Origin of the sequence: Microbacterium luticellae (assembly GCF_050408645.1) — a bacterium.
In the GTDB taxonomy this organism is placed as follows: Bacteria; Actinomycetota; Actinomycetes; order Actinomycetales; family Microbacteriaceae; genus Microbacterium.
Window position 1 is genome coordinate 171143 of the sequence record NZ_JBNTKE010000003.1, and the last position, 229488, is coordinate 400630.

The 229488-nt window shown below is 60.6% G+C and carries 208 protein-coding genes, 5 tRNA genes, 3 pseudogenes and 1 riboswitch (2 of these 217 only partly in view); of the genes and pseudogenes, 92 read left to right on the forward strand and 124 right to left on the reverse strand.

Annotated elements, in window-relative coordinates; translation table 11 throughout:
* The 3 genes in view from ACQUSW_RS09445 to ACQUSW_RS09455 are tightly spaced (at most 1 nt apart) and all read left to right on the forward strand, a layout consistent with a single transcriptional unit that may run on beyond the window.
* Positions 1 to 609: the 3' portion of an NYN domain-containing protein gene (locus ACQUSW_RS09445; RefSeq protein WP_428932044.1), read on the forward strand. It extends 315 nt beyond the left edge of the window; the window shows 609 of its 924 coding nt (coding positions 316–924); its start codon lies beyond the left edge, outside the window; its stop codon occupies positions 607 to 609.
* A 1-nt stretch (position 610) separates the two neighbouring features.
* A complete protein-coding gene (locus ACQUSW_RS09450) occupies positions 611 to 1234 on the forward strand; it encodes a DUF4166 domain-containing protein (protein WP_428932045.1) in 624 nt (207 codons plus the stop codon).
* Positions 1227 to 2195, forward strand: a complete 969-nt coding sequence (locus tag ACQUSW_RS09455) for an epimerase (RefSeq protein ID WP_428932046.1) — start codon at positions 1227 to 1229, stop codon at positions 2193 to 2195. The genes ACQUSW_RS09450 and ACQUSW_RS09455 overlap by 8 nt, the downstream gene beginning before the upstream one ends.
* Position 2196: 1 nt before the next feature.
* Here ACQUSW_RS09455 and ACQUSW_RS09460 read toward each other — a convergent pair whose 3' ends face one another.
* Positions 2197 to 2604 (reverse strand): PLD nuclease N-terminal domain-containing protein, encoded by a 408-nt coding sequence (locus ACQUSW_RS09460; protein ID WP_428932047.1) that lies wholly within the window; start codon positions 2602 to 2604, stop codon positions 2197 to 2199.
* Between the two features lie 127 nt (positions 2605 to 2731).
* On the opposite strand from ACQUSW_RS09460, the gene pgi reads away from it, so the two are divergent.
* Together pgi and ACQUSW_RS09470 are read left to right on the forward strand one after the other, a co-directional pair.
* Positions 2732 to 4411 (forward strand): glucose-6-phosphate isomerase, encoded by a 1680-nt coding sequence (pgi, locus tag ACQUSW_RS09465; RefSeq protein ID WP_428932048.1) that lies wholly within the window; start codon positions 2732 to 2734, stop codon positions 4409 to 4411.
* Between the two features lie 121 nt (positions 4412 to 4532).
* Positions 4533 to 4745: a putative acetyltransferase gene (locus ACQUSW_RS09470; protein WP_428932049.1), complete on the forward strand. Its 213-nt coding sequence runs from the start codon at positions 4533 to 4535 to the stop codon at positions 4743 to 4745.
* On the opposite strand, the gene ACQUSW_RS09475 is transcribed toward ACQUSW_RS09470, so the two are convergent.
* The 4 genes from ACQUSW_RS09475 to ACQUSW_RS09490 form a co-directional block, all read right to left on the reverse strand.
* A complete protein-coding gene (locus ACQUSW_RS09475; protein ID WP_428932050.1) occupies positions 4746 to 5213 on the reverse strand; it encodes a hypothetical protein in 468 nt (155 codons plus the stop codon).
* Between the two features lie 69 nt (positions 5214 to 5282).
* Positions 5283 to 5693 carry a DUF3224 domain-containing protein gene (locus tag ACQUSW_RS09480; RefSeq protein WP_428932051.1) on the reverse strand — a complete coding sequence of 137 codons (411 nt, stop codon included), beginning with the start codon at positions 5691 to 5693 and terminating at the stop codon, positions 5283 to 5285.
* Positions 5694 to 5774: 81 nt separating this feature from the next.
* Positions 5775 to 7214: a sulfatase family protein gene (locus tag ACQUSW_RS09485; protein ID WP_428932052.1), complete on the reverse strand. Its 1440-nt coding sequence runs from the start codon at positions 7212 to 7214 to the stop codon at positions 5775 to 5777.
* A 51-nt stretch (positions 7215 to 7265) separates the two neighbouring features.
* Entirely contained in the window at positions 7266 to 8813 is a 1548-nt protein-coding gene (locus ACQUSW_RS09490; protein ID WP_428932053.1) for a DUF3604 domain-containing protein, read from the reverse strand.
* A gap of 149 nt (positions 8814 to 8962) precedes the next feature.
* On the opposite strand from ACQUSW_RS09490, the gene ACQUSW_RS09495 reads away from it, so the two are divergent.
* The 6 genes from ACQUSW_RS09495 to ACQUSW_RS09520 are packed head-to-tail and all read left to right on the forward strand — an operon-like array spanning position 8963 to position 15383.
* The gene (locus ACQUSW_RS09495; RefSeq protein ID WP_428932054.1) at positions 8963 to 10249 is read left to right on the forward strand and encodes an ABC transporter substrate-binding protein; all 1287 of its coding nucleotides are present in this window, start codon (positions 8963 to 8965) and stop codon (positions 10247 to 10249) included.
* Positions 10246 to 11208 carry a carbohydrate ABC transporter permease gene (locus ACQUSW_RS09500; protein ID WP_428932055.1) on the forward strand — a complete coding sequence of 321 codons (963 nt, stop codon included), beginning with the start codon at positions 10246 to 10248 and terminating at the stop codon, positions 11206 to 11208. Before ACQUSW_RS09495 ends, ACQUSW_RS09500 begins: the two co-directional genes overlap by 4 nt.
* Positions 11201 to 12046, forward strand: coding sequence for a carbohydrate ABC transporter permease (locus ACQUSW_RS09505; protein WP_428932056.1), 846 nt, complete (start codon positions 11201 to 11203; stop codon positions 12044 to 12046). The genes ACQUSW_RS09500 and ACQUSW_RS09505 overlap by 8 nt, the downstream gene beginning before the upstream one ends.
* Entirely contained in the window at positions 12043 to 13383 is a 1341-nt protein-coding gene (locus tag ACQUSW_RS09510; protein ID WP_428932057.1) for a sulfatase family protein, read from the forward strand. Before ACQUSW_RS09505 ends, ACQUSW_RS09510 begins: the two co-directional genes overlap by 4 nt.
* Positions 13384 to 14463, forward strand: a complete 1080-nt coding sequence (locus ACQUSW_RS09515; RefSeq protein ID WP_428932058.1) for a LacI family DNA-binding transcriptional regulator — start codon at positions 13384 to 13386, stop codon at positions 14461 to 14463.
* Positions 14460 to 15383, forward strand: coding sequence for an N-acetylglucosamine kinase (locus ACQUSW_RS09520; RefSeq protein WP_428932059.1), 924 nt, complete (start codon positions 14460 to 14462; stop codon positions 15381 to 15383). Before ACQUSW_RS09515 ends, ACQUSW_RS09520 begins: the two co-directional genes overlap by 4 nt.
* Here the strand turns inward: ACQUSW_RS09520 and ACQUSW_RS09525 are convergent.
* From ACQUSW_RS09525 to ACQUSW_RS09585, 13 genes are all read right to left on the reverse strand, one after another.
* A complete protein-coding gene (locus tag ACQUSW_RS09525; RefSeq protein ID WP_428932060.1) occupies positions 15376 to 15726 on the reverse strand; it encodes a DUF4190 domain-containing protein in 351 nt (116 codons plus the stop codon). The two genes, ACQUSW_RS09520 and ACQUSW_RS09525, sit on opposite strands and share 8 nt — an antisense overlap.
* Positions 15727 to 15830: 104 nt before the next feature.
* Complete coding sequence (locus tag ACQUSW_RS09530) at positions 15831 to 16823, reverse strand: carbohydrate kinase family protein (protein ID WP_428932061.1); 993 nt, start codon at positions 16821 to 16823, stop codon at positions 15831 to 15833.
* Between the two features lie 177 nt (positions 16824 to 17000).
* Positions 17001 to 18095 carry a glycoside hydrolase family 172 protein gene (locus ACQUSW_RS09535; RefSeq protein ID WP_428932062.1) on the reverse strand — a complete coding sequence of 365 codons (1095 nt, stop codon included), beginning with the start codon at positions 18093 to 18095 and terminating at the stop codon, positions 17001 to 17003.
* Between the two features lie 30 nt (positions 18096 to 18125).
* Complete coding sequence (locus ACQUSW_RS09540) at positions 18126 to 19001, reverse strand: carbohydrate ABC transporter permease (RefSeq protein WP_428932063.1); 876 nt, start codon at positions 18999 to 19001, stop codon at positions 18126 to 18128.
* The gene (locus tag ACQUSW_RS09545) at positions 19001 to 19927 is read right to left on the reverse strand and encodes a carbohydrate ABC transporter permease (protein ID WP_428932064.1); all 927 of its coding nucleotides are present in this window, start codon (positions 19925 to 19927) and stop codon (positions 19001 to 19003) included. The genes ACQUSW_RS09540 and ACQUSW_RS09545 overlap by 1 nt, the downstream gene beginning before the upstream one ends.
* Before the next feature lie 60 nt (positions 19928 to 19987).
* Positions 19988 to 21307 (reverse strand): ABC transporter substrate-binding protein, encoded by a 1320-nt coding sequence (locus tag ACQUSW_RS09550; protein ID WP_428932065.1) that lies wholly within the window; start codon positions 21305 to 21307, stop codon positions 19988 to 19990.
* A gap of 91 nt (positions 21308 to 21398) precedes the next feature.
* Complete coding sequence (locus ACQUSW_RS09555) at positions 21399 to 22424, reverse strand: LacI family DNA-binding transcriptional regulator (RefSeq protein WP_428932066.1); 1026 nt, start codon at positions 22422 to 22424, stop codon at positions 21399 to 21401.
* Positions 22425 to 22757: 333 nt separating this feature from the next.
* Positions 22758 to 24188, reverse strand: a complete 1431-nt coding sequence (locus ACQUSW_RS09560) for a DUF1593 domain-containing protein (protein WP_428932067.1) — start codon at positions 24186 to 24188, stop codon at positions 22758 to 22760.
* Positions 24185 to 25318 carry a serine hydrolase domain-containing protein gene (locus ACQUSW_RS09565; RefSeq protein WP_428932068.1) on the reverse strand — a complete coding sequence of 378 codons (1134 nt, stop codon included), beginning with the start codon at positions 25316 to 25318 and terminating at the stop codon, positions 24185 to 24187. The genes ACQUSW_RS09560 and ACQUSW_RS09565 overlap by 4 nt, the downstream gene beginning before the upstream one ends.
* Before the next feature lie 20 nt (positions 25319 to 25338).
* The gene (locus tag ACQUSW_RS09570; protein WP_428932069.1) at positions 25339 to 26160 is read right to left on the reverse strand and encodes an ATP-binding cassette domain-containing protein; all 822 of its coding nucleotides are present in this window, start codon (positions 26158 to 26160) and stop codon (positions 25339 to 25341) included.
* Positions 26157 to 27908 (reverse strand): ATP-binding cassette domain-containing protein, encoded by a 1752-nt coding sequence (locus ACQUSW_RS09575; RefSeq protein ID WP_428932070.1) that lies wholly within the window; start codon positions 27906 to 27908, stop codon positions 26157 to 26159. The genes ACQUSW_RS09570 and ACQUSW_RS09575 overlap by 4 nt, the downstream gene beginning before the upstream one ends.
* A complete protein-coding gene (locus tag ACQUSW_RS09580; protein ID WP_428932071.1) occupies positions 27905 to 28846 on the reverse strand; it encodes an ABC transporter permease in 942 nt (313 codons plus the stop codon). Before ACQUSW_RS09580 ends, ACQUSW_RS09575 begins: the two co-directional genes overlap by 4 nt.
* A gap of 57 nt (positions 28847 to 28903) precedes the next feature.
* Complete coding sequence (locus ACQUSW_RS09585; protein WP_428932072.1) at positions 28904 to 30442, reverse strand: ABC transporter substrate-binding protein; 1539 nt, start codon at positions 30440 to 30442, stop codon at positions 28904 to 28906.
* 134 nt (positions 30443 to 30576) lie between these two features.
* Between ACQUSW_RS09585 and ACQUSW_RS09590 the strand changes: the two genes are divergently transcribed.
* Positions 30577 to 31218 (forward strand): TetR/AcrR family transcriptional regulator, encoded by a 642-nt coding sequence (locus ACQUSW_RS09590; RefSeq protein ID WP_428932073.1) that lies wholly within the window; start codon positions 30577 to 30579, stop codon positions 31216 to 31218.
* A gap of 252 nt (positions 31219 to 31470) precedes the next feature.
* Here ACQUSW_RS09590 and nrdF read toward each other — a convergent pair whose 3' ends face one another.
* From nrdF to nrdH, 4 genes are all read right to left on the reverse strand, one after another.
* Positions 31471 to 32451: a class 1b ribonucleoside-diphosphate reductase subunit beta gene (gene nrdF, locus ACQUSW_RS09595; protein ID WP_428932074.1), complete on the reverse strand. Its 981-nt coding sequence runs from the start codon at positions 32449 to 32451 to the stop codon at positions 31471 to 31473.
* A 44-nt stretch (positions 32452 to 32495) separates the two neighbouring features.
* A complete protein-coding gene (gene nrdE, locus ACQUSW_RS09600; protein WP_428932075.1) occupies positions 32496 to 34655 on the reverse strand; it encodes a class 1b ribonucleoside-diphosphate reductase subunit alpha in 2160 nt (719 codons plus the stop codon).
* Positions 34637 to 35086: a class Ib ribonucleoside-diphosphate reductase assembly flavoprotein NrdI gene (gene nrdI / locus ACQUSW_RS09605; protein WP_428932076.1), complete on the reverse strand. Its 450-nt coding sequence runs from the start codon at positions 35084 to 35086 to the stop codon at positions 34637 to 34639. The genes nrdE and nrdI overlap by 19 nt, the downstream gene beginning before the upstream one ends.
* 98 nt (positions 35087 to 35184) lie before the next feature.
* The gene (gene nrdH, locus ACQUSW_RS09610; protein WP_428932077.1) at positions 35185 to 35418 is read right to left on the reverse strand and encodes a glutaredoxin-like protein NrdH; all 234 of its coding nucleotides are present in this window, start codon (positions 35416 to 35418) and stop codon (positions 35185 to 35187) included.
* A gap of 442 nt (positions 35419 to 35860) precedes the next feature.
* On the opposite strand from nrdH, the gene ACQUSW_RS09615 reads away from it, so the two are divergent.
* Entirely contained in the window at positions 35861 to 36787 is a 927-nt protein-coding gene (locus tag ACQUSW_RS09615) for a sugar kinase (protein WP_428932078.1), read from the forward strand.
* Here ACQUSW_RS09615 and ACQUSW_RS09620 read toward each other — a convergent pair.
* On the reverse strand, positions 36756 to 37484 hold the full coding sequence (locus ACQUSW_RS09620) for a helix-turn-helix transcriptional regulator (RefSeq protein WP_428932079.1): 729 nt from the start codon (positions 37482 to 37484) through the stop codon (positions 36756 to 36758). The two genes, ACQUSW_RS09615 and ACQUSW_RS09620, sit on opposite strands and share 32 nt — an antisense overlap.
* Positions 37485 to 37649: 165 nt before the next feature.
* Here ACQUSW_RS09620 and ACQUSW_RS09625 point away from each other — a divergent pair, with 165 nt between their 5' ends.
* The 5 genes from ACQUSW_RS09625 (at position 37650) to ACQUSW_RS09645 (ending at position 42002) form a co-directional block, all read left to right on the forward strand.
* Entirely contained in the window at positions 37650 to 38906 is a 1257-nt protein-coding gene (locus tag ACQUSW_RS09625) for an NAD(P)/FAD-dependent oxidoreductase (protein ID WP_428932080.1), read from the forward strand.
* Positions 38897 to 39577 carry a GTP cyclohydrolase II gene (gene ribA, locus ACQUSW_RS09630; RefSeq protein WP_428932081.1) on the forward strand — a complete coding sequence of 227 codons (681 nt, stop codon included), beginning with the start codon at positions 38897 to 38899 and terminating at the stop codon, positions 39575 to 39577. The genes ACQUSW_RS09625 and ribA overlap by 10 nt, the downstream gene beginning before the upstream one ends.
* Positions 39578 to 39663: 86 nt before the next feature.
* Positions 39664 to 40548 carry a dihydropteroate synthase gene (gene folP / locus ACQUSW_RS09635; RefSeq protein ID WP_428932082.1) on the forward strand — a complete coding sequence of 295 codons (885 nt, stop codon included), beginning with the start codon at positions 39664 to 39666 and terminating at the stop codon, positions 40546 to 40548.
* A 21-nt stretch (positions 40549 to 40569) separates the two neighbouring features.
* The gene (locus tag ACQUSW_RS09640) at positions 40570 to 41334 is read left to right on the forward strand and encodes a dihydrofolate reductase family protein (protein WP_428932083.1); all 765 of its coding nucleotides are present in this window, start codon (positions 40570 to 40572) and stop codon (positions 41332 to 41334) included.
* Positions 41335 to 41384: 50 nt separating this feature from the next.
* Positions 41385 to 42002: a hemerythrin domain-containing protein gene (locus ACQUSW_RS09645; RefSeq protein ID WP_428932084.1), complete on the forward strand. Its 618-nt coding sequence runs from the start codon at positions 41385 to 41387 to the stop codon at positions 42000 to 42002.
* Between the two features lie 55 nt (positions 42003 to 42057).
* On the opposite strand, the gene ACQUSW_RS09650 is transcribed toward ACQUSW_RS09645, so the two are convergent.
* Positions 42058 to 42330: a metal-sensitive transcriptional regulator gene (locus tag ACQUSW_RS09650; RefSeq protein ID WP_428932085.1), complete on the reverse strand. Its 273-nt coding sequence runs from the start codon at positions 42328 to 42330 to the stop codon at positions 42058 to 42060.
* Positions 42331 to 42426: 96 nt separating this feature from the next.
* Here ACQUSW_RS09650 and ACQUSW_RS09655 point away from each other — a divergent pair, with 96 nt between their 5' ends.
* The 3 genes from ACQUSW_RS09655 to ACQUSW_RS09665 all read left to right on the forward strand — a co-directional run bounded on the left by ACQUSW_RS09655 (position 42427) and on the right by ACQUSW_RS09665 (position 46025).
* Complete coding sequence (locus ACQUSW_RS09655; protein WP_428932086.1) at positions 42427 to 43722, forward strand: DUF445 domain-containing protein; 1296 nt, start codon at positions 42427 to 42429, stop codon at positions 43720 to 43722.
* A gap of 125 nt (positions 43723 to 43847) precedes the next feature.
* Positions 43848 to 44855 carry an arginase family protein gene (locus ACQUSW_RS09660; RefSeq protein WP_428932087.1) on the forward strand — a complete coding sequence of 336 codons (1008 nt, stop codon included), beginning with the start codon at positions 43848 to 43850 and terminating at the stop codon, positions 44853 to 44855.
* 336 nt (positions 44856 to 45191) lie between these two features.
* Entirely contained in the window at positions 45192 to 46025 is an 834-nt protein-coding gene (locus ACQUSW_RS09665) for an endonuclease domain-containing protein (RefSeq protein WP_428932088.1), read from the forward strand.
* Positions 46026 to 46264: 239 nt separating this feature from the next.
* Here the strand turns inward: ACQUSW_RS09665 and ACQUSW_RS09670 are convergent, their stop codons facing one another.
* The 4 genes from ACQUSW_RS09670 to hutH form a co-directional block, all read right to left on the reverse strand.
* Positions 46265 to 47050 carry an SDR family oxidoreductase gene (locus tag ACQUSW_RS09670; protein WP_428932089.1) on the reverse strand — a complete coding sequence of 262 codons (786 nt, stop codon included), beginning with the start codon at positions 47048 to 47050 and terminating at the stop codon, positions 46265 to 46267.
* A gap of 363 nt (positions 47051 to 47413) precedes the next feature.
* Positions 47414 to 48640: an imidazolonepropionase gene (gene hutI, locus ACQUSW_RS09675; protein WP_428932090.1), complete on the reverse strand. Its 1227-nt coding sequence runs from the start codon at positions 48638 to 48640 to the stop codon at positions 47414 to 47416.
* On the reverse strand, positions 48637 to 50367 hold the full coding sequence (gene hutU / locus ACQUSW_RS09680) for a urocanate hydratase (RefSeq protein WP_428932091.1): 1731 nt from the start codon (positions 50365 to 50367) through the stop codon (positions 48637 to 48639). The genes hutI and hutU overlap by 4 nt, the downstream gene beginning before the upstream one ends.
* Positions 50360 to 51904 carry a histidine ammonia-lyase gene (gene hutH, locus ACQUSW_RS09685; RefSeq protein ID WP_428932092.1) on the reverse strand — a complete coding sequence of 515 codons (1545 nt, stop codon included), beginning with the start codon at positions 51902 to 51904 and terminating at the stop codon, positions 50360 to 50362. The genes hutU and hutH overlap by 8 nt, the downstream gene beginning before the upstream one ends.
* Positions 51905 to 52001: 97 nt before the next feature.
* Here hutH and ACQUSW_RS09690 point away from each other — a divergent pair, with 97 nt between their 5' ends.
* The gene (locus ACQUSW_RS09690) at positions 52002 to 52781 is read left to right on the forward strand and encodes an IclR family transcriptional regulator (RefSeq protein WP_428932093.1); all 780 of its coding nucleotides are present in this window, start codon (positions 52002 to 52004) and stop codon (positions 52779 to 52781) included.
* A 77-nt stretch (positions 52782 to 52858) separates the two neighbouring features.
* Here ACQUSW_RS09690 and ACQUSW_RS09695 read toward each other — a convergent pair whose 3' ends face one another.
* Positions 52859 to 55147: a glycoside hydrolase family 3 C-terminal domain-containing protein gene (locus ACQUSW_RS09695; protein ID WP_428932094.1), complete on the reverse strand. Its 2289-nt coding sequence runs from the start codon at positions 55145 to 55147 to the stop codon at positions 52859 to 52861.
* A gap of 116 nt (positions 55148 to 55263) precedes the next feature.
* Here ACQUSW_RS09695 and ACQUSW_RS09700 point away from each other — a divergent pair, with 116 nt between their 5' ends.
* Entirely contained in the window at positions 55264 to 55899 is a 636-nt protein-coding gene (locus ACQUSW_RS09700) for a TetR/AcrR family transcriptional regulator (protein ID WP_428932095.1), read from the forward strand.
* 6 nt (positions 55900 to 55905) lie between these two features.
* Here the strand turns inward: ACQUSW_RS09700 and ACQUSW_RS09705 are convergent, their stop codons facing one another.
* From ACQUSW_RS09705 to galU, 3 genes are all read right to left on the reverse strand, one after another.
* Positions 55906 to 56793, reverse strand: a complete 888-nt coding sequence (locus tag ACQUSW_RS09705; protein ID WP_428932096.1) for a hypothetical protein — start codon at positions 56791 to 56793, stop codon at positions 55906 to 55908.
* Positions 56794 to 56916: 123 nt separating this feature from the next.
* Positions 56917 to 57516, reverse strand: a complete 600-nt coding sequence (locus ACQUSW_RS09710; RefSeq protein WP_428932097.1) for a GNAT family N-acetyltransferase — start codon at positions 57514 to 57516, stop codon at positions 56917 to 56919.
* Positions 57517 to 57535: 19 nt separating this feature from the next.
* The gene (galU, locus tag ACQUSW_RS09715) at positions 57536 to 58435 is read right to left on the reverse strand and encodes a UTP--glucose-1-phosphate uridylyltransferase GalU (RefSeq protein WP_428932098.1); all 900 of its coding nucleotides are present in this window, start codon (positions 58433 to 58435) and stop codon (positions 57536 to 57538) included.
* 30 nt (positions 58436 to 58465) lie between these two features.
* On the opposite strand from galU, the gene ACQUSW_RS09720 reads away from it, so the two are divergent.
* From ACQUSW_RS09720 to mscL, 3 genes are read left to right on the forward strand one after another with little or no spacing between them, the layout of a single operon-like run.
* On the forward strand, positions 58466 to 59059 hold the full coding sequence (locus tag ACQUSW_RS09720) for a 5-formyltetrahydrofolate cyclo-ligase (protein ID WP_428932099.1): 594 nt from the start codon (positions 58466 to 58468) through the stop codon (positions 59057 to 59059).
* Between the two features lie 44 nt (positions 59060 to 59103).
* Positions 59104 to 59364 (forward strand): FmdB family zinc ribbon protein, encoded by a 261-nt coding sequence (locus tag ACQUSW_RS09725; RefSeq protein ID WP_428932100.1) that lies wholly within the window; start codon positions 59104 to 59106, stop codon positions 59362 to 59364.
* Positions 59365 to 59417: 53 nt separating this feature from the next.
* Positions 59418 to 59816 carry a large conductance mechanosensitive channel protein MscL gene (gene mscL, locus ACQUSW_RS09730; RefSeq protein ID WP_428932101.1) on the forward strand — a complete coding sequence of 133 codons (399 nt, stop codon included), beginning with the start codon at positions 59418 to 59420 and terminating at the stop codon, positions 59814 to 59816.
* Positions 59817 to 59848: 32 nt separating this feature from the next.
* Here mscL and ACQUSW_RS09735 read toward each other — a convergent pair whose 3' ends face one another.
* Both ACQUSW_RS09735 and ACQUSW_RS09740 read right to left on the reverse strand, forming a co-directional pair.
* Positions 59849 to 60067 carry a hypothetical protein gene (locus tag ACQUSW_RS09735; RefSeq protein WP_428932102.1) on the reverse strand — a complete coding sequence of 73 codons (219 nt, stop codon included), beginning with the start codon at positions 60065 to 60067 and terminating at the stop codon, positions 59849 to 59851.
* A gap of 3 nt (positions 60068 to 60070) precedes the next feature.
* Positions 60071 to 63793, reverse strand: coding sequence for an AAA family ATPase (locus ACQUSW_RS09740; protein ID WP_428932103.1), 3723 nt, complete (start codon positions 63791 to 63793; stop codon positions 60071 to 60073).
* A gap of 178 nt (positions 63794 to 63971) precedes the next feature.
* Between ACQUSW_RS09740 and ACQUSW_RS09745 the strand changes: the two genes are divergently transcribed.
* Complete coding sequence (locus ACQUSW_RS09745; RefSeq protein ID WP_428932104.1) at positions 63972 to 64505, forward strand: methylated-DNA--[protein]-cysteine S-methyltransferase; 534 nt, start codon at positions 63972 to 63974, stop codon at positions 64503 to 64505.
* A gap of 3 nt (positions 64506 to 64508) precedes the next feature.
* Here the strand turns inward: ACQUSW_RS09745 and ACQUSW_RS09750 are convergent, their stop codons facing one another.
* Together ACQUSW_RS09750 and ACQUSW_RS09755 are read right to left on the reverse strand one after the other, a co-directional pair.
* Positions 64509 to 66122 carry a solute symporter family protein gene (locus ACQUSW_RS09750; RefSeq protein WP_428932105.1) on the reverse strand — a complete coding sequence of 538 codons (1614 nt, stop codon included), beginning with the start codon at positions 66120 to 66122 and terminating at the stop codon, positions 64509 to 64511.
* Positions 66119 to 66466 carry a DUF485 domain-containing protein gene (locus ACQUSW_RS09755; protein ID WP_428932106.1) on the reverse strand — a complete coding sequence of 116 codons (348 nt, stop codon included), beginning with the start codon at positions 66464 to 66466 and terminating at the stop codon, positions 66119 to 66121. Before ACQUSW_RS09755 ends, ACQUSW_RS09750 begins: the two co-directional genes overlap by 4 nt.
* Positions 66467 to 66583: 117 nt before the next feature.
* Here ACQUSW_RS09755 and ACQUSW_RS09760 point away from each other — a divergent pair, with 117 nt between their 5' ends.
* The 3 genes from ACQUSW_RS09760 (at position 66584) to ACQUSW_RS09770 (ending at position 68145) form a co-directional block, all read left to right on the forward strand.
* Entirely contained in the window at positions 66584 to 67447 is an 864-nt protein-coding gene (locus ACQUSW_RS09760) for a LuxR C-terminal-related transcriptional regulator (RefSeq protein ID WP_428932107.1), read from the forward strand.
* An 83-nt stretch (positions 67448 to 67530) separates the two neighbouring features.
* Positions 67531 to 67866 carry a histone-like nucleoid-structuring protein Lsr2 gene (locus ACQUSW_RS09765; RefSeq protein ID WP_428932108.1) on the forward strand — a complete coding sequence of 112 codons (336 nt, stop codon included), beginning with the start codon at positions 67531 to 67533 and terminating at the stop codon, positions 67864 to 67866.
* 205 nt (positions 67867 to 68071) lie between these two features.
* A tRNA-Arg gene (locus ACQUSW_RS09770) sits at positions 68072 to 68145 on the forward strand.
* A gap of 340 nt (positions 68146 to 68485) precedes the next feature.
* On the opposite strand, the gene ACQUSW_RS09775 is transcribed toward ACQUSW_RS09770, so the two are convergent.
* The 5 genes from ACQUSW_RS09775 to ACQUSW_RS09795 all read right to left on the reverse strand — a co-directional run bounded on the left by ACQUSW_RS09775 (position 68486) and on the right by ACQUSW_RS09795 (position 74970).
* Positions 68486 to 69091 carry a DUF2637 domain-containing protein gene (locus ACQUSW_RS09775; RefSeq protein WP_428932109.1) on the reverse strand — a complete coding sequence of 202 codons (606 nt, stop codon included), beginning with the start codon at positions 69089 to 69091 and terminating at the stop codon, positions 68486 to 68488.
* A gap of 27 nt (positions 69092 to 69118) precedes the next feature.
* Positions 69119 to 69397: a hypothetical protein gene (locus ACQUSW_RS09780; protein WP_428932110.1), complete on the reverse strand. Its 279-nt coding sequence runs from the start codon at positions 69395 to 69397 to the stop codon at positions 69119 to 69121.
* Positions 69398 to 69613: 216 nt separating this feature from the next.
* The gene (locus ACQUSW_RS09785; protein WP_428932111.1) at positions 69614 to 71902 is read right to left on the reverse strand and encodes an InlB B-repeat-containing protein; all 2289 of its coding nucleotides are present in this window, start codon (positions 71900 to 71902) and stop codon (positions 69614 to 69616) included.
* A 136-nt stretch (positions 71903 to 72038) separates the two neighbouring features.
* Positions 72039 to 74675 carry an AAA family ATPase gene (locus tag ACQUSW_RS09790; RefSeq protein ID WP_428932112.1) on the reverse strand — a complete coding sequence of 879 codons (2637 nt, stop codon included), beginning with the start codon at positions 74673 to 74675 and terminating at the stop codon, positions 72039 to 72041.
* Positions 74676 to 74844: 169 nt separating this feature from the next.
* Positions 74845 to 74970, reverse strand: a complete 126-nt coding sequence (locus tag ACQUSW_RS09795; RefSeq protein ID WP_428932113.1) for a hypothetical protein — start codon at positions 74968 to 74970, stop codon at positions 74845 to 74847.
* A 120-nt stretch (positions 74971 to 75090) separates the two neighbouring features.
* Here ACQUSW_RS09795 and ACQUSW_RS09800 point away from each other — a divergent pair.
* A pseudogene (locus ACQUSW_RS09800) lies at positions 75091 to 76077 on the forward strand (AAA family ATPase); the annotation flags it as partial.
* 396 nt (positions 76078 to 76473) lie between these two features.
* Here ACQUSW_RS09800 and ACQUSW_RS09805 read toward each other — a convergent pair.
* Positions 76474 to 77103, reverse strand: a complete 630-nt coding sequence (locus ACQUSW_RS09805) for a hypothetical protein (RefSeq protein WP_428932114.1) — start codon at positions 77101 to 77103, stop codon at positions 76474 to 76476.
* A gap of 95 nt (positions 77104 to 77198) precedes the next feature.
* Between ACQUSW_RS09805 and ACQUSW_RS09810 the strand changes: the two genes are divergently transcribed.
* The 3 genes from ACQUSW_RS09810 (at position 77199) to ACQUSW_RS09820 (ending at position 80125) form a co-directional block, all read left to right on the forward strand.
* Positions 77199 to 77978 (forward strand): formylglycine-generating enzyme family protein, encoded by a 780-nt coding sequence (locus ACQUSW_RS09810; RefSeq protein ID WP_428932115.1) that lies wholly within the window; start codon positions 77199 to 77201, stop codon positions 77976 to 77978.
* A gap of 133 nt (positions 77979 to 78111) precedes the next feature.
* The gene (locus tag ACQUSW_RS09815; protein WP_428932116.1) at positions 78112 to 79215 is read left to right on the forward strand and encodes a baeRF3 domain-containing protein; all 1104 of its coding nucleotides are present in this window, start codon (positions 78112 to 78114) and stop codon (positions 79213 to 79215) included.
* 133 nt (positions 79216 to 79348) lie between these two features.
* Positions 79349 to 80125 (forward strand): DsbA family protein, encoded by a 777-nt coding sequence (locus ACQUSW_RS09820; protein WP_428932117.1) that lies wholly within the window; start codon positions 79349 to 79351, stop codon positions 80123 to 80125.
* 15 nt (positions 80126 to 80140) lie between these two features.
* Here the strand turns inward: ACQUSW_RS09820 and ACQUSW_RS09825 are convergent, their stop codons facing one another.
* The 3 genes from ACQUSW_RS09825 to ACQUSW_RS09835 form a co-directional block, all read right to left on the reverse strand.
* Positions 80141 to 80638 carry an HNH endonuclease gene (locus ACQUSW_RS09825; protein WP_428932118.1) on the reverse strand — a complete coding sequence of 166 codons (498 nt, stop codon included), beginning with the start codon at positions 80636 to 80638 and terminating at the stop codon, positions 80141 to 80143.
* Between the two features lie 308 nt (positions 80639 to 80946).
* Positions 80947 to 81771, reverse strand: coding sequence for a M23 family metallopeptidase (locus ACQUSW_RS09830; RefSeq protein ID WP_428932119.1), 825 nt, complete (start codon positions 81769 to 81771; stop codon positions 80947 to 80949).
* Positions 81772 to 82019: 248 nt separating this feature from the next.
* Positions 82020 to 82733 (reverse strand): iron-dependent transcriptional repressor DtxR, encoded by a 714-nt coding sequence (locus ACQUSW_RS09835; RefSeq protein WP_428932120.1) that lies wholly within the window; start codon positions 82731 to 82733, stop codon positions 82020 to 82022.
* Positions 82734 to 82832: 99 nt separating this feature from the next.
* Between ACQUSW_RS09835 and serC the strand changes: the two genes are divergently transcribed.
* Positions 82833 to 83957 (forward strand): phosphoserine transaminase, encoded by a 1125-nt coding sequence (serC, locus tag ACQUSW_RS09840; protein WP_428932121.1) that lies wholly within the window; start codon positions 82833 to 82835, stop codon positions 83955 to 83957.
* Between the two features lie 65 nt (positions 83958 to 84022).
* Here the strand turns inward: serC and ACQUSW_RS09845 are convergent, their stop codons facing one another.
* Both ACQUSW_RS09845 and ACQUSW_RS09850 read right to left on the reverse strand, forming a co-directional pair.
* Complete coding sequence (locus ACQUSW_RS09845; RefSeq protein ID WP_428932122.1) at positions 84023 to 84637, reverse strand: DUF3027 domain-containing protein; 615 nt, start codon at positions 84635 to 84637, stop codon at positions 84023 to 84025.
* Positions 84621 to 85001, reverse strand: coding sequence for a cold-shock protein (locus tag ACQUSW_RS09850; protein WP_428932123.1), 381 nt, complete (start codon positions 84999 to 85001; stop codon positions 84621 to 84623). Before ACQUSW_RS09850 ends, ACQUSW_RS09845 begins: the two co-directional genes overlap by 17 nt.
* Positions 85002 to 85117: 116 nt before the next feature.
* On the opposite strand from ACQUSW_RS09850, the gene ACQUSW_RS09855 reads away from it, so the two are divergent.
* From ACQUSW_RS09855 to ACQUSW_RS09865, 3 genes are read left to right on the forward strand one after another with little or no spacing between them, the layout of a single operon-like run.
* On the forward strand, positions 85118 to 85429 hold the full coding sequence (locus tag ACQUSW_RS09855) for a multidrug ABC transporter ATPase (RefSeq protein WP_428932124.1): 312 nt from the start codon (positions 85118 to 85120) through the stop codon (positions 85427 to 85429).
* Positions 85430 to 85431: 2 nt separating this feature from the next.
* Positions 85432 to 87150 carry a helicase-associated domain-containing protein gene (locus tag ACQUSW_RS09860; protein WP_428932125.1) on the forward strand — a complete coding sequence of 573 codons (1719 nt, stop codon included), beginning with the start codon at positions 85432 to 85434 and terminating at the stop codon, positions 87148 to 87150.
* Positions 87151 to 87190: 40 nt separating this feature from the next.
* Entirely contained in the window at positions 87191 to 88843 is a 1653-nt protein-coding gene (locus ACQUSW_RS09865) for a DNA repair helicase XPB (protein ID WP_428932126.1), read from the forward strand.
* Between the two features lie 24 nt (positions 88844 to 88867).
* On the opposite strand, the gene ACQUSW_RS09870 is transcribed toward ACQUSW_RS09865, so the two are convergent.
* From ACQUSW_RS09870 to ACQUSW_RS09895, 6 genes are all read right to left on the reverse strand, one after another.
* Positions 88868 to 89698, reverse strand: a complete 831-nt coding sequence (locus ACQUSW_RS09870) for a DeoR/GlpR family DNA-binding transcription regulator (protein ID WP_428932127.1) — start codon at positions 89696 to 89698, stop codon at positions 88868 to 88870.
* 174 nt (positions 89699 to 89872) lie between these two features.
* Positions 89873 to 90874: a D-ribose ABC transporter substrate-binding protein gene (locus ACQUSW_RS09875; protein ID WP_428932128.1), complete on the reverse strand. Its 1002-nt coding sequence runs from the start codon at positions 90872 to 90874 to the stop codon at positions 89873 to 89875.
* A gap of 53 nt (positions 90875 to 90927) precedes the next feature.
* Complete coding sequence (locus ACQUSW_RS09880) at positions 90928 to 92016, reverse strand: ABC transporter permease (protein ID WP_428932129.1); 1089 nt, start codon at positions 92014 to 92016, stop codon at positions 90928 to 90930.
* 22 nt (positions 92017 to 92038) lie between these two features.
* Complete coding sequence (locus ACQUSW_RS09885) at positions 92039 to 93559, reverse strand: sugar ABC transporter ATP-binding protein (RefSeq protein ID WP_428932130.1); 1521 nt, start codon at positions 93557 to 93559, stop codon at positions 92039 to 92041.
* The gene (locus ACQUSW_RS09890; protein WP_428932131.1) at positions 93556 to 94215 is read right to left on the reverse strand and encodes a DUF2291 family protein; all 660 of its coding nucleotides are present in this window, start codon (positions 94213 to 94215) and stop codon (positions 93556 to 93558) included. The genes ACQUSW_RS09885 and ACQUSW_RS09890 overlap by 4 nt, the downstream gene beginning before the upstream one ends.
* Positions 94212 to 95246 carry a zinc-dependent alcohol dehydrogenase family protein gene (locus tag ACQUSW_RS09895; protein WP_428932132.1) on the reverse strand — a complete coding sequence of 345 codons (1035 nt, stop codon included), beginning with the start codon at positions 95244 to 95246 and terminating at the stop codon, positions 94212 to 94214. The genes ACQUSW_RS09890 and ACQUSW_RS09895 overlap by 4 nt, the downstream gene beginning before the upstream one ends.
* 196 nt (positions 95247 to 95442) lie before the next feature.
* On the opposite strand from ACQUSW_RS09895, the gene ACQUSW_RS09900 reads away from it, so the two are divergent.
* Positions 95443 to 96477 (forward strand): NAD(P)-dependent alcohol dehydrogenase, encoded by a 1035-nt coding sequence (locus tag ACQUSW_RS09900; RefSeq protein WP_428932133.1) that lies wholly within the window; start codon positions 95443 to 95445, stop codon positions 96475 to 96477.
* Here ACQUSW_RS09900 and ACQUSW_RS09905 read toward each other — a convergent pair.
* The gene (locus ACQUSW_RS09905; protein WP_428932134.1) at positions 96474 to 96635 is read right to left on the reverse strand and encodes a hypothetical protein; all 162 of its coding nucleotides are present in this window, start codon (positions 96633 to 96635) and stop codon (positions 96474 to 96476) included. The two genes, ACQUSW_RS09900 and ACQUSW_RS09905, sit on opposite strands and share 4 nt — an antisense overlap.
* A 131-nt stretch (positions 96636 to 96766) precedes the next feature.
* Between ACQUSW_RS09905 and ACQUSW_RS09910 the strand changes: the two genes are divergently transcribed.
* From ACQUSW_RS09910 to ACQUSW_RS09920, 3 genes are all read left to right on the forward strand, one after another.
* Positions 96767 to 97459: a response regulator transcription factor gene (locus ACQUSW_RS09910; protein WP_428932135.1), complete on the forward strand. Its 693-nt coding sequence runs from the start codon at positions 96767 to 96769 to the stop codon at positions 97457 to 97459.
* Between the two features lie 20 nt (positions 97460 to 97479).
* Positions 97480 to 99192, forward strand: coding sequence for a sensor histidine kinase (locus ACQUSW_RS09915; protein WP_428932136.1), 1713 nt, complete (start codon positions 97480 to 97482; stop codon positions 99190 to 99192).
* Between the two features lie 100 nt (positions 99193 to 99292).
* Positions 99293 to 99583, forward strand: coding sequence for a WXG100 family type VII secretion target (locus ACQUSW_RS09920; protein WP_428932137.1), 291 nt, complete (start codon positions 99293 to 99295; stop codon positions 99581 to 99583).
* Between the two features lie 61 nt (positions 99584 to 99644).
* Here ACQUSW_RS09920 and groL read toward each other — a convergent pair whose 3' ends face one another.
* The 3 genes from groL to ACQUSW_RS09935 all read right to left on the reverse strand — a co-directional run bounded on the left by groL (position 99645) and on the right by ACQUSW_RS09935 (position 102185).
* A complete protein-coding gene (gene groL / locus ACQUSW_RS09925) occupies positions 99645 to 101261 on the reverse strand; it encodes a chaperonin GroEL (protein WP_428932138.1) in 1617 nt (538 codons plus the stop codon).
* A 99-nt stretch (positions 101262 to 101360) separates the two neighbouring features.
* Positions 101361 to 101924 carry a LytR C-terminal domain-containing protein gene (locus tag ACQUSW_RS09930; protein WP_428932139.1) on the reverse strand — a complete coding sequence of 188 codons (564 nt, stop codon included), beginning with the start codon at positions 101922 to 101924 and terminating at the stop codon, positions 101361 to 101363.
* 9 nt (positions 101925 to 101933) lie between these two features.
* Positions 101934 to 102185 (reverse strand): DUF3263 domain-containing protein, encoded by a 252-nt coding sequence (locus tag ACQUSW_RS09935; RefSeq protein WP_428932140.1) that lies wholly within the window; start codon positions 102183 to 102185, stop codon positions 101934 to 101936.
* An 84-nt stretch (positions 102186 to 102269) separates the two neighbouring features.
* Here ACQUSW_RS09935 and msrB point away from each other — a divergent pair, with 84 nt between their 5' ends.
* Together msrB and ACQUSW_RS09945 are read left to right on the forward strand one after the other, a co-directional pair.
* A complete protein-coding gene (gene msrB / locus ACQUSW_RS09940) occupies positions 102270 to 102701 on the forward strand; it encodes a peptide-methionine (R)-S-oxide reductase MsrB (RefSeq protein ID WP_428932141.1) in 432 nt (143 codons plus the stop codon).
* On the forward strand, positions 102698 to 103243 hold the full coding sequence (locus tag ACQUSW_RS09945; protein WP_428932142.1) for a nitroreductase family protein: 546 nt from the start codon (positions 102698 to 102700) through the stop codon (positions 103241 to 103243). Before msrB ends, ACQUSW_RS09945 begins: the two co-directional genes overlap by 4 nt.
* 68 nt (positions 103244 to 103311) lie before the next feature.
* On the opposite strand, the gene ACQUSW_RS09950 is transcribed toward ACQUSW_RS09945, so the two are convergent.
* Positions 103312 to 104316: a DMT family transporter gene (locus ACQUSW_RS09950; protein ID WP_428932143.1), complete on the reverse strand. Its 1005-nt coding sequence runs from the start codon at positions 104314 to 104316 to the stop codon at positions 103312 to 103314.
* A gap of 118 nt (positions 104317 to 104434) precedes the next feature.
* Between ACQUSW_RS09950 and ACQUSW_RS09955 the strand changes: the two genes are divergently transcribed.
* Positions 104435 to 105031, forward strand: coding sequence for an SOS response-associated peptidase family protein (locus ACQUSW_RS09955; protein WP_428932144.1), 597 nt, complete (start codon positions 104435 to 104437; stop codon positions 105029 to 105031).
* Between the two features lie 182 nt (positions 105032 to 105213).
* Here the strand turns inward: ACQUSW_RS09955 and ACQUSW_RS09960 are convergent.
* Together ACQUSW_RS09960 and ACQUSW_RS09965 are read right to left on the reverse strand one after the other, a co-directional pair.
* Positions 105214 to 105289 (reverse strand) — tRNA-Thr (locus ACQUSW_RS09960).
* Positions 105290 to 105336: 47 nt separating this feature from the next.
* On the reverse strand, positions 105337 to 106320 hold the full coding sequence (locus tag ACQUSW_RS09965) for a DsbA family protein (RefSeq protein WP_428932145.1): 984 nt from the start codon (positions 106318 to 106320) through the stop codon (positions 105337 to 105339).
* 310 nt (positions 106321 to 106630) lie between these two features.
* Here ACQUSW_RS09965 and ACQUSW_RS09970 point away from each other — a divergent pair, with 310 nt between their 5' ends.
* Positions 106631 to 107734, forward strand: coding sequence for an ABC transporter ATP-binding protein (locus ACQUSW_RS09970; protein ID WP_428932146.1), 1104 nt, complete (start codon positions 106631 to 106633; stop codon positions 107732 to 107734).
* Between the two features lie 103 nt (positions 107735 to 107837).
* Positions 107838 to 109142, forward strand: coding sequence for a DUF4032 domain-containing protein (locus tag ACQUSW_RS09975; protein ID WP_428932147.1), 1305 nt, complete (start codon positions 107838 to 107840; stop codon positions 109140 to 109142).
* On the opposite strand, the gene rlmB is transcribed toward ACQUSW_RS09975, so the two are convergent.
* The 4 genes from rlmB to ACQUSW_RS09995 all read right to left on the reverse strand — a co-directional run bounded on the left by rlmB (position 109117) and on the right by ACQUSW_RS09995 (position 113357).
* Entirely contained in the window at positions 109117 to 110139 is a 1023-nt protein-coding gene (gene rlmB, locus ACQUSW_RS09980; RefSeq protein ID WP_428932148.1) for a 23S rRNA (guanosine(2251)-2'-O)-methyltransferase RlmB, read from the reverse strand. The genes ACQUSW_RS09975 and rlmB overlap by 26 nt on opposite strands.
* Positions 110132 to 111553, reverse strand: coding sequence for a cysteine--tRNA ligase (gene cysS / locus ACQUSW_RS09985; RefSeq protein ID WP_428932149.1), 1422 nt, complete (start codon positions 111551 to 111553; stop codon positions 110132 to 110134). The genes rlmB and cysS overlap by 8 nt, the downstream gene beginning before the upstream one ends.
* Before the next feature lie 30 nt (positions 111554 to 111583).
* Positions 111584 to 112792, reverse strand: a complete 1209-nt coding sequence (ispD, locus tag ACQUSW_RS09990; RefSeq protein WP_428932150.1) for a 2-C-methyl-D-erythritol 4-phosphate cytidylyltransferase — start codon at positions 112790 to 112792, stop codon at positions 111584 to 111586.
* 79 nt (positions 112793 to 112871) lie between these two features.
* A complete protein-coding gene (locus ACQUSW_RS09995; protein ID WP_428932151.1) occupies positions 112872 to 113357 on the reverse strand; it encodes a CarD family transcriptional regulator in 486 nt (161 codons plus the stop codon).
* A 148-nt stretch (positions 113358 to 113505) separates the two neighbouring features.
* On the opposite strand from ACQUSW_RS09995, the gene ACQUSW_RS10000 reads away from it, so the two are divergent.
* Entirely contained in the window at positions 113506 to 114060 is a 555-nt protein-coding gene (locus tag ACQUSW_RS10000) for a DNA modification methylase (protein WP_428932152.1), read from the forward strand.
* Between the two features lie 90 nt (positions 114061 to 114150).
* On the opposite strand, the gene ACQUSW_RS10005 is transcribed toward ACQUSW_RS10000, so the two are convergent.
* Entirely contained in the window at positions 114151 to 114834 is a 684-nt protein-coding gene (locus tag ACQUSW_RS10005; RefSeq protein ID WP_428932153.1) for a response regulator, read from the reverse strand.
* The gene (locus tag ACQUSW_RS10010; protein ID WP_428932154.1) at positions 114831 to 116036 is read right to left on the reverse strand and encodes a sensor histidine kinase; all 1206 of its coding nucleotides are present in this window, start codon (positions 116034 to 116036) and stop codon (positions 114831 to 114833) included. Before ACQUSW_RS10010 ends, ACQUSW_RS10005 begins: the two co-directional genes overlap by 4 nt.
* A gap of 159 nt (positions 116037 to 116195) precedes the next feature.
* Here ACQUSW_RS10010 and phoU point away from each other — a divergent pair, with 159 nt between their 5' ends.
* A complete protein-coding gene (gene phoU, locus ACQUSW_RS10015) occupies positions 116196 to 116894 on the forward strand; it encodes a phosphate signaling complex protein PhoU (RefSeq protein ID WP_428932155.1) in 699 nt (232 codons plus the stop codon).
* A gap of 112 nt (positions 116895 to 117006) precedes the next feature.
* Here the strand turns inward: phoU and ACQUSW_RS10020 are convergent, their stop codons facing one another.
* The 4 genes from ACQUSW_RS10020 to ACQUSW_RS10035 all read right to left on the reverse strand — a co-directional run bounded on the left by ACQUSW_RS10020 (position 117007) and on the right by ACQUSW_RS10035 (position 119993).
* The gene (locus tag ACQUSW_RS10020) at positions 117007 to 117756 is read right to left on the reverse strand and encodes a phosphoglyceromutase (RefSeq protein ID WP_428932156.1); all 750 of its coding nucleotides are present in this window, start codon (positions 117754 to 117756) and stop codon (positions 117007 to 117009) included.
* Positions 117757 to 117806: 50 nt separating this feature from the next.
* Positions 117807 to 118934, reverse strand: coding sequence for a CAF17-like 4Fe-4S cluster assembly/insertion protein YgfZ (ygfZ, locus tag ACQUSW_RS10025; protein WP_428932157.1), 1128 nt, complete (start codon positions 118932 to 118934; stop codon positions 117807 to 117809).
* Positions 118931 to 119530 (reverse strand): heme-binding beta-barrel domain-containing protein, encoded by a 600-nt coding sequence (locus tag ACQUSW_RS10030; RefSeq protein ID WP_428932158.1) that lies wholly within the window; start codon positions 119528 to 119530, stop codon positions 118931 to 118933. Before ACQUSW_RS10030 ends, ygfZ begins: the two co-directional genes overlap by 4 nt.
* Positions 119531 to 119702: 172 nt before the next feature.
* Positions 119703 to 119993, reverse strand: coding sequence for a hypothetical protein (locus tag ACQUSW_RS10035; RefSeq protein ID WP_428932159.1), 291 nt, complete (start codon positions 119991 to 119993; stop codon positions 119703 to 119705).
* Positions 119994 to 120051: 58 nt separating this feature from the next.
* Between ACQUSW_RS10035 and ACQUSW_RS10040 the strand changes: the two genes are divergently transcribed.
* The 6 genes from ACQUSW_RS10040 (at position 120052) to pstB (ending at position 127374) form a co-directional block, all read left to right on the forward strand.
* A complete protein-coding gene (locus ACQUSW_RS10040) occupies positions 120052 to 122220 on the forward strand; it encodes an RNA degradosome polyphosphate kinase (protein WP_428932160.1) in 2169 nt (722 codons plus the stop codon).
* Complete coding sequence (locus ACQUSW_RS10045) at positions 122217 to 123155, forward strand: NUDIX hydrolase (protein ID WP_428932161.1); 939 nt, start codon at positions 122217 to 122219, stop codon at positions 123153 to 123155. Before ACQUSW_RS10040 ends, ACQUSW_RS10045 begins: the two co-directional genes overlap by 4 nt.
* 122 nt (positions 123156 to 123277) lie before the next feature.
* Positions 123278 to 124384, forward strand: coding sequence for a phosphate ABC transporter substrate-binding protein PstS (locus tag ACQUSW_RS10050; protein WP_428932162.1), 1107 nt, complete (start codon positions 123278 to 123280; stop codon positions 124382 to 124384).
* A gap of 89 nt (positions 124385 to 124473) precedes the next feature.
* Entirely contained in the window at positions 124474 to 125442 is a 969-nt protein-coding gene (gene pstC, locus ACQUSW_RS10055) for a phosphate ABC transporter permease subunit PstC (protein WP_428932163.1), read from the forward strand.
* Between the two features lies 1 nt (position 125443).
* A complete protein-coding gene (gene pstA, locus ACQUSW_RS10060; RefSeq protein ID WP_428932164.1) occupies positions 125444 to 126541 on the forward strand; it encodes a phosphate ABC transporter permease PstA in 1098 nt (365 codons plus the stop codon).
* A gap of 53 nt (positions 126542 to 126594) precedes the next feature.
* On the forward strand, positions 126595 to 127374 hold the full coding sequence (pstB, locus tag ACQUSW_RS10065) for a phosphate ABC transporter ATP-binding protein PstB (RefSeq protein WP_428932165.1): 780 nt from the start codon (positions 126595 to 126597) through the stop codon (positions 127372 to 127374).
* A gap of 93 nt (positions 127375 to 127467) precedes the next feature.
* Here pstB and ACQUSW_RS10070 read toward each other — a convergent pair whose 3' ends face one another.
* The 3 genes from ACQUSW_RS10070 to ACQUSW_RS10080 form a co-directional block, all read right to left on the reverse strand.
* Positions 127468 to 128283, reverse strand: coding sequence for a LolA-like protein (locus tag ACQUSW_RS10070; RefSeq protein WP_428932166.1), 816 nt, complete (start codon positions 128281 to 128283; stop codon positions 127468 to 127470).
* 72 nt (positions 128284 to 128355) lie between these two features.
* Positions 128356 to 129240: an aminodeoxychorismate lyase gene (locus ACQUSW_RS10075; RefSeq protein WP_428932167.1), complete on the reverse strand. Its 885-nt coding sequence runs from the start codon at positions 129238 to 129240 to the stop codon at positions 128356 to 128358.
* Between the two features lie 637 nt (positions 129241 to 129877).
* Complete coding sequence (locus ACQUSW_RS10080; protein WP_428932168.1) at positions 129878 to 130507, reverse strand: DNA-directed RNA polymerase subunit beta; 630 nt, start codon at positions 130505 to 130507, stop codon at positions 129878 to 129880.
* Between the two features lie 65 nt (positions 130508 to 130572).
* Between ACQUSW_RS10080 and ACQUSW_RS10085 the strand changes: the two genes are divergently transcribed.
* Positions 130573 to 130648, forward strand: a tRNA-Lys gene (locus ACQUSW_RS10085).
* Positions 130649 to 130703: 55 nt separating this feature from the next.
* Here the strand turns inward: ACQUSW_RS10085 and ACQUSW_RS10090 are convergent.
* Complete coding sequence (locus ACQUSW_RS10090) at positions 130704 to 132293, reverse strand: recombinase family protein (protein ID WP_428932169.1); 1590 nt, start codon at positions 132291 to 132293, stop codon at positions 130704 to 130706.
* Between the two features lie 333 nt (positions 132294 to 132626).
* Positions 132627 to 132926 (reverse strand): helix-turn-helix domain-containing protein, encoded by a 300-nt coding sequence (locus ACQUSW_RS10095; RefSeq protein WP_428932170.1) that lies wholly within the window; start codon positions 132924 to 132926, stop codon positions 132627 to 132629.
* Between the two features lie 283 nt (positions 132927 to 133209).
* On the opposite strand from ACQUSW_RS10095, the pseudogene ACQUSW_RS10100 reads away from it, so the two are divergent.
* A pseudogene (locus ACQUSW_RS10100) lies at positions 133210 to 133641 on the forward strand (DDE-type integrase/transposase/recombinase); the annotation flags it as partial.
* 412 nt (positions 133642 to 134053) lie between these two features.
* On the opposite strand, the gene ACQUSW_RS10105 reads toward ACQUSW_RS10100, so the two are convergent.
* From ACQUSW_RS10105 to ACQUSW_RS10120, 4 genes are all read right to left on the reverse strand, one after another.
* Positions 134054 to 135166 carry an ABC transporter ATP-binding protein gene (locus tag ACQUSW_RS10105; protein WP_428932171.1) on the reverse strand — a complete coding sequence of 371 codons (1113 nt, stop codon included), beginning with the start codon at positions 135164 to 135166 and terminating at the stop codon, positions 134054 to 134056.
* Complete coding sequence (locus tag ACQUSW_RS10110) at positions 135163 to 136842, reverse strand: ABC transporter permease (protein ID WP_428932172.1); 1680 nt, start codon at positions 136840 to 136842, stop codon at positions 135163 to 135165. The genes ACQUSW_RS10105 and ACQUSW_RS10110 overlap by 4 nt, the downstream gene beginning before the upstream one ends.
* A 115-nt stretch (positions 136843 to 136957) precedes the next feature.
* Positions 136958 to 138037: an ABC transporter substrate-binding protein gene (locus tag ACQUSW_RS10115; RefSeq protein WP_428932173.1), complete on the reverse strand. Its 1080-nt coding sequence runs from the start codon at positions 138035 to 138037 to the stop codon at positions 136958 to 136960.
* A gap of 44 nt (positions 138038 to 138081) precedes the next feature.
* A complete protein-coding gene (locus ACQUSW_RS10120) occupies positions 138082 to 138984 on the reverse strand; it encodes an inositol monophosphatase family protein (protein ID WP_428932174.1) in 903 nt (300 codons plus the stop codon).
* 1379 nt (positions 138985 to 140363) lie between these two features.
* Between ACQUSW_RS10120 and ACQUSW_RS10125 the strand changes: the two genes are divergently transcribed.
* Both ACQUSW_RS10125 and ACQUSW_RS10130 read left to right on the forward strand, forming a co-directional pair.
* Positions 140364 to 140660, forward strand: a complete 297-nt coding sequence (locus ACQUSW_RS10125; protein WP_428932267.1) for an IS3 family transposase — start codon at positions 140364 to 140366, stop codon at positions 140658 to 140660.
* A gap of 194 nt (positions 140661 to 140854) precedes the next feature.
* A pseudogene (locus ACQUSW_RS10130) lies at positions 140855 to 141124 on the forward strand (IS110 family transposase); the annotation flags it as partial.
* 92 nt (positions 141125 to 141216) lie between these two features.
* On the opposite strand, the gene ACQUSW_RS10135 reads toward ACQUSW_RS10130, so the two are convergent.
* Positions 141217 to 141534, reverse strand: coding sequence for a DNA-processing protein DprA (locus ACQUSW_RS10135; protein WP_428932268.1), 318 nt, complete (start codon positions 141532 to 141534; stop codon positions 141217 to 141219).
* 577 nt (positions 141535 to 142111) lie between these two features.
* Here ACQUSW_RS10135 and ACQUSW_RS10140 point away from each other — a divergent pair.
* The 3 genes from ACQUSW_RS10140 (at position 142112) to ACQUSW_RS10150 (ending at position 144448) form a co-directional block, all read left to right on the forward strand.
* Positions 142112 to 143006, forward strand: a protein-coding gene (locus ACQUSW_RS10140; RefSeq protein ID WP_428932175.1) for an IS5 family transposase whose coding sequence is annotated in 2 segments (ribosomal slippage) — positions 142112 to 142497 and positions 142496 to 143006 — 897 coding nt in all. Because the reading frame shifts where the segments join, the coding sequence is not laid out codon by codon here.
* 552 nt (positions 143007 to 143558) lie between these two features.
* The gene (locus tag ACQUSW_RS10145; RefSeq protein ID WP_428932176.1) at positions 143559 to 144032 is read left to right on the forward strand and encodes a helix-turn-helix transcriptional regulator; all 474 of its coding nucleotides are present in this window, start codon (positions 143559 to 143561) and stop codon (positions 144030 to 144032) included.
* Positions 144033 to 144037: 5 nt separating this feature from the next.
* Positions 144038 to 144448, forward strand: a complete 411-nt coding sequence (locus ACQUSW_RS10150; protein ID WP_428932177.1) for a VOC family protein — start codon at positions 144038 to 144040, stop codon at positions 144446 to 144448.
* A gap of 1 nt (position 144449) precedes the next feature.
* On the opposite strand, the gene ACQUSW_RS10155 is transcribed toward ACQUSW_RS10150, so the two are convergent.
* Positions 144450 to 145136: a hypothetical protein gene (locus tag ACQUSW_RS10155; protein ID WP_428932178.1), complete on the reverse strand. Its 687-nt coding sequence runs from the start codon at positions 145134 to 145136 to the stop codon at positions 144450 to 144452.
* 17 nt (positions 145137 to 145153) lie between these two features.
* A complete protein-coding gene (locus tag ACQUSW_RS10160) occupies positions 145154 to 145879 on the reverse strand; it encodes an MgtC/SapB family protein (protein WP_428932269.1) in 726 nt (241 codons plus the stop codon).
* Between the two features lie 192 nt (positions 145880 to 146071).
* On the opposite strand from ACQUSW_RS10160, the gene ACQUSW_RS10165 reads away from it, so the two are divergent.
* Positions 146072 to 147352 carry a CynX/NimT family MFS transporter gene (locus ACQUSW_RS10165; RefSeq protein WP_428932179.1) on the forward strand — a complete coding sequence of 427 codons (1281 nt, stop codon included), beginning with the start codon at positions 146072 to 146074 and terminating at the stop codon, positions 147350 to 147352.
* Positions 147353 to 147377: 25 nt separating this feature from the next.
* Here the strand turns inward: ACQUSW_RS10165 and ACQUSW_RS10170 are convergent, their stop codons facing one another.
* Together ACQUSW_RS10170 and ACQUSW_RS10175 are read right to left on the reverse strand one after the other, a co-directional pair.
* On the reverse strand, positions 147378 to 147962 hold the full coding sequence (locus ACQUSW_RS10170) for an isochorismatase family protein (protein WP_428932180.1): 585 nt from the start codon (positions 147960 to 147962) through the stop codon (positions 147378 to 147380).
* Positions 147963 to 147985: 23 nt separating this feature from the next.
* Entirely contained in the window at positions 147986 to 149017 is a 1032-nt protein-coding gene (locus tag ACQUSW_RS10175; RefSeq protein WP_428932181.1) for an NADPH:quinone reductase, read from the reverse strand.
* Positions 149018 to 149129: 112 nt separating this feature from the next.
* On the opposite strand from ACQUSW_RS10175, the gene ACQUSW_RS10180 reads away from it, so the two are divergent.
* Positions 149130 to 149202 (forward strand) — tRNA-Thr (locus ACQUSW_RS10180).
* 53 nt (positions 149203 to 149255) lie between these two features.
* On the opposite strand, the gene ACQUSW_RS10185 is transcribed toward ACQUSW_RS10180, so the two are convergent.
* The 12 genes from ACQUSW_RS10185 to ACQUSW_RS10240 all read right to left on the reverse strand — a co-directional run bounded on the left by ACQUSW_RS10185 (position 149256) and on the right by ACQUSW_RS10240 (position 161479).
* Positions 149256 to 150791, reverse strand: coding sequence for an alpha/beta hydrolase (locus ACQUSW_RS10185; protein ID WP_428932270.1), 1536 nt, complete (start codon positions 150789 to 150791; stop codon positions 149256 to 149258).
* Positions 150792 to 150802: 11 nt separating this feature from the next.
* On the reverse strand, positions 150803 to 151960 hold the full coding sequence (locus ACQUSW_RS10190; RefSeq protein WP_428932182.1) for a DNA polymerase III subunit delta': 1158 nt from the start codon (positions 151958 to 151960) through the stop codon (positions 150803 to 150805).
* Positions 151961 to 152003: 43 nt separating this feature from the next.
* Complete coding sequence (gene tmk / locus ACQUSW_RS10195; protein WP_428932183.1) at positions 152004 to 152636, reverse strand: dTMP kinase; 633 nt, start codon at positions 152634 to 152636, stop codon at positions 152004 to 152006.
* Entirely contained in the window at positions 152633 to 155434 is a 2802-nt protein-coding gene (gene topA, locus ACQUSW_RS10200) for a type I DNA topoisomerase (RefSeq protein WP_428932184.1), read from the reverse strand. Before topA ends, tmk begins: the two co-directional genes overlap by 4 nt.
* A 397-nt stretch (positions 155435 to 155831) precedes the next feature.
* A complete protein-coding gene (locus tag ACQUSW_RS10205) occupies positions 155832 to 156716 on the reverse strand; it encodes a hypothetical protein (protein WP_428932185.1) in 885 nt (294 codons plus the stop codon).
* Between the two features lies 1 nt (position 156717).
* Positions 156718 to 157620 carry a hypothetical protein gene (locus ACQUSW_RS10210; protein WP_428932186.1) on the reverse strand — a complete coding sequence of 301 codons (903 nt, stop codon included), beginning with the start codon at positions 157618 to 157620 and terminating at the stop codon, positions 156718 to 156720.
* A gap of 85 nt (positions 157621 to 157705) precedes the next feature.
* The gene (locus tag ACQUSW_RS10215) at positions 157706 to 158269 is read right to left on the reverse strand and encodes a transcriptional initiation protein Tat (RefSeq protein ID WP_428932187.1); all 564 of its coding nucleotides are present in this window, start codon (positions 158267 to 158269) and stop codon (positions 157706 to 157708) included.
* A 154-nt stretch (positions 158270 to 158423) separates the two neighbouring features.
* The gene (locus ACQUSW_RS10220; RefSeq protein ID WP_428932188.1) at positions 158424 to 158765 is read right to left on the reverse strand and encodes an Rv3654c family TadE-like protein; all 342 of its coding nucleotides are present in this window, start codon (positions 158763 to 158765) and stop codon (positions 158424 to 158426) included.
* The gene (locus tag ACQUSW_RS10225) at positions 158765 to 159163 is read right to left on the reverse strand and encodes a TadE/TadG family type IV pilus assembly protein (protein ID WP_428932189.1); all 399 of its coding nucleotides are present in this window, start codon (positions 159161 to 159163) and stop codon (positions 158765 to 158767) included. Before ACQUSW_RS10225 ends, ACQUSW_RS10220 begins: the two co-directional genes overlap by 1 nt.
* Positions 159160 to 159354, reverse strand: coding sequence for a DUF4244 domain-containing protein (locus ACQUSW_RS10230; protein ID WP_428932190.1), 195 nt, complete (start codon positions 159352 to 159354; stop codon positions 159160 to 159162). The genes ACQUSW_RS10225 and ACQUSW_RS10230 overlap by 4 nt, the downstream gene beginning before the upstream one ends.
* Before the next feature lie 41 nt (positions 159355 to 159395).
* Positions 159396 to 160229, reverse strand: coding sequence for a type II secretion system F family protein (locus tag ACQUSW_RS10235; RefSeq protein WP_428932191.1), 834 nt, complete (start codon positions 160227 to 160229; stop codon positions 159396 to 159398).
* Between the two features lie 77 nt (positions 160230 to 160306).
* Positions 160307 to 161479: a TadA family conjugal transfer-associated ATPase gene (locus ACQUSW_RS10240; protein ID WP_428932192.1), complete on the reverse strand. Its 1173-nt coding sequence runs from the start codon at positions 161477 to 161479 to the stop codon at positions 160307 to 160309.
* 365 nt (positions 161480 to 161844) lie between these two features.
* Here ACQUSW_RS10240 and acs point away from each other — a divergent pair, with 365 nt between their 5' ends.
* Entirely contained in the window at positions 161845 to 163815 is a 1971-nt protein-coding gene (acs, locus tag ACQUSW_RS10245) for an acetate--CoA ligase (protein WP_428932193.1), read from the forward strand.
* A gap of 121 nt (positions 163816 to 163936) precedes the next feature.
* Here the strand turns inward: acs and ACQUSW_RS10250 are convergent, their stop codons facing one another.
* Both ACQUSW_RS10250 and sp36 read right to left on the reverse strand, forming a co-directional pair.
* A complete protein-coding gene (locus ACQUSW_RS10250) occupies positions 163937 to 164410 on the reverse strand; it encodes a RidA family protein (RefSeq protein WP_428932194.1) in 474 nt (157 codons plus the stop codon).
* Positions 164407 to 164631, reverse strand: coding sequence for a Sp36 family protein (gene sp36, locus ACQUSW_RS10255; RefSeq protein WP_428932195.1), 225 nt, complete (start codon positions 164629 to 164631; stop codon positions 164407 to 164409). The genes ACQUSW_RS10250 and sp36 overlap by 4 nt, the downstream gene beginning before the upstream one ends.
* 99 nt (positions 164632 to 164730) lie before the next feature.
* On the opposite strand from sp36, the gene ACQUSW_RS10260 reads away from it, so the two are divergent.
* The 4 genes from ACQUSW_RS10260 to ACQUSW_RS10275 all read left to right on the forward strand — a co-directional run bounded on the left by ACQUSW_RS10260 (position 164731) and on the right by ACQUSW_RS10275 (position 169375).
* Positions 164731 to 167328, forward strand: a complete 2598-nt coding sequence (locus tag ACQUSW_RS10260) for a transglycosylase domain-containing protein (protein WP_428932196.1) — start codon at positions 164731 to 164733, stop codon at positions 167326 to 167328.
* Entirely contained in the window at positions 167325 to 168386 is a 1062-nt protein-coding gene (locus ACQUSW_RS10265) for a metallophosphoesterase (protein WP_428932197.1), read from the forward strand. The genes ACQUSW_RS10260 and ACQUSW_RS10265 overlap by 4 nt, the downstream gene beginning before the upstream one ends.
* Before the next feature lie 52 nt (positions 168387 to 168438).
* Positions 168439 to 168512 (forward strand) — tRNA-Pro (locus ACQUSW_RS10270).
* Positions 168513 to 168604: 92 nt separating this feature from the next.
* Positions 168605 to 169375: an HAD-IIB family hydrolase gene (locus tag ACQUSW_RS10275; RefSeq protein ID WP_428932198.1), complete on the forward strand. Its 771-nt coding sequence runs from the start codon at positions 168605 to 168607 to the stop codon at positions 169373 to 169375.
* A gap of 1 nt (position 169376) precedes the next feature.
* Here ACQUSW_RS10275 and ACQUSW_RS10280 read toward each other — a convergent pair whose 3' ends face one another.
* On the reverse strand, positions 169377 to 170864 hold the full coding sequence (locus tag ACQUSW_RS10280) for a glyceraldehyde-3-phosphate dehydrogenase (protein ID WP_428932199.1): 1488 nt from the start codon (positions 170862 to 170864) through the stop codon (positions 169377 to 169379).
* Between the two features lie 121 nt (positions 170865 to 170985).
* Here ACQUSW_RS10280 and ACQUSW_RS10285 point away from each other — a divergent pair, with 121 nt between their 5' ends.
* The 4 genes from ACQUSW_RS10285 to ACQUSW_RS10300 are packed head-to-tail and all read left to right on the forward strand — an operon-like array spanning position 170986 to position 175620.
* A complete protein-coding gene (locus ACQUSW_RS10285; protein WP_428932200.1) occupies positions 170986 to 171660 on the forward strand; it encodes an HAD-IA family hydrolase in 675 nt (224 codons plus the stop codon).
* Entirely contained in the window at positions 171651 to 173165 is a 1515-nt protein-coding gene (locus ACQUSW_RS10290; protein WP_428932201.1) for a class I adenylate-forming enzyme family protein, read from the forward strand. Before ACQUSW_RS10285 ends, ACQUSW_RS10290 begins: the two co-directional genes overlap by 10 nt.
* Positions 173162 to 174433 (forward strand): beta-ketoacyl-[acyl-carrier-protein] synthase family protein, encoded by a 1272-nt coding sequence (locus tag ACQUSW_RS10295; RefSeq protein ID WP_428932202.1) that lies wholly within the window; start codon positions 173162 to 173164, stop codon positions 174431 to 174433. The genes ACQUSW_RS10290 and ACQUSW_RS10295 overlap by 4 nt, the downstream gene beginning before the upstream one ends.
* Positions 174430 to 175620 (forward strand): acyl-CoA dehydrogenase family protein, encoded by a 1191-nt coding sequence (locus ACQUSW_RS10300; RefSeq protein WP_428932203.1) that lies wholly within the window; start codon positions 174430 to 174432, stop codon positions 175618 to 175620. The genes ACQUSW_RS10295 and ACQUSW_RS10300 overlap by 4 nt, the downstream gene beginning before the upstream one ends.
* Here the strand turns inward: ACQUSW_RS10300 and ACQUSW_RS10305 are convergent.
* The 7 genes from ACQUSW_RS10305 to ACQUSW_RS10335 form a co-directional block, all read right to left on the reverse strand.
* Positions 175617 to 175982 carry a nucleotidyl transferase AbiEii/AbiGii toxin family protein gene (locus tag ACQUSW_RS10305; RefSeq protein ID WP_428932204.1) on the reverse strand — a complete coding sequence of 122 codons (366 nt, stop codon included), beginning with the start codon at positions 175980 to 175982 and terminating at the stop codon, positions 175617 to 175619. The two genes, ACQUSW_RS10300 and ACQUSW_RS10305, sit on opposite strands and share 4 nt — an antisense overlap.
* A gap of 14 nt (positions 175983 to 175996) precedes the next feature.
* On the reverse strand, positions 175997 to 176578 hold the full coding sequence (locus ACQUSW_RS10310) for a type IV toxin-antitoxin system AbiEi family antitoxin domain-containing protein (RefSeq protein WP_428932205.1): 582 nt from the start codon (positions 176576 to 176578) through the stop codon (positions 175997 to 175999).
* A 68-nt stretch (positions 176579 to 176646) separates the two neighbouring features.
* Positions 176647 to 177150: a phosphoribosyltransferase gene (locus tag ACQUSW_RS10315; RefSeq protein WP_428932206.1), complete on the reverse strand. Its 504-nt coding sequence runs from the start codon at positions 177148 to 177150 to the stop codon at positions 176647 to 176649.
* A gap of 19 nt (positions 177151 to 177169) precedes the next feature.
* Positions 177170 to 177811 carry a response regulator gene (locus ACQUSW_RS10320; RefSeq protein ID WP_428932207.1) on the reverse strand — a complete coding sequence of 214 codons (642 nt, stop codon included), beginning with the start codon at positions 177809 to 177811 and terminating at the stop codon, positions 177170 to 177172.
* Positions 177808 to 178947: a sensor histidine kinase gene (locus ACQUSW_RS10325; RefSeq protein WP_428932208.1), complete on the reverse strand. Its 1140-nt coding sequence runs from the start codon at positions 178945 to 178947 to the stop codon at positions 177808 to 177810. Before ACQUSW_RS10325 ends, ACQUSW_RS10320 begins: the two co-directional genes overlap by 4 nt.
* Before the next feature lie 9 nt (positions 178948 to 178956).
* Positions 178957 to 179724, reverse strand: a complete 768-nt coding sequence (locus ACQUSW_RS10330; RefSeq protein ID WP_428932209.1) for an ABC transporter permease — start codon at positions 179722 to 179724, stop codon at positions 178957 to 178959.
* Positions 179721 to 180701 carry an ABC transporter ATP-binding protein gene (locus ACQUSW_RS10335; RefSeq protein ID WP_428932210.1) on the reverse strand — a complete coding sequence of 327 codons (981 nt, stop codon included), beginning with the start codon at positions 180699 to 180701 and terminating at the stop codon, positions 179721 to 179723. The genes ACQUSW_RS10330 and ACQUSW_RS10335 overlap by 4 nt, the downstream gene beginning before the upstream one ends.
* A gap of 287 nt (positions 180702 to 180988) precedes the next feature.
* Between ACQUSW_RS10335 and ACQUSW_RS10340 the strand changes: the two genes are divergently transcribed.
* Positions 180989 to 182752 (forward strand): thiamine pyrophosphate-binding protein, encoded by a 1764-nt coding sequence (locus tag ACQUSW_RS10340; protein WP_428932211.1) that lies wholly within the window; start codon positions 180989 to 180991, stop codon positions 182750 to 182752.
* Here the strand turns inward: ACQUSW_RS10340 and ACQUSW_RS10345 are convergent.
* The gene (locus tag ACQUSW_RS10345) at positions 182736 to 184613 is read right to left on the reverse strand and encodes an FAD-dependent monooxygenase (protein WP_428932212.1); all 1878 of its coding nucleotides are present in this window, start codon (positions 184611 to 184613) and stop codon (positions 182736 to 182738) included. The genes ACQUSW_RS10340 and ACQUSW_RS10345 overlap by 17 nt on opposite strands.
* Positions 184614 to 184735: 122 nt before the next feature.
* Between ACQUSW_RS10345 and ACQUSW_RS10350 the strand changes: the two genes are divergently transcribed.
* Genes ACQUSW_RS10350 through ACQUSW_RS10375 form a run of 6 tightly spaced genes read left to right on the forward strand, consistent with a single transcriptional unit; the run spans position 184736 to position 191224 of the window.
* Entirely contained in the window at positions 184736 to 186223 is a 1488-nt protein-coding gene (locus ACQUSW_RS10350; protein ID WP_428932213.1) for a fumarylacetoacetate hydrolase family protein, read from the forward strand.
* The gene (locus ACQUSW_RS10355; RefSeq protein ID WP_428932214.1) at positions 186220 to 186903 is read left to right on the forward strand and encodes a GntR family transcriptional regulator; all 684 of its coding nucleotides are present in this window, start codon (positions 186220 to 186222) and stop codon (positions 186901 to 186903) included. Before ACQUSW_RS10350 ends, ACQUSW_RS10355 begins: the two co-directional genes overlap by 4 nt.
* Entirely contained in the window at positions 186900 to 188438 is a 1539-nt protein-coding gene (hpaE, locus tag ACQUSW_RS10360) for a 5-carboxymethyl-2-hydroxymuconate semialdehyde dehydrogenase (RefSeq protein WP_428932215.1), read from the forward strand. The genes ACQUSW_RS10355 and hpaE overlap by 4 nt, the downstream gene beginning before the upstream one ends.
* A gap of 43 nt (positions 188439 to 188481) precedes the next feature.
* On the forward strand, positions 188482 to 189645 hold the full coding sequence (gene hpaD, locus ACQUSW_RS10365; protein WP_428932216.1) for a 3,4-dihydroxyphenylacetate 2,3-dioxygenase: 1164 nt from the start codon (positions 188482 to 188484) through the stop codon (positions 189643 to 189645).
* A 20-nt stretch (positions 189646 to 189665) separates the two neighbouring features.
* Positions 189666 to 190451: a 2-keto-4-pentenoate hydratase gene (locus tag ACQUSW_RS10370; protein WP_428932217.1), complete on the forward strand. Its 786-nt coding sequence runs from the start codon at positions 189666 to 189668 to the stop codon at positions 190449 to 190451.
* On the forward strand, positions 190436 to 191224 hold the full coding sequence (locus ACQUSW_RS10375) for an HpcH/HpaI aldolase family protein (RefSeq protein WP_428932218.1): 789 nt from the start codon (positions 190436 to 190438) through the stop codon (positions 191222 to 191224). The genes ACQUSW_RS10370 and ACQUSW_RS10375 overlap by 16 nt, the downstream gene beginning before the upstream one ends.
* Positions 191225 to 191279: 55 nt before the next feature.
* Here ACQUSW_RS10375 and ACQUSW_RS10380 read toward each other — a convergent pair whose 3' ends face one another.
* Positions 191280 to 192638, reverse strand: a complete 1359-nt coding sequence (locus ACQUSW_RS10380; RefSeq protein ID WP_428932219.1) for a short-chain fatty acid transporter — start codon at positions 192636 to 192638, stop codon at positions 191280 to 191282.
* A 144-nt stretch (positions 192639 to 192782) separates the two neighbouring features.
* Between ACQUSW_RS10380 and ACQUSW_RS10385 the strand changes: the two genes are divergently transcribed.
* Positions 192783 to 193520 carry a DUF6882 domain-containing protein gene (locus ACQUSW_RS10385; protein WP_428932220.1) on the forward strand — a complete coding sequence of 246 codons (738 nt, stop codon included), beginning with the start codon at positions 192783 to 192785 and terminating at the stop codon, positions 193518 to 193520.
* Positions 193521 to 193594: 74 nt separating this feature from the next.
* Here the strand turns inward: ACQUSW_RS10385 and ACQUSW_RS10390 are convergent, their stop codons facing one another.
* Positions 193595 to 194491 carry a bifunctional methylenetetrahydrofolate dehydrogenase/methenyltetrahydrofolate cyclohydrolase gene (locus ACQUSW_RS10390; RefSeq protein ID WP_428932221.1) on the reverse strand — a complete coding sequence of 299 codons (897 nt, stop codon included), beginning with the start codon at positions 194489 to 194491 and terminating at the stop codon, positions 193595 to 193597.
* Positions 194488 to 195762, reverse strand: coding sequence for a serine hydroxymethyltransferase (glyA, locus tag ACQUSW_RS10395; RefSeq protein WP_428932222.1), 1275 nt, complete (start codon positions 195760 to 195762; stop codon positions 194488 to 194490). Before glyA ends, ACQUSW_RS10390 begins: the two co-directional genes overlap by 4 nt.
* Positions 195763 to 195839: 77 nt before the next feature.
* Positions 195840 to 195923, reverse strand: a riboswitch (ZMP/ZTP riboswitch).
* A gap of 111 nt (positions 195924 to 196034) precedes the next feature.
* Here glyA and ACQUSW_RS10400 point away from each other — a divergent pair.
* From ACQUSW_RS10400 to ACQUSW_RS10425, 6 genes are all read left to right on the forward strand, one after another.
* A complete protein-coding gene (locus ACQUSW_RS10400) occupies positions 196035 to 197555 on the forward strand; it encodes a beta-N-acetylhexosaminidase (RefSeq protein WP_428932223.1) in 1521 nt (506 codons plus the stop codon).
* On the forward strand, positions 197552 to 198727 hold the full coding sequence (nagA, locus tag ACQUSW_RS10405; RefSeq protein ID WP_428932224.1) for an N-acetylglucosamine-6-phosphate deacetylase: 1176 nt from the start codon (positions 197552 to 197554) through the stop codon (positions 198725 to 198727). Before ACQUSW_RS10400 ends, nagA begins: the two co-directional genes overlap by 4 nt.
* 383 nt (positions 198728 to 199110) lie before the next feature.
* Positions 199111 to 201234 (forward strand): sigma-70 family RNA polymerase sigma factor, encoded by a 2124-nt coding sequence (locus tag ACQUSW_RS10410; protein WP_428932225.1) that lies wholly within the window; start codon positions 199111 to 199113, stop codon positions 201232 to 201234.
* A 52-nt stretch (positions 201235 to 201286) separates the two neighbouring features.
* Positions 201287 to 201667: a YrdB family protein gene (locus ACQUSW_RS10415; protein WP_428932226.1), complete on the forward strand. Its 381-nt coding sequence runs from the start codon at positions 201287 to 201289 to the stop codon at positions 201665 to 201667.
* Entirely contained in the window at positions 201664 to 203061 is a 1398-nt protein-coding gene (locus ACQUSW_RS10420; RefSeq protein WP_428932227.1) for an FAD-binding oxidoreductase, read from the forward strand. Before ACQUSW_RS10415 ends, ACQUSW_RS10420 begins: the two co-directional genes overlap by 4 nt.
* Positions 203054 to 203512, forward strand: a complete 459-nt coding sequence (locus tag ACQUSW_RS10425) for an NUDIX hydrolase (RefSeq protein ID WP_428932228.1) — start codon at positions 203054 to 203056, stop codon at positions 203510 to 203512. Before ACQUSW_RS10420 ends, ACQUSW_RS10425 begins: the two co-directional genes overlap by 8 nt.
* 64 nt (positions 203513 to 203576) lie before the next feature.
* On the opposite strand, the gene nagB is transcribed toward ACQUSW_RS10425, so the two are convergent.
* From nagB to ACQUSW_RS10450, 5 genes are all read right to left on the reverse strand, one after another.
* Entirely contained in the window at positions 203577 to 204356 is a 780-nt protein-coding gene (gene nagB / locus ACQUSW_RS10430) for a glucosamine-6-phosphate deaminase (RefSeq protein WP_428932229.1), read from the reverse strand.
* Positions 204349 to 205275 carry an ROK family protein gene (locus tag ACQUSW_RS10435; protein WP_428932230.1) on the reverse strand — a complete coding sequence of 309 codons (927 nt, stop codon included), beginning with the start codon at positions 205273 to 205275 and terminating at the stop codon, positions 204349 to 204351. Before ACQUSW_RS10435 ends, nagB begins: the two co-directional genes overlap by 8 nt.
* 111 nt (positions 205276 to 205386) lie before the next feature.
* A complete protein-coding gene (locus ACQUSW_RS10440; RefSeq protein WP_428932231.1) occupies positions 205387 to 206580 on the reverse strand; it encodes an ROK family transcriptional regulator in 1194 nt (397 codons plus the stop codon).
* A 128-nt stretch (positions 206581 to 206708) separates the two neighbouring features.
* Positions 206709 to 210074 carry a family 20 glycosylhydrolase gene (locus ACQUSW_RS10445; RefSeq protein WP_428932232.1) on the reverse strand — a complete coding sequence of 1122 codons (3366 nt, stop codon included), beginning with the start codon at positions 210072 to 210074 and terminating at the stop codon, positions 206709 to 206711.
* Positions 210065 to 211288, reverse strand: coding sequence for a type III PLP-dependent enzyme domain-containing protein (locus ACQUSW_RS10450; RefSeq protein WP_428932233.1), 1224 nt, complete (start codon positions 211286 to 211288; stop codon positions 210065 to 210067). The genes ACQUSW_RS10445 and ACQUSW_RS10450 overlap by 10 nt, the downstream gene beginning before the upstream one ends.
* A 100-nt stretch (positions 211289 to 211388) precedes the next feature.
* Here ACQUSW_RS10450 and ACQUSW_RS10455 point away from each other — a divergent pair, with 100 nt between their 5' ends.
* Together ACQUSW_RS10455 and ACQUSW_RS10460 are read left to right on the forward strand one after the other, a co-directional pair.
* Complete coding sequence (locus ACQUSW_RS10455) at positions 211389 to 211799, forward strand: RidA family protein (protein ID WP_428932234.1); 411 nt, start codon at positions 211389 to 211391, stop codon at positions 211797 to 211799.
* 139 nt (positions 211800 to 211938) lie between these two features.
* The gene (locus tag ACQUSW_RS10460) at positions 211939 to 214170 is read left to right on the forward strand and encodes a L,D-transpeptidase family protein (RefSeq protein ID WP_428932235.1); all 2232 of its coding nucleotides are present in this window, start codon (positions 211939 to 211941) and stop codon (positions 214168 to 214170) included.
* A gap of 89 nt (positions 214171 to 214259) precedes the next feature.
* Here the strand turns inward: ACQUSW_RS10460 and ACQUSW_RS10465 are convergent, their stop codons facing one another.
* Entirely contained in the window at positions 214260 to 216482 is a 2223-nt protein-coding gene (locus tag ACQUSW_RS10465) for an NADP-dependent isocitrate dehydrogenase (protein ID WP_428932236.1), read from the reverse strand.
* Positions 216483 to 216777: 295 nt separating this feature from the next.
* On the opposite strand from ACQUSW_RS10465, the gene ACQUSW_RS10470 reads away from it, so the two are divergent.
* Both ACQUSW_RS10470 and ACQUSW_RS10475 read left to right on the forward strand, forming a co-directional pair.
* Positions 216778 to 217341 carry a dihydrofolate reductase family protein gene (locus ACQUSW_RS10470; RefSeq protein ID WP_428932237.1) on the forward strand — a complete coding sequence of 188 codons (564 nt, stop codon included), beginning with the start codon at positions 216778 to 216780 and terminating at the stop codon, positions 217339 to 217341.
* An 80-nt stretch (positions 217342 to 217421) separates the two neighbouring features.
* Positions 217422 to 217877: a GNAT family N-acetyltransferase gene (locus ACQUSW_RS10475; RefSeq protein WP_428932238.1), complete on the forward strand. Its 456-nt coding sequence runs from the start codon at positions 217422 to 217424 to the stop codon at positions 217875 to 217877.
* A 90-nt stretch (positions 217878 to 217967) separates the two neighbouring features.
* Here ACQUSW_RS10475 and ACQUSW_RS10480 read toward each other — a convergent pair whose 3' ends face one another.
* From ACQUSW_RS10480 to ACQUSW_RS10505, 6 genes are all read right to left on the reverse strand, one after another.
* Positions 217968 to 218774, reverse strand: a complete 807-nt coding sequence (locus ACQUSW_RS10480) for a hypothetical protein (protein WP_428932239.1) — start codon at positions 218772 to 218774, stop codon at positions 217968 to 217970.
* Between the two features lie 29 nt (positions 218775 to 218803).
* Entirely contained in the window at positions 218804 to 220618 is a 1815-nt protein-coding gene (locus ACQUSW_RS10485) for an ABC transporter ATP-binding protein (RefSeq protein ID WP_428932240.1), read from the reverse strand.
* On the reverse strand, positions 220615 to 222501 hold the full coding sequence (locus ACQUSW_RS10490; RefSeq protein WP_428932241.1) for an ABC transporter ATP-binding protein: 1887 nt from the start codon (positions 222499 to 222501) through the stop codon (positions 220615 to 220617). Before ACQUSW_RS10490 ends, ACQUSW_RS10485 begins: the two co-directional genes overlap by 4 nt.
* A 116-nt stretch (positions 222502 to 222617) precedes the next feature.
* Complete coding sequence (purH, locus tag ACQUSW_RS10495; RefSeq protein ID WP_428932242.1) at positions 222618 to 224225, reverse strand: bifunctional phosphoribosylaminoimidazolecarboxamide formyltransferase/IMP cyclohydrolase; 1608 nt, start codon at positions 224223 to 224225, stop codon at positions 222618 to 222620.
* A gap of 59 nt (positions 224226 to 224284) precedes the next feature.
* The gene (gene purN, locus ACQUSW_RS10500) at positions 224285 to 224860 is read right to left on the reverse strand and encodes a phosphoribosylglycinamide formyltransferase (RefSeq protein WP_428932243.1); all 576 of its coding nucleotides are present in this window, start codon (positions 224858 to 224860) and stop codon (positions 224285 to 224287) included.
* A 9-nt stretch (positions 224861 to 224869) separates the two neighbouring features.
* Positions 224870 to 226135 (reverse strand): cell division protein PerM, encoded by a 1266-nt coding sequence (locus ACQUSW_RS10505; protein WP_428932244.1) that lies wholly within the window; start codon positions 226133 to 226135, stop codon positions 224870 to 224872.
* Positions 226136 to 226228: 93 nt separating this feature from the next.
* Between ACQUSW_RS10505 and ACQUSW_RS10510 the strand changes: the two genes are divergently transcribed.
* Positions 226229 to 227695 (forward strand): NCS2 family permease, encoded by a 1467-nt coding sequence (locus tag ACQUSW_RS10510; protein ID WP_428932245.1) that lies wholly within the window; start codon positions 226229 to 226231, stop codon positions 227693 to 227695.
* A 75-nt stretch (positions 227696 to 227770) separates the two neighbouring features.
* Here ACQUSW_RS10510 and sucD read toward each other — a convergent pair whose 3' ends face one another.
* On the reverse strand, positions 227771 to 228673 hold the full coding sequence (gene sucD / locus ACQUSW_RS10515) for a succinate--CoA ligase subunit alpha (protein WP_428932246.1): 903 nt from the start codon (positions 228671 to 228673) through the stop codon (positions 227771 to 227773).
* A 46-nt stretch (positions 228674 to 228719) separates the two neighbouring features.
* Positions 228720 to 229488, reverse strand: partial view of an ADP-forming succinate--CoA ligase subunit beta gene (gene sucC / locus ACQUSW_RS10520; RefSeq protein WP_428932247.1) — the 3' portion only. Its footprint extends 398 nt past the window's final position; only the last 769 of its 1167 coding nucleotides appear in the window; its start codon lies beyond the right edge, outside the window; its stop codon occupies positions 228720 to 228722.

Genomic DNA, 229488 nt, shown 5'->3' on the forward strand with positions numbered 1-229488 from the left:
GCCGCCGCCTACGCCAAAAACGGGGCCGATATTCGGTTGGCCGTCGACACGGTCGAAGACATGTTTCGTCTGCCCGACCTCACCCACGTGGTGATTGTTGCCGGTGACTCCGACTACGTGCCCCTCGCGCAGCGCTGCCGCCGCCTGGGCCGCTATGTGGTGGGCATGGGGGTTGCCGGGTCGACCGCAAAGTCGCTGGCTGCTGCCTGCGACGAGTTTCAGGCCTACGATTCGCTCAGCGGCGTGGCCCCTATTGCTGCAGCACCCGCCAAAAAATCGCGCTCAAAGTCGACGAATAAGTCGGCGCCGCAGGCTGCAACGACCCCGGATGCTGAAGCTGACCGCACCGTCGACGATCCCGCCGCCGACGACCAAGCCGAGGCCACCCGTCTGCTGGCCCGCGCCCTGCGGCTCGGCCACGATAAGTCAGACAGCGATGAGTGGCTGCACAGTTCGGCAGTAAAAACGCAGATGCGTCGCATGGACCCCTCGTTTAGCGAGAAATCGCTCGGCTACCGTTCGTTCTCCGACTTTTTGAAATCGCGCGACGACATCGCCGAGCTCGAAGAAACAGGCCACGAGCGTCTCGTGCGCTTGGTGGAGCAGTAACATGCCTGCCGTACCTCGCTCACCCTATGTTCGTGTGCTGGGTGAACGCATCCACCGGCTGCACCCCGAGCTGCGCGCCTATTTTGGCCCGCTACCGCACGGTGCTGTCGGCCGGGGCGAAGGTGTATTTCATACCGCGGGCACCCGCAAGGTATGGCTGCGGCCACTGCTGAATATTTTTGCTCGCCGCGGTGTGGTGTTCGGTGGCTGGGCTACCGAGATTCCGTTTACGGTAGAAAACCGGTCGATCGCGAGTCGCCGTCTGGCCGAAAGAACCTTTCACCTGCCGCGCGGCGCATGGACAATGCGCGATGCGATCGTCGCTGGAACCGGCGGCACCCTCATCGACGAGCTCGGTGAGCCGGGTCTGGTGCGAGCGTCGTTCTCGCTCGCAGTCGAGCACGGCGACCTCCTGATGACCAGTACCGCTATGGGGCTGCGCTGGGGGCGACTACGCCTGACCATTCCGCGGTGGATAGCGCCCCGCATCCGGATTACGGAAGCCTGGGACGACGCCGTCTCGCAGCAACACATCAGCCTCACGGTTGACATGCCTATCATGGGTCGCATCTACGAATACGACGGACACTTTACCTACCGCGTCGAACAGGAAACCCATGACTAACCCCATTCATCCGGGTCGTGTCGTGCTGGGAGGATCCACGGGATTCATCGGCCAAAGACTCGTCGAACACTACACACTTCTCGGCCGCGAAGTGGTTACCATCTCGCGCCGCAACGCTGACCTCTCGTGGCACGACCAAGAAGGCATCAATCAGGCAGTCGACGGTGCTGCACTCGTCATAGGCCTGGCCGGTAAAAGCGTCAACTGCCGGTACAGCGAGGCGAACAGGGCCGAGATTTTTCGCTCACGCCTCGACACAACAGCGGCACTCAGCACCGCTATTCGCGACGCCAAGAATCCGCCACCGCTATGGATAAACTCGTCGACGGCCACCATCTATCGGCACGCCGAAGACCGTCCCATGACCGAATCAACGGGCGAAATTGGTACGGGCTTTTCGGTCGAGGTGGCCAAAGCATGGGAGCGCGCGCTGTTTGCCGACGACCTGCCCCACACCCGCCGTGTGGCACTGCGCACCGCGATCGTGCTCGGGCACGGTGGGGTGCTGACCCCCCTGTTTCGCCTCGCACGACTGGGCCTAGGCGGGCCACAATACGACGGCTGGTGGCCGGTGAGCCGCAAACGCCGCCAAGCAGGAACAGCTCACGACCCAGGTGCCCGGCGCGGCCGACAGAAGTTCAGCTGGATTCACCTCGACGACGTCGTCGGCATTATCGACTTTCTTGAAAAAGAACCCGCCTGGGAAGGCACCATCAACGCCGTAGCACCCAACCCCTCCGACAACGTCGGGTTTATGGCCGCCGTGCGCCGGGCAGTGGGCATGCCGTGGGGGCTCACCATGCCGCGGTGGATGCTCGAAATCGGCGCGATCGGTATTCGCACCGAGACCGAGCTGATTCTTAAAAGCCGATGGGTGATACCTGAAACCCTCACCGACGCCGGATACGTTTTTCGCCACCCCCACCTCAACGAGGCCGTGCAGCGTTCCCTGCGCGGCTAGGTTATTTGTCGGTGCTGTCGTCGCCGTCGAGACCCAATTCGCGCTTGCGTTTTTCAAGTTCGGCACGCAAACGCCACTCTTCAATCTCGCGGTCAAGGTCAGCAATCTGCTGCTCGGTGCTGCGAGTATCTGCCGGATGCATCGGTGCGGCCGGTGCCTGCGACGGCCGGGGCGTGTGCGGGGCTGCGCCCCGAGTTTGCGGGCGCAGCTGCGGCATCCGAATCCCCTCGCCGTTCCATTCGCGGCCCACAAGAAACCAAATGAGCGAGCCGGCAAACGGCAAGATAATGACCAGCAGAATCCACACAAATTTAGGCAGGTAACGAATCTGGCTGTCGTCGCGAGTGATGACGTCTATCAACGCCACAATCATCAACACGAGAGTGAGCACCGAAATCACCACTGGCATGCCGACAGTTTACGTGCGCCACGTCAATCGGCGAAACAGGGTCGTGACGTGAAACACGATCGTCGCTCGTAAAACACGAGCGGCCAGCACGATGCCGGGCGTGTGCGGCTGCGCTAGCTTTATTGGTATGACCTCTCCGATCGACCCCACCCGTACCGATGCATGGGCCGAACTGACTGCCCTGCACAAAGATTTCACACCCAACCTGCGCGGCTGGTTCGCCGACGACACCGAACGCGCCACAAAACTCACGTTTGACCTGGCCGATTTGCGGGTTGACCTGTCGAAGAACCTCGTCACCGACGACATCGCTGCCGCCCTGGTGCGCCTGGCCGAACAGACCGGTGTCGCCGACCACTATGCAGCCATGCTGGCTGGCGAACACATTAACACCACCGAAGACCGCGCCGTGCTGCACACCGCCCTGCGCCGCCCCGCCGGTGCCGCGCCCGCCCTCACCGTTGACGGGCAAGACATCGACACCGATGTTCACGAGGTTCTCGACGCAATGTCGGCCTTTGCCGACCGCGTACGCTCGGGCGAATGGCAGGGCGTGACCGGCAAAAAGGTGACGCACGTAGTCAACATCGGTATCGGTGGTTCTGACCTCGGGCCTGTCATGGTCTATGAGGCACTCAAGCCCTATGCGGATGCCGGTATCGAGGCCCGTTTTATCTCAAACATCGACCCGACCGACCTGGCCCAAAAAACTGCCGACCTCGACCCCGAGACCACGCTGTTTATTGTGGCGTCGAAGACGTTTACGACCCTCGAAACGTTGACCAATGCACGTCTGGCACGCCAATGGCTGTGGGATGGCCTTGCGGCATCCGGTGTTCTTGACGATAACGACGACAGCCGCACGAATGCTGTTGCGCACCACTTTGTGGCCGTTTCTACCGCACTCGACAAGGTCGCCGAATTTGGTATTGATACCGATAACGCCTTTGGTTTTTGGGACTGGGTGGGTGGCCGCTATTCGGTCGACTCGGCCATTGGTCTGGCGCTGGTAATCACATTTGGCCCGCAGGCGTTTAGCGACTTTTTGTCGGGCTTCCACGCTGTTGACGAACATGTGCGCACCCAGCCACTGGAGTCGAACGTGCCGGTGCTCATGGGTCTGCTCAACATTTGGTACGTGAACTTCTTGGGCGCACAGTCGCACGCGATTCTGCCGTATGCGCAGCAACTGCACCGTTTTGCCGCTTACCTGCAGCAGCTGACCATGGAGTCGAACGGTAAGTCGGTGCGGTGGGATGGCACACCCGTCACCACCGACACGGGCGAAGTGTTTTGGGGCGAACCCGGCACCAACGGTCAGCACGCGTTCTACCAGCTGATTCACCAGGGCACGCGGCTGATCCCGGCCGACTTTATTGCCTTCGTCAACCCCGCCTACCCCCTCGCCGACGATGGCCGCGACGTGCACGGGCTGTTCTTGGCGAACTTCTTGGCGCAAACAAAGGCGCTGGCATTCGGCAAGACGGCCGAAGAAGTAGAGGCCGAGGGCACGACTGGCCCACTGGTGGCTGCCCGCGCCTTCAGTGGCAACCGCCCCACCACGTCGATTTTTGCTCCTGCACTCACCCCGGCCGTGCTGGGTCAGCTTATTGCCCTGTACGAACACATCACCTTCACGCAGGGCGTGGTGTGGGGCATCAACTCGTTTGACCAGTGGGGTGTCGAGCTCGGCAAACAACTCGCACTACAAATCGCCCCCGCTATCGAAGGCGACCAGGCAGCGATCGACGACCAAGACGCCTCTACCCAGGCGCTACTGGCCTACTACCGCGAACACCGCAAGTAGCCGCGTAGCCGGTACACAACATCGAGGGGGTCACGCGTGTGGCCCCCTCCGTGCTGTGCCATACATGCCACTGCACTCCGCAACACAGCACTTGCAGTGCAGAGTCGGTTTATCATCGGGTGTGGTTAATCTTGTGCCGGGTATGCGTGTGGTTGTGCGATACCTGTTGCCCGATGGTCGTGCCACCGATGCTTTAGGCATGCTGCTCGCCGCCGACAAAGAGTCCCTCACTGTCGACGGTAAACGTGGCGTAGTCACTGTTATGCGCTCAACGATCGTTGCCGCAAAAGAGGTGCCACCGCCTCCGCCTCCGCGCCAGCGGCGACGTGACTAGCTAAAAGCCCCGAACGTTGTGCTGTGCCGCTATGACGCGCATCCATTCACGGAGTGACACCGGGGCCGGCCCAAGATGGAACAGTCTGTTTTCGTGCGCCGCTTCAATCACCAGGTGATCCAGGTCGTGCCAGCTCGCGACGTGACGGCAACGAGGGCACTGATTAGCGTTGTACGACGCGCCCCGCGCACGTGCCGGACGATCGACCAGCTGCCGTGCCCGCCCTTTTTGTCCAAGGTTTTCTAATAGCCGCTGGGCCGTGTGCACAGCATCCGGATTCTCCACCACTACCGGCATAGCAAAATGCTGAATCACCCCGTCGTCTTCGTCTATGCTGCCCGGCCAATATTGCATTGCATTATCTGGCTCCGGCGAGATGGCACGCATCCACAGCACCCACCAGAATGGTTCACCGCACTGGAAACAGCGGTTCTTATACAGCGAGATTTGGACTTGTACTTCAGGCATTTCTCTCTTTCAGCCAGGTCGTGACTATACGCATCCGCGGGCAATGAAACCTGCGGGAGCAGAGTAGCGCTAAGCCGAAAATTCGTAGTCAAACCACATGTGATGGGTGCCGTCGGCGTCGATGGTGATTCCACCAGTGCCTTCGATTCCGGCAAGGTCGCCGGTGCCGCTCGCGGGGGCGATAAGAAAGAACTCGTTGGCGCGGTCTTCTCCGGTGGTTGTTGCCGAGTGCATAAAGTTGAAGGTTCCGGCGCGGTCGTGCAGGCTGCCTTCGAATGATTCCATGGCGACATAGGCGCCGGCCCCTGTCTCGGGGTTTCTCGCATAAGTAAATACGGTGGTTGATGTGCCCGACACTTCGCCGTCATAGCGCTTGTTTATCTGCGAGACGCCCACGGGCGTTGCGGTTTCTGGTGCGCCGTCGATCGTGACGTCGAGCGGGGTGAACGCTTCTACCGTAAAGGTTGCTGTTGCACGCACTGTTCTCCCTTGACCCTTGCGTTCGCTCTACTCGCTTTACAACGTAACGCGTTAGCGGTTGCTGGGGAAGCTTTCCGGATGCTACGCAGATTCAGCGATCAACGTGGGCACCGCCTGTGTGTGGTGGGGCTTGTCGCCGAGCTCAGCCTGCAGTCGCCACAGTTGTGCTGTCAGCTCGTCCACTACATCGTTATAGGCCGGGTCGAAGTAGACATTGGTGAGCTCATCAGGGTCGGTCTGCATGTCGTAGAGCTCCCATTCGGGCGCGAATGACCGCCCCGACGTGCCCGGCAGCCCCAAGCCATCGCCATAGAAATAGATGAGCTTATAACGGGTTGTACGCACACCATAGTGGGCGAGCACGCGGTGTTGGCCATCGTCGTTTTCCCAGTAGCGGTAGTACACCGCGTCGCGCGTGGGAGCGTCGGGCTCGTCTGTCAGCTGCGGCCAGAAGCTCACACCCTGCATGCGGGGGCTCGCCTCAATACCCACACACTCAAGAATTGTTTGCGCGAAGTCAACATTGGTGACCATCTGCGTCAACGGTTCGGTGCGCACAGGAATGCGCGCCGGGTAGCTGATGAGCAGTGGCATCCGGATCGATTCGTCGTACATAAACCGTTTATCGAACCAGCCGTGGTCTCCCAAGAAGAACCCCTGGTCAGACGTGTACATGAGCAGTGTGTCGTCGAGGTTGCCGCTGTCGCGTAGCCACTGGGTCACACGGCCGACATTGTCGTCGACCGAGGCGACGCAGGCCAGGTAGTCCTCCATGTAACGCTGGTATTTCCACAGCGCAAGCTCTTCTCCGTGCAGGTGCGCGGGCGGAAGCTGCTTCAGGTCTCGCAGGTTGAGGTCTTCACTCACGCGCATCACCGCACGGCGAGCAGCATTCGAGCGTGTGGCATGGTCGTCGGTGAAGGTGTCGGGCACGGCAATCTGCTGATCAGCGTACATTCCGGCGTGAGCCTCATCGGGCTCCCACGAACGGTGCGGAGCCTTGTGGTGAATGAGCAGGCACCACGGTTGGTCATCGGGCTGCTCGCGAGCCCACGCAAGCGCCAGGTCGGTGATGATGTCGGTGGCATAACCCTCGATAACCTGCTCGCCATCTTCGGTGATAATCAACGGGTTGAAATACTCACCCTGGTCGCGCAGCACGGCCCAATAATCAAAGTTCTGCGGATTATGGTCGGGCCCCTCGCCCAGGTGCCACTTTCCGACAATCGCTGTGCGGTAGCCCTCGGCCCTCAGGTGTGAAACGAATGTTTCTTGCGCGGCATCCATGGGTGTCGCAAGCGTCGTGACGCCGTTGACGTGACCATAGGTTCCCGTCAAAATCGATGCCCGCGAAGGTGTGCACAGTGCGTTAGTGCAGAAACAGTTGTCAATACGCTGGCCGCGCTCGGCAATGGCGTCGATATGCGGAGTTTTATTCACGACCGAACCGTATGCGCTTATGGCATGCGAGGCATGATCGTCGGTGAGAATAAGAACAATATTGGGGCGCCGTTGCGTCATAGTCTGCTCCTCTTTGAAATACCCGTTTAGTTGCTCGATTTCTGTGCGCGATTACTGTGCTCGCTCAACCCAGATGGGCGAGCTCCACGCGTACTGGTCGTTGACCTGGCGCACTCGCACGTAATACCAGTCACGGGTGCTGTCGCTACTGCCCGGGTCGGTAAAGCTCATCTGCACGGACCGCTGCGCGTGGTCCGCGGCACGGTGCAGCAAAATGGCGGGACTCAAGAACCCGCCGGTGTACTCCGAGTGCGAACCAGCACGCAGCTGGCCCACGGTGCGCTCCACACGAGTGCCATTGGCTACGACTTCAAGGACCGTGTCATCGTCGCCAATAACATGCAGTCCCAGCTGCTGCGTCGAGTCGGTCATCACCGTGTGGTTTCCGCTCGTGTGGGTGCGCAGAGTGATGGTGTGGTCGTCGACCAGGCGCCAGTCGCTGAGCGATTCGCCTGTTGATTCACCGGCTTTTCTCGTGGGGTCAACCACGTCGTCTCCGTGCAGCCGCGGGTCGACCGACTCGATGCGGCCGCCCTGCACGGTGATCGTGACATCCCAATCGGCTTCGACGCCGTATTCGCCCCAGCCGACGCTCACGGCAAGCATCCCGTTGAATTCTGTCGTGTGCTTGGCGGTCGGGCGTGCCTGCGCAATAATTTCGTTGTTGCGCAGCACCTCGACGTAGTCGATCTGGTCGCCACCCAATACGTCAACCTCAATGTGGCGTTCGCCCTGCGCACTGATGACCGAACCCATCGGTGCGCCGTTGACCGAGGTTGCCAGCATGATGCGGTCGCCGGTCACAGCATAGGTGCGACGTGCGGCAATGGCATCCCAGATTCCTTCTCGCGTCAGGCTGTCTGCCCACACCATGGCCTTGCCGTATCCGTAGCTGCCCGGGTGTGCACTGTGGTGGTCGGTTGAACCGATAAAACCAAAAGTGTTGCCACGAGCAAGGCCCGACTGCGCGGTGCTTGCGCCATCACGCGGACCCATGGTGTGCAGGTAGGGGCGCGGGCCGGGCTCGTTCTCGCCGCTACCGTGCATCGAAACGATCTCAACGACCGGCGAGAGCTCTTCGGTATAGGTGTCCCAGTTAATCCCTCGCCAGCCGTTCTTGTAACCGATGTGGTGGGGCAAAACGAATGCGGGAATGCCCTGTTTCTGAAACTCCCTCAACTTTTCACGCAGTTCTTCCAGCGACTGCGCCTGCGAAATATCGAGCGGCGCCTGGCCTGCACGAAAGTACACGCAGTGATCACCGTAGGTGAGACTGTGCCACTCAAACGACAAAAAGGTAACAAATTCGCCGTCGACGTGTGCGTTCTCGGTGACCTGTTGCACGTGATCCCACTGCGACGCGAGCCGAGCAAAACCCTCAAGATGGTAGTCGTACACGTGCGCTGGTTCACGCGGAATATCGTGCCACGCGGCATGCCCAGTAACCGTAGCGAAGTCGAGTTGCTGCTTGGCGTTGGCATATGCCTCTTCGATCGACCCGTGCCCGTAACTGATACCGCAGTGGTTGTGCAGATCGCCCGCGTAGGCGGTAAGACCGGCATACGGCTGAAGCGTGGTGGTGGGCCGGGTGAGGGGCATGGGTACTCCTTGCAATGAGTCTGAACGGCTAGCATCCGGGTCGCAAAAAACGAGGATTTTGTGCCCTCACAACGGTTGCAACTTCTCCGGTGCTCGATGCTACGATACGGTTTAGATCGATCTAAAGCAATCGCAGATCAAGGAGGATCATGAAAAACAGCAGATCTCGGAGGCCGTTGATTCGGGCAGCCATTGCCATTACGGCCGGGGCTCTCGTACTGAGCGGCTGCTCGGCCAACAACAGTGGCGGAGGTGCAGAGGGCGAGGTCACTGAACTGATCATCCCCACCAACGTTTCGCCGTGGCTGGACAGTTACAAGAAGATCGCCGCCGAATACGAGCGCGAAACAGGCATCAAAATCACGCTCAAGGAATACCCGTTCGACGGGCTTCGCACGCAGCAGATCAACGATGTTCGCAACCAGTCGCACACTTTCGACCTGTACCAGATCGCCGAGGCTGACACCGGTCGCTTCTATGAAGACGGCTGGGTGCAAAAACTCACCGATGTCGACGAAAACTTCACCTGGCCAGAAAACGTTATTAGCTTTGCCGGTATTGGTGAATGGAACGCCGACAAGCGATTGACCGAAGAGGGCGGCACCCCCTACGCGCTGCCCATCATGGGCATTGTTCAAGAGTTCATGTATCGCACCGACGTGTATGACAAACTCGGCCTCGATGTTCCCACCACGTGGGATGAGGTCATTGCTAACGGCAAGGCCGCAATGGACGCCGGTGAGGTCGATTACGGCTACGTCGTGCGACTGAAGGGTGAAAGTTTCGACTTCACGACCTACCTGCACGCTATGGGCGGTGACTGGTACACCGAAGACTGGGAGCCCGCTCTCGACACCCCCGAAGCCAAGAAAGCGCTTGAGCTTTTCACAGAGCTGACCGAACTGGGCCCGGATGCACCGCAAACCATGGGTCAGGCTGAAGCAACGGCCGTCATGCAGGGTGGTACTGCACTGCAGGGCAACCTGGTTTCTTCGGTGGCAACCGCGCTCGAAGACGAAAACGAGTCGTCTGTCGTGGGCAAGATCGGCTATGCGCTCATGCCCGGCCAGACACCTCACAGTGGCGCGTGGGCGCTGGGTATTCCTGCCGGTTTGCCCGAGGCTCGCACGCAGGCCGCCTACGACTTCCTCACCTGGATTACCGGGAAAGAAGCACAGCAGGCCTGGACCGAATTCGGTGGTGTTCCTGTTCGCACCGACATTGAGTCAGACAACCCCGCGATCGAACAGCTCAAGGAGTCTTCAGAGCACCTTCTGGCTCCGCCCCGATTCCCGTTCGCCACTCAAATGTATGAGACCACCGACCGCGTGATTGCTGAAGCAGTCACCGGCCAGATCTCTCACGACGAAGCGCTCGCGACCATGCAGGAAGAACTGCGGCGGCTCGCGATCGAGGCAGGATATCTTCAAGAATGACCACCGCACGCGCATCGCGCGGCCTTGAAGCGGGGAGCCGGTCAGAGTCAACAGGCTCGGCTCCCCGCCGCAAGCGGCGCCAACCTTTCCCCTGGTTCAAGTACGTCACACTTGCACCACTCGTGGTGTTGACCCTCGCGTTCGTTGCTTACCCGATTTTTGAGCTCATCAAAACGTCGTTCGGCAAGGTGCAGCTTTTTGAAGGCAACCTCACCTGGTCGTTTGTCGGGTTCGACAACTACGCCAAAATGCTCGAAGACCCCATCTTTCCGGTCACGATCGGCAACACCATTGTGTTTATCGTCGCGGCCGTTCTCATTACCGTTTTTCTCGGTGTGATGATGGCGCTCATCACCGACCGTGTTGTTCGCGGTCAAACCTTTTTCCAGAATATTCTTATCTGGCCGGCCGTGATTGCCCCCGTCGTGATCAGTGTGCTGTGGTTGCTCATTCTGAGCCCGCAGTTGGGTCTCATTAACAAGGCGCTGCGGGTGTTCGGTCTCGAGGGCCAGACATGGCTGGGTGACCCGGCGGGTGCGATGGCCAGCATCATTTTTGTTGATGTGTGGCACTGGACTCCGCTGGTGTATCTGCTGGTGTACACGGCGCTGCGCACGATCGATTCATCGATTCTTGAGGCTGCGCAGGTCGACGGAGCCAGCTACCTCAAGATCATTCGTTCGGTGATCTTGCCTATTCTTACGCCCGCCATTGTCGGAGTGGCCGCTGTTCGCCTGATCATGAGCGTCAAGGTCTTCGACGAAATGTATCTATTGACTCATGGTGGCCCGGGCCTTTCGACAACTGTGATCAGCCTGTACATTCGCACCGTCTTTTTTGACCGGCTCGATTTTGGTTATGGCTCTGCCCTGAGCATCGTGGTCATCGTTTCTGTGCTGCTCGCTCTCATTATTGGCGTTGCTGGTCGCTCGCTTTTTACAAGGATTCGTAATGACTAAATCGCACAGCACCAATAGCCGTATGGGTCGGTTTTTTGTCGGCACCGTGCTTGTGGGTGCCACCGCGCTCATTCTGATTCCGTTGGCATGGATGACCTATATTGCGTTTCAAACCCCGCGCACCATTAACGAGCCCGGTTTTGCGCTCAAGTTCTCGCTGTATAACTTCGAGCAGCTTTTCAGCCCTGGTTCGGCGTATGGGCAGCAGGTGGTCAACAGCTTGATCATTGTGACGGGTGCGACGCTGCTCTGTCTGGCGTGTGGCAGCCTTGCGGGCTATTCGCTCAGCCAGCTGAACTGGTCGAACAAGGTTGTGTATTCGGTGTTGGGTGGCGCAGCACTGTTGCAGCTGATTCCGCCGATGACGCTTGTGCCGGGGCTCTATGTCACGCTGCTCAACCTGGGTCTTCTCGACAGCCTGTGGGGCCTGATCGCGCTCAACACGGTGTTTAATCTGCCGTTTGCGACGATTCTTATGAAGTTCTATTTCGACACTTTGCCGATTGAACTGCGTGAGGCTTCGGCTATCGATGGCGCGAGCGAGACCCGCACGTTCCTCACCGTGATGCTTCCGTTGGCGGGCCCCGGCGTGGGTGCTGTTTCGGTGTTTATTGCCATCCAGGTGTGGAACGAGTTTCTGTTCGGTCTGGTGTTCACGTCGGGTGGGGCCCAATCGCCTATCACCGTGGGTATTGCCACCTTTGTTCAACCACAGGCTCTGCAGTTTGGCCCGATGGCGGCGATTGGTGTTATCACGGCGATCCCGATCATTTTGCTTGCGATTCTTGCCAACCGGCAGATTGTGGCTGGCCTCACCCAGGGTGCGGTGAAGGGATGAAACCGGCGCAACCCAATATTGTTCTCATTCATGTGCACGACCTCGGCCGCTGGCTTTCTTGCTACGACAAGCCGTCGGTGCCGAGCCCGAATCTGCAGCAGTTTGCCGATGAAGGCATCGTTTTTGAGAAGGCGTTTTCTACGGCACCGCTGTGTACTCCCGCACGGTCGTCGCTGTTCACGGGGCTTTCACCGCATGCGAACGGCCTGATGGGGCTCGCGCATGCGGGGTGGCGTTACCGCCCCGGTGTGCGCACTCTTCCCGAACTTGTGTCGGGCGCGGGGTACGACACGGCATTGATCGGGTTGCAGCACGAAGACCCCGATCCCCTTGTGCTCGGGTTTGACCACGTGGGTGGTGTGGGCTTTTTGCCCCATGCCGACGCGGTTGTCGACGAATCGGTGCAGTGGCTCGCTGACCGTAACGACTCGGCACCATTCCTACTGGCCGTGGGCTTGTGGGAGGTGCATCGGCCATGGGCTTCGGCCGACTACCCCGCCGTCGATCCGTCGACCGTTGAGGTTCCGGATTATCTACCCGATACTGCAGAAAGCCGCGAAGACATTGCGGCGATGTATGGCTCGATCGCTTTTATGGATCACCATGTGGGGCGCCTGTTGCAGGCCCTTGCGCAGCATCCGGATGCCGAAAATACCCTGGTCATTTTTACGACGGATCATGGTGCGGCATTCCCTGGCGCCAAGGGCACACTGTATGACCCGGGTGTTGAGGTGGCCTTTATTGTGCGGCCCCCTGCTCCGTGGGGTGCATCGCCGAGGCGTGTTTCTGCGCAGGTGAGCCACCTTGATATTGTGCCAACGGTGCTCGAACTAGCCGGCGAAGAACTGCCTGACGAGCTTGAGGGCGAGAGCCTGCTGCCGCACTTGCAGCCCAATAATGTTCCGGATGCCGCCGATGAGCGGGTTGCCGACCGCCTGCTGTTTCTTGAGAAGACCTATCACGACGGGTACGACCCGATTCGGGCGGTGCGCAGCGCGCGGTGGAAGTACATTCGCAACTTTGGCGAGGGTCTGCCCCGACTCAAACTGTCGCTCGACCTCGAGCAGAGTATGACCCGCCGTGGTATGGGTGATGAGCATCTTGCGGCTCGTGCAGAACGTGAGCTTTACGATCTCGCTGCCGACCCCGCCGAGAAAGTGAATGTGGCGGGTGAGAGCGCCGCGCGGTTGGTTATTGATGAGTTGGATGCAGCGCTCATGCAGTGGATGCGGTCGACGGATGATCCACTGCTTCGTGGCCCAATTTCTCCGCCGCCTCGCCCGGTCAGGCATGATGATGGTGGGGAAACACCAGCAAGGCGAGAGACGGCACGATAAATGAGTTCTGAGGCGCAACAGCACGAGGCGCATGATTCTCTTGGTCGGCGTCCCGCCAGACCGGTGAGAATGCTCGATGTTGCTCGTGCCGCCGATGTGTCGCGCGCGACAGTGTCTCTGGTGATGACGAACTCTCCGCTGGTGGCCGACCACACGCGAGAGAAGGTGCTGAAGGCCGCGCAAGAACTCGGGTACGTGTACAACCGGAATGCGGCCAGTTTTCGCACGCAACGGTCGTACATTATCGGACTCGTTGTTTCTGATTTACGTAACCCTTTCTTTGGCGAGATCGCGGCCACTGTACAGCAGTTTCTTTCGGAGCAGGGCTATTTCGTTGTTGTCGTTAATACGCTCGACAATCTTGAACAGCAGGAGCACGCACTGACCCGGCTTTTAGAGTCGCGGGCAGATGGTGTTTTGTTAGTACCGTGCCCGGGCAGTGATGTAGCACGCATACGCGAGGTTAATGAGCTCATGCCGGTTGTGTTGTTGACGCGTGAGCTTGATGCCCCCGAGGTGTCGTATGTGGGCTCTATGGACTACGACGGTGGTGCTGCAGCCGCCCGTCATCTGATTGAGGTGCATGAGTGCCGCCGGTTAGGATTTTTCGGTAACACTGCGCCAGGCAGTGCGGGCGAGAAGCGTTTCAACGGTTTTCGTGACACGGTCGAAGCAGCCGGTGGCACACTCGAACCGATCTGGCAGGGCAACCATATTGAGTTGACTTCGCAGTCGTATCGAGCGTTTCGTACGCTGCTCGAAACGTCGGCACCACCCGAGGGGCTCGTGTGCAACAGTGACAATGTTGCATATGGTGCGCTGCGTGCTCTGCGCGATTCAGGTTTTATGCAGATCTCTGACTGCCGCGTGATTGGTTTCGACGACGTGGAGCAGTCGGCGCTGTGGAGTCCGTCGCTGACGTCGGTGTCGGTGAGCCGCGCCGATTTGGGTGTGAGCGCCGCGCAGACGGTGCTTGCTGCGATTCGCGGAGAGTTGAAACAACCTGTTGTGCTGCGGCATCAGTCACAGTTGCAGGTGCGGGAGTCGTGTGGATGCGCCATGGCAGGAGAAATCGCGTGATTGTTGGCGTTGATATTGGCGGCACAAAAACGCACATTCGCTCACGCGCAGCATCCGGAGCACAACGTGACCTCGTGGTGCCGAGCACTGACTGGCGCAACGGGGGTCTTTTTGATGACCCCGATAATGCTTCTCGGTTAAACAATCTTGTGCATGAGCTTGTGAGCGACGCAGAGGTTTCGGATGCTGCTCGATTAGTGGTCGGTGCGCATGGGTGCGACACTGCCGAAGCGTGTGAAGCGTTTGCCGCTGATCTTGGTTCGCTGCGCGCAGGCCCAGTGACGGTTGTTAACGATGCGGCGCTGCTGGTTGCTGCGACGGGCAATGATGCGGGCCTTGCGGTCATTGCTGGCACGGGTTCGATTGTTGTTGCGGTCTTTGCCGGCCGTCCGCCTTTTGCCATTGGTGGTTTTGGGTGGCTGCTGGGTGATGCGGCGAGCGCGCCCGGTCTTGTGCGGGAATCGGTGAAGCATGTGCTTGCCCGCCGGGACGAGGGTTTGAGCCGCGAGATTTTAGGCGAGCGCCTTATTGCCCATTTTGGGGTGCCCGACGAGACAGAGTTGATTTATCGGCTGGGTGATGCCCCGGTGATCACGGATTGGGCGAGCGCTGCCCCGCTGGTGTTTGGGGCAGCCGATGCTGGTTCTGCACTGGCATCCGGCGTGATCAATGCTGCTGCTGCAGAGCTTGCTACCGATGTTGAGCGGGCGGTCGCGCGCGGTGCGGATGCCAGTGTTGTGGTGTGCGCGGGTGGTGTTATTACTCACCAGCCGCGACTGTTCCGTGCTTTTTGTGACGAGGTGGCGCAGCGCGTGCCCCAGGCGAACGTGCAACTGTTTGACGAGCCGCCCGTCGCTGGGGCCATCGCGCTCGGGCTGCGAGAAGAGGCGTCTGCTCCGCTCGCTACTGACGTCAGTTGAGCGAGGCTGTGCTGGCGGCAATGGCTCCGATCCATAGCACCACGGTGAGAAGGATCACTCCGAGCGTCACATAGCCCAGCACAAGCCCGGTGACTGCCGCGCCTTTGCCTACTCCGCTGGTTTTCGAGTTCTTCACACCGACGTGCCCGAATATTACGGCGAGCACGGCGGGCAGAAAACCGAAAAAAGCTGCGATGAGACCGAGAATCGGAACAAACGACCAAATTCCCACCACAATGGCGACGATTCCGAGCACCAAAGAGGTGACGGCCATTCCGTTACTCGGAGGCTTAATAATCTGGTGCTGATGGAAGGCCTGAGGTGTCTGGGGAGGCTGACTCATACCCGCATAGTACTGAGAAAGCGATGGGCCATGCAGCGCCTCGAACCTTGTTCTGGTTCGCCCTCATAAAAAGTCGTGAATGGACAGGGCGAGGATGCATTTATTTACACACCCGCTCCTCCCCCGCCCTCACTTCCACATGCCGCATCCGGATCATCGGACTGTCCCGAACTGGAGAGCACATTCTGCTCGAGTTCCAGCCGATGGGGCGGGTCTGTACCTGGTCGCGATACGGTCACAGCGGCAGCGGTTGCGGCAACGCGAAGCAATTGAGCAAGTATCTCTGGTTCCACTGCGTGCAAGGCTTCCCGAGAGGCAGCGTCACAAAACCCAGCCTCGAGTAGCCCATGAATTACTGCGCCCATGAAAGTGTCACCAGCGCCCACGGAGTCGACAACAGTCGTAGATACACCAGGCACCGTAACCGTGCCGCCAGAATAGACGGCTGTCGCTCCTGCCGGACCTTGTGTAACAACGACGATTGCTGGTCCGGTGCGCTGCCACGCAGAAGCTGCTGCAACCGGATCAATATCTGGATATAGCCACAGCAAGTCTTCATCGCTTGCTTTCACGACATCAGAGTACGCAACTAGTTCTTCTACCTTCAGTCGCGCAAGCGAGGGGTCGCCGATTAACGATGGGCGAATGTTTGGGTCGTACGTGACAAGCGCCTTGGCTCGCATATTCTGGATGATTTTTCGGACTACGTCAGCGCCGGGCGCACAATAGCTTGCGATAGACCCCGTGTGTACAATCCCGTGCGTGTTTATGGCGAGACCTGTTGGCAACGACCACTCCAGATCAAATTGGTAGCTAGCGGAGCCGTCCACGCCGATATCAGCAACAGAGGTTGCCGTGCGGATTCGAGGTAATCGTTGTACCTCAACTAACGATTCCTCCAGCCATTTTCGAAGGATCTCGCCATGCTTATCGGTACCGAACGCGGTGACGAGAAGCGGTGCGTGGTCCAGTCGGCCGAGAGTCACAGCAACATTTGCGGGGCTCCCTCCCGGAGCTTCTTCCACTGATCCGTCTGCCCGGTGAACAATGTCGATGAGTGCTTCACCAATCACCAGAATCTCGGGGACCGATCGCAATGGAGTTACTATCGTCCTTCGAGCTGTGTTCTTATTCACGTTGAACTCCTGAGTTAATTCATCACGCTTAGCGACATAACGGAGACGGTTCCTGAGTGTCATTTCGCAGTGCGGATCGCAGATGACAGCTGTGCTGCCCTCATCCTTGCGTCGCGAGGGCAGCACAAGTGCATAGTTTTAGCGAGGCCGACGCAGCTGTGCTGCCGGGAGTTCGGGGAACGCTTCACCGATCGTTGTTTGATACCAGTAGGCAGTGGTTGCGATGTCGTCTGATCGTTCGAACAGGCCGTGCTGCCAGGTGCCTATCTGCTGGAGGGTGACGGCAAGTCGTTCTTGGAAGAAGATAGGGTCCGGAAGATGCCAACGGTACACCGCATGCATGGGTAGCATCGGCGTCCAGAAGTCAGAGGCTTTCGTTTCATCCTTGGCACTCGCGTACGGGTATCCAAAGTATGGCGCGCTAAACGTGATCGGTGTTGGTTCCGGATCAGCCCGTAATGCGTCCTGAAAAGCCCATGCCCCTCCCGCATAGTCCTCTAGTCCCGTGCTGCACAAACTGGGAAGTGCGTCATCGTCGTCAATAAAGAACTTGACCTCCCCCTCGCCCCACCAGTAGCGCTGTAGCGATGCCAAGGCGACATAAGTCCCGATGTAAGTACCAGTGCCTTCTACCCCGTCAAGGACCACATGGTCCTCCCCCAGTGCTGTGGTCCCGTTACTTCGGCGCCACTGTGCATGGAAGTATCCAGGCCAATGATCGAAATCATCCCCAGTCGTGTAATCGATCTGGAAAAACACATGGCCGATATCGCCGTCGTGTTCACTGCTGATCTCGAGGCGCGCTCCTGTTCTAAATGGCATGGGGAAGTAGGAGTTCATGCCTCCTGTGGGTGCAACTGTGATCGGTTCAGAAGTCACCAGGGCTCGGGTAGCAAAACCATTGCAGAAGAAGTCCCCCAGTGGCACCTCAACCTGTGGATGATCAGCACCATCCCACCAAGCTCGTAGTACAAGGTCTCGAAGCACGAACGGCCCGGCGTCGGTCTTATCAGCGACTGTGATCCATATGTGGCGGATGACGCCAGGGCCCTCAATATCTGCAAGGATTACTGACCCGCCTGCGGGAAGTTCGTACCAGGCGCTCCCTTTTCGCCCGGCACCGAGGTTCGAACTCGCGGTTCCCGCAGAGCCTGGGGCTCCCGTAGGGTTTTCTGCGTTAATAGCGTGGCTGCGCAGTGATCCGTCGTTGCGCAGACGGTTCCATTCAGTCATCAGGTCTCGTTTCTGTTCGTACCAGTGGGGTTACTTCACCGCGCCCGCGGTCACACCGCGGCTGATCGTGCGCTGGAAGATCAGGAAAAAGATAAGAGTAGGTATCAGGGAAAGCAGCGATCCTGCGTTCACCACGGTGATATCAATCGAGTGTTGCCCCCGTAGAGTGGACAGTGCGATGGGAACGGTCTGTGATGCGGGATCTGCAAGAAGGATCAGTGGGATATAGAACTCATTCCATGACCAGATAAAGATGAACACCACGAGCACCGAGAGCGTTGGCCGCACGATGGGGAAGACAACCGACCAGAGGATCTTCCACCGAGTCGCACCGTCAATCGCTGCGGCTTCGAGAATCTCCTGCGGGAACGTCGACATCACGCTCGACAAGATGTACGTACCGTACGCTGCCCAGAGGATCGTGAAGACGATCACAATAGACCACACTGTGTTCAGTGTTTTCGTTGCTTGCGCACCATAGAAGAGCGGGTAGATCAATGCTTCGTGTGGAATCATCGTCGCCACCAGCAGAATGGCCGTTATTGCAGTGTGCGCACGGATTCGGCCAATCCCGATTGCATACGAGGCCATCAATGCGAGTGCAGTACCTGCAAACGCGATGATCGTCGAGCTGAGGACTGAGTTCCACAACGCTCGCATGAAATTGACCCTCTCTAGATAGCTCGAGAAAGCGTCCAGCGAGAAACTTGTTGGCCATGCCAGTGGCCCGTGTGCGGAGTAGTCCGCCCCGGTCTTAAATGCGTTCAGTACAAGCAGCAGAAACGGCGATGCCATCACTATCGCAATGAGTACGGCAAGAACGAGCATCGCCCAGTTCATCGGTGTGCGACGTGCTGGCCGACGGCGATCAAACTTGGTGGGGTTGAGCAAAGTCGCGGTAGCCATCAGGCGCCTTCCTTCTGGGTATCACGGTGCTGCCAAACGAGCATCAGTATGGCAACGATGAAAATTACGACCGACATCACAGTCGCGATTGCGGAGCCATACCCGACTCGTGATAGTTCGAAGAAGTTGCGGTAGGCGTAATAAGACGGGACCGTGGTAGACATTTCAGGCCCACCACCAGTGAGGATCAGAATCGGGGCAAAGACCTTCAGCGCAGCGATCGTTGCGGTGAGTACGACAACGAAGATTTCGGGACGAATCTGGGGAATCGTAATCGCCTGAAACCGTCTCCACCAACCCGCTCCGTCAAGTTCAGCCGCTTCATAAAGCTCGGGGTCGACCCTCTGAAGAGCAGACATGAAGATCACCACGGGGTAACCGATCTGTAGCCACACCAGCATCAGCATGACCGCATAGATTGCAATGTCCGGGTTACCCAGCCAATCGGGCACCCGTTCAATGCCTAGACTTTTAAGCCCAAGGTTTATTGACCCCTTTTGAGTATCGAGAATCCAAGCCCAGATAAACCCAGCCACCGCGATGGGGAGAATCTGAGGAACATAGTAGGTAGCTCGCAGTACTGCTACTGCGCGATCACCGAAACGACGACCGAGGTAGTCAAATAGCAGAGCTGCTAGCAGGATTCCGATCACAGTTGGGATGACCGTGATCGCGACAATCATCGCGAGACTGTTCTGAAACGAGAGCCAGAACGTGCGGTCGCCAAATAGATTGGTGTAGTTCTCGAACCCTGCCCATCGCATGGGAGCCTGCCCGCCTTTCCAGTGGAACAGGCTGGTGTAGACGTTCATAGCGAACGGTGCGGCTACCACCACAATGAATCCGGCGGTTAGGGGGATCAAGTAAAGCCAGTATGAGGCTCGGGCGCTCAGTGAGCGACGCACCGACGTGGCAGCGGAAGACATGAGACTTCTCCTTTCGATATTCGGGTGGACCGCGCGCAGTCGGCGGCCCACCCGAATGTTTCAGCCAGCTATAGCCGCGTCACGGCCTTCGTCATAGAACTTCTGCAGTTTTGCGGTCCACTCGTCGGCGGTTTCGTTCCGATTAGACATGGCCTGCATGTTCGACTGAATGAAGTCGAGGAAGCCGGGCACAGGATAGTCGGGGTAGAAGGCGAGCGAATCGGCTTCGAGAAGAGCGTTAAATTTCTCCGTGTATTCACGGGTGAGATCATCTTCGATCGTCGATGCGTCGCCAGCCAGAGGCAAGCCACCAAGCTGACCGATCTTGTTCTGGACCTCTTGGCTCAGCGTGATGTCGATCCAGTCGTATGCCAGGTCCTTGTTTTTTGCATTAGCTGGCACGCCCCACAAGTGGCCGCTTGATCCCATCTGCATGTTTGCGCCTGGCAGCGTGAAGTAGCCCCAGTCAAACGTTGCCTGCTCGCGGATCCGCGCGAACTCTCCTTGGTTCCAGATCAGCATGGCTTTATCACCGCTGAGGAAGTTCACAGTGGCCTGCTCAAAGTTGAGGCCACCGAGCTCTTCACCGACATAACCTTTGTCAATCCAAGACTGGAAGCGCTCAGCCCCTGATTTCCACGGCGCAGCGCTGAAATCAACCGGTTCCCGGAGAAACATGAAGTCGTCGATAGTGGTGCGGTCAGCTTCTGCTGCAACAAGCGAGTACCACACCCACATTTGGTTGAACCCTTGGCTGGTCGACGCCGAGGAAGAGATTGGCGTGACACCCGCAGCAATGAGTTTGTCCATTCTTGCTTCAAACTCGGCAAGTGTAGTTGGCTCTTCTACACCGGCTTCTGCGAATAGCTCTTTGTTGTAGTAAAACATCACGTATTCGCCGATGTTCGGCACCCCATACCATTCACCGTCACCGGCGAGTCCCTGCTCGTTGTACTTCGCGAATGCTTGCATACCGCCGGTGATCTTGCTGTCCCAGCCGTACTCTTCGACTTGCTCATCCAGAGGCGTTAGTAGGCCCTGCCCTGCGAGCTGCCCACCATCAGCATTCCCTTTGTTGAACTCGATCACGTCAGGAACTTTGTCGCCCGTGAGTGTGATTTTCGCGTTCTGACGCATAGCGTCGAAACTGGTCGTCTGGTAGTCGACTTTGACGTCAGGATGCTTTTTCTTAAAAATCTCCAACGCTAATTGCCATCCCTGCCCCTGTGCAGATTCTGGGTTCTCATATTGCAAGATGGTGAACGTGTCGCTGCTGCCGGCGCCTTCCGATGCACTGCATGACGTCAATGAGGCTGCAGCGGCAGCAACGGCTGCGATGCCGATTGCTAAGCGTTTTGCACTCCTTTTAATGGTTGCCATTCTCTTCCTCCATATGTGGGGTGGTGTGTGACGCGCGTGCGCGCCGGGTACCGGTAGAGACCCGCTGCTACCGGAAGCTATTGGATGTTGGTCAGTGTGCCGGTGGTGCGACCGACGCTCGTTCTATAAGTGGACAGGAAATCCGCGCGGTTTCAGGCGGCCCGGTACTTGCGCCATGGATTCGATCAAGCGCCCTCTGAGCAGCCCACGCGCCCATCGCGTGATGCGGTAGTTGCACAGTCGTCAAACCCGGGCGTAGGGCATCAGCGATGAATTGCTGATTGTCGAAACCAATGATTGAAAGGTCGTCGGGGACTCTCAAACCGAGGTCTGAACAGACTTGGTAAGCGGCAAAGGCTATTTGGTCGGAGAAGCAGAATAGTGCGGAGGGTCGATTCTTCGACGAGAGCAGCTCTCGTATCGGCGCGACTGCTCGGGAAGTACCGGGATCCGGCAGGTCAACCACAAGCGTTGGGTCGAGAGCGATGCCATGATCGGCGAGGGCATTGCGATATCCGGAAAAGCGAAGCCCGGATGCAATGAAGCGATCACCGCCGACATTGCAATAACCGATTCGACGATGGCCTGCTTCAATCAGGTGTTGCACTGCCGAATAAGCGCCGCCTGCCTCGTCGGGAACGACGTTATCGGCAATCGCTGAGGATGGCGCTACGCCATCCAGCACAACGATAGGGATAGTCGGCGGGATCACCGGAAGCTCAACCGGGCGATGGTAATCCGCGGCAATCACGACAGCCTCGATATCTCGCTGCAACAGAGACTTTGACGACTGTGAAACAAGTTCGGGGCGGCCCGTGGTCTCAACGATCAGTGCAAGGTAGCCCGCCTCCCATGCGACGCTCTGCACCCCTTCGAGCATGCGACCAGCAAATGGGACGCTCGCCACATTATCTGAGAGCAGTCCAATGGTGTGTGTCTTCTTTGTGCGTAATCCACGAGCCAAGACGTTGGGGATATATCCCATATCGGCCGCCGCTGTGCGTATCCGCTCAGCTGTTTTAGCGTTCACACGTCCTTGATGTCGATCATTAAGAACCAGCGACACTGCCGAGGCTGAAACACCCACCTCGGCGGCCAGGTCCTTCAACGTGATCACGCGTAGCTCCTTCGACATCAAACGATTGATGATGGATAGACATTGCAAGTCAATCGATTAATGTGACGATAAAATGGTCAAACGTGTTGACGCAAAGCAACGTTAGCTAGCCGTTATATAACCGCTATCTTCGCAGTTCTACCAAGCTCGAAAGCGATCATCAACAGCTTCAGACTTGTCGCGCATGAGAATAAAATCACGCCGCGTTGGGATCTCAGCGCATTCGTCCGAATATCCCAGGATCCAACGACGCGCTGCCAAGCGCACTGCTGCGCAGACAGCTACCCTCACGATCTCCAGTTTAAAGTCGCCAATTTCTGCCGCGTGTTCGAGTCACCGCACGGTGAGCACGTACCTCGCATACCCCGCCAGGCGAGGTTCGCCGTCATCGAGTGCCTCGACGATCACATGCACCACGTCGTCGGCGCGTGCATCTGGAGACACTCTCACGCTGAGGCCGTCGGGTAACACCCGAACTTCGGCTGTCGCGGTCGATGGCCCAGCATCGACCCATGCCCGTACGTCAATCGCATCACCGTCCGGATCCTCTACCGAGAAATTTAGCCGTACCTCTTCCGCCGGAGAAACGGTGCAGTCAAGGAGCCCTTGTGGAACAACGCGGGGAGCATGGTTTGCACCCTCGTACGAGTCGGTGATGGTCCAGCGAAGGCGTGCTCCAAGGTCGCGTTGGAATGCGCCGAACCACTGCGCTACTTCACCGCGATCCGTGACCGGGCCGTCCTTTTGGCGCCCCCAGTCACCAACACTGCTCCAGCGGTACGGATCCGCAGCGTCGCGAATCTGTCGCCCGCCCCAGCCTCCGAATGACGGATGCTCCCAATTGCGCAGGCCGTTGTCGATATGCATGGCGAATACAGAGCTATCGCCTTCCGAGAGCCACGACCCCGTTGGTTGAACGGGACACCACACCCGATATCCGAGCTGTTCAAGAGACTCTTCAGTTGCATCCGGTACCCCAAAGTAGTCCTCGTCATCGAAGCCCTCAGCCATGTGCTTACCGTCGCCCCACACACGATATTCTGCGCCGATAGGGCCCACACTCGAGACGTTCTTGTTCATCCACTCTGGCGAGAGATACTCGCGGTCTTCCTCCGGCACGACAGCGAACGCAAAATACCCCCACCCCATGGTCGCGACATCACGGAACTCTAATTCCGGCCATCGAGGTCGAATGTATTCCGCAAATGTCGAATCCTGCTCGGCAAACGCGGTAATTACAGTGCGTCGCGTGATGAGCTCGTAAACATCGTCCCACTGATCGGTATCGCGAAACTCATCCTCGACCGACATAAGAGCGCGCGCAATCGTGTTCGTCCCTCCCCAGGCTTGAGCAAATATCTTCCCCGGGGCGTCGCCCAGCAAGACGTCACGTACGAGCTCTGATCCTGGTGTCGGAGAACCTACGTCACCGACGTCAATAACATTGCCTACCCGCACGAGAGAACGTAGTTCGGCAGGATCCGGATATCGCGGGTCGTGCACCACGAGATTCGGATAGGCCTTTTCATATGCATCGACAGCAATATCAATATGCATGCGATCACCCGGAGCCGGCCAACGGTGCGGCACGATCCCATCTTCCGCACTGCCCGCGTGATGAAACTTGCTCGATGAGTACACGAGCGCAGCGATGTCAATCTCGTTGCTGTAAAGCAGCAGCCTCAGCATGGAATTCAGGTCGTCGAGCTCGGGATCAGTCGTCACAATAATCCGCGGCTGCGCTTTCGGATCGTAAGACGTCATAGAGCACACAGGCCAATCTCGCGCGCCGCGCGTACCGCCCGCGGATCAGCCCCACCGGGCCACGGCCCGCGCGCGACTGTATAACCAAATGCCACTCCCGTCACAGGATCGACGCATCCGAGCGCGCCCATTGCACCGTCGTGGCCAAAACTGCGCGGGCCACCAAACGCGAGCTGCTGGCTCGGCTTCTGGAAGATAATGGCGTGCGCACGATCATGCTGCGAGAGCACCTCGTCGTAACCGCGCACCTGCTGCTCCCCAATTATCGCGACCGTGTCAGCGGAGAGAATCGGGGTTGCCCCGGCGATTCCCGTTACCGATCCGGCGAGGATTGTCGCGATGCCTCGCGCCGAGACAGTTGCAGAACCGGCGGGGTGCCCGAACCGATACGACTCTTCTGAGAGTCCCAGGTCAATATCTGGACCGGCTGCTGGTGCGAACACCGCATCCCCGAGCGGATTGTGCCCCGCACGTGCAGGGCGTTCCCCAAGCGGCGGGATCATCGTCAAAAGCGGAACGAGCCGGTCAGCTAGCTCCTGAGGAAGCCCCAGGTAGAAGTCCGCATCAAGTGGTTTGCGGATCTCCTGCTCATAAAACTCATGGATCGTACGCCCATCGAGTCGTTGAATCGCTGCGTCCACGAGATTGCCGATCGTGATCGCGTGGTATCCAAAAGCGGATCCTGGCCGCCAGAATGGCCATGTGTCAGCCAAGCGGTCGGCTGCGCGATGATGATCGAGCAGCTCATCCCAGCGCAAGCTCGGCTCCGCTCCGGGCACACCAGCCTGGTGGGAAAACAGCTGTCGGCCTGTCACATATTCCTTGCCTTTAGTGGCGAACTCTGGCCACCATTCCGCGACAGGGGCATCAAGATCAAGCAAACCACGCTGCACGAGCAGGCCCAGCGAAAGCCCCAAGGAGTTTTTCGATGCCGAATACGGCACCATCAGCGAGTCTGCGGAAAGGTGAGGCCCACCATAAATGTCGAGCGCGAGGCGCCCGCCAATGTACGCCGACATCTGGAAGGAATAGTCCGGGTCAGCGGCAAGATATCCCGCGAAACGTTCGACGATACCGGCGAGTCCCTCTTCGGCGAACCCTCGGACAAGACCTACAGTGATTTCCTGCATGTGAGCTCCTCTGCTCAGAGTTAGACGACTGCTTGGCGTTCGGCTCGACGCTGCGCTTGCGCAGTTGGGTCGGGCACGGGAGATGCCAAGAGCAACCGTTGGGTGTAGGGGTGATCGGGTTCGGTCGTGACCTTGTCAACGTCTCCTTGCTCGACAACCTCGCCGCGATAAATAACCGCGACGCGATGGCTAATGTGACGAATCACGCTCAGGTCGTGAGAAATGAACATGTACGCGACACCAGTGCGTTCCTGAATTTCGATAAATAGGTCAAGTACTCGTTGTTGCGTTGTCAGGTCAAGTGCCGAGACTGGCTCATCGCACACAATGAGCTTCGGTTCGAGCGCGAGCGCACGGGCGATAGCGATGCGTTGACGTTGGCCCCCAGAGAACTCCTTTGGCAGGCGCTGCGCCGAATCTGCGGGCATTCCTACCCGGTCGAGGAGGTTTTGCACCCGTTTTCGAGCCTCAACCCCTCCGATACCCGCCTGTGTAAGCGGCTCGCTGAGCGTGTCACCGATCGTGAGAGAGGGGTTGAGCGAGGTGTACGGGTCTTGGAACACGACCTGAATGTCGCTCCCGAGGTCGCGACGCTGACGCCTACTCAGATTTGAAATATCACGTCCCTCATACGTGACTGTGCCTGACGACACCGAAGCAAGACCCAGAACAGCTCGTCCGAGGGTCGACTTTCCTGATCCCGATTCACCTACGATGCCAAGGGTCTCCCCCGCGCCCACTGCGACTGAGACGCCCTTGAGTGCTCGAAATGGCGGTTTACGCCAGCCGGACTGTGGAAACTCAACGACAAGGTCGTCAACTCTGAGAAGCTCATGGGTCATCGCAGTTGCTCCTTCTCGCGCTGACGGCGAGATGGGCCGCCTTCAAGAGAGGCGCCGAGTAGCGCCTTTGTGTACTCATGGCGCGGCCGCACAAACAGTTCGCCTACCGCCTGATGTTCGAGGATCATTCCCATCTGCATCACATAAACCTCGTCACAGATATCGGCGACAACGCCGAAGTTGTGTGTGACAATGAGCAGCCCCATTCCGTGCTCCTGCTGCAGGTCGCGCAGAAGGTCGAGGATTTCTGCCTGAATTGTCACGTCGAGCGCTGTGGTCGGCTCATCAGCGATCAGCAACCGCGGTTCGCAGGCCACAGCGCCAGCAATCAACACTCGTTGCGCCATACCGCCCGAAATTTGATGCGGATAGGAGCGCATGACGCGTTCCGGCTCGGGAATCCCGACTCGTTCTAGAAGCGCAAGCGCACGAGCTTCCGCTTCATGCCGCCCGGTCTTGAGGTGACGTCGTATCGGTTCGATAAGCTGACTGCCGATAGTGAATGCCGGATCGAGATTACTCATCGGCTCTTGCGGAATGTAACCGATGTCGCTTCCGAGCATCGAAATTCGTTGCGCCAACGTGGTCGACTTACCGTCGATCGAGATCGTTCCGTTCGTGATCCGGCCGCCGTCTGGGAGCAGCCCGAGCAGGGCAAGCGCCGTCTGGGTCTTCCCCGACCCGGATTCTCCGACAAGACCGACAACCTTGCCTCTATCAATATCAAGGTCAATGCCGTGGACAACCTGCGTAGCGTCATCAGCAGATCCGTACGCAATACGTAAGCCACGGATGCTCACCAGATCACCCGTGCTCGTGGGTACGACTGATGGGTCAACACTGCTCGCTGCCGGAGGCGCAGGCGCGGTACGGGGTGCATCCGCCGCATCGAGCGCATCCCTTACCGCGTTGGCGAAGAGCGCGAACGCAGCGATCGTGATGCCCAGCGCAATACCCGGCCACAAAATCAGGTGGTCGGCCCGGTAGATGTTCTGGAACCCCTCATTCAATGTCTGACCCCAGCTGGCTGTGTCACGGTCACCCAAGCCAAGAAACTCAAGGCCCGCCTGGATCATGAGTCCGAGGGCCGCGACCATCGCCGCCTGAATCACGATCGGCGCACGCACGATAGTCAAAACGTGACGTGAAATGATCCGCGCGTCAGAGACCCCGGTTACTCGAGCCGCATCGACGTACAACTCATTTCTCACGGCCCGCACCGCGGCGCGAACAAGCACGAAGAACGAAGGCGCGAGCAGCACACCGAAGACAAGCATTGCAGCCCACATCGATGTGCTCACTGAAGCGCGGAATGCAAGCAGAACGACAATGCCGGGGAGAGCGAGTATCGCGCTCGAAACCCAGGTGCCAACCTGGTCAAACCAGCGTCCATAGAAGCCCGCGATCAGCCCTGTCGGCACGCCAGTCACGATAGAAACACCAACAGCGATTGCCGCACCAATAAGCGAGGAGCGAGCGCCGTAAATCAATAGCGAGAATACATCTCGTCCGGCGCCATCAGTGCCGAGTAGATGCCCGTCACCACCGCGTTCAAACAGGCGCGAGAGATCACTCTCGTGAGCTCCATACGGTGCGATGACATCGGCAAGCAGCGCAGCGAGAAGTACGAGCGCGATGATTATCCCTGCGACAAAACCCGCCGGATTCCGGAGCGCGCGAACGACGACCGAACCGCGCTTTCGGGTTGGTTTTCCTGTAGGAAGAACTGCAGTGAATTCATTGGTCATGACAAACGAGCCTTCGGGTTAAAGAAACCGACTCCCACGTCGATAACAAGGTTGACGATCACAACGATGACCGTCGTGACGAGCACGACTCCCAGGACCAGTGGCAGGTCGCCCTGGGCCGTCGAGGTGACGAGCACCTGCCCCATCCCAGGGATAGCGAACACTCGCTCAACGAAAACAGCGCCCCCTAGGAGCCCGATGAACTGCAAGCCGATCACGGTCAAACCGGCGACGCCCGCACTTCTCAGAACGTGCTTGAAAATGAGGGAGGCTTGAGAAATACCGCGGGCACGAAGCGTGCGTACCCAATCTTGCTGCAAGACGTCGCGCACGGCGCCACGCACCTGCTGAGCTGTCGCGGTGACGGCACCTACGGCGAGCGCCGTGACCGGCAGCACAATGGACCTCGCCCATGCCCCGACTCCGTCGGAAATTGGGGTGTAACCCGTAGCAGGAAAGATGGGATTTTCGATGGCGAACCACACGACCAGCATCAACGCGAGCCAGAAGCCAGGGAGCGCGAAGCCGATGATCGACAGGACTTGGAGCACACTGTCGAGCCATCCCTTGTAGTAGGCGGCAGCTAAGCCGAGCGCGACTGCAATAATCGCCGCGATGACCGTCGTCACCATCACCAGGCTCAGAGTGGCAGGAACACGTGTTGCCATTGCTTGGGCGACGGGTTCATTCGTGAACCACGAGACGCCGAGGTCGCCCTGCAGGGCGCGCCCCGCCCAGTCGGCGTACTGGGAGATAAGCGGCCGGTCAAGTCCGAGTTGTGCGGCACGCGCCGCAACTTGTTCTTCAGATGCCGTTTGCCCCAGAATCTGGCGAGCAACATCCGAGGATCCAGCGCGCATTAGAACGAATGCGACGGATGGGATCAGTACGATCAGCACGATCCCGGAGAGGACCCGTTTTGCAAGAAAAGTCAGCATATGAATTTCCGTGGAGAGTTGACGTGGCCCGGCCGGTATCTGCCGGGCCACGTGAAATCAGTGAGCGGGCGAGTAGTTGTAGATCGACGGCACGTTCTGCTGAAGTTGCAGCTCTACCTGCACGGCGTCTTCGTTGACAGCAAAGTTCTCTTCGGCCCAGAACCACGGCTGGAACCAGTTGTTTTCGATGACAAACTGATTGATCTCCCGGTACGACTTATCGCGTTCTTCTTCGGTCTGGCCAGGAATAGAATCAATCAGCTGTTGCAGCTCACTGTTGGTTGTGCCCAGTGGATTCCACGCCGACGTCGGTGTCAGATAGTTCTGAACGACGGACCAATCGGTGGGCACCGCACCGAGAACCATCACGCTAGCCGCATACTTACCGGCGATCATGTCGCTGACGAATGCTTGCGCAGGGATGTCTTCCCACACCACCTCGACGCCGATCTCAGCGAGGTTATTTTTTACGCCGGTCATCATGCCCTGGGTAAACAAACCGGATGCCGGAAGCGTCATCGTGAATCCGGTGACGTCGGCTTCGGCCATCAATTCCTTCGCTTTGTCGGCGTCATAGTGGTAGGCCTGGGCAAGGTGAGATGACCAAGCAGGAGAGCCTTCGTTAAACATTTGGGTGTCGATCACACCATCTTCAATTCCGAGCGTCACGTTGGCGAGGGTCTCGCGGTCAATTGCCCAAGCAAGCGCCTCCCGCACAAGCGGGTCTGCGAGCTCCGGCACCATCGTGCCATCGCGGTCGAAGAGGATGAGACCAAACCAAGAGATGTGTGCTTCCGGCTTGAGGATCGCGTAGCCAGCAGCTGTCGCGTTCTGCACGCTATCGGGGTTTGTGAGGTTACCGGCGTCGATCTGTCCGGAGCGAAGTGCGTTGAGCAAAGCCGACTCGTCTTCAAACACTCGGAATTCGACTTCGTCGAATTTCTGTAGATCGGGGTTCCAATAGTCTTCACGTGCAGTAAGTGTGTAGAGCGAACCCTGCACGGTGTCGGCCTCGCTCATGACATAGGGGCCCGAACCGACGGGCACTGTTGCCAAGCTGTCACTGCCGAGGCTCGCCGGGCTCGCCATACGACCTGCGGCATCCGAAAGGTTGTACACAAGGTCGGGAATCGGCTCTGTAAATGTCGCCATAACGGTATATTCTTCGGTCGCTACGACTGACTCGAGCCCCGTCAGCTGAGTGTTGAGTGGCCCTGTGCCTGACGAGAAATGTTCGAAGTTCGCCACAACGGCCTCGGCGTTAAACTGCTCCCCGTCAGAGAAGGTGACGTCATCGCGAAGTTCGATCGTGATGGTGCGGTTATCGTCGCTGAAGCTCCACGCCGACGCGAGCATCGGAACGTACTCGCCGTCGGGCTGGCGAAGAATCAGCGTGTCGTATGCTGCCTGCGCGTACGGCTTATAGTTAGCGTCGCCAATGTCAGCTGGATCCCACGATTGCGGGCCAGTAGTCGATCCGATGCTGAGAACCGAATCTGCATCACCGGTAGATCCGGTGGGGCCGCCACCGGCACACCCGGTCGCAGTGAGAGCACCGGCCAACAGCACGATGCCAGCAGTCTTCCAACGGGCCATCTTTGGTCCTTTCGTCGTGAGCGATACGCCGTCGTGCCGCCTCTTGGTGACAAAATTAGCACCAAACCAGAACAGTTGCTAACTTTTCATTTATCACAATGTGGTCACAACCAGGCCCGAGGCATAATCGAGGTATGTCTGCTGCTGACGCCACCCCAACTACCTCTGCTTCTAAAACCACGAGAGGCCCCTACTCGACAGGCATCGCAAGGCGTCGCCAGATCATTGAGACAGCGACAAAGATATTCGGTCAACACGGATATCACGGTGGGTCTCTACGCCAAATCGCCGACGAGATCGGTGTCTCCGCGTCCGCACTAATCCGTCATTTCGGCACCAAAGCAGAGCTCTTCACTGCGGTGCTCGACCACTCCGATTCCGACAAGTCCAAGGTGTCTATCACCGAGAACCGCGGCATGACAGCACTTCGGGGTTTCGCCGCAGTCACCCACATCAACGTGCATAACCGTGGCCTAGTACAGCTACTGCTCAGTACCGCGAGCGAGTCGACAGATCCAGACCACCCCGCGCACAAGTTCATCGCCCTCCGTTACTCGCAGCTGCTCGAAAACCTCAGTAACGCATTCCGGCAGGCCTGCGAAGACGGAGAGATACGGCCTCTCAGCGAGAGCGAAATCGAGCACGAAGCACGCGGCTACATCGCCCTGATGGACGGCCTCGGTCTGCAATGGCTGATAGACCCGACAATGGATCTCGAAGCGACTGCCGAACACGTCTATGAAGGGGTTCTGCGGAGGCTGAGTGCGGACCTCTAACTCTGCTGACCAGCCGGCGACTCTGGTCCAGACCCAACATCCACCCTTGGGGATCCGTCCACCGCGTCGCACCGGCGCAGGCAATCCCGCAGTGGGCGCGTGCCATCCACGTGCCCAATCGGGTGGTTGTTCTTGCTCATCGTTACTCTCCTTCGTCTTTCAAGTTGGAGACACGAAAACGCCCCTGACCCGCGAAAATTCGCTGATCAGGGGCGTAAACAGGTCATATTTAGACCTTCGAAATGAGGACTTCTAGAAGTCCCAGTCCTCATCTTCGGTGGCTTCAGCCTTGCCGATCACGTACGAGGAACCCGACCCCGAGAAGAAGTCGTGGTTTTCGTCACCGTTGGGCGAGAGTGAGGCACGAACGGCGGGGTTGAACTCGCACGAATCAGACGGGAACATCGCCTCGTAGCCGAGGTTCATGAGTGCCTTGTTGGCGTTGTAACGCAAGAAGCCGAGTACGTCTTCAGTGAGACCAACGGGGTCGTACAGGTCTTGCGTGTACTTCACCTCGTTCTCATACAGGTCATACAGCAGCTCAAACGTAAAGTCTTTCAGCTCCTGCTGGCGCTGCTCCGACTCCTTCGCAACACCAATCTGATACTTGTAACCGATGTAATAGCCGTGCACCGCTTCGTCACGAATGATGAGGCGAATAATGTCGGCCGTGTTCGGCAGCTTCGCCTTCGTCGCCCAATACAGCGGCAGATAGAAGCCCGAATAGAACAGGAATGATTCAAGCAGTGTCGACGCAATCTTGCGCTTCAACGGATCATCACCGTCATAACGGCTCAAAATCATGTGCGTCTTCGCCTGCAACTGCGGGTTCTCGGCAGCCCAACGGAACGTGTCGTCAATCTCCTGCGTCGAGCACAGCGTCGAAAAAATCGACGAATAGCTCTTCGCATGCACCGACTCCATAAACGCAATATTTGTCAACACCGCTTCTTCGTGCGGCGTTACGGCATCCGGAATCAAAGACACCGCACCCACCGTGCCCTGAATCGTGTCGAGCAGCGTCAGCCCAGTGAGCACACGCTCAGTCATACGCTTCTCGTAGTCGGTGAGCGTCGCCCACGACTGCAAGTCGTTCGACAGCGGAATCTTCTCGGGCACCCAAAAGTTATTTACCAGACGGTGCCACACCTCAAGATCTTTGTCGTCTTCGATGCGGTTCCAGTTAATAGCCTGAACAACCTGCTGCCCAAGCTCCAAAGTCTTCGCGTTCATTCCTATACTTCTCTCGTCACAAACACCAGCACTGTCACCACTGCCTACAGCATGCAGCTGACGCACTCTTCCATATCGGTGCCGCCCAAAGCCAACTGCCGGATGCGGATGTAATAGATGGTCTTAATGCCCTTGCGCCATGCGTAAATCTGTGCACGGTTGATGTCACGCGTCGTCGCCGTATCTTTAAAGAACAGCGTCAACGACAGACCCTGATCCACGTGCTGCGTGGCAGCAGCATACGTGTCGATGATCTTCTCGTAACCGATCTCATACGCATCCTGGTAGTACTCCAGGTTGTCGTTCGTCATAAACGGCGCCGGGTAGTACGCGCGCCCCAGCTTGCCCTCTTTACGAATCTCAACCTTCGACGCGATCGGGTGAATCGAGCTCGTCGAGTTGTTGATGTACGAAATAGATCCGGTTGGGGGCACGGCCTGCAGGTTCTGGTTATAAATACCGTGCTTCTGAATCGAGTCTTTCAACTCTACCCAGTCGCTCTGCGTCGGAATGTGGTGGCGAGCAAACATCTGCTTCACCTTCTCGGTCGCAGGCACCCACTCCTGATCGATGTACTTGTCAAAGAATTCACCCGAAGCATAGGTCGAGTCTTCAAAGCCATCAAAGGCGCGGCCTCGGTCGATCGCGAGCTTGTTCGACGCACGAAGCGCGTGATACAGCACCGTATAGAAGTAGATGTTCGTAAAGTCGAGACCCTCTTCTGAGCCATAGAACACGTGCTCGCGTGCCAGATAGCCGTGCAGGTTCATCTGCCCCAGGCCAATGGCGTGCGTACGATCGTTGCCTTCTTCAATAGAACGCACAGAACCAATAGCGCTCTGCTCGCTCACGGCAGTCAGAGCCCGGATGGCGGCATCCACCGTCTTACCGAGGTCGTCGGCGTCCATCGCCAGAGCGATGTTCATCGAACCAAGGTTGCACGAAATGTCTTTACCCACCTGGTCGTACGAGAGGTCGTCGTTATAGCTGGTGGGAGTGTTGACCTGCAGAATCTCGCTGCACAGGTTCGACATGTTGATGCGCCCCTTGATGGGGTTGGCACGGTTGACCGTGTCTTCAAACATGATGTACGGGTAGCCCGACTCGAATTGAATCTCGGCGAGAGTCTGGAAGAACTCGCGAGCATTAATCTTCGTCTTCTTAATGCGCGGGTCATCGACCATCTCGTGGTACTTCTCGGTGACCGAGAGGTCGCCAAAAGGCACGCCATACACGCGCTCGACGTCGTACGGCGAGAACAGGTACATGTCTTCGCCCTTGCGTGCCAGGTCGAACGTGATGTCGGGTACGACAACACCCAGCGAGAGTGTCTTAATACGAATCTTCTCGTCGGCGTTCTCACGCTTGGTGTCAAGAAAGCGCAGAATGTCGGGGTGGTGTGCGTTGAGGTACACAGCACCGGCACCCTGGCGGGCACCCAACTGGTTAGCGTACGAGAAGCTGTCTTCGAGAAGCTTCATCACAGGGATGATGCCCGATGACTGGTTCTCAATCTTCTTAATCGGCGCACCCGCCTCACGCAGGTTCGACAGCAGCAGCGCAACCCCGCCGCCCCGCTTCGACAGTTGCAGCGACGAGTTGATGCCGCGAGCAATCGACTCCATGTTGTCTTCGATGCGCAGCAAGAAGCAGCTGACCAGTTCACCACGCTGCGCCTTACCGGCGTTCAAGAATGTGGGGGTCGCCGGCTGGAAACGGCCCGAAATGATCTCGTCGACAAGTTCGAGAGCAAGGGTCTCGTCGCCGTCGGCCAAAGCAAGCGCCGTCATCACCACACGGTCTTCGAAACGCTCAAGGTAACGCTTGCCGTCGAAGGTTTTGAGGGTGTAGCTGGTGTAGTACTTAAAAGCACCGAGGAACGTTGAAAAACGGAACTTCTTCGAATAGGCGAAGTCATTGAGTTTTTGGATGAACTCGAACGAGTACTTCTCGAGCACGGCAGGGTCGTAGTATTCCTTCTCGACCAGGTAGTCGAGCCGCTCTTTCAGAGAGTGAAAGAACACCGTGTTCTGGTTGACGTGCTGCAGGAAAAACTCCCGCGCTGCGCGGCGGTCGGCATCGAACTGAATCTTGCCGTTCTCGTCGTACAGGTTGAGCATGGCGTTGAGCGCGTGGTAATCCATGCCCTCATACTTCGGGTTGACCTTAAAGGCCGCCTCGTCTTTCACTGCTGTTTCCACCATCGTTCCAATCCGTCGCTGACGCGTTCGACGTCGTCTTCAGTGCCAAAAACTTCAAACCGATACAAGTGCGGCACCTGGCACTTGCGGCTGATGATTTCTCCGGCGAGACAGAACGAATCGCCAAAATTTGTGTTGCCCGCAGAGATGACTCCGCGAATCAGACTCCGGTTGTGTTCATCGTTGAGGAATCGGATCACCTGTTTAGGGACCGCCCCCCTCTCAACGTTGCGACCGGCACCGCCACCATATGTTGGTGTCACAAGCACATAGGGCTCGTTGATGGTGAGTTCTTCGTCGGTCCGGTAGAGCGGAATGCGCACTGCCCGCATTCCCAACTTCTCGATGAAGCGGGCTGTGTTGCCCGAGACGCTCGAGAAAAAGACCAGCAGCGGCACTTCAGTGCCGGTTTTTACTGCTGTTGTCGCCGTCATGTCCGCACCTCCCTCCGAGGTCCGTCCGAATGCGGGCCGCGGGGCCCGCGAGTGACGTTGAACGTGTATCGCCGGTGCGCGAGCACCGGCGATCGACATCAGACCAGACGCGAAGCCAGTTCGTTGATCTTGTCGGGGCGAAAGCCCGACCAGTGGTCTTCGTCGGTGATCACAACGGGTGCCTGCATATAGCCAAGAGCTTTCACTTGCTCCAGCGCAGCCGGGTCTTCCGATAGGTCGAGAACCTCGTAATCGATGCCCTTGGCATCGAGTGCACGATACGTTGCGTTGCACTGAACGCATGAAGGCTTGGTGTACACCGTAATGGCCATAATCCCGCGTGACTCCCCTCAAATCTTTCGGTTTCCCGGTGGTTTCCCGCCGGGACTTCAATACTACTCACACAACTACATATTGCGATGCATATCGGCAACAACCACTAGGTCTAGTAGTTACAACACTGTAGTTTCGCGGAGTATTCCACCGGTTCACCACAGGTTTTCCACCGAATCATCCACAGTTTGCCAAGCCGCGCACGAGCCGGTTAACCGCGTGGTTGCGCGGTTCGTACGCGGCCGCGAATTTTTCATCCACAGGTGTGACGCTAATGGGGGCCTCTGACATTCCCCAGGCTGTGGAAAACGCAGCTCGGCGTGTCGTGCGCGTGTCGTCGGCGTGTCGCATCCGGGGTCTGAGATCGATAGTCTTCGTCAGGGCGAACTATCGCATTCCGCTCGCCCACACCCTGCCCCCGAAAGAATTTTTGCGATCACTATGTCTTCTTCTGCCGAGTTGTCGACGTCCTCTGTCACGCCCCCGCAGGTGGTGTGCGTCGGCGAATCCATGCTGCTGGTAACGCCCGTTAATGAACCCCTGAGCACAGCGTTGTCGGCGATGGTGAGCCTGGCGGGGGCCGAATCGAATGTGGCCGCGCAGTTAGCGGCATCCGGACACCACGCCGTGTGGGCCTCACGACTGGGCAATGATCCTTTGGGGCAGCGTATTTGTGGCGAGCTCGAAGCACGCGGCGTGCACCTGTGGGTAGAAACCGATGAGCACGCACCCACGGGAGTGATGTTTAAAGACCCCGCCGCCGAAGGCTCAAGCGTGTACTACTATCGGCGTGATTCTGCCGCCTCGCGCATGGCCCCCGGGTTTTTGCAGCCCGAACAGTTGCAGGGCGTGCGCATTGTGCACGTGACCGGTATTACCGCAGCGCTGTCTGCCTCGTGCGCTGCCATGCTCGACCAGCTGATCGACGACGCCCATGCTGCCGGCGCCCTCGTGTCTTTCGACGTCAACGACCGGCGCTCACTCTGGCCACTGGACGAAGCCGCCACCATGCTCGAAGCACTCGCGCAGCGCGCCGACATCTGCTTTGTGGGGCGCGACGAAGCCGAGAGACTGTGGGGCACGGTGCATCCGGATGCTATTCGCCAGCTTTTGCACAGCTGCCGCACCCTCGTTGTGAAAGACGGCGATGTGGGCGCCACCGAATTTACCGACACCGCAGCAGCCGTGTTCGTTGCTGCACCCCCCGTGGATGTCGTTGAACCGGTGGGAGCGGGCGACGCTTTTGCCGCCGGATACCTCGGCGCGCTCCTCGAGGGCGCCGACGCCACGGCACGCCTTGCTGCCGGACACGAATCGGCCGGGCGCGTGCTGCGCATTAGCGGCGATCTGCCGCCGCTGGGTGAATAACCACGCAGCACCGGCCCGAACACGGCGACAATTCGGCGCGCTCGGGGTCATCACCCGCACCCTGTAAATAGCCCTGCAAAAGATCGTGATTGAGCGTGCACACGAGCTTCGGCTGCTGCTGCGCCACCTGATGAAAAGGGCAGTTGCGCATAATAATTGTGCCGTCGTCGGTGACCGTCGGTTCGTAACCGTGGGCACGCAGCGCCGCCATCGTGCCGGCCTCGGGTACGGAGGCAGTCGCGGGTACGGGTACGGATGCAGGTGTGCGCGCATCTGCTGCCTCTGCTGCCGCGCGCGCTCCCTCGGCTCGCGCCGCCGCTGACAGCGCAGCGCTTACTGCACCGCTGCTGTCGGCAGCGACCGCGTCGGCCAAGATACCTGCGAGCGTGTGATATTTGCGCGGCGGTAGTGAGATAGCAAAGTCGTCGGATGCCCGCGTGTACCGTTTGGCGGGTCGTCCCGCGCCGGGGCCCGACTTGCCTTCGTCGCGGGCATAAGAAAAAGCGAGCAGACCGGCGGCGACAAGGCGGTCGAGATGGTAGGCGGCAAGGCCGCGTTTCATTCCGCTGTGTTGGGCTGCCTGGGCTCGTGTGACGGGCTGGCTCTGCGCAGCAACGTACTCATAGAGAGCGCGGCGGGCAGGGTCGGCGAGCGCATCGAGGCCCTCATGGGGGTCGATAGGTGCTGGCGTTTCCATAGCCCAAGTCTAACACCAGTGAATATTGACAAACTCGGCAAAGCGGGCCACTATCTAAAACAAAGATCTTTTAGCGATAGCCGCCGAGCACACTCGACGACTCCCTTCATTGCGCAGCATCCGGCACTCTCGTGCCACCCGCGCACTCAACGTTTGGAGCACACAATGTCGACCACCACAGACGCAGCCGCCACTGCGCCCACAAATATCGTCGTTATTGGCGGCGGGCTCGCGGGCGCAAAAACAGTCGAAGCACTGCGCGAACGCGGCTACACCGGCACGCTCACACTCGTCGCCGCCGAAAACCGGCTGCCCTATGAGCGCCCTAGCCTGTCGAAAACCTATCTCGCCGGCGAGGGCAGCTTTGACGACGCGGTTGTGCTCCCCCGGCCCTGGTATGCCGAACACAGTGTTGACCTGCGACTCGGCGTGCGCGCCACCGCCGTCGACAGCGCAGCACGCACCGTCACACTCGACGACGACACCACACTCCCCTACGACCGGTTGGTACTCGCCACCGGATCAACACCCCGGATGCTTCCCCTGCGCGGCGTCGACGCTGCCAACGTGTATTCACTGCGAACGGTCGACGACGCCGATGCTATTCGTGCAACGTTCGGCGACGGTCAGCGTCTCGTACTCATTGGCGGCGGGTGGATCGGCCTCGAAGTCGCGGCAGCAGCACGCACCGCAGGCAGCCACGTAACGGTACTCGAGCGCAGCGAACTGCCCCTGGCCACCGTGCTCGGCATCGAGATTGCGCAGGTGTTTGCCGACCTGCACCGCTCGCACGGCGTTGATCTTCGCACGAACGCGCACGTCGACAGCATTGTGACCGACAGCGGCCGCGCCACCGGCGTGCGCTTGGAGGGTGGCGAAGTGATCGATGCCGATGCCGTCATCATCGGCATCGGCGCAATACCCAACCTCGAACTGGCCGAGTCGGCCGGTCTCGCCCTCGACAACGGCGTGCTCGTTGATGCCTCCCTGCGCTCGAGCGACAGCAACATTTATGCCGTCGGAGATATCGCCAACGAGCAGCATCCGGTACTGCACCGCCGGGTGCGAGTAGAACACTGGGCCACCGCACTCAACCAGCCCGCCACCGCCGCCGACGCCATCATGGGCACCGAGGCAGCCTTTAGCGCACTGCCATATTTTTATACCGACCAGTACGACCTGGGCATGGAATACAGTGGCTACGCACCCGCCGGCTCGTACGATCGAGTGGTGGTGCGCGGCGACCTCGCCACCCGCGAATTCATCGCCTTCTGGCTGCACAACAACGCCGTCGTCGCAGGCATGAACGTGAACGTGTGGGACGTCAATGAGACCATTCAGGACATGATCGTGCGCGGCGACGCCGTCGACCCCGAGAAACTTGCCAACCCGGCCGTAGAACTGGAGCAATCATGGGCGTAACAATAACCGCAGAGCCCGAAGCAAGCACTGTGCCTGAAGCAAGCACCGTGCCCCACCCCAACACAGTTCCTGCCGCCACCGCCACGGTCGAACTCGTGGCCGAAACGACTGTTCCCACCACCTTTGGCCCACTCGTGTTCCGCGCGTTTCGCGAAACAGCCAGCGGCACCGAACACCTCGCTATCTCGTCGGGCACCATCACGAGCGAAAGCCTGGTGCGCGTGCACTCCGAATGCATTACGGGCGAAGCCTTTGGGTCGCTCAAATGCGACTGCGGGCCGCAACTCGACGCAGCCCTGGCACTCATCGCTAGCGAGGGCGGCACTGTCATCTATCTGCGCGGACACGAAGGTCGCGGCATCGGCCTGGGCAATAAACTGCGGGCATACCGGATGCAAGAGCACGGCCTTGATACCGTCGACGCCAACCGCAGCCTCGGCCTACCCGACGACGCCCGCGACTATACGGCCGCCGCCGAAATACTCGACCACCTGGGTATTCACGAGGTGCATCTGCTCACCAACAACCCCGACAAAATCGCGCAACTGCGCGCGCACGGCATCACGGTGACAGAGCGAGTGCCCCTCGTTGTGGGTGTGCAACAAGACAACCTGTCGTACCTGCAAACCAAACACACCCGCATGGGCCACCTGCTCGAAAACGTGGGATAGTCGGGGCGCTGCCCCTAGCCTCGCCCGACTGCCTCGCCCACGAGCCCCGCCCGACAGCAACGACGCGACAGAAAGACTCCGCCTTCATGACCATGATTCGCACGATCGGTGCCCGCACCTTCGATTTCGACCGCCAGGTGGCCGTCATGGCCGTGATCAACCGCACTCCCGACTCGTTTTACGACCGCGGCGCCACCTTTGTGCTCGACCGCGCGGTAGAAAGTTCGCTGCAGGCGCTCGACGACGGTGCCGACTGGCTCGACATCGGCGGAGTACCTTTTGGGCGCGGCCCGGCGGTTTCGACCGAAGAAGAAATTGATCGCGTCGCACCCGTGATCAGGGCCATTATGGCCGAGCGGCCCGACGCCGTGATCTCGGTCGACACCAACCGTGCCGCCGTTGCCCGCGCAGCAATCGAGGCGGGGGCGGCCGTGGTGAACGACACGAGCGGGCTCGGAGACGACGACATGGCTGGGGTTATTGCATCCGGCAACGCCCACGTTGTTATTACCCACAGCGTGGGGCCGCCGCGGGTAGAAAAACCCGCCGCCCACTTTGATGACGTGGTGGGCGAAGTGCGCCAATTTTTGGTTGACCGCGTGGAGCGTGCCGAAAACGCCGGGATCAGCCGCGACAAAATCGTGATCGACCCCGGCCACGACCTCGACAAAAACACGCTGCACACCCTCGAAATCACGCGCAGACTCGACGAAATCGCATCCATCGGCCTGCCGCTACTCGCTGCCGTGTCAAACAAAGACTTTATTGGAGAATCACTCAACCGGCCCCAGGGCGAACGTCTGCCCGGGTCGCTCGCCGCCATGACAGCGTGCGTTATGCGCGGGGCACGCATACTCCGGATGCACGACGTCATCGCCGCTGTCGATGCTGCACGCATGTGCGAAGCCATCATGGGTTGGCGCCAACCCGCCTACCTCGAACACAACATGCACCCCACACACAACGTGTAGGCGTTTTTACCAGGAGGCACCATGACCAGCGTTATTGATCGGCTGTGGCCCAACCCACAGGGCGACCTCAGCGATGCCGAACTGCTCGAAACCATGCGTGCCCCCGCCGACGAGTTTCGGTTGAGCATGAACTTTATCTCGAGCGTCGACGGCGCGGTCACACGGGCCGGTAAATCGGGGCCTCTCGGCGACGCCGCCGACAAACGCATATTCGACCTGCTGCGCTACGCCGCTCACGCCGTACTCGTCGGCGCGGGTACCGTGCGCATAGAAGGATACGGAGCCATGCGGCTCGACGAGGCAGCAGTGCAGTGGCGCGAGAAGGCGGGGCTTGCGCAGCATCCGGTATTCGTACTGGTAAGCGCCCGGCTCGATCTTGACCCTTCGTCACCCGTCTTTACCGACGCACCCACGCAGACGCCCGGCGAATCGCGGCCCATTATTTACACGGTTGCTTCGGCCCCTCGCGACCGCTGGGAAGCCCTCGCGCAGGTCGCCAACGTGGTTGCCGTCGGCGACACTGCCGTTGACCCCCAACGTATTCGCGCCGACCTCGCTATCCGCGGACTCACGCACGTGCACGCCGAAGGCGGACCGCACCTGTTCGGGTCATTCCTGGCCGCCGACGCCGTCGACACCCTGTTTCTTACCCTCGCACCCAGCGTCGAAGCAGGCCTTGCCGGACGCATCGCCGTGAGCCCCGCAGCCACACCCCACGCCCTGAGTCTTCGCACCGTACTGCGCGCCGACAGCGAACTACTCCTGCAGTACACGCGCGAACAGTAACCGCATGGCGCTGCGAAGAACCCCGCGAAACATCCAGTAAGGAGACCATCATGGACACAGAAACCACTGACTCCCCCACCGCCGGCGAACTCGGCCCGCTCGCCACCGCCCTGCTGCACGAACACCACGCGATCGACCGCGGCATCGAAGCGTTCACGGCGCACTCTTCGGGGGTCTCGGGAGCTTCGGGAGTTTCGGATGCTGCGGCGAAACTTCAGGCCTGGTTCCAACCACTGCGCGAGGCCATGACCGCGCTGCGCCGCCACATCTACCTCGAAGAAGAAATCGTTTTTCCGAGCCTTCGCACCGGCGGGCTCATGATGGCACTCATGGTAATGGTGCGCGAACATGCCGCCCTCTGGCAGGCGATGGACAACCTCGACGCCCAACTCGACGCCATAGGCGGTGCCGCTGCGCCTGCCAATTCTGCACCCTCCGACGCTGCGCTCTCCGACGCTGCGCCCACGCAAGAAACCATCGACGCGCTCATTGCCGACTGCCGCGCCATGCTGTCGCTACTCGACGACCACAACAGCAAAGAAGAACCCGTCATCTACCCTCACATCGACGCCGATGCCGATCCCGAAACCCTCGCGCGCCTCGCCGAATTCCTTGACTCCGGCCACATGCCCGAAGGCTGGGTGTGCCAGGGATTGGCGAAGCAGTAGCATCCGGATGCCGCAAACCCGCCACCGCGCACAGGGTTAGCGGGCGGGCGCACGGCTAACGGCGGTCGAACTCAAAAGCCTTCAACAACTCGCCCACCGCCTGCTCGCGCTGGTCACCGCCCTCATCAAACATGTGCGTCACGTGCGTGCGCAAATGGTTTTCGAGCAGCAAGCGATTGAGCGACTCCAGCGAGCGCTGAATAGCACGTGACTGCGTAATGATGTCCATGCAGTAGTCCTCGCTCTCAATCATGCGAGTGATACCGCGCAGTTGCCCCTCGAGAATGCTCGTGCGGTGCAACGCCCGTTTCTTGATGTCTTCAATCACGCTACGAGAGTACCCGGCACCCCTGACAGTGCCGCACAACCCCACCCGCCACAGTCGCACCCCGGCCCTGTCACACGTGCATGGCAAGATGACCCCATGGCGCAACGCACTCCCACCCTGCTCTCGCCGGCCGATCGCGAACGGCTGCAGCGACTCCGCCGCATGAAAGCCGTCGCACTCGGCGCGCTACTCGCGATGGCCGTGCTGTTTGTGGTGTCGTTCTGGCTGCAGGGGCGCGTTCCTGCCCTCGGCTATGCGCGTGCGGCAGCCGAAGGCGGCATGGTGGGTGCGCTCGCCGACTGGTTTGCCGTGACCGCACTGTTTCGGCATCCGATGGGCATACCTATCCCTCACACCGCCATTATTCCGCGCCGCAAAGACGAAATTGGCCGGTCACTGGGGGAATTTGTCGAAACCAACTTTTTGTCGGGCGACGTGGTGCGCGCCAAACTCGACGAAACCCGCGTCGCCCAACGGCTGGGCGCGTGGCTGAGCGACCCGACCGAAAAAGAGGGCGTCACCAACGCCGAACGCGTCGCCGCCGAAGGAGCCACGATCGCCACCGCCGTGCTGCATGCGCTCAGCGACGACGACGTGCGCGACGTTATCACCGACCTCGCCCGCACCCACCTCGTCGCCCCCGAATGGGGCCCGCCCGCCGGAGCCTGGCTGCAACGCGTCGTCGACGTCGATGCCCACCACCCCGCCGTTGACCTCGCTGTCGACAGCATCAGCAACTGGCTGCAGGCCAACGAACACGTGTTCCAGGGCCTGTTCTCGCAGCGGCTCCCCTCGTGGGTGCCATCCCTCGCGCACCGACTCGTCGACGACACGGTGTACCGTGAAGCCGTCAAATTCATGCAGGCCGTGCAACACGACCCGCACCACAAAGCCCGCCGAGCCCTCGACGGCTACCTCGCCCGCCTCGCTGACGCACTCCAGCACGACCCGACCATGCGCGGCAGACTCGAAAACGCCAAAACCAACCTGTTCGACAGTCCGCGTGTCGCAGCGCTCGCCGCCGAAGCATGGCACTCTGCCAAGAACGGGCTGCTCGCCGCCCTCGACAATCCCCACAGCGCCCTGCGCCAGCGGGCCCGTTCGGCCCTCGCCGAAGTCGGACAACGCCTCACGACAGAAGAAGCACTACACAACCGCGTCAACACGTGGGTGACCGACGCCGCCGTGTTCGCCGTCGACCGCTACCGGCACGACATTGCCTCGATCATCACCGACACCATCGAAAAATGGGACCCTGCCGAAACCACCGAAAAAATTGAACTCATGGTCGGCCGCGACCTGCAATACATTCGCCTCAACGGCACCATCGTCGGTGCCCTGGCAGGCCTCGCCATTTACACCATCGCGCACGCCGTCATACCCATCGTGTGATCGCGGGCGCAGCGCCTGCCGGCCCGCTTGCTACCCTCGCTCGTCCGGCACCCTGTCCCTCACTCCGGCCGTCGCTTCGTCCGCCACCCACCATGACCCACCACGACCCGCACGATAGGAGCACCATGACTCTCCCGCATGACCCTCTCTGGCCCCGCGCCGGCAACTGGCCCGCCTGGCCAGATAGTGAGGCGCAGGCTGGGGCACAGCATCCGGATGCCGCAATTATCGGGGTTCCTACCCACGCAACCTCGCTCTCGCCCACCGGAGCCCACGCCACCCCCGCGGCGATTCGCCAGGCGCTGCAACGTTTTAGCCCCACGCTGATGGGGCCGCCCGCGATCGATCTGCGCGACCACATCACCGTGGCCGACGCTGGCGATATTCACGACCCCGACACCGCCGAGGGCATCGAACGCACGGTCGAGGCGGTGCGTTCACTCAGCCATTCCGTGCGCCGCGTGATCGCGCTCGGCGGAGACAATTCGCTCACGTATCCGGTTGCGCGCGGAGCTGGGGCTCGCGGACTCATCACCTTCGATGCCCACTTCGACCTGCGCGACGGCGTATCGAACGGATCACCCGTACGCCGCCTTATCGACGACGCACCAACAGGCGAACGCATCGACCCGCACCGCATCGTACAAATCGGCGTCGCCGACTACGCCAACTCCGCCGCCTACGCCGAGCGCGCCGCCGGCTACGGCATCCGCGTGGTCACCCTCGACGAATTCCGCGCCCGCGGCATCGCCGACGTCGCCACCGAAGCGCTGCGCATCGCCGGAGGTGAGCCTGTGATCACCGGTGCCGGGGTGCAAGACGCTGGCGAGTTGCCGGATGCTGGCGGGGTTCCGGATGCTGGCGGATTGCCGGATGCTGCAGATTCGCGAATCCACCTCGATATCGACGTCGATGTGTGTGACCGCTCGGTAGCACCCGGCTGCCCCGCCAGTGTTCCCGGCGGACTCCACGCCTGGGAGCTCCGTTCCCTCACCCGCGCCATCGCCCACGACCCGCGCGTCGTCAGCGCCGACATCGCCGAAGTCGACGCCACCGCCGACACCCCCGACGGCCGCACCGTACGCCTCGCCGCCCTCTGCGTGCTCGAACTCCTCGCCGGAATGGTCAGGTAGCGGGGCGAGGCGCGAGGCTTTCGCCTGATTCGCCTGGCGCGACGTGTCCCTGTGGCAGCGCCGCACCAGGTTCCCGGCCGCACCGCCCTGCTCGGGGGCCGCCAGCGACCTCAACAATGTCACGCGCATCGAGCGGAGCAGCACTGCCCTGCCCGGGGCCGCACCGCCCTGCCCGGGGTCGCAGCTGCCTGGATGCCGCCTCGTGTCGGCCGTTCGAGCGCGTCGGCAAACAGCGTTTCCTCCCCAGGCCACCGTGCGCGACGATTACTCACGGGTCGTGGGCACAGCGCCCAATTTTTCCTCGTCGCGTCTGCGCCGCCTGGCATGCTGCATGGCGTGGAGTCGTTACGGTCAGCCCTTGAGGCACTCGGTGGTGTCGCGCGCGGAACACAACTGCGCCGGCGAGGCTTCAACCGCGAGCGGATTGGGCGGGCTGTGGCATCCGGAAACATATGCCGCATTCGGGATGGAGTTTTTGCCCTCTCCACCACCGACCCCGTCATCATCACTGCCGCGCATCATGGAGGGGCGGTCACGTGCACGACCGCGCTGCACCTCTACGGCCTCTGGGTATTGCCGGCCGAAAAACATACCCATGTATGGCTGGGCCAGAACGTGCGCCGGCACCAGCATCCGGAATGCCACTGTATTGAGCATCGTCATCGCGGAAAAAGCAGCCTCGGAACGGTCGACATCGAAACCGCCCTCGTGCACCACTACCACTGTGCCGGAAGCGAGGCCTTCTTTACCGCCTACGAATCGGCGCTCCGACAACGACGAATCCCGCCTCATTCACGCGAACGGTTACGCCACCGTCTCCCCAGCCGCGCCCACTGGCTCATCGACCTGGCCCGCACCGACGCCGACAGCGGACTCGAATCACTCCTGCGCCTTCGACTGCACCTGGCCGGGATCGCTGTAACGTCTCAGGTTCGGATTCCCGGAGTCGGATGCGTCGACTTCGTCATTGACGGCCACCTCATCATCGAAGCCGACGGCCGCGACAACCACGACTCCCCCACCCACCGCCACAAAGACCTCCTGCGCGACGCCGCCGCCTCACGACTCGGATACGAGACCCTCCGCTTCGACTACGCCCAAATCGTGCACGACTGGGAGAGCGTGCTGCACGCCATCGTCTCGGCCATCGCCCGGCACGCCAATCGGTGAGGGCAGCCGCAGCCACATTTCCGGCGTTCGGGCCGCATCTCCGGCATCCGGCGCCCCATCTGTAGCATTCGGCGCCCCCAGCTGCAGCATCCGGCTCCCCATCTGCAGCATTCGACACCCCATTTGTCTGACAGATTCGCATTTGTCAGACAAAAACGGCCACATCTGTCAGACAAATGCGAATCTGTCGGACAAGTGACGGCCGACGGGCGCGAAGTCAGCGAGGCAGGGCGATCGGGCTACTCGGTCGCAGTGCCAGCACCACCAGCGCCACCAGCCCCAGCACCAGTGGCAGAGCCAGCCCCAGCACCAGCAGCGCCAGCAGCCGCAGCACCACCAGCACCAGTGGCAGAGCCAGCCCCAGCCCCAGCACCAGCAGCAGCCGCGGCGACAGCTTCGGCAATCGGCTGGTCGCCGTCATTAAACCGGATGCTGCGGCCAATAGTGGCGGGCTCGATGAGTGTTTGTGCGATCACATGGGCAACGTTTTCGCGCGATACGGTTCCCGATTTTTCGGCGTGCACGTCGATGGTGCCGCTGGCTGTTTCGAGGGTGAGGCTGCTGGGCGCGAGGATGGTCCAGTCGAGGCCGGATTCGCGCAGGTGTGCGTCGGCGGCAGGTTTCGCTTCGGCGTAAGCATAGAACGAGTTTTCGGGATCAACACCGTGGTCGGGCGACGACCCAAAATACGACACCATCACGTATCGGCGCACTCCGGCGTCGACGGCGGCATCCATGGAACGCACGGCGGCCTCATAGTCGACCGCGCGGGTGCGGGCCGGGTTTCCGCCGCCCGCTCCGGCCGACCACACAACGGCGTCGTGACCGGCAATAAGTTCGGCAAACTCGGCCTGTGATCGCTGTTCAACATCGAAAACGACGGGCGTGGCCCCGGTGGCTGCGACCGCGTCGGCCTGATCGGGGTTGCGAATCACCGAAGTGACGCTATCACCCCGCTGCACCAGAACCGGCGCCAGCATGCGTGCAATTTTTCCGTGCCCACCAACAACAAGAATTCGTGTCATACATCCACGCTAGCGACGAATCTGACTCCGGGCGCGGTTCACGCCAACACCATCCCGGATGCCGCGGGCCAGCCCCGCGCGCAGCATCCGGCCCTATTCCCAGCATCCGGTGCCCTTGGCCGTGTACTCGGTGCCCGGGCGTCGCCTGCACAGACCGAAGCGGACGCTCACCCGGCATCCGGCACCCGGCATCCGGCACCCGGCACCCGGCACCCGGCATCCGGCACCCGGCATCCGTCTGACAGATTCTCATCTGTCAGACAAAAATGGCCATATCTGTCAGACAAATGAGAATTTGTCAGACAAGTGAAGGGGAGGCGTGGAATGCAAAAAGCGGGCGCTGGCCACCAAGCCCGCCCTCTGTCACCGCACGCGGCTGCCTGCCCGCCATACGGCGTCGACGAGGGGCACTCCGGGTCGGTAGGCGAGGTGGGTGCGACTGGGGGCTCGCAGTAGCACGATGTCAGCGCGGGCTCCGGGGGTGACGATGCCGATGTCGGTGCGGCGGAGAGCACGGGCGCCTCCGGCGGTGGCGGCCCAGATGGCTTCGCTGACGGTCATACCCATTTCGCGGACGGCGAGGGCGATGCACAGGGGCATCGATGTGGTGTAGCTGGTGCCGGGGTTGGTGTCGCAGGCGAGGGCGATGGTGATGCCTGCGTCGATGAGGTGGCGGGCATTGGGGTAGGTCTGGCGGGTCGAGAATTCGACTCCGGGGAGCAGTGTGACGACGGTTTCGGATGCTGCGAGGGCTGCGATGTCGCTGTCGCTGAGGTGGGTGGCGTGGTCGATCGAGGCAGCTCCGAGTTCGATGGCCATGGGGATGGCGTCGGTGGGGCCGAGTTGTGCGGCGTGGAGTCGGGGGGTGAGGCCGTGGTTGATGCCGGCGGTGAGGATGCGGCGGGTTTGTTCGGTGGTGAAAGCGCCGGTTTCGCAGAAAACGTCGATCCAACGGCTGTGGGGTGCGCAGGCGTCGAGCATGGCCCCTGTGACGAGGTCGACGTAGGCGTCGGGGCGGTCGGCATACTCTTCGGGCACAACGTGCGCCCCGAGAAAGGTCACTTCGGGCGTGATTTCTCGCGCTATGCGCACGATCCTTTCTTCATCGGCGACGGTGAGGCCGTACCCGCTTTTGATTTCGATGGTGGTGGTGCCCTGCGCATACAGTTCGGCGGCGAGGGTTCGCATGCGGTGGCGGAGTTGTTCGTCGCTGGCGGCTCGTGTTGCCGCGACAGTGGATCGTATGCCTCCTGCGGCATAGGGTTCTCCGGCCATGCGGGCTTCGAATTCTGTGGCGCGGTCTCCGGCGAACACGATGTGACTGTGGCTGTCGACGAATCCGGGAATGACAGCGGCTCCGGCGGCATCAACATGTTCATATCCGCCAGGGATTTCGGGTGTGGCGTCGGCCGGTCCGACCCACGCTATATGGGTGCCTTCTACGAGGACGGCGGCGTTGTGCAGGGTGCCGCAGAGGTCAGCAGCATCCGGCACAAAATCGGTGGCATCCGGCGCCGCACGACCCACAGCATCCGGCACCGCACCTGCATTGGTGGTCAGTTCTCCAATGTTGGTGATGAGCGTGGTCATGATGCTTCCGTAGGAATATGGGGCGTAGGCGTGGGCATGGGTATGTGGAGACCACGTTCGCGGGCTATGGTGCGGGCGTGTTCGTAGCCGGCGTCGACGTGGCGCATGACTCCCGTGCCGGGGTCGTTGGTGAGTACGCGGGCGAGTTTTTCGGCGGCGAGGGGTGTGCCGTCGGCGACGGTGACTTGGCCGGCGTGGATGGAGCGGCCGATTCCTACGCCTCCGCCGTGGTGCAGTGAGACCCAGGAGGCTCCGGATGCTGTGTTGAGAAGCGCGTTCAGAAGTGGCCAGTCGGCGATCGCGTCGGAGCCATCTTTCATATTTTCGGTTTCGCGGTAGGGCGAGGCAACGGATCCGGCGTCGAGGTGGTCGCGGCCGATCACGATCGGTGCGCGAAGCTGCCCGCTGGCCACCATCTCGTTGAAGCGGAGTCCGGCGAGGTGTCGTTCTTGGTAGCCGAGCCAGCAGATGCGGGCGGGGAGTCCTTCGAACTGTACGGTGTCGGCGGCGCGGCGTAGCCAGCGGTGCAGGGCCTGGTCGTGGGGAAAGAGGTCGATGATGGCCTGGTCGGTGGCGGCAATATCGCGCGGGTCGCCCGAGAGCGCGGCCCAGCGGAACGGGCCACGGCCCTCTTCGAACTGCGGGCGTATATACGCCGGCACAAAACCGGGAAAGTCGAATGCGCGGGTGCTGCCGCCCAGTTGTGCCTCGGCGCGCAGTGAGTTGCCGTAGTCGAATACGGTAGCTCCGGCGTCGAGAAACCCGACCATAGCGTCAACGTGGGCGGCCATGGATGTGCGGGCGCGACGGGTGAATTCTTCGGGGTCGCGTGTGGCCTGGTCGTGCCACTCGTCGACGGCGATGCCGATCGGCAGATAGCTGAGGGGGTCATGGGCGCTGGTTTGGTCGGTGACGATGTCGATGGGTACGCCGCGACGCAGCAGTTCAGGAAAGGTTGCTGCGGCATTTCCGACGAGTCCGATGGAGCGCGCCTGGCTTTGTTCTTTTGCAGCGACAGCGGCCGCCACGGCCTGGTCGAGGTCGGTCGTGTATTCGTCGAGGTAGCCGTGGTCGACGCGGCGGGCGAGGCGCTGTTCATCAACATCGACGATGAGCACGGCGCCGTCGTTGAGGGTCACGGCGAGGGGTTGTGCACCTCCCATGCCGCCTGCACCGGCGGTGAGTGTGAGGGTTCCGGCAAGACTGTCGCGCCCGAGTGAGCGGGCAACGGCGGCGAAGGTTTCGTAGGTGCCTTGCAAAATGCCCTGCGTGCCAATGTAGATCCACGATCCGGCGGTCATCTGTCCGTACATGGTGAGGCCCAGGTGTTCGAGCCGTCGAAATTCGGGCCAGGTCGCCCAGTCGCCCACCAGGTTCGAGTTGGCAATGAGCACACGCGGCGCCCATTCGTGGGTGCGAAAAACACCCACGGGCTTACCGGATTGCACGAGCAGTGTTTCGTCGGGCTCGAGCTCATCGAGGGTGCGCACAATCGCGTCATACGCTTGCCAGTTGCGGGCCGCTTTGCCCGTACCGCCATACACGATGAGGTCGTCGGGGCGCTCGGCAACCTCGGGGTCGAGGTTGTTCATGAGCATGCGTTTAGCAGCCTCGGCGCCCCAGCTTTTGGCGGTGCGAGTGTTACCGCGCGGTGCCCGGATGCTACGCGGTGCCCGGATGCTGCGCTGTTCTCGGATGCTCCCCTGACTCGCTTCGTGCTCATTCATGTCTGGCCTCCTGTGCCGCGCGAACGATGGCGCCGTCGCTGACGAGGCGCGTGATGGTCTCGATTTCGGGTGAGAGAAAACGGTCGGGTCCGGGGCCGCCGCAGGTGCGGGTGATGAGTGCGGCGATGGTTCCGGATGCCGCTGCGGGCCGTAATGGCTCGCGCAGTGCGAGTGCGCGTGTTGCGGTCATCAGTTCGATGGCGATCACGCGGGCGAGGCCGTCGACGGCGCGCAGGAGTTTACGTGCTGCCGCCCATCCCATTGATACGTGGTCTTCTTGCATGGCAGAAGACGGAATGGAGTCGACGGAGGCCGGGACGGCGAGTCGTTTGAGTTCTGAGACGATCCCTGCGGCGGAGTATTGGGCGATCATGAGGCCGGAGTCGACGCCTGCTTCGTGGGCGAGGAAGGGTGGCAGACCGCGGTTGCGTGCCGGGTCGAGGGCGCGGTCGGTGCGGCGTTCCGAGATCGAGGCGACGTCGGCCACCGAGATGGCGAGAAAGTCGAGCACGGCGGCGACGGGCGCGCCGTGAAAGTTGCCGTTCGATTCGAGCCTGCCGTCATTAGTGATAACGGGGTTGTCGATCACTGAGGCCAGTTCGCGGGTGGCGATGGTGTGGGCGTGGGCCATGGTGTCGCGGGCGGCACCGTGCACTTGGGGGGTGCAGCGCAGCGAATAGGCGTCTTGTACGCGGCCGTCGTCGGGGCCGCGGTGACTCGCGACGATGCGGGAACCGGCAAGTGTTTCGCGCATGATCGTGGCCGAGCGTGCTTGGCCGTGGTGGGGGCGCAGCGCCATGAGGTCGGCGGCGAGCACGGCATCGGTGCCCATCTGGCTCTCGATTGACATGGCTGCGGCAATATCGGCGGTGGTAATGAGGGTGTCGAGGTCGTGGAGGGCGAGGGTGAGCATGCCGAGCATGCCATCGGTGCCGTTGATCAGCGCGAGGCCTTCTTTTTCTTGCAGTTGCAGGGGCGCTATGTCGACTTCGGCGAGTGCTGTGATCGCGTCGCATTCGGTGCCGTCGGCGCGCCGCACGGTTCCTTCGCCCATGCTGGCCAGGGCAAGGTGGGCGAGCGGGGCGAGGTCTCCGGAGCATCCGAGTGACCCATATTCGCGCACGATCGGGGTGATACAGGCGTTGAGCATGGCCGCATAGGTTTCGGCGACGAGTGGCCGCACACCGGTATGCCCGGTGGTGAGGGTTTGTAGGCGCAGCACGTGCATGGCGCGAATAACATCGCGGCCTACTTCGGGGCCTGTTCCGGCCGCATGCGAGCGAATGAGGCTTGCCTGCAGTTGCCGCCGCCGTTCGGGCGCAATAAAGGTGGTGGCCAGGGCTCCAAAACCGGTCGAGACACCGTAGTGAGGCTGGTCGCTGGCGGCGCGCTGATCGATGATGGCGCGGGTGGCGGCCATGCGGTCGTGGGCTTCGGGCGCGATGGTGACGGCTGCGTGGGTGCGCGCAACGGCCACAATGTCGTGGGTCGCGAGGGGTGCTGCGCCGACCACTATCGCACTGCGTGAATTGCTCATGCTGTGATTCCACACCGGATGCTGGCGCTCTACCAGGCTCCCGTGGCATTCTGTGTCTGTGATCCCAGACACCCCGCAGCGTACACTCCAGGGTGCAGTGAGGCGCAATGTGCAGGTGCCTGCTGCCGATCAGACGCTGCGCATCCTGCGGTATTTGTCGGCCCGCGCCACTCCCACGGCGGCCTCGGTTTTGGCGCGTGATCTGCAGATTCCGCGGTCGAGCGTGTATCACTTGCTGCATGCGCTGGCCGAGCACGGTTTTGTTTTTCATGTGCGGGAGCGTCAACGCTGGGTGCTGGGCACGGCAGCTTTTGAGCTCGCAAGCGGTTATAGCCGTCAGCAGCCTCTGGCGCGTCTGGGTCGCCCGATTATTGCTACGCTGTCGGACCGCCTGGGTGAGAGCACCCATCTGGCGGTTATGAGCGACCGCGATGTTGTGTACATTGCCGAAGAGCGTGCGCCCCGCCGCCCGGCGCTCGTGACCGATGTGGGCGTACGGTTACCCGCGCATCTCACCGCCACGGGTCGCGCCATGCTCGCTGCTCTTCCGCGCTCACAGGTGCGGGCGGTGTTTCCGGATGCCGCGGCCTTCGCCGACCGCACGGGCCACGGCCCCCGTACTCCCGCTCAGCTACGCGAACTGTTACGTCTGGTGCGCAGTGATGGCCATGCGCAAGAAAACGGTGAGGTGCAGAACGGCCTGCAGTCGATCGGTGTTGCTGTGCGCGATGGTTCGGGCTGGCCTATTGCGGCGATTGCCGTCACCTGGTCGGCCGAGGGGCCGGCCCCCAGCATGGCGGTGGATGCGGTGACCGAGGCCGCTGAGCTTTTGGCCGACCGTTTGGGGTCGCCGGGGCAGCAGCATCCGGAGCAGTGAAAACTGCACTTGACGGGGCGTCGATTTATTGCGCGTCGACGAGAGTCAGTTCGAGTGCGAGGCCTGAGGAATCGACCCTACTGCTGCGTGGCCGAGTTTGCGGCGGCGATCAGCTGTTCAATCTGCTCATAGGTGACGGGTACATTCGGGAATCCGACAATGCGTCCGATAGGGAATGACTCAAGAATCTTGGCCAGTGTGTCATCAGTGTCTGGTTCTTGGGCGCTCTCGGCATCGTTGTGCGATTGATCCCCAAACATGCCCGACATGGCCCCGCGCATAATGGGTCCTGACACGGGGTTGCGCAGCAGATCACCAATCGATGATTCCATGGTCAACGGCACATCCACCGCGTCACCGTCAACAGTAACCGTCGTGCTTGAGCGAATATCGCGGCTGGAGGCCGCAACATCGATCGTGTATTCGCCGCCTTCAACCACCCAGCGGTCAACGCGAATGTCCCAGTACGCCAGGTCTTCGCGATCAATGTGCAGTTCGATGGTGCGGGTTTCACCGGCGGCCAACGCCACCGAGGCAAAAGCCTTCAGTTCGCGCGGTGCTCGCTGCACCGCCGACTGCGCCAGCCCTGTGTACACCTGCACGACCTCGCGGCCATCGCGTGCGCCGGTGTTTGTTACATCAACAGTGACCCGGATGCCGCTGTCTACCGTCTCGGCCGTCACCTGGCCGTAGTCGAAGCTGGTGTACGAAAGGCCGTGCCCGAAGGGGTAGACCACATCGATGTTGCGGGCGTCGTACCAGCGGTAGCCGACGAGAATTCCTTCGCCGTAGCGCACGTGACCGAATTCGCCAGGAAAGTTGCCGTACGAGGGATTGTCTTCGAGTCGCACCGGGATGGTTTCGGTGAGTTTACCCGAGGGGTTGACGGCGCCAAAGAGCACATCGGCGATGCCACCACCACCGGCCTGGCCGAGCAGCCAAGCTTCGACAATAGCGGGCACGCGGTCGTTAAAGGGCAGTGCCACCACTCCCCCGTTCGAGAGCACAACGACGACGTTGCTGTTTGCGTCTATCACCGCATCGAGCAGCGCCAGCTGTTCGGCGGGCAGGTTGATGTGTTCGCGGTCAAAACCTTCGGATTCTTCGACGGCGGGCAGTCCGAGAAAGACGACGGCAATATCGGCTGCCGTCGCGGCGGCCGCGGCGTCGTCACGCAGTTGTTCGGCGGTCTGGTCGGGATTGTTTTTGCTGCCGGGCACGGCAAAGCCGGGCGCATAGCTGACTTCTCCTGCCGCGAGCGCACGAATTTCGTCGAGGGCACTGTCGAGGCGGGTGGGGTTGATGAGTGACGAGCCTGCCCCCTGGTAGCGCGGTTCTGCCGCGAAGGCTCCGATGACGGCGATTCGTTCGTCGGCAAGCGGCAAAAGGTCACCGTCGTTTTTGAGTAGCACGATGGAGCGTGCTGCTGCTTCGCGCGCGAGGGCATGATGGGCGTCGACGTCGAGTGGGCTGTCGGCCGCGGGGCGCTGCTGCGAGCGCTGGATGAGTGCCAGGTTGCGGTTTGCTGCCGTGTCGAGCACGGCTTCGTCGAGCGTTCCGTCGCCGACAGCTGCCACCAGTTGTGCGTCGGTGCGACCACCGGATGCTGGCATTTCGAGGTCGAGGCCGGCGATGAGTGCTGCAACGCGCTCATTAACCGCGCCCCAGTCCGAGACGACGAGCCCTTCGAATCCCCACTCATCGCGCAGTACGGTGGTGAGCAGCCACGGGTCTTCTGAGGCATAGACGCCATTGATGCGGTTGTACGAGCACATTACTGTCCACGGTTGTTCGCGGCGCACAACATGTTCGAAGCCGCGCAAGTAGATTTCGCGCAGCGGACGCGCATCGATGTCGGAGCTCGCGCGCATGCGGTCAAACTCTTGGTTGTTGACGGCAAAGTGTTTGAGTGAGGTGCCAACGCCGCGCGATTGGATGCCGCGCACGGATGCGGCTCCGAGCACGCCCGAGACGATGGGGTCTTCCGAGAAGTATTCGAAGTTGCGCCCGCATAGTGGTGAGCGTTTGATGTTGATGCCGGGGCCGAGTACGACGGCGACGTCTTCTATGACGGCCTCGGTACCGATGGCGGCGCCGACGCGCTCAATGAGCTCGGGGTCCCAGGATGAGCCGAGGGCAACGGCGGGTGGAAAACAGGTGGCGGGCACACTGTCTTCGAGACCGAGATGATCGCCGGAGCCGGTTTGTTTGCGGAGTCCGTGGGGGCCGTCGGTCACCATGATCGAGGGCACATTGATGCGGTCGATGCTCTTGGTGGTCCAAAAGTCAGCGCCGCTAGTGAGGGCAGCTTTTTCTTCGAGCGTGAGGTCGGCTGCGGTAACAGTGTGGGGTGTCGGGTCGGTCATGGTTCTCCTCTGCGAGTACGCATGGGTGCCGCGAGGCGGGCGACACCACTGTCTTGCATCGAGAGTAGAACAGCCCAGCGCCAAAATCAAACGCTGTTCGGTATTAGACTGCAGTTATGGCACGACGAGGTTCCTATGCAAAAGGTATTGCGCGACGAGAAGAGATTCTCGAAACCGCACTGGATGTAGTTGCCCAGCGCGGCTACGAGGGCACATCTCTCAAACACATCGCCGAGGGTGTGGGCGTTAGCCCCGCCACTCTGCTGCACTATTTCGACACAAAAGAAGACCTCTTCACCGCCATTGTGCGCAAGCGTGACGAACGCGACCGCCTGCAGGCCGATATGACCGGTGACCGCGAACAGCTGCGCGCCGGGTTCTTGCGCGTGATCGCCCACAACGCGCAGGTGCCGGGGCTTGTTGAGCTGTTCTCACGACTCTCGGTGGATGCGGTGCAGCCGCGGCATCCGGCACACCACTACTTTTTGGAACGCAACCGTGTACTGCGCGAACAGTTGGCCGCGGCCCTCGCCCCCGACGCCACATCTGCGCCTGCGTCGGGCAGCAACGACACAGCACAGCAGGATGGCGAAGATGTTGCGCGTCTTATCCAAGCGGCAGCCGACGGCCTGCAGCTGCAGTGGATGCTCGACCCCAGCGTCGATATGACCGCACTCATGCGGCGGCTCTTCGACGCACTTGCACCCCACCCTGCCGCCCCACCGAGCCCCGCCCGGCGCATCGACGAATAGGCTCCCCTAGCCCACGGAACGGCGTGCGAGAAGGGCGCGCACATGCGCTTCGATCTCGGCATCATCGACGTACCCCATGCGGGCATAGGGAGAATCCGCAGCGGGTGTGCTGGCTGGAGCCGCGGCATGCTCGGCAGCATCCGGGGCCAGTCGTTCAGGTTCGGGCGGAGCCATCTGCTCGGCACGTTCGCGCAGTGCTTCTGCCCGCGCAGCATCACGCAGAGCCTGCTGTGCTTCGGCGGCGACGCGAGCGGCGTGTGCACGTGTACCTGCCTGGGCGGTCAACGACTGAGGAACCTCGCGTGGGGTCCATCGCGCTGGGCCCTGATCGTGCAGCGGCGGAGAAACACGCGGCGCTGTCGCAACGGCAGGTTGTGCTGCGCGTACCGCGGCGCGCGATGCGACCGCAGCCATACGCTGCAACACCACCGCGCCCAGCAGCACGCAACCACTGCCCACCCACAGCAGCACTGAAGAGCCAGCGGCCAACAGCTGCCACACGCCCAACGACACTCCGACGAGACCCAGCAGCACAATGGTCGATGCCACCAGTCGCACCGTGCGCCGGGCACGCGCCTGCTTGACCGCGGGGTCAGCCCGCACGGCAGCAAGCTCAGCCCGCAAAGCCTGTAGCTCTTGCGCTTCGCGCTCAGCCTGCACACGGCGAGCTAGCTTTTGCTGCGCATACACGGTACGAGTGTTGAGTTCTACACGCACTTCGGCGGGTGTCTCACTTGTCTCCGCCAGCACGCGCAGAGCCTGATTCAAACGAACAGCATTCTTTTCTGCGGCATAAAACTGGCGACTACCCCGTAAAGACGGTAGAAAATAGAGCAGCCACAGCAGCGCCGCGACCAAAACGATCACGCCCCCGCTTAATACTGGCCCACCCATGTCTCCACGGTAGGCGACACCGGGCGTCACATAACACTACGGCGCGCGCGTGTCGCACTGCGTCCGGAATCTTCTCAGGCAGCACGCTCACACATACGGTAAAAGACTCATGCGGCCGGTGACTTATGTGTCAGAAGACTCGTGCTGTGCGCGCAGCCACCGTGCAACAAGCCCCTCTGGAATTTCTCCCTCAACAAGAGCAAAAGCCCAGTGGTCTCGCCAATCACCATCAATATGAATATATGAGGGCCGTAAACCCTCATAACGAAAACCCAGTTTTTGCACTACACGTACACTCGCCACATTCTCGGGACGAATACAAATCTCAATGCGGTGCAAACCCAATTGCGAAAATGCAAGATCGGTCGCCAAAGCAACCGCCGTGGGGGTAATACCGCGCCCCGCCCACCGTTCACTAATCCAATAACCGATCGTGGCAGAACACAGCGAGCCACGCATAACACCCCAAATGCTCAACTGCCCCACAACCTCACCGTTGTACAGCATGACAAAGGGGTAACTGTTGCCGTCACGATACTGCTGTAACAGACGGCGAATACCGACACGCATGTCAATACTCACCGAAGCAGTCGGCAATGTTGCCTCCCATGGCTGCAACCACTGCCGATTCTGCTCCAGTTCACGCTGCAAGACCCGAGCATCGCGCTGACGAATCAGACGAATCGATACCGGGCCGCAGTCGTGCGTGAGAGTGGGGTCCACGACGCCCTCCGCGCGGGGCCTAGAGGCGCTCCGCGAACTCCTTCAACCACGGGCGAAGCTCGGGGCCAAGATCATCGCGGTCAGCAGCCAGCTGAACAATCGCTTTAATATAGTCGGCCCGGTCGCCGGTGTCATAACGACGGCCACCGAAGACCACGCCATACACGCCCGGTCCATCAGCATCCGCAGCCAGCTCTTGCAGAGCATCGGTCAGCTGAATCTCGCCACCCTTACCGGGCTCGGTGCGCTCAAGAATGTCAAACACGGCAGGCGGCAAAACATAGCGCCCAATAACAGCCAGGTTCGAAGGAGCATCTTCGCGAGCAGGCTTTTCTACCAGGCCCGTTACCTTGACAAAACCATCCGTGCCTGTTTCTTCTACCGCCGCAGCACCGTACATGTGAATACTGTCGGGGTCGACCTCCATCAAAGCAATGATGGTGGCACCGGTTTCGCGGTGCTTATCAAGCATTGTTGTCAACAGCGGGTCGCGAGCATCAATCAGATCATCGCCAAGAAGCACAGCAAAAGAGCTATCACCCACGTGCGTACGGGCACGCAAAACTGCGTGGCCGAGCCCCTTAGGCTCACCCTGGCGCACATAGTGAATATCCCCCATGTCGGTGGACTTCACAACGCGCTCCAGACGACCCGTGTCGCCCTTCTCCATGAGCTTGACTTCGAGCTCAGGCACCGAATCGAAATGATTGGCAATCGCATTTTTGTTGCGGCCGATAATAACGAGAACATCATCGATTCCTGCATCGACGGCTTCTTCAACCACATATTGAATAGCAGGTTTGTCGACGACGGGAAGCATCTCTTTTGGCATTGCCTTCGTCGCCGGCAAAAACCGAGTACCAAGACCGGCTGCCGGAATAACGGCTTTAATTTGTTGCTGAGTCACGAACCCCAGCATAGCCACTACCTCCGTCATAGAATCATCACTATGTCGGCAGGGCTCACTCCCACCAAGCACGCGTTGCGCGAACAGGTTCGTAATAGCCGACGCAACCGCAGCGCTCACGACCGCGAAACGGCGCAGCAACAAATAGCCGACCGACTGCTATCACTCACTATCGCTCATCGGGCGACGGCCGTATCGTGCTATCTGTCCACACCAACAGAACCGGGCACCCGAACCTTTATCGCACAGGCGCTGGCCCGTGGCATCCGGATGCTTCTGCCTCACAGCCGTGCCGACGGCCTGCTCGAATGGTCGTGGACCACCTCACTTGATAACGCCCTGCGCCCGGGGCTCTACGGCATCGACGAACCAGCAAACCCCGGCACAGCACCGGGCGTGCTGACCGAAGTCGACCTCATCATCGTCCCCGCTGCCGCGGTTGACGCGTACGGAACACGTCTGGGTTGGGGTCGGGGCTATTTCGATCGCGCACTAACGGCGCGTGAAAATGACGTGCCTGTCTATGCCGTCGTCTTTGACGACGAGGTACTCTCCCATGTTCCCGCCGAGCCGCATGACCACGCAGTCACAGGAATAGTCACACCACGGCGTACACTCACTGTGGCGCCCCGTTAGCCCTACTAACCCCGTGCCCCCTACTTTTGCCACTGAGGAGAACAATGCCCACCTATGCCTACCAGTGCACAACCTGTTCGCACCGATTTGATGCCGTACAAAGCTTTAGCGACCCAGCACTAACCGAATGCCCTGAATGCGGCGGCACTCTACGCAAAGAATACGGCTCTATCGGTGTCACATTCCGCGGGAGCGGCTTTTATCGCACCGATTCTCGGAGCGTCGGTTCCACAAATGACAGTTCTTCGACATCATCGAAAAAGGAAGCTGCTTCGAGCACCACACCGGCGGCTCCCTCTGCATAACGGGCAGACCACATTGTTTCCACACATTCATAGTCCGGAGGAACGAGGAATCCATGCTTAAGGGATTTAGAGATTTCATTGCGCGCGGCAATGTCATCGACCTTGCCGTCGCCGTTGTTATCGGCGCAGCTTTTACTGCCATTGTCGACGTCGTTGTCGCACAGTTAATCGACCCGCTGATCAGTCTGTTCTTTCAGGCTGACAGCCTCGACACAGCCCTTATGATTCCCGTGGGCAGCACACACATCGGCCTCGGTGCGATCATCGGCGCGCTCATCAACTTCTTGGCTGTCGCCGCCGTTGTGTACTTTGTGTTCGTTCTGCCCATGAACAAGTACAAAGAACGCATCGACGCGAAGAACAAGGTCGAGCCCGAAGAAGAACTGCCCAGTGAACAGCAGCTGCTCGTTCAGATTCGCGACCTACTGCAAAAGAACGAGTCGGCGCAGTAAGACCCCGTGCACGGCAACGCAGCCACTACGGCCTAGTAGTGCGGCGGAACCTCACGGCGTAACCGCTCATCATTAGGCCCCACGGCCGTCGAAACATTGTTTTCGGCGGCCGTATCGTTTCTCACCGCGGTCTCGGGTATCGCTCCGGGCACCGGAGTCAGCTGGGCCCGCCGCCGCCCCGCCACACGAACCACTTTCTGGCGCGAGGCTGCCGACGCATGCTCGGCACTGTCGCCACTACGATGGGTCATTGCTTAGCGACCTGCATCCGGACTAATCGGCTGTGTATCGCCCTCTGCTCGCGCAGCATCCGGAGAAATACCCAGCACTTCGCCAATGCGCGCCGCCACCGTGGCCGGGTCGGTATACAGATCAAAGGCATGCACCCGAATGTAATGCCACCCCAGTCGACGCAGCGTGTGCGGGCGAAGACGCAGGGTTTCGCGCAGCGATCCCCCAGCCGACTCGGGGTCGGTCTCGACCACCACGGCCTTGCCGCCATACTGCGCCACAAGCGGCAGCGACCCGCGGTAGTCAACATCAACCGAGGCACCCAATTCACGCAGCTCGCGCGCCAAAATAAGCGTCAACGGGTCGGCAAGGTCTTCCAGCCGAGCCTCGCGACCCCGCGTGGCCAGGTTCCCCAAAATCGACATGAGGGTTGCGGCGCCGTACTGCAGCCGGCCATCATCAAAAGCCGTTGGACGAATCGACGACACAATCACCATCGACCGTCGTGCACGAGTCATCCCCACCGTCAACAGGCGATCACCGTCGGGCGTGGTCAGATCGCCAAAGTCGCTCAGCACCCGGCCATGCCGGGTAAGGCCGTAGCCGACGGAAAAGATCACACGATCGCGGCTCTCTGCCACCGACTCTTCGAGCGTCAACACGGCAAAAGGTTCCGCCGTGTCACGGCTCACAAAGTCGGCGACGTCTGCGCGTCCGGCGAAAGCCTGCGTCACCGCCACGCGCACCCGCTCCGCATGTTTACGGCTCGCAGTCACCACCATGAGTGACTCATTCGGCCGGTGCACAGCATGCTCAATCGCAAGAGTCACCACGCGGCGCACTTCGGCATCCGGGCTCTCGACCGCCCCTGAATCGGGGTCCGGTGTTCCGGTGCCACCCGAAACATAGTCGACCGTCAGGCTCCCGCGGCCCAGATATGATCCCGCCCACGGCAGCGAAACAATCTCGCCGCCATAGAAGGCATCGTTGATGAGTTCTGCAAGGTCTTCACCGCCCGCACGGTAACTGTAGGTGAGCGTATGTACCGGTAAAAGCTCTGCCAAGCGTTCAAACGCCGAGACGTCATCGAAGGTTGTCTCTTCGACATCATCGGCCTCAACAAGCGGCTCAGCCGTCGGTGCCACGGCAAAAGGCGTGGGCTTCTGCGTGACCGGATCACCAAAAGCCACCACCTGCCGTGCCCGCCGAATAGCAGGCGCCGCTTCGGCCAGGTTTATCGCCGCCGCATCAACCAGCAAAACGGCGTCAAAAACAACCGAATCCGGAATCTCGGGCACCTGATATGGCGATGCAATCCACACCGGAGCCAATACGTTCATCAGGTTCGGTGCGGCCTTCAGCAGCTCTGCCGGGGTGGGGTGACCCTCGGTGAGCGCGACCTTGAGTTGCTCGGCTTCATCGGGCTCATCGACGATTCCGATTCGCCACTGCCCCGCCAGCTGCCAGGCTAAAAGAGGACCGGATGCTGCAGCATGCGCCTCATCAACCAGCCGAAAGTCGCGCTCTAAACGGTCAACAACAGCCGTGTTTGCGCCCAGGAGCGCACGGTTATGTTGCAGAGCCTGCTCTAGGAACGACTGCCACCAGGCAAATTCCAGTTCATCTGCCACCCGCGACTCGGGAACGTGCCGCACAGAAAGGTCGCGCAACAGCGGCTCGAGCCCCTGCTCGGTCAGCTTCTCGCGCAGTTCGGCGCGCTCCATGAGGTTGTCGAACACTTCAGACTCGGCGGCAAGACCCGCAAGCGTACGCAATAGGCGCTCGACCGGCAGGGTCGATAGCGGCTCTTTACGCCCCAGGGCACTGTCGAGCGCGGTCAGTTCGGCGCGCACCTCTTGCCAGACACGCTGCACCTCAGCAAGACCCAGCGGCACCTCGGGCGCAACCCCCGCGTCGACAAGCCGCTGCCAGCGGCCACGCTGCACACGAATACGCGTGAGCGCTGCATGCATATCCGAGATATGTGCACCCGGGCGAACATACTCGCGGGCCAGGCGACGTAGCCGTCGACGTTGCGCACCCGACAGCTGCGATGATTCCCGCCGCGGTGCGTGAGCAAGAATCAGCTCATCGAGTGGCCGCTCAAAAACTGTCGGGCTAAACCGGTCAAGAGAATCACGAATACCCTGCAGTAACTCCAGGTCGTCGCCCAATTCATCGATGGTAGAAAAAGGCCGCATACGCGTCTGTGCCAGCATCTCGTACCCGAGCTCTAATAGCTGCGGCACGAGCGTACGGTGCAGATCTGTCGCCAGTGCATGCGTGCGACGAGCCTCCTCGGCCGACTCAAAAGTCACGCCATACCAGGGTGAGTCGTCGGGCCCAAAACGAAACTCGCCGAGCCGAGCCGCGGTCGTCAACATATCGGCGGCGGCACCTCGGCCCGACGCCAAATGGTGCAGCGCCGTCTGGTCAAGCCGCGCTGTCGTCGACGGCGGAGTATCACGAGATGCAAGACGAGTAAGAGCACGCACGGCGTCGAGTACCGAGACCTTCAGCGCGGCATCCGGGGCTGTCAGGGCCGAACGGTAGTCGAGCAGCACCGAACGCAGGCGCACCAGAGCATCGTCAACATCGGCAACCTGTGGGGCCTGGGCTTTTTCGTTGCGCACAATCGCACGCACAAGATCACGCCGGATGCTACTCGGAGACACCGCCAGACCATCCAGGCCAATCCCGCCCAGGCGGTGCCGTACGCCATCGAGCGTTGATCGCCTGGCCGACACGACCAGCACCCGTTTACCGGCACGCACGAGCTGACCCACAGCGTTAATAACCGTCTGTGTGCCCCCGGTGCCGGGCAGTGTCGTGACCGTCAGAGAATGACCTGCGGCTATGCGTGCCAGCACCGCTTCTTGCTCGGCGTCGGCATCGAGCAGCAGGGTGTCGGATGCCGGGCTGCGGTCGTCTGCACTCACGATTGTCGGCTCAACCCGCGGTTCGGTTACCGCCTCGCGGTCTGAGGCATGCCCCGCCAATGCGTTCAGCAGCTGGTGGTCGAGGTTGGAGGCATCGCGAGCCATCGACGCGCCCACGTCAACAAATGTTGACACGACCAGGCGCGGTTCGACCGAGAATGTGTCGATGGTACTGGTCGCTGCGCGCAACTGGTCGATGGCCGGTTGTGGTTTAAAGATTCCGCTGTCGTATGCCAGGGCGGCGAGCCGGTCGGGGTCAATAGAGATACCGAAATGTTCGGCGGCGAGCCGCACCAGCTCGGGGTTGACCGTGAACCGGCCATGCAGCTTTAATTCAAAATCGGTGTGGTGTCGGCGAATGGCCAGTGGGCGCAGCAGTACGGGTGCCGCATAGTCGACGCCCCCGATTCGCCATCGCGCCATGCCCACCGAAAGGCTCACGGCATCGAGGCCGCGGGCCGTGCGCAGTTCAAGGTTTTTGGTTGTGATTCGCTCGGCTGCCAGACGCGCTGTACGCAGGCCCACCTCGTCGCGAAAAAGGTTCGACAGCAGCGTCGAGCGTCCGGTAATGAACTGCGGCAGGCTGCCGGGGTGTGCCCGCGAGATATCGATTCCTGCGTCGCTCGTATCGCGATAGTGCGTGAGCGGTGAGAGACCACCCAGCAGTGCCGCTTCTGCTTTTAACCGTCGCCGTTCGGCATCGGCGGCGTGCACGGTCTGTACTCCGGGCTCTGCAACACTCAGGTCGGCGGGCGTCACAGAAGAGCCGCCTGTCTCGGCAGTGCTATCAGAATCACGACGCCACACAACAAAAGACTAAACGTGTCTGCTGTGAGTACTCGTCAACCCGGGCGGGTTTCCCGGTATTACCGGCCACTTTTCGCCTGTTTTGAGCGTTTCCTCCCCGCTGGCGTCACTCAGGGTTGTGTTGCCGGATGCTGCGCATACACGCTTGCCCAGCAAAAAGTGTGCGCAGGATGGGGGCATGACTTTTGTTTACGACAGTGTTTCTACTCCGTTTGGCGATGCCATAGCGGTTTTTTCTGACCGTGGCCTCGTCATGCTCGACCTCTCGCATGCACACGAGCCCGAGGTGCCGTGGCTGCTCGAAGGTATAACCCGACGGTTGGGCGACGTTCCCCACCACGAGTCAGGGCGGGCGGCAGAGCTGGATGCGCTCATGCAGCGCTATTTTGCCGGTGAGGCCGTCACCATCGGTGAGCATCTTGCCCTCGACTGGCAACTGGTTCGCGGCTTTACCCGCGACGCGCTGCAGAGCATCCTCACCATCCCGTGGGGCGAAACAGCCAGTTACGGCGAAGTGGCTGTGCTGGCCGGAAGCCCCGGGGCGGCGCGGGCAGTGGGCAGTGCCTGCCGCAACGTGCCTTTTTCTATCGTGGTGCCCGTGCATCGGGTGGTGCGGCACGATGGCACTCCCGGCCTTTATGGGGCGCACCCCGAGTACAAACGCTTCATGTTGGCGCTAGAGACTCGGGGTGCGACCGCCAGTCACGGCTGACTGCTAGTGGCTTGTTGCTCGTTCAGCACCAAAGCCGGTCAGGGAGCGCACCTCCATTTCGGCGGCAAGCTCGCGGCTCTCCTTTGTACGGTCGGTGACTGACCCCAGCCAGCCGAGGAAGAAGCCCAGCGGAATCGAGATGATTCCGGGGTTGTTCGGTGGCCACAGCGCAAAGTCGACGTTCGGAAGGGTCGACGTGGGTGATCCCGAGAACACGGGCGAAAAGATAATGAGAATAATGGCAGCCGAAAGCCCGCCATACATGCTCCACACGGCTCCTCGCGTGGTGAACTTCTTCCAGAACAGCGAGTAGAGAATGGTGGGCAGGTTGGCCGAAGCGGCGATAGCGAAAGCCAGTGCCACGAGGAACGCGATGTTCTGTCCCTGTGCACCAATGCCACCAATAATCGCCAGCACACCAATAACAACGACGGTGCGTCGGGCAATCTTTACTTCGCCGTTGGGGTCGGCCTGCTTGCCCTTCTTCACCACGTTGGCGTAAATGTCGTGGGCGAACGATGCCGCAGCTGTGATCGTGAGCCCCGCAACAACCGCCAAGATTGTTGCAAAGGCCACAGCAGAGATGAAGCCCATCAGCACGGGCCCGCCCAGTTTCAGTGCCAAGAGCGGCGCTGCCGAGTTCACACCACCGGGCGCATTCTTAATCTCTTCAGCACCCACCAGTGCCCCTGCGCCGTAACCGAGCACGAGCGTGAGCAGGTAGAAGATGCCGATGAGCCAGATCGCCCACACAACAGACCGGCGGGCTTCCTTTGCTGTCGGTACGGTGTAAAAGCGCATGAGCACGTGCGGCAGACCCGCTGTTCCCAGCACAAGAGCAAGCCCGAGCGACACGAAGTCCCAGGGATTGGCGCCGTACTGCAGGCCCGGCCCAAGAATGGCATCTTTCGGGTCGGTGGCCGAGGCAGCCACCGCGCTCTCCAATAGCGCATTGAGGCTAAATCCATTGAGCGCCAGCACCCACAGCGTCATTCCTACCGCTCCGGCGATGAGGAGTCCGGCCTTGACGATCTGCACCCACGTGGTGCCCTTCATCCCGCCGATGAGAACATAAACAATCATGAGCACGCCCACGACAGCGATAACAATCGACTGACCAATCTTGCCGTCAACCGCGAGAAGCAGAGAAACAAGGCCACCGGCGCCCGACATTTGTGCCAGCAGATAGAAGAAGCACACGACAAGTGTGGTGATCGCTGCAGCCATTCGCACGGGCCGTTGCTTGAGTCGAAACGAGAGCACATCGGCCATCGTGAACTTACCCGTGTTGCGCATCAGCTCGGCAACGAGCAGAAGGGCCACCAGCCAGGCCACCAAGAAGCCGACCGAATACAAGAATCCGTCGTAGCCGTTGACGGCGATGGCGCCACAGATTCCTAGAAACGATGCGGCCGAAAGGTAGTCACCGGCAATCGCGAATCCATTCTGCGGACCCGTGAAAGAGCGCCCGGCCGCATAGTAATCGGCTGCTGTCTTATTGTTACGGCTCGCCCGAATAACAATAAAGAGCGTCACAGCAACAAAAGCGATAAAGACCGCAATGTTGAGAATCGGGTTGCTTTCGGCCAGAGTAGCCGACTGTGTCGTAACGATCATGCCTGTGCCTGCTCTTTCTCCAGCTGCTCACGAAGGGCCTCCGCCTTGGGGTCAAGACGACGATTAGCGAACGATACGTAGGCCATAGTTATGACGAATGTCGTCACAAACTGTCCTAAGCCGAGCAAAAGCCCTACCGTGATATCGCCCCACACTCGCTGGGCCATGAAATCGTGCGCGAACGCACCCAGCAAAACGTAAGCGAAATACCACAAAAGAAAGGCAGCTGCGAGAGGAAAGATAAATGACCGCTGTTTACCGCGTAGCGACCGAAAATCTTCTGACTCTTGCACAGCTATGTAGTCGATCCGAGTGTCTTGCGACACCTGTGGATTGTCTGACATGAGGCCTCCTTGCCACATGGTTGGGGGAATCACCGCCTGCCACGACTCCGTGAGCGGTGATAACCTCGACGCTACGAAAGCGGCTGGTGAATGGTCACCCCCGAAAGTCAGTAGTCGATGAGTCCTTCCGATCCACCCCCGTCCGAAACGGAGCTTGTTGCACACGCCGTGCGCGAGCTCATGCGTCGTACCCGTTTTCCCGTCGCCTTCGGTGGCCTGGTAACCGACGGCTCCGTGCAGGTCACCAGCATTGTCGGTAACCGGACGCGCAGCCTGGAGGGGCTTCAGGTGCAGCCCGAAAGAGGTCTTGGAGGGCGGGCCATGATTGAGCTTCGCCCGCGCATGACCAATGACTACCGTTCTTCGCAGCTCATCACCCACGACTACGACGTGTATGTGCTCGGTGAGGGTCTGCGCACCCTGCTCGCTGTTCCCATCATCGTCTCTGGGCGTTCCCGCGGTGTGCTGTATGCCGGGGCGTGGGATGAGTCTCCTGTGGGAGGCGTGGCCACGGCTCCCGCGCTGAAGGTGGCCGAGAACATTGCTACCGAACTACGTGTGCGCGATGAGGTTGAACGCCGCCTGCGTACCATGCACACTGCTCCCCCTACCGCGCCGCTGTCGAGCGCTCACCGCGAAGAGCTACGTGAAACCTTTGCCGCGCTGCGGGCTATTGCAGGATCAATCGATAATGCTCAGTTGCGAGAAAGAATCGGTCGGGTAGAAAGCAAATTGCTGAGTCTCACAGGAGACGAGCCTGCTCCGCCCACCGAGCCGATTGCTGTCGTTCGGTTATCCCCGCGTGAAACGGATGTGCTTTCGTGCGCCGCGCTCGGAATGACAAATGCCGCCATTGCGCAAGAACTCGAATTGCGTGAGGGAACAGTGAAAGCCTATTTGAGCACTGCTATGGCCAAGCTCGACGCCCCCACTCGCCACGCCGCGGTCACCCAGGCCCGCCGTATGGGGCTCTTGCCATAAGCAATAAGGATTCCGCGAGATGAATCGATCACCAGCTCATTCACTTTGCGCATATTTTCATATTTCGCGCTTAGAGTTAACGCATGGCCCGTAAAATTATTCATCAGCTCGTCGATGACATCGACGGCACCGTCCTTGAACCCGGCGAAGGCGAAACAGTGCGTTTCGCCCTTGACGGCACTTCATACGAAATTGACCTGACCTCTGCTCACGCCGAGCAGCTTCGTCAGGCTCTTAACCCCTATATCTCTGCCGGTCGTCGTGCCGCACGGCCGGGAAGCGGTTCGGCTGGTCGCCGCACGCAGCGCAACCCCGAAACCGCTGCAATCCGCGCATGGGCAGCAGAAAACGGCTATTCCGTTTCTGAGCGCGGTCGCGTTCCTGCTTCTATCGTCGAGGCATACCGCGCGGCCCACTAAGCCATGTGCTGGTAGCGCCAGTCTCTATTAGCGTTATCAGCAATTGCTTTAGCTGTTTGCATTACTCCGCAATCACTCATCCATAACGGGTGGTCGAGTTTATTCTCGACCACCCGTTTGTTGTTCCCGCGTGCTGTGTGGGCGGCTGGCGATTGGTTGCCGCCGGGGTGATGCATCCGGTATTGCCACCTAGAATGTTTTATGCGCCTTCGTAGCTCAGTCGGATAGAGCGGCCCTCTCCTAAAGGGCAGGTCGCAGGTTCGAATCCTGTCGGGGGCACTACAGATTCGTAGTTCAAACCAGTGACTTCACCGGTTTGAACTTTCGAGTCCTTCTTCGGTGCAGTCGCGATCTGTTGTGTCTGCGCATCGAACAGCATGTCGAACGGCACACCAGGCTCTCCATCAACATCGCCCTCGTCGGAGATGTACAGCTTCTCGAAGAACGCTTGGTTGGCGGTGCGGCGCATAGAGTCGTCCAAGCCCATGTAGATTGTGTGGCAGTCTCCAGCCAGAGCAAGACAATCATCCAGACATCTCAGCTTCTGCCTGCCGAACATCAGGCTGCCTGATTTCCGTTGGATCGGTCGGCGGGGTGTGGTGTGCGAGAGGTGATGTGCTCATGGTGTGTACTCCTTGATCGGTGAGCGTGTTTCGGTCTCTGTCAGTTCCGGCGAACCGGTGAGCGTTGAATCAGCAACAGCCCCGGCCGCCGCGTCGGCGGGCTCGGGATTGTTTGGTGGGGTGGGGCGTGGCAGCCATCGCCCGACCGTCGAGGCATGTACGCCGAGTTCGCGGGCGATGCGCTTATTCGACCAGCCATGCTCGCGCCGCATCCTGGCGTCGGCTGCACGCCGATCACGCTCACCCACCGGCTGCCCATCCGCGTCGTGCGAGCTGAGATCGTGGTGCACGGGCGGCGGTATCGGCAGCGACCACCGCATGGATCGCGTTTGCCGCGACCGAACCAGCGCCCCGAGAATCAGCAGAGTCCACGGATACCACGCGGCTCGTCGCCCATCCAACGCGACCGCGGCAACGGTGGCAACTACGATCAGCCCGTCAACCAACAGCGGCCATATCCATGCCTGAGCCGAGGCGATCCCAGAGCGCCGGGCAAGATCAGCCAGCGCAACGAACGATAACCAGAACGCGCCCGCAGCAATCAGCACTGTGCCCGAAGCCGACAAATACACCGCCCACATACGACCCTCGACCCGGCGCATCACAACCCCCGGCCCGCGCCGACCCGCTCAGGGGTGTCGGCGCTCTCGAAGTCGCGGGCAGGATTGCCCTTGGGCGAGAGCGGTGGTGTCGTGGCGGTCTCGCAGCAGACCCGCGTACTGCCAGAAGAGTTGATCCATCGCGTAATCGGTTGAGGTGTAGAGCGTGGTCGCGGTGATGCGGGGTTCTGGCTCGTACCCGGACAGCACGTTTGTGGCGAGGAGTAACACGTCGCCGTGGGCGATGGTGCGTTCTGCGAACTCGCTATAGATCACGGCGCTGCCCTCACGAACTGCGGCGATGATCACGCAGTCATATGCGACGGGTGGGTTGGAGATTCGAGTGGTGATGGTGCGTGTGATGATGGGGCGATAATCGAGAGTCCATACACCTGCCTGTCAAACCACCAGTATCAATGTGTGTCATTGGTGAATGGTGGTGGAAATGGTGAAGGCGTGGAGGCCAACCCAGTGCGGGGTGACCTCCACGCCTTCAACTTGTGCCGCGTGGAGCGGTAAAGGGGGTTACTGTTCCATCACGTTGCGGCGACGCATCAGCAAGAACCCTGCACCAGCCGCAATCAACAGCGATGCAAGAGCCGCAGCGATACCCGCACCGGCCGCACCGGTGTCAGGCAGACGATCTTCATCGTCACCCTCGTCAGTGCCATTACCGTTATCGTCGGTGCCATCTTCGTCGTCGCTGGTCGCGTACTCGAACGTCCACGACGTCGCACCGTCAGCGAGCACGTAGCCCTCTTCAGCAACAGCCGAGATCGTGATCGACTCACCCTCAACAAGCTCGACCGTGCCAGTGAGCACGTTTCCGTCACCGTCAACGTAGTACACGCCTTCAATCTCGGGCAGGGTGATGATGTTTCCATTGCGGCCCGGCTCTTCAGCCTCTACAACCTCGGGCTCGGGATCAGGGTCGGTGGACTCGTAGGCGTACTCCCACGAAGTCGCACCGTCAGCGAGCACGTACCCCTCGTCGGCGGTCGCGATCACGGTGATGCTCGTTCCCTCAGTCAGGTGTACTTCACCGTCGAGCACAACACCGTCAGCATCGGTGTAGATGACACCCTCGACGTCGGGGATGGTCACGATATTGTCCTCGAAACCAGGCTCCACGGCGGTGACCTCGATCAACTCGGGATCGGTTGCCTCGTGGGTGTACTCCCACGAAGTCGTACCCGGGGCCAACTCGTAGCCCTCTTCAGCGATCGCGTTCACGACCAGGGTTACGCCCTCAACGAGTTCCACATCGCCGGTGAGCACTTCACCGGTGCTGCCGTCAACATACAGCACACCCTCGACCTCAGGAATCGTGACCGTGTTGTCGGTGCGGGTCGGCTCGACTGCCTCGACCTCGATTACCTCGGGGTCGGCGGGCTCGTAGGTGTACTCCCACGAAGTCGCACCGGGAGCAAGCTCGTACCCCTCGTCGGCGGTCGCGGTCACAATGAGGGTCTGGCCCTCAATGAGTTCGATATCGCCGGTGAGCACGTCACCGTTACCGTCAACATAGGTGACACCTTCGACCACGGGGATCGTCACTGTGTTGTCGGTGCGGGTCGGCTCGACTGCCTCGACCTCGATTACCTCGGGGTCGGCGGGCTCGTAGGTGTACTCCCACGAAGTCGCACCGGGAGCAAGCTCGTACCCCTCGTCGGCGGTCGCGTTCACAGTGAGTGTCTGGCCCTCGGTGAGTTCGATATCGCCGGTGAGTATGTCGCCGTCAGCGTCGGAGTAGATAACTCCCTCGACCTCGGGGATCGAAACGACGTTATCTTCGAAACCAGGCTCCACGGCGTCGACCTCGATCAGCTCGGGATCGGTCGACTCATAGGTGTACGTCCACTCGGTCGCACCAGGAGCAAGCTCGTACCCCTCATCAGCGGTTGCAAACACAACGAGTGTCTGACCCTCGGTGAGCACAATGTCACCGGTCAGCTCTTCGCCAGCATCATCGACGTAGGTGACACCTTCGACCACGGGGATCGAAACAATGTTGTCCTCAAAGTCGGGTTCAACAGCGGTGACCTCGATCACCTGGCTCTCGTAGGTGTACTCCCACACGGTCGTACCCGGTGCGAGTTCATAGCCCTCGTCAGCGGTCGCGGTCACGGTGAGGGTCTGACCCTCGGTGAGCACAATGTCACCGGTCAGCTCTTCGCCAGCATCATCGACGTAGGTGATGCCCTCGACCACTGGGATAGTGATGGTGTTGCCCTCACGCTCCGGCTCCACCGCAGTAACCTCGGTGGGTTCAGGGTCGGGTACGTCATCATTCACGGTGCTCCACTCCATGAGGGAAGCGCCACAGAAGCCCAGCTCAGCGAGAATAAAGCCCTCAGATGTGCCATCCTCATGGATGATGCCTTCAAGGGTGTATTCAAAACCGGGGTTGATCGCTGTGATTGTGAACGGTTCGCCCACTTCGACAGACCCCGTGATCGGCTCATCGCTATCTGCCATATCCGCGTAGTCATAGTTGATGTGGCTGCCAGGGACCACGCAGACCCACCAGAACTGACCTGAAACATCGACAAGGTTGCTGTTCTCGTCTACCGAGAAGCTGAAATCCTGAACCCAGGTTTCAGGAGAGTAGTCGTAGCCTTCCCAGTTCTCAACTGGCTCGTCGTATGCCAAAATCTGTGTTGTCGTGCCGACATACTCGCCCTCGGGTGCTGGTGCGGCATTGGCCGCGGTCGGGATGATCGCGCTGGCGACGAGCACGATCGCGGCACCGATCGCGCCGAGCACCGGCCCCCGTTTGAAACGCGATGGCCCGCGTTCTGTTTCTGTCTTCAACAAGGTGAAGCTCCCCTTCGTGAGTAGATGCATCCGAAACGCGGCCAAAAAGGCACACGTCACCAGACCCATACTTCACGAAACACGGAACCTGCTGAAGAGAGCTACTACTCAATTTTCTGCTCAATTTTGCGGTTCAGGCTGGTGAGCTCAACAACTGCGCTACTTCACTGCGCGAGCTGAGGTCGAGCTTCTTGAGCAGGCGGTGCACATGGTTTTCTGCCGTGCGAGCGCTCACACCGAGGTGTGCCGCGATTTCTCTGTTCTTCATTCCCTGCGCAAGGAGCTCGGCGACCTGCTGCTCTCGCTCCGAGAGCTGAGCGAGAGGCGCTGCCTGCTTCGACAGTGCAGCCTCAGCCTGCGCCATGCCTGCCTGTGCGCGGCCGATCAGTAGCTTCATGCCCCGCTGCTCGAAGATAGTTCTCGCTTCACGAAACAGGTTCACGGCTGATAGCGGGTCACCCGCACGCAGTAAGAGTTCAGCCTGCGTGGTGAGAACCATACCCCGCTGCCCGTGCTGCTTCTGTTCCTCAGCGATTTCAAGCCCCTGCGCGATCAGGGCGTTCGCGGTCTCATGGTCGCCTGTGCTCGCGGCGACAACTGCGGCGTCGGCGTAGCGGGCGGCGATCATTGCGTCTTTCGGGTCACCGAGGAGTTCGGGGTGCGCTTCGAGTGGTTCATCCAGCATCGCCGCGACACGGCCGCGGGTCGTGAGCACCGCGTTGCGCCACCACCCAAACTCCGGCAGCGGCACCGCCATCACGTCCTCATACCGGGCACGCAACAATTCTGGGTTGTTGCGGCCCTGTGCGGCGATCATCAGCCCGGCTCGTGCCATGCTCACCAGCGACGGAGGCCCATACGTTTCTGCGTCGTGCACCGCTTGTGTGCCGGTGCGTTCGGCATCATCGAGCAACCCCATTGCTGCCTGACAGAAGGCGAGGCCGGTGCCGAGGTTGGCGAGCACATCAGCTTGCCCGTGCCGGTGCGCGAGTTGCAGTGAACGTTTCGCGAGCACGAGGCCGGCCTGGTATTGGTCGAGCATGTATGCCGCCCATACCGCGCACGCGGCCGCGTGCGGCACACTTGCGAGTTCGTCGTTGGTGACGCGATCTGCCCAGTCAGTGACTCGCCGAAACGAGGCCTGACCTTCGGGAACTCTCCCGACTGCGAGGGAGGCCATCGTGCGGTAGATCGCCGCAACAACCTTGTTCAGCCCGGTGCCTGCCGGGTCATGGAGTGACTCAAGTTTCGAGATCAACACTTCGGGCGGGTGCCCGTCGATCAGTGACACCATGTCGATGTACTCACGCAACAGTGCGGGGTCAGCACTTCCCGCCCCGTCTTGCGCGGTCTCTAAGAGTGCTCTCGCTTCGCCGGTGTGCCCGGTGACCCTGAGTGCGTTTGCGAGCAGAATCTGTGCCTCGGGCGCGTCAGTGGTGCTGATTATCGCCCGTAACCGGTCGATCGCCGTCTCAAAGTCACCGGTCAAGATCAGGGCTCTGGCGAGCAGCGTCTCAGTCTGTGGGGTGCGTAACTCGGGTGGCAGGTCGCTGAGCCACCTGAGTACGGCGGCGGGTTCTGACCCAATCGCAACCCCCGCGGCGTCAACCAACACTGCGATCTCTGCCGGGGTGAGTGGCTGGGTTGCCCCGGTCAGCAGGTTGCCGCTGGTGAGCGCGCCACGCAGATGTTCGGCACGCTCGAAGAGTTCTGTCTCGGGCAGATAGGCGGCGCGGCGGTGCGCGTCAGAACGGCGCGCAGTGCTGGTGTTCTGGTAGACGCTGAGCCGCACCACCGGGTGTAACACCTCGTGCGGGTTCTCAGTGAGCAGCCCACGCTCGGCAAGCTGCTTCGCGCTCTCAGTGACCTGGCGCTGGTCGAGGCCAGCGACCTCGGCCAACGCTTCGGTGTCACTTCGACCGAGGATCGCAAGCGACTCTAACGTGAGCCGGGCCGGTGTATCGAGCCGGTCAAGATCGCTGGCAACCGCAGCGGCGAGCAGACTCGATCGCTCCGCACCAGTGTGCGCCAGCACGTCTTCGACCCGAGCAGTGTCGGGGTGGCGGCGAAACGCCGCGATCAGTGCGTGCGCGAACAGGGGGTTGCCCTCTGCCGCAGCGACAACCGCTTCAACCTGCGGCGCAGAAAGGCTGTCGGCGATTGCTGAGATGGCGGTATCGGGCAGCGGTTCGAGAGTGTAATGCGACATGAGTGCGCCTCGTTTGCGGGCGGCCATGATCAGGTTCCAGGGTGCCTGACCGAATCGGTGCACCACGATCACGGTGAGTGGCCCGTGTGCTGGTGACTGCATCAGCGCGTCTAAGAACGTGACCGAGGCAGGGTCAAGCCAGTGCGCATCGTCCACGGCAATCACTACTGGGGTGTCGTCAAGCGCTTCAAGACAGCGCAGTGCGAGCTGTGCCGGGGTCGCATCATCGAGCAGTTCTTCGACCGGTTCACCTAACAGGCCTTCGAGCAGCACACGAAACGCGACCAACGGCCCGTCAGTGTGCAACTGGTCGCCCTGCGCAAGCAGCACACACGTCGAAAGTGAAACAGCGCGTGCAGGCGTTACACCGTCACCTGTCGCAGCGGACTTTGCTCTCTCTTTCTCTCGAAGCTCACGCAACACCGAGGAAAGCAGGGCGCTCTTGCCAGCACCGATCTCGCCATCGATCTGCACGAACCTTAGCTGCCCCGGCATCTGCGGCGGGTCAGCTAACAGTGCTGTGACTTGCCGTATATCTTCTTCACGCCCAACCAGCACCATTACTCCCCTCGCATCTTCACCCGGCCACCAAAGCTGTCTCACTACGCAGGAACTTCTCGTGGTCTGAGGCGCTGTCTACCCACCAGACTACCGACATCGCCACCAGTGAGAAATCGGACACTGCAATACAACACAAGGCATGAAGTGTCGAAAAAGCCCTGGTGCTGCCCTAAATGCGTCGTGTGAGTGCGGCGATAGCTTGCAGCGGAAGTACACCGTTTCCGAGTGCGGTGATCTGCTGATTCTGGGTGAGTTCGAGAGCGGGGGTGGCGACCCAACCGGCGGGGAGCCCCATCAACCATTCCACAAACATCGGCGCTGGCCGGGGCCTGTGGCATCGTTCAGGAGTGCCGGTGCCGGGGCTGAGCGCCCGGTGATGTGTTCCCAGCGGGCGATGGCTTGGGCGTACTTTCCCCAGCTTCGAAGATGCTTGGTCGAGACCGTTGGTGAGAAGCGAGCGACGTGGCGGCGCTGGAATCTCCACTCCGAGGCATCCCGGCAGCTCATGGGGCTCCGGTTCGCGACCGCAGAGGATCGCGAGGCGATTACCGGAATGGTCACCGATGCCGCCGAGCACGCATCGCTGCGCCTCACCCCGCCAGAGATCGCATCGAGCCCAGCACTGTTCCAGCGCCCGGATGGAAGTAGCCGATTCCGCGATCCTGCCGCGGTCGTGTACTCGACCGAAGACATCCTCAATGCGGAAGATCGTCTCATCGACCGCGCGAACATGCAGACCGGCCCCACCGTGCAACTCGGAACAGTCGAGCGCATCACGGAGAAGCCCGATGCTGAGGGGCGCAGGCTCGGTGCGGATCAGATCGAAGCTCTCACTAGGATCGCGCTATCTTGTCGTGTGGTCGATGTGCTCGTGGGTCCTGCCGGTGCAGGGAAAACGACCGCGATGAACGCGCTTCGCCGAATCTGGGAGAAACAGCACGGCACAGGCAGCGTCACCGGGCTCGCACCATCAGATGCGGCAGCGCATTTACTCGGCGAAGAACTCGGCATCGAGACAGTGAACACGGCCCGCTGGTGGCAGCTCCACGTACACCAGGGCGCAACGTTCAAGCCGGGCCAGTTGGTCATCGTAGATGAAGCCTCACTCGCCGGTACGGGCTCCCTCGACCGGATCACTCAGGTGGCCAAGGAACAGGGCGCGAAGGTGCTGCTGGTCGGTGACTGGTCGCAACTGCAATCAGTAGACGCGGGCGGCGCGTTCGGGATGCTCGTGCACGACCGCGACGATGCCCCCGAACTCACCGACGTGCACCGGTTCAAGCACCAGTGGGAGAAGGTCAACTCCCTCGATCTGCGACACGGCCGCACCCGAGCCATCGACACGCTCATTGCGCATGACCGCGTGCACGGTAGCGAACAAGAACAGGTGGTCGATGCCGCCCAGTTTCACGATCCGGTGCACAGACTGTTTGCAAATCTTGAACCGCGAAACTAGCTCTTTAATCGGCACGCCCTCTGCATACTGTTCGAGCAACTGCACCCTTTGCGCCTTGGTCAAACGGGTTTGACGTCTTGATAGATTCATTGCCACTGGGCCGCGCTGATCTACGCCGGGAGAGGAAGCCACACGAGTAGTGCGCCTTGCTTTGCCCCTGAGAACGCGGGAAATCAGGGCTTTTAGAGGGCTGCTTGGGTTTGAAAGCCGCCCACGCAGGTGCACCGTGCATCGGTTCGAAGCCATCGATTTCAGGCTCGACTCTGACCATTACTCTTTCGGTGGCACCATCATCGAAACCGGCATCGAGCCCTACTACGCCTCCACACTGCTGCACACCAGCTAGACCGAAGGCGCGAGTGTTTCTCTGCTTTCGGCGCGTCGCATAAGCAGCACCGTGGTCAGCGCCGCGGCGGATATGAGCACCGTTGACGCCATCGGGAACACGATCAGAAGGGCGGCAGTGCCGCCGAAGACGACGACGAGCGCTAACACAGTGATGGTTGCTCCGACCGGAAGCTGCCGGAGGGCTGGCAGAACCAGGATGGCGAGTGCAGCACCGTTGAGCACAATGGAAGCACCGGCGGCGACGAGCAGCGGCGCGGCCGACGCAGACGAATTATCAACACCGGCGTACCACAGCACGTACGTAGTGCTGGTCGCGACGGATCCGAGAACCGCGAGTAGTGCGGCTGTCCACGGAGCCTTCAGAACGCGCGATGACGCATCCGCCGCAGTAATTAAAGCGAGGATCGCCAGGATGGGCGCGACCCCCGTGAGGGCGATCTGCACAAAAGAGTCCGTGACCTCGTTGAAGGCGGGTGTGGCTACGAACACGAGCGCGGCAACCGCGACGAATGCACTTGCTGCGGCTAGGCCGATAGCCAAGCCCCATCGGGCCTTGAATATTGCAACCATGATCGACTCCTTCCAGGCCCGCGCCGGGCGAGTGTCACGTGCTTCGGCGAGCATGCCTTTCACGATACGGTAACGTGCGCCGGGTCTGGCTCTCCGATAGATGTCACGGTCAATACCGCAAAGCCAAAGATCCGTGCCACGATGTGCTGATGCCGCTCTTTACGCTGTTACCGCTCCCCGCTGGGCAGGTGGGGCTGCATGATGCACGGCGCAAGCGACGCTGGGCGGTGCAACTCGAACCATTCGCAATCGCCGAGACCGCCGTCACGATCGAGCAGTACGGGTTTCTTATGGCGGGCGGCGCACCTCAGCACCAGAGCCAACCTGTGCCCTCGTCTCACGCGCCGGTGGCCGACATCACGTGGTTCGACGCGGTCGCGCTGTGTAATGCTGCTTCCGCACACGATCATCTCGACCCCGCCTACACGATCACCGACGATGATGTGGTGTGGAATGTGCAGTCGTCGGGGTACCGGTTGCCCACCGAGGCGGAGTGGGAGTACGCCTGCCGTGCGGGCACAGAAGGCCCTCACTACGCACCGCTCGCCGCTGCAGCGTGGACCGCGCGCGACGATGTCAATGCCCCGCAGCCTGTCGGCACCAAACAGCCCAACACACTCGGCCTTTACGACACGCTCGGCAACGTGTGGGAGTGGTGCTGGGATCACCTCGACCCTGCTCGCTACGGCAACTATCGTGTTTTTCGCGGCGGCGGATTTGCCGATCCCGCCTGGAGCGTTCGGGCGTCGACGCGCCGCGGGGGCGCGCCGGACATGCAGCATCCGGATGTCGGTGTCAGGCTTGCTCGCGGAGCATTCACCGGTCACGCGGCAGCACAGGGCTGGTCGCACGAGGCTGATATCGCGCGCGCCATGCATACCGGAGCCCTCCCGTCGGGATGGACCCCGCACCGGCTACGGCGCCGCTAACAGACATCCGGATGCTGGCGCTTCTTCGTGCGCGTCGGGTAGAGATCCGCCCAGTCGCGTCCTAGGGTAGTAGGCCACAGCAAAGACGCTGGTTTTGACCACCCCGGTGCAAAGCACCAGAAAGGCATGGGTCATGGCACGAAATTCTCAGGGAATCGTCGATTCGTTCGATGTGGAGTCCGTTCTCGCGCAGCACGGCAACGATGGGCCAAAATTCACTTTCATCGTTCCGACCGATGTTGCCGGCAGCAATGAATCGGTGTCGATATTGACGCTGAAGAACCAGATTCGTGAGGCGAAAAATTATCTCATCGGCTCGGGGATGCGTGAGGCCGACGCCGACAGCTTCCTCACACCCGTAACCGAGCTACTAAAAGACTCATCGTATTGGCGTTTGCAGAGTCGTAGTCTTGCCGTATTTCTTGCGGAAGGCTTCTTCTTGACGGTGCGCATGCCGATCGAGCTCGGCGACAGTTTAACCATCGGTGAGACCTTTCACCTTCTCCCCTTCGTCCCGGTGTTAGCGAGCGACCGCAAGCTCTATGTTTTGGCGCTGGCCAAGAACTCGGTGCGGCTGTTTACCACCACCCGCAACGTGATCGAAGAGCTGCCACTCGAAAACATTCCTGCGTCGTTTGACGACGTCATCGACGAACTGCCCGAACGTGTTGTCGATGTTCGCTCGGGATCTGCCGGAACCCATGGCACCCCAAGCTTCCAAGGCCCTGATGGCGATGCCGACCTGGCTCTGCTCGAGAAGTACATTCACGCGGTGGGTCAGGCTGTGGGCGTACGACTGGGCACAGCACGATCACAGCAGCTCGTACTGGCCTCGGTGGCCGAGTACCTGCCACTGTTCACTGCGGCGTGCCCCTACCCGGCCATCTTCGATGGCGTCATTGCCGGTAATCCCGAAAGGGCACTGCCCGATGATCTGCGCTCGGCAGCGTGGCAACTGGTCAATAATCATGAGGCCAACCGTGAGGCACAGGAGCATGAGAACGCTGTCTCTCTCGCGCATGCCGGTCGTGGCTCGTTCGACGTGGCCGAAATCGCTCGCGCGGCCGCCGAGGGCCGGATCGACACTCTGTTCGTGCCACGAGACACGGCAGCCATTACCGATGAGTCGACACGTCACCGCCTGAACCAGGCCATTATCGACACCATTGCGACAGGAGGCATTTTGCGCACGCTCGGCGTTACCGACCGTGACGCGCTCGCCATATTCCGGTACTAGGCCAAGCAGTGACGAGGCCGTCGCGAAGCGGCACTCGGCAGGGGCACAGGCGCAGCAAACTACACTCTCAGACAGCGTGTTTTTCTCCGCCACCCCTGCCGATGACGGCACTGTCCGCCCGGAAAGGTGAGCAATGTCTTCTGCCCGTCCCACTCGTTCTCGCGACCGCCGGTTGATTTTCCTGTTGTCCGGGGCTCTCGTTTTTGTCGTCATTCTGCTGGGCGTCGCACTATCACAGCCCAGTGGCAATAACGCCGCACCCCCGGCCCCGCCGACCAGCGCTCCCGGAGAACAACAAGGAGCCGACCAGCAAGGAACCGAACCGCAAGAGCCGCCGCGTCTGCCTGATCTTGCACGCCGCGAGGCCAATGACCCCGCAGCAATCGGCGAGGTTGACGCGCCTGTCGTGCTCGTCGAGTTCGCCGACTATCGTTGCCCGTTCTGCGGTGTTTTTGCTCGCGAAACGCTGCCTCAAATCATTGAAGAGTATGTCGACGAAGGTCTTGTGCGGGTGGAGTGGCACGATATTCCTATCTTTGGCGAAGAGTCTTTTGCCGCAGCAGTAGCTGCCCATGCCGCGGGCGAACAGGGCCTGTTCTGGGAGTACGGTGCCGCGATCTTTGCCTATGACGGCGGCGGCCATCAAGACCTTCCCCGCGAACGCCTGCTCGAAATCGCGAAAGAAATCGGTGTGCCCGATATCGCCGCGTTTGAGGCTGCGCTCGACAGCCCGGCACTCGGCGAAAAAGTGCAGCAGCAGACTGCCGATGCTCACGCGCTGGGTGTGCAGAGCACGCCAACGTTTGCTGTTGGTGGTGTACCACTCATGGGTGCGCAGCCGGTCGAAGCCTTCCGGCGCGCTATTGACACAGAGCTGGAATACCTCGGTGTCCCCGTGCCGGCCCGCTAGGCAGCAACCGACCGGTTAGGCGGCCAGCGCCAAGTAGGGCTCCCACTGCGGGTTAGTGCGTTCGACTCCGCGCACAAACCAGTGCGTTGTTCGTGGCGACCGCAACGGAGTACGCAGGCGCCATCCCATCTCCTGTGGCGTGCGATCACTCTTCACGTTATTGCAGTGCAGGCAGCAGGCCACAAGGTTCTCCCACGAGTCGGCTCCGCCACGGGATCGTGGCACAACGTGGTCGATAGTTGTGGCATGCGTGCCACAGTAACCACACCGGTAGCTGTCACGCCGCAGAACACCGCGCCGCGTCACGGCGGTGCGGCCGGCCCGCGGCATCCGAACATAACGACTGAGAATAATGACCGCTGGTCGGTCGAACCGGGCATGCACTGCTCTGACCGGATTATCTTCGACCGCTTCTACGATGGTCGCTTTATCGTTCATCACCAGAACCAGTGCTCTTTTGAACGAAACTACCGCGAGCGGTTCATAACCGGCATTGAGTACCAGAGTGCGCATGATTGTCCCTTCGATCCGCCGGGACGGCTTCCCGGCGCTCTCGATCTGTGTCGCATCATCGCGACAACAAGAAGGGTGCAGAAAACAATAAAGACGCCACCCCTAGGGGCGACGCCTCATTGTCACAGACACACTGTGACCAGCCTGCGGGCACTGCCGAGGGGCGAATTGTCCGTTGACATCCGTGGATCGGATGCCCGGTATTCGTTCCATCGGCCCTCCTGGTTCAAGCGATGACGAGTTTCAGGCTAGCCTATCGACCCTGTATGCAGGGTGAAGACAAAGAAAAGAGCGGGTGACGTGTCGGTTTAGCCGGCGTTGGCGGCGAGCCAAATCTCGGGGTCGACCATGCCACCGTTGATGTGCACTTCAAAGTGCAGGTGGGCACCATACGAGTTACCCGTGTTACCGACCTGGCCGATAACCTGACCAGCTTCGACGTATTCGCCCTCGCTGACCAGACGGCTGCCGTACACCATGTGACCGTAAGTGGTTGAGACCTGCTGGCCGCCAATAACGTGGTCAATAACGATGGCCACGCCATAGCCCCAGTAGCCCTCACTAGAGACACGAACGACACCGGATGCTGCGGCAAAGATCGGCGTGCCCTCGGGTGCAATCATGTCCCACCCCTGGTGTCCGCGGCCCGAGCCGGGGCCTTCACCGGGTGTGAACGAAGCAAGTGGGTAACGCACCTCACCGGAACCGGGTGCTGTGAGTGTGAGGTCGACACTGGCTGGAGCACCACCGGAGTTTTCGGCGGCGGCAGCGGCACGGGCAGCAGCAGCCTCTTCGGCTTTCTTCTGCTCGATCTCTTCAGGAGTGGTGGCTTCGAATGTGCCGCGAGCCATCGGTGCGCTCGTGGCCTCGGAGGCGACAACCAGCGATTGCGCATTCTCGGCGGCGAGCTGCTGCAGTGTTGCGGGAGCCTCGGTAGGCAGGTTGGGCATACCGGCAAAAGCAGGCAGTGCAATTGCTGTGACCAGTGTTCCTACAGCACCGAAGATGGCAATAGCACGCAGTGGACGCCTAGCGGACCGGCGTTTCGCAGAAGCGTCGATGCTAGGTGCCCGACGGCTCAGGCTGCTGTCTTCTGTTGCGATGCTCTCGGTCGTGCTAATTTCTGCAGCCAAAAGTTATCCTCCATGCCTCGGCGCTAGGCGCAGGTTCGTCAGCACTCGTTTCTCGGGGCACGTGTGATTCCAGGGCACGTTGTGCGTATTTTGCCGCGGCGATGACGAACCAGTGAGGCTACCGTCGCGGTGTTCGTCGAAGAACTTCTCTACGACGCCGGAATCGAGATTACCGGAAGATAACGATTCTGTCACCCTGGCGACCTGACAATCTTCCGTTAACCCTGTTTGCCCGACGTTCATGCTGTTCACTGGTCGTTTTCGACCAGCAAGAAAATATGTGATGCCAGCTCAACAGGCAGCTCTAACGCCTCGGTGGAGTCATCCATTTCGATGAGTACATAGCCCTCGTTAAAACGGAATGACCCGTGAGCTCCCGGCACAACGCCGGCCTCACGCAATTGCACAAGCAACTCGGGGTCGACCTGGGCAGGTTCGGCCAGACGACGCACGGTGCCGGTGACGGGCTCGTGGGTGCTGTTCATATATTCGACCAGCCCAATGACCCCCGCATGAACATGCCGCTGCGGGGTCGCCCCCGAGTCTCCCAGCAGTTCAAGGCCTGGAATCGGGTTGCCGTACGGCGACTCGGTGGGTTGCCCCAGCAGCTCTACCAGGCGACGCTCAACCTGTTCGCTCATCACGTGCTCCCACCGGCACGCCTCTTCATGCACATAGGCCCAGTCGAGGCCAATGACATCCGAGAGCAGGCGCTCGGCTAGACGGTGCTTGCGCATAACGTCGACGGCTTTACGGCGACCAGCAACCGTCAGTTCAAGAGTGCGGTCTTCTGAGACAACAACAAGGCCATCGCGCTCCATCCGGCCCACCGTTTGCGACACGGTTGGCCCTGAATGCCCGAGCCGCTCAGAAATCCGTGCGCGCAAAGGCACAATATTTTCTTCTTCAAGTTCAAGAATTGTGCGCAGGTACATCTCTGTTGTGTCGATCAGGTCGGTCATCGCGGCCCCCATCTGGCTGTTCTTAGGTAAGCCTACCTTCCGGATGCTGCAGTGTGCCCGCTTACTCGAAGCCCACGCCATGCCCTCTAGAATCGATCCATGACGATTGAGATTCCCCGTGAGCTTCTGCCCGTCGACGGCCGCTTTGGTTGCGGCCCCTCGAAAGTTCGCCGCGAGCAGGTTGACGCGCTCGCTTCGGCGGGCCTGAGTCTGCTGGGCACGTCGCATCGCCAGGCTCCTGTGAAGAATCTTGTCGCCAGCATCCGGGAGCAGTTCGGCACGCTTTTTCGACTCCCCGAAGGCTACGAAATTGTTATTGGCAACGGCGGTGCAACGGCGTTTTGGGATGCCGCGGCCTTTGGGCTCATCGAGTCGCGGGCGCAAAACCTGGTGTTCGGCGAGTTTGGGGGCAAATTTGCCCGGGCCGCGGCCGCACCGTGGCTGCAGGCCCCCGATGTTCGTGCCACAGACCCCGGTAGCAGCACGCGCGCAGAAATCGTTGACGGCATTGACGTATACGCGTGGCCCCACAACGAAACATCCACCGGTGTTGCCGCACCCGTCTCGCGCGTTCACGCCGAGGGTGCGCTGACGGTTATCGATGCCACGAGCGCAGCAGGTGGCATCGACTTCGATATGTCGCAGGCCGATGTGTACTACTTTGCGCCGCAGAAAAACCTAGGCTCCGACGGCGGTTTGTGGTTTGCCGCGATGTCACCCGCCGCCCTCGAGAGGGTCGAGCGCATCGCGGCATCCGGTCGCTATATTCCCGACTTTTTAAGCCTTGCCTCGGCCGTCAGCAACTCGCGACTGCAGCAGACACTAAACACGCCCGCGCTCACCACGCTGCACCTGCTCGACAGCCAGCTGTCATGGATTCTCGGCAACGGCGGACTCGCGTGGGCCGACGCCCGCACCCACGAATCCTCGCAACTGCTCTACGACTGGGCCGAAGCCTCGCCCATTGCGACACCGTTTGTGACCGAAATTGCCGACCGATCACCCGTCGTTGTCACCATCGACTTTGCTGACCACATCGACGCAGCAGCCATCGCGAAGACGCTGCGCGCCAACGGTATTGTCGACACCGAGCCCTACCGCAAACTCGGTCGCAACCAGTTGCGCATCGCGACCTTCGTGTCGATTGATCCCGACGATGTACGCCGCCTCATCGAATCGCTCGACTACGTGATCGAACGACTCGCGAACGAGACCGCGGGTTAGAACCAACGTGGGGGGTGGGTCGACAGTGCCGACCCACCCCCACGTTGTGTTCTCCGTTGCCGGAGTTACTCTTCGTCGTCAGAGTCGTCAGAGTCGTCGGAATCTTCTTCTTCGTCGTCATCGGAATCGTCGTCATCAGAGTCGTCGTCATCAGAGTCGTCGTCATCCTCTGAGTCATCAGAGTCATCGAGCTCATCGATGTCGACGCCGTCGAGATCGCCCGAGTGCAGCAGATCGATCTCGTCATCATCGTCGTCATCGTCGTCATCATGATCAGAGTCGTCGTCGATCGCGGAGTCGTCGTTCGCTGCCTGTTCCGCGAGCTCAGCCTGATGCGCACGGTACTCAGCCAGGCGTTCTGCCCATGGCACCCACTCGGGCGCTACGAGGGCACCCTCTCCAGGCAACAGCTCGGCCTCAAGAACGGTCGGCGCAGCACCGTCGACGCTCGTGACCGTCACCGTCCACATCCAGCCGGGATAGCCAGGAAGCCGGTTCGTAAACAGAAGCGAGACCGAACCATCGGGTTCAACGCTCTGTCCGGCGGCCTCGCCAACCGTCGCCTCGTCGGTAATCTCGTACAGCGCAGCGAGAGCAACGTCGTGGGCGGCACGAAGCTGCTCATCACTCACCGTCGCAGCGACTGCAGCTGTGTTTTCTGGCTCAGGCGTCGAAGTCATCAGCGACCCTGCGCAAAAGAGAGGCAACCGTTCGGCTCTGCGAGGCCGAGGGATAGCGGCCCCGGCGCAGGTTACCGCCAATACCGTCGAGGACCTTGACGAGGTCTTCAACAATCACAGCCATGTCATCGGCGCGCTTCCGCTGGGATCGAGCCAGGCTTACCGGTGCTTCAAGAACACGAACCGAGAGAGCCTGGGGCCCACGTTTACCGTCGGCAATGCCGAACTCAACGCGCGAACCTGTTTTAACCGTGGCACCCGCGGGCAGGGCCGTAGCGTGCAGGAAGACGTCTTGGCCGTCATCGCTCGAGATGAAACCAAAACCCTTCTCATCGTCATAAAATCTGACCTTGCCGGTGGGCATGGGCGCAAACCTCACTGCTGGTGAAAAACACGGACGGTGGAACACGGAACGGAGCCGTAGAGTCACGGCTCCGTCCCCTTAGCCTACCGCCCGCGAGAGCAGGTAGGCTCAAGAGGATGAGTCGTTCGCGTAAGCCCGCACACAAGCCTGGTTCGCCGGGCACCTCTGCAACCCCCGAAGTACCGGTAAAACGCATCGACCGCTATCTGGCCTATGCAGCGCTCATTCTTGCTGCCGCCGCAATCATCTGCTTTTTTGCCATCATTTTTGGCACAGCTTTTGGCATGCAACAGCAAGATTTCGCCCATGGAGTATGGCCGATAGTCGCGGCTATCCCACTGTGGGGCCTACCGCTGTCGATGGTATGCATTTTTACCCTTCTCATTTCCAGTCTTGTTCGTAAGAACCGGGCGGCGAAACGCTCCTGACGATGAGCATTTTTGCGCGTCCGCTCGCAGAAGAGCTGGCATCGTTGAGCGACACACAACTGGCCGCTCTGCTGCAGCGCCGCCGAGTGGCATCCGACGCCCCGTGGAACGACTTTTTTGATGCGGCAGAACACCTGCTCGACCCTGCATCGGTAGAAGACGCTCTCGGCCGCCTGCCTCTGCCGCTCGCGCTGGCTGTGTGGCATCCGGAATCCATCGATACCGACGTCGAACGCAGCCTGCAGCTGCACGCGCTGGCAAGCCCACACTCGCGCGTATGGCCGAGCGTGCGCGATGCAGCACGAGTGTTACCCGATCCGCGCCACGTGGCAGTCACCCCCGACCCGCTGGCGCTCATGGCCCACGATGAGGCCGACCCCGCCGACACCGCCCGGGCTGCAGAACGGGCCTCGGCAACGGTTGCGGCGATTGCCGAGCTGGTGTTATTTGTTTCGACGACTCCGCTTGTGCTACGCGCCAACGGAATCTTGCGCACGGCCGAACGGCGGCGCATAGAAGAAAGCAACGTGCTGCTGGGTGCCATCACTACCGACGACGCCCTGGCACTGGCCCGCGCCGCGCGACTGGTCGTGGTCAGCGATAAACAGTGGCAGGCCACACCGGCAGGGCTGGAATGGGTGGGGTTCTCGCGGGCACAGCGCTGGAGCACCATGGTCGAAGCGTTTCGGGCCGCGCTCCCCCATGATGTGCGTACACCCACCGGAGGCTGGATTCCACTGGAGCACTGGCATCAGTGGTATCCGTGGAACACCGCGTGGCCGCACGAATACGAAGCACTCCTTCGGCAGGCCTGGCTACTGGGTCTTCTCACGGATTCGGGCCTGCCTCCCTGGACGCAGGCCATCGCCGAAGGACACGCTGCGTCGACCGAACAGCTATCGCCCCTGCTGCCCGCCGAGGTTGATCGTCTGTTTCTGCAAAACGACCTCACAGCCATCGCACCCGGCCCCCTCGCGCCCGCTCTCGATGTTCGACTGCGCCGCATGGCACACCGTGAAGCAGCGTCGCATGCGTCGTCGTACCGATTCACGGCCGACTCAATGGCCCAGGCTTTTGCCGAGGGAGAAACCGAAGCCGACATTATTGCTTTCCTTCACAGCATCTCGCTCACCGGGGTGCCTCAACCGTTGGAATACCTCGTCACCCAGCAGGCCCACCGTCACGGCCTGGTGCGGGTACGCACCGACCGCACCACCGGCACCACCCATATCGAGAGCCCGGATGCAGCGATGCTCGCCACCATCGCTGTTGATCACAGTCTTCGCCCACTCGCACTCGTGCGCGAAGGAACAAGCCTGACAACCCGAGTCGGTACCGAAACCGTGCTGTGGGCACTCGTTGATGCCCGATACCCGGCGAGCGCCATCGACGCCGCCGGACACGACATACGGTTCTCGCGCACCATCACGGCGGCCGATGTTCCCGCGCAGCATCCGGAATATTCTTCACTCATTGCGCGGCTGCGTGAACGAGTGGGGCCGGATGCCGACGCGGCATGGTTAGAGCGCGAGTTAGAGGCCGCTGTGCGCGGGCACCAGCAGGTAGAGCTAGAGATCGCGATGCCGGATGGCTCACTGCGCACACTCACGGTGGAGGCTGCCGGTGTTGGCGGTGGGCGGTTTCGTGGACGCGACCGTGCCGCCGATGTCGAGCGGAGCCTTCCGCTGCGCAGCATTCGCACAGCACGCATCATCTCGTAGCCCGGCCTCTTCCCAGCCCTAGACGCTAAGCTAGAACGCTATGTCTGATGGCCCTCTTATCGTGCAAAGTGACCGCACCGTACTGCTCGAAGTCGCACATCCCGACGCAGAAAATGCGCGACACGAGCTGGCGGTGTTCGCCGAACTGGAGCGCGCGCCCGAACACATTCACACGTATCGTGTTACCCGTCTAGGGCTGTGGAATGCGCGGGCTGCCGGGCACACGGCTGATGACATGCTGGCAACACTCAACAAGTATTCGCGTTTTCCGGTGCCGCCGTCGGTCGCTATCGATATTGCCGAGACTGTCAACCGCTATGGTCGGCTGATTATTGAGCGCGACGACGAGGGCACGCTTCTGTTGCGCTCGTCAGATAAAGCGGTGCTCACGCAGGTCGCGGGCAATAAAAAGATTCAGCCGCTTCTCATCGGCCATCCGTCTGCCGACACCTACATCATTGATGCGTGGGCGCGCGGGCAAATAAAACAGGAGCTGCTAAAAATCGGGTGGCCGGCCGAAGACCACGCCGGCTACACTCCCGGCACACCCTTCGATATTGATCTAAATACCGAAGGCTGGCAGATTCGCCCCTACCAGCAGGAAGCAGTCGATGCGTTTTCGCACGATGGCTCGGGTGTTGTGGTGTTGCCGTGTGGGGCAGGAAAAACCATTGTGGGTGCTGCCGCGATGGCTGCGACCGCAACAACAACGCTCATTCTTGTGACAAACACGGTTTCTGCGCGGCAGTGGCGCGACGAACTGCTACGCCGCACAACGCTCACACCCGAAGACATCGGCGAATATTCAGGCCAGGCCAAAGAGGTAAAACCGGTAACGATCGCCACGTACCAGATTCTTACCGCCAAGCGTAAGGGTCAATACGCCCATCTGGCGCTGCTTGACGCGCTCGACTGGGGTCTCATTGTGTATGACGAGGTGCACCTGCTGCCAGCCCCCGTGTTTAAACTGACGGCCGATCTGCAGGCACGCCGCCGCATCGGCCTCACCGCCACGCTCGTACGAGAAGACGGCCGCGAAGGTGATGTATTCAGTTTGATCGGCCCGAAACGCTTTGACGCCCCGTGGAAGCAGATCGAAGCCCAGGGATACATTTCTCCTGCCGCATGCTACGAAGTTCGAGTTGACCTGCCCGATGATGATCGGCTCGAATACGCGGCCGCCACCGATGACGAACGGTATCGGCTCGCGGCATCCGCGCCCGCAAAAATTGCTGCCGTGCAACAGATTCTGCAGCGACACCCCGACGAGCAGGTGCTCGTGATCGGCCAGTACCTTGACCAGTTAGAGACACTGGCCGAGGCCCTCGATGCCGAACAGATCACGGGTGCGACTCCTGTGGATGAGCGAGAGACGCTGTATCAGGCGTTTCGAACGGGCGAAATTCAGGTGCTCGTTGTGTCGAAGGTGGCAAACTTCTCGGTTGATCTGCCCGAGGCATCCGTCGCGATTCAGGTTTCAGGGTCTTTTGGGTCGCGGCAAGAAGAAGCTCAGCGACTTGGTCGTCTGCTGCGCCCCAAGGAGTCCGACCACACGGCAAGCTTCTATACGCTGGTTGCGCGCGACACTGTCGACCAAGATTATGCGCAAAACCGGCAGCGTTTCTTGGCCGAGCAGGGCTACAGCTACACGATTCTCGATGTCGACGATTTAGCGACACCCCTGCCCGTATAATCCTGGGTCTCCGGATGCCGGAAGCTAGCGTGCCGCGGCCTGCCGACGCGGTGCCACAATCACCTTCACACCCATCTCACGCAGGTGCGAGATCTGGGCTAATGGTGTGCGCCAGTCGACCACGACGGCATCAAAATCGCTGAGCGGGAACAGCGTGTGCAGCGCCCGGCGCGTAAATTTGGTGTGGTCGGCAAGCAGAATGCGCTGCGCCGACGCGGCAAACATTGCCTGCTTGACATCGACCGTGTCGAGGTCTTGATGAAACGCGATGTCGTCGGTGATGGCTGCCGTCGACATGATGCATACGTCGGCGCGCATACTCGAAATCATGGTGGTGGCCAGTCGCCCCATATACGAGCTGCACCAGTTGAAATATTTACCGCCGATGCCGATTAAAGAAATTCCTGGCGCATCGCGCAGCTGATCCATAATCGTCAGCGTGTTCGTGATCACCGTTAATGGGCGGCGCGCGCGCAGATGCGGCACCATGTGCATAGCGGTCGTGGAGTCGTCGATCATAATCGCCTGGCCCGGCTCGATCAGCTCGAGTGCGGCGAGGGCAATCGATTCTTTCTCTACCGCCTCGCGGTTCGAGCGATAAACGTCACTGGATTCGACCAGCGCTGTGGGCATAGCGGTGGCAACTCCGCGGCTCTTGCGTAGCAAGCCTCGAGACTCAAGCTCGTCGAGGTCGCGATGCACGGTCATGATCGAAACATCGAAGGTTTCGGCGAGCTGTTCAATGCGCACCGACCCCTCGGTCATGATCATGCGCGTCATGGCCTGTTGCCGTGCTGCCTGCCGACTGAGCCGTGAGCCCTGATTGTCGTCGTCACGTGTTTCGTTCATCACCATGAGCACCCCTCCGCAATGACCACGGTACCGGCACGGCACGTGGCGCTGTGAACCCTGTGCACAATCTCCCCCTTGAGACACCCGTCTTCTGCTACAGACAAGGGTGGGAAGAGGATCCCCCGATCCCCTTCCCACCGGCCGACAGTGCTCCAGTACTATCGGCAGCTCACGAAATTACTCCGTGAAGGTGAACGGCGCGGTCATCTTGTCGATGTTTTCTGCCGTGATGAGGATGCAGTCAAACGCCTGCTTTTCTACCTCAGGTTCGGTGCCGTTACGCAGGTAGTCGTCGGCCATCTCAACGGCGGCCTTCGAGAACACGGCAACGGGCTGCAGCACGGTGTACGCCAGTTCTCCGGCCTTGATGGATTCAACAGCATCCGGTGAGCCATCAAAGCCACCGACGATCAGGCCGTCGAGGCGGTTGGCTTCTTTCAGTGCGGCAATAGCGCCCAGAGCCATCTCGTCATTACCCGAGATAACACCGTCGAGGGTGGGGTTAGCCTGCAGCAGCGACTGCATCTTGTCGTGGCCCTTGGTGCGGTCCCAGTCGGCTACTTCTTTACCCACCTGAACCAGCTCGGGGTACTGACTGATCACGGTTGTGTAGCCGTTCGAACGCGTCTGCGCGTTGTTGTCGGAGGGCGAGCCGAAGATCTCAACGTAGTCGCCCTTCTCTTCCATCAGACGCACCCATTCCTGGGCTCCGAGGGCCGCGCCCTGAGCGTTGTTCGACACCAGCTGTGCCTTAGCGAGGCCGGTTTCGTTGATCTCGGCGTTGACCAAGAAAACGGGGATGCCTGCGGCGTCAGCCTTCTTCACAGCCGCTACCGAACCATCGGCGTTAGCCGGGTCGAGAATGATCGCGACCGACTTGTTCGAAATGGCCGTGTCGATCAGCGTGTTCTCGGTGTTGGTGTCGCCCTTGTGTGCACCGACGGTCGCGGTGTACCCGAGTTCTTCTGCTGTTGCCGAGGCGATGTCGCCCTCGGTCTTCCAGTAGGGGTTCGACGGGTCGTTGACGATGATGGTGATGAGACCACCGGCTTCGCCACCGGTTTCGGCCGGTGCCGTGTCGTCGGCGGGTGCTGAACCGCCGTCTGATGAACAGGCGGCAAGCCCCAACATGAGCGTGCCAGCAACCGCGAGTGCGGCGAGGGTTTTCTTACGGAACATTGCTGTGTCCTTCCTGCGATGGGTGGCAGCGGTCATTGCTGCCGTAGTGAGAGTCAGGCTTTGCTGGATGCAGATACCTGGGGGGAAGCGGGGGGTGTGGCGGCTGGCGCGGCGGGCCGACGCCGGCGACCGTACTGCAGGCTGTTCAGCAGCACGGCGACCACGATGACGGCACCGACAAATACCATCTGCCAGTACGCCGAGACACCGACGATCACGAGGCCGTCCGAGAGAAAGCCGATCACGAAGGCACCCAGCAGCGTGCCGCGCACGTTACCGCGGCCGCCCATGAGCGAGGCGCCACCGATAACGACAGCGGCGATGGCAGTCAGCTCGTAGGTGTTTCCGGCCGTGGGGCTCGCGCTCGTCAGCGTGGAGGCAAGAATGAGTCCGGCAATCGCGGCGCAAATGCCTGAGACCACGTACACCCAAATTTGCACCTTGCGTACGGGAACACCCGACAGTTCGGCTGCACGCTCATTGCCACCGGATGCATAGAGCCAGCGTCCGAACCGTGTGCGGCCCAGCAGCCATCCCAGAATGAGTGCAACAACCACCATGATGATGACGCCGACGGGAATGTTGAAGATGCGATTGAAGCCGAGCCATTCAAAACCGGTGTTGCCGAGTTCTGGTTTACCGGAGAGGTTGTTGATGGTAAGGCCGTTGGTCATCAGCAGCGCAAGACCGCGAACCACGTACAGCATGCCCAGCGTGGCGACGAAGGGTGCCACTTTGAACTTTGCAACCAGCACACCGTTCACGAGCCCGACGAGTGCTCCCACACCGAGTGAGAGCAGTACGGCAACGGGCACGCTCGGGTACAGCGTGACGCCCAAGAAATTGATCGGCACGCCCTGCAGGAGGAATCCACCGATGACAGCCGAGAACCCCAGTGTAGAACCGACGGATAGGTCGATTCCGGCGTTCAGGATCACCAGCAGCATGCCCAGGCCCAGCAGCGCGTAAATGGCTACGTGCGAGGCCATGATCAGCAGGTTGTCGAGCTTGAGGTAGTTGGGTGAGAGCAGCGAGAACACCACGATGATCAGGATCAGCGCGAGAAAAGCTCGCCCCTCTAAGAGGAGTTTGGTAAACGAGAACTGGTTTTTTCTCGTGATGATGGTGGTCGTCGTCGACATTTTTTCTTCCGTTCTCGAAGACCTATGCGGCCACGGCCTCGCCCGAGGCGGCCATGATCATGTCTTTTGTAGCGTCGGGTCCGAACTCGGCTGAGATCTGACCCCGGCGCATCACGATGATGCGGTGGGCGATGCTCAAGCACTCGCCCACTTCAGAGGTGGAGTACACCACGGCTAGCCCCTGACGGGCGCGGTCGGCCAGCAGGCCAAATACTTCGGCTTTCGCACCAATGTCGATGCCTCGGCTGGGTTCGTCGAGCAGCATGACGCGCGGATGCGTGGCCACAATTTTGCCGATGACCACCTTCTGCTGGTTTCCGCCCGAGAGCGAGCCGATGGGCAGTTCGGGTCCGGGTGTCTTCACGGTGACCGCCGTGATGAGTTCTTGCGCACGCGATTTCTCTTTTGTGCGTGAGATCATTCCGCGCACCAGGCTCTCCCCCAGGCTCGCGAGGGTCAGGTTAGTGCCGACATCGAAGGTCTGCACCAGCCCATCGCGCTGCCGGTCTTCGGGTACGAGTCCTACACCGGCATCGATGCGTTCGGCAATCGATAGGTCGAGGATGGATTCCTCGTCGAGGCGAATATCGCCACCGGCAACCTTCTCTTTACCGGCAATCGCTTCGAGCAGTTCGGTGCGTCCTGCGCCCATAAGGCCATAGATGCAGACGATTTCGCCTGCTCGAACCTGCAGGTCGAGGGCGTTCACGATCGCCCGCTCGGGGTTTTCGGGGTCGAGCACTGTCAGGCTATCGACGGTGAGCACGGTGTCGCCGAACTCATAGCCTTCGGGTGGTGATCCGAGGTCGAAGTTATCGCCCACCATATTGCGCACGATCCATTCAAGATCAATCTCGTCGCGGTCGCCGTGTGCGGTCATGTTGCCGTCGCGCAGAACGACGGCGTGATCGGTCACTTCGAGCGCTTCTTCAAGGTGATGCGAGATGTACACAATCGCTACGCCACGCGCCAAAAGGTCGCGGATGATTCCGAAGAGCACTTCGACTTCGGCCGCGGCCAGTGCCGAGGTGGGTTCGTCCATGATGAGGATGCGGGAGTTCACCGACAGCGCCCGGGCGATCTCGATGATCTGCTGCTGCCCGACTCGCAAATCCGACACCATCGTGTCGGGCGAGATAGGCAGCTGCATTTCGTCGAGCAGGGCCTGCGTCTGGCGGGTTTCTTCTGCATAGTCGACACCAAATTTGCCGACGATTTCGCGGCCCATAAAGATGTTGTCGCGCACCGACAGGTTGGGGGCAAGACTCAACTCTTGGTGGATGATCGAGATACCGCGATCACGAGCATCGTTTGTCGAGGCGAATTCGACGGGTTCGCCGTCGAGCACAATCTGTCCGGCCGTGGGTTGTTCCACGCCCGACAAGATCTTCATGAGTGTCGACTTGCCGGCTCCATTTTCGCCGAACAGTGTCGTCACTGCTCCCTTGCGCACCTCAAAGTTCACCCCTTTGAGCGCCCTCGTGCCGCCATAGGTTTTGACGATGCCGCGGGCTTCAAGAACGACAGAGTTGTCTGTTGTCATTGCACGTTCACCGCCACGGGTGTTACGAGCCATGCAGCGGGGTTGATGAGCGTGAACGCACCGGTCACGGTCACCGTCTTGCCTTCAAGCGAGGCGGTGTCGATATCGGCAAGCACACTCTTTTTGAGTTCTTCGTTGAGGGCCGCGGCCGCGTTTTGGTATTCGATCTGGTTGGTGAACTGCCCGAAGTCAAGTTGCCCTGTGGCGTCGCGCAGTTCGGTTCCGTTGATGGCGGGTCCGGTCTGCACCCGAATCAGCAGGTCGTCTCCCGTGATGCCATCGATGTCAACGGGATAGATTCCGGATGCCCCTTCGCCGAACACTCCCGTAAAGGTCACGCTGAATACGGGTCCTCCCGAGCTGTCGACGGCATATTCTTCGGCTGCCGCGGCCGCATCGGCGGCGATGGCCGGTGCCAAGACGTCGACGGCCTGTGCCTGTTCTTGCACCTGCTCTTGAATAGCGGGGAAGTTGTCGGCACCGAATGTTTCGGGGTCAAAGACGCCTGCGCCCTGCGCGAGTGGGTCGTCGTTGGACACAACCTTTGTTCCGAGAACAAGAAATAGCAGCACGATCACGGCAACGGCAATGCCGATGCTGCGCTTCACGCCCACGGTGAGTCCTGCCTGGCGTGGCGTGGTTGTTGTGGTGCTCACAGCAGTACCCGTGATTCTGTGTCGTTCGGACGAATCTGCAGCTTGCGCCCCGTGCCGTTGCGGAACATGTCGAGCGCTTCGGCGTAGTCGTCGAGGGTGAAGGAGTGGCTGATCATGGCGGTGGCGTTGATGGCGCCTGCCTCAAACATTTCGACCGCGCGGCCGAACGAGTTGTGCACGGCCATGGTGCCAACGATCGAGATTTCGTCGCGGTATACGCGGAAGGGTGAGAACTGTGCAGTTTTGTCGGCCGGGGCCACGCCGAAGTCTTGGAAGAAACCGGCGGGCTTGACCCGGGTGAGGCCGTCTTCGATGGCACGAATGTTGCCGGTGCAGTCGATAACGACGTCCCACTTGTCGCGGTCGGCGTCGTCGGCGCTGGTGTAGCGCAGCTCGATCCCGCATTCCGCGGCTGTTTTCAGACGGTCTTCGTTCAGGTCGACGATGGTGACGGATGCCGCTCCCGCGCGCCCTGCCAGCTGGGCCATCATGAGGCCCATGGTTCCGGCACCGTAAACGAGCACGTGGTCGCCCATGCGGCGCGGCAAAACATCCCACCCACGAATGGCGCAGGCCAGGGGTTCGATGAGTGCTGCTTCGTTCAGGTCGGTCTCGGGCTTGAGTTTGTACACATTGTGCGCGGGGGCAACAAAGTACTCCTGCGATGCACCATCGGATGCCACAACTCCCAGCCCGTTCCAGAAGCGGCACAGGTTCTGGTGCCCGTTGAGGCAGAACTCACACTCGCCGCACGTGGTCGATGGGTTGATGGCTACGTTGTCGCCCACGGCAAAGTCGAAGACGCCGCTGTTGACGTCTTCTCCCAGCGCAACGATCGTGCCGGTGGCTTCGTGCCCGGGCACGAGCGGAAAGACGGTTCCTTCAAACTCGCCGTCAAGAACGTGGGTGTCGGTGCCGCAGATTCCTACGGCTGCCGTCTTGATGAGGATTTCTTTGTAGCCGGGCTCCGGCATAGGCCGCTCTTCCAGGGTCATTTCGCCCTGTGCGGTGAACACAACTGCGCGCATCATTGCTCCCGTTTTGCCTCTGTTTGTGCATGATTGCCGCCGACGCACGATGTGCCGTCGTTGGCTCTCGATCGCTCTCCAACTCGGAGAGTCATGTTATATTTCCCGTAATCTTCTCACGTTTCTACGTGAAAGACACCATAAGAACATCACATATAGATGTCAATACTGGGTTTTCAGCAGTATCCGAGGAGGAACCATGGCACACGCAATTCCCACCACCATGCGCGCCAACACGCTCGTACGCGCAGGGCAACTAGAAATGGTGCAGCATCCGGTTCCTACCCCTGCCCCCGACGAGGTGCTCGTGAAAGTCACTGCCGTCGGCGTTTGTGGCTCTGACGTGCACTTTTTTCACGAAGGAAAGCTCGGCGACTGGGTCGTCAACGAACCCCTCGTGCTCGGCCACGAATCGGGTGGAACCATCGTGGCCGTCGGCAGCCAGGTGCCGGAAAGCCGGATTGGTGAGCGCGTATCGATCGAACCGCAACACCCCTCGACCACATCACGCGAAACCCTGCGCGGCGACTACCACCTCGACCCCGACATGCAGTTCTATGCCGTACCCGGCACCGACGGAGCCTTCCAGGAATACGTCACTATTCAGAGCCACTTCGCCCACAGCATTCCCGACAACGTCAGCGACTGGGGTGCCGGCCTACTCGAACCCCTCTCCGTCGCCATCGCCACTGCCCGCAAAGCACACATTGGCGTTGGCGACCGCGTACTTATCACCGGTTCTGGCCCCATCGGTCTCGCCTCCGCCCAGGTCGCCCGCGCAGCCGGTGCCACAGAAATCGTCATGACCGACATCAGCGAAGTACGACGCAACAATGCGCTGCGCTTCGGCGCGACAGCGGCGCTTGACCCGGTGAGCGACGCTGAGCACATCGCCGGGCTGCGAGCAGACGCGTTTATCGATGCATCCGGAGCCGGTGCCGCGGTACGCAGTGGCCTGGAAGCGCTACGACCCGGAGGGCGCGCCATTCTTGTCGGTATGGGACTGCCCGAACTTTCGCTACCCATCACGACCATTCAAAACAACGAACTGGTCGTTACCGGAGTCTTTCGCTACGCCAACACGTGGCCTGCCGCGATCGCCCTCGCAGCAACAGGCCGCGTTGATCTCGACAGCATGGTCACCGGCACGTTTGCGCTCGACCAGGCGCAACAGGCATTGGAATCAACGGCCGACGAAAACACCATCAAGTCGATCGTCGAACCACAGCGCTAGTCGGCAGGGGCCTCATCACCCGGTCGCGCACCACAGCGCCAGCACTGGCCGTCGGCGTCTTCGATCATCGCGCCACAGTGCGGGCACAGTTGCGACAACCAGCACGCCGAATCGCCACCAATATCGCTGGCCTGATCGCTATTGCTCGAAGATTCCATCACCGGGCTCCCATGAAAAATTCACTTCCTCCAGCAGCCTAAACCGTGAAAATCATGTAAATACAGCCCCGAACACGCCAAAAGTGCGCGATCCTCTGCACAGACAACGAAACGTTCACCATAATGGGCACATGACTGAAGCGCGCATCCTGGTCGTCGACGACGAGCCGAACATCCGCGACCTGCTGTCGACCGGCCTGAGTTTTGCCGGTTACCAGGTCAAGACCGTCGCCAACGGTGCTGCCACGATTTCGGCTGTTCTCGAAGAAGAACCCGACCTCATCATCCTCGATGTCATGCTGCCCGATATGAACGGCTTCAGTGTGACGAAGCGTCTGCGGGGTGCGGGTTTCACTGCGCCGATTCTGTTCCTCACCGCTAAAGACGAAACGGAAGACAAGATTGAGGGTCTGAATGCGGGCGGTGACGACTATGTCACCAAGCCGTTTAGCCTCGATGAGATTGTGGCTCGCGCGCAAGCTATTCTGCGCCGCACCATGCAGGCCGACGAAGAGTCGATTATTCGTGCCGGTGATCTTTCCATGGATCAAGACACGCACGATGTTTTCATTGGTTCTACACCGATCGAGCTGAGCCCCACCGAGTTCAAACTGTTGCGCTATCTCATGCTCAATCCCAACCGTGTACTGTCGAAAGCGCAGATTCTCGACCACGTGTGGGAATACGACTTCAACGGCGACGCCGGCATCGTCGAGAGCTATATCTCGTATCTGCGTCGCAAGATTGACCCGCACACCGAAGAGTCGCTCATCCAGACCAAACGCGGCTTCGGCTACATGCTCAAGGTGGGTCGAGGCGCGTAAAGCCTGCGGCAGGAGCACGATTGAGCACATCAGATGCAGTAACGCGGTGGTGGCGGCGCATCAGCCTTCGGGCAAAAGTCACCGGTGTTACTGTTGCGGTGCTCGCACTCGGACTCATCGCCACCGGTGTTGCCACGGCACCCATTCTGCGGTCGTCGCTGGTGGCCAACGTCGACGCGCAGCTTCCGGCGCTGGCTTCGAGCGCCACGGCTGAGCGTTTCTTCGACATTCTGCCGGCACCCGACGGCGGGATCGTCGTTAAGCCTGTAGAAACATCGCCTCGCTTTGCCGACTACATCATTGCGATCTACGAGACCGATGGCACCCTGCAGGCCATTGCCGGGCGGAGAGCACCCGAAGAACGCCCGGTTTTTCCGGAACGATTCACCATCGACCGCGCCATTGTCACGACCGAAAGCGGCGCTGTCTTCTCACTCTTTAGCCCCAGCGGAGAAGAGTTCCGCGCAACCGCGGCCGTCCACCAGTCGACCAGCAGTTACGCGTTCTATGTTCAAATCGTCGCCCTTCCGCTCGACGAAACCGACCGCATCATCGCCACCTACTTCGGCGTTTATGTCACGGTCGCTCTCATCACCGTGATCGTCGCAGCGCTCCTCACCCGTGTGCTCGTTACTCTCACGTTCCGCAGGCTCGGTCACGTCGAGTCCACCGCCATGGCAATTGCCGGGGGCGACTATCGGCAGCGCCTCACCGATCTCGAACCCACCACCGAGGTGGGGCGACTCAACTCAGCCATCAACACGATGCTTGACCGCGTTGACGCCTCGATCGCGCAGCGTGACCACGCCGTACAGCAGATGCGCCGCTTCATCGGCGACGCCAGCCACGAACTGCGCACGCCCCTCGTGAGCGTCCGCGGCTACGCCGAGCTCTACCGCATGGGCGCCATTCGCGGCGAAGAAGATACCGCGCGGGCCATGGAACGTATCGAAAAAGAAGCCCTGCGCATGGGCGTGCTCGTCGAAGACCTCCTCAATCTTGCCCGGCTCGACGAAGCCCGCGAGCTCGAAATCGTGCCGCTCGACCTGCGTCCCCTCGCTCACGACGCGGCCCTTGATGTGCGGGCGGCAGCACCCCAGCGCACCGTCACTGTTATTGACACCACGCTGACAGACACAACAAAGGCTGCGCCGCGGCATCCGGATGCCTCTGAGCCAGCCGATTCGCAGCAGCCCTCGCCCGCTACCACGACCGCTGCCCACCGCGTGCTCGGGGCCCGTGCGCGCAACATTTTGCGCCGCCGCGGACGCCACGACACAGCACCCGTGCCGAAGATCGACATCTCTGCCTCAGAGATCGACTTTTCGGCCCCCGAAGTGCAGACGGTACGAACCCCACCCATTGTTCTTGGCGAAGAGAACAAGGTGCGCCAACTGCTCACCAATCTGCTCGGAAACGCCCGTCGGTTCTCGGCAGAAGACTCACCCATCGAGATTGTGGTGGGCTCGGATCGTGCCCAGCGACGCGGGTGGATCTCGATCGTCGACCACGGTGAAGGTATCCCCGAGCAGATTCGCGAACAAATCTTCCAGCGTTTTTGGCGCGCTGACACTTCGAGGGCGCGAGAAACGGGCGGCTCGGGTTTGGGTCTTGCGATCGTCGCTTCGATTGTGAAAGCGCTCAGCGGCTCGGTCGAAGTCACAGAAACAGAAGGTGGCGGTGCCACGTTCACCGTGTCATTCCCGCTCGCGCCGGTTCCTCCCCAACCCTAAAGTTTCTGCAGACCATACCCACACGCGAGAAACCGCCTCGCGTGCGGCATCCGGCTTTCTACAGTGACAACCATCACCCGTTCACAGAAAAGGAACCACGATGGCCGTTTTTACTGTTGATACCGAAGCCGTACTGACCACGACCGCATCGGTGCGCGCAACCGCTGACCGACTCCAGGCAGAAGCCGCCGCTATGATGGCGCAGCTGTCACAGTTGCAGGGCTCCTGGACAGGTTCGGCAGCCACCGCATTCCAAACCTGCACAGAACAGTGGCGCGGTGCCCAGGCTCACGTTGAGCAGGCGCTGGGCTCGATCAGCTTGGCACTCGGTAACGCTGCCACTCAGTACAGCGAAGCCGAAACATTCTCGGCAAACCTGTTCCGCCAGTAACCCGCAGGCAATAGCAAAAGCCCCCGGCACGAATGCCGGGGGCTTTTGGGTAAGAACCTAATTAGAAGTCCATACCACCGGTCGGGTCGGCCGGAGCGGCAGGGGTCTTCTCAGGCTTGTCTGCAACAACAGCCTCGGTCGTCAAGAACAGGCTTGCGATCGATGCAGCGTTCTGCAGAGCCGAACGGGTAACCTTGGCCGGGTCGATGATGCCCTGTGCAAACAGGTCACCATACTCACCGGTGGCTGCGTTCAGGCCGTGGCCTGCAGGCAGCTCTTCTACCTTGTTCGACACAACACCGGGCTCAAGGCCAGCGTTCAGTGCGATCTGCTTCAGCGGAGCACCGATAGCGACCTTGACGATGTTCGCACCGGTTGCCTCATCACCGTCGAGCTCGAGGCCCTCCAGCGCCTTAGCAGCCTGGATGAGTGCAACACCACCACCGGGCACGATGCCCTCTTCAACAGCAGCCTTAGCGTTACGCACGGCGTCTTCGATGCGGTGCTTGCGCTCCTTCAGCTCGACCTCGGTTGCAGCGCCAGCCTTGATGACAGCAACGCCACCGGCAAGCTTCGCCAGGCGCTCCTGCAGCTTCTCGCGGTCGTAGTCGCTGTCGGTGTTCTCGATCTCGCGACGAATCTGGGTCACGCGACCAGCGATCTGCTCTGCGTCGCCAGCACCCTCAACGATGGTCGTTTCATCCTTCGTGATGATGACCTTGCGAGCACGTCCGAGCAGGTCGAGCGTGGTGTTCTCGAGCTTAAGGCCCACCTCTTCAGTGATGACCTGGCCACCCGTGAGGATCGCAATGTCTTGCAGCTGAGCCTTGCGGCGGTCACCAAAACCGGGAGCCTTGACAGCAGCCGACTTGAAGATGCCGCGGATCTTGTTGAGCACGAGCGTAGCCAGTGCCTCACCCTCGACGTCTTCAGCGATGATGACGAGTTCCTTGCCGTCCTGAATGACCTTGTCGACAACAGGAAGGAGATCCTTGATGTTCGAGATCTTCTGGTTAGCAATCAGGATGTAAGGCTCTTCGAAAACAGCTTCCTGGCGGTCAGGATCGGTCACGAAGTAAGGGTTGATGAAACCCTTGTCGAAACGCATACCCTCGGTGAGCTCCAGCTCGGTACCGAACGTCTGCGACTCTTCAACCGTGACGACGCCCTCTTTACCGACCTTGTCGATAGCCTCGGCGATCAGTTCACCGATGGTCTCGTCAGCGGCCGAGATCGAAGCGGTAGCAGCAATCTGCTCCTTCGACTCCACCTCTTTCGCGCTACCCAGCAGGTCGGCAGTGATGGCCTCGACAGCCTTCTCAATGCCACGCTTGATCGCGATGGGGTCAGCACCGGCGGCAACGTTGCGCAGGCCCTCACGGACCAGCGCCTGTGCCAGCACGGTTGCCGTGGTGGTGCCGTCACCGGCAACATCGTCGGTCTTCTTAGCTACTTCTTTGACCAGCTCGGCGCCGATCTTCTCGTACGGGTCGTCGAGCTCGATTTCCTTCGCGATCGACACACCGTCGTTCGTGATGGTGGGGGCGCCCCACTTCTTTTCGAGCACAACGTTGCGACCGCGCGGGCCGAGGGTCACCTTGACGGCGTCGGCCAGGGTGTTCAGGCCGCGCTCGAGGCCGCGACGGGCCTCCTCATCGAAAGCGATGATCTTTGCCATGAGTTTGTCGTCCCTCCCGGACGTAGGCTTGGAATTTTTTAGCACTCACACGATGCGAGTGCTAATAGCATTCTGGCACTCGCACCCCGCGAGTGCAAGTCACTCCGTGCCCGTGCCGCTCTGACCCGGCGTGCGGTCTGCTCCCAGCACAACCGTCAGCAACAAACCGTCTCCGCCTGCTTCGTCCGCATAGAACGAGCTCTGCTCAACCTGGGCTCCACCAATGAGCTCAGCCAGGCCCACCGCGGCCTCACGGTCAGACTCCATCGCGTAATACACCGTCGTGTCAGCGAACCCTTTGTCATCGACAGAACCAGCAGTCACGGCATCCGGTTGCCACCCGGCAGACAAAATTGTGTCGCGCACAGCCCCAGCCAGGCCATCCGACTCGGTCGCATTGAGAACCAGCACAGAATACGAGGTGTCGACGACACTCGATTCATCGGGCGCCGGCACCGGGTCTGCCTCTGTCGGCCCCCACGCAATGCGTCCCATTGCAACCATCGCCGCAAGAATGCCGATCGTTGTCAGCAGCAAAAACCCGAAAATTGCCCACAGTAAAACCGACAGCCAGCGGGGACCAGGGTTCTCGGCACGGTGCGCTCCGCGCCGCCCCGGATCACGCGGAACGGTATCGAACTGGTCTTGTTGCACAGCAGGCACTCCTTGATGTTAGCTGTCGCGCCTGCGTGCTCCCCGATGGCGCGCGCCACGCTCACGCAGCCGCACCAGTCGACGCACCAGTAGAGGGTCATAGGCCAGTGCAGCTTGCGTATCTATCAAACGATCAAGTAGCTGATAGTAGCGGGACGGCGTCAACTGCAACTGAGCACGAATCGCCTCTTCTTTTGCGCCACTGTGCCGCAGCCAACGAGCCTCGAACTCTAAAATTTGCTGCTCTTGTGCGCTCAGTTGCTCGACCATACCCCTATTGTTTCGTGTTCTCGCCCAGAACGTGCCTTCGCTCGCTGCACGAGCGAGAATAGAAGCAGACCTCGAGGAGGAACCATGTCTTACCCCATCACAAAGTCCGAACACGAGTGGCAAGAACAACTCTCGCCCCAGGCGTACGCCGTGCTGCGACAGGCTGCAACCGAACGGGCATGGACAGGTGAGCTACTCGACGAAAACCGGGCAGGGCTGTACACGTGCGGTGCATGCGGGGCCGAGCTGTTTCAGAGCGGCACCAAGTTTGATGCCGGATGCGGCTGGCCCAGCTTCTACGAATCGGTGCGCCCCGAAGCAGTCAAACTTGTTGAAGACCGCTCGGCCGGTATGGTGCGCACCGAGGTGCTATGCGCCTCGTGCGGTTCGCATCTCGGGCATGTTTTTCCCGACGGGTTCGGCACGCCCACGGGCGACCGCTACTGCATGAACTCGGTAGCGTTGAATTTTCACCCGGATGCCGCAGATACCCCGACGAACGCAGACTCGGCGTGACCGCACACGAGGCGCTACGCGCGCGACGCTCCTGGTCAAAGGTCACCGACGCCGCTCCCACCCGCGAACAACTCCTGCCGCTCATTGAGGCCGCTGGCCGAGTGGCCGATCACTCATCGTTGCGCCCGTGGCGACTGATCGAACTGCGCGACAACGATCGCATCACACTAGGGCAGGCTCTGGCAGAAGCATCCGGTGACACCGACCCCTCAACGAAACCACTGCGTGCACCGCTACTTATTGCCGTTGTTGTCACCTATCACGACAGCCCCAAGGTTCCCCACTGGGAGCAGGAGGCTGTTGCTGCCGGGGTCGCCCACATGATGAGTCTGCTGCTCGACGAAGCCGGTTGGGGAGTCATCTGGCGCACCGGCAAACTCACCCGCACACGCGCGGTTGCTCACGCTCACGGGCTGGCCGACAATGAAGAACTGCTCGGATGGCTGTATGTGGGCGGAAAGCCCGACAAATCGCCGGGGCATCGTAAAAAGATCGATGCCGAGCAGATGATCAGCCGGATGCCGGTGCCCGGCGGACACTAAACACCCGACCGTTCACTCAGCGCCCGACTGCTCAGTCACCACCACTGCTCAGTCAGCCTCGCTGCTGCTCAGTCACCCTCAGGGCGGGCGCGTCTGCGACGCCACGGAACCGCCGCGAGCACCGAAGCAATCGCGAAAGCCACCATGATCACCATCTGGGTGACCGATGGCCCGGCCGCAGGACGCCACACGAGGTCGATGACGACAGAGGTCACCAACTGCCCCAGCACAGACCCCAAGCTCAAAACGAGCACGCCCGTGTGCGCCACGATGAATGCTCCCAGCAGAATATAAATAAAACCGAGAAGCCCGCCCAGGTACAGCCACGGTTCCGTAGGCAGGGCACGCGGCATTCCTGCAACGGCCACACTGATCACCGCAGCAATAGCGAGCACCGTGGTACCGGCAATAAAGCTCACCAGCGTTGCCGCCATCGGCGAGCGCACGCGCTGCGCCAACCGGCCATTAGCGCCCGCCTGCCAGGCGATGCCAACACCGGCAGCAAAAGGAAGCAACAGCATCCACAGCGGCGATGACGCAAACACATCACCGCTCAACGAGATCACCACAGCCGCTAAAGCAAGCGCACCACCTACTACTCGACCCACGGTAACCGGCACCACCCCTGCCGGTCCAAACCCCATGCGGTCAAGCAGCAGACTGTGTAGCGTCTGCCCGGCCACAACACCGACGGTAAACAGCGCCACACCCACGACACCGGCAACAAGACCCTGCGTTGTTACCGTGAGCGCCCCGCAGGTGCCGCCCAGCAGCATCCAGAAAGGAATACGACTAGTTTTGCTGTCGCTCGCCCGGTGCCGATTCGCTCGTGTCCGCCACGGCAAACCCTGCCACAACCGGCTCACTCCCGCCCGAGGTTTCGGCAGAAAAGGCAGCACCACCAGAATGATCACAAGTCCGACAAAAAACGAGATGAACCCGGCAAGAATACCGTCATCCAATCGCGCGCCGAGCAAACCATTGATGCGCGCCTGGATAGCCGTCATAACACCAATCGACACGGCAGCGGCAACCGCGATAGCAGCGGGAATAGCGGGGCGGTCGCGGCTCATTCGAGGAAGCGTACCCGACCACCCCTCATTCTCGGGTTAGCATGGCGTTATCTGCGCAAGTTATGGGTTAGATGCTCGTTTCGATGACGCCGCCTACCGGTCAGTCATCGATAAAACTGTGCTCGCTGGCCTGCACCACTGGGCCACCAACAATAACAACGAGGTACTCAAGCCTACGGGCCGCCACCGCCGTAACCTCAATCCGCTGATCCCCAGCACGTCAGCTCTAGAAGAAGCATGGTGGGGCTACCTCGTCAACGGTGCACCCGCGCCGTTCGCTTCTATCAACACGCGGTCAGAACGCCTCGAAACGGCGCGATCGGCCCTGCCGCAGCGCGCTCTCGTGCCCGCCACATTCTGGCGAGAGATGCAAAAACCCGCGAGGATTTGGCACAACTTCGGTTTCGCCGATGCAGAACTTTTCACCCTCGCCGCCGTGGTCCGCACAGGAACCACCCCCGAGGGGCATCCGGTCACCTGCTACAGCATCGTCATGCACGACGCCCCCGAACATCTGCAAAATATCCACCACCGGATGCCGCTGCTCGTTCCCCCACATTTCATCGACGAGTGGCTCCTCAGCACAGCCCCCGCCGCCGAACTGATTGGCGCGGCCCGCGACGCTTCACTCACCGCTGCCGCAGACGTAGCAGCACGGCCCGACCGCCCTGGGCCCGGGAGCTCGAGGATCGACGCCGCCCCCACCCTTTTTTGACCCCGTCCTGGACCCGCGCCTCCCGCGCACCCCATTTTTCTTCCGCCACCGGGCACAACACGCCGCGCCACCGTCACCCTCAACGGCATGTCGTGACCGGTCGCGAGCGCGAGGCACGGCGACAACATCAACCAAAAAGGCCCGCGTTCCCTAGAAAACAAGGAAACGCGGGCCTTACTTTATGGAGCCGACTACGGGACTCGAACCCGTAACCCCCGTATTACAAGTACGGTGCGCTACCAATTGCGCCAAGTCGGCATACCCGTCTAGCTTAGCGGCCTTTCGGGGTTCATTTGACCGCCGGGTTATGAGGCGGGGGTTGTGGTGGCCTCAGGAGTGGGTGTGGCTGTGGCATCCGGAGTGGAATAGTAAGCGTCGCTGGCAACCGACATGACGAACTGGGCGAATTCGGTGGGGTCGCTGAGCGAACCGACGTACGCCTGCCCGTTGATAACGATCATGGGGGCACCGTTGAGTGTCAACTCTTCGGAGCCGGGCAGTGGCCCTTCGAGAGCGCGTGCTGTGGCGTCTTTTGCCCACGAGGTGTAGTCGCGTTCTTGAATGCAGGTGCGCACTTTTTTGACGTCGTCAATACCGACGGCAACGGCCAGGTCGGCCAGGTCTTGGTCGGTTTTACCGTCGCTATCAATGTCGGGTTGTTTCACGAGCAGTTCATGGTTGTACACATAGAACTGGTCGGGTGAGTATGTGGCTACGCATGCTGCGGCACCGGCTGCGCGGGCAGAGTATTTTGTGCCGTTCGAGCTTGCTGTCAAGAGGGCAACGGGGTGGTAAACAACGTTTGCAGCGCCCTGTTCGATCCAGCTGCCCAGTTGGCGGGCGTTGGCGCGTTCAAATTCTCCTGCGCCGGGCGAGAGGTAGTCGACGTAAATGTGAATGTCGACAACACCAGCCGCCTGCTCGACTTCTGCTTCTGCATCTTCGTCGTCGGTGGCTTCTGCGGCGGCTTCGGGCTCACCCTCGGCGTCTGCTTCTGCAGCATCCGGAAGATCAGCCGACGAGCTCGACAGCGTAACGGCTTCACGAACCGCTACACCGTCGCCGTCCATATTCGACGGACTCAGCGTCGGTTTGGTGACAGAAGAGGTCACTGTCATGGCCACGGCGGTACCGGCCCCGGCAACAACCAGCAGCACGACCGCACCAATCAGCATGCGCCGCATGAGTCGCGCTCGTTTTTGCTGCGCACTCACCTGCTGTGCTTTGGCGCGCACGGCCTCACGGCTCATGCGTGGGGCCGGACTGTTCGGCGTTGTGTCGTGCGACATCGTTCCTCTTGAAGCTCGGTGGGGTTCGGGGGCCCCGTCACGGGTGGGTTCCAGGGTTCCGCTCCATGCAGATCGTGATCTGGTACCGCTGTCGATGGTAATCAGACAGGCTGAGAGAAACCCAGACGTGCGGTGTGCGGATGCCGCATGCCACACCAGCTTCCGGATGCTGCGGCGCTACAAGAACGTGGCGCTGCGGCGCCGCCCGTGTCATACTGATCACGGCCCAGTGGTGGGCCGCGGCGGTTCCCCCGCCGTTTCCTCACAACGGATCGTCCGGCACGTACCTGCCGGTGAAGGAGAAGAGTAGATGGCTACTGTCACTTTTGAAGACGCAACGCGTCTTTACCCCGGGGGTACGCGCCCCGCTGTCGACAAGCTGAGCTTGGACATCGCTGACGGCGAGTTTCTGGTTCTGGTTGGCCCTTCGGGCTGTGGTAAGTCGACGTCGCTTCGTATGCTTGCCGGTCTGGAAGAGGTCAACTCTGGTCGCATTCTTATTGGCGACCGCGATGTGACCGACATTCCTCCGAAAGACCGCGACATCGCAATGGTTTTTCAGAACTATGCTCTGTACCCGCACATGACGGTTGCCGAGAACATGGGTTTTGCTCTGAAGATTGCCGGTGTTGGCAAGGAAGAGCGTGCTGCCCGTGTTCTTGAGGCCGCGAAGCTTCTTGACCTTGAGGAGTACCTGAGCCGTAAGCCGAAGGCTCTTTCGGGTGGTCAGCGTCAGCGTGTCGCCATGGGCCGCGCTATTGTTCGCCAGCCGCAGGTGTTCCTCATGGACGAGCCGCTGTCGAACCTTGACGCGAAGCTGCGTGTGCAGACGCGTACGCAGATCGCTTCGCTGCAGCGCCGCCTGGGTGTCACGACCGTTTATGTGACGCACGACCAGACAGAAGCGTTGACCATGGGCGACCGGATTGCTGTTCTGAAAGACGGCATTCTGCAGCAGGTGGGCACGCCGCGCGACCTGTACGAAGAGCCCAGCAACGTATTCGTGGCAGGCTTTATCGGTTCGCCTGCGATGAACCTGTTCCCCGTGTCGCTGACTGAGGGTGGCGTACAGTTCGGCACCAAGGCTGTTGCAACCGAAAGGGCTGCCCTGAACAAGGCACACGGCAACGAGGTCACGGTCGGTATTCGCCCCGAAGACATCATTGTGAACCCCGAAGATGGCCAGGGCCTCTCGGTGGTTGTCGATCTTGTTGAAGAGCTGGGTGCCGACGGCTACCTGTACGGCCACACCGACATCAACGGCAAGCGTACCGAGATCGTTGCGCGTGTTGATGGCCGTAACCACCCGAATGCGGGCGAGACCATCACGATGGCACCGGTTGTTGGCCACCTTCACCTGTTCGACCTCGAGACGGGCGACCGTTTGAACGAGCAGGCTATCGCTTCGGCATAACTCACGATTATCCGTCTGGCGCGGGGGCCCTCCGGGGCTTCCCGCGCCAGACTTTTTATATTCCTCCTATCTTCGGTGCAGTAGCCTTCAGGTAAGGAGCATCATGAGCGAGTCTCTCACCATTACCGCCAGCGAAATCGACCCGGGGCTTCTCGATCTTCCCTGGTCAACACCGCTTGCACAGTGGCCATCGCGCCACATCGTTTCTCTCCCTAAGGGCCTGTCGCGCCACCTCGTACGCTTTGCTGATTTATCGGGCAAGGTTGTGGCCGTGAAAGAAACAACCGAAGAGATGGCGGCGCGCGAATACGAGATGCTCGGCAGTTTGGCTCGGCTCGATGTGCCGTGCGTGAGTCGCGCAGCCGTCATCGGTGGCCGTAAAGATGCATCCGGCGAACCACTCCCCGCTGCGCTGGTCACGTCACACCTGCGCTTTTCTATGCCCTACCGCGCTCTGTTTACCCGAATTCTGCGTCCCGATACGGCAACGCGCCTCGTTGACGCGCTCGCGGTGCTGCTCGTACGCCTACACAATGTGGGTTTCTACTGGGGTGACGTGTCGCTGTCGAACACACTCTTTCGTCGCGATGCGGGGTCGTTTGCGGCCTACCTGGTTGATGCCGAAACAGGAGAGTTGCACGAAGAGGGCTTGACCGATGGTCAGCGTCTGTACGACCTTGATCTTGCCCGCACGAATGTGGCCGGTGAGATTCTGGATCTTGCGGCTGGAGGCCGCCTGGAGCGGGGTGTTGATGCGGTGGCGATCGCCGATGGAATTGTGTCGTCGTATCATTCGCTGTGGGCGGCACTAACGGAGGATGAAACATTCCCGGCCGGCGAAAACTGGCGAATCACCGAACGCGTCGACAAACTCAATGCTCTGGGTTTTGACATTGGCGAGATGTCGATGAGCACAACGACAGATGGCACGCAGCTGCGTATTCAGCCGAAGGTGGTGGATGCCGGGCATCATCAGCGCCGACTCATTCGTCTTACCGGCCTCGATGTCGAAGAGAATCAGGCTCGTCGTCTGCTTAATGACCTGGATGAGTTTCGTGCTCGCTCCACCAAAAAGTGGGTCGATGAAGAAATGTATGCCCACGAGTGGTTGACGCGCGTATTCGAACCGGTTGTGCGCGCGATTCCGTACGATTTGCGAGCAAAACTGGAGCCGGCCGAAGTGTTTCACCAGGTGCTCGAACACCGCTGGTATCTTTCGCAGGCGCAGGAACGCGATATTCCCCTCGCTGAAGTGCTCTCCAGTTACATCAACGATGTGTTGCGTCACCGCCGCGACGAGGCCACCATTATGGGTCCGCCGACAGAGACGCTATCGCTGCCGGTGGTGACGGGAGCGGTAGCGGTCTCCGACGACTCGGGTGCTATTGACTGGCGTGACCTGGTGTAGCTTGCGCGCGCAGGGTTGAGATTTGGTAGAGCGCTACGGATGCCGCGATTCCGGCGTTGAGTGACTCTGTTGCGGCCGAGATCGGGATAGACACGATCTGATCGCAGTTCTCGGCGACCAGGCGCGAGAGGCCCTTCCCCTCGGAGCCGATGACGATCACGACGGGCCTGTCGGCAAGTTCCAGCGCGGGCAGCGAAACGTCTCCGTTCCCGTCAAGGCCGAGAACAAAGACCCCCTGCTTTTTGAAGTCTTTCAACTGTGCGGTGAGGTTCGACGCCACGGCGACCGGGATGCGGGCTGCCGCCCCGGCGCTGGTCTTCCATGCTGCTGAGTTGACACTGGCCGAGCGGCGCTGCGGCACAATAACTCCGTGCCCGCCAAACGCTGCGGTCGAACGAATGATGGCGCCCAGGTTACGGGGGTCAGTCACACCGTCGAGAGCCACGAAGAGCGGTGTCTGGCCGCGGTCAATGACCTGTTCGAGCAGGTCGTGCGGATGAGCGTACTCATAGGGCGGAACTTTCAGCGCCACGCCCTGGTGCACACCATCAAAACCGGCCATGCGGTCGAGTTCTTGACGAGTGACTTCGAGTACGGGAATTTCGCGGTTGCGGGTGATCGCCAGCATTTCTTTTATGCGGTCATCCATCTCGACGCGCTGCGCGATATACATGGTGGAGGCAGGAATACGTGCGCGCAGTGCTTCGAGCACCGAGTTGCGACCGGTGACGGTTTCGGTGTCATTCGAGCTGCGCTGCGACGACCTTTTGCCACCGGAGCCCTGCGTACGGTTTCCGCCGGGACGTCCTTTACCCCCGGCTGCGGCAAAGCGTTCCTGGGCGGCTTTACGTTTCCCCGCCACGTGCCAACTGCGGTCTTCCGCCTTGGGCGTGGGGCCTTTTCCCTCGAGCGCGCGGCGGCCGTGGCCGCCCGTGCCCTTGGCGGGGCCTTTCTTATTGCCCTTGCCTGAGGCTCCGGGGCGGCCTAGTTTAGCCATCAATACTCCAGTGTGTTCCTTCTGCGGTGTCTTCTAGCACAATGCCTGCCGCAGCTATGGCATCGCGAATGCGGTCGGCGCTGGCCCAGTCTTTATCGGCTCGGGCCCGGGCGCGCTGCTCAATCATGGTGCGCATCAGAGTGTCGAGCGCCGAGCTGGCTGCTGTTGTTTCGGCCCGATGCAGTGTGTCGATTCCGAGAATCTGCGTCATGGCACGAACAGCCGCGTATGCGCTCTGAGCTTGTTCTGAGTCACCGCTATCCAGCGCCGCATTACCGGTTCGAACGGTTTCGTGCAGTACCGCCAGCGCCTGGGGTACTCCGAGATCATCGTCCATGGCGGCTGCGAAATCGCTGGGGATCAGGGCCGCGTCGGGGGCCGTGTCGGTGTTCGCCGCAGCGTCATGGCGCTGGCCGCCCTGGCGCTCGTAGCGGCTGCGGAAGGCTTCGATGCGCTGCAGTGCGCTGGCGGCTTCTGTCCACGACGACTCTGTGAGGTCGAGGGTGGATCGGTAGTGTGCGGCAGCCAGTGCGTAGCGCACGACCATCGGATCGTAGGTGGCGAGCACGTCGTGTGCGGGCGTGAAATTGCCCAGCGATTTCGACATTTTCTGGCCACCGGCGGTAACGAGGCCGTTGTGCACCCAGTACTGTGCGAAGCCGAGCCCTGCCGCGGTTGACTGGGCGAGTTCATTTTCGTGGTGCGGAAAACGCAGGTCGAGTCCGCCGCCGTGAATATCAAAGCGGTCGCCAAGAAAGCGGCGCGACATTGCCGAGCATTCAATGTGCCAGCCTGGTCGCCCTCTCCCCCACGGCGAGTCCCATGCTGCGTCGGCTGGTTCTTCGGGTTTTACGCCCTTCCACAGCGCAAAATCGTGGGGGTCACGTTTTCCGCGGGGGTCGGCGTCGTCGGCTGGTTCCATGGCATCCGGATGCTGGTGGGTGAGGCTGCCGTAGTCGGGCCAGCTGCGCACATCGAAATACACGTCTGCTGTGCCGTCGGTGGCCGGGTAGGCGTGTCCGCGGTCGATGAGTTCGCGGATGAGTTCGTGCATCTGCGGGATGAAGCCGGTGGCGCGGGGCTCGTAGGTGGGTTGTTGGATTCCGATGGCGGCGTAGGCTCGCGTGAATTCTTGCTCTATGCGGTAGGCCAGTGCCCACCAGGGCTCATCTTCGGTGGCGTTGACGAGCACTTTGTCGTCAATGTCGGTAACGTTGCGCACAAAAGTGACTCGCCCGTAGCGGTGTTCGAGCCAGCGCCGCAGTAGGTCAAAGCTGAGTGCTGCGCGCACGTGGCCGATGTGGGGCGCCGACTGTACTGTGGGGCCGCACACGTACATCGTTACGTTCTGTGGGTTGAGCGGAACGAATTCGCGCAGCTGTTGCGCGCGGGTGTCATAGAGCCGGAGTGTCACTGTTTTAGCCTACTGTCCTGTGGGTTGGTGTTACGTGTCGGCGCGGTACAGCAGAGCAATTGCTGTGACAGAGATGCCTTGTGCACGGCCGGTGAAACCGAGTCCGTCGGTGGTGGTGGCGCTCACGGTGACGGAGGCTCCCTCGAGCGCTGCCGACAGTGCGGCTTCTGCTTCGTGTCGCCGCCGCGAGAATCGTGGTCTGTTGCTCTGAAACTGCACGGCGATGTTGCCGATGGTGAATCCTGCTTCGGTGACGAGTCGATGCGTGCGCTGCAGAAACACGTCTCCGTGGGCTCCGGCATATTCCGGATGCGCCGTACCAAAGTGTTCGCCGATGTCGCCGAGGCCCGCGGCGCTCAGCAGTGCGTCGACGATGGCGTGGGCAACAGCGTCGCCGTCGGAGTGCCCCGAGAGCGCGGGTTCGCCGGGCCATTCGAGGCAGGCTAAGCGCAGCGGATGGGCGGGGCTGGGCTCGCCCGGCTCGAAGGCGTGCACATCGGTGCCGATGCCGACGCGGGGTATGACGGCCGCCGCGCCGGTGGATGCCAGCAGGTGGCGGGCCCGGTGGAGGTCGTCGGGTGTGGTTATTTTCATGGCGCGTGGGCTCCCGGGTATGTGTCGCACTGTGCCTCCGGATGCCGCATACACGGCGGCGTCGTCGGTGTATTCGCGCTGTTGCTCGGCGGCGTTGGCGTAGGCCCGTTCTAGTTGGTGGCGCGGAAACCCCTGCGGGGTTTGCGCTGCTACGAGCGTTTCGCGATCGATGGGTCCGCGCACATATTCGCCGCTGATCTGTTGCAGTGTGTCGACCACCGGGAGGGTCGGGATCACGCCGTCGTTGGTTGCTTCGACGGTCTCTGCAACGGCGTTAATCTGCTCGGGCGGCGTCAGTGCGCGGGCAGCGTCGTGAATGAGCACGGTGCGCACTTCGGGAGGTAGCGCGTGGAGCCCGGCCTGCACCGATCGGGGTCGTGTGTCACCGCCCGCAACAATGCGCACGGGATGGTCGGTGCCGGCAGAGAGTGCGGCGATTTCTGTGTGCATGGCTTCTTCGTAGCCGGGTGGGGCCACGATGATGACATGGCTGGGGCGCGCTTGTACTGCGCCGCGAAGCGCATGCTGCACGATGCTGTGGGTGTCGATGCGAACGAGCGCCTTGGGTTGTCCGGCGCCGAGCCGTGTGCCAGAGCCGGCAGCAACAATAATGATGGCTCGCGAGAGGGAAGCGTTCTCAGTCACGCCCCCACGTTACCGCTGAGAACGAGAAAGGGCGGATGCTGCTGCATCCGCCCTTTCTCTCGTATGAAAGTTCGTCGTCTTAGGCTGAGGCCAATACCTCGTCAAGAATTTCGCCTGCTCGCTCTTCGTCAACCTTTTCGGCCAGTGCAAGCTCCGACGTCAGAATCTGACGCGCTTTGGCAAGCATGCGCTTTTCGCCTGCAGAAAGCCCGCGGTCTTGATCGCGGCGCCACAGGTCGCGCACGACCTCGCTGACCTTGATGACATCGCCCGAGGCTAGTTTCTCGAGGTTTGCCTTGTACCGGCGCGACCAGTTGGTGGGCTCTTCGGTAAATGGTGCACGCAGCACTTCGAAGACCTGGTCGAGGCCCTCTTGGCCAATCACATCGCGAACGCCAACAAGGTCAACGTTTTCAGCAGGAACCTCAATGGTGAGGTCGCCCTGGGTGACATTAAGCTTCAGGTACTTTTTCTTCTCGCCCTTGATGACTCGGTCTTTGACCTCAATGATCGTCGCGGCTCCGTGGTGCGGATAGACGACCGTTTCGCCAACCTCAAAAAGCATAGATTCGTGTCCTTTCGGCAAACTCCATGATACCACAGCGGTTATGTACTAGAGTTCTCCCACTCACCGCCGTACGCGTGGACATAAGCGCTTCTCGTTGCCACTACACTGGTATAAGGATCATCACGCCCGTACACCAGGAGGACCCGTGAAATCGCGCCTCGTCGCGTCCATCGCTCTTAGCGCCCTCGTGCTCACCGGCGCCACGGGCTGCACGTTCATCACTAACCAGGCCACCACCATGCAGTACTCAGCAGGTGATGGCGTCAATGTCTCGGGTGACGGCCCCGTCGCTGTGCGCAACGCGTTCTTCGTTGTCAATGACGACGGGACAGTTGCCAACTTCATCGGTGCGCTCGTCAATTCCACCGACGAACAGCAGACGCTCACGATTGATATCGACGGCGTCGGCAAAGTCACTATCGATGTTGCTGCTGGTGAGTCGCTCAGTCTAGGCGCTAATGATGAGCCGCTGCGCGTAGAAGGTTTCACTGTTCCAGCAGGAGCCAACGCTACGGTCTACTTCCAGTCGGGCGACGCCGAGGGCGTACGCACACAGGTTCCCGTTCTTGATGGAACACTGCCGTACTACAGCGACCTCGTACCCGGCGAGCTTGCCCCCGAGCCCGAAGAAACGGCTGAGCCAGCAAGCACTCCCGAGCCGACGAGCACACCCGAGGCAACGGAAGACCCCGAGTCGTAAAGACCAGCTTTTGTAAGGGAGGGTTTCGTCGACAGACGAAACCCTCCCTTATTTTGTTGACCGCTACCGGCCACGCAGATAGATCAGGTCTTAAGCCTCAAACCGGTATCCGAGCCCGCGAACTGTTACCAGCATGCTCGGCTTGCTCGGCACGCGTTCGATGCGTGAACGAATTCTTTTAATGTGCACGTCGAGTGTCTTGGTGTCACCAAAATAATCACTGCCCCATACGCGGTCGATCAGCTGCCCACGGGTTAGCACGCGCCCCGCGTTACGCATCAACACTTCGAGCAGTTCAAACTCTTTCAGCGGGATGCTGATCTCTTGCCCGTCAACGGCCACCGAGTGCCGGTCGATATCGAGAACAACACGACCGCCAGAGAGCACACGGTCGTCGTGTTCGTCGTCTTCGGCAACAGCACGGCGCAGGACCGCCCGCATCCGGGCCAGCAATTCGCGTGAAGAGTAGGGCTTAGTGACATAGTCGTCGGCGCCCAACTCTAAACCGACAACAATGTCGACCTCGGTGTCTTTCGCCGTCACCATAATGATCGGCACCGCCGACGACGCACGAATGCGTCGACATACCTCGGTGCCGGGCAAACCCGGCAGCATGAGGTCGAGCAAAATAACGTCTGCGCCGCGCGCCTCAAAAGCGGTCAGTGCTGTGGGGCCGTCTTCGGCGATCTCTACCTCGTAGCCTTCACGGCGCAAAAGATAGGCCAGCGGATCGGCCAGATCGGGCTCATCTTCGACCAGCAGAACACGAGTCATTCCGACACTCCCGCCTTTCTGCGGCGTTCCTGGCCGCGCTTCTTTTTGTTCTTACCCGAGCTCGATTTCTCGGGTTCATTCACCCACAGGGGTAGACGCATAGTAAAAGTCGAACCACGACCCGGCTGCGACCACACCCGCACCTGCCCGCCATGGCGAAGCGTTGCATGCTTGACAATGGCAAGCCCCAGTCCCGTGCCACCGGTGCGGCGCGAACGTGCCTCATCAGCGCGGTAAAAGCGCTCAAAAATCCGCTCTTTGTCTTCGGCAGAGATACCGATCCCCTGGTCGGTGACAGCAATCTCTACCGCATCGCCGTCTATTCGCACTCCCACGCCCACGCGCGAACCCCGCGGCGAGTAGGCGATGGCATTGGCAATGAGGTTGCCGATGGCGTCGGTCAAAATCTGGTTGTCGCCGCGCACCGTAGCGCCGCGGTCACCCCCGCGGCTGAGATCGACACCGGCGGCATCGGCCTGCACATGGTGCGATTCCACAGCAGCCGTAATAACCTCGTCGATCGATACGGGCTGCAGCGTGGCCGCGCCATCGGCGCTCTGCAGGCGCGAAAGGCTCATAATGCGGCGGGTCACATGGGCCAGCCGTGTCGCTTCGGCCTGCAGCCGGCCAGCAAAAATGCGCACCTGGTCTTCGTCATCCGCAGCCGACTCAATGGCCTCGGCCAGCAGCGTCACTGCACCCACCGGCGTCTTCAGTTCGTGACTAGTGTTAGCAACAAAGTCGTATCGCATCTGCTCGAGGCGCTCCTGTTCGGTGACGTCTCGAACAATCAGCAGGTGCAGGCGCGCACCAGCCGTGCTGGCACGGGCAGAAACAAGCCGCGACTCCACCGAGGCACCCTCGGGGCGGTTAAGGCGCAGCGCGAGCGACTGCGAATGACCACTGCTGCGCACGGCACGCACGAGATCTCGCAACTCGGTGTTCTCGATCGTCTTTCCGACCGTAAAGCCGTACTGCGCGGCGGGCTCCGAGACGGCAACAATCAGGCCCGAAGAGTCGACGGCACAGGCGGCATCGTCCATGCCGTCAAGTACCGCGACGAGGCCCTTCGGTAGCTCTGCAGCAATGCTTTCTTGCACCTGATTACGGGCACGCATGGCGAGCACAATCATGACCGTCAAACCTGCACCAATGACGATGCCCAGCGCTAACGCGAGCAGCACGAAAGGCACCGAGTTCATAGGCACCAGCCTAGAGTGAACAGCAGCACCTTCCCGCGCGTTCGCGGCACCGAGGCCACTTTGCCGCCTAGTATTCACGTGCACGGCACCAACTGTTAACCTTCTCCAACGAAGCTGGGTGCTGTTATGCCGTCCGTTAACCCCGAGAGAGGTATCGCCATGCGCGAAGTCTTCCACCAGTCCCTCGAGGACGTGCAGTCGCGTCTTGTCGAGATCGCCGACCTTGTCGCCGTCGCCATCGATAAGGCCACGCGGGCTTTTGCTACGAGCGACGTCACTCTGGCCGAAGAGGTTATCGCCGACGACGATCTGATTGACGACCGTGCCATTGAACTCGATGAACTGGCCATCGAGATCCTCGCCCGCCAGCAGCCCGTAGCCCGTGATTTGCGCATCGTTGTTTCTGCGCTGCGTGTGAGCGCCTCGCTCGAACGTATGGGTGACATGGCCGAGCACATCGCTCAGCTGTCGCGCTACCGTTTTCCTGAGCGCGCGATCCCCAAGGGCTTGAAGGGCACCTTTACCCGTATGGGTGAGCGTGACGTCGAAATGGCGCAGACGCTCGCCCAGTTGCTGCGCACCCAAGACCTGCGGCTGGTCGACACGATCCGCAACCTTGACGATGATGTTGACGAACTGCACGCATCGGTTTTTGAAAAGGTGCTCGGCGACAGCTGGCGCGGAGAAGCAACCGCCACTGTCGACGCAACCCTCGCCAGTCGTTACCACGAGCGCTTTGCCGACCACGCGGTCTCGGTGGCCAAAAAGGTCTTGTATCTCGCCACGGGCGACTGGGCGGCAGACACCGATATTCTCGACGCCGTTATCGAAGCACAGTCGACAGAAGACGGCGAATAGTGCGCGGCATCCGGGGTTATTAATTCCGGATGCCACAGACAGGCGTGGGGCCCAAGCAACTCAACGGTTGCCGGGCCCCACGCCTGTACAAACGGCTAGGTGTTGCCGTGCACTACTTGTTTCCCTGGGCGGCCACTGCTGCAGCGCCTGCGGCGGCGGCCTCGGGGTCGAGGTAGCGGCCGGGAGCGGTGGGCCGGTTATTCTCGTCGAGCTCGTACACCAGCGGAATACCGGTGGGAATGTTGAGCTCGGCGATATCGGTGTCGCTGATGTCTTCGAGGTGCTTGACCAGACCGCGCAGCGAGTTACCGTGCGCTGTTACCAGCACGGTGCGGCCCGCTTCGAGGTCGGGCACGATCGCGTCGTTCCAGTAGGGCAGCAGACGGTCGATGACGAGCTTGAGCGACTCGGTGCGCGGCACTTCGCCGTCGATGCCCTGGTAGCGCGGGTCGTTCACCTGGCTGAACTCGCTGTCGTCGTCGAGCGGGGGCGGCGGCACGTCGAACGAGCGGCGCCACAGCTGAAACTGTTCGGGGCCAAACTCTTCGAGAGTCTGGGCTTTGTCTTTACCCTGCAGGGCACCGTAGTGGCGCTCGTTCAACCGCCAGCTGCGCTTAACCGGTAGCCAGGAGCGGTCGGCGGCGTCGAGGGCAATATTGGCCGTCTCGATCGCGCGGCTGAGCAGCGACGTGTGCAACACATCGGGCAGCAGGCCTGCTTCGGCGAGAAGTTCACCGCCTCGGCGGGCTTCTTCTTTACCCTGCTCGGTGAGCCGAACATCAACCCAACCGGTGAACAGATTCTGTTGATTCCACTCGCTTTGACCGTGACGGAGCAGAATGAGAGTGCGCTGTGCAGACATACTCCCAGCCTATCGCTGTGCGCGGCTGTGCTCGTACCGCCTGTTGAGTTCTACTCTTCGGATGCTGCGCGCCGAGGATCTGCTGCCTCTTTGCGGCGTGACAGCCGTGTGAGCCGCGGAACATTGGCGGTAGCGCCCGCATCGGCGGGAACAATAACCTCTTGCGCGGCCGAAACTTCTCCTTCGGCCGTGCGCACAATCAGGTCGTCAACGGGCGCTCGACGCGACAGCACGGCTAGCGCAATCGGGCCTTCTTGCCAGTGCCTGACGGCCGAGGTGATGTGGCCGACTTCTTTTTCACCGGCAATCACGACGTCTCCGCGCGCAGGCAGCACGGTATCGCTGCCGTCGAGGTGCAGCGCGGCAAGACGGCGGGGCGGGTGTCCGAGATTGTGCACCTTCGCCACGGTTTCTTGACCTCGATAGCAGCCCTTCGACATGTGCACGGCCGATCGAATCCAGTCGGACTCGTGCGGAATCGACCGTTCATCAACCTCGGTCGCCCAGCGCGGACGCCATGCGGCAACACGCAGCGCCTCGGCGGCGAGCACACCGGCCCACGCGATGTCGTCGCGCAGTGCCAGAGCACGCGCTGTGTCGTCTGATACCAGCGCCACGTGCCAGTGGTAGTCGACTCCCGGATGCTGGTCGCCCGCGTAGTACTGGTGTCCGCCCGGTGTGACCGTGTGCCACGGGTCGTGCCACACGACGGGCTGCTCGTTAGTCTGGAGCGCGTTCTCGCGCGCGATTTCTTCTGCTTCGGCTCCTGGCACGTAGCCGAGTGCCACGATGTCGTCGCGCAGTGCGAGTTTTACCTGTGCCCGAAAGATCATGCGGCGTAGCCAGGTCGCAAGAGGTTCTGCGTCATCGGCGTCGGCCATGAGCCACGTCGAGGCTCCGTCGTCGATGACGGCCGCTGCGTGTTCGACGCGCCCCTGGGGGTCGAGCACGAGCAGTTCTGTTCCGGTGAATGCCGGTAGGTGGGCGACGGCCTGCGAAGTAATGGAGTCGAGCCATGTGAGTCGTTCAGGACCGGTCAGTTCGATAACCGCGCGGTCTTCGAGTGGAACAAGGGCTCGGCCCTGACTGAGCATGCGCTGTTCGGGCATGGGGTTGCCAAAGTGAGATATGGCCTGATCTGCCGGCACGGCGCCGGCCACAGAACTAAATAGTGTCACGATACTCTCGCTAAGCGTGCTGAGGCGTGCGAGTGCAGGGCGCTACCGAGCGCCGCAATATCCCATGCCCACAGCAGGTGTGAGTCGACCAGCCCATACATGCGGGTGGCCGCCGAATAATTTTTTGCTTCCGCAGTGCGCACGATAGCGTCGGTGGCTATGTCAATGCGGGGGCCGTTGATCTCGCCCAGGTAGAGTTCCATCGTGCCATCGGAATGCGCTAAGGACACCTCGATAGGAAAGCCCCCGGATGCCGCACGCAGCGCTTCAACGTCGTCGGCCGTGCGCGGGGAGGCGTCGGTGGTGGGTGGCAACAACCCTGGCCCTGCATCGGCCTGTGTAGCGGGGCGGGCTACTCGCCAGTAGCCCGACTCTGCGACGAGGGGCAGTTTATTTTCTCCGCGATGGGCCCATGCTGTGGCGGAGTAGTTGAGGTAATCGCCGCCATCATGGCTGAAGCTTATGCGGTGTGTGAACTCTTCTTGGTACCGGTGCTCGGCTGTTTCATAATCGATGACTCCGGTGCCCTCCCACACACCAATAAGCCACGAGAGTGGCGCGAGGTCGGCGGGCAGATCTACGGGTAGGTCGATCATGCGTCGCCCCGGATCAGCGTTGGCCGCGGAAGAGGTTGACGAGCACGGCTCCCGAGACAAAGGCGATGGCTAGGCTTGCCAGTCCGAGAAGCCCGACGAAAAAGAGTTCGAGCGCTACGAGGTCCATGCTTTCACTCTACCCCGCTCTTTACGGGGTCGGGCACCATTGTGCTCAGCCGGAGACAAGGACGATGAGCGCGAATATTGCCGAGACTATTCCCATCGCAACCAGGGTGCCCAGTAGCGTTGCGGCCACGCGCACGATAAACCCCTGCGCAGTGCCAATAAACATCTGCACCGCAAAACCTATGAGTACGCACAGCCCGAGGGCGACTATTGCCCACAGTGGCTGCGTTGATGTGGGCACGAATATTCCCACAAGAATCGCGGCAATAGCACCTAATGCCCACACAGCAATGGGCGCAACCAGCGATATGCGCGGCGCCGTATCGGGTTGAGACATAGCACTATTGTGCCTTAGCGTTCACCCGCTTGTCATAAGACAGTGCCAAGATACATTCATGATGGATCCCGCAATCGTGGACGCTGGCCTCGGCGATGCTGAAGACGACGACTTTGATGAAGCCGTCGCGGTAGACGATGAATTACTCCCCGACGACCGGTATCTCGATCGCGAGCTCAGCTGGTTAGCGTTCAACCAGCGCGTGCTGGAGTTAGCAGAAGACGACACGCTACCCCTGCTGGAGCGGGCTAATTTCTTGGCAATTTTCGCCAGCAACCTTGATGAATTTTTCATGGTGCGTGTCGCCGGTCTCAAGCGCCGTATTGTCACGGGGCTCGCGGTACCCACCAATATCGGGACCTCTGCTGTTGATGCGCTCGCTGCGATCTCGGCCCAGGCACACCAGTTACAGGTTCGTCATGCGCATGCGTGGACAACCAGGGTGCGCCCCGGGCTCGCCGAGGCCGGTATTCACGTGATGGACTGGAACGAACTCGACGAGGCTGAGCACGAGGCCCTCAGCGAATATTTTGGCTCGCACGTTTTTCCGGTGTTGATGCCCCTCGCGGTCGATCCGGCTCACCCGTTCCCCTATATTTCGGGGCTTTCACTGAACCTTGCGATTCGTATTCGCAATGCGCGCACGGGCCGTCAAGAGTTTGCGCGGCTCAAGGTTCCGGCCATGCTCCCCCGTTTTATTGAGGTTCCGGGCACGGCCGAGTCGACCCGCGTCATCCGACTCGAAGAGCTTATTGCTCACCATCTTGACGACCTTTTTCCGGGTATGGAGGTGCTCGACCACCACCTGTTTCGTCTCACGCGCAATGAAGACGTTGAGATTGAGGAGGATGAATCGGAGAACTTGATTCAGGCTCTCGAGGCTGAACTTTTGCGCCGCCGATTTGGGCCTCCGATTCGTCTGGAAATTACCGACGATATGGACGACCTCACGCTCGACCTTCTGGTGAAAGAACTCGATATCACCGACAAAGAGGTGTATCGCCTTCCTGGCCCGCTGGATCTGCGGGGGCTCTTCGAACTGTCTCGTATCGATCGCCCCGAGCTGCGCTATCCGCCGCATGTGCCTACCACGGCGGTGGCGTTCCAGCCGGGTGACAGCAATGAGCGGCCGGATGTTTTTGATGCGATCCGCAAGGGCGATGTGCTGGTGCATCACCCCTATGAGTCTTTTGCCACGAGCGTGCAGGCTTTTCTTGAGCAGGCGGCTCGCGATCCGCAGGTGCTTGCCATTAAGCAGACTCTCTACCGCACCTCGGGGGATAGCCCGATTGTGCAGGCGCTCATCGACGCCGCCGAGTCGGGTAAACAGGTGCTGGCGCTGGTTGAGGTCAAGGCACGCTTTGACGAGGCGAACAACATCGTGTGGGCTCGCAAGCTTGAAAAAGCCGGCGTGCACGTGGTGTACGGCATCGTGGGCCTAAAAACCCATGGCAAGCTCGCACACGTCATCCGCGAAGAAAACGGCATGCTCAAGCACTATTCACATGTGGGCACGGGCAACTACAACCCGAAAACGAGCCGTATCTACGAAGACTTTGGTTTATTTACTACCGATCCGCAGGTGGGCAAAGATCTCAACAGACTTTTTAATGAGCTGTCGGGCTACGCCATTGAAAAGAAGTTCAAGCGTCTACTGGTAGCCCCCTTGCACCTGCGCAAGGGTCTCCTCCGCCACATTGACCGTGAACGCCGGGCCGCCGAGCAGGGTAAGCCCGCACATATCCGCATCAAAGTGAACTCCATTGTTGATGAGGCCGTGATCGATGCGCTGTACCGCGCAAGCGCCGTGGGAGTCAAGGTCGATGTGTGGGTGCGCGGAATTTGCAGCCTGCGCACTGATCTTGACGGCATTTCTGACAACATCACGGTGCGCAGTATTCTCGGCCGTTACCTTGAGCACTCCCGTATTTTTGCTTTCCACAACAACGGTTCACCGCAGGTATTTATTGGTAGTGCCGACATGATGCACCGCAACCTTGATCGCCGTATCGAAGCTCTTGTGCGTATCACCGATGAGGCCCACATCACCCAGCTTCTCGAGTTTTTTGATCTGGCGATGTCTGCACGCACGAATTCATGGCACCTCGAAGCCGATGGAGTGTGGCAGCGCCACACCGTTTCTGACGACGGTGAACCGTTAATCGACCTGCAAGATAGAACCATGGCGAAGATACAAAAACGGCGCAGGCCACGCTCAACGCGATGAGTAAGCATGCTGTGTACGCCGCTGGCGGCGTGGTGTGGCGTATGGTCGACGGCAAGCTTCGGCTGCTTCTCATCCACCGCACTAAGTATCGCGATATCACGCTCCCTAAGGGCAAGGTTGATCCGGGAGAAATGCTTGCCGAGACCGCTGTGCGCGAGATCGCCGAAGAAACCGGTATTCGCACGGCGCTGGGCGTGCCGGTGGGGGTATCGCGCTACACCATGAGCAGCGGGCGCGAAAAAGTTGTGCATTATTGGGCCGCGCACGCAAGCGATAAAGCTATTCGCCAGTCGGAGTTTGTGCCCAACAGCGAGATAGCGGCACTGGAGTGGGTCAGTGTGCGTAAAGCGCGCAGCAAGCTGAGCTATCCGGTCGATGTCGAAATTCTTGACGCCTTTGCCACTCTCGTTGGCGACGGTGTGCTGCACACATTCCCGGTTATTGCACTGCGGCATGCCAAGGCGACACCGCGCAGTGAATGGCAGGGTCCGGATGCTTCGCGTCCCCTGACCGATCGCGGTATGGCGCAGGCCCGTGCGCTTGTTGGCGGACTGCAGGCTTTTGGCGTCCGGCGCGTTGTTTCTAGTGACGCCGTGCGGTGTCTGCAAACCGTGACGCCTTTTGCGCAGGCACTTGATCGCCCGCCGATCGTGACCGAACTCATCAGCCAAGATGCGTGGGAAGACGGCACCGCCGATGTTCGTTCGGTGGTGGGTAAGAGAGTTCGGTCGCGCAAGCCCGCCGTGATCTGTAGTCATGGCCCCGTACTGCCCGATATTCTTCGCGAGCTCGCCTTAGCAACGGGAACTCTCAGTGGTTCGTATCTGAGCAGTGCCTCTTCTCTCGATGTCGCTTCTTTCTCTGTTGTTCACCTGTCGGCTACCAATCCCGGTTCTGGGATCATTTCGATCGAAACTCACCAGCCAAAGGCATAAGTCTCTACAATCCGTTCACTTTCCGTTTACCTCCAGGGGCGATTCTGGTAACACCGCCCGCTTAGCGTCACTGTGTGCCCTGCACCGGGCCCATCCCTAACCAACGATTGAACGGATCCACAGTGAAGATCTCCCGTATCACCACCGTCGCCGCTCTGGGCGCCATTGCCGCTCTCGGCCTCACCGGCTGCGCAGCAAATGAGAGTGGCACCCCCAACGATTCGGGCTCCACCGGCGAACCCTCGCTCTCCGGCAACCTTGTCGGTGGTGGCGCCTCGTCGCAAGAGGTAGCAATTGCGGCGTGGACCAAACAGTTCCAGACCGCGAACGACGCGGTCACCGTCGACTACGACCCGGCAGGTTCGGGCACCGGCCGCGAATCGTTCGCCGCGGGCGCTTTCTCTTTTGTCGGCTCTGACCGCGCTTTTAAGCAGGACGAAATTTCTTCCACCGAGTTCGGCGCTTGTGCCGCCGACTCCGACATCATCGAGATTCCGGCCTACATTTCGCCTATCGCGGTGATTTTCAACCTCGAGGGCATTGATTCGCTCAACCTCGACGCCGCAACCCTCGCCGGTATTTTTACGGGCGACGTTAGCCAGTGGAACGACCCGGCTATCGCCGCACTCAATGAGGGTGTCGAGCTTCCGGTCACCGCCATCAATCCTGTGCACCGCGCCGACAAGTCGGGCACGACAGGCAACTTCACCGACTATCTTGCTGCAGCAGCAGGCGATGTGTGGACCCACGGTTCAGTAGAAGAGTGGCCGATCCAGGCTGGCGAATCAGCGCAGGGGACCTCCGGTGTCGTGCAGGCTGTTGAGTCGGGCGTGGGCACCATCGGTTACGCCGATGCGTCACGTGCGGGCGAACTGGGCACCGTTTCGGTGCAGGTCGGCGACGACTTTGTTCCCTACTCGCCCGAGGCAGCAGCAGCAATCGTCGAACACTCACCGCTCGACGAAGGCCGCACTGCCGGTGACCTGGCCATCAACCTCGACCGCACGTCGACCGAGGCCGGTGTCTACCCCATCGTGCTCGTCAGCTACCTCATCGGCTGTGAAGAATACGCCGACCCAGCCCAGGCCACCCTGGTGAAAGAGTTCTTCTCCACCGTCATCAGCGCCGAAGGCCAGTCGGCAGCAGCAGATGCTGCCGGTAGCGCACCCATCAGCGACTCGATCCGACAGAGCGCGCAGAGCGCGATCGACCTGATCGTCACCGAATAAGCAGGGCGGGGGCTCGGCACTTACTGCCGGGCCCCTTCCTCGCATCCGACTCTCTTGACAGCAACCAGAGCCCGACCAGAAAGCAGCCGATGACTTCGCTCTCACGTTCCGCGCCACCCCGGTCGCAGCAGGGTGCCCAGGGTCGCACCACCAAGCGTGCCGGCGACCGCTGGTTCTCTGCCTCGGCCGTGTTTGCCGGTTCGATGATTCTGGTCACGCTGGCAGCGGTGGCCGTTTTTCTCGTTGTGCAGTCGATCCCCGGCATGCTGGCAACACCCGAAGAAGCCACAATTCTTAAAGACGGCTTCTGGTCGTATGTCGGCGTACTGGCTTTTGGTACCGTGTGGGCCGCAGCACTCGCGCTCATCATGGCTGTGCCGCTCTCTATCGCTGTGGCCCTGTTTATTTCGCACTATGCACCCCGCCGCCTCGCTGGCAGCCTCGGTTACCTGGTCGACCTCCTCGCGGCAGTGCCCTCTGTCGTGTTCGGCCTGTGGGGTATTGGCGTATTGGCCCCAGCCGTGCAGCCCGCCTACAGCTGGCTCGTAGAAAACGCCGGTTGGTTTCCGCTCTTCGCTGGTCCTGTCTCAGGCACCGGCCGCACAATTTTTACCGCCGCCGTCGTGCTCGCGGTTATGGTGCTGCCCATCATGACCGCCATCTGCCGCGAAATTTTCTTACAGGCACCGTCACTGCACGAAGAGGCAGCACTGGCTCTCGGCGCAACCCGCTGGGAGATGATCCGCATGGCTGTCCTACCGTTCGCTCGCGGCGGCATCGTATCGGCCGCGATGCTCGGGCTCGGACGAGCACTGGGCGAGACCATGGCTGTGGCGATGGTTCTCTCGGCATCCGGGGGCATTACTTTTCGGCTGTTCACAGCAGAAAACCCCAACACTATCCCCGCGAATATCGCACAGACTTTCCCTGAAGCACACGGGCTCAACATCAACGTGCTCATTGCTACAGGGCTCATTTTGTTTATCGTGACCTTTGCCGTCAACGCGCTGGCCCGCTGGGTCGTCAACCGGCGCAAGGAATTCTCGGGGGCTAACTAACATGACTACCGCCAACGTTGCACCCCGCACGCTAGCCCCCACTCGCACGGCCTCGCTCACCAGTGGCCGCCTACCCCAGTGGACGCCGTGGGCGCTACTAGGAACAGCCGTCGCGATCTCTTTCGCCGTCTTTGTGCTGGTGGCTGCCAGCGCCGACGCACCGCTGAACATTGTTGGCGCTGTCGTTGTTGGCGTCGCCCTTTACCTGGTGCTCATCACCACCATCTCGGCGCTTGTTGAAGGCCGACGCAAAGCCATTGATCGCCTCGTTACTGGGCTCGTCGTGGCGGCGTTTGCGTTGGCCATGGTGCCGCTCGTGTCGGTATCGATCACAGTGCTGCAAAACGGTATTGCCGGGCTGAGCGCCGAGTTCTTCAACAACTCCATGCGCAACGTCGTCGGCGAGGGCGGCGGTGCCCTGCACGCCATTACGGGCACCGTGCTGGTGACCCTCGCAGCCGCCGCCATCTCTATCCCCATCGGCCTGTTCACGGCGCTCTACCTGGTCGAGTATGGCGCGGGCGGGCGTTTAGCTCGCGGCATCACATTTTTTGTCGACGTGATGACAGGCATTCCCTCGATCGTTGCGGGCCTGTTTATTTACGCCGTATTTTCGCTGTTCTTTGCGCCAGGTATCCGCATGGGCCTCATGGGTGCCCTTTCGCTGGCTGTGCTGATGATTCCTGTCGTCGTGCGCTCGAGTGAAGAAATGCTGCGCCTCGTGCCCAATGACCTGCGCGAAGCCGCCTATGCGCTCGGTGTTCCCAAGTGGCTCACGATCGTCAAAGTTGTGCTGCCCACATCGATCGCCGGAATCACCACGGGTGTCATGCTCGCGATCGCCCGTGTTATTGGCGAGACCGCTCCCCTGCTCATCACGGCCGGTTTTACCGCATCAATGCACTACAACCTCAGCGACGGGCGCATGATGACACTCCCTGTCTTCGTCTACACGCAGTACATGAACCAGGGCATTCCCGCCTCGGCCTATGTTGACCGGGCCTGGGCAGCAGCGCTCGTGCTCATTCTCATCGTTATGGCACTCAACCTGATTGCCCGCGCCGTCGCCCACTACTTTGCCCCCGCCAAGGGTCGCTAAATTTCAGCATCCGGATGCCGTATATGCGGCGGATCGCTACGAAGGAGAAAGAATTGTCAAAGAGCATCGAGGTCAACGACCTGAATGTTTACTACGGTGATTTTCTTGCCGTCGAGGGTGTCTCGCTCGAGATTGAGCCCCGCAGCGTCACCGCATTTATTGGACCTTCCGGATGCGGCAAATCCACGTTCTTGCGTACGCTCAACCGCATGCACGAGGTCATCCCCGGCGCTCGCGTCGAGGGCGAAGTGCTGCTCGACGGGCAGGACCTATACGCTGCCGATGTCGACCCGGTGCTGGTGCGCCGCCAGATCGGCATGGTGTTTCAGCGTCCCAACCCTTTTCCGACCATGTCGATCCGTGAAAACGTGCTCGCCGGTGTGCGGCTCAACAACCGCCGTATCAGCAAGGGCGACGCCGACGACCTCGTCGAAAAATCACTGCGCGGCGCGAACCTGTGGAACGAAGTGAAAGACCGTCTGGAACGCCCCGGATCAGGCCTATCGGGTGGTCAGCAGCAGCGTCTGTGCATCGCACGAGCCATCGCGGTCTCACCCGATGTGCTGCTCATGGACGAACCCTGCTCGGCTCTCGACCCGATTTCGACCTATGCGATCGAAGAGCTCATCGGTGAACTCAAAAACGATTACACGATCGTGATCGTCACCCACAACATGCAGCAGGCATCACGTGTGAGCGACCGCACTGCGTTCTTCAACATCGCCGGCACCGGCAAACCCGGCAAGCTCATCGAATACGACGAAACCGGCACCATTTTCACCACACCCTCGGTGCAGGCAACCGAAGACTACGTTTCGGGCCGTTTCGGCTAAACGAGGCTGGCACCGACATACCAGTCACCACAAACACTCGAGGGGCGCTGCCGGTGTGCATGCGCCCCTCGAGTGTTTTCACTACCGAAGTAGTTACAGGCCCAATACGTCGGACTCAGTGATCTGGTCGTCACTGGGTGCCTGAATATCAAGTTCGGCACCCCATCCGGTGTAGTTCACTTCCACGGGGGTGTCGCCCAGTTCCATCAAAATACGGCGCGGCAGGTTATCGCTACCGAGATACAGCACATAGTCGAGCATCTCGGGCAGCGCCGACGTATCGACGAGCGAATCAAGACCCTGACGCTCCAGCAGCAACTCGGTTTCGAGCATGAGAGTGTAAATCGTGGTCTCTACGCCGTCGATCTCTTCTGTGCCCTCAGCTTTCGGGAAATGGTGCATGGCCGCGGCAAGAGCCCGCACCTGCGCCAAGTAGTCGGCCTGGTCAATCACCTGCGCCAACTGTTCGGCGAGCGGGTTCGTGGAGCTCGGCTCAACAGCAACAAACTTGCTTTCGGTAAGCTCACCGAGGTTCAGATAAAACACGCCGTCAACAAAACGAGACTCAAACACGCTGCCACCCGGCACCGTCATCACCGAGGCAACAGCACTGTGGCTCACGTCCTGCGACAGCACAACATCACTCGACGACACAATCGACTGCCCACCCATATCGGTGGTCTGTTCAATGTGCACGGTACCGGCGGCCAGGGCGGCGTCAGCAAGAACCTCAGCGAAGTTCTCTTCGTTCAGTTCACCGCCCGCACTCTCAAGCGTGTTCTGCTCGCTCGAACTGAGCTCGGTCGAATTGTTCGGGTTGTTGGCAGCAGCGCTGCATCCGGTAATACCAACGCCAAGAATAAGCGCCAGTGACAGCGCCGCAGCGCTTTTTATGATGGGGGATTTCATGCGCTAAGCATAGGAAACAAAGCACGGCCCCGCGCCCCGTTTTTCTCAGCAAACACACAAGCGCATCTGCTGCTACGTGCGCGGACTCAACAGGTAACTGTTCCATGCCGCAGTCGTTGCGGCATCATGAGGAATCTCGACGCCATCAATCGCAGTGATCGCAACGGCAAGACGCACGCTCGACACCAACCAAGCAGCATCGACCGTAGCGAGATCATGCGCACCGATGGTGGCATATTCGGCCTGGGCGCCCTGGCTCTGCAGATAAGAAAACAGACTCTGCTGGGTTGTGCCATGCAAAATTCCGCTGTGCGGAGCGGGAGTAATGTACCGCCCACCAACCCGCACAATAAGCGACGCTGTAGGCGCTTCAAAAACAAACCCGTCGGTGCTAATAAAAATTGCGTCGTCGGCACCACGCCGGCGAGCTTCGCGCAGCGCCGCCATATTCACCGCATACGACAGCGTTTTTGCCCCCAACAGCAACCAGGGTGCCCGGTCGCCCGCATTGAGGTCATAGCCGCGTTCCAGAGTCACCACGCGTACACCCTGCTCACGCACCCGCGCAAAATCAGCAGCTTTCTCTGCCATCACCCAGGCCGTCGGTGCAGGCCCCGCCGAAACACCACGGCTGAGCACAACCTTCACAAAATACTCACCCTCCGGGCACTGCTGCGCCGCCACCTGCACAGCATGAGAGAACTGAGCCCGATGCGGCTCCGGTAAATCACAAATACGCGCCGACTGCGCCAGACGCGCCAGGTGCGCCTCGACCTCTTGCGCATGACCATCCACCACGCTCATCGTCTCGAAAACACCGTCGCCCCGCTGGGTACTCCACTCCCCCACACTCAACATCGCTGCCTCGGCATCGACTCTGTGCACCGTCGACTCAATCGGCGTTACGGAATCGTCAGCAGACAAAGGATCGATCATAAGAGTGAACCGCCACGTCATATCTCGAGCATACGTTTTCGCCACGCCCGAGAACCATACCGACGGGAATACTGTGCAGCCACAGGCGTTACACTGTATCGGCCGGGCCGCAAAACCCCGGGCTCCAACCTTTGCCGCTTCGAGCGGCCTTCCGCCGAGAGGCGTTCTTGCGGCCCGGTCTTATTTTTTGTGGGCCTCCCGCTTCCCCCTCGTCCGTTCCGCTTCCCGCTGCCGTACACGCTCCTCGCGCTTTCCCCCTCCCACCACCGGACGCAACACGCCGTTGCGTGTACAGACATCACGGCAAGTCGTGACCGGCCGCGAAACAAACACGCACGCCCCTCCCGCCACCGGACGCAACACGCCGCACCACCTGCACACCCCACGGCATGTCGTGACCGGCCGCGAAACAAACACGCACGCCCCTCCCGCCACCGGACGCAACACGCCGCACCACCTGCACACCCCACGGCATGTCGTGACCGGCCGCGAAACAAACACGCACACCCCTCCCGCCACCGGACGCAACACGCCGCACCATGTACACACCACACGGCATGTCGTGACCGGCCGCGAAAGAAGACACGCGGGCACGCGGCGTCGCGCCAGAGAACCTCACGAAAAGAACACGCTAAAGAGAACGCGCTCATCGAACGCGTCAGACGAGCGCACCCTGTCGCCACAGTGAGGCTGCGGCCGCGAGGTCATCTCCGTAAAGGTCGAGGCGCAGGGCTCTTCTGGTGAGCGCTGTGGCGCGCTGCGATTCTGTTGCTTCGTAGTCGTCTGCGACATGGGTGGCTCCGGATGCTTGTACCCGACAAAATGCTGCAGCTCTTTCGAGCGCTCCAGCAAAGTCGCCCACAAAAGCGCCCCGCAAAATAGTGTCGATCAGCGCGATGAGCTCGGAAGGACCTGCCGGGACGGGTGCTCCGGCAACCGCGGCGTCGATGGTGGTGAGCGCCCAGGTTCCGCGTTCATGCAGCAGCGCCGCTAATGCGGGGTCGCTGTGAATCGCTAACCGTAAAAGGTACAGGCGCCACAGTGCGCCGGGAAGGGAACGTGATGCTGCGTGTGACCACATTTCGGCGATGTCGTCGATGCCATGTTCGCGCGTGTACTGCAGCATCCGGTCGACTGCCTCACCCGATTCGTCGGCACGTACGCGACGCAGCAAAGCGGCGGCGGTTACGTGTGCGACACGCGCGGCCTCCGCCGCATCGGCAGAGCCCACGAGACGGTCGAATGCATCGGCGGGTCGCCGAATAGGACGCGGAAAACGGGCAGGCATCCGTACAGGGTACGCTCCCAGCATGGTCAAACGCACCAGCAAAAACCCGTACAATAGATCGAGTAGGGCCTGTAGCTCAGTAGGCAGAGCATCGGACTTTTAATCCGCGGGTCGCGGGTTCGATCCCCGCCGGGCCCACCAGAAGGTCGTTGTTCAAACCGGCAACATTACCGGTTTGAGACCTCGACTCAGCGGCTCACCCCTCGTGGCGGGCCGCTGTTGTCTGCACACCAGGGTCGAAGAACGCGTTGAACGGTTCCCCTGGCTCACCGATCACAGAGCCCTCTTCACTGAGGTAGAGCTTGTCGAAGAAGGCCTGATTGGCGATGCGTCGCAGTGAGTCATCGATGCTCATGTACAGCGTGTAGCAGTCCCGGGCCAGCGCGAGGCAATCATCAAGGTGCGCACTTGCCAGTTCGTACTCCACGTCGCCCGCTTCGATCTGTGCTTCGAGGAACGCGAGTCGCCTACCGATGCGATCCTGTTCGGACTTGAGAAGATCAAGCGGCACTGCTCCCGCATAATGGGCTTGCAGGAGTTTCGATCGTTCGGCTTGGAGGTCGTCACGTTCGAGGACATGCGCGTTGCGTTCCTGCTTGACGGTGGCGTGGAGCTGGGAGAACTGCGCCGTGATGAAGCTGCGCAGCGCCGCGATGGTGTGCTCAGGAATCTGGATGCGCCGGTAGTACTCCTCAACCGCGGCTTCAACATCAGGCACGTACAGCGACTTATGCTCGCAGTTGGTGCGTTTGGCGTGCCTGCCAGCACATATGAAGTACGGATAGATGACACCACGGCGGCTCTTGGCATGCGTCACCATGAGCCTGGAACCGCATTGGCCGCAGAACACGGTGCCCTTGAGATAGTGATCGTGCGCTTGCGTTTTCTCGCCTGATACTTGTTTCGCGCCCAGCACGGCTTGAACTCGGTACCAGACCTCTGGGCTGACCAGCGGCTCGTGGATTCCGTCATAGGTTGCACCGCGAAACGACACACTGCCCTTGTAGTACGGGTTGGAGAGCATCTTCTGCACCGTCGATAGCGCGGGCGGCCGTGCGGGTCGTTTCGGTGTGGGTGGTGTGGTGAGACCTCGGTCGATGAGCGCTTCCCGCAGCGTTGTCGTGGAGTAGTTGCCCGTCGCGTACGCCTCAAATGCCCACGTCACGATCTCCGCGCGTGTGGGGTCTGGCTCAACGATCCGGAGTTCTCGGCCGAGTTCATCGCGAGTGGTCACGTTGAGATAGCCGATTGGAGCTTTGCCGTTGGTGCCGCCTGCAACTGCCTTTTGGTTCATCCCTTTTGCGACTTCGTTGGCGAGGTTCCGGGAGTAGAACTCGGCGATGGTGGACATGATGCCGTGGAGCAGCATCCCCGAGGGTGTCTCGTCAATGTTCTCGGTTGCCGAGACCAGCATTACCCCGGCGTCTTTGAGTGCAACATGGATCGCTACGTCGTCGGCACGGTTGCGAGCGAGGCGGTCAACCTTGTGCACGATGCAGTAGGCCACGTGGTTGGTCTTGACATACTCGATCATTCGCATGAGTTCGGGGCGGTCGGCCTTCCGGGCTGATTCACCGGCGTCGACGAACTCTTCGACTACGATTGCGCCGAGGTCTTGGGCTTTGCGTAGATTCGCTTCGCGCTGCGCGGGTATGGAGAAGCCCTCGTCGCGTCCGCCACGTTCGGCTTGCTCCTTGGTTGAGACTCGCAAGTATGAGACCGCGATGGCGGCAGTCTCGCCGAAGCGGTTGAGGTCGGTGGTAGTAGGTCGCTGAGTAGTGCTCACGGGTCGTCTTTCCTCTCCCCATAGATGGGGCCAACACGAGCGGTCGGTACCGCTCGTGCGGTGCGACTCGTAAAAGGAAACAACCAAATCCCCTTCCCAATGACCCGGAACAGCACGGTCAGAAGCGGCAGCTGGCCGGTCAGTGATCCGTGCTCCCTCGAGCCACGGACGTTCCCCACGCGCAGGTAATCGCGAGGCAGGTATTCTGCGGGTTCGACCCGTTCGTAGGGCTTTCACTACGGTCAGCTCATGCCGAAGCGTTCCCTTGCCTTGCACATAAAGTGCCTGGTAGATCGTCTCGTGGGACACGTGACGATCTGGCCTGTCAGGAAACTACATACGTAATCTTCCCGCAACTTGCTGCGGGGAATGCTTCTCGTTGAGTGCTGCGACGACAAGGTCGCGGAGCTCGCCGTGATCAAGCTTGCCCGCACGGCCTTTGCGTCGGGCCCGCATCGTGTGATGATGAGCCACCCCTGAGTGATACTTGAACTCGCGGGTGGGCCCGTATCCACGCCCGGTCTTGACCATGTGTCGCCGCAGCTCACGAGACACCGTCGATGCAGCGACTGCTAAGTGTCTTGCGATCGCGCGAATTGACCATGCGGGCGCGCTGCTGATCGCCATCTCCATGAAGATCCTGTCTTCATGCGTGAGCCGTCGATACGCGCGAAATTGCTGAGATTTTGGGTGCCAGAGTCTTCTACGGGTTCGATGCCGCCCCGAGCGCCCATGCGAATGATCATGCCTGCAAGCCTGGCCCATTCGACAACCGCTCCGGTATTTACCTTGAACCGTTTCGCTGTCGTTTGTGCTGAAGCGCCGGAGAGCAGCATCGAATACGCGATACATCGTTGACCCCATAAAACTGCCACAACAACCTCCTAGAAAAGGTGTTGCGTTGGCTCCCTGAAACCGCCAGGCGTTCTCGAACCGGATCGTCGGCTACGCGATCGATGACCGGATGAAAGCTTCTCTTGCGGTCAGAGCATTAGAGAATGCGGTTATCCAGCGTAGGAACCCGGCGAATGTTGTGGTCCATTCAGACCGCGGGCCTCAATTTGGGTCGAAGAAATTCCGGCGCACGCTGAGGGGCCACAAGTTGCTGGGCTCGATGGGGCGTGTGGGTGCTGCGGGCGATAACTCGGCGATGGAATCGTTCTTCAGTTTGTTGCAGAAGAATGTGCTCGAACGGCAGTCGTGGCCGACGAGGCAAGAACTCAGGCTCGCAATCGTGGCATGGATCGAGGGGAAGTATCACCGCAAACGACGCCAGCGTGGGTTGGTGCGGCTAACACCGGTCGAGTTTGAAGCCATAATGATAGATACTGTCGAGTGGGCATCTTAAGAACACTCCGACTCAAACAAAGCTTCAGCAGATCCTGTTCCATAATCGGAAACGCCGCCACGTACGGCTGGGCTAACACACTCCGGCCGAGGCCCCCTATCGACGGACACTCGTCCCAGCTTGATTCTGCCCGCAGCGATAGGTAACCAAACTATCGGGCGGTCCACCTGAGCCACACGCATCCAAATAGTATGATCTGGGTGTTGCGCCGGCACGCGTCAATGAAGCCCGGAACTTAGGGATGCATCGACCGAGTGAGGCGGAGGCACCCCTAAGTTGGCTTCGGTTTCACATTGTGGACATCGCCACAACTACTAAGGAGCTTAGATACTCGAGCAGTAATCTCTTGGCTCCTCGGGCTTAAACAACGATGAACCTAGACTTCGCTCAACAATACGGTAATCCCGCAGGACTAAATAAACCGTAGAGATTCGTTCCGAATTGATAAACGAAGTTCTTCACCCACTGCTTTCATGCCGTGCGAAACATGATAATAGTCAGCGAAGATGAAATTTTGACCTGCGCGAGTACACATGTGATACTCGACGTAGTCGCCTAGGTAGGCTACCGAGGTCACTGTCGCGACCACTGCACCATTTGGATCAAGCCTCCAAAAACTCGGACGCGTCATGATCTGTACATGATCGCCCGGAGTATAGATTCGGTTATGGGACGGTGTCACAGAGAAGACTGCGCCTTCCAACGACACCTCGATGTTTTCTGCATTGGTGCCTACGACCTGACAAGAAATCAGGTTTGATGTGCCAATGAAATCAGCCACAAACTTGTTTGCAGGCTCAGCATAAATCTCGCGCGGCGTACCTACCTGCTGTAGCTCACCTTGGTAGAGAACTACGACACGGTCAGAAATCGCCATAGCCTCTTCCTGGTCGTGAGTGACATAGACCGTCGTAATTCCAAGCCTTTTCTGCAGTTCTCGAATCTCCGTTCGAGTTTTTAGTCGCAACTTGGCATCAAGGTTCGACAATGGCTCGTCGAAAAAAAGAAGCTTTGGTTGAACCACGATTGTTCGAGCAATTGCGACACGCTGTTGCTCACCGCCCGAGAGCGCATTTGGGTAGCGATCCTCCTTACCGGAGAGTTGCATAATTTCAAGAACTGCATCCACGCGTTCGCGAATTGTTGCAGGGGGAAGCTTCTTGAGGTCGAGCCCGTATGAAATATTCTTTCGAACGGTTAGATGTGGAAAAAGAGCATAGTTTTGAAATACCATCCCTAAATCGCGTCGATTTGTCGGAAGGGATCCGATCTCTTTACCGTCTAAAATGACACTCCCTGAGTCCTGTCGTTCAAATCCAGCCATAATTCGCAGGGTGGTCGACTTTCCGCAGCCTGAGGGGCCGAGTAGCGTGGTAATTCCCCCCGGGACGAAATCAAGTGTCAAGTTGTTCACCGCACGGAACTCTTCCATACCCTTTCCAAGAGGAAAAGATTTGACAATATTCTCAATCCGAAACGGGGCACTTTCAATGGCGGGGATTTCGATATCTTTAACCAAACTCATCGGACTGACCTTTCACTTTGCTTGAGGAGGGCGTTAAGGGTTAGATATACGATCGCGACTATTCCGAGAAGGATCGCAACATATGCGGATGCAATTCCAAGACGGCCTGCTTCCACATAAGACAGAATTGTTACGGTCATCAGGTTCCATCCGGCAGATACGAGGAAAATCACAGCACTTATTGAAGTCATTGCGCGAACGAAGGCATACATAGCGCCTGAAAACAACGCTGGTCGAATGAGAGGCAAGGTGACGCTCCAGAACGTCCTCATTCCACTCGCCCCTAACATTGTCGACGCTTCTTCGATCGAGCTATCGATCTGGCTGAGTGCGTTACGTCCCGCTTCGATGCCAAGGTTCATATACTTAAAGGTCATCGCAAATACGATGATTGCAGCCGTTCCGGTGAGTCTCAAGGCTCCGGTATTAAAGCTAAGCACATAGCCAATTCCTACGGCAGTCCCGGGAATTGCAAACAACAGCACGGATATTGCGTCCATAAGCCTTTTTCCCGGAAACCAGCGGCGCTCTTGAAGAAACGCAATCACTACTCCCACAATGACTGTGAGCGGAGCCGTCATTAAAGCTATGAGCAGGGTGTCTTTAACCGGTTTAAGACCGAACTCAAAGATGTACGCAAAATGTTCGAGCGTAAGACTGTAGTTGACGCCCCAGAGCTTAACCACAGAACCATAAAGGATCATCGCATAGAGGGCCAGCACTGCCACGCTCACTACAGTGCAGAAAATCTGTACTGGAACTCTGATTGATGGATCGGTAATGAGAGCCGTTTGGCGGGCGGGCTTGCCGGTCACCGTTGCATACGAACGTTTTCGCATCCAAAACCGGTGCACCGCGAAAGCGGTGAGTGCAGGCACAAGGATCGAAAGAGCAAGGAGAGAACCAGTTTTCTGATCGTGGAGCCCAGTAATCGTGAAGTATGCTTGCACTGCCAGAGTGTTGTACTTGCCACCGATGATCATCGGATTTCCGAAGTCTTCGATCGACTTGATGAACGTCAGTAGCAGGGAGCTCAGGATCCCTGGGATGACCAGAGGCAGCGTGACTGTACGAAGAATCTGCCATCTTGAGGCTCCGAGCACAAACGCCGAGTCTTCGATTGAGTTATCTATTGTCTGGAAGAGTCCTTTGAGGTTCATGTACGCGATTGGGAAAAAGGAGATGCTTTGGATGATGATCAGAGAACTCAACCCGTAGATGTCCCCGTCAGTAATACCGAATACGCCCTTTGAAATAATCCCAGATCTTCCGAATAGTAAAATTAGGGCCATCGAAAGCACAAACGGCGGCGAAACGATCGGGAAGATTGCGACGACGTTGAACAACGACTTCCCGCGAATGTCAACCCGAGTCACTCCGTAGGCAAAGACAAGCCCGATCAGAGTGCTCAGCACGGCCGAAGCGACACCCAGTACAATACTGTTCCAGAACGTCGTATATAGGCTCCGCGTGGAAAATAGAGTGGAGAGGGCACCAAGGTTGAACCCGCCCTGGTCAGTGAATATCTCCTGAAGAAGCTTATAGATCGGAACGCCGACGAATACGCCGAGAACGGCAAACATTAAAATGACTATGCCGACAAGGATCGGGTCACGGAGAAAAAATCTGAGTTCTTTCATATACGCGCGTCGGCGGCGTTTAAGTGTGGCACTCATTGCAATGCCTTTCTCTTTTTGGACGGAATGACATCAGCGTCCTCCTTGGTAGTAAGTGGGTGGGATAGGGGTGGTTCTGATCCGCCGAGAATCGCTCTCAGAACCACCCGAGGTATCACTTCACATCGCCACGGTTAACGATTTCCTTGTCAAACCGCTCAAGCAGTCGATCCTGCTGATTTGCCAAGCTCTGTTCATCAATCGGCACAATTTCTATATCAGCGACGTTAGGAAGACCTTCAGGCTGACGGGCCGTCGAAAGCAACGGAGCGCGGTAGTAACCGGCATCCGCATACATGCTCTGGCCCTTTTCGCTTAACAGCCACGAAATAAATGCCTGGGCAGCTTCACGTTCTTCCTCTGGCGCGTTTTTAATGACAGCTGCACCTTCAATGGCCGTTCCAGTGCCCTCCGATGGATAGGTTATGGACATTGGGTATCCCTCTTTAATGGAAGGTAATTCATCGTGGATGAATGCGATAGCCACCCCGGTCTCGCCCTGGCCTACAAGGTTCACAGGTGCAGCTCCTGACTTAGTCCATTGGCGTACGCTGCTCTGGTCAAAGTCCCGAAGATAATCAAACGCGGCATCTTCGCCTTTTAGGCTGATTAGTGTCATCAAGGTCGTCAGCGAGGTTCCTGATGTAGCAGGGTGAGCAAGCATCACGTTGTCTGCAAAGTCAGCTTCGAGGAGCGATTCCCACGACTGAGGAGGGTCAATGTTGTTTGTCTTCGCCCACTCATCATTAGTCAAAAAACCCAGCAACCCTGTGAACGCAGGGACCCAATTGGCGCCGTCCATCTTGAACTGCACGGGGATTTCAGACAAGCCTGGATAGCTTGCTTCGGTGACCTCCTCAAGCAGTCCATCGGCGTCAGCTCGGAGGAAGAGACCAGTAGCGCCTCCGAACCAAACGCTTGCCTGCGGGTTGTCTTTCTCAGCTCGTACGCGCGAGAGGACTTCTCCTCCGCCTAAGCGGACGATGGAGACGTTAATCCCGGTATCCTGCTCGAAAATTTTTACGTAGGCCGCGACTTCTTGTTCGGGAATCGGGGAGTACATCGTCACCGTCGCCCCTGCGAGCGGCTTGTCTCCAGTTCCATTCTCGTCGCCACTCCCGGTGCCGACGTTACTCGAACATGATGTCAGCAGGAGTGCCGCGACAAGCGTCCCGAAAAGTGCCAAACGTTTCATTTCTGATCCTTTCTGTAGTGATACTGCTGTTAGCGGTGGAGAGACTAAAGATTTTGGTCAAGAAGCCATTGCTCGAGACGAGGCTGGAGAGTCTCAATCAGATTGGGGTTTGCGGCGACGGTGAGGTCACCGCTCGGCCGAGCTGCGCCGGCACGTCCACGCACTACAGCGCCCGCTTCCCGCGCGATCAGGGTAGCGGCGGAGTAGTCCCATGGCTGCAGTCCTTGGTCGTAGTAGAAATCCACCGCGCCAGCGGCCAAAGCGCAAATTTCAAGCGACGCACATCCGATGCGTCTGATGTCTCTAACTTCACCGAGGAGGTGACGAACAACCTCGGCCTGACGAGTGCGCACAGCTGGGACGTAAGACATTCCGGTACAAGCGAGTGTGAACTTATGCTCGGTTTCTGCTCCTACTCGCAGCCGAACCCCGTCCAGGAAGGCTCCCTTTCCGGTAATAGCGCTGTATACACGGTCATCGAAGATGCTCGCGACGACGCCCACTACAACCTCCCAAGAATCGCTCCAGGGGTCCCCCGCGACGACCGCGACACTCACAGCACACGGGGACAGTCCGTAAAGATAGTTGACTGTCCCGTCGATAGGATCAACGACCCAGTGCAGACCAGATGTGCTCGGCGTCGCGTCGAACTCTTCTCCTACAAACCCGTCTTCGGGACGAGCAGCCGCCACAGCGCTGCGGATAAGCTGCTCAGTTTCTCGGTCACTCTCTGTTACAACGTCAGTGAGCGTTGATTTCGTATAAGCAACGTCCACTCCAGCAGAGCGCCGAAAACGTGCAGTACGGGCTGCGTTCACGGCAATTGAAACAGCTATTTCATGAAGGTTCTCGGTCAAACCCTCTTCTATCGAATTCACAATCGTCACTCCAAAGGGGTCGGTGTCGACGATTGCGTCATCATCGACACGCCAGGGTTGGTACATCATGTAGCACCGCTCAACGGCGCCTAACATCCACTGAGCAGATTCAAGCACCATGTTACGTTTGTGTCAATAACTACATGATGCGTGTTAAGTTCATGTTGTTGTGATAAGTTGCGGATGACTACGTACGCACAAAATGAACCTGCATCGACTTACTGAACCCTCAGCTCGCGGCGGTCAGCTTGGACTCATTTTCCAATCTGGCTCCTGTATCCCTTAGGGCTCGGATGCGGTTTTTTTCCTGATTGCCGCAATCGCCGCGAGTTACTTCATTTTCATTTGGGAAGGTAGGTGGGCGTGTCCAGCCTGCCGTGTTGTGCGGATAATGCGCTTCGTGACCTCGCGCGCGAATATGCGCGAGACACTGCGGGACGATTACGTGTCAATTCACGATCGGGGTCATCTCCTGTGGTGTGGTGCTATTTCGTTGCTTCCTAGAATGGAGGATGGTCAGGCGATGAAATAGAGGTCAGTGCGTGCGGGCCCGCCCGGCATGATCATGGAGAGTGTTGAAGAGTTTGCACATCGAGTTCTCGGCGAAGTAGTGGCGTTCCCCGCTGCTCCGCTCCTCGTGCTGTCCTCGCAGCACGGCGCGGATCAGTCAGGTCGCGGTGCCGCATTCGGGGAGGACCTGGACGGCGTCGGCCTGGCTGTTTAATCTCTCGATTTAGGCATTCGATGAGGTTGTTCGACCGGATTTTCAGCCATTAGTCGCGAAGTAGCGCGGCGAGGCTAGTCAGGTTAGATTCACCCTGGATCGTGTCATTGTGTACCGTTTTGACGCGCCCGTGACTGTTCTGCCCTTGTTTTCCCGGTTTTTTGTGCCCGAGCTACGTGATAACAGCTCTTACATGAGGCTGTTTCTGCGTGGTTTGTTCATGCGCACTGGGTCGCGGAATGCAGACCATTATCGAGCACCTCCGGTCCGCTGATGATGACGCCGAGTTGTCTGATCTGCTCTAGGTTTAGTTTCGGTTTTTTCAACCAGGAAGATAGATACATGATGGCAAAACCGTACGATCAAGAATTCAAAGAGCGAGCTGTCTGAATGCTGGCCGAAGCGATACCAGAGTATGGCGGTGTGCACATGCGGCATGCATGCGCCTTGGTGGGCGGCTCGGTGTCTCGCCCGACACGGTACAGGTTTGTGGCATAATTAAACTCAAATCGTCGCCGGTTAGAGCACTGGTGTGACCGCTGATATGGCGATTGGTGCGTGAGAACGTTGAGCTTCGTGAAACGAACAAGGTCCTCAAAGCGGCAAGTATATTTTCGCTCAGGAACTCGGCCGGCACGAACGAGATGATCGCCTTCGTCGAGAAGTATCGCGATCGTTTCGGGGTCGAGTTCCTCTGCCTCGCCATGCGTGCAACTGTTCGTGGATTCCTCACCTTTCGGGGTATCGGGCAGGGAAACCCCCCACGTCATCAGCAAGGCAACTCTACGACGAGCTCCTCCTCCCCGAGATCGAGAGGCTCCATGAGAAGAACTTCGGCATTCTCGGGGTTCGCGAAATGCATGCTCAGCTATACAGAGAAGGCTGTGATATCGGCCGCGCTCAGACCGCACGTCTCATAAAACTTGCCGGTGCGCGCGGGGTACGATCGTTCGAAAAAGATCCACACGACAAGCAAAGAGCGCCCGTTACTTTGTTCGTAGCTCCTAATCCAGCACGATGAGGGGCGAGGCAGCCAGCCGGGACCGGCATGATTGTTGCCCCCCCTGTCGCACCAATGATCTGGGGGTGTTGTCACCGGGCCCGGCCTGGCGGTGAGTGATCGCTGATAGGGGCAAGACCACAGCCGCGCATATCGGGGCAGGGTCGTTCGTAACGTGGATGCCGACGCCCACCGCCACCTGACTGCCGAACACCATGAGCAGGACGGAAGAACCACCTTTGGGTAGCACTATCAAGAACTACGACGACGTCGCGGTCTTCATCGGCCTCGATGTCGGTAGGAGCGAGCATCACGCGGTCGCGCTCACCCACGACGGGAAGAAGGTCTACGACAAGCCGCTCCCGAACACCGAAGCCAAAATCGTATCGGTGCTGGATCAACTCGCTGACTACGGCCCCGCCTGGCTGGTCGTCGACCAGCCAGCAACGATCGGGCCGCTCCCGGTCGCCGTCGCCCAGGCCGCTCGATGTTGAACGAGCACCCTATGCTGAAACCGATTCGCTTCCGGCGCTGACTCAGTGCCGGACTAATGGGTCGGAACCAAACCCAGAGCGAATCAGGCCGTTTCAGTTTGGGCTCGCGCCATGAACCGCCACCTCGTGGGAGTTGCTCCCGACGGCATCTCGCTAATCATCAATCCCAGGTCGGCCACTCGGTCAAGCAGTTCCCGATGACCGATCAGGCAGGGGCGATCAACTCCGCCCGCCATTATGGCAACTGTATGTCCGGCGGCGCTCAAAGTAGACCGGTGTACTACACCGTCTATGCCGTAGGTCTCTCCCTCTACATGGACTTTTTCTTGCCGCGCCAAGTCTGCGGAAGATTCGTTTGCGACATATATGCCATAGCTGGTTGCAGTTCGTGCCCCGGTGATTGTGAAGCGTTCATTTACCTATGTCGTCAGAAGTGATTCAGCTCCCTTGACCCACAGAATTTATGGTGCGCGGTCACCCAAATCATTCAGGGGTGCGAGATAGTTTTCATCACCGAGCATCAACGTGTTGAATCCACCGCGCTCAGTGCGCTCGATGGCCTCCCGGATCAATCGGGGCTCAACCCGTGGCAGCAAGCGTTTACGCCAGAGCTAGGCTTCAACGTTATCGACTCCAGGCACCGGGCCATGATCAGCGAGCACCGTTACAGTGTTGACCGCACCGAGCGAAAAGAGGACGTGTCCAGTTGTCGAGTCGTCGGGTTCCACGATCGTAGCGAACGCAATCCTCGCTGTTCGCTCATCCCCAACGAGTGCCAACAGAGTATCCGTGTTGTCGGCACCTTCGTCTTTGAAGGGAAGGTGAGCATTCAACGCCAGGAGCCCACGCGGATAGGACGACGACCCCTTGGGCGGATAGTGCCCCCGGTAGCTACCACGGCCGAACGAACAGCTTCGTCGCCGCCCCTAGGCCGTGTTGATCTAGAGTTTCTAGTGTCGCGTGGGCGAGTCGTGAAGGGTGACGCGACAAAAGATCTCTGACGAGGTGTGGGCTGTGTTGGAGCCGTTGATGCCGACGGCGACGGGGCGCTCGTGCCCGTGGACGGATCACCGCCTCGTGATGGAGGGGATGGCGTGGAAGTTTCGCACCGGCGCCCCGTGGCGGGACGTGCCAGAGCGGTTCGGAAAGTGGAACTCGATCTACAAACGGTTCAACCGGTGGGCTGGGGACGGCACGTGGGAGACGCTGCTCGCCGAGGTGCAGAAGCAGGCTGACGTCGCGGGGAAGATCGACTGGGTCGTCTCCATCGGCTCCACGATCGCACGCGTGCATCAGCATGGCGCCACCCTCCCGCGGCACACAGGGGGCTCCGCCGAATCACAAGAATCCGCGGGTCGAGCCGCCTGATCATGCGATCGGCCGCTCCCGCGGCGGGCTGACGACGAAGGTGCATCTGGTCGCCGATGGTCGCGGCAGACCGTTGGGGCTGGTGCTCACCGGCGGCAACACCGCCGACACCACGATGCTCGCGGCCACCCTTGATGACATTTGCGTGCCCCGTGGTGGGTTGGGATGCCCGCAGACCAGACCAGACCGGGTGCTGGCAGACAAGGGCTACCCATCGAAAGCGAACCGGGCGTGGCTGCGCGCACGAGGAGCCGCCGCGACGATTCCCGAGAGAGACGATCAGATCGCCCACCGGCGGAAGAAGCCCGGCCGTCCCATCGACTTCGGCGCCCACCAGGAAGAACGCTACAGGGGTCGCAACGTCGTCGAACGCTGCTTCAACAAGCTCAAGCAGTGGCGCGGGATCGCGATGCGTTCCAACAAACTCGCCCGCAACTACCGAGCCGCGATCTGCCTCACCGCCACACTTATCTGGATCAAAACCGACTTAATCAACACGGCCTAACCGTTCTGCCACTTGAGTGAGTGTGAAGCCCTCGTTATAGAGGCTAGCAGCCTCGGTTCGTAACGCTTCCGAATGTTCTGGGTGCGCGGGTCGGATAGCCCGTATGCCGGGCCAGCTCGGGTACCGTCGCTCGATGGATATCGAACCTCGCTACAAGCTCCTGAACGGGCACAACTTCGGCGTATCCGGGGAGCAGCCTTTCTCGATTCAACGCACTCAAACAGGTTTTTGGCTGGCTGCAATTTTCGGGCATCGGACCACAAGAATCTGCCACGCGACAACTTCCGGAACGTGTCTGCTGCGTCTTCGATCCCATTGATAACGCGCGAAATCAACGTTCTTTGCAGCTTGATTTGGTTTGAGAAGTACTTACGGAGGTCCACCATTACTTCGCCACAGTGCCGTTGGCCGGGCATGCAGTGCCGTTGGCCGGGCGTTCCGCGCTGCATAGCCGCTATGAGACTATTTATGCATGCACCTGTGTGAGCCGCTCATTCATGCATCCGGATGCCGGGCTTCCGCACCTACTGCGCACGCAAGAGCTGATGCGTCATGACGAAAAGCGGGCATACTCAGCAGCATCGTTCGGCCGGTTCGGGGATTCCCCTCAACGACCTTCGGCTACTTCGTCAGACGAGAGACCGTATCGATCGTGAGTTTTCGCAGCCGCTTGACGTAGACGAACTCGCCCGTGGAATCCACATGTCATCGGGCCACTTCAGCCGCCTGTTTCGCCAGGCCTATGTGGAGAGCCCCTACTCGTATCTCATGACACGACGCATAGAACGAGCGATGGCGCTTTTGCGAAGCGGGGAACACAGCGTCACCGAAGTGTGCTTCGAAGTGGGTTACTCGTCGCTCGGCACTTTCAGCACACGCTTCACCGAACTCGTCGGCGTACCGCCGAGCGTCTACCGAACCGACGGCGCGGCCACGGTCGAGGGAATGCCACCGTGCCTTGCAAAACAGGTGACCAGACCGATCAGGAATCAAGAAGCGCCGGCGCTGGGTCGACAATTACCGTAAGAGTCATGACACTCACCATCCACACCACCGTTCTTCCTCACGACGACCCAGAAACTTCGCTGAGCTTCTATCGCGACGCACTCGAATTCGAAGTGCGCACCGATGTCGGCCAGGGCCGGATGCGGTGGATCACCGTCGGCCCCAAGGAACAGCCCGACGTGTCGCTTCTGCTCGCACCACCAGCGGCCGACCCGGGCGTCACCGAAGACGAACGCACCACAATCACCGAAATGATGGCGAAAGGAACCTACGGCTGGCTGCTTTTAGCCACAGACGACCTTGACGCCACATTCGAACGCATTCAAGCCCACAACGTTGAAGTCATCCAGGAACCCGCCGAGCAACCCTACGGTTCCCGCGACTGCGCCTTCCGAGACCCGGCAGGCAACCAGATCCGAATCCAAGAAACCCGCTGACCTACCGATCAAAAATTGCGTAGGGTTCTGCGCGGTCGCTATCGCTGCCGAGGAAACCCACCAGCTGGTCGCCCTCGCACGTGAAAATGACGGGGAGTGGGGCGTCTTCTGCACGCTGAGTGTCTTCTTCGACACCCCCGACGAAAGAAGTCAGCGTCTCAATCGTGGCCGTCGAATCAACAACGTTCACGGTTGCGATGCCACCGGTATCGATCGCATACTCACCAGAGATCACGCCATCCCACGTAGCCTCAATAAAACTGTCCACCTCGGCGCCGTTATCGTAATAGATGTACCAGCGGTCAAAACGCAGCTCAAAATCGTGCTCCCCCGAAAAAGCGGCCACGATATTTCCTGATACCTTGTCGGCATCACCGGCAGGAACATCCCACAAGTCGCTCGAACGATCAATATTCCACTCACCGATTAAACACTCCCGCGCCTGCTGAACGGCATCACCATCTGCAGCATCCGGCGCATCATTAGCGTCGTCAGCGTCATCGCCGCTCCCGGGCGCAGGATTCGGATCACCACCACCCGTCACACCCTCGAAGTCTGTGCCATCGCCACACGCAGCAAGAGAAAAGCTCAGCACTCCAGCCAGCAGGGCCAATCCACACACGCGCCCCGCACTCCGCACCCAAACACCAGCACGAACACCAGCACGAACACTGTTATTGATCATCATCGATCTCTCTCTTCCGCTTATACCGAATCATCATCCGCATGAAAGTCGCTGCCGCTCACGCTCACCCTCTCGACGCCCTTCACTTCGAGCAGCGGCATCACAAGATTGTGCAGCGGCTGTTTACCAAGAAACCGCACGTCAAGGTTGATGAGTGAGTGCTCTGCTTCGCCACTGCGGCGACTGCGCACAATGGACGCGCTAAACCCCATCGAGCTTGCTAACGCCAAAACGTGACGCAGCGTACCTTCGCCGTCGACATAGGTGATCTTCATCAGCCGATGACGGTCGGGGGTGGGCAGCATCCGGATTAGTGGTGCCACCACGAACAGCGTGACCAGATGCAGCAGCGTCACCGTCGCCGCCAGCGACAACATTCCCGCGCCGCAGGCCATACCCACTGCCGCAGCAACCCACACCGTCGCCGCAGTGGTTAACCCGCGCACCACGTCGCGGCCCTTAAAGATCACCCCGGCGCCCAAGAAGCCAATACCCGAAACAATCTGCGCGGCAATACGTGAGGGATCAAGCTGCACATCAGAACCCAGCACGAGGGTAAAGCCATAGCCCGAGACAAGAGTGAAAGCACACGAACCGAGCCCCACCAGCACGTGCGTGCGGTACCCGGCGCTCTTCTGGCGCACCTGACGCTCCAGACCAATGAGCGAGCACAGCACAAAAGTTGCCACCAGAAGCTCGATCTCAATCGGCGTTGTGTCGGTAAAAACATCGATCAGTTGCCGCACCACGGCGCCTCCTTCACGAGCCACTGACTGTGACTCTGCTGTCGAAGCGATGCCCGCGATCATACTCGCGTGCGCTCACGCATACGAGCACCTTGCGCCTACACCTCGATAAAAACTAGTCCCAGTTCGCGTTAACAGGCACTATCGACTGAAATAGGAAGGTTCCCCCAGCACAACGAAAGGACAACGGGCATGTCGACGCAACCCGCCCCCGGCGCCGTGCACGGGTGGCGACTGGTTTTCTTGGCCGCCGGTCTGCTGCTAATAGGGCTCAACCTGCGCATCGGAGTTGCCTCGGTGGGTCCGGTTATCGACGAAATACAGCGGTCGCTGGGGCTTTCGCCCACCGCCGCAAGCCTGCTCACCACCATTCCCGTCTTCGCCTTCGGCGCCTTCGCTTTCTTTACCCCGGCGCTCATGCGTCGCATGGGCATGCATCGTCTGCTGTGGTTGGTGGCAATAGCGATCGCCGCAGGTATTCTGCTGCGCCTCCACCCGAGCCTTGTCGCTCTCATGCTAGGAACCGTCATTGTCGGTGCCGCCATCGCCATTGGCAACGTCGTCATGCCGCCCGCCATTAAGCACGACCTCTCGGAGCATGCAGGGCTCATGATGGGACTGTATTCAACAGCCCTGTTCGTCGGTGCTGCCGCGGCATCCGGCTTCACCGTACCCATCATGCCTGTTGTCGGTAACGACTGGCGTGCAGCACTTGCTGTGTGGGCAATCCCTGCCGTCATTGCAGCGATCGTGTGGATTCCGCAGCTGCGACGCACCGACACTGCAACACCACGCACGCCAGGCCGCACCCCCTCGCGCACGCGCGCCGCCAACAGTTACTCAGCAACCGAGACAGCGCCGGTGACCGTGCCCACCCGGGTACGAATGCGCTCGATCATCACCGACCCGATCGCGATCGCTGTCACCGCACACATGGGGCTGCAGAGCGTGAGCTACTACGTGATCCTTACGTGGTCGCCCACCATGCTTCACGATGCTGGTATCGACGCCACCACCGCCGGCTGGCTTCTGTCGTACTCGGCTTTTCCGGGCATCGCCGCAGCGCTCATCACACCGGTTATTGCCCGTCGCATCCGGCCCCTCTGGCTGCCCGTTGCTGTTGCGGCAGCACTCACCGCGGTCGGCTACATCGGTCTTGCGGTGGCCGCTGCCACCATGCCCGTGGCGTGGATGACACTGCTGGGGCTCGGCCAGGGTGCATCGATTAGTCTCGCGCTGCTCTATATAGTGTGGCGGTCGCCGGATGCCGAACACACAGGACAACTATCCACTATGGCGCAGGGCTTCGGTTACCTGGTGGCGGGTCTTGGCCCGCTGGTGATCGCCGCGGTACACGATGCATCCGGCAACTGGACAACACCCATGCTGGTACTCGGAGTGCTGCTCATCGCGCAGTTGGTTTCGGGAATTATTGCCAGCAGGCCCGTGCACGTACAACCCCGCACACGCTAAAACAGAAGCGGCGAAAGTCTGCGTGCTACGCGGCGTCACCCGAGGTGATGATCTCGGCACCCGCGTGCCCCAGCTCGTGCAGAGCCTTGATGCTCGACTCCTCGCCCACGCCCGCAACAAGATCGGTCAACACACGCACCGCCACCCCATGCTCAAGTGCATGCAGGCCCGAGGCCCGCACACAGTGGTCGGTGGCAATGCCCACGATATCGGCGCGCACAATACCGTTGCTCGACAAAATTTCGGCGACCGTGCGGCCATCTTCTGTTGTGCCCTCAAACATCGAATACGCCGGAATCCCCTGCCCCTTACGCACATGATGTGTGATAGGTGCAGTCTCGAGCAGCGGGTCGTACTCTGCACCCTCGGTGTCTGCCACACAGTGCACAGGCCACGAATCGACATAGTCGGGTTCGGCAGCAAAGTGGCCACCATTGTCGTCATCGGCATTGTGCCAGTCTCGCGAAGCAATAATGACGTCGTAGTCGGCAGCATGCTCGGCAAGCAGCCGCGAAACACCCGCTGCTACGTTATCGCCACCGGCAACGGCCAGGGCTCCGCCCTCGGTGAAATCGTTTTGGACATCGACAATGAGAAGCGCTGTACCCATGTCTCTAGCGTACGCGGCCGCGATCAGCCGTGCGCCGCTGCGTCACCATCGTCACTGGGCCTGAGAACGACCCGGATGCCGCGGGCTTCGCCATTCTCTAGCATCCGGTGCGCCTGCGCTGCTTGGGCAAGCGGCAGCTGCACCACATCAAACATGGGCCACGCACTTGTGTCCACCAACTGTGTGATGGCGCGAGCGCTGCGGGCAAGTTCGGCCACGCTTGCGTTGCTGATCGCGAACCCGCACACGGAGGCATCTTTTGTATACAGGGCACCCGCCGGAAGCGGCGGATGGGCACCCATACCCGACATGAGCACGATGCGACCCCGCAGCGCGAGCGCTTCGACAGCCATATCGAGCTGCAGGTGATCCGAGGTGTCGAGCCACACATCAACACCGTGCGGCGCGACCTCATAGACGCGGTCGGCCGAGATCGACTCGCGGTAATCCCACAAGGTATTCGCGCCCCAGGCGCGGCACCGGGCATGGTCGTTGCCGCTCGCCGTTGCAATAACATGCGCATCGCTCGCCACAGCAAGAGCAACAGCCGCGCGCCCCACGTTGCCCGCAGCGCCGCCAATAAAAACGTTCGCTCCATCAGCCATGCGGCCATGCTCGTGCAGGGCAAGATAGGCAGTAGCCACCGGATGCAACGCTGCCACCAACTGCACGTCATCGCAGTCGCGTGGCGCGTGATATACCCGCTCCGCGGCAACGCTCACATACTGTGCTGCAGCACCCTGCCGACCCGCGTGCCCCATGCTGTGACAAAACACGCGATCACCTATCCGCCAGCCCGCGCCCTCGAGCCCCGCACCCAGGGCAACAACTTCGCCCACCAGGTCGCGTCCGATAGTGAACGGAAAGGTCATAGGCGTGCGGTAGGCACCCGAGCGCACAAAAGTGTCGACATGGTTGACCGCGGTGGCGCTCACTCGCACAAGCAGTTCGCCCTCGCCCGGCTGGGGAACAGCAACTTCACCGACAACGATCGCGTCGGCACTGCCACGTTGACGCACAAAAGCGGCTTTCATCGAGTCGGGAACAGCCAACATAGTGTGCTCCTTCTTCACAGTAAACACGGCCGATACCCCCATCATGCCGCCACAGTTTCGCATGGCGGCAAGAACAGGGTAATATCTCTACTCGTGCCGGTTCACGGCGCACGCCACCTTAGCTCAGACGGCAGAGCGATTCACTCGTAATGAATAGGTCAAGGGTTCGATTCCCTTAGGTGGCTCGTACAGCCCCCGCAGATCCCTGTGATCGCGGGGGCTTTTCTGTTTGCTGCCCCTAGTCGCAGTACAGGTCGTCGTCGGGAACAGTGCCGTCGATAAAGAACGCTTCGACCGCTTTGTCAACGCAACGGTTGCCCTTGTTGTACCCGGTGTGTCCCTCGCCCACGCGCGTGATGAGACGGCCTTCCTCGAGCTGTTCGGCCATCGCTACCGACCAGTCGTAGGGCGTGGCGGGGTCGTTGGTTGTTCCGATAACAAGGATGGGGCCGGCGCCCGAAGCCGCAATTGCACCGCGAGACCCCGTGGGTGGGTAGGGCCACACTTCGCACGGGTCAGGGCCCTCCCAGTACGGTGCGATCGTCGGTGCGCCCTCGGTAATCTTCTTCCGTGCAGCTTCTTCTGCCGCTGGATCGTCTTCGACCGGGTAGTCCATGCAGTTGTACGCGCGGAAAGCTTCGGTCGAATTATCGTCATATCCGCTGGCGGAGCGACTGTTGTAAAAATCGGCGAGGAAGATCGCCGACGCGGCCTGTCCCTGAAGAGCGCCGGTGAGGGCATCGGTCAGGTAGGGCCAGTTGTCTTCGGCATAGAGTGCGGCGATGATTGCCGTCATTAAACTGTCGGCTCCCAGCATCCGGCCATCGCCAACGCTGAGGGGCACACGGTCGACACTGGCCAGCAACGCGCCGAGGTCGTTCATGGCGTCGTCGACCGTTCCGCTAAACGGGCACTCGCGATCAGTGAGGCAGTCCTCCATATAGGCACGCAGCGCCGACTCGAACCCGAGAGCCTGGGTGGTGCCCACCTCGAGGCCCGAAGTGGCGGGGTCAACCGCACCATCGAGCACGAGCCGACCAGCACGGTCGGGGTACAGTTCGGCGTAGGTTGCGCCAAGGAACGTGCCATAGGAGTAGCCCAGATAGTTGAGCTCTTCGTCGCCCAAAACGCCGCGCAAGAGGTCCATGTCGCGGGCAGAGTTGATGGTCGTAATAAACGGCAGAATTCCGTCGCTGTTGTTGTCGCAGGCTTCAGCGAATCGCTCGTTCGCTTCGCCGAGCTCTGCCTCCCACTCGGGTGATCCCCGCTCGGCTTCGGGAACGTCGTAGAGGTAGGCGTCCATTTCGTCGGCATCGAAACACTGCACGGCCGTAGAGTCGCCGACCCCGCGCGGGTCGAAACCGATGATGTCGTAGTTGGCGATGAGGTCGGAGCCAACCGCGTACGACATGGAGTTCAGCACAAAGCTCTTACCGCTCGCACCGGGGCCGCCGGGGTTAATGAGTAGCGAGCCCTGTGAGCCCTTCTGGGCACGGTGGCGGGTGATTGCGATCTCAATATCGCCGTCGTCGGGGTTTTCCCAGTCGAGCGGAGCAGTCACCGTGGTGCAGTCGAATCCGACCCCGCACTCTGTCCATGACAACTCTTGACTGTAGAACGGGAGCAGCTCTTCGCTCACACCCGAAGTATCGGGATCACGAGGGTCGGTCGTCGGGCCGCTCGTGGGAATCATGGCGGCGATGCATCCGGAAAGCACCATGCTCGCGGCAGCAACAACCGCTCCGGCAGCAAGAGCACGACGCAGGCGGGTCATTCGACGTGTAGTCACGGTTTCCTTCCGCTCGATACAGTCACCAGAAGGCTTTCTAATGCCAGCAGCGGGGCAACATTGTGCTGCAGTGACTGTCGGGTGTGGGCAAGGTGGTCGAGAACGGTGAGCGTTCGCTGCGGCGTCCACGCCTGTGCGATCTGTTCGATCTCTGACAAAAGTTCGCGGTTAATAATGCTGTCGCTACGCCCCAGCTGCAGCATGACAATGTCTCGGTAGAGCGACTGCATATCGGTGAGCACTCGATCAATACCATCGTGCAGTCCGCGCCGAGCGCGCCGCTTATGTTCTTCTTCAAGCAGCGCCAGCTGGGATCGCACAGCCGGCGGCACGGGATCACCCTCGGCCAAACCCATTGTGCGTAGGAGGCTGGCGCGGTCGGCGTCATCCTGCTCGGTCGTGAGCGCTTTGGCGTCGTCTGTTGCCGCCTGCACAATGTGCCCTGCTACGTCGACTGCCGTGCGCACTCCGCGCACGCTCAGCACAGCGCGCAGGGTTTGTTCGCGCCGCAGCCGAGCTGATTCATCGGTGGCCAACCGCTGTGCCATACCAATGTGGCGCTGCGCATGCCGTGCAGCCTGTTCAGCAACTTCGGGAGTGGCTCCCGTGCGCAGCCTAATAAGTTCGGCGACATCGGCCACTTCGGGTTCTTTCAGCCGCAGGGTGCGCACGCGCGAGCGAATGGTGGGTAGCAGGTCGGCGTCGCTGGGGGCGCACAGCACCCAGATGGTGCGCTCGGGTGGTTCTTCGAGCGCTTTCAGTAAAACGTTGGAGGTGCGCTCGGTCATGCGGTCGGCATCTTCGACGACGAGCACCCGATATCGACCCGCAGACGGCGCAAAATAGGAGCGTTCAACGAGTGCCCGTGCTTCGTCGATAGTGATGATCACTTTTTCTGTGCGCAACGCAGTGACGTCGGGGTGCGATCGGGCAAGAACCTGCTGCATGGTGTCGACGTCGTCGCTGCTGTGGGCAATGAGTGCTGCGGCGAAAGCGTAGGCCAGTGTGGATCGTCCCGATCCGGGAGGCCCGGTGATGAGCCAGGCATGGGCCAGGTTTGCGGGGTCGGATGCTGCTGCCTGCAGTGTGCGCACGGCGGTGTCTTGCCCCCATACCTCAGCCCACGGCACGGGGGCGAGGGCAGGAGAAGTCATAGCGTTTACCCTACTTGCGGTCTCTGACGTGGCGGTGTGAATGCTAACCGCGAAGGGCCACTTCGACCCGTTCGCGAATAGTCTGTGCAATGGCGGCGGGCGGCTGGGCGGCGTCGACGACGAGGAAGCGTTCGGGTTCGGCAGTTGCCAGGGCAAGGAACGCTTCTCTTACCCGCCCATGAAAGTCGGCTTTTTCGGCTTCGAGCCGGTCGAAAGGTTTATCGGCCGCGTCTAGTCGAGTGCGCGCTGCCGCGGGGTCGAGGTCGAGCAGAATCGTGACATCCGGTAGCGCTCCGCCCGTACCCCATAGCGAAAGGGATCGAATCTCAGCGCTGTCAAGAACTCTTCCGGCACCCTGATAGGCGACCGAGGAGTCGAGGTACCGGTCTTGTACGACAACCTCTGAGCGGTCCAACGCTGGCTGCACGACCGTGGCAACATGGTGGGCGCGATCGGCCGCATACAGGAGCGCTTCGGCGCGTGGCGCGATGTCTCCGCGATGGTGCAGCACAATATCGCGAATGAGGGCTCCGACTTCGGTTCCGCCGGGTTCGCGCGTGCGTACGACTGTGCGGCCCTCGGCACCCAACCACTCTTCGAGCAGCCGTGCCTGTGTTGACTTACCGACGCCGTCTCCGCCTTCGAGCGTGATCCACAGGCCTTTATGCGCGCTCATTCTGCGGGCGCCTCCGGTGCTTGCTCGGTCGCGGTCTTCTTCGCAGGAGCCTTCTTGGCCGCCGTTGTTTTCTTCGCGGTGGTCGTGGTTTTCTTCGCCGCGGTGGTCGTCTTCTTGGCCGGAGCCTTCTTAGCCGGGGCTTTCTTGGCTGTGGTGCGTTTCTTAGCGGGACCCTTTGCTCGTTTATCGGCGAGCATTTGCACGGCCTTTTCGAAGGTGATGTCTTCGGGTTTTTCGCCGCGGGGAATAGTCACGTTTGTTTCGCCGTCGGTGACATAGGGACCAAAGCGGCCGTCGCGCACCCGGATGGGTTTGCCGCTGACGGGGTCAGCATCAAACTCTGCCAGTGCGCTCGATGCCCGGCGGGCACCGTACTTGGGTTGAGCGTAGAGTGCGAGTGCTTCTTCGAGTGTGATATCGAAGATCTGCTGTTCGTTTTCTAGTGACCGCGAATCGGTGCCTTTTTTCAGGTACGGCCCGAAGCGACCGTTCTGCGCCGTGATGGGTTCTTCTGTTGCAGGGTCGATGCCGACGGTGCGAGGCAGACTCAGCAGTGTGAGGGCCGTGGCGAGGTCGATTGTGTCGACGGACATCGAACGAAATAGTGATGCCGTCCGTGGCTTTGGTTCGTCTTTTTTGGCCCGTTTTTTTGGTGCCGGTTCGGTTTCGAGCACTTCTCCCGTGTCGGGGTCGACGGCGGCGGGTTCTTCGGGCAGGTTCTCTTGCACGTAGGGACCGAATCGTCCGTCTTTGACGACAACGGTGCGGCCGTTTTCGGGGTTTTCTCCCAGTACCCGGTCACCCGCGACGGGAGCGTCAATGAGTTCTTGTGCCTTTTCGGCGGTGAGCTCGTCGGGCGCGAGGTCGTCGGGTACGTTGACAATGCGGCCGCGAGCCTCGGGATTTTCGGGGTCGATCACTTCCAGGTACGGGCCATATTTGCCGAACCGGAGAGTGGCGGTGTCGGTGATGCGTGTCGCATTGAGCGAGCGGGCATCGATTTCGCCGAGGTTATCGACAATCTGGCGCAGCCCAACGTGCGTGTCAGAACCAAAGTAGAACGACTTCAGCCACTCGGCACGCTCTTGTTCGCCGCGGGCAATAGCGTCAAGATCGCTTTCCAATGCCGCGGTGAAGTCATAGTCGATGAGTTCCGCAAAGTGCTGTTCGAGCAGGCGAATGACGCTGAAGGCCATCCAGGTGGGTACGAGCGCTTGTCCTCGTTTGGTCGCATAGCCGCGGTCGAGCACGGTGCCGATAATGCTCGCGAAGGTGGAGGGGCGGCCGATGCCGTGTTCTTCGAGTGCCTTCACGAGTGAGGCTTCTGTGTACCGGGGTTTGGGTGTGGTCGAATGCCCTTTGGCTTCTGCGTCGTTGAGCGTGAGTGCGTCGCCAACAGCGAGTTGAGGGAGCTGCTGGTTGGTTTCGGCGTCTTTGTCGGCGCGTTTTTCGTCGCGGCCTTCTTCGTAGGCTTCAAGGAATCCCTTGAAGGTGTATACGGTGCCGGATGCTGTGAATTCCAACTGTTCGCCCGCAGCCTCGGCCGCCACGGTGACGGTTGTTGTTTCGTATTTTGCGTCCGACATCTGGCTGGCAACTGTGCGCTTCCAGATGAGGTCGTAGAGGCGCTGTTCGTCGCGGTCGAGCTGGCTGCTCACGGATGACGGTGTGCGGAATTTCTCGCCCGAGGGGCGGATCGCTTCGTGCGCTTCTTGGGCGTTGCGACTCTTGGAGGTGTAAACGCGCGGTTTGAGCGGCACGGCCTTGTCGCCGTAGAGGGTGACGGCCTGTTCTCGTGCGGCCTGCACGGCCTGCGTGCTCAACGCGGTCGAGTCGGTACGCATATAGGTGATGAACCCTTTTTCGTACAGACGCTGCGCAACGCTCATGGCCTGCTTGGCGCTCATCGAGAGTTTGCGGCCGGCCTCTTGCTGCATGGTCGAGGTTGTGAAGGGCGCGTAGGGGCGACGGGTGCCGGGTTTTGCTTCAACGGCCGTGACCGATGCTTGACCGTTGGCGCTGAGTTCTTGTGCGAGTGCCTGTGCTCGTTTTTCGTCGAGCACGACGACGGTGCGGCGTAGTTCACCCTTGTCGTCGAAGTCGGTTCCGCGGGCCAGGGGGGCGCCGTCGATGCGGGCCAGACGCACCGAGAAGGCCGAGTCGCTCTGGGCTGTTGCTTGCACACCCCAGTAGTTGGCTGCAACGAAGGCCATGCGTTCGCGTTCACGGTCAACGATCATGCGGGTGGCTGCCGACTGCACGCGTCCGGCAGATAGCCCGGTTCTCACCTTGTACCAGAGCACGGGCGAGACGTCCCACCCGTAGAGCCGGTCGAGGATTCGGCGTGTTTCTTGTGCGTCAACGAGTGCGAGGTCGAGTTCTCGCGTGTTTTTGACCGCGGCTTGAATCGCGTCTTGCGTGATCTCGTGAAAGACCATGCGTTTGACGGGAACTTTAGGTTTGAGGGTTTCAAGCAGATGCCAGGCGATCGCCTCTCCCTCGCGGTCTTCATCTGTTGCGAGAAGAAGTTCATCGGCGGTTTTGAGGGCGCGCTTGAGCTCAGAGACGGTTTTCGATTTGCCGTCGGAGACGACATAGTACGGATCGAAGCCGTTGTCGACGTCGATGGAGTATTTGCCGTATGCCGCGCGGTCGTCGGCGGGGATCTCTTTTTTGTCAGCGAGGTCGCGGATGTGTCCGACCGAGCTGAGCACCTGGTAGTCGTCACCGAGGTACCCCTGTATTGACCTCATTTTGGTCGGGGACTCGACAATAACGAGCTTCTTGCCTTCGGCCACGGGTGCATCCTTTCCTCGAAGCACACCATACACACCGTTTACCGGGGGTCTCCCGTGCTGGTGGATGATTCGTTGCTGGCAGGAACCTCGGGTGGTTCAGCACGCAAAACAGCATTAATTATAATGACAAAATATTCCCTCGGTGTTCGCACCGTCGTTGGGGCACAACGAGCTCCGTCATATTTTGCACACGACGAGCTGTCTACAAGAGAGAGCTCAGAGCGCACGTTCTAGATAGCGGGTCTTTCCAGGATAGTCGCTGACGCCTCTGCCGCCCTAACAACCTTGGTGAGAATACTTCAACTCCATCAAGCAGAACTCGCAGCAGCTAAGTTCACAGCAAATATCAGAGCCGCTCCGGGCTCGGGTGCATGCTATTATCCGATCTCACTGTGACTCAGGTGTCGCGAACGAGACCCCATCTCGCGCGGATGTAACCGGGACCGAAATTGACCCGGGATCGATGGACTGATTTCGGCTCCACGAAAGTAGTGGTCGACACGGTCCGAGTGGCCACCAGTTCGTCGAACCAATCCGGGCTGTGTCCTGGGAGGAACTTATACCATTGCAGAACCTGGCGGGTGCGACGCTCCAACAAGACGACGTGATGCCGTTCACGAGGATATACCTGCGGGTACTCCTTGCGCACCTCGATCATCGCTGTTTCGCTCTGGCCGAGCGGCTTCTCCAGCACCAGGCGATACCCGAATACCGTGCCGCCGCCGTCGACAATCGGGCCCTCCGCGTGGCCACCGGCCAGCACTGTGACATTGGGGGGAGTCTCAGTCGGTTCCGCGGCGACATCGACCATCCCGAGGACTTGGACAGAGCCTTGCAAACACTGGACCAGAATTTCGGTGGAGACCGCCTTTACTTCTAGATTTTCGTCAACATCGATGACTTCCTGGAGCGACAACAATCGATGGTTCTCCGGATCCATTCCCAAGTGATTTCGCACCACAGACGATCGTGAGCCAATACTCAACTGGGCAACCATGTCTGACCAGTTGCTCAACGACCCGATGGAACCGAGCCGTCGGGAACGGTCGGAGATACGTCCACTCAGTGTTCCCGGGGCAACCTGCAAAATGTTCTCTAGCGCCACCACCACTGGTATGGAGCGGCTGGGGTCAGGGCGACGGATACCAGCGCGCCAATAGCTGAGCGTCGCGACAGAGAGTTGCACGCCGCTGATCGCGAGACGCCTTTGAATCTCAGAAAGTGAGAGTCGCTGTTTCGCGATTGCTGACGACAGAGCTTCTGCGAATTCTGAATCAGTCATCTCATGCCTGATCTGCTAGCTGCCAAACCGGCGGCTCACCGTAGCCCCAGTCTAACTGGATGGCACCCGGCCCAAAATCCCATCGAGCCTGATGTATGGACGTTGGGGCGTCAAACGAACGCCACCGACGTACTTCACCACCTTCGGCCCTCTCCACCTCTATGGCCCAATCGGGCAAAGCGTCAGGATGAAAGCGCACCCAGTTGACAAGCTTCTGCGCCCTATGATTTTCGAAAATGCCCGCGGACATTTGAGTCCTTGCCCTCTCCAGGAAATCGCAACGAATCTCGAGCATGACGGTGTCGCCGCGCCTCAGTGGAGGGTCCAGATCAATCGCGACGGCGTGCAAGCGGTCACCAGGGTCAATCCAGTGGCCCGCGTCAGCCCCCACCATAACGGTCAGAACGAGAGAACTTGCCCCTCCGAACTCCATCGGGACCGACCACATGACTCGTGATAATGATCCCTCGACGCATTGCATCAGGGTGCGGATCCTATGACGAACTGGAAAGCCATCGATACCGACATCTGTGGTCAGCGTCTGCGAAAGCTCCTGCAATTTCGCCGTGGGTGTGACCTTCAGGTCCAGCTCCGCCTGCTTAATCAGAGCTTCGATTACTTCGCTTCCACTTGGTAGACCATCGTACGATTCGATAAGTGGACGTGCCGAGCTCGGTCTCAGCGCCAATGCGTCAAGAGCGCCAGAGTCAAGTTCGAGAATTTCCTCGATCTCGGCGATAACTAAATGCTGTTTCTCTGCATCGGGCTGACGGGATGCCGATCGCCAGTAGCTCAACGTAGACAGAGCGACCGGCATCCCGCGCTCATCGAGAATTCGCTTGAGACCAGAAAGTGTCAAGCCTCTCGCCGAAAGTGCGCTCCGAAACATGTCTGCAAAACTCACGTCACCGGACGCTCTACCCGACATTGACGCACCCCCTGCTCAGACCCCCCCCTTGAAGGGTATGACCATTGATCGCTTAGAAAACTCAATCGGAAGACAATAGCTTCACCGTAACGACCTTACTTATTGGGTCACCATTGTCAGCCACAGTTATCGTCAGCGTGGCAGTTGTATTCTCTTCGCGGAGCTCTTTACTAGTGAGGTTTTGTGTGTTCACAGCGAACATGGCGCGGCCATTTGCATCCGTAACTGCGGTAGCCGTGCGGCTCGGGTCACTTTCGGGACCGCCGTTACTCGGTGCAGGATAGCGATAGATGCCGAGCAGATCGCCATCTCCATTACTCCCGGCCGCGGTAACTGACACCGTTACACCCACAAGCGGGTTTCCACTACTGTCGCGCAAATCAATTGGAAAGTCATAGGAACGTCTCTTCGGATTGTCGTTGTCTGAGCCGTAATGATGGTCACCTTTCCAATCGGTGATTAGATCGCCTTCTGGCGAGACGATATCCACGTCCGGAGCCGACGCTGCATGTGCCGGCACGGCAACAGCAGTGGCGATCACCGGGATCGACCACGCTGCTCCTTTAACGACGGTGCGACGGCTGACGCTCTGCTTAGTCTCCAAGGTGACAGACGTGTCCTTCATTTGTAAGTTTCCTCCCGTAGACGCTTAAACCTTCCGCATGACGTGCGGGCGATGCGTTTGGAAATCAGGCTAGGAAATTCCGTTTCACTGCCTTTTTTGATCTGTTAACACTGCCGCAGGAGGGTTCGCATACGCACGAGTAATGCTCGCCTGGCTACCGGGCGGCCTGCAGCCCCCCAGGTGGACCCGCGCGGGCTCGTGCTGTGACGGTAAACACTGCATACGTGGCTTGGACCGTCACGGTCGCTTCTGTCTGTCGCAGTTCGCATTCGGCGACTGAGGCCCCAAAGGCTGCCGCAACCTGTTCTGCTGCGCGGCACGGCGCATAGTTGGTGACGGCGGCTCCGGATGCTGTATCTGCTGCCGCTAGCGCTGCCGCATCGGCCGCCGCCGCCGTGCGCTGGCCCACGGCGGTGCCTCCGGTCACAGCGGCAACGGCCATGGCGGTTGCCGCAACGATGCCCACCAATCCGACGGACAGGGTTGTTCCCGGCATTATTTTCCTCCAGCTAGTGAGCACCCGCGTGCGTGGATCGGCACGGAGACGAGGCCCCATAGTCGCTGCACCGACCCCGACACGCACACGAGAGTGTCATCGCTTTCTATCGCTATCGTGCTGCCGGGTACAGCTGCGCTCACAATGCTTGCGGCCCGGGCCTGGTTTTCTCCGCGCCCGAGCAGACGCGCTGCATGAGAAACAGCGTTGTGCAACATGATCTGCTGCGTGCCTATTGCACCTATACCGAGGGCAAACACGATAACCAGCGCAATGGCGGGAAGGGCTATTGCGAGCTCGGCCGTCACTGACCCCCGCTCGGCTGCCATGGTGTGCGCCCCGCTGGGGGATTTCTGCGCAGTAGACGCAGAAACGCCCCAGCCCAGCGTTGTGGTCACGGCACACTCAGCGCGCGACGCACCAGGTCGGTGAGTATTGTTCGCACCTCATCGGAGCGCATGATGGCTACGAGTGCTCCGGCAAAGGCCACGGCAGCCATTGTGGCGACTGCGTATTCGGCCGTTGCGGCCCCCGACTCGTCGTCGAAGAGACGACGGGCTCTGGTGGTGGTGAGTGGTGGCAGTTCCATATTTTCTCCTTACTGTGGGGTTTATCGGCGGATGGGTGGCTTTAAGAAAAAGGGAGTGGGGTCTGGTCGAGCACGCTGATGAGTAGCGGTGCAATGCCGAGAAAGAGGAAGGCGGGCAGCGTGCACAGCCCCTGCGGTAGCAGAAGGAGTGAAGAGAGCCGGGTCGTCGCCAGGCGTGCGTCTTTGCGAGCGTTGCGTCGGGCATGCTGCGCGGTGCTGCGCAGCAGGTCTGCCGCGGGCACACCGGCCGATTCGGCTAAGCGCAGCACACGCTGGGTTGCCGCGGCATCCGGAGACTGCGGCAACTGCTCGTTGACCAACTGCACAGACCTCGCGATAGAGACCCCGCCCTCGAGCCCAATCGCAACCAGTTCTGCGTGAATGCCAGGGATACCAGCATGAGGCTGCGCTTTTCGGACAAGTTTTTTCGTCCACCACCGCGCCACAAGCATGAGCGCTATTCCGATAACCGCACATGCGATTCCGGCGGGATGAGTGGTGATGATGCGGAGGGTGTCGAAGCCGAGCCCCATCCCCAATAGCAGCCCCACGGCGGGCAGCCACAGCATGAGCCGGGCGGTGGCTGCGGGTTCTGACTGCGCCACATCGATGTCGTCGCGGGCCTGCTGCGCTTCGATTAGTGTGTGAGCGAGGTTTTCTAGCGTCGTAGCCAGGGGCGCGCCCACCGTGTGTGCGATTTCCCATGCGGCCGCTATCTGAGTCCATGCGGTTCCCTGGCTGCGTAGCGCCGACGCTACATCGGCGCGTTCGTGCACGCTGTGAGCGGCAGCGCGAGCAGCCGGATCACCCATTTCGGCCACGTGCTGCCAGGCTCGGCCTGCGGGTGTGCCCGCCCGCAGCAGCACGGCAAGCATGTGGACCGTCTCAGCTGCGCTGTGTTTGTCGTGGGCGGGCTTCGGTGAAAACCGGAACGAAACCTTTGTGCCGGCCCTCATGCGTTCGTTGCCCACGGTTGAATGTCAACGATCCCTAAGCGGTCGCCGTCAAGAACGAACTGCCCGGCCTGAGCCAGTTGGCGTTTACCGCTGCGGTCTATGCCGACATGCACCACGAGAGAGAATGCGCTCACGGTTTGACGAGCAAGTGCCACCGCACCCATTCCCGCCAGTGCGCCCAGTGCCTCCAGCCGCGCCGGAACATCGTCAAGGCTTGACGCGTGCAGTGTGCCGGCCCCGCCGTCGTGTCCGGTGTTGAGCGCTGTCAACAAGTCACGAATCTCTTCACCGCGGCATTCGCCCACAACAATGCGATCGGGGCGCATACGCAGTGACTCTCGTACGAGCCGCGCAAGGTCAATTTCTCCCGCGCCTTCAAGGTTTGCCTGTCGCGATTCGAGCGCAACATGGTGGGGGTGTTGCGGCTGTAGTTCGGCGACGTCTTCGATCGTTACGATGCGTTCGGTGTCGCGCACATGCGAGAGCAGTGCGCTCAGCAGCGTTGTTTTTCCTGTTCCGGTGCCGCCAGTAATCAGTACGTTGAGTCGGTCATGCACCACGCTTTCCAGCCACTGTGCTTGCTGTGCGGTCAGGCTTCCCAGCCGCTGCAGTGAGGGTAAATCAGCGGCGGGAACACGCGGGATTCGAATCGAGATGGCCGTGCCTCCCACCGCCACGGGCCCCAGTACAACATGCACCCGGATGCCGCGGTCCAGGCGCACATCGACGCAGGGCGAGCGGTCGTCTACGTGCCGATCACCCAAACCAATGAGGGCGACGGCGAGCGCGCGCACTTCGCGTTCTGAAGCCGACCATTCGGGCACTGCCTGCATGCCGTGACCCCGGTTGACGAACAGTCCCGTATCTCCATTGACAAAAATATCGGTCACTGACTCATCGGCACAGTAGGGTGCGAGGTCGCCGAAGGCCGGATCAAACCGCAAGGCCCGCGCACCTTTTTCTTGCGGGGGCTGCGGAACCCAGGGCTGCGCGTGCTCGGCAAGTTCGTCACTTTTGTCGAACTCATCGAGAGGGGCGGGCAAGATGTCGTGGCGCAGCACGTCGTCGTGCGCGGCGGTGGCCGCTGCCATAGAAACTTCGGCCAGGGGAACATCGGCCGGATGCGGCGCGAACCCTGGGCGTGGAGCAATAACAAAGGGCGAGGACATGCCCGCAAAGTTAGGCGAGTACGGCCGCGGCACGCCGCGCAAAAACCGCCTATCTGCGGCATCCGGGGATAACCAATTTCGGTGCTGCTGTGTGAGGGAAACGAGCAACAAAAAATAAAGGTGGCATCCCGCGGGGGGAACGGGATGCCACCTGCGCAGACGATCGGGGGGCTTTCGCTGCGCGAAGCCGGAATGGAGATTCGGGCCAGCGCCTACAGTACAAGAAAGAAGGCGTCCTTACAAACCCCTGTGCCGATACTAACTTTCGGCAGTATTGCTGGGTGCATTCGCCCCGATAGATTCCGGATGTCGCCCTCGTGCGGCGACTCGTGAATGACCCCCGCCGCAAAGGAGCGTCCGCTGCTATGAGCGCACAAATTGACCACCTGCTCAGCGAAACCCGCCAGTTTCCTCCCTCGCCCGAATTTGCCGCACAGGCAGTGGCAACAGCCGAGTTATACGGCCAGGCCAAGGCCGACCGCGAAGCATTCTGGGGCGACCAAGCTCGCAACCATGTCACATGGCACAAACCGTTTACCCGCGTGCTCGATTGGTCAACACCACCATTTGCCAAGTGGTTTGACGACGGAGAACTCAACGTCGCGTACAACTGCCTCGACCGCCACGTAGAAAATGGCCTGGGCGACCGGGTAGCCATTTACTGGGAGGGTGAACCCGGCGACGAGCGTCGCATCACCTACGCCGAACTGACCGAAGAGGTCAAGCGCACCGCCAACATGTTGGCAGGCCTCGGCATTGGCCAGGGCGACCGCGTTGCTATCTACCTGCCCATGATTCCCGAAGCCGTGATCTCGATGCTCGCCGTGGCACGCCTCGGCGCTATTCACTCCGTCGTGTTCGGTGGTTTCAGCGCCGACAGCCTGCGCTCACGCATTGACGACGCCGGCGCCAAAGTCGTTATCACCGCCGACGGCGGCTACCGCAAAGGCCGCGTCTCACCCCTCAAACCCGCCGTCGATCTGGCGCTTAGCGACCACAACGGCTCGGGCCAACAAAACACCGTCGAACACGTGATTGTTGTGCGCCGCGGCGGCAACGACGTGGAGTGGAACAGCGAACGCGATCTGTGGTGGCACGATGTTGTTCCTGCTGCCTCTGCAGAACACGAAGCCGAGGCGTTCCCCGCCGAAAACCCGCTGTTCATCCTTTACACCTCCGGCACAACGGGCAAACCCAAGGGCATCTTGCACACCTCCGGCGGCTACCTGGTGCAGGCCGCCTACACCCACCGCAACGTCTTTGACCTGCATCCGGAAAGCGATGTGTTCTGGTGCACCGCCGATATCGGCTGGGTCACCGGCCACACCTACGTGACCTATGGACCGCTCGCCAACGGAGCAACCCAGCTGATGTACGAAGGCACCCCCGAAACGCCGCATGCAGGGCGCTGGTGGGAGCTCATCCAAAAATACGGCGTCAGCATTTTCTATACGGCACCGACAGCCATTCGGGCGTTTATGAAAACTGGTCGCCACATTCCGCAGCAGTACGACTTGTCGAGCATCCGGCTGCTTGGCTCGGTGGGCGAGCCCATCAACCCCGAGGCCTGGATGTGGTACCGCGATGTCATTGGCGCCGATAAAGCGCCCATCGTCGACACATGGTGGCAGACCGAAACGGGCGCCATTATGGTCTCGCCCCTGCCCGGCGTCACCGCCACCAAGCCCGGCTCGGCTCAGACTCCCCTGCCCGGTATCTCGATCGATGTTCTCGACGAAGCGGGTGCCGCCGTGGGTAACGGCAACGGTGGCCTGCTCGTTATCACCGAACCCTGGCCCGCCATGCTTCGTGGCGTGTGGGGCGACCCCGAGCGGTTCAAAGAAACCTACTGGGAAAAATTCGCGCAGCAGGGCTACTACTTTGCCGGAGACGGCGCGCGACTCGACCACGACGGCGACCTGTGGCTGCTGGGCCGCGTCGACGACGTGATGAACGTCTCGGGCCACCGCCTTTCAACCGCAGAAATCGAGTCGGCGCTGGTCGCCCACGAATCCACCGCCGAAGCAGCGGTCGTGGGAGCATCGGACGAAACAACCGGCCAGGCCGTAGTTGCCTTCGTGATCATCAAAGAGAGCTACCTCGCCGAACACTCCCCCGAGGGACTCGCCACCCAGCTACGCCAGTGGGTGGGCGAACAGATCGGCCCGATTGCACGCCCGCGCGACGTGTACATTGTGGGCGAACTACCCAAGACACGCTCGGGCAAGATTATGCGCCGCCTGCTGCGCGATGTCGCCGAGGGCCGCGAAGTGGGTGACACCACGACGCTGGCCGATACCGCCGTCATGAGCGTTATCTCGGCACAGGTGAAATAGCCTCCGCCCCACAAAACCACAAAACCACAAAAGAGGCACACACAAAGAGTGTGGGGCGAGAATCACACGGACTCTCACCCCACACTCTTATGTTTTTACCCCTCGAGCTTGCCTAGCCCGCCTAGCTTGCGGCCAGAGGTGCGAGGGTGAACACGACATCAACTTCGACGGGCGAGTCGATCGGTAAAACCGAAACACCCACCGCAGCGCGCACGTGGGCCCCGGCCTCGCCAAAGATTTCTCCGAGCACTTCGCTCGCGCCATTAACCACGCCCGGCTGCCCGGTAAAAGAGGCTTCGGATGCAACGAATCCACCCACGCGCAGAACACCGGCGATGCGGTCGACTCCGCCGGCGACCGCTGCGGCCGCGGCCAGAGCGTTCAACGCGCAGGTGCGAGCCAGTTGCTGCGCTTGCTCTGCTGTGACGGTGCCGCCTACTTTTCCGGTTGTCGGGAGAGCCCCGTCAATAAATGGAAGCTGCCCCGAGGTGTAAACGAGGTCGCCATGCACACGTGCGGGCACGTAGGCTGCCACCGGTGCGGCGACCTCAGGCAGCTGGATGCCGAGTTCGTCGAGTCGCTGCGAGATACTCACTGCTGCTCCCCTTCGAATCGACGCGAGGCTTCGGCCGCGGCTGCGAGACCGGCATTGCTGTCGGACTGCGCGCCTACGGGGCGCTTGAAGTAGGCAACAAGGCCGCCTTCGGGGCCGGGCACAACCTGCACCAGCTCCCAGCCTTTCTTGCCCCAGCTGTTCAAAATTGCCGCCGTATTGTGAATAACGAGCGGTGTTGTCAGATACTCCCAGGTAGTCATGACCCTCCACAGGTGCGAGATAGCGCGGTTATCCCCTATTGTGGGGTAAATTCGCGTTTCCGAAGAAACTCCCCAGGGAACTCCCCTACGATCTCACATATGTCCCAATCCCCCCGTACCCTGCGGAGCGTGCTCGGCGGTCTGGCCGGACTCATTGGTCTGAGCGCCGTAGCAGGCATGCTCATTACCGCCACCGTGACACCCGCCATTGCTGTCAGCGGCGTGGCAGCAACTCGGTCGATCGAGCTCTTCAACAATCTGCCTTCGTACCTGCAGATTGACCGGCCGATGGAACCCACGACCATCTATTACACGGGCGAAAACGGCAACCCTGTGCAGCTGGCACGCTTTTACGATCAAAACCGCATTCCGGTCAAATATGACCAGGTTGCTCCGGTCATGTACGAAGCGCTGCTGTCGAGTGAAGACAAAAACTTCTACGAGCACGGCGGTATCGATCTGTTGGGAACAACGAAAGCACTCATCGATAACCTGCAGAAAAAGTCGACGCGGGGTGGTTCGTCGATTAGTCAGCAGTACGTCAAGAACGTGCAGATGCAGCGCTGTGAAGCGCAGGTGCGCACGAGCGACCCTGAGCGCGACGAAAAGATGGACGCCTGCTGGTTTGAAGCAACCGCGTCAACGGGTGCGGAAGGTATCGAGCGCAAGCTGCAAGAGATGCGCTATGCGATTCAGCTCGAGAAAACCTACTCGAAAAACGAGATTCTGATTGGGTATCTCAACCTGGCCAACTTCGGTGGTCTCACCTACGGCATTGAGGCGGCTTCGCAGCGATACTTCAACACTACGGCGGCGAAACTGACCATCTCTCAGGCAGCGACGCTGGCCGGTATGGTGCAGGCCCCCAACGCGTACCGTATCGACGATCCGACGGGTTCGTTCTACGACGACGAGACCGACTCTTTCATCAACTCCGAAGAAGACGGTTACGCCGAAACGCTCAAGCGTCGCAATTATGTTCTGAACCGGATGCTGGTCGACGGCAAGATCACACAAGAACAGCACGACGAAGCCTATGCAGAGCCGATCACTCCCGACATTGTCGAACCCTCGTCGGGCTGTGCGGCGGCTAAACGTAACGCGTACTTCTGCCAGTACGTAAAAACCATCATCGAAAGCGACCCTGTCTTTGGTGAGACGCAGGAAGACCGTGACGAGGTCTTGCGTCGTGGTGGTCTCGATATTTACACATCGCTCGATGCCGATGTTCAGCGTGCCGCTAACGTCTCGATGGCTGAGAACGTGGCAACGAATATTCCGGATCTAGCACTGGGCGCTGCCGGCGTCACTATTGATCCCAAAACCGGCCTTATCTTGGCGATGGTGCAAAACACTGTGTTTAGCGAAGACAGCGCGAAAGCGGGCCAGCCGGGCTATTCGGCGCAGGTTTTTGCCGCCGACTCTGATCACGGTTCGTCGATCGGTTTTTCTGTCGGATCAACGTACAAGCTGTTTACTCTGGTTGACTGGCTCGAGAAGGGCCACTCACTTAATGAGGGCTTGAACGGCACCAACCGTAAGTTCAACAACATGAGCTGCGACGGCGACCCTGTGCCGTTTGACGCCGACCTGGTAAAGAACGCCGGCGGTATTCGCGGTTACTCGGGCACGCCTATGCGTTTCACGACAGAGTCGCTGAACTCGGGCTACTTCGCCATGGCCGAGAAGCTCAACCTGTGCGATATCAACCGGGTTGCTGACCGCATGGGCGTGAAGCTCGGTAACGGCGACAAGGTGACCGACGAAAACGTTCCTTTCAACGTGCTCGGCGATAAGGCCATCGCGCCGCTCGACATGGCGGCCGCATACGCCACGATCGCGAACAATGGCACCTACTGCTCACCCAAGGCAATCGTCAAGGTTGTTGGCCCCGACGATAACGAACTGCCGATCCCCGAAACGTCGTGCAAGAAAGTTATCGACGAGGGTGTTGCGGCAACGGCTGCGTACGCACTCGAGAATGTCATGACCAGTGGTACGGGTACAGCTGCTAACCCATGGGATGGCACCCCCCTTCTGGGCAAGACGGGTACGCACAACGAAGAGCAGACGATGATGATCGAGGCTTCGACCAACGCGGCAACCGCTGTCTGGGTTGGTCAGTACACGGGCACAAAGACCCTTGACTATTACGAGACGCAGGGCAACTGGCTACCGGGTATTCGCTATATTCTTGCCCGCGATATGCAGGGGGCCGCGAACGCCAAATTTGGTGGCAATGCCTTCCCCGGCCCGGAGGCCGACCTTATCCGCCAGGTATACGTTGACCTGCCGGATGTCACAGGACGCACGATCGATGAGGCCACACGGATTCTCACCGAGGCGGGCTTTGATGTCACCGTCGGTAAGGCTGTTGATAGCACTCACCCGAAAGACACCGTTGCCAAACAAGACCCGGGTGCGGGCCGAGTAGCAAGCGGCACTTCGGTAACGATCTCTCCGAGCACCGGCAAGGCGCCGCCCTCCAAGAAGGGGCTACCGGACGTCACGGGCAAGAGCCTCAACGATGCCATTACCAAGCTCAATAAAGAGGGCTACAGCAACGTTGTTCTCGGCGCTTGTACAACGGGCGGGCCAGAAGAAGGTTCGGTCAGCTCGATGAGTCCGGGCCAGGGCAGTAAAGTGCCCTCGAACACGCAGATCACCCTGACGTATTCGAAAGAAGAGTGTCCGTGACCCGTCGCACTTCGCGAGCGGCGCTGACTGTGCTGGGCACGGTCAGCGCCGCTGGCCTTGCCGCTGCCGTATGGGGTGTGGGCATTGAACGCCATTTGTACACGCTGCGTCTAGCGACCGCGTATGCGCTACCCGAGGGCAGCACGCCGCTACGGGTCTTGCATATTTCTGATGCCCACATGGCGCCGTGGCAAAAAAGGCGGCAGCAGTGGTTGGCGTCTCTGGCCCAGTTGAAACCCGATCTNCTACCCGAGGGCAGCACGCCGCTACGGGTCTTGCATATTTCTGATGCCCACATGGCGCCGTGGCAAAAAAGGCGGCAGCAGTGGTTGGCGTCTCTGGCCCAGTTGAAACCCGATCTGGTCATCAACACGGGCGACAACCTGGGCCACCGTCATGGCCTTGACGGTATTCGTCGCGCATTCGCCCCATTCGCGGGTGTTCCCGGCGCATTCGTGCATGGCTCGAACGACAAATATGCGCCGAGCCCGAGGAATCCGTTCCGTTACTTTCTCGGGCCCTCCACAACCAACCACGAGCCCGACCTGCTCGACACCGACGCTCTTGATGATTTCTTAATGAGTGAGCTCGGCTGGGCTCGCCTGGATAACGAGGCTGCATCGCTGCAGGTGGCGGGCAAGCGAATCGATGTTGTGGGTGTTGACGACGCCCACCGCGAGTGGGACGACATTGACGCCGTCACAGAAGAACTGGCAGCGCTACGTGCCGATGCCTCAGCCAACACTCCCCTCCTCGCAGTGACGCACGCACCGTATCAGCGGGTGCTCAACAGCTTTGTTGACCTGGGTGCCGACATGATTTTTGGCGGCCACACTCACGGTGGCCAGGTGTGCCTACCCGGGTATGGAACCATCGTGGCCAACTGCGATATTCCACGACGCCAGGCACGCGGATTGAGCACGTGGGAGCACGCCGGGCGGCGTATTCCGCTGCATGTGAGTGCCGGATGTGGGCACTCAATTTATGCACCCGTGCGATTTGCGTGTCGCCCAGAAGCCACGCTGTTGACGCTCATGCCCGCGGCATCCGGAAACTGACTCCTCGATTTCGGGTCATCCTGGGTTTCGGGGTAGACTCGACGGGTTGCCACGGGGTGTGGCGCAGCTTGGTAGCGCGCTTCGTTCGGGACGAAGAGGTCGCAGGTTCAAATCCTGTCACCCCGACACACAAGAGGCACATCACGACACAGTGATGTGCCTCTGTCGTGTCACACGGCTGGCATGTCGCAGCAATGGTTAGATCACGGGGAGGACCCATGGCTGTTCCGCTTCTGGTGGCGTTTGATCTTGACGACACTCTGGCACCGTCTAAGAGCGCTATCGATGCTCGCATTAGTGATCTTCTTACCCGGCTGAGCAGCTATGCCGAGGTGGCCGTGATTTCTGGGGGGAATGAGCAGCAGTTTCGCACCCAGCTGCTCGATCAGCTGGTGAATCCACCGGCTGCCATGCTCGACCGCCTGCACCTGATGCCCACATGCGGAACCAAATATTTGCGATACACCGACGGCGATTTTCAGGCCGTCTACGCACACGATCTTTCCGTCGCCGAAAAAGAACAGGCGATGCGCGCACTGCGCGAAGAGGCCGAGCGTCTAGACCTGTGGGAAATCAACCCCTGGGGCGAGATATTAGAAGACCGGGGTTCGCAGATTACGTTCTCGGCGCTTGGCCAGCAGGCCCCGGCCGAGCATAAGCACGCGTGGGATCCTTCCGGCTCGAAGCGCCTGGCTCTGCGCGACGCCGTTGCTGCACGCCTGCCCGAGCTTGAGGTTCGTGCCGGCGGTTCGACGTCAATCGACATCACCCGCAAGGGCATCGATAAGGCCTACGGTATGCGCGAGCTTTCGGAGCGCACGGGTATCGGCTTTGCCGACATGCTGTTCTTTGGTGATCGCCTCGACGAAGGCGGAAACGACTACCCCGTTTTGGCGCTCGGTGTGCCGTCCATCGCGGTAACCGGATGGCGCGACACCGCCGAGCACCTCGACGCTCTGCTTGATCGCTACCAGGCAGGTACGGCGTAACCTACGCCGACAGCGTCACTTCCCGACGTGCCGGAAGCACAGCCGGGTGCGAACCCGCCATCGTTTCGAGCACGCGAATCACCTGACACGAATACCCGTACTCGTTGTCGTACCACACGTAGAGCACGACCGAATCATCGTGCGTGACGGTCGCAAGCCCGTCAACAATACCGGCGCGGTGAGAGCCGACAAAGTCGGTCGAAACCACTTCGGGCGACTCAACGTAGTCAATCTGCTGTCGCAGCTTGGAATGCAGCGAGATCCGGCGCAAATAGTCGTTGATCTCTTCGGTGTTCGCCGCGCGCTCCAGCGTTAAATGCAGCACTGCCAGCGATACGTTCGGGGTGGGCACGCGAATAGCTGAACCGGTGAGTTTGCCGGTGAGTTCAGGCAGAGCACGTGAAACAGCTTTTGCCGCACCGGTTTCGGTAATCACCATGTTGAGCACAGCGGATCGACCGCGGCGGTCGCCCTTATGCATGTTGTCGATCAAGTTTTGATCGTTCGTGAATGCGTGCACAGTCTCGACGTGACCCCGCACAATACCGTAGGCCTCGTTGACGGCCTTAAGCACCGGGGTGATGGCGTTGGTGGTGCACGATGCCGCCGACAAGATAGTGTCACTGTCGGTAATCGTGTCGTCGTTAATACCGTGCACAATATTTTTCAACTCACCCTTGCCGGGTGCGGTCAGCAGAACGCGCGCGACGCCACGAGATTGCAGGTGCTGCGCGAGCCCGGCTTCATCACGCCACCGGCCCGTATTGTCGACGACGATAACGTTGCTCATGCCGTAGGCGGTGTAGTCGATGGCTGCGGGGTCGTCGGAGTAAATCACCTGAATACGAGTGCCGTTCGCGATGATCTGACTATTTTCTTCGTCAACATCAACCGAACCTTCAAAGCGGCCGTGCACAGAATCGCGCAGCAGCAGCGAAGCGCGTTTCATCAGGTCGTGCTCGCCACTGCGCCGCACGACAATGGCTCGCAGACGCAGACCACTGCCGCCACCGGTGCGCGTGATGAGTATGCGTGCCAGGAGTCGGCCAATACGGCCAAACCCGTACAGCACTACATCGGTCGGTTCCTGGCTTTCTTCACCGAGTGTCGAGGCAACGATGCGGCGTAAATAGGTTTCGAGTTCGTCGGCAACCTTCGGTTCGTCCAGACACGACGCCGAGTGTCCTGAGTCTTCGCGGAATGATGCCGCCAGCCTCGCGACGTCGAGCGACGAGCGGCCCGGTCCGATCCGGTGGAGGGCTTCGAGCACAGCCAGGGTATCGCGAACATCAGAGTGCCCAAGACCAAGGGCCGCTACTCGCTCGTGCACTTCGAGCAGACCCGTTGTAGACAGCCCTAGGAGCCGGTGTCCGTGCAGAGACGTCACGACGTCTCGCTGGCGGGTGAGCGAACCGATAAGCGGGATCATCCGCTCGGCGAGTTCTTCTTTGTGAGTCCATTCGTTGCGATGCACCACAAAATCGTTCATCTGCATCCTTGCATGACTGAATCGTCCGCAGCCGGGTTGCGGTGCGGAAGTGTAGAGCGGGGGATCACCCCCAGCGTACATGAACAACCCACGCCACCCGCCAGCGCATTAGCCTGGATGTATGACACAGACTTTCACCGTTCGAGCTGTGCTGTTAGACATGGATGGAACACTGGTCAATTCCATCGCGGTCGTGGAGCGCCTGTGGCTGGAATGGGCGGCACAGCACGACCTCGACCCCGATACCGTGCTCACTACTGTGCATGGACGACAGGGGCACGAGAGCATGGCGCTGCTGTTACCCGACCGCGATCACGCCATCAACATTGCTGAGAACCAGGCGCTATTAGCCGCTGAGACCGCCGACACCCGCGGAGTGGTCGAGATTACCGGTGCCCGGGTGCTGCTAAAAGCCCTCCAAGGTGTACCTCATGCGATTGTCACCTCGGCCAATCGTCCCCTACTCGAAGCACGAATGGCAGCGGCAGGGCTGCCCCTCACCGACATCATCGTTACCGCCGAAGACGTCACAGCCAGTAAGCCGCATCCGGAAGGCTTCTTACGTGCCGCAGAGCTACTGGGCATACCCGCCGAAGAGTGTCTTGTGCTCGAAGACTCCGGTGCCGGTATTCAGGCCGCACACGCTGCAGGCATGGCCGTGATCGGTATTGGCGCGAGCGCCGCCAAGCACTCACCCCATGCGGTCGTGCACGACCTGCAGCCCCTCGGGGTCGAAGTCAACGACAGTGCGATAACCATCACGGTCACCACTCCTGCGGAAGAATCGTGCCACTAACGGCCACCGTGCTGACCACAGCACGCACCCACCCCAACCGCACCGCCATTGCCGACACCGAAACATCACTCAGCTATGGCGAGCTGGTTGCCGAGTCCCCCGGCATTTACCACGCGACACAGACGCTGCTTGACCAGCAGAGCAGCCCGGTTGCATCAGCACCCGAAGCTGCTGGCCTACCCATCATCGCGGTAAGCCTCGACAGCGCGTATGCCGCAGCACGCATCGTTGCGGCCCTCGCCGGATACGGAGTTGTCGTTGCTGTTATTGATCCGCGGTGGCCACTCGAACACCGCATACGCGTTATACAGCAGTGCGGTATAACACTCGTGATCAGCAACGACACGGTACTGGCTGGCGGCCTTGCCACACACGGCTACAGGGGCACCGTGGTCAGCGAGAACGACTTCCGGATGCTCGAGAACACGGGCGGTACGCCGCATCCGGCACCCACCGTGCGCAGCGACGAAGAACCATTTCTGCTGCTTTTTTCTTCGGGAACCACGAGCGCACCTAAAGCCTTCATCAAAACTCGCGGACAGTACCGCGAAAACTTTGCCGTCTCGAGCGCGCACCTCGAACCCTTTGACGGTGTCGCAACACTGGCACCCGGGCCGCTGTCGTACAGTCTGACACTGTACGCGCTCATCGAATGCCTGGCCTCGGGCGGAAGCGCTCACCTGATGGATGCGTTTTCGGCCACCGACGTTGCCGAGCGAATACGCAACGCCGCCATCACTCGCATCGTGGCGGTACCCGCCGTCGTACAGACGCTCATTGATGCTGCCCGCCGCGATGCGTCATTTATCGACCACCTGGAACTTGTTGTCACCGGGGGCGCGAACCTGCCCGCCTCGCTGCGCTCCGGGCTCACGGCTGCCGCACCCCACACGCGACTCATCAGCTATTACGGCGCCGCAGAAATCGGGTTTATCGGTGACAGTCGCGACGGCGACGGCACCTGGATCAGCGTGTACGACGACATAGACGCCGAAGTTCGTGACAGCAACGGCAGGCGGCTGGCCGACGGCGAATGGGGCACGCTGTGGATTCGCGCTGCCGCGTGCTCCGACGGCTATATTGCCACTACCTCGAGCGAACGCCTCCGCGATGACGACGGCTGGGCGACGGTGCATGACCAGGCGCGACGCGTGGGTAGTCGTATACAACTAGTAGGCCGTGCCGGTGACATTGCCATAACGGGCGGACACAAGGTTTCACTGGCCGAGGTCGAGCAAGCCTTCGATGGTTTTTCTTCGGCACAAGCGGTGTGCGCAGTGGCTCTACCGCACACGAGCCTGGGCTCTGTTGTAGCGCTCGTTGTGGAAGGCAGCGCACCAGTACCAAAGACGGCGCTGCAGGAGTGGGCACGCGCACGTTTGGCACCGCAGTTCGTGCCTACACGCTGGTATATGCTCGACGCCCTGCCGCGCACAGTGGGCGGCAAGGTGCGTCGTTCGGCCACGCGCGACGCCGTACTGCGCGGAGACGCGGTGCGGCTATGACAACCCGTTTACTGCGCCGTGCCGTTATTACCGGTATGGGCGTTATTTCGCCCAGTGGCCATAGCGTTGCCGCACTGTGGCAAGCGGTGTGCGAGGGCACAAGCGCCGTTCGTGCGCTCGATGACAGCGTTTTTGCCGGGCTGCCGGTGCAGATTGGCGCGACCATTCACGGTTTCGTCAGTGACGATTCCGTACCCCACGCACTCGCGCGCCGACTGAGTCCTGTGCAGCTGTGGGCCGTGGCTGCCGCCGATCAGGCCATGGGGGCAGCACGCGATAAGCTGCCGTGGCCGGCGCATCGCTTCGGCATTCTGGCGGCGACCGGTTCGGGTCCTATCGACGCCACGCACGCAGCCACCCGCGCCTTCGACGAGCGCGGACCGCGAGCCGTGCCCATCGCGCTTGTGATGCACGGTGCACCCGATGCAGCTGCCGCCGTACTCAGTCAACGCTACGGCGCGCACAACACTGCGCACGCAATAACGGCCACCTGCGCTAGCAGCACTCTGGCGCTCGGCCAGGCCCTGCGCCGCATCCGCCACGGCTACGCCGATGCCATACTCGTGGTCGGCATGGAAGACTGCCTCAACCCCATCAATTTCGCCGCCAACAGCAACCTTCGAGCACTCGCGAAGGGTGATCGGCAGCATCCGGATGCCGCATCGCGGCCGTTCGACCATGACCGCGAGGGCTTTGTTATGGGCCAGGGCGCCGCCGCTCTTCTTATCGAGGCCGAAAACGTTGCGCGCGAGCGTGGCCAGCAGCCCCTTGCGGTACTTACCGGATTTGGCGAGTCCAGCGACGCCTACCACCCAACGGCCCCGGATCCGCAGGGGCAGGGTGCCGCGCTTGCTATGGAACAAGCCCTCGTCGATGCCGAGCTCGTACCCTCCGAAATCGACCACATCAGTGCGCACGCCACGGGTACGCCGCGTGGCGATGAGGCTGAAGCTCAGGCTCTGCGCACAGTATTCGGTGAACACCTGAGTGGGATTGCCATAACGGCACCGAAATCGAGCACAGGACATCTGCTGGGGGCCTCCGGTGCCCTCGAAGCCATTCTTGCCGTGCAGTCACTGCAGACGAGCGTCATTCCACCGACCATCAACCTCGATAACAACGACTTTGCCGATCTCAACATTGTCACAGGTCGGGCTCGCACGCGTTCTCTTCGCCACGTGCTGTCGAACTCATTCGGGTTCGGTGGGCACAACGGCACCGTCATCATTACCGCTGCCCCAACCGCAGCAGATAAGGAGCATTCATGAGCGATAACTCGCCCGCCCACCACGCACAGTTGGCACAGCAATATCTACCCGATGCATTGCTGGAGCAACTGCGCGAACGTGCCGACCGCTACGACCGTGACAACGCATTCTTCGACGAAGACCTCGCCGACCTACAGGCCACCGGATACCTGAGCGTACTGGTACCCACCGAGTACGGTGGGCCGGGCCTGAGCCTGAACGAGGTCTCTCGCCTGCAACAGCGACTCGCCTCGGCTGCACCCGCTACGGCACTAGCCATCAACATGCACCTCATGTGTGTGGGAGTCGTGCGCGTTATGCACGAACGCGGCGATACGTCGATGAACTTCGTCTTTGACGAAGCCAAGGCGGGCGAGATTTTTGCCTTCGGTATCAGTGAGCCCGCGAACGACTGGGTTCTGCAAGACTCCAACTCCACCGCGACCTCCACCGATGATGGTGGTTACCGGGTGTCGGGGGTAAAAATCTTCACGTCTCTCTCGCCGGTCTGGACACGGCTGATCGTGCACGGCCGCGATGCGAACGATGAAACCCGCCTTGTCTATGGCTTTGTGCGCCGTGACGCCGAGGGAGTGACGATTTCCGACGACTGGGACGTCATGGGCATGCGCGCCTCACACAGTCGAGCCACCATCTTGCGCGACGCCCGCATGAACCCCGAACACGTCGCACGGTACGTGCCCGTGGGGCAGCATCCGGATCTGCTCGTATTTGCCATCACGAGCTGTTTTCAGCTCCTTGTTGCTTCGGTCTATGCCGGGGTTGCCCACCGTGCGCTCGAACTGGCTGCAGCCGGTTTGCACGCACGTCGCTCCACCAAAACCGGGTCGTCGTATGCCGAAATTGGCGAGTTCCGTACGCGTCTGGCCGATGCACACATGGCCTACATGGCCGTTCCCGCCCAGATCGAAACGTATTGTCGCGACCTGGATGAGCTGGTCGACCACGGGGCAGGCTGGCCGCTGCGCTTAGTGAGCGCGCGCGTTAACGCTTCGGACGCCGCCCGCCGCACGGCCGAAGTAGCACTGCAGTGCGCAGGGGGTAGCGGATTCAGCAACAGCCACGAGCTCAGCAGGCTTATGCGCGATGCCACAGCGAGCCTGTTCCATCCGCCGAGCGTTGACGCGGCGCGCCCCATGTATGCGGCCGCGCTGCTCGATGATGAGGTGCACCCGGTCCGCCGTTAGTAGCTGATCAGGCCGAGCCTCAGCGACGATATCGAACCGGCGGGGCCCCACGGGCGATCGAGCACCTCGTCGAGCACAGCAAGAAATCGATCGATATCGCCACGGATGAGCCCGTCCAGATCGGTCGTCGCACGAGAGAGCTGGGGAAGGCGATGCTGGAGCAGCGTTCCGCCTTTCAGGAGGAACATCGGCTCGCCCTGCTCATCCACAGCTTGCTGGAGTGCAGCCGCAACCACTGTCGAGGCGATCAGCCAGCCCAACCGGCCGCCGTCGGACTCGAGCTGTCGCTCCGCTTGCGCGATCCACGTGTTCAACACGCGAGCCGACGCCGGTGCTTTCCCCTTCGGGCGCAACTCGCCCATGGCGTCTGACAAATTCAGGATCGCTGTCCTTCCGCGTCACGCGCATCGAGCATCGCCACGAGCCGATCCCGCGCCGCATCCGGGAGGCGGCTCGTACCGGCTCCGCGCTCCAACGCCTGTCTCACGAGGTACGTCGGCACTCCCGACTCGATGCAATCCTCGATCGTCACGGGCAGCCTCGTGATCGGGATGCCTTCCCACCATGTGCGTTCGTCCGGTTCGAGGTCGCGACGATGGATGACATAGCGATCACCTCCCGCGCGGCGCACGCGATGAGAGTGCGGGATCGTAAGGTGAATCCGGTTCGGGTTGATGTCGCTCACGCCCCACGCGGCGAGGGCCGTGTCATGCGACAGACATGCCTCATCGATCCCGGCCCACAGCACCGCGAGCGCGAGGTTGTCGTGCCCGGTCGACGGCACCTGAGGAACCCGGTAGATGCCCTGCGAAACACGCTCGATACGGCCGCGTTTCGCCATCTTTGGCAGCTCAACGCGCGGGATGCCCTCGTCAAAGGCCTGTGCCGTTGTGACGAAACCGTGCTGATCGAGCGCGATCTCTCGAAGTCGTTCGAGGTACGTCAGCACTTCGTTCATGCCAAAAGTATACCAAAATGGGTAACTATTGGCTCTGGGTCATCCTGCTGCGTACTGGCCGGGTACATCTAGGCGCTCGGTGGCAGGCCCTGGTCTTCTTCGACGACCGTGCCCTGATACGACCACGGAAAGTTGATCCACAGGTCGGTGTGTTTCCACGAATAGTCGGGTTGAATAACCGTGGTCGGTTTGGTGTAGATGGTGACCGAACGCACGTTGGCGCCTTTATCAGCGAGCAGTTTTACGGCCAGCGCGAGGGTGCGTCCCGAGTCGGCCACATCGTCAACGAGCAGCACGCGGCGGCCGTCGAGGTAGTTCATGTCAAGCTCGGGCGGTAGCACCTCGGGTGCGTCGAGCACAGTGCCAATTCCGGTATAAAACTCGACGTTGATGGCGCCACAGTTTTTTGCACCCAGGCCGTAGGCGATGGCTCCGGCGGGCAGCAACCCTCCGCGCGCAATGGCAACAACAACCTCGGGCTGAAAGCCGCTGTCAACGATGGTGCGGGCAAGGTCGCGCGTTGCCGCGCCGAATCCGTCCCAGGTGAGTGTTTCGCGCTCGATAGCCGTCATGCACCTATTGTCTCCCGGATCACAGCCATCCTTTGTCTTGCGCAATCTTTATGGCCTGGGCACGGTTACGCGCCCCGACCTTGCCGATGGCCGCCGACAGGTTGTTGCGCACGGTTCCGGCCGAGAGAAACACTTCTGCTGCGATCGCTGCGGCACTGCGGCCATCGGCGGCGAGTCGAAGAATTTGCTGTTCTCGGTCGCTGAGGGGGTTTGCGCCATCAAAGAGGCTCGCCTCGGCCAACGCCGGGTCGACAACGCGTAACCCGGCATGCACGCGCCGCACCGCATCGGCCAGTTGCTGCGCAGGCGTATCTTTCACAACAAAACCGGATGCCCCGGCATCGAGCGCTGCCCGCACATATCCGGGCCGCGCAAAGGTGGTCACGATCAACACTCGTGTTGCCGGATGCTGCTGCCGTAACCGTTCGGTGGCCGCAATGCCGTCCATATCGGGCATTTGGATATCCATGAGGCACACATCAGGCTGCGTGTTACGCACCACCTCCATCGCCTCGTTTCCATCGGCTGCTTCGCCGACAACAACCAGGTCGCCCTCCAGCTCAAGCAGGGCGACCAGCGCACCGCGCAGCATCGCCTGGTCGTCGGCAATGACGAGGCGAATAGGCGCGTGTTCTGCGCTCGGAATATGTTCTGCATTCACCAGGTGACCTCCACGGTGGTTCCGCCGCTTGCCGGTGCGCGCAGTTGCAGGGTGGCACCGGCCATGGTGGCCCGCTCGCGCATGCCCCGCACACCGTTGCCCTCACGGCCCCGAAACCCTGCGTCAGGAGAAAAACCCACGCCGTCGTCGGTGACGGTAAATGTGCCCGGTGCTACCGCTATCGATACGTGGCGGGCGTGGGCGTGCCGCAGCACATTGGTGGTGGCTTCGCGCAGCACCCAGCCGGCGGTGAGGGCTTGCGCGGGCGAGAGCGTATCGGGTTGCCCGTCGACGGAGACAGTGATGCCGGCGGCGGTCAGCGCATCGCGGCATGATACGAGTTCGTCGGCGAGGATCGCGCCACGCACACCTGCTACGGTCTCGCGCACACCCGAGATGGCTTCGGCGGTGAGCTGTTCAATGTCGGCGAGTTCACTTTTGGCTCGGCCCGGGTCGCTGTCGATCAGCCGCAGCGCCAACTGGGCTTTCATGCGTACGACGGTCAGTGAGTGCCCTACAAGGTCGTGCACATCGCGCGCTACGGCTTCGCGTCCACGGCTGGTGGCAAGTTCGAGGCCGAGCTGTTCTGTGGCTGCCGAGCGAATAATCAGTTCGGTCGAGACGGTGTTGACGGTGCCCATGAGCAGCATCACGACGATGAGCGGAAAAAATTCTAGCCAGCCGTCGATCATGAGCACCGATGCTGTTGTGACCACCACAGCGGTAATAAGTGTGATCCAGTGCGCTTTTCGGGTGAGACCGTACGAGGCGAATGACGAGATGAACGGTACAAAACTCAGTGCGTTTCCGCCCACGGCAGGCAGTGTCACGAGCGCTGTGGCGATGAGCCCTGCAAACGCCCACCACTGCACAGGGTGCACGGGTTCGGTAAGCCCGCCCCCGTTGCCGTTCATGCCGTTGAGAAAACCGGTGACGTAGATAACGACAAAGCCCACCAGCCCTACCCATCCGGCGGCCACCCAACCGGATGCTGCGGGTGAGTGAATGAGCCCCATGAGCGGATAGATGAGAAACACCAGCCACACAACGGCCATCACCCAGCCGTAACGGTCCCATGCCGAACTGGCGGTGTACTCGTGCACACCGCCAGCGGCAACGTCGCGCTGCTGCGTCATATTTCGACCCTATCGGCGTGTGCGTGAGCGCCGTACTCCCACGGCGACCAGCACGGCAAACAGTGCCAACCACGCCGCAATGTTGAGCACCACAACGCCCATGCTGTCGGTTTGCCCCGTGGTGAGCACTCCCTCGGTGAGCGGCCAGCGGGCAAGGGCCACAAAACCGTACATGGGGGTAAAGCGTGCAATCTCGAGCATGACGCCGTCGAGCGGCATAAAAACGTTTCCGAAAAAGGCGAAGAAGGTCAGTGTGATCGAGGCGAGGGCGGCCGAAGCATCCGGATTAAAAAATAGTCCGACACCCAAGCCATACAGCCCAAACATCACACCGACACCCAGAATGATTCCGGCGGTTGCCACCCAGCGCCACGCCTCGGTGGCTTCGGCCCCTGTCAGAATCCCGGCTAGATACACGGCGGCGAGCGCAATGACAGCAAAGGTGATGGCGGTGATGAGTTTGGTGGCGGCGTACCCGGCAGAGCCGAGGGGTGTCATGGCCAGTTGTCTGCCCCATCCCTGCTGCGCTTCGGATGCCGCGAGAGAGGTGAGTGAGCTCATGGCGACGGCGGTTCCGTACGCGGCCATCGACACCATCACGTAGAACGACACGTTGCCGTTTCCAGCCGACATCGACCCGTAGTCCATGCCCGCACCGAAGAGCAGGTACATGGCCACGGGCATGCCGAGTGTGAAGGTGAGTGTGTAGGGGTTGCGTATTTGGCGGAGCGCCTCGATGCGCAACATGGTGGGTGAGAGGCCTAGCGCGGTGCTCATGACTGGTCTTTCGTGAGGGTGGTGAAGGCTGTTTCGAGGGTGGGTGCCACGATTTCGAGGTCGTAGGCTCCTGCGGCAAGGAGCCGCTGTGCTGTGGCATCCGAGCCGGTCGATCGCAGGCTGAGGCGCTGGGCATCACGGTGCAGGTCGGTAATGCCCGGGGTGGTTTCGAGTTCGTTAACGAGCTCGGCGGCGCCGGTAGCCGGAAGAGTGACGGTGAGGGTGCGTGCTCCGAGCCCCGAGCGCAACTGTGCGGTGGGAGCATCGGCCACGATGCGGCCGTGATGCATCACGACTGTGCGGCGGGCGAACTGTTCGGCTTCTTCGAGGTAGTGAGTGGCGAAGATGATGGTGCGGCCCGCGTCGGCATCGGCACGCATGACGTCCCAAAAGTGGCGCCGGGCGGTCACGTCCATTCCTGCGGTGGGTTCGTCGAGCACGAGCGTATCGGGGTCGGGTATCAGCGCGAGAGCAAACTTTACCCGCTGCTGTTCACCGCCCGAGCACTTCGAAATACGCCGACGCGCGAGGGCATCCAGGCCCGTGCGGTCAAGGATCTCGGGCACGCGGGACAGCGCTGCTCGGCCATGTAGCGACGCGATCACATCGAGTGTTTCGCGCACCGAGAGGTCGGCCAGCAGACCACCGGTTTGCAGCACGGCCGCAATGTTTCCGGATGCCGAAGCCCGGGCTGGTTTCTCGCCGTAGACGCTCACCGTGCCCGCTGTGGGCTCTGTCAAGCCCAGCAGCATGTCGAGCGTTGTCGTCTTACCTGCCCCGTTGGGCCCAAGCAGCGCAACGATTTCGCCGCGCCCCACCGTGAGATCAATACGGTCAACGGCAACCACCGTGTGTTCGCCACGACCAAAGGTTTTACGTAAACCGGTCAGGCTGATCGCCTCAGAGGAGTCGTGCCTCCGCGACGAGGCGGGCGGTGCCGTCGCTGATGTGCGGGTGTGTGGTGATGCGGTGCTCATAATTCCACTATTGCCGCGCTCACCGACTCTGTCGGGAGGGCAGTGTCATGAAAACCGCGTGACATGTGTCATGTCGGAGGCGTCGTCGCGAGCAGGCGGTGGAATCTACGGTCGGTCAGCAACAATGAAAGTACGCACCCGTCTCGGCTACAATCGAGGCGTCCGGCCGGTTGTTTTTCGCGCCTGGCCGGTGCTCGAAAAAGGAGCACGAAGCTCCCGCACAGTGATGTGTGGGGCGAGACATATACGGATTATTTCTTTCTCCGTTTGTCTCGAAAGGCACAGCAATGTCTTCTGTTTCCGCTCATGTTGCCCGCACTCTTGCACACTATGTTGACGCGGTTTTTGGTGTGATGGGCAACGGTAACGCCTATTTTCTTGATGCCCTGAGTCGTGATGCCCTGAGTGGTAATGCCGCGGGCACGGACTCTGCCGTGTCTTTTACTGCTGTGCGGCATGAGCAGGGTGCGGTGGTTGCTGCCGATGCATATTTTCGGGCTTCGCAAAAAATTGCTGCCGCTACCACCACGTATGGTGCGGGTTTTACGAACACGTTGACGGCGCTCGCTGAGGCCGCACAGGCCCGGGTTCCGCTCGTGTTGGTGACCGGTGATGAGCCGACGTCGGGGCGGCGTCCGTGGGATGTCGATCAGATTGCGTTGGCCTCGGGCGTGGGTGTGCGCACGTATACGGTGGGCCGTAGCGATGCTTCGGCGACCACTACGATCGCTGTCGAACATGCACTCACCTATCAGGTGCCTGTGGTGCTCGCGATTCCTTACGATGTTGCGACGGCTGAAGCCGGTGAGATTCCGGATGCCGCTCCCCTGCGTCTTCCGGCACCGCTCAGTCTCGATTCTGATCATGCTTCTGCCACGCTCGACACTCTGGTGCAGGCGTTGGTAACAGCGAAGCGACCCCTGCTGTTGGCGGGCAGGGGCGCGTGGCTGGCTGACGCCGGCGAGGCGCTGAGTAGGCTCGCGGAACTCTCGCGGGCGCTGACAGTAACTACGGCGCTGGGGCGCAGTATTTTTGCGGACGACCGCTATGACCTGGGTGTTGCGGGCGGTTTTGGTGCGCACGGGGCGATGGAGCTGGTGCGTCAGGCCGACACCGCGGTGGTGTTTGGGGCTTCGCTCAACCAGTTCACGATGCGGTTCGGAGAACTCTTCGCGCCCGGCACCGCTCTTTTTCAGGTCGATACGGCACCGGCGGCAACCCACGCCCACGTGACCGGGTTTATTCGCGGCGACGCGCGCGTCGTGGCCGAGGCCGCGGCGGAGCGGCTGGCTGCCCGGCATCCGGAACACGCATCGCCTGCCGACCACACACCGCTAGCCCGCAACTCGCAGCGATGGCGTACACCGCACGAGGTGGCCACGGCCCGCACCTATACGCAAGTGCAAGGTAGTGCTGCCGATGGCCGGGTCGATCCGCGGGCGGCAGCCCAGCGGCTCGCCGAACTTTTGCCCGACGACCGCGTGGTGGTCTCAGACGGCGGGCATTTTATTGGCTGGGCAAATATGTACTGGCCCGTTGCAGCACCCAACCGACACATGATGGTGGGCACAGCGTTTCAGTCGATTGGGCTCGGCTGGCCGAGCGTGGTCGGAGCAGCCCGGGCCCAGCCGGAGTCGACCATTGTGCTCACAACCGGTGATGGCGGTGGCCTCATGGCACTGGCCGATCTCGAGTCGGCGATCCGCACAGCAGGTGGCCGCGGTATGGCGGTGGTGTGGAACGACGCCGCGTACGGCGCCGAAGTGCACCTGTATGGTCTGCTGGGGCTCGAACAAGAACCCATGCGTATTCCCGAGGTTGATTTTGCTGGTCTTGCGCGGGCAGCGGGAGCAGAAGCGATCGTGGTGCACACACTGGACGACCTCGATGCCGTGCAGGCGTGGCGCGAACGCGACGTTCATGATCGCAAGTTTCTCGTTGTTGACCTTCGCATTTCTGGCAGTGTTGTTGCGCCGTATCAAGAAGAGATTGTGCACGTGAACACCATGAACGCTGCGCGGGCACAGCAGCGTGTCACGCAGGATTCATGAATACGCCCGAGAGAAAAGTGTCGAGCTGTGCTGTCGCCTGCAGCGGCAGCACAGCCGCCACGTACTGATCGGGGCGCACGACCACAATCGCTCCATCGCGCGAGATACCACGTTCGTCAAAAATGTCGCTCGGGCACCCCACGGTCACGGGCGCGGCAAACACTTTTTCCCAGTCAACCAGTGCGAAGGGTCCGGAGCGCGGCAGAAAAACCGGCGGGGAGGCCAGCTGATCAATCTCGGAGAAAGACTGCTGATGAATCGCTTTCACGTCGAATACGGCGTCGATCGACTCACCGCGGGGTGTGAAGCGTGCGATGGGTGATTCGGGGCTACTCAGCCACTCCCCTGTCTGCTGCAGCACGGCGCCGCTGCGGTCCCCAAAAACATAGATGCGCCAGCGCCCATCCGCGCGCGCATGGTGTCCTAGCTGCACAACGTTGCCGTCGCACACGCGAGTGACCGGTGACGAATGAAACCTCTTGCCCACGGGAAAACCAGTCGCATACTGCTGGTATTCGGCAGTGTCGGTAATGAGTGATGGCTCGTACTGCGTGGCAAAACCCGAGGGAAACTCTGCCGTGGCCAAATAGTAGGTGGCAAGCTCTTGCGGGTCGGTGATTTCTTCGGGCTTGCGGGCCATAAGAGACGACCATTCTCGGTCGAAGTCAATGAGCTGCTGCGCCACGGGCTGCCGCTCGCTCGAGTAGGTGCGAAGAAGCTCGGCGGGGCTCTGACCGGTAATGACGGCGCCAAGTTTCCAGCCCAGGTTAAAGGCGTCTTGCATCGACACATTCATACCCTGGCCTGCTTTGGCGCTGTGCGTGTGGCAGGCATCGCCCGCCAGAAATACTCGCGGTTCGCGGGTGTCGCCGTCGGAGTCATCAAACTGATCGGTGACTCGGTGACCCACTTCGTACACGCTGTGCCAGGCTACGTGGCGTACCGAGAGGGTATAGGGGTGCATGATGTCGTTGGCGCGGCGAATTATTTCTTCGAGCGGTGTTTGCCGCACACGATGCGCGTCATCGGCGGCGACCTCGCCCAGGTCGATATACATGCGGCTGAGGTAGCCGCCCTCGCGCGGAATGTGCAAGATGTTTCCGGCCTCGGCGTTAATCGCGCACTTGATGCGCCAGTCCGGAAAATCAGTGTCGACCAGTACGTCCATGACGCCCCAGGCGTGCTGCGCAAAGCTACCCACATGGTGTCGGCCGATGGCCTCGCGCACGCGACTGCGGGCTCCGTCGCATCCGGCAACATAGGCACACCGGATGCTGCGCTCAAGCCCTGCCCTGTCGCCCGCGGTGTAGCGCACAGTAACCTCAACGGGGTACGGGCCATCGTCGTGCACGGTCAACGACACGAACTCAACTCCATAGTCGGGAGTGATGCGCGCCGGGCCGTGGTGTGCGGCTTCGGCAAAGTAGTCGAGCACACGGGCCTGGTTGACGATGAGGTGCGGAAACTCGCAGATTTTGTAGCCGTAGTCTTCTGTGCGGCTCGTGCGCACAATACGGTCGGGCGCTGCGGGGTCGGGTGCCCAAAAGTTCATCCACCCGATGTTGTACGCCTCGGCGATGATTCTTTCTGCAAAACCGAAGGCCTGAAAGGTTTCGACGCTGCGCGGTTGAATGCCGTCGGCCTGTCCGAGAGCGAGACGCCCTTCGCGCTGCTCAATAATGCGGGTCGTGACACTCGGGTACTGCGCGAGTTGGGCGGCCAGCAGCATTCCAGCGGGGCCCGAACCGACGATGAGCACGTCGACTTCGTCGGGGAGGTCGCCAGGCCGGTCAATCCCCGTGCCTTCAGCCGGTGCAATACGGGGATCCTGCGACACATATCCGTGGTGATGAAACTGCATGCTCGTGTCCTTCCGCGCTCACCGTTGAGTACTTGCCCGAGTGAGGCCGATCATATACGATTTCGAATACGACGCACAAGATCCGTGCCTCTCGTTCCGTTGTTTTGCGCAAGGAGGCGCCCGTGAGCACACCACTGCCCCGTCCCGGCAAGATCATCGCCGTGCACCTCAGCTACATCTCTCGCGCCGATCAGCGCGGCCGTCGCCCCGCCGCACCCTCCTACTTCTTCAAGCCCAGTAGCTCTGTTGCAGCATCCGGAGCCACGGTCGAACGCCCCGCGGGCACCGAGCTTCTCGCCTTTGAAGGCGAAATCGCGCTCATCATCGGCGAACCCGCCCGCCACGTGAGCCTCGACAGCGCATGGAACCACGTTGCCGCGGTCACAGCCGCCAACGACCTGGGCCTGTACGATCTGCGCGCCAACGACAAGGGTTCCAATGTGCGCTCCAAAGGCGGTGACGGCTATACGCCCCTGGGCCCCGAACTCATCGATGCCGCGCGTCTCGACCCCGCCGCACTGCGCGTGCGCACCTGGGTGAATGGCCAACTGCGTCAAGAAGACACCACGGCAGCGCTCCTGTTTTCACTCCCCCAAGTCGTCGCCGACCTCTCGCAGCACCTCACCCTCGAACCCGGCGATGTCATTCTGACCGGCACGCCGGCCGGGTCGTCGGTGATTGTTCCTGGCGATGTGGTCGAGGTCGAAGTCGATGCTCCGGATGCCGCGGGGGCGCCGTCTTCCGGACGCCTCATCACCACCGTCGTCGAAGGCACCACCGCATTCAACCCCGGTCTCGGCTCGCTACCCGCCGTTGACGACCACCAGCGCATAGAAGCCTGGGGGTCGGCCGAAGAAGCAGGGCTCGCCCCATCAGAACCAGCAGAGCCAGCAGAGCCAGAAGCACCGGCAGAGTCGGCACTGTCTGACACCCTGCGCGAAAAGCTACTCCGCGCCCCCACCGCGGGGCTTTCTAGCCAACTCCGCAAGCGCGGCATCCTCTCGTGTTTTATCGACGGTGTCAGCGCTAACATTGCCGACGCCCGCATCGTTGGCACAGCCCGCACACTGCGACTCGTACCGCTGCGCGAAGACCTCTTCTCCAGCCACGGCGGCGGCTACAACGCCCAAAAACAACTCTTTGACTCGGTACACACCGGCGACATCATCGTCATAGAAGCCCGCGGCGACAACGAGACCGGAACCCTCGGCGATATTCTCGCGCAGCGCGCCCTCGTGCGCGGTGCCGCCGGTGTCGTCACCGACGGCGGCGTACGCGACTACGCCACCGTGGCCGAACTCGGCCTCCCCGTGTTCTCGCGCGGTGCACACCCCTCGGTGCTCGGCCGTAAGCATGTGCCCTGGGAGCACGACGTGACGATCGCCTGTGGCGGTGCCACGATACAGCCCGGCGACATCATTGTTGCCGACAGCGATGGCGCCATCGTTCTACCCCCCGCCATCGCCGCAGAGGTAGCCGACGCCACCCTCGCGCAAGAAGAAGAAGACGAGTGGATCGCCGAACAGGTAGCCGCCGGGCACCCCGTCGACGGCCTCTTTCCCATGAACACCGAGTGGCGCACCAAGTTTGAGGCGCGCGAACGACCATGACCACCGCCATCCGGGGCAGTAAATCGGAGCACGCCTACAGCTGGCTGCACCAGCGCATTGTTTCGCGCCAGTTCGGGCCCGGCTACCGGCTCGTGCTCGGAGCGCTCGCCGAAGAGCTAGACATGAGCGTTGTGCCCGTGCGCGAAGCGATCCGCCGGCTCGAGGCCGAGGGGCTCGTCACGTTCGAACGCAACGTTGGCGCCCGCGTTACCCTCATCGACGAATCGGCCTACGCCCACGCCATGCAAACCCTCGGCATTGTTGAAGGGGCGGCAACAGCCCTGTCTGCGCCACTTCTTGCGTCCGCCGATCTTGAGCGCGCACAGGCCATCAACAATCAGCTGCTGGCGCTGCTCGACCACTTCGACGCGCACGCTTTTACCACCCTCAACCGACAGTTTCACTCGATTCTTTTCGAACCGTGCCCGAACCCCGACCTGCTCGACCTGGTGCACCGCGGATGGGCGCGACTCGCCGGCATCCGCGACTCCTCTTTTGCGTATGTTCCTGGCCGAGCCGAACACTCTGTGCACGAACACACCGAAATTTTGCGCCTCATACGCGAGGGCGCCCCGGCCAGCGATATCGAGCAGGCCGCACGCAACCACCGCTGGCGCACCCGCGACGCCCTCTTAGCCTCTCGTCACACACCCCACATTGCCGTGGAAGGACAACTATGAACCAGCCCTACACACCGGCCGACTTGCCGGAAAAGATTCAGCACTACATCAACGGCGAAAACGTCGACTCGGTCGACGGCGAAACATTCGACGTGCTCAACCCCGCCACCAACACGGCGTACATTCGCGCGGCATCCGGAAACAATAAAGACATCGACCGCGCGGTCGCCGCTGCCCGCACCGCATTTACCGACGGACCCTGGCCCCGGATGCTACCCCGCGAGCGCTCACGTATTTTGCACCGCATCGCCGACATTGTTGAGTCACGCGATGCGCGGCTGGCTGAACTGGAATCTTTTGACTCGGGGCTTCCTATCACGCAGGCACTCGGTCAAGCCCGGCGGGCTGCCGAAAACTTTCGGTTCTTTGCCGACCTGATCGTGGCGCAGATGGACGACGCGTTTAAAGTGCCCGGCCGCCAGATCAACTATGTCAACCGTAAACCGAAGGGTGTTGCCGGGCTCATCACACCGTGGAACACCCCGTTCATGCTCGAGTCATGGAAGCTGGCTCCTGCGCTTGCCACTGGTAACACGGTCGTTCTCAAACCAGCCGAGTTTACGCCGCTGTCAGCTTCGCTGTGGGCAGGCATTTTTGACGAGGCTGGTCTTCCGCGCGGAGTCTTTAACCTCGTGCATGGTTACGGCGAGACAGCCGGAGATGCTCTGGTGAAGCATCCGGATGTCCCGCTCATTTCTTTTACGGGAGAAAGCGCCACCGGCTCGCTCATCTTTGCCAACGCGGCCCCGCATTTGAAGGGCCTGTCCATGGAACTGGGCGGCAAGAGCCCCGCGATTGTTTTCGCCGACGCCGACCTCGACACCGCTATCGATGCCTGTATTTTTGGTGTCTTTTCGCTCAACGGCGAGCGCTGCACCGCCGGAAGCCGAGTGCTGATCGAGCGCTCGATCTACGACGAGTTCGTCGAGCGTTTCGCAGCCCAGGCGCGCCGCGTACGCGTGGGTCATCCGCACGACCCAGCCACCGAGGTCGGCACGCTCGTGCACCCCGAGCACGACGCAAAAGTCATGAGCTACATCGAAATTGGCAAGCAAGAAGCGCGCCTGGTGGCCGGTGGCGGCAGGCCTGAATGGTACTCGGAGGGCAACTATGTGCTGCCCACCGTCTTTGCCGATGTCGCGCCCGACGCCCGCATTTTTCAAGAAGAAATCTTTGGCCCCGTTGTTGCCCTCGCGCCCTTCGACACCGACGCCGAAGCACTGCAACTGGCGAACAACACGGCCTACGGTCTAGCCGCCTATGTGTGGACGAGCGACCTGCGGCGTGGCCACAACTTTGCCCAGGCTATTGACGCCGGGATGGTGTGGCTGAATTCCAATAACGTGCGCGACCTGCGCACGCCCTTTGGTGGGGTGAAGGCTTCGGGTCTCGGGCACGAGGGTGGCTATCGCTCGATCGATTTCTATACCGACCAGCAGGCGGTACACGTCACGCTGGGCGAACCCCACAACCCCACCTTCGGTAAACACGAAGAGCCGTCGGCCACCGAGCTCGACGACCCTGATCCGCGATAAATCTGTCTCCCGCTAACTCTGGCCACTCAGCAAGGACGCTGCTATGACCCCGCACTCACGAACACCCCAGTCTTCGGGCTTCACCGTCTCTCAAGAAGCCCCCATCCACACCGATAATCCAGTACCCACTCCCCGCGTTTCGCCGCCCGATATTGTGCGTTGCGTCTCGATGGAGCTGATCGTCACGGATCTGGCGGCATCGCGAGAATTCTATGTCGACGTGCTGGGGCTGTTTGTCACGGCCGAAGACGGCGAAGCTATCTATCTGCGTACATCAGAAGAATTTTTGCACCACAATCTTGTGCTCCGTCAAGGGCCCTTTGCCGCGGTTGCTGCTTTCACCTACCGTGTGCGCACGCCCGATGACCTCGACCGTGTCGAATCGTTCTATGGCGAACTCGGATGCCGCGTGCAGCGCAACCGGCACGGTTTTGTCCGGGGTATGGGCGATACAGTGCGGGTCGAAGACCCCCTCGGTTTTCCCTACGAGTTCTTCTATGAAGCAGAACACGTGGAACGCTTAGCGTGGCGGTACGACCTGCATGTGCCGGGCCAGCTGGTGCGGCTGGATCACTTTAACCAGATGACCCCTGATGTTCCGCGCGCCGTGCGCCACTATCAAGACCTGGGCTTTCGGGTGACAGAAGACATTCAAGACGACTCCGGCACCGTCTACGCTGCGTGGATGCGCCGCAAACCCACCGTGCATGACACAGCCACAACCGGCGGTGATGGACCGCGCATGCATCATGTGGCATTTTCTACGCACGAGAAGCACAATATTCTCGCCATCTGCGACCGCTTGGGTGCCCTGCGACGCTCCGACTCCATTGAACGCGGGCCTGGCCGCCACGGGGTTTCGAATGCGTTTTACCTCTATCTGCGCGACCCTGATGGTCACCGGGTAGAAATCTATACGCAGGATTACTACACAGGCGACCCCGACAACCCGGTCGTCACCTGGAACGTGCACGATAACCAACGCCGTGACTGGTGGGGCAACCCCGTCGTACCCTCGTGGTACACCGAGGCCTCGCCCGTGCTCGATCTCGACGGCAACCCGCAACCGATTATCGCCCGCACCGACACCAGCGAAATGGCCGCCACTATCGGCGCCGACGGCTTCTCGTACACCAACCCCGACGACCCGCACGAACCCCTTCCGGACTGGAAGCAGGGCGAGTATAAACTCGGGCATCAACTCTAGGTAGGGCACGGTGCATCCGGATGCTTGATACCGCCACTCTCACTCGCCTCGCAGCCGAACTGTCGCAGGCGCAGCACACTCGCACACCCGTGCCCCGCATTACAGCGCGGCACCCCGAAGCGACCGTGCACGACTCGTACGCCATCCAGCGTCTGTGGCGCGATGAACAGGTGAACGCCGGGCGCACCCTTGTCGGGCACAAGATCGGACTCACCTCGCGCGCCATGCAGCAGGCCACAGGAATCACCGAACCCGATTACGGCGTTATGTTCGACGACACTGTGTATGCATCCGGCGCCACGCTTTCTTTCGACGCATTCACCAGCGTGCGCATCGAGGTAGAACTGGCGTTTGTGCTGCGGCGAGCACTCACCGGCCCCGACTGCACGCTCGAAGAAGCCATAGACGCTATCGACCATGTTGTGCCGGCGCTCGAGGTACTCAATGCCCACGTCGAGCTCGAAGGACGCACGATTGTCGACACGATTGCCGATAACGCCGCCTACGGCGCCATGGTGCTCGGGGATACCCGTCGCCACCTCGACGAAATCGACGTGCGGTGGGTGCCAGGGGTGCTCGAACGCAACGGCGTCGTGGAAGAAACCGGTGTGGCAGCCGGTGTGCTCGGCCACCCTGTGCGGGGCGTCGCGTGGCTGGCCAATAAACTGCACCAGCACGGCGAAAGCCTGCAGGCAGGACACATTATTTTGGCTGGTTCATTTACGCGGCCGGTGTGGATTGAACGCGGCGACACCGTCGTGTGTGACTATCGCGAGTTAGGAACCATCACATGTCAGTTCACGTAGACCGCAATCTGCAGCTGGTCGACACCCTGCGTGACCATCTCGCCCGCCGGGATAAGGCGCTTGTTGGCCTGTGGCTGTGCACGGGCTCGCCTCTCGTCGCCGAGATCGCGGCGGGTTCCGGTGTTGATCTGCTGCTGATTGACATGGAACACGCACCCAACACGCTGCCACTCGTGCAAAGCCAGCTGCAGGCTATTGCCGCTTATCCTGTCACGACCATTGTGCGGGTGCCCTCGCACGACCCAGCGGTCATCAAGCAGGTGCTCGACACCGGCGCTGTCAACATTCTTGTGCCCATGATCGACACTCCCGAGCAGGCCCGCGCAGCCGTTGCCGCCGTACGCTACCCGCCCGACGGCATTCGCGGTGTTGGGTCTGCCCTTGCCCGCAGTGGCCGCTGGGGACGCATCGCCGACTATGTGGCCACAGGAGACCAGCACGTGAGTGTTACCGTGCAGATCGAAACCCGCCAGGCCGTCGCTCATGCGGCCGAGATCGCGGCGGTCGATGGCGTCGACGCGGTACTCATTGGCCCCGCCGACCTCGCCGCCTCACTGGGGCTTCCTGGTCAGCAGCGTCACCCCGACGTTGTCGCCGCCGTATCGACCGTCATCACCCACGTGCAGGCAACTGGCACTCCCGTAGGCATCAATGCTTTCGACCCGGATGCTGCGCAACAATACCGCGACGCGGGCGTCGCGTTCGTCTCTGCCAGCGCCGATGTCACCATTCTTGCCCGCGGCACCGAACAACTCGCTGCCCGCTGGGGGTAGCTGCGAGCGGATGCCGGAGCCGGCCGCTGTCACGCGTGGCCCCGGCATCCGGCACCTACATGCTTACGAGCAGCAGTGCCAGCGCCATAACGACGCCCGAGCCCAGCAGGGTGACGAAGGTATAGCCGAGTATGTCTCGCATTTTTAGGCCCGCAATCGCCAGCACCGGCAGTGCCCAGAACGGCTGAATCATGTTGGTCCACTGGTCGCCATAGGCCACGGCCATAACGGCGATCGACGAGTCAACCCCCAACTGTTGGGCAGCGTCGAGCATGATGGGCCCCTGCACGGCAAATTGGCCACCGCCCGAGGGTACGAAGAAGTTCACAATACCGGCCGAGAAGAAAGCCAGCATGCCGAACGTGACGGGGGTCGAGATGGCCACAAACGCGTCGGAGAACAGAGTGATGAGGCCCGACGACGACATAATGCCCAAAATTCCGGCATAGAGCGGAAACTGCAGCAGAATCTCGCCGACGTTCGACGCCGCCTGTTTTGTCAGGTGGATGAGCTCAAAGGGGCTACGTACCAGCAACAAAATGAGGGCAAGGAACGACCAGTTCACAATGTCGAGCGTCAAAGTACCGCCGCCCACAAAATGCACCACCAGATAGATGACCAGTGCGGCACCCAGCACGAGGGTGAGAATACGGGATGCATCGATACGGTCGGCGGGTGTTACCACCTCGTCGTCTGCCTCGGAGTGCTCCTCCGACCCCACGTGCCCCGGCAACTCAATAACAGGGTCACCCGCGCGCGGTCGAACAAGGAACATCATGAGCGCCACAACAACAATGACACTGACTGCTGCCAGCATGTTCCACGACGCAAAAATTGTTTGCGATACCGGCAGCACCTCACCACTCAGGCTCGGTGCGAGGAAGGAATCCGGAGTCGCAGCGGTCAGGGGCCCCGAACCGGAATACCCCATGTGCCACACCACAAAACCCGAATACCCCGCGGCAACAAGCAACGGAAAGTGCACTTTCATACCGCGGTCACGGGCCTGCACGGCAATCTCCCGCGCCAACAACGTGCCCACAATCAAACCCAGACCCCAGGTAATCAGGCTCGCCAGCGCAGCGATAAGAAAAACGAACACATAGGCGAAGCCTGCACTCGATGGCACGCGAGCTAACCAGCCCAGCAACTTTCGCACGGGGCGGGTATTGGCCAGCATGTACCCGAGCAGCAAAATCAGGCTCATCTGGGTCATAAATGCCAGTAGACCCGCCAGCCCATCTCCCCAGCCCTTAACAACATCGACGGGGTTCGTCTGCGTCAACGTCATCGCCAGTACGGCAACGATAAGCGTCAGCACAATGGCGAACGTGAGGGCCGAAGGCACCCAACGCTCAAGAAAACGGTTGACCGGTCGCATCACACTGCGTGATCGCGGAGGTGCAGTCGACATGAGAACTCCCTTGTTCTACAAACAACGACGATAAACACACGAATAGGCCGCGGGTGGGCGACTATTCACTTCGAGTAAACCGCACAGAGGCACGTTTCGCTAGCAAAAGTGGCGCAAATTCGTTGCAGGGTCAAGACTGGTCACATGACGTTCGATGCACTGCGCCCGCTGGCCGACCGCGCCTGCCTATTTACTGCCCTTCGCCAAGAACAATTGCGAGCCGCCACCGATGCCCTCGGCCCCCACCGGTGGGACGTCGACATGCAGGCTCGCACGCTCACCTTTACGGCAGAAAACAACCCCCAACACAGGCTGGTTGCCGCCGCACACCTCATCGCCTCCATCGCTCCCGGGCCCCGCTCACTGCTGTGGGGGTGGGCACACCCCTCGGGCGGGCCCGACAGCGTTGCTGCTGGCCTGCGCGACTACGGTGCATCGTATTCTGTCGAGGCGTTGACCACGCAAGAGGTAGCTTTCCCGGCCGACATCAGTGACGACCAGCTTGAGGCCTGGATTGCTGATGCCGCCCACGTGGTCGGTGGCGTTGCCAGCGAAATCACCGGCCGCTCACCCTATTACTCTGCCCCGGCAGGCGGCGGAACCCGGGCTGTCTTTGTGCTTGACGGTATCGTTCACCCGCTCACGGTCGCCGACGCGGTAACGCTTTTGCCTCGCGTGCTCGGCCAAACCACCCCGAGTGACCCGCGCACGAGCGTCTGGGACCTCGCACGCCTCGCCTCGTGGCAGATGCAGTGGGCTGACGAGCAGTACTCCGGTGCGACGGTCAGCGACCACAGCGGTTCGGCAACAATCCGTTTCGATGAGCACGCACGCATCAGCGGCATTGACAGTAACCTCGGCGGTGCAGCCGCGCAGTATTAATCGCCCATCTCGACAAAAACAATGGCGCGCGGCCCTCAGGGAACCGCGCGCCATTGTTTGGCTACGATCAGCTCTTACGCATCGTCAGCAGCAGAGGCCACTCGTTCGGCTGCTTCGACCACATTCGTCATCAGCAGTGCCACTGTCATAGGGCCGACCCCACCCGGATTGGGTGAAACAAAACCCGCCACCTGTGCGACATCCGGATGCACGTCGCCCAACACAATCGCCTTGCCCGTGTCAGGATCCGTTTCGCGCGTCACACCGACGTCGAGCACGGCAGCGCCGGGCTTTACATCGGCCGCCTGAACAAGGTGCTTCACGCCGGCCGCGGCAACAATAACATCGGCCTCGCGCAGGTGCCGTGACAGGTCAACCGTACCGGTGTGCGTGAGCGTGACGGTCGCGTTAATGTCGCGGCGCGTAAGCAGCAGGCCAATAGACCGCCCGATGGTGACCCCACGCCCAACAACAACAACATGCTTGCCCTGCAGGTCGTAACCGTTGCGCTGCAACAGCTCAATCACACCGCGAGGTGTGCACGGCAGAGGAGTGGTCATCGGCTCATTAACGTTGAGCACGAGCCTGCCGAGGTTAGTCGGGTGCAGGCCATCCGCATCTTTTGCCGGATCGATGCGCTCAAGAATCCGATCCGTGTCGAGATGTTTCGGCAGCGGCAGCTGCACAATATAGCCGTGACAGCTCGGGTCGGCATTCAGCTCGTCGAGCAGATCTTCTACCTGCTGCTGCGTGGCATCGGCGGGCAGTTCGCGCTGGATCGAGTTCATCCCGATTGCCTCGGACTGCCTGTGCTTCATACCCACATACAGCTGCGAAGCAGGGTCTGCTCCCACCAGCACTGTGGCAATACCGGGCACAATGCCTCGCTCTTTTAGCGCGGCGATACGCTCGGCCAGCTCTTGTTTGAGAGCCGCGGATGCCTGTCGGCCATCGAGTACGACAGCACTCACTGCTGCAGATCCGGGTAGAGCGGGAAGGCCTCGGCGAGCGCATCGACGCGAGCGCGCAACGCGGTGACGTCAGCATCCGGTTGCAGAGCCAGCGCGATAACGTCGGCGACCTCGGAGAACTCGTGGTCACCAAAACCGCGGGTAGCCAGCGCCGGGGTACCAATACGCAGGCCCGACGTGATCATGGGCGGACGCGGGTCGTTGGGTACAGCGTTACGGTTGACGGTGATGTGGATCTCGTGCAGCAGATCTTCGGCCTGTTTGCCGTCGATCGCGGCGTCGCGGAGGTCAACCAGCACCAGGTGCACATCGGTGCCGCCCGAACGCACAGCGATACCGGCGTTCTTCACGTCATCGCGCGTCAACCGCTCAGCGATAATCGCGGCACCACGTACGGTGCGTTCCTGGCGCTCCTTAAACTCAGGGGTCGCAGCCAGCTTGAACGCCGTCGCCTTCGCAGCGATCACGTGCATGAGTGGGCCACCCTGCTGGCCGGGGAACACTGCCGAGTTCAGCTTCTTAGCAATATCGGCGTCGTTCGTGAGAATGAAACCCGAACGCGGGCCACCAATCGTCTTGTGCACGGTTGACGACACCACGTGGGCGTGGGGGACAGGATTCGGGTGCAGCCCCGCGGCAACCAGACCAGCAAAGTGGGCCATGTCGACCCACAGCAGTGCACCGACCTCATCAGCAATCGCACGGAACTGCGCAAAATCAAGCTCGCGGGGGTACGCCGACCAGCCCGCGATAATGACCTTCGGCTTGTGCTCGTGCGCCAGGCGACGCACCTCGTCCATGTCGACGAGCGAGGTTTCTGGGTTAACTCCGTAGGCCACAATGTCGTAGAGGCGGCCCGAGAAGTTGATCTTCATGCCGTGGGTCAGGTGGCCACCGTGATCCAGTGAAAGGCCCAGAAGGGTGTCTCCGGGGCGCGCGATAGCGTGCAGCACAGCGGCGTTGGCTGTCGCACCCGAGTGCGGCTGAACATTGGCATATTCAGAACCAAACAGGCTCTTCGCACGCTCGATAGCCAGCGATTCGGCAACATCAACCTCTTCGCAGCCACCGTAATAGCGGCGGCCAGGGTAACCCTCGGCGTACTTGTTCGTCAGTACCGAGCCCTGTGACTGCAACACCGAGACAGGAACAAAGTTCTCGGATGCAATCATCTCGAGGTAGCCGCGCTGCCGCTGCAGCTCGCGCTCTAATACCTCGGCGATCTCGGGGTCAACCTCAGACAGAGGTGCGTTAAAGAAACGATCGGTCATGGCGTTCTCCTCATGACTAAGGATGCTGGCCCAGTCGTACCCGCCAAACGGGACGATGAACCATCGGACATTTTCCTCTCATCGGCCCAGGCGCGCGGTCGAATCCCGTATCGGTCGCTCCCCGGTGGTACCCCACCCAGACGCCAGTCGCGACGGTTCGAGCATAGCCGAACGAGCGCTATTTTCAGCATCCGGATGCCACTGACTTTTCTGTCCACAGCCCCACAGCCGCCGCTTCGCAAACCTGTGGCGCACCAGGTAAGTTTTTGCCTATGTCTCTGAGCGCACAGCTTTCGCTGATCCCCCTGCCCACGGCCGTAGAAGTTGATGAAGGATCCACGACGCTGACGACAGCTTCACGTCTGGTGGCCGACCCAGCGCTGGGAGCATCTTTTGCACTGCCGCTAACCTCACACATCGGTTCGACACTCGAACGGGTCGAAGAGGGCGCAGACGCGGGCGACATTACTGTTTCTCGTGATGAGACACTGCCCGCTGAGGGTTATCGACTGAGTGTCACCGACCGCATCGATATTGCTGCTGCCGATGCAGCAGGCGCCTTCTACGCCGCACACACGCTCGTGCAACTGCTCGAGAAGACTGCCGATGACACGTGGGTGTCGCCTCGCGTGCGCATCAACGATGCACCCCGCTTTGCTTACCGTGGCGTCATGCTCGATGTAGCGCGCCATTTCTTTAGCGTCGACGACGTGAAGGCATATATCGACCGCACAAGCGCACTGAAGTACAACCACCTGCACCTGCACCTCACCGACGACCAGGGTTGGCGCATCGAAATTGACGCCTGGCCGCTGCTCACCGAAAAAGCATCGTCGACGTCGGCCAATGGCGCACCCGGTGGCTTCTACACGAAAGACGACTATCGCGAGATCGTCGCCTATGCGGCCGAACGCCACATGGTGCTCGTGCCCGAAATCGACCTGCCCGGCCATACGCATGCTGTGGGTGTTGCTTACCCCGAGCTGGTCGAAGACCCGGTCATGAACGACGTACTGCTGCAGCAGGCCGAACAGCTGCAGCAAGAACTGCCCATCGCCGGCAAGCCCTATATCGGCTGGGGAGTCGGGCACTCTTCGGTACGCATCCATGAGGAACGCACCTACGAGTTCGTTACCGACGTGCTGCGTGAACTCGCCGAAATTACTCCGGGACCCTACCTGCACATCGGTGGCGATGAGGCACTCGGCACCCCCGCCGAAGACTTTGCGCACTTTATTGCTCGCGCAACAGCCATCACCCAGAGCATAGGCAAGACGCCTGTCGCCTGGCACGAGGCTGGAGCCAGCGCCGATATCGCCGAGGGCACGGTGGGCCAGTACTGGGGCAAGGTTGTACCCGAGGGCACGCATGCAGCAGATGCCGCGCACTTTGTGGCACGTAACGGCCAGCTGATCATGTCAGCCTGCGACGCCGCCTACCTCGACATGAAATACTCAGAAGATTTCTCGCTCGGGCTGAGCTGGGCCGGCTACATTCCCGTGCAAAAAGCCTATGAGTGGGAGCCGACCGCGGTTGTTCCGGATGTCGATGACGACGCGATCCTCGGTGTTGAAGCACCGCTGTGGGCCGAAACCCTCTCGAGCCTCGACGACGTCGACGTGCTCGCTTTCCCCCGTGCCGCAGCGATCGCAGAGATCGCGTGGTCACCCGCCGAGGGTGCCGACCGCACGTGGGAGTCGTTCCGCACTCGCGTGGCCGGGCTTGCTCCGCTGTGGCAGGCACGCGGCATCGGCTTTCACCGGGCCGAGGGCATCGATTGGCCCGAAGCATGACCGCCACGCTGTCGTCCCACGAGGGCTCACTCGTTATTCACTCCGCCCGCATTATTGACGGCGGTGTCGTCGACCACGATGCCTGGGTACGCTTCGATAACGGTATCGTGACCACGCGCGGCACCGGCTCCACATGGGAGCCCGCCGACGAAGTCATCGACGCTACGGTAGCCGCCGGCCCCGATGCCGTGCTCACGCCGGGTTTTATCGACATTCATGGCCATGGGGGTGCCGGATGCTCCTATGACGACGGCGCCGAAGCTATTCGGCGCGCCCGCGATATGCACCGTAGCCACGGCACCACCCGTGCCGTCATCTCGCTTGTTACCGCCACGGTCGAACAACTCAGCCAGCGGGTGGCTGCGATTGCCGACCTCATGATCACCGACGCTGATATTCTTGGCTCACACCTGGAAGGCCCTTTCCTCGACCCTGGACACCACGGTGCGCACGACCCCGAACTATTGCGAACACCGCTCGCCCACGATGTCGAGGCGCTATTGCAGGCAGGTAACGGCACAGTTCGTCAGGTAACCCTGGCACCCGAACTACCGGGGGGCCTCGAGGCCATCGCTGCCATCACAGCATCCGGTGCCGTTGCGGCCGTAGGCCACACCAACGCCGATGCCGCCATTGCCGAGGCCGCTTTTAATGCCGGGGCCACGCTCCTCACGCACGCATTCAACGCGATGAACGGTATTCACCACCGTGTGCCTGGCCCCGTGCTGGCTGCTGCTGCCGACGAGCGCGTCGTACTGGAGGGCATCGCCGACGGCGTGCACCTGCACCCGTACGTTATTCGACTGCTGTTCGATGCCGCGCCCGGCCGTGTCGCACTGGTAACCGACGCCATGGCAGCCGCGGGCGCGGCGGATGGCAACTATGTGCTGGGCGAACTTGCCGTGACCGTTCGCGACGGCGTCGCCCGGGTCGACGAGACAGGCGCCATTGCCGGCTCGACACTCACACAGGATGTCGCCCTGGCACAGACGGTTGCCGCGGGTGTCGATGTTGCCGAAGCCGTGCGCGCTCTGACCGAGACACCGGCGCGCGTGCTCGGTTACGACGACCGACTCGGCTCACTCCAGCCCGGTTATGTGGCCGACGCTGTGCTGCTCGACTCCGCGCTGTCGCCGACCCACGTGTGGACCGGGACCGCTGTGCAGCAGTAATTTCACCAACAAACAAGTGAGGCCGCCGTTCCCCAGAACGGCGGCCTCAACAATTCCCCGGAGAGAGGGTGGGGGTTCCGAGAACTCCTCCCCCGAGGCTCTCGAAACTCCCTGCCGACAGAATTGGCCCCACTGTCGGCGTTGCGACTCTGCCCCCCGCTGAGTACGCAAATTCTCTCCGACCATGAGACGACCGAGCATGGCTCTTATTACGCGACAGAGAAAAACATGTTTCTCGGGCGTGTCGCGCATGGTGGTCGAGCATGCAGAAACGAGTTTTCCCCAGGGCTCGCCGAAACCTCCAGAACAAGCGACAATAGAAAGCGCGTGATGAAACAGCATTACCCGTGTCTCTTGGGTATGAGCACATCGACGCACCAGCTATGACTGATTTAGACGACGATAATTTTGCGCCCCTGGGCAGCCCGCTGAGCGACCTTTCCGACGCTGAGCTTATTTTGCGGTCCCGTTCGGGCGACTCAGACGCTTATGGAGAACTCTGGCGTCGCCACTATCGTTCAGGCATCGTCGTGGCACGTTCTGTGTCGTCAGACCTCGATCCCGACGACCTTGTGCAAGAGGCTTACGCCAAAATTTTTCAGGCAGTGCTGCGCGGCGGCGGGCCCACCGGTTCGTTTCGCGCCTATCTATTTACGGCCATCCGCAATACGGCCGCGGGGTGGGGCCGTGCGCGCCGCGAACAAAATATCGAAGAGTTTGAAGCCGTACCCGATCCGGAAACCACGGAGTCGGCGGCCGATGAAGCCCTCGATCGCAGCCTAACGACGCAAGCGTTCCGCAGCCTACCTACGCGCTGGCAAGAAGTGCTGTGGTACTCCGAAATCGAGCAGATGAAGCCCGCCGCGATAGCTCCACTGCTCGGCCTTTCGGCCGGTGCCGTATCTCAACTCGCGTTTCGTGCCCGTGAAGGGCTACGCGAAGCATGGATTCAGGCCCATCTGAACGCTGCGCAGCCCGGCTCGGACTGCCAGTGGGTTATTGAACGCCTCGGTGCCTACGCTCGCAATAACCTCGGCACTCGGGATCACAGCAAAGTCGATGAGCACCTCGATGATTGCCCCCGCTGTTTGATCGTTGCTGCAGAAGCAAAAGATGTTTCTCATCGCCTCGCTCTCGTGCTGCTTCCGCTCATTCTGGGTGTTACAGGCGCGGGTAGCTATCTGGCGTATCTGCAGAACGCTTCTGCACCGATTGTTGCCGTGGCCGCCATGCCCTCGTCTGTTGTTGAAGGTGCCGTTGTGGCCGGTTCAGCAGCTGCCGGAGGCGCAGGCGTAGCCGCTGCATCCGGCACAGCCGGTTCCGGCGGTGGTAGCGGAACCGCCGGGTCAGGCGCTGCTGGCGGCAGTTCGGCAGCGGGTGGTTCTGCCGCAGGAACCGCCGCAGCTGGCGCGGGAGCAGGTGCTGCGGCATCATCGGGGCTCGTGTCTGGGCTCGGCGCGCTCATTGGAATCGGTTCGGCAGCTCTCGTGGTCTCCGGCGCGATTGTTGCCGCGGCCGTTGTGCCCGGAATTTTCGGTGGCTCATCGAACTCTGCGGCACAGGCAGAAGGCGCGCTGGGCGCCGGCGATATTGTTGCCGAGGTCACGGCTCCCGACTCGCAAGAGTCACCGACAATGCCCATCATCACGGCACCGCCCTTTGACAGCGACGACGATCTCGACGACTCACTTTCCCCGCTTGTTCCTCGGTCTCAGCAAACACCCGCCCCACCCACACTGCTTCCCACCCCGGCCCCGGATGCAACGCAAGCGCCAACGCCCGAGCCCGAGCTGACTCCTGATCCTGAGCCGAGCCCCGACCCGGAACCGGCGCCCGAGCCCGAGCCGGAGCCGACACCCGAGCCCACGGTCGAACCAACGCCCGACCCCACCCCGACGCCTGAACCGACATCAGATCCCATACCCACACCAAATCCGACCACCGATCCCGAGCCGACGCCAACACCAACGCCGGATCCCACGGATGAGCCGTCACCCGAGCCAACGCCCGACCCAACACCCACGCCAACACCCACACCGGATCCGACTCCGACGCCCGACCCAACACCCACGATGGAGCCGACACCCGACCCCACCGTAGAGCCGACACCCGAACCAACGCCCGACCCCACGGACGAGCCCGACCCCGAGACCGGGGGGCTTCCCGACGGTGTGCCCTCATGGGGCGAGTCCAGCCTGGAGTGCAGTCGGCTCGCGTGGGGCAGTCTTGACCCGTCATCGGTGGTCTATCAGGTTCAGGTCAGTGGCGAGCCTGATGCTCGCGTGCAGATCATGGTGAACGACCTTCTTAGCTGGCGAGTCGGTGCAGAAACAACGCTCGACAGCGACGGAGTTGGGGTGCTCGAGCTGCGTCCCCTGGCGCACGAAGTGGTGTTGAACGCGAGGATCGCGCTGCGCTATGTCACCGACGACGCCACGGGTGAACGGGGTAACACCATGAGGATGTTCACCCTGGGCGACCCCTATAACTCCAGGTGTGAGTCGTAGGGTTATTGACATTCGCGGGTTGATCATTGCTCGGCGTTCTAGACTAGAGACCATGACCACCCCTGCCGCTTCGCCATCCACCACGCCGGACTCGCAGCCACGTCGCATATCTGTCATCGACGTCGTTCGCACAGTCGTCCTGATCGTTGCGGTGGCATCGCTCATTATCTGGGGACTGTCGTCGTGGGCGTTGCCCTGGAACATCGTCGCTGCCGTGGGCGCTCCCGTCGTTCTCCTGTTGGTGTGGGCTCTCTTCCTTTCGCCGCGCCCCGTTCTACGCACTCACCCCTATGTCACGGCGGCCGTTGAACTTCTTGTGTACGCCGGTGTCACGGTTGCGTGGTGGTCGCTGGGTGAAACCTGGGTGGGTCTCGGCTTTGCCGTGGTTGCCATCGCTGTCGGTTTAGCGGCAGGACGCCGAACGCTGTCATGACCGACGCTGCCAGTCACGATGCCGAGGCAGTTGTTTCTCGCCTCCGTGCCGCGCTGGCCGATAAGGTCGACACCTCTGTCACCGCCCTCGAACACGCGCGTGCCGACCAGTCGGGCCATCGTTCCTCCGGGCGTCCGCTCGCGGTCGTCCATGCAGAGAGCGTGGGCGACATACAAACGGCTCTGGCCATCGCCCACCAAACAGACACTCCCGTCGTCACCCGCGGCGCTGGTACCGGGCTTGCGGGCGCCGCCCTTGCTGGCCCGCGAGAACTCGTGATCTCCACCCTCGCGATGAACCGGGTTCTGCGTGTCGACTCCACTGACCTCATTGCTGTTGTTGAACCGGGAATTATTAACGCCACCCTCAACGACGAGCTTGCCCCCAGCGGCCTGTGGTGGCCTCCCGATCCTGCCAGCCGCGCGATTTCGACCGTGGGTGGCAATATCGCCACCGGTGCCGGTGGGCTGCTGTGTGCTAAGTACGGGGTGGTCGCCGACTGGGTGCTGGGACTCGATATTGTGCTGGCCGATGGGCGGCTTATTCGTACGGGTCGGCAAACCGTGAAGGGGGTCGCGGGCCTCAACCTCACCTCCCTTATCGTCGGATCAGAAGGTCAGCTCGGCATCATCGTCGGCGCGACGTTGAAACTCGCGCGCCTGGTGCCAGGAGAAAAATATACGCTCACCGGCGTCTTTCCGACCGTTCGTGCCGCAGCCGATGCGGCAACCGCGATCAGTGCCAGCGGTGTGCAGCCAGCCATTATGGAGCTCATGGATGCCACGACCCTTGCGGCCGTGCACGAGTTGCTCGAACTGGCAGCTCCCGCCCGTGATGCGGCGCTGCTCACCATACAAACAGACGGCCCCGCTGCTCGCGCCGAAGCCGAGAGCATCGCCGCAACAATTGCCAGCGCAGGCGGTTATGCAACGCTCGCGACAACGCCCGACGAAGGTGAAGAGTTGCTTCATCGACGACGCAGTGTGCATCCGGCTCTGGCACGTCGGGGTACAACTCTGATCGAAGACGTATCGGTTCCTCGCAGCCGCATGGCCGCCATGTTCGATGAAATCACCCGCATTGAACAGCACTACGCGATCACGATCCCGACCGTGGCCCACGCTGGCGATGGCAACCTGCATCCGAATTTCATCTTTGACGGCCCCGTTGTACCCGAGCATATTTGGCGGGCCGCCGATGAACTCTTTCGTGCTGCGCTCTCGCTCGGTGGCACCCTGACCGGAGAACACGGCGTGGGCACGCTCAAGAGTCGCTGGCTTGCCGAAGAACTCGGTCACGATCAATGGCAGCTCCAGCGCGACATAGTCCGCGTATTCGACCCGACCGGCATAATGAATCCCGGCAAAGTTTTTCAGGAGCATCCGGATGCCTGATATCCACGTCAGTGCCGGTGTTATCACCGACTCGCACGGCAAAGTATTGCTCGTGCGCAAGCGAAACACGCAGCGCTTTATGCATCCGGGAGGAAAGCCAGAACACGGAGAAACGGCCGCGCAAACTCTGCAGCGCGAACTACACGAAGAGCTAGGGCTCGTCGTCGCCACCGGTGACCTTCGTCCGCTGGGCGAATTCACTGCGGCGGCCGCGAACGAAGCCGGACACCGTGTCGTTGCCCAGGCGTTTGCGCTGCACGCCGAGGCTGACCATGTGCGCGTACAGGCGGAGATTGCTGAGCTGCGGTGGATCACCCATGCAGATATCGACACGATTCCGTTGGCACCGCTCAGCCGCACGCACCTGCTACCCATCGCTTTCGGCCTGGCTGCTCATGGCGCTGTGCGCTCGCCGCACACCGATCTAAAAACCAGCCCGCAACAGGAGTAAAAACGCACAGGCCCTGATCGTAACGATAGGGCCTGTGCGTCGGGGGATACTCGGTGCCGACAGACTAGAGCGACTGCCAGGCAGGCTTATTTTCGTAGGAGTACCGGTAGTAGTCGGCAAGCTTGAGTTTCGATGCCGCCGCCTCATCGACGACGACTGTCACGCGCGGGTGCAACTGAATCGCCGAACCGGGCACAAACGATGTCAGTGGGCCTTCGACCGCTGCAGCAATAGCTTCGGCCTTGCCCTCACCGAAGGCGAGAAGCACAAGGTGACGAGCTTCGAGAATCGTACCAATGCCCTGCGTAATGCAGTGGCGCGGCACATCATCGATCGAATCAAAGAACCGTGCGTTATCTTCACGGGTCTGTTCGGTGAGCGTCTTCACGCGCGTCTGCGACGACAATGACGATCCCGGCTCATTAAAACCAATGTGCCCGTCGGTGCCGATCCCCAGAATCTGCAGATCGATACCACCGGCTTCGTCGATGGCCGCTTCGTAGTCATCCCCGGCTGTTGCCGCGGTTTCCGGGTCACCGTTGGGTACGCGCACCAGCTCGGGGTTCAGGCCAAGGGGCTCAACAACTTCGCGGGTGATCACTGAGCGATAGCTTTCTGGGTGGTCGGGGTCGATGCCGACATATTCGTCGAGCGCAAAGCCACGGACCTGCGACACATCAATGTCAGCAAAACGCTCACGCAACGCCTGATACACCGGTAGCGGTGTTGAGCCGGTAGCAAACCCCAAGACGGTGTCGGGGCGGCGCTGAACAAGCGCGGTGATAGCGTCGGCTACCAGCGCACCAGCCTGCTCTTTGTTTTCGACGATAACGATCTCAGCCATGGACCACTGCTCCCTGATCTTTTACGGGCACTCCGACAAGAGCCGCACCTAAAGCTGCCGCGGGCGACCCCGACGGCAACAGTTCGATTCTTTCATCCAGTTTGAGCGACTTCATGAAGGCCGAGCGTTCGGCCCCACGATGAAGCGCCTTTTTCACGTCATTTAAGAGCCTTGCACCCAGAGCAGTGATCCCACCGCCCAGAACAACCGTTTCTACATCGGCACTCAAAACAATGATTCGAATGGCCGCGGCGGCACCGGCTGCCAGCCCCTCCCTCAGCTGTGCTGCGAGGAGGTCGCCCTGCTCCGCGGCGTCGAAGATGTCGCGAATGGGCAGGGCTCCTGGGCGTCCCCACGCTTTCGCCACCGCTCCGCCACCGCACAGAGTCTCGACACATCCGTGCTGCCCACAGCCACACAGACGCCCCTGCGGATCAACAGAAATGTGTCCGACCTCTCCGGCAATTCCTCCCATGCCGCGCCACAGTTCTCCGTCGACAACAATCCCTGCTGCCACGCCCGTCCCGAGGTTCAGGAACGCCATCGAGCGGCTGTCTTTGCGCAGAGCCGCTGCACCAAGCGCCGCAGCCTTCACATCGTTTTCTACCACGCACGGCACGTCAATGTGGTGTTGCACCCAACCGGCCAAATCGAGAGATTCGATACCAAGATTCACGGCGTGCAGAACATGACCGGTTGTCAGATCAACAAGGCCGGGAATGCCTACACCAATCGAAACAATGTCAGTAAGTTCGCTGTCGCTTTGCTCACAGAGCTGCGCAGTCGCGGTACGGATCGTGTCAACGACTTCTTCCGCACCCCACCCGGTAGGGATCCTTACGCGCGCGGCAATAGAGCCGTCGTCACGTACGGCCACTGCATCTGTTTTGGTACCGCCGACATCCAGACCAACCCTCATTGACCGGCTTTCCTCCTCGGAGCCGGCTCTCATGAGCGCGGCCATCAGTGTGCGACCACACTGCAGTCGCTGCGGCCAGCACTGGCCAACCGAAAGTGAAGCGTCATCGCCTCAGGACACCCCCAGCTCGCCCGATAACACCATGACCGCGGCACCGCGCAAGACAATGTTGTCTTGCAGCGTGCGACGCAGCACAACGTCATCGAAAATTCCCTCGAGCAGACGGGCGCGCAGGGTTTCAACCGCGGAATCACGGAAAACTCCGTCGAGCAAATCACCAGGCCCAGAGAGCACAATTTCACCGAGGTCAAGACCGGCGACGATGGGTGCAATGGCAATTGCTAAACGAGCACCTGCGTCGCGCAAGACATCGTCTTTCTCTTGCTCTGTTGTCGCCTGGTCGATTCTGCTGCGGAGGTGCAGCTCACCGATCCACGACTCGAGGCAGCCAAACTTGCCACACGCGCACTGCGGCCCCTTATCGGTGCCCACAACGACGTGGCCAATTTCTCCGGCTGCAAAACGTTTTCCGAGCATGGGCTGCCCGGCCGAAATCAGGCCTGCACCGACGCCTCGCCCGATACGAATAAACATCAGATCAGACTGCGCACTACCAAAGGTGTACTCCGCGAGCACCGCTGTATTGGCGTCGTTGCGCACGAGAACCGGCAGCTGCAGTGTTGAACTGAGCATTGCTTCCAGCGGAAAGTTAGTCCACCCCAGGTTAGGAGAACTGAGTACGACACCGTCGGGACGCACAATTCCCGGCGCACCCACTCCAACGCCCAGTACGGTTGCGGTGGCTTTTTCGGCCAAACGCTGGGCGAGCTCGGCGAGCGCTTTATACGCTGCTTCGCCGTCAACAGCCAGCGGACGGGCAACCTCATCGCGCTCGAGCACGTCACCGTCGAGGCTCAAAACAGCGCCCTCAAATGAAGTGGGACCCGACAGATCAATACCAATGACCTGGTGACCTGTGCGGTCGATATCGACCAGGATCGGCGGCTTACCCGGACCGCTCGTCTCACGAATACCCTTTTCAATGACGATTCCCTCTGCCATGAACTCGGCAACAAGATCGGAGATCGTCACCCGTGTGAGACCGGTCTCCCGTGAAAGGTCTGCCCGGCTCATTGCGCCGTCGTGATAGAGGGTCTGCAGCACCAGGGAACGGTTGTGCCCGCGGGCGTGTTCTGGCAACACCTTGCCGCGGGTTCGCAGATGACGCGCAGGGCCAAAACTGTGGCGCTCCTGCGTGTTCACGCTGTGCGTCGTGTTGCGACGCTGCTCACCCGATACGGACATGTTTGTTAGTAGACCTTACGAACAAAATTTACGCAACTCCTAGGACTATGGTTCCGGCCAGGGTTACCAAAACGTTACTTTACCGTGACATTGCTTCGCCTGGATACCAAAATACCGCCACTGCCACGCTACCGCGGCTCCGCCAGTGCCGATACGAGATCAGCCACAATCGCCTGCCGCTCAGCAACCGACATCGGCTTACCAGGAACCCCCGGGCGCCGCTGTGCTGGCGTTGGACCGTCATCGGGACGGTAGTTCACGCCACGGTCCCGAAGGCGCGCCAGATGGCCCTGCAGCCGCGACACGAACTGCGAGTAGCATCCGGGTTCACCCCCTAGCCACAGCCGCTCCGCCGAAGCAGCCAAGCGTGGGAACAGAGCAAAGTCGACGCGGGTTCGAGTGGGTAAATGCTCGGTCCACACGTTCGCCTGCCCGCCACGCACTCCGTCGGGAAGCTGCAACTGGTAGGCGCGCTGTGTCGACAGGGGCGGGCCGACAGGCACCGGCTCTTCAGGCGACTCCGACTGTCGGTAATCGAAATACAAATCAAGGTCGGGGCAGGCAACAACCGGAATACCGCGCTGCAAGGCCTCGTTGAGCGCTACCGGCCCACGCCAGGCCAGCACCTCCATGCCGTCAGGAACGTCTCCCTCAAGAACTTCGTCCCACGCCAAAGGAATGCGGCCCCGCGACAGCGTGTGCTCCACAAACCGCTCGGTAAACCACGGTTGCACCTGCCGGACCGAGTCCAGGCCAAGTGCACGCATGCGCTCCTGCGCCCGCTCGCTGTGCTCCCACTCGTGCACCGGCACTTCGTCGCCGCCGATACCAATCCACGGCGAGGCAAAAGCGTCGCACAGCGCGTCGATAGCGGCAACGCCCATGGCGACGGCCTCGTCCGTGGGCGCCAGCGTGCGAGTATTGACACCAAAGCGCTCCCACGGCGCCGAGGGGGGTCCAGCCGCATCGGTATTTCCGAGCTCCGGGTACGCGGCCAACGCGGCCTGCACGTGCCCCGGGAGCTCGACCTCGGGTACAACAGTGATGTGTCGTTCGCGTGCGTAGGCTTCAAGCTCACGCAACTCCGTCTGCGTATAGAAGCCCTCATGAACCCCGGCTTCTACCGTCGCCTGATCTCCGTGTCCGCGCTGGGTGCTCTCGCGACGAGCGCCGACTTCGGTGAGGAGAGGATACCCCGGCACCTCGTAGCGCCACCCCTGGTCATCTGTGAGGTGCAAGTGCAGCACCGACATCTGGTGCAGCGCCAGCAAGTCGATGATTCGACGAAGGTCATCGATGGGGCGGAAATGCCGTGCAACGTCGATCATCACGCCACGCCACGCCACTGCCGGAGCCGACCACCATGTGCCATGAGGGAGAACGGCCGGGGCTGCGGCACGGCTACCATCCGGACAGCTCACGGAGGTCGGCACAAGCTGTGCCAGCGCCATCACACCACGAAAGACTCCTGTCTTCGTTGCTCCCCGTACAAGCACTCGTCCGTCAGCGATCTGAAGACAGAAGGCTTCATCGACAACACTCATACCCCAGTCGTAATCGGTCACCACACTCGGGTCGACTTCCAGCGCAACCTCTGTGGCAGCATCGGCCCAGTCGCCGGCAGCAGAGGCATAGCGCGCGGCATCCGGATCCAACTGCGCAATAATCCGGCGCAGCGCTACCGCCTCTTCTGTCAGTGCTTCGTCGGCACTAACCGCCACCTCTGGGTGGAGAACAACAGCTCTCTCATGAGGATCAATCGTGCTCTGCTGCAGCGGTACCGTCGCGCGGTGCGCGGGGAGCACGCGCCTCAGCACACCGCCGGGCGTTGCACCGGTAACAGTGCCGTCGACCACAACGGGAACACCGCCAATCACAACCTCGTCGATACCCGAGGGTGCACGGCGTGGGTCGTCAAAAGTGGCGTGGTCGATGATGGTGCCTGGATCAAAAAGCACGAGGTCAGCGACCGCACCCTCGGTGATGATGCCGCGAGGTGCATCGTGCTCCCACAGACCCAAACGCCGTGCCGGGGTGCCTGAGAGGTGCTGAATAGCCTGCTCGAGTGTGAGCACACCCTGCTCGCGCGCATAGTGCCCCAGATAGCGCGGAAACGTGCCGTAGCCGCGAGGGTGAGGCTTATCACCCACGAGAATTCCGTCTGAACCTGCGCAGTGCGCCGGATGCTGCATAATCGCGCGAACGTTGTCTTCATCGCCAACGTGCATAAGAATCCCCGTTGCGCCGGCGTCGGCGACCACAAGGTCAAGAACGATGTCTACTGCATCGCGCTGGCTGTCGGCTGCGATCTGCGCGATCGTTTTGCCTACGAGGGGCGCGTGTTCCGGCTGGCCAACACCCGAAACCTCGATCAGCGACCAGTCGGCCTTTTCGCCGTGAAAACCGTCACTGCCCACTTCGTTGAGTTCATGGCGCACCCTGCTGCGTCCTGATTCGTCCAGAGCCGCAACGGCCGCAACAACATCGCCGTCTTCTGCCAGCCAACTCGGCAGCAGCGCAGCGAGCGTTGTCGCGCCGGGAAGATACGGATAGGTGTCGAGAGTAACATCGACGCCATCAGCAATCGCGTCATCGATGAGCGCCAACAGCTGCTGGGCTTTACCGCGGTTCGCAGCAAAGTTCATGGTCGCATGCGTCAAGTGAATCGGGCAGCCTGTGCGTCGCCCAATATCGAGTGCTTCTTTGTACGCCTCCAGTGCGCGTGCACCATAACTGCGGGTATGCGGAGCCCAATATCCACCGCGTTCCGCTACGACGCGGCACAGCATCGCCAGTTCGTCTGTGCTCGCATGCATTCCCGGCGCATACGTGAGCCCGCTCGACATGCCCACGGCTCCCGCATCGAGAGCCTCCCCGAGCAGGTCGGCCATCTGACCCCGTTCTTCTGCTGTCGCCTCTCGCGAGTGATGCCCCACAACCATCATGCGCAGGTTGCCCTGCGGCACCAAGACAGCAACATTGCCCGCAGTGCTTCGGTCAATGTCGTCAATAAAGTCGGAAAATGAACGCCAGCGAGCAGTGTCGAGCCGCCCATTCCAGGCGGCGATCTGCGTTGCTACCGTATCGGCTGTTGCATCAGTAGCGGGGGCGTAGCCGAGCCCGTCCTGGCCAATAACCTCGGTCGTTACGCCCTGCAGCAGCTTTGCTGTGTGATCGGCACCACGCAGCACAGCCAGATCGCTATGAGCATGCATATCGATAAAGCCGGGAGAGAGCACCTTGCCTTCGGCGTCGATCTCGATCGTGCCCTCGGGAGGGGTATCGAGCATCGTGCGCTGGGGGTCGTCGGCCGCGGTGCCTTCGGTCACGATGGCGACGATGCGCCGACCTTCGACAGCAACATCCGCCACAAAACGGCCTTTGCCTGTGCCATCAATAACGGTTGCCCGACGGTAAATACGCACGCGTCCCTGGGCAGCTAGCCCGACGCTCAATTGCAGTACAGCGCCAGGCTCGCTGTCTCTTAGAAGCACGTTGCAAACGCTCCGATCACACGCGGGTCAGCGGCATCCGGGTCGTCAATAACGACACCCACGCGCCATTTATCAAATACGGTGCACGGGTGTGAAACCCCGAGTCGAATAACGTCTCCGATCGCCACAGTGGAATCTTCGGGCAGACGCAAGAACGCATGCTGATCGTTGAGTTTGATCACTTCGCCGTCAACACCCTGCGGTTCGGGAAGACCGTTATCGAAAGAGGCGTCGCGTCGCCCCGCATCGAGCAGCGCGAGGTCGGGCTCAGGTCGCGAAACAACCCGCGACCACACATGCATGGCGGAGCGTAATGGAGCCGTGTCGACGATTTTTCCGAACGGCGACACCCGACGGTACAGTCCATCATCGTGAATCTGGAACGCGCCCGACCGCACCACGACATCGGCCGTTTCTGAAGCCTGCGAAAGCACCGCGGCCACGCGATCTGGCCAAGCACTGCCCCCGGCCGACAGGATTGGCCGAACACTGCCGTCATACAGTTCACCCACGGCACTGTGCAGAGTCAAAAACGTGGAGAGGTAGGCATCGACAGAATCTTGTTCATGTGCCGTGCGCTCTGAACCAAATGGTCCTTCGTAGCCGCCAATACCCGCCAGTCGCAGGTGCGAAGCCCCGTGGATAGCCTTTGCGATCGCGACCCCGTCGTCGATGGAGCGGGCTCCCGTACGCCCCTTCATTCCGCCGATTTCCACGAGAACGTCCAGCACCGCAGACGAGCCATCCATACCTCGCTGCAAGATATTGACCGCTTCAACACTGTCGGCCCAGCAAATAACACGAAGCCCCGGTCGCGCGTCAAGCTGTGCCGCAAGCTGCTGCACCGACGCGTGGTCGACAACACCGTGCGCGATAAGTACGGTCGGCACACCAGAAGAAATCGCCAACTGAGCCTGCCACGGTGTCGCCAGAGTTATTCCCCATGCCCCGGCGTCGAGCAGGCGCTGCCACAGGGCGGGTGACATGGACGTCTTGCCATGGGGTGCCATAAGCACGCCCTGCTCACGCGCCCATGCGAAAACAGTCGTCTCGTTATGCGTGAGCGCCGCCTCATGCACGGTGAACACAGGAGTGGGAAACTCCGAGAGGCGCGCCTCGGCGGCCGCCACTTCAGACAGCGGCAAACCATGAAGGCGCGGCGCGATGCCTTTCGCCCATGGTCCAAGAACAGGATCAGGAATGATGAGCTGCACACCTCCACGCTATCCGCTGTAACGACACAACGGTATCCGGATGCCACAAACTGTGGATGACTCCCCGCTGTCTACCCTGTTCTCGCCTAGGCTGGGCGCTATGAGCTCGAAGATCCGCATCACCACTGACGCAGCCCCTGCACCCGCCCACGTTTTCTCCCAGGGTGTACGAAAAGGCCCCATCGTTCAGGTCTCCGGTCAGGGGCCCGTCGACCCCGCCAGCGGTGAATACTTGCACCCCGGCGATGTCGCCGCACAGACAACTCGCGTCTTGGAAAACGTCAAAGCCATTGTTGAAGCATCCGGTGCGTCCTTTGACGATGTCGTTATGCTGCGCGTCTACCTCACTAAAGCAGACGACTTCCCACTCATGAACGAGGCCTATGGCGCCTTCGTCACGGCCCACTCCCCCAGCGGAGTGCTCCCGTCACGGACAACAGTGTTCACGGGTTTGCCCAATCCCAAGATGCTGGTAGAAATCGACGCCCTCGCGGTTGTCGACCCGGCGTAGCGCAGCATCCGGAACCTTTTTACACACGAATAACGAAGCAGAACGTTTCCTTCCTGTTATCTGAACTGACCTAGAATTGTCAAGGTGTGTGTTTCTTTTCGTGACACCACAGTGGATGATTTTCGGGGGGGGCAGATTTGTGACCGACCTTGCTACGAAGGCCGGGCAAGATTCGTCGGCAGACGCGGGCGATGGCGATGCCATATCGCCAGCAACAGAGTCTGCAGAACAGACGGCGACACCAGCAGAAGCCGAGCAGGGCGAACAGGCTGAGGCTGAGCAGGCCGAGCAGGCTGAACAGGCCGAGCAGGCTGAACAGAGCGATTCTGCGGATCAGAGCGCGCCGGGCGAACCGGACGAGCCTACGGAAACAGTTGACTCGAGCAGCGACGAACCGGATGCAGCAGACGATGCTGTTCCGGATGCTGAGCCTCATGCTGAACCTGCCGAAGACAGCGCCGTTGACGACAACGCCGCTGCGGATGAATCCGTCACGGAAACAGCAGATGCTGACTCGTCGGATGATGCTGAAGACGCGACCGAGTTAGACGAATCGCCCGTCAGCACGACCGACGCCGGGGCTGAAACCGACGAACCTGAGGCCGACGAACCTGAGGCCGAAGAACGCGAGGCCGACGAACGCGAGGTCGAAGGACCTGACGCCGAAGACGTAGAGTCCAGCGAGCCTGAAGCCAACGCACCAGAGGCCAACGAGCCGGAGGCCGACGCAGCCGAAGCGGAAGAAACAGCCGCGACTGTCGCCGTGGCTCAGCCCGGTACCGACGAGTCGTCAGGCACCGATCCCGACACGGAGAGCGAAAGCGCCGATGACGCTGTTGCGGCGACCGCAGCGACAGCGATCGTCGACAGCTCGCCAACAACGGTCGCCGGCGTTCCCGCGGCCGATTCGAACGCCGGAGCCGGCACCCCGGCCGACACGGAAGCACTGCCCGCAGCGCAGGCCGACTCGGCACCAGCATCCGGTGACTCTTCTGCCACAGCAACACAGTGGGCTCCCGCGACCGAGAAACGCCGCAGCCGTAAAGCACTGTGGTGGACACTTGCTGCCGCAGGTGCACTTATTGCCGGAACGGCCGCCGCCTCACTCATACTTATCGCCCCCGGAACCACCGTGGCCGGGGTGTCGGTGGGTGGTATGACCGTGGGTATGGCCACCGAGAAAATTGACACGCAACTGGCGCGGCTCGAGGTCGACCTCGGACCGACGGCCGAAACAGCCGTCACTGGCGAACAGTTGGGGGCAGATGTCGGCGCTCGTGCCCTTGTTGAGCAAGCCTATGCCGACTATCCACTGTGGAAGGTCGGTTCGTGGTCATCAACACCTATTACCGGGCACGTCACCCTCGACACCGAGGTTGCCGAAGAGACCCTTCGACAGGCTGTTCCTCAGGCATATTCCGACCCCATCGGCGCGGTCGTCGAATTTGACGAAAGCAAGAAAGTTTATGCACTTACCCCCGCTATCAGCGGAACAGGCATCGACCTCGACGCACTAGAAAATACGCTCACCGAGGCACTCGCCAATGGCCAGACCACGGTCACATTTGATGACGAGCCCGTACCCGTCGAAGCTGCCATCACCGACGACAAAGCTCAGGAGACGGTAGACACTCTCAACGGTATGCTCACGACCATCGGTTTCTACATTGGTGACGAACGCACGGTTGCCGTCGCACCCGCCGACGCCGCCGAGTGGCTCGACGTCGTTGATGACAATGGGGAACTCCAGATCGAAGCAAACGAGTCCGCCATTCAGAAAGCTGTCGACGGCCTAGCGAAAGTTGTTGACCGCAAACCGCAGAACGCAGAAGTCATTACCAACTCTGCGGGAGAAACACTGCGCACAATCACAGAAGGAATCAGCGGCCGCTCGCTCGGCGATGTGACGGGTGTGGCAGCAGAATTTGCCGAAATGCTCGAAAGTGGCACAGCGCGCTACGAACTTCCCGTATCCGAAACAAAATTCACCACAACGACGCTGCAGCGCACGATCGACGTGAATCTCGCCACCCAGATGGTGACCGCCATAGAAAACGGCAAGGCTATCGACTCGTGGGCGGTGTCTTCCGGCGTCGATGAATTCGCCACCCAAACCGGCACCTACACGATCAACTGGAAACTTGATTCTCAAAACATGGGCGACAAAGACCTCAAAAAGCCGCCCTACTATTACCAGCCCGACGTGAAATGGGTTATGTACTTTAACGGCGACGAAGCATTCCACGGCGTGTACTGGCACTCAAACTGGGGAACCCCCATGAGTCACGGCTGCGTGGGTATGCCCGAGTGGCGTGCCGAGTGGCTCTACAACTGGTCACCCGAGGGCGTTGAGGTCACCATCCACTACTGATCTGCATTCACGCTGCAGCAGACACAGCATCAGACACAAAGGGCGGCTGGCAGATTCTTTTCTGCCAGCCGCCCTTTCGTTACTGAGAGCTAAGCGCTCAGACCGTCAATCACCGCGTTGAGTGTGGCAGAGGGCCGCATGACCGCCTCCACAGCCGCAGCATCCGGACGATAGTAGCCACCGATCTGTGCTTCTTTACCCTGCACAGCAATCAGTTCGTCAACAATCGTCTGTTCACCGGCAGCAAGTGCCTCAGCTACCGGTGCGAAGGCAGCAGCCAACTCGGTGTCGTTCTGCTGCGCAGCCAACTCCTGCGCCCAGTACAGCGCAAGGTAAAAGTGGCTACCGCGGTTGTCGATCGTGCCCAGCTTGCGCCCGGGTGAACGGTCTTCTTCTAAGAACGTTCCGGTGGCCGCATCGAGCGTTTCGGCCAACACCCGTGCCTTCGCGTTGCCCGTGCGGTCGCCGTAGTGCTCGAACGACGCGGCCAGAGCAAAGAACTCGCCCAGCGAATCCCAGCGCAAATAGTCTTCTTCTTGCAGCTGCTGCACGTGCTTCGGTGCAGAGCCACCCGCGCCGGTCTCAAACAGACCACCGCCGGCAAGAAGAGGAACAATCGAAAGCATCTTGGCGCTGGTTCCCACCTCGAGGATGGGGAACAGATCGGTCAGGTAGTCGCGCAAAACGTTTCCGGTAACAGAGATGGTGTCTTCGCCGCGCCGCATCCGGTCCAGGGAATACTGCGTGGCTTCTACCGGCGTCAAGATCTCGATCGTCAATCCGTCGGTGTCGTGATCGGTCAGGTAACGCTGTACGCGTTCGATCAGAACAGCATCGTGAGCACGCTCGGGGTTAAGCCAGAAAACAGCAGGGGCACCGGTTGCGCGCGCCCGAGTGACGGCTAGCTTCACCCAGTCACGAACAGGAACATCCTTTGTTTGCGTTGCCCGCCAGATGTCACCCGGTGCCACTGTGTGTGTCAGCACAGCCTCGCCCGCCGAAGTAACAACCTCCACAGTGCCGGATGCTGTGATCTCGAACGTCTTGTCGTGGCTGCCGTATTCCTCAGCAGCCTGCGCCATCAGGCCCACGTTGGGCACCGACCCGATAGTCGCCGGGTCGAGTGGCCCGTGAGCAATCGTGTCTTCGATGACTGTCTGGTAAACGCCCGCGTATGAAGAGTCGGGAATCACCGCGATGGTCTCGGCCTCGCCGCCGTCTGCACCCCACAGCTTTCCGCCGTTGCGGATCAGTGCGGGCATCGATGCGTCGACAATGACGTCGGAGGGCACGTGCAGGTTCGTGATACCACGATCAGAGTTGACGTACGACAGGCGCGGACCGTTCTCAATGGCGGTCTCAAATGCGGCAGCAATTTCTGTACCCTCGGCCACGCTCTCAAGGCCCGCTAGGATCGAGCCCAAGCCGTCATTCGCGGTCAAGCCGGCTGCCGCCAGTTGTTCACCGTAGCGAGCAAAGACGTCGGCGAAGAATGCGCGAACAACATGACCGAAGATGATCGGGTCGGACACCTTCATCATGGTTGCCTTGAGGTGCACCGAGTACAGCACGTCGTCGCGGCGTGCCGCTTCGATAGTGTCGGCCAGGAATGCGTCGAGCGCGGCTGCCGAGAGGAACGTCGCATCGACGATCTCGTCGGCCTGCACGGCAAGCCCCTCTTTCAGCACTGTGACGGTGCCATCTTCAGCCGTGTGGCGAATGCTCAGCACATCGGATGCCGGTGCGACCCACGACTTCTCATTCGATGCAAAGTCGTCGTGGCCCATCGTAGCTACACGAGTTTTTGAACCCTCAGCGAATGGCTTATTGCGGTGCGGGTGGTTACGCGCATAGTTTTTCACCGCCAGCGGGGCACGGCGGTCACTGTTTCCCTCACGCAGCACGGGGTTGACAGCCGAACCCTTGATGCGGTCGTACCGCGCACGAGCTTCACGTTCGTCGTCGGTCGACGGTTCGTCGGGATAGTTCGGAATATCGAAACCCTTGCCCTGAAGTTCTGCAATCGCCGCTTTCAACTGCGGAATCGAGGCAGAAATATTGGGAAGCTTGATGATATTTGCCTCGGGCCGTGTAGCCCACTGTCCCAGTTCACTGAGGGCATCGCCCACCTCCTGTTCGGGGGTGAGTCGCTCGGGAAAGACCGCGAGGATGCGACCTGCGAGCGAAATATCGCGGGTCTCAATGTCAATGCCGGCCTGGCCCGCGTATGCCCGAACAATGGGCAATAGAGATGCGGTGGCCAGGGCCGGAGCCTCGTCGGTGTATGTGTAGATGATGGCGTCGTCGGTCACCTGGGGATTCTCCTGTCCACGGGGGCGATTCGTCTCGATACCAAGATACCTGAGCTCGCTCAACCACGCTGCCGGGTAAATGCAGCAGCGGCCGGTAGCGAGAACAGCCTGAGGTACCGTTCGAATGCACCGCTATCGCCTTCGAGCTGAACTTCATGGGCTTCCATTGCCTCGGCAAGCTCACAGTACCGCAGACGCAACGCTCACACCCTGCTCACGGTTAAAGGCGGGGGAAGTTGCTCCCGATCTCTGCCTGCTAGCGTGTTCCGCTCCAGCCCAGAAATGGAGAACACATATGCGCACGCTCATAGTTACTGCCTTCGTCTCGGCCGACGGGGTTATGGAAGCACCAGGCGGCGAGTCCGGCTATCGCAATGCGGGATGGACCTTTCGAGACGTTCCTTTCGTGGAAGATGCCTACGAAATTAAAGAACGCGAACAAGATGAGGCTGGCGCGCTCCTTGTGGGCCGACGCAGCTACGAGGCCTTCGCGCCCACATGGCCCACCATTGAGGAGTTCGCGCGGTACAACACCCTTCCGCGCTACGTCGTCTCGACGAGCCTCGCATCCGACGACTCCCGCTGGCCCGCAACCGTTCTGCGCTCCCTCGACGAGGTCGCCGAACTCAAACAGACCGACGGCGGCCCCATCCTCGTGCATGGTTCTGCCGAGCTGGGCGCTCAACTTGCCGATGCGGGACTCGTTGACCGGTATCACCTTCTCGTGTTCCCCGTGATGCTCGGTGCCGGCAAGCGCCTGTTCAGCACGGCCGACAAAGACACCACACGGCTGAAGGTCGCGGAGCACGAAATGTACTCCAACGGTGTGCACAAGGTCGTCTACGACGTTGTGCACTGACGCACGGGAAAGCATCATCGCGTCATCCCCAGAATGACCATCACGCCCCGAAAAGTGTTGAGAAGCGTTAGCCTGGGGTTATGTCGGAACTGCGCGTGGTGGAACTATCGGCGGCAACCATCGTCGCCGTCAACAACCTGTCATTAAAACCCGGGCAGGAGCAATTTCTCGCGCCCGTGTCCTACGGCATCGCTTCAACGGTCGTGAGCCCACAAACCTCGTGGCAGCGCGTCGTTGTCGATGGCGATGACGTTGTCGGCTTTATTAGCGCCAGCTTTAATGCCGACACCTCAGAGGAATATTTCCGTAATGTTCTCTGGCGCATCAATGTGGATGCGGGGGCTCAGGGCCAGGGTGTTGGCCGTTTTGCGGTCGAAAGCCTATTGGCCGAAGCCCGCGAACGGGGTGTTGAGAGCGTCAACGTGATTTACGAGGCAGGCGAAAGCGGCCCCGAGCCGTTCTTCCGCCGCGTCGGTTTTACACCGGTCGGAGAAACCGAATATTCCGAGGTTATTGCCGAAATTCGGCCTTCATAACTTCTGCACACGCCGATGTGTGTTGACTGACCGGCGGCGGGGCCTCAGATCCCCTCCCCCACTGAGACCCCGTCGCCACTACTCATCGCCCTATTCGTCTCGCGTGTTCTTTCGCGACGACCATGCGGTAATTGCGCCTGCGGCAAAGCCGGTGACTTTATCGATCACATCGGCAGACTGTCTGGCTAAGCGCTGGGCAGTGTCATGCCATTCGTTACTGTCGCCCGAGGCTGGTGCCGATATAGCGCCTCGCGCTGAATGTTCGGCCACGCTAAACGCACGGGCGAGTTCGGCGACTGCTTCGCGATAGCGTGAGAAATCGCGCGGCTTCATGAGGTTCTCGTCACTGGGCGGCCGGAGCCGCTGGGCTTCTTCAACCCGCTGCAAAAATCGCGCGGTGGCGGGGTGGCGGGCGTCGCTCATCAGCGGAAACCCGATACTGAGAGCCGGGTCTGTTTCATACTCGACCCACCGCGCGATAACAGCATCGTGAGCAGACCGCACCCGCTCGACCGGCAGAGGTGTGGTTCCTTTCGGCGCCGCCCACGCGGCACGCTCTGCCTGTACCCGCGCACGAGCCGCGCGAACGTCGGCCACCGCGGTCTTGCGTTGCTGCTCTGCTTCGCGCACGGCTGTGCGCGCGGCGTGTATTTCACCCGGATGCGTCGATGAAGCGGCGATTCGTGCCTGGTCGGCACGCGCTGTTTTTATGTTCATCCGTGCGGCGACAGCACGGCTGCGGGCTAGCCGCAAATCAGAAACAGCTGCGGCATAGCCCACCCGACGCGCTCGCGACGAACGTGTTCCGTACATACCGATCACCCCTAGCCCTGCGGCCCCAGCGGTCGCTGGCGCCACCCACCAGAGGTCGGCCACTGCTGCCCAGAACGGGTCCATATGTTCATGCTAACGGTAGTGTTGCGCAGTTACACGAGTGTTTCCTGCCATGCAGCGTGGAGCTGCGCAAATTTTCCGGTGCCCTCGATAAGCGCCTGCGGAGTGTCGTCCTCGATGACGCGCCCGTGTTCCATCACGAGCACGCGGTCGGCGATTGCGACGGTCGACAGCCGGTGGGCGATGATGATCGCGGTGCGGTCTGCCAGCAGTGTTTGCAGGGCGTCTTGAATGAGTCGCTCCGACGGGATATCGAGCGAGGCTGTGGCTTCATCCAATATGAGCACGGCAGGGTCAGCAAGAAAAGCTCGTGCAAATGAGATGAGCTGTCGTTGCCCGGCCGACACTCGTCCGCCACGTTTATTGACGTCGGTGTTGTAGCCATCGGGTAGTGCCTCGATAAAGGCGTGGGCACCAACGGCGCGCGCGGCCTGCTGAATCTCGTCCAGGGTGGCATCCGGTTTACCCAGAGCAATGTTGTCAGCGACGGTGCCGCTAAACAGGTAGGCCTCTTGCGTGACCATCACGATGGCACGGCGCAGGTCTTTCGGATGCATGGAGCGAAGGTCGACGCCATCGAGGGTGATAACGCCGTGCGTCGGGTCATAGAACCGAGAAATAAGCTTGGCCAGGGTTGATTTTCCGGCCCCTGTCGTGCCCACAAGCGCGATGGTTTGCCCGGCCGGGATATCGAGGGAGAACTCCGGCAGGATCGTAATCTCGTTCGAGTACCCAAATGTGACGCGGTCAAAATTGATCGTGCCCTTGGCCTCCCACAGGTCGACCGGGCTGTCGGGGTCGGGCACGGTGGGTTCTTCTTCAAGTACGCCCGATACCTTCTCGAGCGCGGCTGTGGCCGACTGATACGAGTTGAGGAACATGGCCACCTCTTGCATGGGCGCAAAAAAGTTGCGCACATACAAAACGGCGGCCAAGAGAATACCGATCTGTGCCGCACCATCGGCAAGCCGCAGGCCACCCCACAGCACAACTGCACCGAGTGTGACGGCGGCAACAGCCATGAGGCCGGGTTCAAAAGCACCGAAGAGCATCAGTGAGCGGCGGTTAACGTCGCGATATTCTCCGGCCACGCCGCGAAACGCTTCGTCGTTGCGGGGTTCTTTACGGAACGCTTTGACCGCACGAATGCCCGTCATCGTTTCAACAAAGTGAACGATGACTCGCGCGCTGATAACTCGCGATTCACGGTATACGCGCTGTGAACGCTGGTAGAACCAGCGCATGAGTGCCGCCAGGGGTATTCCGGCCAGCACCAGCACGACTCCCGACTGCCAGTCGACGAGCATGAGTGCGATGAACGTAAACAGCCCGTACAGCACACCCGAAACGAGCTGGTTCAGGCCACCGTCGAGCAGTTCACGGATGGAGTCGAGGTCGCTTGTTTGCCGAGAAATGATGCGGCCCGAGGTGTATGACTCGTGAAATTCGAGGCTGAGTTTTTGGGTGTGTAAAAAGACCCGCTTGCGAAGGTCGATTAACACGGCCTGGGTGATGCGAGCGGTGAGCACCGCGTACCAGCCGATTGTTGCGGCACCCAGCACAGCGACGACAACAAATACGATGCTGACGGCGAACGTCGGCATCCAGTCGGACTGCTCCAGCACCGCCGGCAGCGCAGTGTTGAGTCCGTAGGCGATAAGTGCAGGGCCTGCTACCTGCATCGCTGTTGAGATCAGCAGCACGATTGCTGTGATGATGATCTGTCCGCGAAGTGGTGAGAGCAGCGACCCTAAAAGGCGCAGTGACCGACGCCGAATGGCACGGCTTTCTTCTTTTGTGTAGTTGGAGCGGTCTTCATCTTGCGTACCAATAATGGCGGCGCTCATGCCTGTGCCTCCTTTTCTGCTGTGTCGGTGGGGGTTTCGGATGCTGCGGTGGCAGCCATCGCCTCGGTGATGATCGGTATTGTGCCCGTGCGTGCGGCCTCTTCGGCTTCAAGACTCGAGATCACGTGGCGGTAGTGAGCGCTGGTGCGCAGGAGTTCGGCGTGAGTACCCACCGCCGTGATGCGACCGCTTTCTAAGAGCGCGACGCGGTCGGCCAGCGCCACGGTCGAGGGGCGGTGCGCGACGATCAGCGCGGTTGTTTCGGCCAACACATGGCGGAGGGCCTCTTCGACGAGCGCTTCCGTATCGACATCGAGGGCCGAGAGCGGGTCGTCGAGTACGAGCACACGCGGTTTCGCTGCCACTGCTCGGGCCAGCGCGAGTCGCTGGCGTTGGCCGCCCGAGAGACTGAGTCCTTCTTCGCCGATGATTGTTTCGACGCCTTCGGGCAGTGTGTCAACAAATGTGGCCTGGGCAACACCGAGCGCTTCCCGCAGTACTCTTTCGGCTTCTTCGCTGGTGAGGTCGAGATCGGGCCTGCCGAGCAGAACGTTTTCTCGCACGGAAGCCGAAAACAGTGTGGCATCTTCGAAAGCCATGGCGATGTGGCGCCGCAGCTCAGCGAGACGCAGCTGCCGTACGTCGACACCATCGAGTGTGACGGTGCCGGAGGTGACGTCGTACAGGCGCGTAGGAAGCGTGGTGAGCGTTGTTTTGCCGCATCCGGTGAGCCCCACCAGAGCCATGGTTTCGCCGGGCTGCAGTGTCAGATTAATGCCGTCGAGCAGGTCGCGTTCTGAAGCACCGGCGTCTTGGTAGCGAAAGTGCACATCGACAAAAGCTAGCTCGCCGCGGGGTTCGGCAATTGTTTCCGGATGCTGGGGGTCGGTGATCGTGTTGCGGGCGTCATAGATTTCAAATACGCGGTCTGTTGCCGTTCGCGCGTCGAGCATAAACGAGAACAAGAAGCCGATCGATTCGATGGGCCAGCGCAGTACGACGGCCATGGCGAAGTAGGCGAAGAGTTCGGGGGTTCGCAGGGCTCCCTGGCTGATGAGCCAGATTCCGGCGAGCAGGTTCACCGCAAACGCGATTTCGGGCATGAGTACGAGCCAGAACCAAATCCAACCCACGGCTCGTGCCTTGTGGAGTTCGGTTTCGCGCAGTGTCTCGGCCTGTTTACTGAAGCGCAGGAGGGCTTGTTTGCCGCGTCCGAAGGCTTTGAGCACGCGAATACCGTGCACGCTTTCTTCTACGCTCGTGGCCAGGTCGCCGGCTTGGTCTTGGCTGCGGCGGGTGAGCACACCGTACTGCTTTTCGAAGACGAAACCTTGAATCCACAGGGGGATGGCGGTAACGAGGAACACTGCTCCGAGCATCCAGTGCCAGCGGAACAGCAGCACGGCTCCGATGCTGATGGTGAGGAGGTTGACCACCAAGATGACGAGACCGAATGCTACCCAGCGCCGGATGAGGCTGATGTCTTGCATCATGCGGCTGAGCAACTGACCCGATTGCCAGCGGTCATGGAACGCGACGGGAAGTTCTTGCAACTGCGAGTACAGCTCGGTGCGCATTTCATATTCGACCTGTGTGGCGGGGTTGAGTACGAATTGGCGACGAGCCCACACCATGGCAGCTTCGCCCAGAGCAAGAATGAACACGGCTACGGCACCCCACACGATGGCGGTTGTGACACCGCTGGCGATGGGGCCTTCAATAACCGTTTCCAGCAGCAGCGGGATGCACAGAGCAATAACTGCTGCGCCCAGAGCGCTCACGCCACCGCCGAACAGTCGCCATGCGACCGGTTTGACGAAGGGTGCCAGGCGCAGGAGCGAGGCGAGGGTGGATCGTTCGGTGACGGGGGATGTCGAAGACATAGCTTTCTTATCGGTAGCAGATGGGAATCATGCAGAGACGGCAATGCTGGAGCGCATAAACATGAGCGCTCCAGCATACGCGTATTTTTTTCGGACTGTGAGTAGTCCGCACCTGTTTAGTGGAAGAAGTGTCGTTCTCCGGTAAAGAACATGGTCACACCGGCTTTGCGTGCCGCGTCGATTACTTCGCCGTCGCGCACCGACCCGCCCGGCTGCACAATGGCGGTGACGCCAGCGTCTAACAGCACCTGGGGGCCGTCGGCAAAGGGGAAGAAGGCATCGGATGCAGCAACAGATCCGGCAGCCCGTGCTCCTGCCCGTTCCACTGCCAGTCGGCAGGAGTCAACGCGGTTGACCTGTCCCATTCCGACGCCGACGGTAGCGTTGCCTTTCGCAAGAACGATCGCGTTTGATTTGACGGCGCGGCATGCTTTCCACGCAAAGATGAGGTTTTCCATTTCGGCGTCGTCGGGTCGTTCTCCCGAAACCAGTTCCCAGTTTTTTGCGACGGAAACGATGTCATCGGGGAAGCGGTCAGCATCTTGCAGGAGGAGTCCGCCCGAGACGAGGCGCACGTCCATGCGTTCTTGCTGCCAGTCGTCGGGAAGCTGCAGCAGGCGCAGGTTCTTTTTGGCCCGGAACACTTCGAGCGCTTCAGGTTCGAATGATGGCGCGACAATAACTTCGGTGAAGATGTCTTTGAGGTTCTCGGCCATTTTTAGTGTGACGGTGCCGTTCGCAGCGATGACGCCTCCGTAGGCAGAAACGGGATCGCACTCGTGGGCGCGAATGTGCGCACTGGCGATGGGGTCGAGTGCGTTGGGGGCGGTTGTGGCGATTCCACACGGGTTGGCGTGTTTGATGATTGCGACCGCGGGCAGCACCATGTCGTAGGCTGCGCGCAATGCTGCGTCGGCATCAACATAGTTGTTGTATGACATTTCTTTGCCCTGCAACTGTGTGGCCTGCGCGATGCCGTGCCCACCCACGCGCGTGTAGATTCCACCGCGCTGGTGCGAGTTTTCGCCGTAGCGCAGGGTAGCGAGCTTTTCTGCCTTGATCGTGAGGTGTTCAGGCAGGTCTTCGCCGTCGCCGAGTGTCGCTTCGGCAAACCATGCGGCAACGGCCGAGTCGTAGACAGCGGTGTGCGAGAAAGCACGCGCTGCCAGTTCACGGCGCTGGGTGAGTGTGGTGCCGCCGTCATTGACGGATTCGATCACCGAGGGGTACGACTCTGGCGAGACGACGATCGTGACGTTGGCATAGTTTTTTGCCGCGGCACGCACCATAGCGGGCCCACCGATGTCAATCTGTTCGACGACATCGTTGTCTGCGGCTCCGGATGCCACTGTTTCAACAAACGGGTACAGGTTAACAACGACCAGTTCGAATGGTTCGATCTCAAGCTCTTCGAGCTGCCGTTCGTGGTCGGCCAGTCGCAGGTCGGCCAGCAGGCCGCCGTGCACCTTGGGGTGCAGTGTCTTTACTCGTCCGTCGAGCATTTCGGCAACCCCGGTGACCGCGGCGACGTCGGTCACCTCGTGCCCTGCGTCGCGGATGGTTGCGGCGGTTGATCCGGTAGAAACGATTTCGACTCCGGCTTCTGCCAGTGCTGCCGCCAGCTCAAGCAGGCCTGTCTTATCGCTGACCGAAATCAGTGCTCGACGAATGGGAACAACATCGCGATCACGGTACAGGGACGGGTCAAGGCGAGGGCCTGCCATCGGTTTCTCCTTCTGTGCGAGACGATACGGATACGGACAAATCTATTTGTGCGGGTGTTTCAGACCAGCGCTTCACCGGCCGCTATGCGCTGTACGACATCGATGAGGAGTCGGCGTTCCACGGGCTTAATTCTTTCGTGCAGCGTCTGCTCGGTGTCGTCTGCAGCAACGGCTATGCGTTCCTGCGCCAGAATCGGCCCGCTATCGATTCCGCTATCTACGACGATAACGGTGGCGCCGGTCTGTGTCACACCGGCGGCAAGCGCATCGCGCACTCCGTGGGCTCCTGGGAACTCGGGCAAGTATGCGGGGTGCGTGTTGATAATGCGGGGCGACCATTCGTCGACAACAGCGGCGGGCAGCAGGCGCATGAGGCCGCTGAGAACAATCAGGTCGGGTGCGTAGGCGCGCAGCTGCTCGCTGAGTGCTGCGCCCCATTCTTCGCGGCTGGCGTGGTCACGGTAATTCACTGTGAAGGTAGGAACACCGAATTCTGCTGCATGGGCGAGGCCGGATGCATCACGATCAGCGCCGACCGCAACTATTTCTGCCGGGTATTCTGCAGCAGTGCAGGCCTGCAGCAGTGCTCGCAGATTCGAACCGGTACCAGAAATGAGAACGACGACCCTGAACACCCGTCTAGTCTAGTGCGGGCTCTGATCGCTCATGACCGGGGCAGTTTCGTCTTCGCGGAGCCATCCCGCGGTGTCTTCGGGGTGACGGGGTGAGAGTAACAGTATTGCTGCACCGATAAATATTTCTGCTCCGAGGGCGAGTGCTACAAACCCCGGCGAGGCTCCCACGACCTGGAGTCGGCCCGGACCCAGCGCGCCGGAGGAAACCCAGGCAATGAGAGCACCGATTCCCGCGGCAGTGAGCCCGATACCGATAGAGACTATGGCGCGGTGCAGGAGCGGGGCGTCATCGTGCTGCCACACCATGCGTGAGCGCACGATCCATCCGGCACAGGCACCGACACCAACGGGGAGCAGAATAACGATGAGAAGCCACGGTGAACCGCCGTCGGGCAGCAGCCCAAACAGCGGTATTCCCGGCACAATGGCGGGTTCGGTGGCAGCGGGTGAGACCGTAGCACCCACTCCGACAACAAAACCCGGGCCCGCCAACCAAGCCACGGCCCAGCCGATCACTGTCGGTACGGCCAGCACCTGCGCGAGCCCGATCATCGTGACTCCCAGGCCGTCTGCACGCAGCGCCTCAAAGAGAGCAACGATTTCTCCGGCATGCAAAATAGTGGCCAGTGCGACGGTAACCGCGGCCACACCGATGATCCCTACCGTGGCTGCTGCAGCACCGCGCACCACGTGTGTGGGCAGCGCACCCCACATGCCGCGGTCGTCCAACCAGTCACGCACACGGCTTACGAAACCGTGGTCGTCCACTCGCCATGCCAGAGTCACGGCTCCCGCGACACTGCCCGCCGCATAGACAGCGGTTGGTGCAACAATCGCCCACACCAATGGTGTGCGCACCACGTCGGTCTGTGACGTCAGCGCAATCGTCGTAGCCAGTGCCGCAAAAACGACAGTGCCGGTACCGACGCCGACCACCCAGGAGCCAGCTCGTACAGCGCGGCGACCCGATCGTGCCGCAAAAATCAGGGTGAACAGCATGATGCCCAGCGGCGGTAGCGAAACCGTGAACTGCGCAGCATCCGGGGCTATTCCTAAAGCCCGAACAGCATCTTCAGCAATATCAATGGCCAGCGGAGCACCATGTCCCAGCCGCCATATGGCCGCCACTGTTGGCCACAGGGCGTCCCAGTTACCGGTGACGCCGAAGGCCACCGCCCACAAAATAGTCAGCGGCGCGGCGAGCGCAGCCACCACGATGGCCGCTGCCACGACAGCATCGACTGCAGCCAATATGGCGACCAAAAAACGTTGCATGACCCCCTGAGACTACGACGACTTGGCATGTCTTGTCGCTCGACGCGCGAAACAGGCCGCAGGCACGGTAGTTTTTTCGAGGAGGTTCTGCCCATGTCATCTGTTTCCTCGTCGGCCACCGAAGCGCCCGAGACCCCACCCGAGCCTAAAAACGCGATTGATCGCTACTTCGAAATCACCCAGCGCGGGTCGACATTCGGTGCCGAGATTCGCGGAGGCATCGTCACGTTCGTAACGATGGCGTACATCGTCATTCTGAACCCGATCATTTTGTCGACCACGGCCGATATCTCAGGCACAATGCTGGATTCAGAACAGCTGAGTGCAGTGACTGGGCTCACCGCCGCGGTCATGACCGCACTGTTCGGCATCGTCGCACGGCTACCGTTTGGGTTCGCCGCGGGCCTGGGAATCAACGCATTTCTCGCGTTCTCTGTTGTCGGCGAAGTCACGTGGCCCGAGGCCATGGGTCTTGTGGTCATCAACGGACTCATTATCGTGCTGTTGAGTGCCACGGGCCTTCGCCGCATGATTTTCGATGCTGTTCCCATGCAGCTAAAAATTGCCATCACAGTCGGAATCGGCCTTTTCATTGCGTTTATCGGGTTCGTTAACGCCGGGTTCGTCACCGCAACTCACTCCGATTCGCCCCCGGTCGGGCTGGGCGTTGGCGGCTCTGTCGCCACCGTGCCCACGCTGATCTTCACGATTACGCTGCTGGTAACAGCCGTTTTGGTGGCCCGCCGGGTGAAGGGCGGCATTCTTATCGGGCTCGTCTCGGGTACTGTGCTGGCTGCCGTCGTTGAGGCTGTGGCCGATATTGGGCTCAAGTCCGAAGACAATCCGGGAGGCTGGGGCCTTACCCTGCCTGCGCTTCCCGAACAGCTCGTTGCTCTGCCCGATCTTTCGCTCGTGGGCCAGTTCGACGTCTTTGGCGCGTTCGGCCGTATCGGCGCACTGGCCGCGCTCATGCTGGTTTTCACGCTCGTTTTCACAAACTTCTTCGACGCCATGGGCACCATGACGGGCCTGGCAAAAGAAGCAAACCTGGCCGACGATCGCGGCAACTTTCCGCGCCTCAAATCGGCGCTGATTGTTGAGGGCGTGGGCGCTGTCGTTGGCGGTGGCACCTCAAGTTCATCAAACACCGTGTTCATCGAGTCGGGCGCGGGTATCGGTGAGGGCGCGCGCACAGGTTTTGCCAACCTCGTCACGGCTGCCCTGTTCTTGATCGCCATTTTCTTTAGCCCCCTGGTAAAAATTGTGCCGACCGAGGTGGCTGCAGCAGCGCTGGTCATTGTTGGCGCGCTCATGATGAGCCAGATTCGCTATATCGACCTGACCGATTTCTCGGCGCTGTTCCCGGTATTTTTGACGGTCGCAGTTATGCCAATGACGTATTCGATCGCCAACGGTATCGGTGCCGGATTCATTGGCTGGGTTGTCGCGCGAGCACTCTCCGGACATGCTCGTGAGATCCGCCCGCTGCTATGGATTGTCACGATCGGCTTCGTGATGTTCTTCGCTCGCGGCCCGATTGAACTGATGCTGGCCCAGTAGAGTCACGAGTAACAAAAAGCGGGGGTTCCGGATGCTGCATCCGGAACCCCCGCTTTTTACTCAGTGAAGCGAGTATTACAGGTTTTCTACGATCTCACGCATAAGAGCTGCGGCCTCGCTCGGGGTCTTTCCGACCTTAACGCCTGCTGCCTCGAGGGCTTCTTTCTTCGCCTGCGCGGTACCGGCAGAGCCCGAGACGATAGCGCCAGCGTGACCCATCGTCTTACCCTCGGGGGCCGTGAACCCTGCAACGTAACCGACGACAGGCTTGGTGACATTCGCCTTAATGAACTCAGCCGCCCGTTCTTCGGCGTCGCCACCGATTTCGCCGATCATGACGATCGCCTTCGTCTCGGGGTCGGCTTCGAAAGCGGCGAGCGCATCAATGTGCGTGGTGCCGATAACGGGGTCGCCACCAATACCGATCGCGGTCGAGAAGCCGAGGTCACGCAGCTCGAACATCATCTGGTACGTGAGCGTGCCCGACTTCGAGACGAGTCCGATCGGCCCCTTGCCGGTGATGTTGGCCGGCGTGATTCCGACGAGTGACTCTTCGGGCGTAATGATGCCCGGGCAGTTCGGCCCAATAATGCGGGTCTTGTTGCCCTTTTCCGTCGCATAAGCCCAGGCTTCGGCCGTGTCACCGACGGGAACACCCTCGGTAATCACAACGAGAAGCGGGATCTCGGTGTCAATGGCTTCGATCATGGCGCTCTTGGTGAACGCAGCAGGCACGAACGCAATCGATACGTCGGCGCCGGTCTTTTCGATCGCCTCGGCAACCGTGCCAAAAACCGGCAGCTCTACCGCGTTGCCGTCTTTGTCGGTGTGGGCAACAGTGGTACCCGCTTTACGGGCGTTGACACCGCCGACCACATTGGTACCTGCCTTGAGCATGAGAGCGGTGTGCTTGGTGCCTTCGCCGCCTGTGATGCCCTGGACGATGACCTTGGAGTCTTTGTTGATAAAAATCGACATCTGTCTAGTCCTTTAGAAATCAGTGGAGTCGCTGATAAGCCGGCGCTTAGGCGTTGGCCAGTTCGGCTGCCTTGTTGGCACCCTCGTCCATGGTGGCAGCAAGCGTCACCAGCGGGTGGGCGTAGTCGGCCAGAATTGCACGACCCTCGTCGACACGGTTGCCGTCGAGGCGAACAACGAGCGGCTTGGTGGCTGCAGCACCGAGCTTTTCGAGAGCACCCTTAATACCGTTGGCGACTGCATCACAGGCGGTGATGCCACCGAAGACGTTAACAAACACCGACTTCACCTGCTCGTCGCCCAGAATCACGTCGAGGCCGGCGGCCATAACGTCGGCCGAGGCTCCGCCGCCAATGTCGAGGAAGTTCGCGGGCTTCACATCGCCGTGGTTTTCACCGGCATATGCAACGACATCAAGAGTCGACATGACAAGGCCCGCACCGTTACCGATAACGCCTACCTGGCCGTCGAGCTTGACGTAGTTCAAGCCTGATTCCTTGGCTTTGGCTTCGAGCGGGTTCTCCGAGTCTTTATCGGCCAGCGCTTCGTGGTGCGGGTGACGAACCTCAGACGCGTTTTCATCGAGGCTGACCTTGCCATCAAGGGCAATAATGTCGCCCTCTTCGGTGAGAACGAGAGGGTTGACCTCCACCAGCGTGGCGTCTTCTTTTGTGTAAACGTCGTAGAGCTTGACGAAGAGGTCGGCCACTTTTTCTTCCAGCTCTGCCGGGAACTTGGCGGCACGTGCAATCTCAAGCGCCTTCGCCTTGTCAATACCGGTGAGCGGGTTGACCTCGATACGGGCCAGCGCCTCG

Excerpts from the sequence above, each read along its gene's own strand:
- ACQUSW_RS09450 (WP_428932045.1), top strand. The coding sequence starts at position 611 with ATGCCTGCCGTACCTCGCTCACCCTATGTTCGTGTGCTGGGTGAACGC.
- ACQUSW_RS09455 (WP_428932046.1), top strand. The coding sequence starts at position 1,227 with ATGACTAACCCCATTCATCCGGGTCGTGTCGTGCTGGGAGGATCCACG.
- ACQUSW_RS09460 (WP_428932047.1), bottom strand. The coding sequence starts at position 2,604 with ATGCCAGTGGTGATTTCGGTGCTCACTCTCGTGTTGATGATTGTGGCG.
- pgi (WP_428932048.1), top strand. The coding sequence starts at position 2,732 with ATGACCTCTCCGATCGACCCCACCCGTACCGATGCATGGGCCGAACTG.
- ACQUSW_RS09475 (WP_428932050.1), bottom strand. The coding sequence starts at position 5,213 with ATGCCTGAAGTACAAGTCCAAATCTCGCTGTATAAGAACCGCTGTTTC.
- ACQUSW_RS09485 (WP_428932052.1), bottom strand. The coding sequence starts at position 7,214 with ATGACGCAACGGCGCCCCAATATTGTTCTTATTCTCACCGACGATCAT.
- ACQUSW_RS09490 (WP_428932053.1), bottom strand. The coding sequence starts at position 8,813 with ATGCCCCTCACCCGGCCCACCACCACGCTTCAGCCGTATGCCGGTCTT.
- ACQUSW_RS09495 (WP_428932054.1), top strand. The coding sequence starts at position 8,963 with ATGAAAAACAGCAGATCTCGGAGGCCGTTGATTCGGGCAGCCATTGCC.
- ACQUSW_RS09500 (WP_428932055.1), top strand. The coding sequence starts at position 10,246 with ATGACCACCGCACGCGCATCGCGCGGCCTTGAAGCGGGGAGCCGGTCA.
- ACQUSW_RS09505 (WP_428932056.1), top strand. The coding sequence starts at position 11,201 with ATGACTAAATCGCACAGCACCAATAGCCGTATGGGTCGGTTTTTTGTC.
- ACQUSW_RS09510 (WP_428932057.1), top strand. The coding sequence starts at position 12,043 with ATGAAACCGGCGCAACCCAATATTGTTCTCATTCATGTGCACGACCTC.
- ACQUSW_RS09515 (WP_428932058.1), top strand. The coding sequence starts at position 13,384 with ATGAGTTCTGAGGCGCAACAGCACGAGGCGCATGATTCTCTTGGTCGG.
- ACQUSW_RS09525 (WP_428932060.1), bottom strand. The coding sequence starts at position 15,726 with ATGAGTCAGCCTCCCCAGACACCTCAGGCCTTCCATCAGCACCAGATT.
- ACQUSW_RS09535 (WP_428932062.1), bottom strand. The coding sequence starts at position 18,095 with ATGACTGAATGGAACCGTCTGCGCAACGACGGATCACTGCGCAGCCAC.
- ACQUSW_RS09540 (WP_428932063.1), bottom strand. The coding sequence starts at position 19,001 with ATGGCTACCGCGACTTTGCTCAACCCCACCAAGTTTGATCGCCGTCGG.
- ACQUSW_RS09545 (WP_428932064.1), bottom strand. The coding sequence starts at position 19,927 with ATGTCTTCCGCTGCCACGTCGGTGCGTCGCTCACTGAGCGCCCGAGCC.
- ACQUSW_RS09550 (WP_428932065.1), bottom strand. The coding sequence starts at position 21,307 with ATGGCAACCATTAAAAGGAGTGCAAAACGCTTAGCAATCGGCATCGCA.
- ACQUSW_RS09560 (WP_428932067.1), bottom strand. The coding sequence starts at position 24,188 with ATGACGTCTTACGATCCGAAAGCGCAGCCGCGGATTATTGTGACGACT.
- ACQUSW_RS09565 (WP_428932068.1), bottom strand. The coding sequence starts at position 25,318 with ATGCAGGAAATCACTGTAGGTCTTGTCCGAGGGTTCGCCGAAGAGGGA.
- ACQUSW_RS09570 (WP_428932069.1), bottom strand. The coding sequence starts at position 26,160 with ATGACCCATGAGCTTCTCAGAGTTGACGACCTTGTCGTTGAGTTTCCA.
- ACQUSW_RS09575 (WP_428932070.1), bottom strand. The coding sequence starts at position 27,908 with ATGACCAATGAATTCACTGCAGTTCTTCCTACAGGAAAACCAACCCGA.
- ACQUSW_RS09580 (WP_428932071.1), bottom strand. The coding sequence starts at position 28,846 with ATGCTGACTTTTCTTGCAAAACGGGTCCTCTCCGGGATCGTGCTGATC.
- ACQUSW_RS09585 (WP_428932072.1), bottom strand. The coding sequence starts at position 30,442 with ATGGCCCGTTGGAAGACTGCTGGCATCGTGCTGTTGGCCGGTGCTCTC.
- ACQUSW_RS09590 (WP_428932073.1), top strand. The coding sequence starts at position 30,577 with ATGTCTGCTGCTGACGCCACCCCAACTACCTCTGCTTCTAAAACCACG.
- nrdF (WP_428932074.1), bottom strand. The coding sequence starts at position 32,451 with ATGAACGCGAAGACTTTGGAGCTTGGGCAGCAGGTTGTTCAGGCTATT.
- nrdE (WP_428932075.1), bottom strand. The coding sequence starts at position 34,655 with ATGGTGGAAACAGCAGTGAAAGACGAGGCGGCCTTTAAGGTCAACCCG.
- nrdI (WP_428932076.1), bottom strand. The coding sequence starts at position 35,086 with ATGACGGCGACAACAGCAGTAAAAACCGGCACTGAAGTGCCGCTGCTG.
- nrdH (WP_428932077.1), bottom strand. The coding sequence starts at position 35,418 with ATGGCCATTACGGTGTACACCAAGCCTTCATGCGTTCAGTGCAACGCA.
- ACQUSW_RS09615 (WP_428932078.1), top strand. The coding sequence starts at position 35,861 with ATGTCTTCTTCTGCCGAGTTGTCGACGTCCTCTGTCACGCCCCCGCAG.
- ACQUSW_RS09620 (WP_428932079.1), bottom strand. The coding sequence starts at position 37,484 with ATGGAAACGCCAGCACCTATCGACCCCCATGAGGGCCTCGATGCGCTC.
- ACQUSW_RS09625 (WP_428932080.1), top strand. The coding sequence starts at position 37,650 with ATGTCGACCACCACAGACGCAGCCGCCACTGCGCCCACAAATATCGTC.
- ribA (WP_428932081.1), top strand. The coding sequence starts at position 38,897 with ATGGGCGTAACAATAACCGCAGAGCCCGAAGCAAGCACTGTGCCTGAA.
- folP (WP_428932082.1), top strand. The coding sequence starts at position 39,664 with ATGACCATGATTCGCACGATCGGTGCCCGCACCTTCGATTTCGACCGC.
- ACQUSW_RS09640 (WP_428932083.1), top strand. The coding sequence starts at position 40,570 with ATGACCAGCGTTATTGATCGGCTGTGGCCCAACCCACAGGGCGACCTC.
- ACQUSW_RS09645 (WP_428932084.1), top strand. The coding sequence starts at position 41,385 with ATGGACACAGAAACCACTGACTCCCCCACCGCCGGCGAACTCGGCCCG.
- ACQUSW_RS09655 (WP_428932086.1), top strand. The coding sequence starts at position 42,427 with ATGGCGCAACGCACTCCCACCCTGCTCTCGCCGGCCGATCGCGAACGG.
- ACQUSW_RS09660 (WP_428932087.1), top strand. The coding sequence starts at position 43,848 with ATGACTCTCCCGCATGACCCTCTCTGGCCCCGCGCCGGCAACTGGCCC.
- ACQUSW_RS09670 (WP_428932089.1), bottom strand. The coding sequence starts at position 47,050 with ATGACACGAATTCTTGTTGTTGGTGGGCACGGAAAAATTGCACGCATG.
- hutI (WP_428932090.1), bottom strand. The coding sequence starts at position 48,640 with ATGACCACGCTCATCACCAACATTGGAGAACTGACCACCAATGCAGGT.
- hutU (WP_428932091.1), bottom strand. The coding sequence starts at position 50,367 with ATGAATGAGCACGAAGCGAGTCAGGGGAGCATCCGAGAACAGCGCAGC.
- hutH (WP_428932092.1), bottom strand. The coding sequence starts at position 51,904 with ATGAGCAATTCACGCAGTGCGATAGTGGTCGGCGCAGCACCCCTCGCG.
- ACQUSW_RS09695 (WP_428932094.1), bottom strand. The coding sequence starts at position 55,147 with ATGACCGACCCGACACCCCACACTGTTACCGCAGCCGACCTCACGCTC.
- ACQUSW_RS09700 (WP_428932095.1), top strand. The coding sequence starts at position 55,264 with ATGGCACGACGAGGTTCCTATGCAAAAGGTATTGCGCGACGAGAAGAG.
- ACQUSW_RS09705 (WP_428932096.1), bottom strand. The coding sequence starts at position 56,793 with ATGGGTGGGCCAGTATTAAGCGGGGGCGTGATCGTTTTGGTCGCGGCG.
- galU (WP_428932098.1), bottom strand. The coding sequence starts at position 58,435 with ATGCTGGGGTTCGTGACTCAGCAACAAATTAAAGCCGTTATTCCGGCA.
- ACQUSW_RS09720 (WP_428932099.1), top strand. The coding sequence starts at position 58,466 with ATGTCGGCAGGGCTCACTCCCACCAAGCACGCGTTGCGCGAACAGGTT.
- ACQUSW_RS09725 (WP_428932100.1), top strand. The coding sequence starts at position 59,104 with ATGCCCACCTATGCCTACCAGTGCACAACCTGTTCGCACCGATTTGAT.
- mscL (WP_428932101.1), top strand. The coding sequence starts at position 59,418 with ATGCTTAAGGGATTTAGAGATTTCATTGCGCGCGGCAATGTCATCGAC.
- ACQUSW_RS09735 (WP_428932102.1), bottom strand. The coding sequence starts at position 60,067 with ATGACCCATCGTAGTGGCGACAGTGCCGAGCATGCGTCGGCAGCCTCG.
- ACQUSW_RS09745 (WP_428932104.1), top strand. The coding sequence starts at position 63,972 with ATGACTTTTGTTTACGACAGTGTTTCTACTCCGTTTGGCGATGCCATA.
- ACQUSW_RS09750 (WP_428932105.1), bottom strand. The coding sequence starts at position 66,122 with ATGATCGTTACGACACAGTCGGCTACTCTGGCCGAAAGCAACCCGATT.
- ACQUSW_RS09755 (WP_428932106.1), bottom strand. The coding sequence starts at position 66,466 with ATGTCAGACAATCCACAGGTGTCGCAAGACACTCGGATCGACTACATA.
- ACQUSW_RS09760 (WP_428932107.1), top strand. The coding sequence starts at position 66,584 with ATGAGTCCTTCCGATCCACCCCCGTCCGAAACGGAGCTTGTTGCACAC.
- ACQUSW_RS09765 (WP_428932108.1), top strand. The coding sequence starts at position 67,531 with ATGGCCCGTAAAATTATTCATCAGCTCGTCGATGACATCGACGGCACC.
- ACQUSW_RS09775 (WP_428932109.1), bottom strand. The coding sequence starts at position 69,091 with ATGCGCCGGGTCGAGGGTCGTATGTGGGCGGTGTATTTGTCGGCTTCG.
- ACQUSW_RS09790 (WP_428932112.1), bottom strand. The coding sequence starts at position 74,675 with ATGGTGCTGGTTGGGCGTGAAGAAGATATACGGCAAGTCACAGCACTG.
- ACQUSW_RS09795 (WP_428932113.1), bottom strand. The coding sequence starts at position 74,970 with ATGGGGCTCCCCGCCGGTTGGGTCGCCACCCCCGCTCTCGAACTCACC.
- ACQUSW_RS09805 (WP_428932114.1), bottom strand. The coding sequence starts at position 77,103 with ATGCTCGCCGAAGCACGTGACACTCGCCCGGCGCGGGCCTGGAAGGAG.
- ACQUSW_RS09810 (WP_428932115.1), top strand. The coding sequence starts at position 77,199 with ATGCCGCTCTTTACGCTGTTACCGCTCCCCGCTGGGCAGGTGGGGCTG.
- ACQUSW_RS09815 (WP_428932116.1), top strand. The coding sequence starts at position 78,112 with ATGGCACGAAATTCTCAGGGAATCGTCGATTCGTTCGATGTGGAGTCC.
- ACQUSW_RS09820 (WP_428932117.1), top strand. The coding sequence starts at position 79,349 with ATGTCTTCTGCCCGTCCCACTCGTTCTCGCGACCGCCGGTTGATTTTC.
- ACQUSW_RS09825 (WP_428932118.1), bottom strand. The coding sequence starts at position 80,638 with ATGCGCACTCTGGTACTCAATGCCGGTTATGAACCGCTCGCGGTAGTT.
- ACQUSW_RS09835 (WP_428932120.1), bottom strand. The coding sequence starts at position 82,733 with ATGACCGACCTGATCGACACAACAGAGATGTACCTGCGCACAATTCTT.
- serC (WP_428932121.1), top strand. The coding sequence starts at position 82,833 with ATGACGATTGAGATTCCCCGTGAGCTTCTGCCCGTCGACGGCCGCTTT.
- ACQUSW_RS09845 (WP_428932122.1), bottom strand. The coding sequence starts at position 84,637 with ATGACTTCGACGCCTGAGCCAGAAAACACAGCTGCAGTCGCTGCGACG.
- ACQUSW_RS09850 (WP_428932123.1), bottom strand. The coding sequence starts at position 85,001 with ATGCCCACCGGCAAGGTCAGATTTTATGACGATGAGAAGGGTTTTGGT.
- ACQUSW_RS09855 (WP_428932124.1), top strand. The coding sequence starts at position 85,118 with ATGAGTCGTTCGCGTAAGCCCGCACACAAGCCTGGTTCGCCGGGCACC.
- ACQUSW_RS09860 (WP_428932125.1), top strand. The coding sequence starts at position 85,432 with ATGAGCATTTTTGCGCGTCCGCTCGCAGAAGAGCTGGCATCGTTGAGC.
- ACQUSW_RS09865 (WP_428932126.1), top strand. The coding sequence starts at position 87,191 with ATGTCTGATGGCCCTCTTATCGTGCAAAGTGACCGCACCGTACTGCTC.
- ACQUSW_RS09870 (WP_428932127.1), bottom strand. The coding sequence starts at position 89,698 with ATGGTGATGAACGAAACACGTGACGACGACAATCAGGGCTCACGGCTC.
- ACQUSW_RS09875 (WP_428932128.1), bottom strand. The coding sequence starts at position 90,874 with ATGTTCCGTAAGAAAACCCTCGCCGCACTCGCGGTTGCTGGCACGCTC.
- ACQUSW_RS09880 (WP_428932129.1), bottom strand. The coding sequence starts at position 92,016 with ATGTCGACGACGACCACCATCATCACGAGAAAAAACCAGTTCTCGTTT.
- ACQUSW_RS09885 (WP_428932130.1), bottom strand. The coding sequence starts at position 93,559 with ATGACAACAGACAACTCTGTCGTTCTTGAAGCCCGCGGCATCGTCAAA.
- ACQUSW_RS09895 (WP_428932132.1), bottom strand. The coding sequence starts at position 95,246 with ATGATGCGCGCAGTTGTGTTCACCGCACAGGGCGAAATGACCCTGGAA.
- ACQUSW_RS09900 (WP_428932133.1), top strand. The coding sequence starts at position 95,443 with ATGGCACACGCAATTCCCACCACCATGCGCGCCAACACGCTCGTACGC.
- ACQUSW_RS09905 (WP_428932134.1), bottom strand. The coding sequence starts at position 96,635 with ATGGAATCTTCGAGCAATAGCGATCAGGCCAGCGATATTGGTGGCGAT.
- ACQUSW_RS09910 (WP_428932135.1), top strand. The coding sequence starts at position 96,767 with ATGACTGAAGCGCGCATCCTGGTCGTCGACGACGAGCCGAACATCCGC.
- ACQUSW_RS09920 (WP_428932137.1), top strand. The coding sequence starts at position 99,293 with ATGGCCGTTTTTACTGTTGATACCGAAGCCGTACTGACCACGACCGCA.
- groL (WP_428932138.1), bottom strand. The coding sequence starts at position 101,261 with ATGGCAAAGATCATCGCTTTCGATGAGGAGGCCCGTCGCGGCCTCGAG.
- ACQUSW_RS09935 (WP_428932140.1), bottom strand. The coding sequence starts at position 102,185 with ATGGTCGAGCAACTGAGCGCACAAGAGCAGCAAATTTTAGAGTTCGAG.
- msrB (WP_428932141.1), top strand. The coding sequence starts at position 102,270 with ATGTCTTACCCCATCACAAAGTCCGAACACGAGTGGCAAGAACAACTC.
- ACQUSW_RS09950 (WP_428932143.1), bottom strand. The coding sequence starts at position 104,316 with ATGAGCCGCGACCGCCCCGCTATTCCCGCTGCTATCGCGGTTGCCGCT.
- ACQUSW_RS09965 (WP_428932145.1), bottom strand. The coding sequence starts at position 106,320 with ATGTCGCACGACACAACGCCGAACAGTCCGGCCCCACGCATGAGCCGT.
- ACQUSW_RS09970 (WP_428932146.1), top strand. The coding sequence starts at position 106,631 with ATGGCTACTGTCACTTTTGAAGACGCAACGCGTCTTTACCCCGGGGGT.
- ACQUSW_RS09975 (WP_428932147.1), top strand. The coding sequence starts at position 107,838 with ATGAGCGAGTCTCTCACCATTACCGCCAGCGAAATCGACCCGGGGCTT.
- rlmB (WP_428932148.1), bottom strand. The coding sequence starts at position 110,139 with ATGGCTAAACTAGGCCGCCCCGGAGCCTCAGGCAAGGGCAATAAGAAA.
- ACQUSW_RS09995 (WP_428932151.1), bottom strand. The coding sequence starts at position 113,357 with ATGCTTTTTGAGGTTGGCGAAACGGTCGTCTATCCGCACCACGGAGCC.
- ACQUSW_RS10005 (WP_428932153.1), bottom strand. The coding sequence starts at position 114,834 with ATGACTCGTGTTCTGCTGGTCGAAGATGAGCCCGATCTGGCCGATCCG.
- ACQUSW_RS10010 (WP_428932154.1), bottom strand. The coding sequence starts at position 116,036 with ATGAACTCGGTGCCTTTCGTGCTGCTCGCGTTAGCGCTGGGCATCGTC.
- phoU (WP_428932155.1), top strand. The coding sequence starts at position 116,196 with ATGCGCGAAGTCTTCCACCAGTCCCTCGAGGACGTGCAGTCGCGTCTT.
- ACQUSW_RS10020 (WP_428932156.1), bottom strand. The coding sequence starts at position 117,756 with ATGTCTGCACAGCGCACTCTCATTCTGCTCCGTCACGGTCAAAGCGAG.
- ACQUSW_RS10030 (WP_428932158.1), bottom strand. The coding sequence starts at position 119,530 with ATGATCGACCTACCCGTAGATCTGCCCGCCGACCTCGCGCCACTCTCG.
- ACQUSW_RS10035 (WP_428932159.1), bottom strand. The coding sequence starts at position 119,993 with ATGTCTCAACCCGATACGGCGCCGCGCATATCGCTGGTTGCGCCCATT.
- ACQUSW_RS10040 (WP_428932160.1), top strand. The coding sequence starts at position 120,052 with ATGATGGATCCCGCAATCGTGGACGCTGGCCTCGGCGATGCTGAAGAC.
- ACQUSW_RS10045 (WP_428932161.1), top strand. The coding sequence starts at position 122,217 with ATGAGTAAGCATGCTGTGTACGCCGCTGGCGGCGTGGTGTGGCGTATG.
- pstC (WP_428932163.1), top strand. The coding sequence starts at position 124,474 with ATGACTTCGCTCTCACGTTCCGCGCCACCCCGGTCGCAGCAGGGTGCC.
- pstA (WP_428932164.1), top strand. The coding sequence starts at position 125,444 with ATGACTACCGCCAACGTTGCACCCCGCACGCTAGCCCCCACTCGCACG.
- ACQUSW_RS10070 (WP_428932166.1), bottom strand. The coding sequence starts at position 128,283 with ATGAAATCCCCCATCATAAAAAGCGCTGCGGCGCTGTCACTGGCGCTT.
- ACQUSW_RS10075 (WP_428932167.1), bottom strand. The coding sequence starts at position 129,240 with ATGACGTGGCGGTTCACTCTTATGATCGATCCTTTGTCTGCTGACGAT.
- ACQUSW_RS10080 (WP_428932168.1), bottom strand. The coding sequence starts at position 130,507 with ATGCCTGCCCGTTTTCCGCGTCCTATTCGGCGACCCGCCGATGCATTC.
- ACQUSW_RS10095 (WP_428932170.1), bottom strand. The coding sequence starts at position 132,926 with ATGGAGATGGCGATCAGCAGCGCGCCCGCATGGTCAATTCGCGCGATC.
- ACQUSW_RS10105 (WP_428932171.1), bottom strand. The coding sequence starts at position 135,166 with ATGAGTTTGGTTAAAGATATCGAAATCCCCGCCATTGAAAGTGCCCCG.
- ACQUSW_RS10110 (WP_428932172.1), bottom strand. The coding sequence starts at position 136,842 with ATGAGTGCCACACTTAAACGCCGCCGACGCGCGTATATGAAAGAACTC.
- ACQUSW_RS10115 (WP_428932173.1), bottom strand. The coding sequence starts at position 138,037 with ATGAAACGTTTGGCACTTTTCGGGACGCTTGTCGCGGCACTCCTGCTG.
- ACQUSW_RS10120 (WP_428932174.1), bottom strand. The coding sequence starts at position 138,984 with ATGATGTACCAACCCTGGCGTGTCGATGATGACGCAATCGTCGACACC.
- ACQUSW_RS10145 (WP_428932176.1), top strand. The coding sequence starts at position 143,559 with ATGACGAAAAGCGGGCATACTCAGCAGCATCGTTCGGCCGGTTCGGGG.
- ACQUSW_RS10150 (WP_428932177.1), top strand. The coding sequence starts at position 144,038 with ATGACACTCACCATCCACACCACCGTTCTTCCTCACGACGACCCAGAA.
- ACQUSW_RS10155 (WP_428932178.1), bottom strand. The coding sequence starts at position 145,136 with ATGATGATCAATAACAGTGTTCGTGCTGGTGTTCGTGCTGGTGTTTGG.
- ACQUSW_RS10165 (WP_428932179.1), top strand. The coding sequence starts at position 146,072 with ATGTCGACGCAACCCGCCCCCGGCGCCGTGCACGGGTGGCGACTGGTT.
- ACQUSW_RS10170 (WP_428932180.1), bottom strand. The coding sequence starts at position 147,962 with ATGGGTACAGCGCTTCTCATTGTCGATGTCCAAAACGATTTCACCGAG.
- ACQUSW_RS10175 (WP_428932181.1), bottom strand. The coding sequence starts at position 149,017 with ATGTTGGCTGTTCCCGACTCGATGAAAGCCGCTTTTGTGCGTCAACGT.
- ACQUSW_RS10185 (WP_428932270.1), bottom strand. The coding sequence starts at position 150,791 with ATGACCCGCCTGCGTCGTGCTCTTGCTGCCGGAGCGGTTGTTGCTGCC.
- ACQUSW_RS10190 (WP_428932182.1), bottom strand. The coding sequence starts at position 151,960 with ATGACTTCTCCTGCCCTCGCCCCCGTGCCGTGGGCTGAGGTATGGGGG.
- tmk (WP_428932183.1), bottom strand. The coding sequence starts at position 152,636 with ATGAGCGCGCATAAAGGCCTGTGGATCACGCTCGAAGGCGGAGACGGC.
- ACQUSW_RS10205 (WP_428932185.1), bottom strand. The coding sequence starts at position 156,716 with ATGACTGATTCAGAATTCGCAGAAGCTCTGTCGTCAGCAATCGCGAAA.
- ACQUSW_RS10215 (WP_428932187.1), bottom strand. The coding sequence starts at position 158,269 with ATGAAGGACACGTCTGTCACCTTGGAGACTAAGCAGAGCGTCAGCCGT.
- ACQUSW_RS10220 (WP_428932188.1), bottom strand. The coding sequence starts at position 158,765 with ATGCCGGGAACAACCCTGTCCGTCGGATTGGTGGGCATCGTTGCGGCA.
- ACQUSW_RS10230 (WP_428932190.1), bottom strand. The coding sequence starts at position 159,354 with ATGGAACTGCCACCACTCACCACCACCAGAGCCCGTCGTCTCTTCGAC.
- ACQUSW_RS10235 (WP_428932191.1), bottom strand. The coding sequence starts at position 160,229 with ATGCTTGCCGTGCTGCTGCGGGCGGGCACACCCGCAGGCCGAGCCTGG.
- ACQUSW_RS10240 (WP_428932192.1), bottom strand. The coding sequence starts at position 161,479 with ATGTCCTCGCCCTTTGTTATTGCTCCACGCCCAGGGTTCGCGCCGCAT.
- acs (WP_428932193.1), top strand. The coding sequence starts at position 161,845 with ATGAGCGCACAAATTGACCACCTGCTCAGCGAAACCCGCCAGTTTCCT.
- sp36 (WP_428932195.1), bottom strand. The coding sequence starts at position 164,631 with ATGACTACCTGGGAGTATCTGACAACACCGCTCGTTATTCACAATACG.
- ACQUSW_RS10260 (WP_428932196.1), top strand. The coding sequence starts at position 164,731 with ATGTCCCAATCCCCCCGTACCCTGCGGAGCGTGCTCGGCGGTCTGGCC.
- ACQUSW_RS10275 (WP_428932198.1), top strand. The coding sequence starts at position 168,605 with ATGGCTGTTCCGCTTCTGGTGGCGTTTGATCTTGACGACACTCTGGCA.
- ACQUSW_RS10280 (WP_428932199.1), bottom strand. The coding sequence starts at position 170,864 with ATGAACGATTTTGTGGTGCATCGCAACGAATGGACTCACAAAGAAGAA.
- ACQUSW_RS10285 (WP_428932200.1), top strand. The coding sequence starts at position 170,986 with ATGACACAGACTTTCACCGTTCGAGCTGTGCTGTTAGACATGGATGGA.
- ACQUSW_RS10295 (WP_428932202.1), top strand. The coding sequence starts at position 173,162 with ATGACAACCCGTTTACTGCGCCGTGCCGTTATTACCGGTATGGGCGTT.
- ACQUSW_RS10300 (WP_428932203.1), top strand. The coding sequence starts at position 174,430 with ATGAGCGATAACTCGCCCGCCCACCACGCACAGTTGGCACAGCAATAT.
- ACQUSW_RS10305 (WP_428932204.1), bottom strand. The coding sequence starts at position 175,982 with ATGGGCGAGTTGCGCCCGAAGGGGAAAGCACCGGCGTCGGCTCGCGTG.
- ACQUSW_RS10310 (WP_428932205.1), bottom strand. The coding sequence starts at position 176,578 with ATGAACGAAGTGCTGACGTACCTCGAACGACTTCGAGAGATCGCGCTC.
- ACQUSW_RS10315 (WP_428932206.1), bottom strand. The coding sequence starts at position 177,150 with ATGACGGCTATCGAGCGCGAAACACTCACCTGGGACGGATTCGGCGCG.
- ACQUSW_RS10325 (WP_428932208.1), bottom strand. The coding sequence starts at position 178,947 with ATGACGCAGCAGCGCGACGTTGCCGCTGGCGGTGTGCACGAGTACACC.
- ACQUSW_RS10330 (WP_428932209.1), bottom strand. The coding sequence starts at position 179,724 with ATGAGCACCGCGCTAGGCCTCTCACCCACCATGTTGCGCATCGAGGCG.
- ACQUSW_RS10335 (WP_428932210.1), bottom strand. The coding sequence starts at position 180,701 with ATGAGCACCGCATCACCACACACCCGCACATCAGCGACGGCACCGCCC.
- ACQUSW_RS10340 (WP_428932211.1), top strand. The coding sequence starts at position 180,989 with ATGTCTTCTGTTTCCGCTCATGTTGCCCGCACTCTTGCACACTATGTT.
- ACQUSW_RS10345 (WP_428932212.1), bottom strand. The coding sequence starts at position 184,613 with ATGCAGTTTCATCACCACGGATATGTGTCGCAGGATCCCCGTATTGCA.
- ACQUSW_RS10355 (WP_428932214.1), top strand. The coding sequence starts at position 186,220 with ATGACCACCGCCATCCGGGGCAGTAAATCGGAGCACGCCTACAGCTGG.
- hpaE (WP_428932215.1), top strand. The coding sequence starts at position 186,900 with ATGAACCAGCCCTACACACCGGCCGACTTGCCGGAAAAGATTCAGCAC.
- hpaD (WP_428932216.1), top strand. The coding sequence starts at position 188,482 with ATGACCCCGCACTCACGAACACCCCAGTCTTCGGGCTTCACCGTCTCT.
- ACQUSW_RS10370 (WP_428932217.1), top strand. The coding sequence starts at position 189,666 with ATGCTTGATACCGCCACTCTCACTCGCCTCGCAGCCGAACTGTCGCAG.
- ACQUSW_RS10375 (WP_428932218.1), top strand. The coding sequence starts at position 190,436 with ATGTCAGTTCACGTAGACCGCAATCTGCAGCTGGTCGACACCCTGCGT.
- ACQUSW_RS10380 (WP_428932219.1), bottom strand. The coding sequence starts at position 192,638 with ATGTCGACTGCACCTCCGCGATCACGCAGTGTGATGCGACCGGTCAAC.
- ACQUSW_RS10385 (WP_428932220.1), top strand. The coding sequence starts at position 192,783 with ATGACGTTCGATGCACTGCGCCCGCTGGCCGACCGCGCCTGCCTATTT.
- glyA (WP_428932222.1), bottom strand. The coding sequence starts at position 195,762 with ATGACCGATCGTTTCTTTAACGCACCTCTGTCTGAGGTTGACCCCGAG.
- ACQUSW_RS10400 (WP_428932223.1), top strand. The coding sequence starts at position 196,035 with ATGTCTCTGAGCGCACAGCTTTCGCTGATCCCCCTGCCCACGGCCGTA.
- nagA (WP_428932224.1), top strand. The coding sequence starts at position 197,552 with ATGACCGCCACGCTGTCGTCCCACGAGGGCTCACTCGTTATTCACTCC.
- ACQUSW_RS10410 (WP_428932225.1), top strand. The coding sequence starts at position 199,111 with ATGACTGATTTAGACGACGATAATTTTGCGCCCCTGGGCAGCCCGCTG.
- ACQUSW_RS10415 (WP_428932226.1), top strand. The coding sequence starts at position 201,287 with ATGACCACCCCTGCCGCTTCGCCATCCACCACGCCGGACTCGCAGCCA.
- ACQUSW_RS10420 (WP_428932227.1), top strand. The coding sequence starts at position 201,664 with ATGACCGACGCTGCCAGTCACGATGCCGAGGCAGTTGTTTCTCGCCTC.
- ACQUSW_RS10425 (WP_428932228.1), top strand. The coding sequence starts at position 203,054 with ATGCCTGATATCCACGTCAGTGCCGGTGTTATCACCGACTCGCACGGC.
- nagB (WP_428932229.1), bottom strand. The coding sequence starts at position 204,356 with ATGGCTGAGATCGTTATCGTCGAAAACAAAGAGCAGGCTGGTGCGCTG.
- ACQUSW_RS10435 (WP_428932230.1), bottom strand. The coding sequence starts at position 205,275 with ATGAGGGTTGGTCTGGATGTCGGCGGTACCAAAACAGATGCAGTGGCC.
- ACQUSW_RS10440 (WP_428932231.1), bottom strand. The coding sequence starts at position 206,580 with ATGTCCGTATCGGGTGAGCAGCGTCGCAACACGACGCACAGCGTGAAC.
- ACQUSW_RS10455 (WP_428932234.1), top strand. The coding sequence starts at position 211,389 with ATGAGCTCGAAGATCCGCATCACCACTGACGCAGCCCCTGCACCCGCC.
- ACQUSW_RS10470 (WP_428932237.1), top strand. The coding sequence starts at position 216,778 with ATGCGCACGCTCATAGTTACTGCCTTCGTCTCGGCCGACGGGGTTATG.
- ACQUSW_RS10475 (WP_428932238.1), top strand. The coding sequence starts at position 217,422 with ATGTCGGAACTGCGCGTGGTGGAACTATCGGCGGCAACCATCGTCGCC.
- ACQUSW_RS10480 (WP_428932239.1), bottom strand. The coding sequence starts at position 218,774 with ATGGACCCGTTCTGGGCAGCAGTGGCCGACCTCTGGTGGGTGGCGCCA.
- ACQUSW_RS10485 (WP_428932240.1), bottom strand. The coding sequence starts at position 220,618 with ATGAGCGCCGCCATTATTGGTACGCAAGATGAAGACCGCTCCAACTAC.
- ACQUSW_RS10490 (WP_428932241.1), bottom strand. The coding sequence starts at position 222,501 with ATGTCTTCGACATCCCCCGTCACCGAACGATCCACCCTCGCCTCGCTC.
- purH (WP_428932242.1), bottom strand. The coding sequence starts at position 224,225 with ATGGCAGGCCCTCGCCTTGACCCGTCCCTGTACCGTGATCGCGATGTT.
- ACQUSW_RS10505 (WP_428932244.1), bottom strand. The coding sequence starts at position 226,135 with ATGCAACGTTTTTTGGTCGCCATATTGGCTGCAGTCGATGCTGTCGTG.
- ACQUSW_RS10510 (WP_428932245.1), top strand. The coding sequence starts at position 226,229 with ATGTCATCTGTTTCCTCGTCGGCCACCGAAGCGCCCGAGACCCCACCC.
- sucD (WP_428932246.1), bottom strand. The coding sequence starts at position 228,673 with ATGTCGATTTTTATCAACAAAGACTCCAAGGTCATCGTCCAGGGCATC.